The sequence below is a fragment of the Chitinophaga agrisoli genome (assembly GCF_008386695.1).
Taxonomy (GTDB): Bacteria; Bacteroidota; Bacteroidia; order Chitinophagales; family Chitinophagaceae; genus Chitinophaga; species Chitinophaga agrisoli.
In genome coordinates, this window is the sequence record NZ_VUOC01000004.1 from 2058658 (window position 1) to 2289343 (window position 230686).

General features: G+C 50.8%; 163 protein-coding genes and 1 riboswitch (2 of these 164 running past the window's edge). Of the genes, 50 read left to right on the top strand and 113 right to left on the bottom strand.

The annotated features are described in order from the left end of the window. On the top strand, positions 1–212 hold the 3' portion of the coding sequence (locus tag F0L74_RS27280) for a DUF4974 domain-containing protein (RefSeq protein WP_149841069.1). The gene continues 325 nt to the left of window position 1, outside the view; the window shows 212 of its 537 coding nt (coding positions 326–537); the start codon falls outside the window, past its left edge; the stop codon is at positions 210–212. Here the strand turns inward: F0L74_RS27280 and F0L74_RS27285 are convergent, their stop codons facing one another. From F0L74_RS27285 to F0L74_RS27305, 5 genes are read right to left on the bottom strand one after another with little or no spacing between them, the layout of a single operon-like run. Next, positions 213–893: a hypothetical protein gene (locus F0L74_RS27285; protein ID WP_149841070.1), complete on the bottom strand. Its 681-nt coding sequence runs from the start codon at positions 891–893 to the stop codon at positions 213–215. After that, complete coding sequence (locus F0L74_RS27290) at positions 883–1863, bottom strand: glycosyltransferase (RefSeq protein ID WP_149841071.1); 981 nt, start codon at positions 1861–1863, stop codon at positions 883–885. Before F0L74_RS27290 ends, F0L74_RS27285 begins: the two co-directional genes overlap by 11 nt. Continuing rightward, complete coding sequence (locus F0L74_RS27295) at positions 1860–2876, bottom strand: glycosyltransferase (protein ID WP_149841072.1); 1017 nt, start codon at positions 2874–2876, stop codon at positions 1860–1862. The genes F0L74_RS27290 and F0L74_RS27295 overlap by 4 nt, the downstream gene beginning before the upstream one ends. Further along, positions 2860–3849: a nucleotide-diphospho-sugar transferase gene (locus tag F0L74_RS27300; protein WP_188316193.1), complete on the bottom strand. Its 990-nt coding sequence runs from the start codon at positions 3847–3849 to the stop codon at positions 2860–2862. Before F0L74_RS27300 ends, F0L74_RS27295 begins: the two co-directional genes overlap by 17 nt. Then, positions 3846–4673, bottom strand: coding sequence for a DUF5672 family protein (locus tag F0L74_RS27305; protein WP_149841073.1), 828 nt, complete (start codon positions 4671–4673; stop codon positions 3846–3848). Before F0L74_RS27305 ends, F0L74_RS27300 begins: the two co-directional genes overlap by 4 nt. A gap of 139 nt (positions 4674–4812) precedes the next feature. Here F0L74_RS27305 and F0L74_RS27310 point away from each other — a divergent pair, with 139 nt between their 5' ends. After that, positions 4813–5538 carry an HNH endonuclease gene (locus tag F0L74_RS27310; RefSeq protein ID WP_149841074.1) on the top strand — a complete coding sequence of 242 codons (726 nt, stop codon included), beginning with the start codon at positions 4813–4815 and terminating at the stop codon, positions 5536–5538. A 35-nt stretch (positions 5539–5573) separates the two neighbouring features. On the opposite strand, the gene F0L74_RS27315 is transcribed toward F0L74_RS27310, so the two are convergent. Both F0L74_RS27315 and F0L74_RS27320 read right to left on the bottom strand, forming a co-directional pair. After that, complete coding sequence (locus F0L74_RS27315; protein ID WP_149841075.1) at positions 5574–6344, bottom strand: phosphosulfolactate synthase; 771 nt, start codon at positions 6342–6344, stop codon at positions 5574–5576. Between the two features lie 38 nt (positions 6345–6382). Continuing rightward, positions 6383–9508, bottom strand: coding sequence for a PQQ-dependent sugar dehydrogenase (locus F0L74_RS27320; protein WP_149841076.1), 3126 nt, complete (start codon positions 9506–9508; stop codon positions 6383–6385). A 100-nt stretch (positions 9509–9608) separates the two neighbouring features. Here F0L74_RS27320 and F0L74_RS27325 point away from each other — a divergent pair, with 100 nt between their 5' ends. Both F0L74_RS27325 and F0L74_RS27330 read left to right on the top strand, forming a co-directional pair. Beyond that, positions 9609–9854: a TonB-dependent receptor plug domain-containing protein gene (locus F0L74_RS27325; protein ID WP_246197824.1), complete on the top strand. Its 246-nt coding sequence runs from the start codon at positions 9609–9611 to the stop codon at positions 9852–9854. A gap of 234 nt (positions 9855–10088) precedes the next feature. After that, the gene (locus F0L74_RS27330) at positions 10089–10658 is read left to right on the top strand and encodes a hypothetical protein (protein WP_149841078.1); all 570 of its coding nucleotides are present in this window, start codon (positions 10089–10091) and stop codon (positions 10656–10658) included. Positions 10659–10933: 275 nt separating this feature from the next. On the opposite strand, the gene F0L74_RS27335 is transcribed toward F0L74_RS27330, so the two are convergent. Then, positions 10934–11440 (bottom strand): VOC family protein, encoded by a 507-nt coding sequence (locus F0L74_RS27335; protein ID WP_149841079.1) that lies wholly within the window; start codon positions 11438–11440, stop codon positions 10934–10936. A 160-nt stretch (positions 11441–11600) separates the two neighbouring features. On the opposite strand from F0L74_RS27335, the gene F0L74_RS27340 reads away from it, so the two are divergent. Next, positions 11601–12407, top strand: coding sequence for an FkbM family methyltransferase (locus F0L74_RS27340; RefSeq protein ID WP_149841080.1), 807 nt, complete (start codon positions 11601–11603; stop codon positions 12405–12407). A 46-nt stretch (positions 12408–12453) separates the two neighbouring features. Here the strand turns inward: F0L74_RS27340 and F0L74_RS27345 are convergent, their stop codons facing one another. The 16 genes from F0L74_RS27345 to F0L74_RS27420 form a co-directional block, all read right to left on the bottom strand. Continuing rightward, entirely contained in the window at positions 12454–13857 is a 1404-nt protein-coding gene (locus tag F0L74_RS27345) for an undecaprenyl-phosphate glucose phosphotransferase (RefSeq protein ID WP_149841081.1), read from the bottom strand. Between the two features lie 76 nt (positions 13858–13933). Continuing rightward, positions 13934–15124 carry a glycosyltransferase family 4 protein gene (locus tag F0L74_RS27350; RefSeq protein ID WP_149841082.1) on the bottom strand — a complete coding sequence of 397 codons (1191 nt, stop codon included), beginning with the start codon at positions 15122–15124 and terminating at the stop codon, positions 13934–13936. A 42-nt stretch (positions 15125–15166) separates the two neighbouring features. Next, positions 15167–15901 (bottom strand): FkbM family methyltransferase, encoded by a 735-nt coding sequence (locus F0L74_RS27355; protein ID WP_149841083.1) that lies wholly within the window; start codon positions 15899–15901, stop codon positions 15167–15169. A gap of 39 nt (positions 15902–15940) precedes the next feature. Beyond that, entirely contained in the window at positions 15941–17044 is a 1104-nt protein-coding gene (locus F0L74_RS27360; protein ID WP_149841084.1) for a glycosyltransferase family 4 protein, read from the bottom strand. Between the two features lie 9 nt (positions 17045–17053). After that, entirely contained in the window at positions 17054–17926 is an 873-nt protein-coding gene (locus F0L74_RS27365; RefSeq protein WP_188316194.1) for an FkbM family methyltransferase, read from the bottom strand. Then, positions 17892–19340, bottom strand: a complete 1449-nt coding sequence (locus F0L74_RS27370; RefSeq protein WP_149841086.1) for a hypothetical protein — start codon at positions 19338–19340, stop codon at positions 17892–17894. Before F0L74_RS27370 ends, F0L74_RS27365 begins: the two co-directional genes overlap by 35 nt. Positions 19341–19347: 7 nt before the next feature. Then, on the bottom strand, positions 19348–20283 hold the full coding sequence (locus F0L74_RS27375; protein ID WP_149841087.1) for a nucleotide-diphospho-sugar transferase: 936 nt from the start codon (positions 20281–20283) through the stop codon (positions 19348–19350). After that, positions 20283–20933, bottom strand: a complete 651-nt coding sequence (locus tag F0L74_RS27380; protein WP_149841088.1) for a class I SAM-dependent methyltransferase — start codon at positions 20931–20933, stop codon at positions 20283–20285. The genes F0L74_RS27375 and F0L74_RS27380 overlap by 1 nt, the downstream gene beginning before the upstream one ends. Next, positions 20930–21622 (bottom strand): FkbM family methyltransferase, encoded by a 693-nt coding sequence (locus F0L74_RS27385; RefSeq protein ID WP_149841089.1) that lies wholly within the window; start codon positions 21620–21622, stop codon positions 20930–20932. Before F0L74_RS27385 ends, F0L74_RS27380 begins: the two co-directional genes overlap by 4 nt. 4 nt (positions 21623–21626) lie before the next feature. Next, positions 21627–22940, bottom strand: coding sequence for a flippase (locus F0L74_RS27390; RefSeq protein WP_149841090.1), 1314 nt, complete (start codon positions 22938–22940; stop codon positions 21627–21629). Then, complete coding sequence (locus tag F0L74_RS27395; RefSeq protein ID WP_149841091.1) at positions 22933–25299, bottom strand: GumC family protein; 2367 nt, start codon at positions 25297–25299, stop codon at positions 22933–22935. Before F0L74_RS27395 ends, F0L74_RS27390 begins: the two co-directional genes overlap by 8 nt. A gap of 9 nt (positions 25300–25308) precedes the next feature. Further along, positions 25309–26070 (bottom strand): polysaccharide biosynthesis/export family protein, encoded by a 762-nt coding sequence (locus tag F0L74_RS27400; protein WP_149841092.1) that lies wholly within the window; start codon positions 26068–26070, stop codon positions 25309–25311. A gap of 70 nt (positions 26071–26140) precedes the next feature. Beyond that, positions 26141–27388 carry an acyltransferase family protein gene (locus F0L74_RS27405; protein ID WP_149841093.1) on the bottom strand — a complete coding sequence of 416 codons (1248 nt, stop codon included), beginning with the start codon at positions 27386–27388 and terminating at the stop codon, positions 26141–26143. Between the two features lie 126 nt (positions 27389–27514). Next, a complete protein-coding gene (locus F0L74_RS27410) occupies positions 27515–28093 on the bottom strand; it encodes a hypothetical protein (protein WP_149841094.1) in 579 nt (192 codons plus the stop codon). Between the two features lie 210 nt (positions 28094–28303). Further along, positions 28304–28999: a lipocalin/fatty acid-binding family protein gene (locus F0L74_RS27415; protein ID WP_149841095.1), complete on the bottom strand. Its 696-nt coding sequence runs from the start codon at positions 28997–28999 to the stop codon at positions 28304–28306. Positions 29000–29112: 113 nt separating this feature from the next. After that, the gene (locus F0L74_RS27420; RefSeq protein WP_149841096.1) at positions 29113–29931 is read right to left on the bottom strand and encodes an SDR family NAD(P)-dependent oxidoreductase; all 819 of its coding nucleotides are present in this window, start codon (positions 29929–29931) and stop codon (positions 29113–29115) included. A gap of 159 nt (positions 29932–30090) precedes the next feature. On the opposite strand from F0L74_RS27420, the gene F0L74_RS27425 reads away from it, so the two are divergent. From F0L74_RS27425 to F0L74_RS27440, 4 genes are all read left to right on the top strand, one after another. Beyond that, complete coding sequence (locus F0L74_RS27425; RefSeq protein WP_149841097.1) at positions 30091–30546, top strand: MarR family winged helix-turn-helix transcriptional regulator; 456 nt, start codon at positions 30091–30093, stop codon at positions 30544–30546. Continuing rightward, entirely contained in the window at positions 30543–31391 is an 849-nt protein-coding gene (locus F0L74_RS27430; protein ID WP_149841098.1) for a universal stress protein, read from the top strand. Before F0L74_RS27425 ends, F0L74_RS27430 begins: the two co-directional genes overlap by 4 nt. A 56-nt stretch (positions 31392–31447) precedes the next feature. Then, the gene (locus F0L74_RS27435; RefSeq protein WP_149841099.1) at positions 31448–37282 is read left to right on the top strand and encodes an alpha-2-macroglobulin family protein; all 5835 of its coding nucleotides are present in this window, start codon (positions 31448–31450) and stop codon (positions 37280–37282) included. 68 nt (positions 37283–37350) lie between these two features. Next, the gene (locus F0L74_RS27440; protein ID WP_149841100.1) at positions 37351–37773 is read left to right on the top strand and encodes a hypothetical protein; all 423 of its coding nucleotides are present in this window, start codon (positions 37351–37353) and stop codon (positions 37771–37773) included. On the opposite strand, the gene F0L74_RS27445 is transcribed toward F0L74_RS27440, so the two are convergent. The 11 genes from F0L74_RS27445 to F0L74_RS27490 all read right to left on the bottom strand — a co-directional run bounded on the left by F0L74_RS27445 (position 37770) and on the right by F0L74_RS27490 (position 48580). Then, the gene (locus F0L74_RS27445) at positions 37770–38009 is read right to left on the bottom strand and encodes a DUF6755 family protein (protein ID WP_149841101.1); all 240 of its coding nucleotides are present in this window, start codon (positions 38007–38009) and stop codon (positions 37770–37772) included. The genes F0L74_RS27440 and F0L74_RS27445 overlap by 4 nt on opposite strands. A gap of 1 nt (position 38010) precedes the next feature. After that, positions 38011–38517 (bottom strand): Rieske (2Fe-2S) protein, encoded by a 507-nt coding sequence (locus F0L74_RS27450; protein ID WP_149841102.1) that lies wholly within the window; start codon positions 38515–38517, stop codon positions 38011–38013. A 9-nt stretch (positions 38518–38526) separates the two neighbouring features. Then, positions 38527–39099: a 4Fe-4S dicluster domain-containing protein gene (locus tag F0L74_RS27455; RefSeq protein WP_149841103.1), complete on the bottom strand. Its 573-nt coding sequence runs from the start codon at positions 39097–39099 to the stop codon at positions 38527–38529. Positions 39100–39179: 80 nt separating this feature from the next. Continuing rightward, positions 39180–41393: a molybdopterin oxidoreductase family protein gene (locus tag F0L74_RS27460; RefSeq protein ID WP_149841104.1), complete on the bottom strand. Its 2214-nt coding sequence runs from the start codon at positions 41391–41393 to the stop codon at positions 39180–39182. Between the two features lie 68 nt (positions 41394–41461). Beyond that, positions 41462–42355: a hypothetical protein gene (locus F0L74_RS27465; protein WP_213087090.1), complete on the bottom strand. Its 894-nt coding sequence runs from the start codon at positions 42353–42355 to the stop codon at positions 41462–41464. Beyond that, positions 42244–42528: a hypothetical protein gene (locus tag F0L74_RS33695; RefSeq protein ID WP_213087091.1), complete on the bottom strand. Its 285-nt coding sequence runs from the start codon at positions 42526–42528 to the stop codon at positions 42244–42246. Before F0L74_RS33695 ends, F0L74_RS27465 begins: the two co-directional genes overlap by 112 nt. A 55-nt stretch (positions 42529–42583) precedes the next feature. Next, a complete protein-coding gene (locus tag F0L74_RS27470) occupies positions 42584–43669 on the bottom strand; it encodes a tellurite resistance/C4-dicarboxylate transporter family protein (protein ID WP_188316195.1) in 1086 nt (361 codons plus the stop codon). Between the two features lie 222 nt (positions 43670–43891). After that, on the bottom strand, positions 43892–47128 hold the full coding sequence (locus tag F0L74_RS27475) for a S41 family peptidase (protein ID WP_149841106.1): 3237 nt from the start codon (positions 47126–47128) through the stop codon (positions 43892–43894). Between the two features lie 135 nt (positions 47129–47263). After that, a complete protein-coding gene (locus F0L74_RS27480; RefSeq protein WP_149841107.1) occupies positions 47264–47725 on the bottom strand; it encodes an NUDIX hydrolase in 462 nt (153 codons plus the stop codon). Between the two features lie 80 nt (positions 47726–47805). Continuing rightward, complete coding sequence (locus F0L74_RS27485) at positions 47806–48141, bottom strand: ArsR/SmtB family transcription factor (protein WP_149841108.1); 336 nt, start codon at positions 48139–48141, stop codon at positions 47806–47808. Continuing rightward, positions 48128–48580, bottom strand: a complete 453-nt coding sequence (locus F0L74_RS27490; RefSeq protein ID WP_149841109.1) for an SRPBCC family protein — start codon at positions 48578–48580, stop codon at positions 48128–48130. Before F0L74_RS27490 ends, F0L74_RS27485 begins: the two co-directional genes overlap by 14 nt. Positions 48581–48952: 372 nt before the next feature. Between F0L74_RS27490 and F0L74_RS27495 the strand changes: the two genes are divergently transcribed. From F0L74_RS27495 to F0L74_RS27505, 3 genes are all read left to right on the top strand, one after another. Further along, entirely contained in the window at positions 48953–49180 is a 228-nt protein-coding gene (locus F0L74_RS27495) for a hypothetical protein (protein WP_149841110.1), read from the top strand. 23 nt (positions 49181–49203) lie between these two features. Continuing rightward, on the top strand, positions 49204–50106 hold the full coding sequence (locus F0L74_RS27500) for an SDR family NAD(P)-dependent oxidoreductase (RefSeq protein WP_149841111.1): 903 nt from the start codon (positions 49204–49206) through the stop codon (positions 50104–50106). Between the two features lie 160 nt (positions 50107–50266). Beyond that, positions 50267–51898, top strand: a complete 1632-nt coding sequence (locus F0L74_RS27505) for a carboxylesterase/lipase family protein (protein WP_246197825.1) — start codon at positions 50267–50269, stop codon at positions 51896–51898. On the opposite strand, the gene F0L74_RS27510 is transcribed toward F0L74_RS27505, so the two are convergent. Continuing rightward, positions 51899–52261, bottom strand: a complete 363-nt coding sequence (locus F0L74_RS27510) for a winged helix-turn-helix transcriptional regulator (RefSeq protein WP_149841112.1) — start codon at positions 52259–52261, stop codon at positions 51899–51901. 128 nt (positions 52262–52389) lie between these two features. Between F0L74_RS27510 and F0L74_RS27515 the strand changes: the two genes are divergently transcribed. Next, positions 52390–53178 (top strand): SDR family oxidoreductase, encoded by a 789-nt coding sequence (locus tag F0L74_RS27515; protein WP_246197826.1) that lies wholly within the window; start codon positions 52390–52392, stop codon positions 53176–53178. 55 nt (positions 53179–53233) lie between these two features. On the opposite strand, the gene F0L74_RS27520 is transcribed toward F0L74_RS27515, so the two are convergent. Then, the gene (locus F0L74_RS27520; protein WP_188316197.1) at positions 53234–54166 is read right to left on the bottom strand and encodes a nucleoside hydrolase; all 933 of its coding nucleotides are present in this window, start codon (positions 54164–54166) and stop codon (positions 53234–53236) included. Positions 54167–54291: 125 nt separating this feature from the next. On the opposite strand from F0L74_RS27520, the gene F0L74_RS27525 reads away from it, so the two are divergent. The 3 genes from F0L74_RS27525 to F0L74_RS27535 all read left to right on the top strand — a co-directional run bounded on the left by F0L74_RS27525 (position 54292) and on the right by F0L74_RS27535 (position 55990). Further along, on the top strand, positions 54292–55083 hold the full coding sequence (locus F0L74_RS27525; RefSeq protein WP_149841114.1) for an aminoglycoside phosphotransferase family protein: 792 nt from the start codon (positions 54292–54294) through the stop codon (positions 55081–55083). Positions 55084–55227: 144 nt separating this feature from the next. Beyond that, the gene (locus tag F0L74_RS27530; protein ID WP_149841115.1) at positions 55228–55617 is read left to right on the top strand and encodes an SPW repeat domain-containing protein; all 390 of its coding nucleotides are present in this window, start codon (positions 55228–55230) and stop codon (positions 55615–55617) included. Between the two features lie 70 nt (positions 55618–55687). Then, positions 55688–55990 carry a hypothetical protein gene (locus tag F0L74_RS27535; protein ID WP_149841116.1) on the top strand — a complete coding sequence of 101 codons (303 nt, stop codon included), beginning with the start codon at positions 55688–55690 and terminating at the stop codon, positions 55988–55990. On the opposite strand, the gene F0L74_RS27540 is transcribed toward F0L74_RS27535, so the two are convergent. The 6 genes from F0L74_RS27540 to F0L74_RS27565 all read right to left on the bottom strand — a co-directional run bounded on the left by F0L74_RS27540 (position 55958) and on the right by F0L74_RS27565 (position 67636). After that, the gene (locus tag F0L74_RS27540) at positions 55958–56341 is read right to left on the bottom strand and encodes a DUF3037 domain-containing protein (RefSeq protein ID WP_149841117.1); all 384 of its coding nucleotides are present in this window, start codon (positions 56339–56341) and stop codon (positions 55958–55960) included. The genes F0L74_RS27535 and F0L74_RS27540 overlap by 33 nt on opposite strands. After that, positions 56319–57119, bottom strand: coding sequence for a HipA family kinase (locus F0L74_RS27545; protein ID WP_149841118.1), 801 nt, complete (start codon positions 57117–57119; stop codon positions 56319–56321). The genes F0L74_RS27540 and F0L74_RS27545 overlap by 23 nt, the downstream gene beginning before the upstream one ends. Positions 57120–57180: 61 nt before the next feature. After that, complete coding sequence (locus F0L74_RS27550; RefSeq protein ID WP_149841119.1) at positions 57181–58401, bottom strand: MFS transporter; 1221 nt, start codon at positions 58399–58401, stop codon at positions 57181–57183. Between the two features lie 122 nt (positions 58402–58523). Then, positions 58524–59774, bottom strand: coding sequence for a sensor histidine kinase (locus F0L74_RS27555; protein ID WP_149841120.1), 1251 nt, complete (start codon positions 59772–59774; stop codon positions 58524–58526). A gap of 27 nt (positions 59775–59801) precedes the next feature. Further along, on the bottom strand, positions 59802–65084 hold the full coding sequence (locus tag F0L74_RS27560; RefSeq protein ID WP_188316198.1) for a HAMP domain-containing protein: 5283 nt from the start codon (positions 65082–65084) through the stop codon (positions 59802–59804). Between the two features lie 209 nt (positions 65085–65293). Next, positions 65294–67636, bottom strand: coding sequence for a GAF domain-containing protein (locus tag F0L74_RS27565; protein WP_149841121.1), 2343 nt, complete (start codon positions 67634–67636; stop codon positions 65294–65296). A 141-nt stretch (positions 67637–67777) separates the two neighbouring features. Between F0L74_RS27565 and F0L74_RS27570 the strand changes: the two genes are divergently transcribed. The 7 genes from F0L74_RS27570 to F0L74_RS27600 all read left to right on the top strand — a co-directional run bounded on the left by F0L74_RS27570 (position 67778) and on the right by F0L74_RS27600 (position 76806). After that, positions 67778–68335, top strand: coding sequence for an RNA polymerase sigma factor (locus F0L74_RS27570; protein ID WP_188316199.1), 558 nt, complete (start codon positions 67778–67780; stop codon positions 68333–68335). 109 nt (positions 68336–68444) lie between these two features. Continuing rightward, positions 68445–69404: a FecR family protein gene (locus tag F0L74_RS27575; protein WP_149841123.1), complete on the top strand. Its 960-nt coding sequence runs from the start codon at positions 68445–68447 to the stop codon at positions 69402–69404. Positions 69405–69530: 126 nt separating this feature from the next. Then, positions 69531–72761 (top strand): SusC/RagA family TonB-linked outer membrane protein, encoded by a 3231-nt coding sequence (locus F0L74_RS27580; RefSeq protein ID WP_213087092.1) that lies wholly within the window; start codon positions 69531–69533, stop codon positions 72759–72761. Positions 72762–72781: 20 nt separating this feature from the next. Continuing rightward, positions 72782–74374, top strand: a complete 1593-nt coding sequence (locus F0L74_RS27585; protein ID WP_213087093.1) for a RagB/SusD family nutrient uptake outer membrane protein — start codon at positions 72782–72784, stop codon at positions 74372–74374. Between the two features lie 302 nt (positions 74375–74676). Next, the gene (locus F0L74_RS27590) at positions 74677–75084 is read left to right on the top strand and encodes a glycine cleavage system protein H (RefSeq protein ID WP_149841125.1); all 408 of its coding nucleotides are present in this window, start codon (positions 74677–74679) and stop codon (positions 75082–75084) included. Positions 75085–75197: 113 nt separating this feature from the next. Further along, on the top strand, positions 75198–75689 hold the full coding sequence (locus F0L74_RS27595; protein WP_246197827.1) for a methyltransferase domain-containing protein: 492 nt from the start codon (positions 75198–75200) through the stop codon (positions 75687–75689). 364 nt (positions 75690–76053) lie between these two features. Next, on the top strand, positions 76054–76806 hold the full coding sequence (locus F0L74_RS27600; RefSeq protein ID WP_149841127.1) for a YoaK family protein: 753 nt from the start codon (positions 76054–76056) through the stop codon (positions 76804–76806). A gap of 8 nt (positions 76807–76814) precedes the next feature. On the opposite strand, the gene F0L74_RS27605 is transcribed toward F0L74_RS27600, so the two are convergent. Beyond that, positions 76815–77522: a Crp/Fnr family transcriptional regulator gene (locus F0L74_RS27605; protein ID WP_149841128.1), complete on the bottom strand. Its 708-nt coding sequence runs from the start codon at positions 77520–77522 to the stop codon at positions 76815–76817. Positions 77523–77635: 113 nt separating this feature from the next. Between F0L74_RS27605 and F0L74_RS27610 the strand changes: the two genes are divergently transcribed. Together F0L74_RS27610 and F0L74_RS27615 are read left to right on the top strand one after the other, a co-directional pair. Continuing rightward, the gene (locus tag F0L74_RS27610; protein ID WP_149841129.1) at positions 77636–78241 is read left to right on the top strand and encodes a methyltransferase domain-containing protein; all 606 of its coding nucleotides are present in this window, start codon (positions 77636–77638) and stop codon (positions 78239–78241) included. A 93-nt stretch (positions 78242–78334) separates the two neighbouring features. Continuing rightward, positions 78335–78919, top strand: a complete 585-nt coding sequence (locus F0L74_RS27615) for a PhnA domain-containing protein (RefSeq protein ID WP_149841130.1) — start codon at positions 78335–78337, stop codon at positions 78917–78919. Between the two features lie 123 nt (positions 78920–79042). Here F0L74_RS27615 and F0L74_RS27620 read toward each other — a convergent pair whose 3' ends face one another. The 4 genes from F0L74_RS27620 to F0L74_RS27635 form a co-directional block, all read right to left on the bottom strand. Continuing rightward, the gene (locus F0L74_RS27620; RefSeq protein WP_149841131.1) at positions 79043–80284 is read right to left on the bottom strand and encodes an aminotransferase class I/II-fold pyridoxal phosphate-dependent enzyme; all 1242 of its coding nucleotides are present in this window, start codon (positions 80282–80284) and stop codon (positions 79043–79045) included. A 296-nt stretch (positions 80285–80580) separates the two neighbouring features. Next, positions 80581–81021, bottom strand: a complete 441-nt coding sequence (locus F0L74_RS27625) for a DUF983 domain-containing protein (RefSeq protein ID WP_246197828.1) — start codon at positions 81019–81021, stop codon at positions 80581–80583. 15 nt (positions 81022–81036) lie between these two features. Continuing rightward, a complete protein-coding gene (locus F0L74_RS27630; RefSeq protein WP_149841133.1) occupies positions 81037–81306 on the bottom strand; it encodes a hypothetical protein in 270 nt (89 codons plus the stop codon). Positions 81307–81323: 17 nt separating this feature from the next. Then, positions 81324–81920 carry a class I SAM-dependent methyltransferase gene (locus tag F0L74_RS27635; RefSeq protein WP_149841134.1) on the bottom strand — a complete coding sequence of 199 codons (597 nt, stop codon included), beginning with the start codon at positions 81918–81920 and terminating at the stop codon, positions 81324–81326. Between the two features lie 141 nt (positions 81921–82061). Here F0L74_RS27635 and F0L74_RS27640 point away from each other — a divergent pair, with 141 nt between their 5' ends. Then, positions 82062–82772 carry a Crp/Fnr family transcriptional regulator gene (locus tag F0L74_RS27640; protein ID WP_149841135.1) on the top strand — a complete coding sequence of 237 codons (711 nt, stop codon included), beginning with the start codon at positions 82062–82064 and terminating at the stop codon, positions 82770–82772. Positions 82773–83014: 242 nt separating this feature from the next. On the opposite strand, the gene F0L74_RS27645 is transcribed toward F0L74_RS27640, so the two are convergent. From F0L74_RS27645 to F0L74_RS27670, 6 genes are all read right to left on the bottom strand, one after another. Then, positions 83015–83314 carry a hypothetical protein gene (locus F0L74_RS27645; RefSeq protein WP_149841136.1) on the bottom strand — a complete coding sequence of 100 codons (300 nt, stop codon included), beginning with the start codon at positions 83312–83314 and terminating at the stop codon, positions 83015–83017. A 92-nt stretch (positions 83315–83406) separates the two neighbouring features. After that, the gene (locus F0L74_RS27650; RefSeq protein WP_246197829.1) at positions 83407–85539 is read right to left on the bottom strand and encodes a T9SS type A sorting domain-containing protein; all 2133 of its coding nucleotides are present in this window, start codon (positions 85537–85539) and stop codon (positions 83407–83409) included. An 87-nt stretch (positions 85540–85626) separates the two neighbouring features. After that, complete coding sequence (locus F0L74_RS27655) at positions 85627–88215, bottom strand: hypothetical protein (protein ID WP_149841137.1); 2589 nt, start codon at positions 88213–88215, stop codon at positions 85627–85629. A 30-nt stretch (positions 88216–88245) separates the two neighbouring features. Then, on the bottom strand, positions 88246–88659 hold the full coding sequence (locus F0L74_RS27660; RefSeq protein WP_149841138.1) for a nuclear transport factor 2 family protein: 414 nt from the start codon (positions 88657–88659) through the stop codon (positions 88246–88248). 213 nt (positions 88660–88872) lie between these two features. Then, on the bottom strand, positions 88873–89427 hold the full coding sequence (locus tag F0L74_RS27665) for a TetR/AcrR family transcriptional regulator (protein ID WP_149841139.1): 555 nt from the start codon (positions 89425–89427) through the stop codon (positions 88873–88875). Between the two features lie 631 nt (positions 89428–90058). Continuing rightward, a complete protein-coding gene (locus F0L74_RS27670) occupies positions 90059–90946 on the bottom strand; it encodes a polysaccharide lyase (RefSeq protein WP_149841140.1) in 888 nt (295 codons plus the stop codon). A 240-nt stretch (positions 90947–91186) separates the two neighbouring features. Between F0L74_RS27670 and F0L74_RS27675 the strand changes: the two genes are divergently transcribed. From F0L74_RS27675 to F0L74_RS27685, 3 genes are all read left to right on the top strand, one after another. Continuing rightward, positions 91187–92095, top strand: a complete 909-nt coding sequence (locus F0L74_RS27675; RefSeq protein ID WP_149841141.1) for a cation diffusion facilitator family transporter — start codon at positions 91187–91189, stop codon at positions 92093–92095. Between the two features lie 70 nt (positions 92096–92165). Beyond that, positions 92166–96440, top strand: coding sequence for an AAA domain-containing protein (locus F0L74_RS27680; RefSeq protein WP_149841142.1), 4275 nt, complete (start codon positions 92166–92168; stop codon positions 96438–96440). 6 nt (positions 96441–96446) lie between these two features. After that, complete coding sequence (locus F0L74_RS27685; RefSeq protein WP_149841143.1) at positions 96447–97841, top strand: DNA recombination protein RmuC; 1395 nt, start codon at positions 96447–96449, stop codon at positions 97839–97841. Between the two features lie 3 nt (positions 97842–97844). On the opposite strand, the gene F0L74_RS27690 is transcribed toward F0L74_RS27685, so the two are convergent. Both F0L74_RS27690 and F0L74_RS27695 read right to left on the bottom strand, forming a co-directional pair. Next, positions 97845–98474, bottom strand: coding sequence for a hypothetical protein (locus F0L74_RS27690; protein WP_149841144.1), 630 nt, complete (start codon positions 98472–98474; stop codon positions 97845–97847). A gap of 26 nt (positions 98475–98500) precedes the next feature. Further along, entirely contained in the window at positions 98501–99343 is an 843-nt protein-coding gene (locus F0L74_RS27695; protein WP_149841145.1) for a rhomboid family intramembrane serine protease, read from the bottom strand. Between the two features lie 149 nt (positions 99344–99492). On the opposite strand from F0L74_RS27695, the gene F0L74_RS34180 reads away from it, so the two are divergent. The 6 genes from F0L74_RS34180 (at position 99493) to F0L74_RS27725 (ending at position 106169) form a co-directional block, all read left to right on the top strand. Further along, positions 99493–99612, top strand: coding sequence for a sigma factor-like helix-turn-helix DNA-binding protein (locus F0L74_RS34180; RefSeq protein ID WP_149842144.1), 120 nt, complete (start codon positions 99493–99495; stop codon positions 99610–99612). Positions 99613–99719: 107 nt separating this feature from the next. Beyond that, positions 99720–100181 carry a helix-turn-helix domain-containing protein gene (locus F0L74_RS27705; RefSeq protein ID WP_149841146.1) on the top strand — a complete coding sequence of 154 codons (462 nt, stop codon included), beginning with the start codon at positions 99720–99722 and terminating at the stop codon, positions 100179–100181. 246 nt (positions 100182–100427) lie between these two features. Beyond that, a riboswitch (cobalamin riboswitch) is annotated at positions 100428–100645 on the top strand. A 221-nt stretch (positions 100646–100866) separates the two neighbouring features. After that, a complete protein-coding gene (locus F0L74_RS27710; protein ID WP_149841147.1) occupies positions 100867–102006 on the top strand; it encodes a DUF5074 domain-containing protein in 1140 nt (379 codons plus the stop codon). A gap of 8 nt (positions 102007–102014) precedes the next feature. After that, positions 102015–104033, top strand: coding sequence for a TonB-dependent receptor plug domain-containing protein (locus tag F0L74_RS27715; protein ID WP_149841148.1), 2019 nt, complete (start codon positions 102015–102017; stop codon positions 104031–104033). A gap of 12 nt (positions 104034–104045) precedes the next feature. Continuing rightward, complete coding sequence (locus F0L74_RS27720; RefSeq protein ID WP_149841149.1) at positions 104046–105179, top strand: YncE family protein; 1134 nt, start codon at positions 104046–104048, stop codon at positions 105177–105179. Positions 105180–105185: 6 nt separating this feature from the next. After that, positions 105186–106169, top strand: coding sequence for a PKD domain-containing protein (locus F0L74_RS27725; RefSeq protein WP_149841150.1), 984 nt, complete (start codon positions 105186–105188; stop codon positions 106167–106169). A 234-nt stretch (positions 106170–106403) separates the two neighbouring features. Here F0L74_RS27725 and F0L74_RS27730 read toward each other — a convergent pair whose 3' ends face one another. The 3 genes from F0L74_RS27730 to F0L74_RS27740 all read right to left on the bottom strand — a co-directional run bounded on the left by F0L74_RS27730 (position 106404) and on the right by F0L74_RS27740 (position 109492). Further along, on the bottom strand, positions 106404–107369 hold the full coding sequence (locus F0L74_RS27730) for a YheT family hydrolase (RefSeq protein ID WP_149841151.1): 966 nt from the start codon (positions 107367–107369) through the stop codon (positions 106404–106406). A gap of 175 nt (positions 107370–107544) precedes the next feature. Then, positions 107545–107862 (bottom strand): thioredoxin, encoded by a 318-nt coding sequence (trxA, locus tag F0L74_RS27735; protein WP_149841152.1) that lies wholly within the window; start codon positions 107860–107862, stop codon positions 107545–107547. 517 nt (positions 107863–108379) lie between these two features. Continuing rightward, positions 108380–109492 carry a DUF2911 domain-containing protein gene (locus F0L74_RS27740; protein ID WP_149841153.1) on the bottom strand — a complete coding sequence of 371 codons (1113 nt, stop codon included), beginning with the start codon at positions 109490–109492 and terminating at the stop codon, positions 108380–108382. 559 nt (positions 109493–110051) lie between these two features. On the opposite strand from F0L74_RS27740, the gene F0L74_RS27745 reads away from it, so the two are divergent. After that, entirely contained in the window at positions 110052–110318 is a 267-nt protein-coding gene (locus F0L74_RS27745) for a hypothetical protein (RefSeq protein ID WP_149841154.1), read from the top strand. 228 nt (positions 110319–110546) lie between these two features. Here the strand turns inward: F0L74_RS27745 and F0L74_RS27750 are convergent, their stop codons facing one another. From F0L74_RS27750 to F0L74_RS27815, 13 genes are all read right to left on the bottom strand, one after another. Continuing rightward, positions 110547–111137, bottom strand: coding sequence for an RNA polymerase sigma factor (locus F0L74_RS27750; RefSeq protein WP_149841155.1), 591 nt, complete (start codon positions 111135–111137; stop codon positions 110547–110549). A 168-nt stretch (positions 111138–111305) separates the two neighbouring features. Then, positions 111306–111857, bottom strand: a complete 552-nt coding sequence (locus tag F0L74_RS33400; protein WP_188316201.1) for a hypothetical protein — start codon at positions 111855–111857, stop codon at positions 111306–111308. Positions 111858–111891: 34 nt separating this feature from the next. Further along, a complete protein-coding gene (locus tag F0L74_RS27765; RefSeq protein ID WP_149841158.1) occupies positions 111892–112935 on the bottom strand; it encodes a PorP/SprF family type IX secretion system membrane protein in 1044 nt (347 codons plus the stop codon). 134 nt (positions 112936–113069) lie between these two features. Next, positions 113070–114821 carry an OmpA family protein gene (locus F0L74_RS27770; protein WP_149841159.1) on the bottom strand — a complete coding sequence of 584 codons (1752 nt, stop codon included), beginning with the start codon at positions 114819–114821 and terminating at the stop codon, positions 113070–113072. Between the two features lie 25 nt (positions 114822–114846). Continuing rightward, positions 114847–115854, bottom strand: coding sequence for a PorP/SprF family type IX secretion system membrane protein (locus tag F0L74_RS27775; RefSeq protein WP_149841160.1), 1008 nt, complete (start codon positions 115852–115854; stop codon positions 114847–114849). Positions 115855–115875: 21 nt separating this feature from the next. Then, positions 115876–119988: a PKD domain-containing protein gene (locus F0L74_RS27780; protein ID WP_246197830.1), complete on the bottom strand. Its 4113-nt coding sequence runs from the start codon at positions 119986–119988 to the stop codon at positions 115876–115878. A 17-nt stretch (positions 119989–120005) separates the two neighbouring features. Beyond that, the gene (locus F0L74_RS27785) at positions 120006–128912 is read right to left on the bottom strand and encodes an Ig-like domain-containing protein (RefSeq protein WP_188316202.1); all 8907 of its coding nucleotides are present in this window, start codon (positions 128910–128912) and stop codon (positions 120006–120008) included. 52 nt (positions 128913–128964) lie between these two features. After that, positions 128965–130275: a DUF4302 domain-containing protein gene (locus F0L74_RS27790; protein WP_149841163.1), complete on the bottom strand. Its 1311-nt coding sequence runs from the start codon at positions 130273–130275 to the stop codon at positions 128965–128967. A 24-nt stretch (positions 130276–130299) separates the two neighbouring features. After that, positions 130300–131208 carry a zinc-binding metallopeptidase gene (locus F0L74_RS27795; protein WP_149841164.1) on the bottom strand — a complete coding sequence of 303 codons (909 nt, stop codon included), beginning with the start codon at positions 131206–131208 and terminating at the stop codon, positions 130300–130302. A gap of 24 nt (positions 131209–131232) precedes the next feature. Then, positions 131233–132684 (bottom strand): RagB/SusD family nutrient uptake outer membrane protein, encoded by a 1452-nt coding sequence (locus F0L74_RS27800; RefSeq protein WP_306462954.1) that lies wholly within the window; start codon positions 132682–132684, stop codon positions 131233–131235. 10 nt (positions 132685–132694) lie between these two features. Next, entirely contained in the window at positions 132695–136360 is a 3666-nt protein-coding gene (locus tag F0L74_RS27805) for a SusC/RagA family TonB-linked outer membrane protein (protein WP_149841165.1), read from the bottom strand. Between the two features lie 503 nt (positions 136361–136863). Further along, positions 136864–137880: a FecR family protein gene (locus F0L74_RS27810; RefSeq protein WP_149841166.1), complete on the bottom strand. Its 1017-nt coding sequence runs from the start codon at positions 137878–137880 to the stop codon at positions 136864–136866. Between the two features lie 187 nt (positions 137881–138067). Next, the gene (locus F0L74_RS27815; RefSeq protein WP_149841167.1) at positions 138068–138658 is read right to left on the bottom strand and encodes an RNA polymerase sigma factor; all 591 of its coding nucleotides are present in this window, start codon (positions 138656–138658) and stop codon (positions 138068–138070) included. 286 nt (positions 138659–138944) lie between these two features. Here F0L74_RS27815 and F0L74_RS27820 point away from each other — a divergent pair, with 286 nt between their 5' ends. Next, the gene (locus F0L74_RS27820) at positions 138945–141401 is read left to right on the top strand and encodes an alpha/beta hydrolase-fold protein (RefSeq protein ID WP_149841168.1); all 2457 of its coding nucleotides are present in this window, start codon (positions 138945–138947) and stop codon (positions 141399–141401) included. A gap of 156 nt (positions 141402–141557) precedes the next feature. On the opposite strand, the gene F0L74_RS27825 is transcribed toward F0L74_RS27820, so the two are convergent. Both F0L74_RS27825 and F0L74_RS27830 read right to left on the bottom strand, forming a co-directional pair. After that, positions 141558–142238 (bottom strand): immunoglobulin domain-containing protein, encoded by a 681-nt coding sequence (locus F0L74_RS27825; RefSeq protein WP_149841169.1) that lies wholly within the window; start codon positions 142236–142238, stop codon positions 141558–141560. Positions 142239–142507: 269 nt separating this feature from the next. Then, a complete protein-coding gene (locus F0L74_RS27830; RefSeq protein WP_149841170.1) occupies positions 142508–142900 on the bottom strand; it encodes a hypothetical protein in 393 nt (130 codons plus the stop codon). A 196-nt stretch (positions 142901–143096) separates the two neighbouring features. On the opposite strand from F0L74_RS27830, the gene F0L74_RS27835 reads away from it, so the two are divergent. After that, the gene (locus tag F0L74_RS27835) at positions 143097–143675 is read left to right on the top strand and encodes an eCIS core domain-containing protein (RefSeq protein ID WP_213087094.1); all 579 of its coding nucleotides are present in this window, start codon (positions 143097–143099) and stop codon (positions 143673–143675) included. Positions 143676–144028: 353 nt separating this feature from the next. Here F0L74_RS27835 and F0L74_RS27840 read toward each other — a convergent pair whose 3' ends face one another. From F0L74_RS27840 to F0L74_RS27910, 16 genes are all read right to left on the bottom strand, one after another. After that, positions 144029–144628 (bottom strand): FMN-dependent NADH-azoreductase, encoded by a 600-nt coding sequence (locus tag F0L74_RS27840; protein ID WP_149841171.1) that lies wholly within the window; start codon positions 144626–144628, stop codon positions 144029–144031. Between the two features lie 225 nt (positions 144629–144853). After that, a complete protein-coding gene (locus F0L74_RS27845; protein WP_246197831.1) occupies positions 144854–146197 on the bottom strand; it encodes an ATP-binding protein in 1344 nt (447 codons plus the stop codon). Continuing rightward, positions 146194–150201 (bottom strand): contractile injection system tape measure protein, encoded by a 4008-nt coding sequence (locus tag F0L74_RS27850; RefSeq protein ID WP_149841173.1) that lies wholly within the window; start codon positions 150199–150201, stop codon positions 146194–146196. Before F0L74_RS27850 ends, F0L74_RS27845 begins: the two co-directional genes overlap by 4 nt. Further along, positions 150198–152858: a baseplate wedge protein gene (locus F0L74_RS27855; protein ID WP_149841174.1), complete on the bottom strand. Its 2661-nt coding sequence runs from the start codon at positions 152856–152858 to the stop codon at positions 150198–150200. The genes F0L74_RS27850 and F0L74_RS27855 overlap by 4 nt, the downstream gene beginning before the upstream one ends. 17 nt (positions 152859–152875) lie before the next feature. After that, positions 152876–153673 carry a hypothetical protein gene (locus F0L74_RS27860; protein ID WP_149841175.1) on the bottom strand — a complete coding sequence of 266 codons (798 nt, stop codon included), beginning with the start codon at positions 153671–153673 and terminating at the stop codon, positions 152876–152878. Between the two features lie 13 nt (positions 153674–153686). Then, entirely contained in the window at positions 153687–157508 is a 3822-nt protein-coding gene (locus F0L74_RS27865; RefSeq protein WP_149841176.1) for a baseplate J/gp47 family protein, read from the bottom strand. After that, complete coding sequence (locus F0L74_RS27870) at positions 157505–157927, bottom strand: GPW/gp25 family protein (RefSeq protein WP_149841177.1); 423 nt, start codon at positions 157925–157927, stop codon at positions 157505–157507. Before F0L74_RS27870 ends, F0L74_RS27865 begins: the two co-directional genes overlap by 4 nt. Positions 157928–157931: 4 nt before the next feature. Continuing rightward, complete coding sequence (locus F0L74_RS27875) at positions 157932–158204, bottom strand: PAAR domain-containing protein (RefSeq protein WP_246197832.1); 273 nt, start codon at positions 158202–158204, stop codon at positions 157932–157934. Positions 158205–158251: 47 nt separating this feature from the next. After that, a complete protein-coding gene (gene vgrG / locus F0L74_RS27880; protein ID WP_149841179.1) occupies positions 158252–160066 on the bottom strand; it encodes a type VI secretion system tip protein VgrG in 1815 nt (604 codons plus the stop codon). A gap of 4 nt (positions 160067–160070) precedes the next feature. Beyond that, positions 160071–160763 (bottom strand): CIS tube protein, encoded by a 693-nt coding sequence (locus tag F0L74_RS27885; RefSeq protein WP_149841180.1) that lies wholly within the window; start codon positions 160761–160763, stop codon positions 160071–160073. A gap of 3 nt (positions 160764–160766) precedes the next feature. Continuing rightward, a complete protein-coding gene (locus F0L74_RS33405) occupies positions 160767–160937 on the bottom strand; it encodes a DUF5908 family protein (RefSeq protein ID WP_188316203.1) in 171 nt (56 codons plus the stop codon). A gap of 3 nt (positions 160938–160940) precedes the next feature. Next, positions 160941–161405: a phage tail protein gene (locus F0L74_RS27890; RefSeq protein ID WP_149841181.1), complete on the bottom strand. Its 465-nt coding sequence runs from the start codon at positions 161403–161405 to the stop codon at positions 160941–160943. A 22-nt stretch (positions 161406–161427) separates the two neighbouring features. Further along, positions 161428–161916: a phage tail protein gene (locus tag F0L74_RS27895; RefSeq protein WP_149841182.1), complete on the bottom strand. Its 489-nt coding sequence runs from the start codon at positions 161914–161916 to the stop codon at positions 161428–161430. A gap of 48 nt (positions 161917–161964) precedes the next feature. Next, positions 161965–163467 carry a phage tail sheath family protein gene (locus F0L74_RS27900; RefSeq protein ID WP_149841183.1) on the bottom strand — a complete coding sequence of 501 codons (1503 nt, stop codon included), beginning with the start codon at positions 163465–163467 and terminating at the stop codon, positions 161965–161967. Positions 163468–163487: 20 nt separating this feature from the next. After that, positions 163488–164231, bottom strand: coding sequence for a hypothetical protein (locus F0L74_RS27905; protein WP_149841184.1), 744 nt, complete (start codon positions 164229–164231; stop codon positions 163488–163490). Between the two features lie 110 nt (positions 164232–164341). Further along, the gene (locus F0L74_RS27910; protein ID WP_149841185.1) at positions 164342–164914 is read right to left on the bottom strand and encodes a Pvc16 family protein; all 573 of its coding nucleotides are present in this window, start codon (positions 164912–164914) and stop codon (positions 164342–164344) included. Between the two features lie 252 nt (positions 164915–165166). Between F0L74_RS27910 and F0L74_RS27915 the strand changes: the two genes are divergently transcribed. Continuing rightward, positions 165167–167233 carry a glycoside hydrolase family 18 protein gene (locus F0L74_RS27915; RefSeq protein WP_188316204.1) on the top strand — a complete coding sequence of 689 codons (2067 nt, stop codon included), beginning with the start codon at positions 165167–165169 and terminating at the stop codon, positions 167231–167233. Here F0L74_RS27915 and F0L74_RS27920 read toward each other — a convergent pair. Continuing rightward, positions 167230–168105, bottom strand: a complete 876-nt coding sequence (locus F0L74_RS27920) for a carbohydrate kinase family protein (protein WP_246197833.1) — start codon at positions 168103–168105, stop codon at positions 167230–167232. The two genes, F0L74_RS27915 and F0L74_RS27920, sit on opposite strands and share 4 nt — an antisense overlap. Before the next feature lie 112 nt (positions 168106–168217). Between F0L74_RS27920 and F0L74_RS27925 the strand changes: the two genes are divergently transcribed. Further along, positions 168218–168598 carry a SnoaL-like domain-containing protein gene (locus tag F0L74_RS27925; protein WP_246197834.1) on the top strand — a complete coding sequence of 127 codons (381 nt, stop codon included), beginning with the start codon at positions 168218–168220 and terminating at the stop codon, positions 168596–168598. 33 nt (positions 168599–168631) lie between these two features. On the opposite strand, the gene F0L74_RS27930 is transcribed toward F0L74_RS27925, so the two are convergent. From F0L74_RS27930 to F0L74_RS27955, 6 genes are all read right to left on the bottom strand, one after another. Continuing rightward, positions 168632–170017, bottom strand: coding sequence for an MFS transporter (locus F0L74_RS27930; RefSeq protein WP_246197835.1), 1386 nt, complete (start codon positions 170015–170017; stop codon positions 168632–168634). Positions 170018–170028: 11 nt separating this feature from the next. Then, positions 170029–172353: a glycoside hydrolase family 65 protein gene (locus tag F0L74_RS27935; RefSeq protein WP_149841188.1), complete on the bottom strand. Its 2325-nt coding sequence runs from the start codon at positions 172351–172353 to the stop codon at positions 170029–170031. Positions 172354–172379: 26 nt separating this feature from the next. Further along, positions 172380–173021: a beta-phosphoglucomutase gene (pgmB, locus tag F0L74_RS27940; protein ID WP_149841189.1), complete on the bottom strand. Its 642-nt coding sequence runs from the start codon at positions 173019–173021 to the stop codon at positions 172380–172382. 11 nt (positions 173022–173032) lie between these two features. After that, positions 173033–174889 carry a glycoside hydrolase family 13 protein gene (locus tag F0L74_RS27945; RefSeq protein WP_149841190.1) on the bottom strand — a complete coding sequence of 619 codons (1857 nt, stop codon included), beginning with the start codon at positions 174887–174889 and terminating at the stop codon, positions 173033–173035. Between the two features lie 85 nt (positions 174890–174974). Then, positions 174975–176576 carry a RagB/SusD family nutrient uptake outer membrane protein gene (locus F0L74_RS27950; protein ID WP_149841191.1) on the bottom strand — a complete coding sequence of 534 codons (1602 nt, stop codon included), beginning with the start codon at positions 176574–176576 and terminating at the stop codon, positions 174975–174977. 20 nt (positions 176577–176596) lie between these two features. Further along, positions 176597–179587, bottom strand: coding sequence for a SusC/RagA family TonB-linked outer membrane protein (locus tag F0L74_RS27955; protein ID WP_149841192.1), 2991 nt, complete (start codon positions 179585–179587; stop codon positions 176597–176599). Between the two features lie 519 nt (positions 179588–180106). Here F0L74_RS27955 and F0L74_RS27960 point away from each other — a divergent pair. Continuing rightward, positions 180107–181498, top strand: coding sequence for an amidohydrolase family protein (locus tag F0L74_RS27960; protein WP_149841193.1), 1392 nt, complete (start codon positions 180107–180109; stop codon positions 181496–181498). A gap of 2 nt (positions 181499–181500) precedes the next feature. On the opposite strand, the gene F0L74_RS27965 is transcribed toward F0L74_RS27960, so the two are convergent. Together F0L74_RS27965 and F0L74_RS27970 are read right to left on the bottom strand one after the other, a co-directional pair. After that, entirely contained in the window at positions 181501–182502 is a 1002-nt protein-coding gene (locus tag F0L74_RS27965) for a LacI family DNA-binding transcriptional regulator (protein ID WP_149841194.1), read from the bottom strand. A gap of 70 nt (positions 182503–182572) precedes the next feature. Then, positions 182573–185035 (bottom strand): M1 family aminopeptidase, encoded by a 2463-nt coding sequence (locus F0L74_RS27970; RefSeq protein WP_149841195.1) that lies wholly within the window; start codon positions 185033–185035, stop codon positions 182573–182575. A gap of 121 nt (positions 185036–185156) precedes the next feature. Here F0L74_RS27970 and F0L74_RS27975 point away from each other — a divergent pair, with 121 nt between their 5' ends. Both F0L74_RS27975 and F0L74_RS27980 read left to right on the top strand, forming a co-directional pair. After that, the gene (locus F0L74_RS27975; RefSeq protein ID WP_149841196.1) at positions 185157–185966 is read left to right on the top strand and encodes a helix-turn-helix transcriptional regulator; all 810 of its coding nucleotides are present in this window, start codon (positions 185157–185159) and stop codon (positions 185964–185966) included. Between the two features lie 54 nt (positions 185967–186020). After that, positions 186021–186452: a DUF4240 domain-containing protein gene (locus tag F0L74_RS27980; RefSeq protein WP_149841197.1), complete on the top strand. Its 432-nt coding sequence runs from the start codon at positions 186021–186023 to the stop codon at positions 186450–186452. 84 nt (positions 186453–186536) lie between these two features. Here F0L74_RS27980 and uxaC read toward each other — a convergent pair whose 3' ends face one another. The 4 genes from uxaC to F0L74_RS28000 all read right to left on the bottom strand — a co-directional run bounded on the left by uxaC (position 186537) and on the right by F0L74_RS28000 (position 193853). Beyond that, positions 186537–187967 (bottom strand): glucuronate isomerase, encoded by a 1431-nt coding sequence (gene uxaC, locus F0L74_RS27985; protein WP_149841198.1) that lies wholly within the window; start codon positions 187965–187967, stop codon positions 186537–186539. 32 nt (positions 187968–187999) lie between these two features. Further along, positions 188000–189547: a tagaturonate reductase gene (locus F0L74_RS27990; protein WP_246197836.1), complete on the bottom strand. Its 1548-nt coding sequence runs from the start codon at positions 189545–189547 to the stop codon at positions 188000–188002. Between the two features lie 22 nt (positions 189548–189569). After that, positions 189570–191447, bottom strand: a complete 1878-nt coding sequence (locus F0L74_RS27995) for a glycoside hydrolase family 88 protein (RefSeq protein WP_149841199.1) — start codon at positions 191445–191447, stop codon at positions 189570–189572. Between the two features lie 69 nt (positions 191448–191516). Then, a complete protein-coding gene (locus F0L74_RS28000) occupies positions 191517–193853 on the bottom strand; it encodes a glycosyl hydrolase family 28 protein (RefSeq protein ID WP_149841200.1) in 2337 nt (778 codons plus the stop codon). Between the two features lie 335 nt (positions 193854–194188). On the opposite strand from F0L74_RS28000, the gene F0L74_RS28005 reads away from it, so the two are divergent. Beyond that, positions 194189–195226, top strand: a complete 1038-nt coding sequence (locus F0L74_RS28005) for a LacI family DNA-binding transcriptional regulator (RefSeq protein WP_149841201.1) — start codon at positions 194189–194191, stop codon at positions 195224–195226. A 169-nt stretch (positions 195227–195395) separates the two neighbouring features. Further along, positions 195396–197846 (top strand): ABC transporter permease, encoded by a 2451-nt coding sequence (locus F0L74_RS28010; RefSeq protein WP_149841202.1) that lies wholly within the window; start codon positions 195396–195398, stop codon positions 197844–197846. Positions 197847–197861: 15 nt separating this feature from the next. On the opposite strand, the gene F0L74_RS28015 is transcribed toward F0L74_RS28010, so the two are convergent. Together F0L74_RS28015 and F0L74_RS28020 are read right to left on the bottom strand one after the other, a co-directional pair. Continuing rightward, positions 197862–200177: a hypothetical protein gene (locus F0L74_RS28015; RefSeq protein ID WP_149841203.1), complete on the bottom strand. Its 2316-nt coding sequence runs from the start codon at positions 200175–200177 to the stop codon at positions 197862–197864. A gap of 30 nt (positions 200178–200207) precedes the next feature. After that, a complete protein-coding gene (locus F0L74_RS28020; RefSeq protein ID WP_149841204.1) occupies positions 200208–202682 on the bottom strand; it encodes a glycoside hydrolase family 95 protein in 2475 nt (824 codons plus the stop codon). A gap of 627 nt (positions 202683–203309) precedes the next feature. Here F0L74_RS28020 and F0L74_RS28025 point away from each other — a divergent pair. Then, positions 203310–207440 (top strand): hybrid sensor histidine kinase/response regulator transcription factor, encoded by a 4131-nt coding sequence (locus tag F0L74_RS28025; protein ID WP_149841205.1) that lies wholly within the window; start codon positions 203310–203312, stop codon positions 207438–207440. A gap of 11 nt (positions 207441–207451) precedes the next feature. Here the strand turns inward: F0L74_RS28025 and F0L74_RS28030 are convergent, their stop codons facing one another. Beyond that, entirely contained in the window at positions 207452–208783 is a 1332-nt protein-coding gene (locus F0L74_RS28030) for a GLUG motif-containing protein (RefSeq protein WP_188316205.1), read from the bottom strand. A gap of 69 nt (positions 208784–208852) precedes the next feature. Beyond that, positions 208853–209980: a GLUG motif-containing protein gene (locus F0L74_RS28035; RefSeq protein ID WP_188316206.1), complete on the bottom strand. Its 1128-nt coding sequence runs from the start codon at positions 209978–209980 to the stop codon at positions 208853–208855. Positions 209981–210683: 703 nt separating this feature from the next. On the opposite strand from F0L74_RS28035, the gene F0L74_RS28040 reads away from it, so the two are divergent. The 4 genes from F0L74_RS28040 (at position 210684) to F0L74_RS28055 (ending at position 219160) form a co-directional block, all read left to right on the top strand. Next, on the top strand, positions 210684–213533 hold the full coding sequence (locus F0L74_RS28040) for a TIM-barrel domain-containing protein (protein ID WP_149841208.1): 2850 nt from the start codon (positions 210684–210686) through the stop codon (positions 213531–213533). A gap of 133 nt (positions 213534–213666) precedes the next feature. Then, on the top strand, positions 213667–216783 hold the full coding sequence (locus F0L74_RS28045; RefSeq protein ID WP_149841209.1) for a SusC/RagA family TonB-linked outer membrane protein: 3117 nt from the start codon (positions 213667–213669) through the stop codon (positions 216781–216783). 18 nt (positions 216784–216801) lie between these two features. After that, positions 216802–218361: a RagB/SusD family nutrient uptake outer membrane protein gene (locus tag F0L74_RS28050; protein WP_149841210.1), complete on the top strand. Its 1560-nt coding sequence runs from the start codon at positions 216802–216804 to the stop codon at positions 218359–218361. Positions 218362–218392: 31 nt separating this feature from the next. Further along, positions 218393–219160, top strand: coding sequence for a hypothetical protein (locus tag F0L74_RS28055; RefSeq protein WP_149841211.1), 768 nt, complete (start codon positions 218393–218395; stop codon positions 219158–219160). Between the two features lie 119 nt (positions 219161–219279). Here the strand turns inward: F0L74_RS28055 and F0L74_RS28060 are convergent, their stop codons facing one another. From F0L74_RS28060 to F0L74_RS28085, 6 genes are all read right to left on the bottom strand, one after another. Continuing rightward, positions 219280–222099, bottom strand: coding sequence for a DNA/RNA non-specific endonuclease (locus F0L74_RS28060; protein WP_188316207.1), 2820 nt, complete (start codon positions 222097–222099; stop codon positions 219280–219282). A 75-nt stretch (positions 222100–222174) separates the two neighbouring features. After that, positions 222175–224997, bottom strand: coding sequence for a glycosyl hydrolase (locus F0L74_RS28065; RefSeq protein ID WP_149841213.1), 2823 nt, complete (start codon positions 224995–224997; stop codon positions 222175–222177). A gap of 13 nt (positions 224998–225010) precedes the next feature. Continuing rightward, positions 225011–226075 carry a glycoside hydrolase family protein gene (locus tag F0L74_RS28070; RefSeq protein WP_149841214.1) on the bottom strand — a complete coding sequence of 355 codons (1065 nt, stop codon included), beginning with the start codon at positions 226073–226075 and terminating at the stop codon, positions 225011–225013. A 4-nt stretch (positions 226076–226079) separates the two neighbouring features. Continuing rightward, the gene (locus F0L74_RS28075) at positions 226080–227285 is read right to left on the bottom strand and encodes an oligogalacturonate lyase family protein (protein ID WP_149841215.1); all 1206 of its coding nucleotides are present in this window, start codon (positions 227283–227285) and stop codon (positions 226080–226082) included. 17 nt (positions 227286–227302) lie between these two features. Next, on the bottom strand, positions 227303–228832 hold the full coding sequence (locus tag F0L74_RS28080) for a RagB/SusD family nutrient uptake outer membrane protein (protein ID WP_149841216.1): 1530 nt from the start codon (positions 228830–228832) through the stop codon (positions 227303–227305). A gap of 23 nt (positions 228833–228855) precedes the next feature. After that, positions 228856–230686: the 3' portion of a SusC/RagA family TonB-linked outer membrane protein gene (locus tag F0L74_RS28085; RefSeq protein ID WP_246197837.1), read on the bottom strand. The gene runs 1412 nt beyond the window's last position; only the last 1831 of its 3243 coding nucleotides appear in the window; its start codon lies off the right edge, out of view; the stop codon is at positions 228856–228858.

The following is a 230686-nucleotide window of genomic DNA, read 5'->3' on the forward strand; positions in this document are numbered from 1 at the left end:
TGTTCCGCGCAGTAACGCTGACTGAACTGGGCCTTATCATCCAGGCACAGTATGGCGTACAGGTAAAGATCGACAGCCGCGAAATAGCGGAACAACATTTCTCCGGTGTTATCAATGATAAACAATCCTTACAGCACCTGCTGGAAGACATTACCCGCAGCGGCCGTATCCGATATTATTTTGACAGCACCGGCGCTGTACACCTCAGGTGATTACCAGGGATGCCCCTCCGGCGGCTGCCACTTCCGTTGCCGTGTACGCAGCGCCCACCGGGTATACCAGGGTAATACGCCATTACATTTGCGGATAAACCGGTCCGAGAGATCGACCCGGGAGAAAAAGGCGTGATATACCGCATCATTATACGTAGTACCCAACCCAAACTTGTTGTGCTCCGGATGATGCAGGTACCATTGCTCCTCCTCGATATGCGTAGGCCACCAGTACTTCACCTGTCCCCCGTTTTTGATGATCTGTTCCGTGAGGTTCTGACCAGCGTCCATATCGCCTTTCATACGCATATCCGGGTAACCCAATTGCCGCAGATAAGCCGTAGACACCCCAAAGAAAAAAGGCGAGATATACAGGTTCTGCGCATTACGCAGATGATTGGCCGTTTGCGCGGCGCCGGCAATGGTATGCGGCTCCTGCAGATCATGCAGCAAAAGTTTGAGCCAGTCCTTTCTTAGGGGGATACAGTCAATATCAAAAAAGATGAGATAGTCCGTATCCTGCACCGTACGGCAGATATGGTTAAGGAAATCCCCATGACTGAATGCCTCGTTCACAATATGCGCTATTTCATAACCAAAATGTTTAAATACCGCCCGCTGGTACATAGGTACCCGTGGGTTTACAAAACGGTTGTAGAAGGAAAAGATCTTATAGGTCATTTTGATGCTGAATAAATCGTTTAATGATCGTTTTTACCGGGTCTGCTTTCATAGTAAAAGGCGCCAGGTAAAAGAATACCAGGCGTTCATCCGTAAGGTTGCGGCTGGAGAGCCCGAGGCGGGCAAACAAGATCCTGAACGGCCCCAAGAGCAACAGCCGCCATCTGTTTTTATGCTGGTTGCGCTTTTGCAGGATAAGGGCCTTATCATATTCTGACAATACCGTACGGGACGCCAGGATACCCTGCATCAACCGTTCCCGGTAATTGAACGTAAGACGCTCTTGTGGGATAAAATGATGTATCTTTAAACACTGCTCGTAATAGAGGGTATAGCCCCAAAGGAGCAGCCGTTTACAATACTCAAAGTCATCCCCCGTGCTGAGAGAGCTGCCATGGCGGCCATTCAGCAAAGACGGGTAACGCTCATCGAACACCTGGAGAAACAAATGCCGCCGGGTGATCATCCCGGCCCCCAGCACAAACCCGCGGTGTGATACATCGCCGGACTGGGGGGCGGGAACCCCGGTGGCATATTTGTCTTTGTACTCCTCGAACCAATCCGGCCAGGAGGCGGCATCCGTTACCGGATGGATCTGCCCGCCGGCCGCCCCGATCCGGTCGTCTTTGGCCATTACCTTCCAGGCCTGATACACATAATCCTTATCCAGCTCATTATCATCATCACAGAACATTACCACCTTATAACGCGCTTCCAATACCCCTCTCATCCGTGCAAAGTACTGCCCGGGTATAGGTTCCTCCACAATACGGCATACCGTACGGGTAGGAAACTCCCTACTCCAGATAGACTGCGCCACCGCCACCGTATCATCCGTAGACGCATTGTTGACCAGTACGATCTCCCATTTGAAATCCGGCGGCGCTACCTGCGCCTGTAAACACGCCAGTGTACGCGGCAAACGGGCCGCGCTGTTATAACAGCATATGATCACGGTGATCCCCTTCATGCAACGTGCAGGTATTTTATGATGCCACGCACCAGCGGCGGCAGCGGTTTATTCAATGCCTGGTAGGTACCCGCCTGCGTAGCGATAAACTCCACCAGCTGAAAGGTCTTGAACGGCCGGCGGCTGCACCTGGCCAATACATACTGTTCCAATGCCCGCCAGGAGAATGCAGAAGCGGGCATCAGCTGCCGCTCCAGCTGCTCCTGCAGATCCGGAAATACCTCTAACCAACTGGGGGCATAACAGGCAAAAGCGCCATATACCAGGCGGCGGAGATAGGCCACATTGGCCCGGCTGCCAGGGATGATATGGGTGAGCTGCAGCTCCGGCGCTACGCCGGCGGCATACCCTTCCCGCAGGCAGAGCAATACCATCTGTGTGTCTTCTCCGCTGGTCAATAAATGCCCCTTACGGCCGGATAAGGTAAAAGTGCCCAAACGGGCAAACTGCGCGTATTGTTTTAAGATAGCCGCCTTTGTACACAACCCTGTACCAAAAGGGTAACAGGGTTGCCAGTCCGGCTCAAAAGCATAGTTGACCTTACGCTCGTTCCGCTGCTGGAAAGCGCCGCGGGCAAACTCCTCTATCTCCGGGCTGATGCCGTCAATAAAATCCACCTGCACCTTACCCGGCCCCCAGGCGCCCACCATGGGGTACATGATATGCAGCCGGTTGAGCTGCTGCAGATAGCTGCTTTCCGGTTCGTTGTCGTAATCAAAATATACGATGTATTCGCCGCGGGCAGCGCCAATGGCGGCAATACGGGCATAACTTACACCCTGCTGCGGCTCCGCGATGATATGCAGATCCGGCAGCTGACGTAAAAAGGCCTGTATATAAGGTTGAGAGATGAGGGGGATGGTACAGTTGTTATCTACCAGGATCACCTCTGTATTAAAACCGGTGGTATCCAGCGCTGCGATGGCTTGCAGACAGCGTTGGAGGATACGCTCTTCCGGGTTATACGTACAGATGACCAGCGAGTAGCGGATATGTTCATGTACTAATGACATCGGCGCTATTATTGCGTTGGGGATCTTTTTTAAACAGGTTACGGGCCCAGCGTTTGAACCGTCTGCGGAGCAGTTTGTCCTTCTCAAATTTCCGCCATTTCTCCGCCAGGAAAAAGTCTTTTGCCAGGAAAAAATAATCGGCGTCCTTTTCCGGGATGACCAGATCCGGATGCACCAGTGGCCTGGGCAGTACGCCGGTGGGCAACGCCGCATGATCTTTCCAGCTATGATAGGTATGCGTTGCATCTGCCCGGAAACCCAGGTTGGAGACCAGGTTCACATTAGGCGTAATACATAACCCATGCTGGAAAAAGGTGGTGAAATTGAACTGATAATCCCAGGAGTCGATCCCGCCCCGTTGCAGGCGTTTGAAGATATCGACCCAGCCGGCTACCAGGAAGCGGTCTGTAAAAATATGCCGGAGCTGCCGCCCCACTTCCGCTGCTTCATGACCAGCCAGGTGCACATCATAATGCTGCCAGGCGCGGCGCCAGCTGGCCCAACCCCAGATATGGCTGTACTCAGAAAAATAGTAGCTACCCCTGCCCCGCTGTTGCCCCATCTGCAGGTTAGTACCGGTGATGTTCATCATCCGGGTATCATCCCGGTAACGCATGAGCATGGCATCGCAGAAATAGAAGAAGTCGTTTGCCGGCAGGCAATCATCTTCCAGAATGATCCCTTCCTCCTCCTGTTCAAAGAACCAGGTAATGGCCTCTGCCACGGCTATCTTACAGCCTTTATTCTGCAGGTTAAACAGCTTATGTACCTGGCAAGGCCAGTTGATATTGTCGTAGATACGGCGGGCGGCCGCGCATAAGTCCTGGTCAGCAGCTACGCCCGGCCGGGGCCCATCCGCAGCAATGTATAAACGGGCGGGCTTTACTGCCTGCACCTGGCGGAAAACCTGTAGCGCCAGATCCGGCCGGTTAAAGGTGAGCAGCAGCACAGGAGATTGTACAGTATAACTCATGAAGGCGTACGGATAAATTCGTGAATATGGTTTTTCCAGAAAGCAGGGAACCGGGTCCAGGCATGACAGCCTAAAGGCAGCTGTCCGGTGAGCTGGTACAGGCGTTCCGGGTTCACTTCAAAACTGAACAAAGCGGCCGCCTCCGGCGGGGCTACTTTAAAAGAAGGGAAGAGGGCCGGTATTACCTCTGACCAGATAATATCCTCATTGAAGTAACCGCCTTTTAAATAACCGCGGAGATGATCATGATCCATTACGCTGCGCCAATTGGGGTTGACGACACGCCGCAGAAAAGGGAAGTTCACCAACAGGAACTTGTTTTTCTTCCACCAGGCCTTGTACAGCTGCAGCTTGTCCAGCATCACCCGGCAGGCGGTCACATTACGCATGGAGAACCCGGAATTGAGCGCGCCATGGAAAGGCGCATCCGGCGCCGCCTGCTGGTAGCCCTCAAAAATAGGGGCGCCAATATAGTCATAGTCAAAGCCGTGGTGCGCGGTGATGTCGTTGCTGAAGATGTAGGCGTCCAGCTCGTAGGTGAGCATGAACTGATAGTCGCGGAACAGCTCATAGAAGGAAGGATTTACCTTCATGCGGTTATACTGCTGCACCGATGATAGCCAGTTGGCTGGCACCCGTTTCAGTTTTAACTGCGGATGGATGTCCAGGTACTCCTCCGGCGAAAAGCCATCTGCTCCATGCAGGAGGTAGCAGTGATAATGTTGCAGGCGGTTGTAACATGCCTGTAATGAAATAGCTTCTTCTACAGTAAGGCGTGATTTATGAGCAGGGATGATCACGCATAATTTGGGATCGGCTCTCATGACAATCTGGGATTAATATGGTTAAATATAAGGTAATTTGTTGGGAATGAGGGGGATGGGGGATAGTTTTCCGCAAAGGGGCAATTGCGGCCATGCATGATTACCTTTGCACCGGATCGTGTTATCTAAACGCAAAAGAATGCAATGCTACAGTTGTAACACCACGCTGAACCGGCGTAACAAGTCAATAGAACATATCATCCCTAATGCCATAGGCGGCAAACGGAAAGCATATAACCTGTTATGTAAAACCTGCAATGAGGCCTTTGGTCAAACAATAGACAATGTGCTGGCTGCTCAACTGGGGCGTTTTGGTTATTTATTAAACATCCCGCTGGACCGCGGTACACACCCGGCAACCGCCCCCACGCAAACACCCTGGGTGAACCCTACCCACCCTGCCTATTATCGCGCCATTGCCAAGATCTGCCTGAACTATTACCTATCAAAAGGTTATCCCAGGCAATATTGTGAACAGGTAAAAGCTTTTGTAAAGGGCGAGCATACAAAGCCGGTTGCTTTTTACTACTTCCCGGACCATATTGTTCCGGAAACAGAAGAGGTGTCCCATATCATTCACCTGCACGGCAACAATAAAACAGGGGTGTTATATGCGTATATAGAATTATTTAACATGCAGCAGCTGGTGGTGATCTTTAGTATGGCCTATGAAGGGGAAGATATTGATGTTACCTATTGCCGGGATGTAGTAAAAGGTGAGGAAAGGACAGCCAGCATCCGGCTTGGATTAACCCGGCAACAGCTGGAAAGCTTGCCATCCAGCTCCACCGCCATGGAAGAAAGAATGAGCCTGCGGTATCAACGGTTGTTGACCATTATAGCAGACAAACAACGGCGTAATTAAAAAGGCCCCTGTTACGGGGCCTTTTGTATGATATCTTATTCTCCGCCCAGATAAAAATGAAAACTATCCCCTCGCAACCCTATCCGCATGGCTTCCAATGCGATCACTTCGTGAGATGAGATATTTCCCAGGTTGGCATTACAACCGATCAGATCCAGGAAATACAGCTGCTGGCTTTTGAGCGGCGCTTCCCAGATGATCTTTTCATGGGAGATCTGGGTCAGGATCTCCTGTACCAGGCCTTCGCGCACCTCGCCGGAATCGCGGTAGAGGCCTACGGTGCCGCTTTCGCGGGCTTCGGCAATGATGTACTGGGCGCCGGCAGACATTTCCGCTTTCATGAGCTCAATCCATTTATAAGGCGGCGTAATATGCTGACGGTCCTTATCCTTGGAGCCTACTTCGCTGAGCACGGTGCCCAGCTTGGACAGCTTCTCAATATACCCGCATTTCTCTGCATGGGGAATCTCGATGGAGCCGTCTGATACTTCGATATAGTTGATATTATATTCCTTGATGGCCCGGATATAGTCTTCGTACTGGTTACGCACCAGGAAAGCTTCGAACAGCAGGCCGCCAAAGTATACGGGAATATTATAAGACTGGTAGATCTTTATCTTTTCCCCCAGGTTAGGCGTTACGTAAGCGGTGCCAAAGGCCAGCTTTACAATATCCACATGCGGGGCGGCCACCGACAGGAAATCTTTGGTATCCTGCGGGCTTAAGCCTTTATCCGTGACCATGGTAAGCCCATAAGCGCGGGGCTGTTGCGTACGTGCCGGTATCTTCTCCAGGTTAAAATTCATAGCGTCTGTTTTTAATTCCGGGGGCAAAGATAGCGCTTCTACCCTTTCCGTTGAAAGTATACCCAATCCAGCATAGCCCGGGCATCTCCATTACCCTTGAACACCAGGAATACGTTATGCCGGCCACTGGCGCCTTTTATGGGTGCAGTCACCGTTTGGAAGGCCGTAGCAGCCGCTACCGGCGCCGCGCCTAACAGGGGACCATCGGGCCTGTCTGCATGCACCTCTATTGTGACGCCGGCGCCGGGCGCGTTGGCGCTGAACTGCAGCCGGTCAATGGCGGTAAGGTCAATATCGCTTAGGTGCATAAATGCGCCGTTCTGCGTGCCTTCTACAAAGGTCATATTGGTACCGTCATCATGCCGTACGCCGGCTTTGGGCGATAGCTCAAACTCCTCCGCTTCTACCCTGGCAGGGCGCAGGATCAGCAGGGCGCTGCCATTAAGGCTGCCGGGCATGGCGCTGCCATGGTCCGTATAACTGGCGCGGAAGACATAGTTGCCGCGTTGGGCATTTCCGGTGTTTACCTGACCAGTCACGGGCAGGCTTTTGAGTGGCGGCTGACTGAAAGACAGGATGTATTTCACCATTTCACGGGCTTCTTCATGGGTATGCTGGGGATGGGCGGCCATCATGTTCTTGCCCCAGTTACCATTGCCGCCGGCCAGTACCTTGTCTGCCAGCTTGTCTGTAATATCCTGCTGGCCTTTATACCGCTGGGCCACCGCCGTATAAGCAGGGCCTATGTTCTGGGCTGTTGGGTTATGGCAGGATTTACAATCGCTGTTAGCTACCAGGGACTGACCGCGCAGGAACTCAATACGGCCGGCCAGGTCCTTGTTGGAGGCCAGCAGGGCCAGATCGCTGCCTTCTTCCAGGTGATCGAACGATACAAATACGGCCGCGGGCTGTATGCCGGCGTTGATCTGCCCGTCTTCTTTATCTGTTACGTTTACGGCATACTTAAGGGATTGTTTTTCATACCAGAAGCTGGTATTGGCGCCAGGCAGGCTAATGCTTACCTGCGGCGCTTCGTTGCCTACCTTGATCTCTATGGAAGCGGTGGAGGACTGGCCATCCTTATCCGTTACCGTTACCCTGGGATGATAGATACCCGGTTTGGTATATGTAACAGTGTTGGTGGCGGTATTGCCATTGGCGCCTGCGCCTTCCACATCCCAGGCATAGCTGAGCGCATCATGGTCATAATCCATAGAGCCGGCGGCAGAGAGCTGTACTTTCAGCGGGGCGGCGCCTACGGACTTGTCTGCCGTAACAGCCGCTTTAGGGCGACGGTTGCCGGCTACATAACTGATCTTCACCAAACGTGAGTCCTGGTTATGCTCAAAATAGTTAGCGCCGTATTGTAATACATACAATGCGCCATCCGGGCCAAACTTCATGTCGATGGGTTTGTACCAGGTCTGTTGCGGCAGGAAAGGCGCTATGCGGGACAGCAGTGTGTCTTTGTCAAAAGACACCAGTTTTACCCAGCTGCGGGCCCATTCATAAATGAACAGCTTACCATCAAAGTATTTAGGGAAGCGGCTTTTTGCGTCCTTAAAATCATCATAATAATAAACCGGCCCTGCCATGGCGCTACGGGAGCCTTTGCCCAGGATGGGGAACTCCGGCGATTCGCCATAAGGGTACCAGATCATGGGCTTTTGCGCGGGCGGCAATACGGTGTCGCCGGTATTGTTGGGCGAATGGTTCACCGGGCGGGCGGGGTCGAACTTAGGGCCTATCACATTGGTGGCGAAGTCAAAATCCGCATAGGCTTTATTGTCTGCCACAAAATAGGGCCAACCGTAGTTGCCCGGCTTTTTGGCCTGGTTGTACTCGTCATAACTTTGCGGGCCACGGTCGGAGGCCTGGCCGCCGTCTGGCCCCACATCCCCCCAATATACATACCCGTTATGTTTATCTACGGTAAAACGGAAGGCGTTGCGGGTGCCCATTACATAGATCTCCGGTTTGCCTTTGGAACCGTTCTTTGGGAACAGGTTGCCATCCGGGATCGTGTAGGTACCGTTAGGCTCCGGGTGGATACGCAGGATCTTGCCACGGAGGTCGTTGGTATTGCCGGATGATTTCTGCGCATCGAAGGGGCCACGGCCCGGGCGCTCGTCAATGGGCGAGAAACCGTCTGACTCCTTGGAGCTGGTGTTATCGCCGGCAGAGATGTACAGGTTATTACCCGGACCAAACTCCAGGTGACCGCCGGAGTGGCAGCAGGTTTCCCGCTGGGTAGGGATCTCCAGTACTATCTTCTCAGAAGCCCGGTACAGGGAATCGTCTTTATAAATAAAGCGGGATACATTCTGCTTAGGCACATTACCGGCGGGGGAATAGTTGATATAGATCCAGTGGTTGTTGTCGAAATCAGGGTCCAGGGCTACGCCTAACATACCATCTTCATAGTTACCTTCTATGCTTACATCGAAATGGGCAATGTTCTTTGTTTGTCTGGTGGCAGGGTTGTAGAGCTTTACCTCTCCCCTGCGCTCCAGGAACAGTACCTTGCCGTCTTTGAAGATCACCATTTCCATGGGCTCATAGAGGTAGGTATCCAGTACTTCTGTTACAAAGCGGTTCTCTTCCGGTACGCGTTCTGTGGTGGCGTTGTTATAATTTAAGGCGCCATTGGCAGCAATGTATTCCAGGGTTTGTTTTGTGCTGGCCTCATCTTCCAGGTCGCCAAAATACCAGTGGCCGCCATCATATGCTGTTTGCCAGGGTTGTTTGGCGGCTGCAAGCCGGTCCTGGTTGATGGTATTATACCAGGGCCAGTTAATCACCGTATCCGGCGCGGCGTTAATGATGCCTATGCCGCCGCCGGCCTGGATAAAACGTTCCAGGTCTGCCTGTTGGATATAATCCAGCGTATCTACGGGCATGTGCAGGAAAAGCACCGCCGTGTATTGCCGCAGGGAATCTTCCGTGAAACGGTCTGCGGAGCTGGTGGTATCCAGCGCCCATTTCTGGGAGCTGCTAACCTGCTGCAGGCGTGTGAGCGCTGCGGTAGCGGCGCTATCCCGGGCGGTAAAGACCAGGATGTGCGGCGGTACGCGTTGCGTGCAGGAGAAAAGGGTGGTTAAGAGTAATAAGGCCGCCAGGCGAAACAGGCGGCGGTGTAATAAGTGCGGTACGGCTCGTGTCATTATCTCTATCAATATTATTTATGGTACACAACGTGTTTGACGGAGCGACAAGATAATAAATAGGTGGGGATTTTTTCCACAGGTTGGGAAACGAATGCGGATGGTAAGGCGGTTATGGGCTATGGGCGCTGAAAATCCAATTAGTTTTATGCATCCATTGGATATTGAGCGTATAGATATTTTAAAGGATGCTGACGCAACATCTATTTATGGATCAAGAGCTGCTACTGGCGCCATTCAAATTACCACCAAAAAGGGGAAAGCAGAGCGACATACAACTGACATTAATTTAAGAACCGGCTGGGGAAAGATAACGCAAAAATTAGCTGTATTAACTACACAGTAATATTAGGGCATACTGTAAAGATGCCCTCAGAAATGATGATTGCTCTGTTAAATGATTGGGGATACAGGTTATACAGATCTTCACATTACAATTCCAGGTGGAAGCCGGACTACAAATAAACCGGGACTTCATAAATTAAATATCAATGCAGTAATATATAAAATTCGAGAAGCTGATCAATATTCATTAGTTAGACTGGCGTATATCAATTTTCCACATTATTATACTAATATTATGTCCTTCGAATTGTTCTCTACAATATGGTCAGTGACCCTTAAAACAATTAGTACCTGCTTTTATATAATCCCACTTAGTAAACGTTTCACCGCAAAGAAGAGGCGAAAAAATGTAATTGAGGGATTAACGCATACGGATATAATTCAAATGGCTAATGACCATAAATCGCCAATTGATAGCGAGATCAAACTGCCAATCTTTAAGCTTGTTCCTATACGTATGAGAAAAGGCCTGTATGATATTGATCTATACCTTATCAATCCGAATATCAGGCATAGCCTGACAATTAGTTGTAGTACAATTAGCGGGATCAGTCTATCAATGCCTATAATAGTATATGATACTACAGGAGTTAAACTAACAACCTGGAACATGAAATATTTTGAGGATGAAATCTATCCGTTTGAATTTGGAATGGTAGTCAACAACAAAACGATCTACCAATATTACTTCGAGATCATCACGGATGAAAAAAAGGGCGTAATAGAAATAGCCAATGAGTATTATGCTTATCGAAATAAAAAATATTCACCGCTTGAATTTGCAGGATTGTTTGCACAACCATAGCGCGTCAAAATCCCACTTTACGGAGCACTTCCCCTTGCTCCAGCTTAGGCAACAACTGTATCAGCTCATGATTCACCTCTGCCAGCCGGGGCCCATTCCGCTGAGGAATGGGCTTTAACGGCAGCGGTAGTTTCCGCTATGGTTGAGTAAGAATATAGAATGAAGATATTACACCGGAGCCAACCATTGTTCAGGAGCATTGGCAACTTCGAAGCGTTTGACTGCCTTATAACATTGGCAGCCTTGCCCTCACGGGCAGTACCCGCATACCAGCCCTATTTTCCAAACGCAGCCTCCAGCTCCTGGATATTCAGTTTCTTTGACTGCATCACCACCGCCATCACTTTCTCCGCTTTGCCCTTATCGCCGCTGGTCATCAGATCTGCCAGCACAGCAGGCACCACCTGCCAGGATACGCCAAATTTGTCCTTCAGCCAGCCACATACCTGGGAGGCAGGATCGCCGCCTTCGGACAGCTTGTCCCAGTAATAGTCCAGTTCTTCCTGTGATCCGCAATTCACAACAAACGAAATGGCTTCGCTGGGCTTAAATATGGGGCCGCCATTGAGGCCCAGGAATGATTGTCCGCCTATTTCAAATTCAACGGTCAACACCGTGCCTTCCGGCATCTTGTGCACTTCATATCCCTCTTTGCCGTAATAGCTAACGCGGCCTATCTTACCATCCTTAAAAACGGATGTATAGAATTTAGCAGCCTCTTCTGCCTGTGTATCAAACCATATACAGGAAGAGATCTTTTGAACGGTGGTTTTGTTTGCCATGGTATAATGTTTTAATTACTTTAACTGATCTACTATACCAAAGGTAGAACCGTAGCCGGAAACAGCACGTGTGTAAACGCGACATATTAAGGGGGCAGCTGCGACGTAAATGAATAAAATGAACAGATGCCGGCGGGTGATTATAAGTAAATTGTAGCTTATGACAGCGCTGGCGAGATCCTTTAAAAAGACCTATGCTTTCCTATTTGCGCGGAAGGCATTTTATCCCCTGCATCTCTTCCTCTATAAACTGAGCCTGTCTGGCTTAGGCATCCGGAACTATGAAAATGATCATCTATCCGGCGAAAAAGCTTTTATCCGTTATCTCTTAGCCACCGGCCGCTTACATACCGGCGTGATACTGGATATAGGGGCCAACATAGGCCACTACTCCATTATGCTGCGGCAACATGAGATCCAATTGCCTATTTATGCTTTTGAGCCCCACCCCACCGCTTACCAGCAGCTGGCTGCCGCGGCGGAAATACATGCTTTTACCCCTGTGCCCAAAGGCGCGGGCGCCACTGCCAGCACCGCCATTATTTACGATTATTCCGGTAACGGCGGCTCTGAGCATGCCAGCATGTATAAAGCGGTGATAGAGGACCTGCACCATGGAGAAGCACAGGCGTCCGCCATTGTGTTGACTACGATCGATGAATTTGTAGACCGGCACCGGATCAACCGTATTGCCCTGTTGAAAATAGATACGGAAGGCCATGAATTGCCGGTGCTCCAGGGCGCACAGCGTACCTTATCACAAGGCCTGGCAGATGTGATACAGATAGAGTTTAATGAGATGAACATCATCTCCCGCACGTTCTTTAAAGACCTGGTGGAGATCTTAGCCGGTTATGATTTTTACCGCCTGCTACCGGATGGGTTGCAGCCATTGGGGGATTATAATGCGCTGCAGTATGAGATCTTCGCTTTTCAGAATATTGTGGCTATCCGGTGTAATAGCTGATGTATAACCTTCCAGGGTGAGGCGTGATGCCGCCGCAACGGTACGATCAATACGCCTCCTTATCCCCTTTTATCATATTCATAAATGTCTGGAAAATGATCAGGCAATCCAGCCAATAACTGTAATTCTCTATATACCAAAGATCCAGATCCACGCGCTTTTGCATTTGCCCGGACTGCTGGGTTTCCCCTCTGCAGCCATTTACCTGTGCCCAACCAGTGATACCGGGTTTTACCTGGTGCCGCAGCATATAATGCTGTACCGTGCTCCTAGCCTCCACGTGTAAAGGCGTAGGATGCGGCCGCGGGCCTACCAGCGCCATATCGCCCTGCAACACATTTACAAACTGGGGCAGCTCATCCAGGCTGGTCTTACGCAGGAACCTGCCAATAGGCGTAACACGGTCATCATTACGGGTGGCCTGCAGGTAACGGCCATGCGCATCTACCATATCACAATCGTTGATCATAGAGCGGAACTTGTAGCAGATGATCTTCTGATTCCCCATGCCCCAGCGCTCCTGCTTATAGAGCACCGGCCCCCTGGAACTAAGTTTGATGAGCAGCGCGATGATGGGGAATAACCAGCTGAATACCGTAATAAACAGCACCACCGTAATACAGACTTCAAAGATGCGCTTAAAACGCTGGTGCGCCATATCATCCAGCGGCGAGGTACGGATGGTCAATAAAGGCAGGTTACCAAAAAGGTTCATACTGGCGGTTGCGGTGCAGAAGCGGTAGCAGTCCGCCACGATCCTTACCCGTTTGGCCTCCTGCTCGCTAAGGGCCACGATCTTCTCCAGCATGGCGCTGGGGCCGCCGGGCAGGGCTACCACTACATCGTCCACACTATGCTCTTCCAGTATACGGCCCAGGTCTGATACCTTGCCCAGGTATTGCCCGTTCAAATGCGTTTGGGTCTCTTCATCTACAAAGCCTACGCAGCGGTATCCAAAATGGTCATTGGACAGGATGGTCTCGTAAAAGCTCATACCTACCTCGCCGGCGCCTACGATCAGCACGTTCCTGGCATTAAAACCATGGGCGCGCAGACGTAGCAGCGACTGTTTAACCACAAACTTGGTGATGGTGATGATCGTAAAAGCCAGTGCGTTATATAACAGCGTAGATGTACGGGGATATGGATAGAATTTAAAACAATAGAAGAACAGGAAAGTAAAGAAACTGGCATGCAGCAATACCGCTTTGAGGATGGCCACAAATTCAAAGGCAAAGGAGCGGGTGCGGAAATCATCATACAAATGCACAAACAACCCGATGGCCGTCCACGCGCAGAGGCTGATGCACAGCAATAACCCGTTAAACCCTGAGAAGAAGACATCGCCTTTGGCGGCAATATACTGCCGGGTGACCAGGAATGCCAGCGTAAGCACCGCATAATCTATGAACAGCCTTATATAAAAATTTGTATCAGCGCCAGGTTTCATAACATATTACATTGGTGAATGCCTTTATCGATCATAGCTGCTGTTAACGGTAGCAGTATCCGCATCCGGCTCAACATCACAATACGGTGTTGAAGACCTGTAAGAACCTATCTTCGATATGTGCGATATCAAAATTCCTTTCTGCATAAGCCCGGCCGTTGCGGCCCAGCTGCTGGCGCAAGCCGGCGTCATTCACCAGCTTTTCAATATGGCGGCAAAAGCCCCGGCTATCATCCGGCGATATGCAGTAACCCGCCTGTTGTTCCTGTACAATAGCCGCGCTGAGATTAGCCGGGGGCATGGCCAGTACAATAGGTTTCTGCGCGCAGAGATAGGTAAGCACCTTGGAAGGCACGGAATATATACCGGCGTCCTTTTCGAGTATGGCCAGCAGGATATCTGCCGTACCTAATACCTGGCTCATATGCGTAAAATCCTGGAAAGGCAGTATACGCAGGTTATGCAGCTGCCGTTTTTCTTTTTCTTTCCGGAGAAAATCCGCCCCTAGCCCTTCGGAGATCACCACCAGCACTACATCCGGATGATGCCGGAAATGCAGCGCCGCATCCAGCAATATGGATGGATTGTGTTTAAGACCCAGGGTACCGCTGTATACCACACAGATCTTATCTGTAAGCTGGTGCAGCTGCGCCCAGGGGTTCTGCTTATCTACCAGTTCTATATTTGTTACCGGCGCCCAGTTGGGGATACAAGTTACCCGGTCCATATTCACCTGCCATTCGCGGAAAATGGGGTTAAAATCCTGCGTAATACTCACCACATGCGCGCTTCTGCGCAGCAGCGTGCTTTCCAGCCGGTTAAAATATTCCCATACCGGAAACCCCAGCAAGCCCAGTTTGCGCCGGGCAATGGAGCGGATCGCGATGGTATAGATATCCTGGCACCAGTAAATAAAACGGATGCCTTTACGCAGGCAGTACCGCTGTACATGCTGCTGTACAAACAGCGGAGTGGTGCCGCTGAGCACTACATCCGGTTTAAATGTATCCATCCGTTGCGTGAGTTGTTTTGCATATTCGATCTCCTGCTGCCGCCTTTTTAAAAGGGAATATTTACGGAACGTGCCTTTTACGCGGATGGGCGTTACCAGCGGCTGCGCCGTAGCCGTGCTGTTATCAAAATCCCCTTTGGGCGATTGGAACGAAGCGGAATAGGCATGTAATACCTGGTGCCCGCTTTGTGCAAACTGCCGGCTTAACTGCAAAGGGAATGCATGCCCGGAATGATCATTCACAACAATCTTCATCTGCCTTAATGGTTATAATGCTTTAAGAGTTGCCTGTGTTATTCACGCCCGCTTATACAACAGGTCCATCTGCAGTATCTGCAGCTTATCCGATTGCAGGAACCCTACCGGGCCAATCAGATCAAAGCCCAGGTCCTTTACAAAATTGTGCATCTCATCAAACAGCGGCTCACCATCATACATGGGCTCAAAAGAGGTCTCGAACAACAGGTAGTCTATATGGCGCAGGCTGTGGGCGGCGCCTTTCAGCACTTCTTTCTCAAAGCCTTGTACATCCATTTTCAGCAGTACCGGGGCGTCAAAGGGGATGGTAGGCAGCAGGTCGTCCAGCCGTTTTACCGGCACGGTGATCTCATCTGCGCAGGCGGTCTGCGGCACCATATGTTTCTGCAGCTCAGATACCTGCAGGGCGGAACTGGCGTGCGTGTAAGCATTGCGGTAAAAGGCCAGGCAACCGCTGGAGCTGCCCAGGGCCAGATTATAGGTGCTGATGCCGCTGATCTTACGCGTGTTCTGCTGCAGGGTCCTGTATACGTCCGGCAGGGGCTCAAAAGAATGGATGTGCGCATGGGGATAATAATGGCTGGCCGCAATGGCAAACTGTCCCTGGTTGGCGCCCGCGTCTATGATCATATTTAACTGCGGAATATGATGCCGGCAGTTGTGCAGCACCTGGGTGGAAGCCACGGACGCGCCTTTCTCCAGCAGGGAGGTAAAGCCCCGTCCTGCGGTGAGATATACCTTTACGGTATCGGCAATTTTGAAAAGGAGGTTCATGATGAAAGTTTATGGTTCCGGCAATCTTTTTTAATGAGGTTATGATGAAAATTTATAGTCCCAGCAATCCTTGTAAAAACAAAGTGTTTCCTGTACGCTCTTTTCCCAGGTAAAACCCTGCACCTGCCGCAGCCCTGCCTGGATGACAGCCTGGCGCCGGGCCCTATCTTCCAGCAGCATTATCTTTTCTGCAAAGGCTGCCGGCGCCGGATCATCTACCAGCAGACCTGCCTGGCCTACCACCTCCGGTACAGCAGTACGGTTCACGGCCACTACCGGGCAGCCTGCCTTTAGCGCCTCGCCCGGCGGAAAACCAAAGCCTTCATAGATGGAAGTATAGAGCAGGCAGAAAGCGTAGTTATACAACACATTCAGATCGGCGCAGCTTACATTGGAAAACAGCTGGTAACGCCCGGGGATCACCTGTTCCAGCGCCTCCTGCTCCGCCTTGCTCCAGGGCTCTCCGCCTACGGCCACCAGCCGGTATTGTGGCGGCAGCAGTTGCATCGTTTCCACCGCGGCGGCAAAACGTTTATAGTTGCGGCGCGCACCTACATAGAGTATAAAGGGGCGGTGCAGGTCCAATGCCAGGCTGCAGGCCGGCGGCTGCTGTTTATCCAACGGAAAAAAATCTGTAGCAATACCATGATGGATCACTTTTACGCGGGCGGGATCTACGGAGGGGTAAAAATGCAGCAGCTCCTGCCGGGTGCTGGCAGAGATGCAGATGATCCCATCTGCCCGTTTAATGCCATAGGCTTTTTGCAGCTGATTAGGCAGGCCACGGGGAAAAGCGGTGGCCAGCCGCCGCTCATGGGCAAAATCATGCACCGTGAGCATATTGAGTATATTCTTTTGGGGCGATACGCGCAGGTATCCCCCATGATACACCGCGGCGGCCGGTAATGTACACCGCAGGGGCATATAACGCAGGTACTTAAACGGCAGCCTGCTTTCCCGGATGCAGTGGAAACCGCTGTAATCCAGCCGGCGCTCAAAGATATTGGGCGAGGCCGCCCGGGCATTGAGGAAACGGACAGGCAGGCCGCTGTTGCAGATGCCCCGCAACAGCTCATACCAGTATACGGACACGCCGCCGGCCCGCTGTATGGAGAATACGATGTTATCCAGGAATAATTGCATAAAATATGGTTATTGTACCCACATGTGCAGCATCACCGGGTTGCCAGACCTGTAATGGATACCCTTTACGAGGTACTGGTATTCCGGCACTTCATTTCTGATCATATCGACCAGTTGTTGATAATCCTGTCCTTCATGATAGGTAGTAATGGCTATTTTAGGTTTGCTCTCCCTGATGGTCCTTAATGCTCCGCGTATCATCTGTTCTTCAAAACCTTCTATATCTGCTTTGAGGTAGTGGATGCGGATGCCTTTGTCTGCAAAGAGGCTGTCCAGCGTAACCAGCTCCACTTCTACCCCCTGCCCGTTGCCGTTAGTGGCAGAGATAGCGGCGTCCAGGATGGTATCGCTGGAGGCTGTGTGTATATAGGCCTTGCCACAGGATGCGCCGGCGGCTACCGGCAGGATGGTGACCCGCTCCTGCTGCCGGAACAGCTGTTGCAAGGCCGCCACGAACAGCGGCAGCGGTTCCAGTGCATAGATGCGGCCCGCATGGTGCTGATGCCGGAAGGCAAAAAAGCCTTCCGCGCTGCCGCAGTCCACCACCACATCCCCCGGGGCTACGGCTGTTTGGGGTATTTCGTAGTAGTGCCAGTGTTGGGGCCGCGCCTCTGCCAGTATCATGGCCAGGCTATACAGCGGCGCCGCGGCGGGATAGCTGAACAGTTGTTCATGCTCCTGGATCCGGTAGTACCGGTATAACCCATCGCTGCGCACCAGGGTAGCGCTACGGCGCGCTACAGCGTACATACCCGGGGAAAACAGGTGAAACCGCATTTCCTGCCAGCTGGTCCTTTTACGGATGCGCTTACGGAGCAGGTAATATCCTAACAATGCCCCTCTGAATCTAATGCCCCAAAACAAACTGCGTATTCGCTTCATATATCCCTTCATTTACCTGTGCGCGGCCATACGCACTTAATAAGGTCACGATTATCCATAGGAGGTCTATCTGGCTAAAAAAGAAACAGACCACTACAAATGCAAAATAATTGCGCTGAAAAGGCAGCAGCGTGCTGCTGCTCCGCGTTAGTATCCAAAAGAAAAAGATAAGGGCAATGCCCCCAAATTCTGCCAGGATAAAGAACCAGCGCATATTCAGGTTATGTCCGCCTACGCCGGCCACCCGGTTCTCATAGTTCAGCTGTCCAAAGAAATAACTGGCCGGGATAAACGTGCTGTTGCCTGCGCCATAACCGGATAACAGCAGATAAGGCTCATCCTTGAGAAAGTCTACAATGGGCAACTCCATATCCCGTTGCAGGGGAATGCCCAGTATGATATTGTTCTTCTGCCAGATCTCGTTATCATACCGGTAGGCAGAGCGCTCAAACAGGAACTGGTAGGTAGCGTTGTTGCGGTTGGCCATGTACTGCTTTAACAATAGCTCTTTAGACGCCGCTACCAGCATAAACAGGCCTATGATCACCCCCAGCGTGCCCAGGATCTTTACCCGCACCGGCGGCAGCCCGCGGAAGAGGGTGAACATAATGCCCGCGGCCAGCATATTGATCCAGAAGGTCTGGGAGGCCGTAACCACGGCTATGATAAAAGCGGCGCCCGCCAGGCGGTACTGCCGGTCCCGTATTAATACCGGCAAGGCCAGTGATAAAAAAGCGCTGAAGATCTTTGGCTCAGAGAACCAGGCCTGTACCCGCAGGCCCAATGGCCCGTTAATATCTTCCATCAGGTAACGGCGTTGTAATCCCAGCAGCTCGCTGAGCTCAATATTGTGGAAGCTGAGCTGTGCCGCTATCTGTATAACGGCAATGATCACGGATATACGGGTAATACGTTTCACCGTATCAAAAAACCCTTCCAGCGACACCTGCTCCCTCTCCTGGATAATACGGGCGCCAATGGCAAACAGGGGCAGGTAGGTTTTAATATAGAAGTAGATAGGTTTGGTATAGAACGCATACGCCCTGCCGCCGGGGTACCAGAAAGGATCTTTATACAGCTGGGTGATCAGGAACACCGCTATGTTAGACAGTAAAGGCAACATCAATAACAGCAGGTACTCCCGCCGTATATACTGGCGGCCGGTAAACAGGCGGTGCGCCTGGTCTATGAAGACAAAAATGCCTATAAAAAAGGTGGCCGTAAAAGTGGGGCCTATCACCAGCATGGTATAGGCCTCTGTAGCAAAGGCATACAGCAGCGTATCCACAATATTGAGGCGGCGGTTGTAGTACAGGTATAACAGCAGCCCTGCCACTAACAGGGGCATTGTTTCGCGGAAACTTTCCACGAACAGATTCTCGCTTTGAAAACCACCATAACCGCCTTCCATCATGCTTTATTTAGTTACAGATCATTATAATGACTGCTATCTGTGTAATGCGTTTACATAAACTATATAACAACGTGTTCTTCTTCACGATCCGCTTAATACTGATCACCAGCAGGTTGGAGGGGAACAAGGTTTGCAGGGAGTACCGGTCTGCGGCCGTATCTACCGCCAGTTTGGCGGGATGGGTGATGCTGGATATTTTGCCGTACACGATCTTATGGAACCAGCGGTGTACGCGCCGGGTATGGGTAGCATCTTTCCCATAACCAATATTTTTTATCAGGCATACATTGGGGGTGATGGCCCAACCCTGGTTGAACCATACCGTCATAAACCACTGCACATCCCAGGTATCTGTTGTCTTATGGTTGATGGCCCGCAGCTCATAACGCAGCCGGGCGTTGAGGCCTTTACGGGGCGCATCCCGGTAAATACGCAGGGAGTAGTCATACTGCCGCCAGGCCCTTCGCCAGCTGGCCCAGCCCCATACATGGGAGAAGCGGGAGCAGTAATACGAGCCTTCGCCCCGCTGGGCGCCTGCCTGGAAATTGCTGCCGTTGATATGCATCACCGTTTCATGATGCCGGTAACGGTGCAGCATGGCCTCGCAGAAGGTGAAGAAGGTTTGGTCCGGCAAACAGTCGTCTTCCAGGATAATACCTTCCTCTACCTGGTGAAAGAACCAGTCTAGGGCGGCGCTTACCGCTTTGCCACAGCCCATATTAGCGGGCCGGAACAGGGTATGCACCTCGCAGGGCCAGTCAATACCGGCCAGCAGTTGCTCCCGGGTCTGTTTACAAAGCGCGTGCTCGCCCGCTTTGCGGGGCCGGGGACCATCCGCCGCAATGAACAGCTGCGCCGGCTGCTGCAGGCGGATCTGCTCAAATACCTGCATGGCCAGGTGAGGGCGGTTAAATACCAGTAATAGAACAGGCGTTTGTAACATTATTTGGTTGCCTCCAATGCAACAGCGTTTTCAAATCTGATGGCTTCTTCTACCCGTTTGAACATTTCATCCTCCGCATCATTGAACGTACAGCGGCGCACCGTGCGGAACCCTGCCTGCTGCAGCTGATGCGTAAGGGATACATGATCCCACATATACAGGTGCTCCCGGTTGCCAAAAGCGGTTTGCACCAGCTGGCGCAGCCCCCGTACCCGCCGCTGTTTGCCCAGCAGGGTTTCTTCCATGAACTTCACATTGGCTTCCCGGTCGTTGCCGTGCAGGTTATCTATATATCTGCGGGCAGCCGCTTCCAGGTCCGGCACTACACAGCGGAAACAGCCGCCGGGCCGCAGGATATGATAGGTGTTCCGCAGGGCGGTTAAACAATCATCATAAGAAAGATGTTCCAGCACATGACAACAGTACACCCCATCGCAGGAGTTTTCCGCTATACCCGGTAAGCCTTTAAGGATATCTCCCAACAGGGCATCCGGGTGAAATGCCACATGCATCTTTTGTTGCAGGAACTTGCCAATGACCGGCAGCTGCTGCAGCCGGAGCGTGGGCGACGAGTCATAGTTCTTCCACCCTGCCGGCGCAGAGAACGGGCCGCTGCCATATTGCACATATAACTTGTTGCGGGTCCTCATTGGGTATGTATATTTTTAAAGAAGTACGTGTAATAGGTTTTGGCGAAGATGCGGTAGCCTACCTCTTCCATAAAAAGGCACAGCTCACTATCCTCTATACGCGTTAGCTCCAGCGGCTGCGATTCTACCAGCACATAACGGGGGCGGTATTTAACCCAGTTATTGGAGCGCAACACTTCCATATCCAGCCCCTCCGCATCAATGGTAAGGAAGTCGATATGGGTATGGCCCAGGTACTGATCCAGTATATCTGCCAGGGGCCAGGTAGGCACCTGCTGCCGGCGCACCACGCGGTATTGCGGGTTGCTGCTGTATTCCCGGATCTTATCCGCAGAGAAGGTGCTGAGGGCCGGTTCGTTAAAGATGGCGTATGTAAGCTCCTGCCGGGTGGCGGATACGCCTAATTCCAGGTTGGTATCCAGCGGGCGGTATTTCTGGAACAGCTTCCGGGAGCCCGGCATGGGATCTATATTGATGCCCCGCCATTTCATTTTGTAGAACAGGTAGGTGTTGGAAAACCGGAAGGGATGGTGCGCGCCTACATCCACATACGTGCCTTCTTCCTGCGCATGGAAGATGCGTTTCAGGATAAGGTCCTCCCCTTCTGAACTGTATGCCCGCACGGCATACCGCAGCTGGGGGAACAATCCCGCCACCATAGCGCCCATCATATTTTTAAGCCTGCTCATTACATCATACATTTTTTGGTTGTAAGAGACGGGTATGCGCCTGCCGTACATCCGCATACACCAGCTGCGGATACAGCATCTTTTTTGTGAGCGCCCATGCCTGCCCGCTCTTGTCAAATACCACCATGGTCATATACACAGATGTATAGGCTGCCACCGTGGCAATAGCCGCTCCTATACCGCCCAACGCGCGGATCAGGAACAAGTTCAGCCCCACATTCACTACCAAGCCGGCTATATTGGAATAGAGGTAAATATTATACCGCCCTTCTATGACCAGGTATTGTACCACCACCACACAGAGGAATACCGGTATGCCGGCCCAGATATGGATCATGAGGATAGGCGCGGCTGACAGGTATTTATCTCCATATAACAGCGGGATGATCCATTGCGCGCTGCAAGTCATCACCAGCGCAATACACAGGCTGGACCAGAAAGAGAGCCGCAGCCATTTTTCCAGTATAGACAGATATGCTTCCCGGTCTTCGTTCTGCTGGCGCATTAACGGCGGCAGCATAGCCACCGACAGGATGGTGGGTACCGCATACCATATTTCAGAAATACGCACCGCCACCACATAAGCTCCCAGTTGTGCGGCCGTGCCCAGCTGATCCAGCAGCACCAGGTCTACTTTTACAAACAGCACCACCAGCAGGTTAGAGAGGATCAGGGGCCAGCTATGCGCCAGTAAAGCCTTTGCCAGCCGGCGTTGTATATGCAGGAAAGGCATCACGCCATAATGATACGTGTATACGACCAGCACCACCGTATAGGTGACCAGCAGCTCCAGCAGGGTTACCCATAACAGCGCCAGCAGCGGGCCATTCAACCATACCACCAGGAGCTTAATACCGCAGAACAACAGGAATACGCTTACCTTGGGGATGATGATCTTTTTTACATCATTCTTCACCTGGTAGAAATAATCCAGTACATCAAAGGACTGCAGCACGATTGTAAGGGAGGCAAACAGGGTGCAGTACAGGTAAACCGCCTGCTGCTGCCTGCCTATCATAACAATGGCCACGCTCAAAGCCATACAACCTATGGCCACCACCATCCGTAAAAAGATGGCAGTGGCTACAATGGCCGCCTGTTCGCGTTCATTGTTCACCAGTTCCCTGACAGCTATCTTATCCATGCCCAGCAGGGCAATGCTGCCAACAATAGTCGTGAGGGCAATGGCGTAATTCCATATGCCAAATAGCTCCGGTCCCAGGTGACGGGCCATAAAGGCCACGATCAGTATCCCGGGAAACAACTTGCTGAACTTATCTATCAGCAGCCAGCCTGTATTTTCAAATACTTTATGCAATCCGTTTGGCGGTTTTTTTGATGAATGCCACCCACTTGCCTTTCTCCGGCTTGGTTTCTTCGTAGGTGTATTGGTAGTAATGGTAATACGGGTAAAAAGTATCCTGCTCTATACCGTTAAAGATCACGCCGGCATTGCGGTAAAACTCTTCCGGCAAGCTGTCCGATACGGCTACCAGTTTAGACTTAAAGCTGTAATTGTACCGCACTACAAACAGTGTACAATCCACCAGCGGCGCAATGCTTTTGGCGTCTGATACAATGCCCACGGGCGAAGTATCTATGATCACATAATCGAACCTTTCCTTTAATGCTGCCAGCAGGGCGATCATCCGCTGGCCTTCTATCAGCTCAATAGGATTGGGCGGCACCGGCCCGGAGGATACAATAAACAGCCCATCGCTGCCTGGCACGGGGCGGATGATCTCATCCACCGTCTTATGCCCCAGTATATAATTGGTGATACCGGTATGGTGATCCAGCCCCAGGAAGCGGGATAATTTGGGCTTGCGCAGATCCAGCTCTACCAGCACCACGCTTTTATTATTAACCGTAAGCGCATTGGCCAGGTGGGCGGAGAGGAAGGTCTTACCCTCCCCGGAAATGCTGGATGTGAGCAGGATGGTGGCAGGCCCGGTATGTTCCGTCAGCAGGAATTTCAGGTTGGTGCGCAGGTTAAACACCTGTTCGCGCAGCACAGATTTAGCGCCGGTATTCAAACCGCGAAGCCCCTCCTCCTGCTGAAAGATCTCTGCGATCACCGGCAGGTGGAATACCTGTTCTATCTCTTTCTTACTAAGCACCCGCGGGTTCAGGAAATATTTGATGTACACATAAGCGCTTACCATAGCCAGTCCGGCGGCAATAAAACTGATAAACACCAGTGATTTTTTGGGCGCTACCGGTTTCTCCGGTACAAAGGCCGGCGCTATCACCTTGTTATCCGTTACGTTGCTGGCGTAGGCCACGGCGGCTTCTTCTTTTTTCTTGAGCAGGTGCAGGTACAGGTTCTCTTTTACGGTCTGTTGTCTTTTTATGTTGATGTATTCCCGCGCATAAGCCGGTATGCTGGCTATACGGCCCTGGATCTGGTTTACTTTGTGCTGGGTTTGCTGCTGTACCACCCCGGCGCTGCGCCTGTAACCGGCAATATAATCGCGGATGGTCTTGCGGGTGTCGGTTACCTGCCCTTCCACGTTCTGCAACATTACACTGCCTGGCTGCAGGCTCATAGACAGGCGTCTTTTCTCCCGCAGGGCTTCTTCATACCGGTTGATCATAGCCGTGAGGGTCTGGTCTACATTACCTATCACCGGGGCAAACGGGTAATCGCTGCCAGGGTTGCTGATATAATCCTCCACCTGGTCAAATACGGAGAGCTGCAGGTTGGCTTCGTTCAGCTTCAGGTCTGCTTCTTTCACCTGTTCCAGGGCCAGTTTGGAGCCGGCGTCTATATCTGTGATACCGCGTTGCACCTTAAATTGTTCTTCCTGTTTTTCCAGCAGGCCCAGCTCTTCGCGCAGGGAGTCGATACGCCCGGTAAGGAAGTCGATGGTCTTATAGGATACGCGGTTCTTATCATCGAGCGTATAGTCGTTATAATTATCCAGCAAGGCGTTCAGGAAATCTGCCGTGCGTTGCGGTACAGGATCCTGGTAGGTGATCAGCACCACGGTAGCATCGCGGTTCACCAGGGTGGTGTTGATATCTTCTGCTGTTTCGTAGGCCATTTCCTCTACAGAGTCTACGCGTATGCGGTAGGTAGCCCCGGTGTTGATGGCTGTCTGCGGATTGTAATTAAGCCGGAACTGGTCCTTATCAATAGTAAAAAGCTCCCCGGCATGTACCAGCAGCTGAATACCGGTATCGCCGCGGTGACGGCTGCTCTTTACGGTGAACCCATTGCTTTCCGGGGTAATATCCAGGGTGTAATTGCCTACCCGCGCGCTGTTGCCCAGCACCTGTATTTGCAGTGGGTTTTGAGGGCCATACAGTTCCTTATTGCGCACCGTGCCTTTTATAAAATAGCGGATATTAAAGGCGTTTTTGCTGATGGTGCGTTCCAATAGCACGGGCGACCGCAGCACTTCCATTTCGTTCTCTATATTTTTGCCGCTATTGAAAAGGGACAGGGATTTAAGTATATCCGCTTCTTCTCCGCCGGTCTTCTTTTCATCTTTAAGGTACAGGCGCGCGCTGGACATATACAGCGGTTTCTTGTATTTAAGGTACAGGAATGCGCCGCCTGTTGCCAGCAGCAGGATAATGAGATAAAGCGGCCAGTGGAAAACGATCTTCTGGAACAGTTCGTTCAGGTCTATTACCGCAGGTTTATTATCAGGAGGTTTTTGCTGTTTCATGTTGTTTGATCATTTACTGAGAATGACAACGGTGGTGAGCAGGGAGATGACGCCTATGATAGCCGGTAGCAGCTGCACTGTTTTAGAAGAAGGGAACAGGCGGTTGGAACCGGGTTTTACATAGATCACATCATTATTGGCGAGATAGTAATAAGGAGAGGACAAGGTCCGGCTATCGTTAAGGTTGATAGTAGCGTATTGTTTTACGCCGTTCACCTCCCGGATGATCATGATATCATCCCGTTTAGCCGTCACGTTAAGATCACCGGCCATACTGAGCGCATCCAGCAGGGAGGCCCGCTCCGCCCCTATCCGGAATGAACCCGGATGGGCCACATCGCCCAGCACGGATATCCGGAAATTGACCAGCCGGGTGGATACGAATACATTCTTCACCGTTTTGCCCAGCTCCTGCGCCACCTGGTCATTGATGGCCGCCGTGGTCTTATCCAGCACATTGATCTTACCCGCCAGGGGTAAGGTGATGTAACCCGCGCTATCTACCAGGTAGCCCTGTTCCAGGCCGCTGCCGGGCGTACCGGGCGCGCCGGACTGGTAAGGATTCAACAGCAGGGAAACGTCTTTGTCGAACGTAGTGATGGTGATCTGTAATACATCGCCCCGTTGTACCCGCATCTGTGGCAGGCGGTTTAGGGAATCTGTGCCGGCAGTAGCGGCGATGTCGTTAAAATAGGTGAGCTTACGGGCGCCGGCGCATCCCGCAAAAATGACCCATAAAACAAATAAAGTTGCGCGTAGTTTAAATCCCATATTTTATGATTAATGTCAGCGCGCTGCCTGTAGGCAGTTGCAGCTGTAGGTGTAACAGGTTTCGTATAGTTTATGAGATCTTACCGGATACAGCCGGCGTATCTGCCATGATAACGCGTTTTTTCTCTTTCCTGGAAAAGCGTTCCCGCAGCCGCTCCTGGGCGGGAAACTCAAAATAGTAGTAGGTGAAGATGCTCACCGGTATCAGTACGCAAAAGAATAATAACATCATATATGGAGAATGGTACAGTGTACGGCTATAGCCCAGGTAATCCGTTACCAGCACAAACATGATCATCAACGGGAAATGTAACAGATACATAGCATAACTGCTATTACCCGGAATGGACCATTTGCGGCTGAGCTGCCCCTGGCCTGTTTCCCATAAGACCAGGGTCAGGGCGGTAAGCGGGGATATGATGGTACGGAAGAATAAAGTACCGCCCAGGTGGAATAACGCCTCTGAAAAAGGCTGGTCCCCGCCTGGCAATGACTGTTTAACACCCGGTATCCACAGGGACTGCAGGATCGATAAACGGAAGGTGATCAGCACCGCTGCCCATAACAGGATCGTGAGCGTTCCCACCGGCCATAGAAAGGCCTTTACCATATTCCGTTGCACGATCCAGCTATACAGGTAATATACCAGCGCGCCCAGGAAAAAGGAGTAGACGCCTTTACCAATAATGGCGTAAAAATGCTGGATCAGCGCGCCAATAGGTATTAACAGTATAAACAGCCAGATCTTGCGCTGCAGCTTCAGGCGGCAAATGATAAAGAACAACAGATACAGGAATACTTCTACAGATACGGACCAGGATGGGCCGTTAAAGGAAGGGCCTTTTTCAAAGCCCCAGTTCTGCATAAAGAACAGGTTGAGTACAAAATGATAGAGGTCGTTATACTGGATAATGAAGTAATGATTCTCATTGATCAGCATCAGCCACTGCAGTAAGATAATACCGGCCAGGGTAACCAGGTGTATAGGGTACAACCGGCTGAAGCGGTAATTAATGAACTTGCCAAAGTTTAGCTTGCCCGTAGCAATACGCTCCGCATACAGCCAGAAGAATACAAAACCGGAAAGCAGGAAGAACAGGTCCACCGCCAGCACGCCATAATCATAGAAGAAAGATAACGTACTATAGTAAGGCAAGGCGGTTTTCTCATAACCGTCCAGCACGAATACATCATTTTTATAATAGAACAGCTGCCAGTGATACAGTACAACTACGGTAGCCGCTATCCCCCTGATAGCATCCAGCGAATAGAAATGTGCAGGCTTCGTCTTAGGGGGGTTAAGATTATAGATTTTCATAGCAAAAGACGATGGATTAACTCCAAATTAGCCATAATAAACCATGTACATTCCCGTTCAGAATGAATGAACAGGAATGGATAATGATAACAGAATGAACAAAATGATAACGAAGACTACGCTTGTTTATTTATTTTTATTTTGTACATAGGTTTTACTGAGCTCCTCGATATTCATTTTCTTGAGCTTTTCATACTCGCTGTCCTTTACGCTTTTGAATGAGTTATAGGTTTTGCCATCCCAGCGCCAGACAGGATACTCGAAACCGGGGCCGCCTATCAGCAGATCAGGATACCCTTTACTAACGGTGGCCAGTACATCCGGCGCCATACCGGGAAAACCCAGGTGTTCCGTATAAGTGCCCGCGCCGTTCCTGATGAACAGCACCACGCTCGAACCGGTATTACCGGAGGTGAAGGTGTTGCCAAATACTACAAAGATCTCTTCCTTTCCATCCTTATTCATATCTGCGGGGTATACCATCGCATTAAAGGGATACTCCTTGCTATCCTTATCCTGGGCAAACGGCTGGTCTTTATTGCCGGAAAGCACAAAACCCAGCTTAGTGGCGATCTGCGCCTTTTCCGCGTCTGTGAGGCTGGTCTTAACGTTCTTAAATAACAGGGAGGCTACCTGGTTGGCTTGTGCAGATAAATTCATGCTCCATAGTACCGCCAGGAGGGCGGTGATCAGGGATGTTCTCATGGTACTGCGTTTTTGAGGTTTACAATGGGTTAAAGGTAGGTATTTCAGTCAGCAGCACATGGCAAACAAAGGCCATTAACAGCGGGTTAACGACATAAGAGCAATAAAAACCACCGGCAATACCGGTGGTTTACAGATTTTTGCACAGTACAGTACGAATTGCTGCGATCATCATTCGTAATTAGTAATTAGTAATTTGTAATTACTAAGTTACCTCGTCCACACTTCATGAATAGGATCACCGGCAGAGCTCTTACCGCTGTGGTCCCATTTATTTCCATCTACCGCTCCCTTAAAGCTCAACGACGCCCCAACCCGGCTGTTATCACGCGAAAAGAATTCGATCTTTTCTGTGTACACGCCATTCTCAAAAGTATAACTGCCGCCGCCGGTACCAAAGAATTCGCCGGTTTCCGTATTGATAGCTACCCATTGGAATTTAGTACCGCTCAGGATCTTGATGGTCTTGCGGGCGCCGGGCTGCATTTCGCTCATCTTACCATCCCTTTCGCGGGCGGTAATGCGCCAAACGCCGGCCATCTGGCTGTTACCTTCATCTACCCTGTTCCAGTTATACTTTTCACCAAGGAGGCTCATGATCAGCTGATCGCCTTCAAAAGAGGCCTCTACTTCCGGGTGCTGCCCAACCTGTGTCTTATCCGCAGAGTTGAACTCCATGGTGGTGGTAGCGCCATTATCGGAATTTTGCCAGGCGCCGCCTTTGGTGGATTTAAAACCGGAGCCATCGTAGCTGACAATGGAAAAATAATTGTCCGTGACCAGCATGAGATGCGTAACGCCGTTACTTTCCGCTTTCCATGCGCCTAGCGGGGATTGTGCTTTTGCGGTAGCAATGCCTGCGAGGGCCAGCAGGACAAACATACCCGTTTTTGCAAGTAGTTTCATATTTGGTGGATTTACCGGGTAAATGTACTAATAGATTGGTTACAACAAACAGCCGCCTATCCGCCTGTGGCGGTAATTTTTCCGTTAAATATTTCCTGTTTATTCATTTAACCTTAACGCCCATTCGCCGGCTCCTCTACAAACGCAATATCCGGGATCTTATAATTCAGCGCCGTCGTGGTCCCGCAGGTAATATCCAGCGTGATCCCCGTGATCCGCCGGGCGCTATCAGACGCCAGAAACACCGCCGCATTGGCAATATCCGCCATCATGGGCATCTCCTTAAGCATCGTATCCTCCTTCATCTTGGTGATGAAAAACTGCGCCCTTTCAGGGTCCGCCTTCAGGGCATTGGCAAATACCGCTGAATCCGGGGAGCCGCCGGAGCGGATGTTCACTACCCGTACGCCATAAGGCCCCAGCTCAGAGGCCAGATCGCGGGAAAAGCTCTCTACCGCGCAACAGGCCGGCCCAAAACCGCCTACATGCGGATAGCCGATCCCGCCGGGCGTGGCCGTAAGGGATAATATCACCCCGGACCGCTGTTGCATCATGATCCTGGCGGCTGCCGTGCAGGTGATAAACTGCGTTTGCATGGCGATGTTAACCGGGCGTATAAAGTCCTCCAGCAACATATCCGTTAGCGCAAGGTTCTGCTTATCCTGCCAGCCAATGGCGTTAAAGGAAATATCAATACTGCCCACCTTCTTTTCCAGGAAATCCCGCACAGCCTTTTCATCCAGCGCATCCAGCACCGCAGTAGTAGCCTTGCCGCCAGCGCCGGTAATATCAGCGGCTACTTGTTCCAATGACTGGGAAGTACGGCCGGTAAGCCATACATGAGCGCCCGCCCTGGCAAGCGCACGGGCCACCGCTCCGCCCAGGGAGCCGCCAGCGCCGTGTACAACAGCATTTTTTCCGTTAAGCGTCATAAAATGAAGTTTTTGTGCTTTACAAACATATCCCTTAATCCCATGTAAAAAGGTAGCTGAATGTGACTTTTTCCGGGGTGTTTTGCGACAATAGCTGTTGATATATTAGTTTGAATTCAAACCAATTTATCCGTATATTTACAAGGTAAATCTGCCTGTATGACAACGACCCACCATGTGGCGGAGCTGGCCCGCGAACTAAGCCGCTCCCTGACAGAAATGCGGAGCTATCTGCGGCGGCACATGCAGTGCAAAATAAAAGAGCACCAGCTGGATATCTCCTTTGAGCTGGTGGAAATACTGGCCTATCTATGGCGCAAAGACGGAGTAAACCAACAGGAAATAGCAGACATCATCATCAAAGATAAATCCAGCACCACCTACCTGATAGATAACCTGGTAAAACGGGATCTTGTAAAACGTGTGGAAGACGGTAACGACCGTCGTAATAAACTGATCTACCTGACCCCGGAAGGCAGGCTGCTGCAGGAAAAATTTTATCCACCGGTGATAGCGCTATTTGAAACAGCAACGCAAGGAATACAGGTGGCCGCTATGGAAAAGGCCATCCTGCTGATCAATAAGATGAACGATAACCTAAAGCAATCATTATGAAAACATTACTTATCCCGGTAGACCTGACCGCTACTACAGACAATGCGGTGAACTTTGGCGCAGCATGGAGCAAAACCTATCATTACACCCGCATTATCCTGCTTAAGACTTTTTACCACACCATATTTGATCCTATTGTAATGGCCGCGGAGTATGCCCCGGTGAGCCAGGATTTCCGTCAACAGGAAAGGGAAGAGGCCATGGAGCAGCTGGAAGCCCTGCAACAACGCCTCAGCAACCTCGTAGGCCCTGATATAAGCGTGATGACCGCCATCAGCGAAGCGCCCCTGTTACGCGCCGTGATGGAAATGATCAAAAACGAGCAACCGGAGATGGTGCTGCTGGGCAGCAATAACTACCAGCAATCCACCGGCAGCATAGTGGCGGACAATGTAGTGAGCATAGCCAAAGCCAGCCCCGTACGCGTGCTGATAGTACCCGCGGGGTATACCTATCAACCGGTGCAGCACGCATTGGTGCCGGTGGATCTTAAAGCCTTGCATAACCTGGATAAGCTCACAAAATTGCGCGCCTCTCCCGCCTGGCATGATACAAAGCTGATGGTATTGAACGTAGACCCGTCAGAAAGCTACCGGGAATCGAATGGCGTGTTCCGTCAGGATGAAGAAGACCTCCATAACTACCTGCAGGATTTCCACCATGTATTGTATTACCGCAATGACCAGAATATTATTGACGGCATCATGAACTTTTCCCGGGATCATACCTACCAGCTCATTATCGCCCTGCCGGGTAAACATAGTTTCCTGTACTCTCTAACGCATAAGAGTATATCAGCGGCTATTTACCGCAATGCGCTGGAGCCGGTGATGCTGCTGAAATAAACAGGGTATTTATGGAAATTGGTATATTGGCTGCATCCTAATGACTAAAAAGCATAATGGAGCGGACAATTATGATCTCTATACCTGCCTTCCGCTGTTGGCGGCTTATCCTGACTGTATTAACAGCGGCTGTCTTCACACTCCCGGCATGGGGCCAACACCAGCTTTCCAATGGCCTGCAACACAGCCCATATACCTATATCTACCATATTACGCCCGGGGAAGCGGCGGTACTGACAAAAAAAGGCGCCGCCAAAACAGCTGAAAGCTATCTGCGCACGCCTATAGACTCTTTGTTAACAGACAAACCGGTACCCGCTTTACCAGCAGGCAATTACCTGCTGGTAAACGCCGTTAAGAACGAACTGCAATACAAGCTGCATACCAGCGGCGATGTAACCGCCAAGCTGCTCAGCACCGGTAAAGAACAGCAGGTGATCTTACATACCGGGGAAGGCCGGCTGATCCCGGACGCCACCGTTTACCAGGATAAACGCCGGCTGGCCTATGACCAGTCCTTACAGGTTTATGGTCCCTTACGCCCGGCAAAGGCCAAAACCGTACAGGTGTACTATAAGGATGCCTACTATGCTTTTCCCCTGGAACTACAGTGGAAACGCCCATCGCTGTTCCAAAAGCTGAAGCGCCGGTTTTTCAGACGGGATGAAAGAGACCACGATTACGGCGATTTTTACTACGGGAATACCCCCTACGAAAAAAAGTTCAAAGGCTTTATGGTGTTCAGCCAACCAAAGTACAAACCCGGAGATACCGTGCGGCTCAAAGCATTTGTGGAAACAGCCAATGGAAAGCCGGTCAACCAGCCCCTGTTGTTACGCCTGAGCACCCGCTACCGGGATACGGATACCATACTGGCTACCCTGCAGCCCTACCGCGCAGGCGGCTACCTGTATGAGTTTGTGCTGTCAGCAGCGCTGGACCTCGACCTGGATGAAAAATACCTCATCACGCTGGAAGATGTACGCAGCAGGAAATATGACCCGGCCACCTACGATGGCAATATGGATGACGATGAATATGTACTGCAGCGCAAGGTGCTGGTCCGCGGTAAATTCACCTATGAAGACTATGAACTGGATGCCATCACCTTCACGGCCCGCAGCGATAAAAGGAAGCACCTGCGGGGACAAAGCCCCGCCATTTACCTGAAAGCGGCCGATGAGAACGGGCTGCCGGTGATGGACGGGCGGGTACAGGTATTGGTAACGCCAGCCAGCTATAATGATCCAACGTTCCATGCGCCCCATGTATTCCTCCCGGATACTTTGTGGAACCACAGCCAGGCGCTGGAAACAGTAGGCGAAACCAGGATCAACCTGCCGGATTCCATTTTCCCTGCAGCCAGCTTTAAATACGAGGTGCAATGTATTTTCCTGAACGCCAATAATGAACGGCAGACCCAAACCCTTTCCCAGACCTATAGCGATGAAAGCAGCGAACTGCTGCTTAGCCTGCGGGCCGACAGCCTGGTGATAGACCACCGCACCGGCGGTAAAACCACCACTGCCCAGGGTACCGTATATCTGCTGAACGAAAAACAGGACATTATCGCGCAAAACGCCATCACACTGCCAGCTGTCTTAAAGTTGGATCCGCTGGCAGCTGCCTATAAGGTCACTACAGATAGCCTAACGGAACGTATTACCATACCGCCATCTGATATCTACTGCCAGGGATCAAGAACGGCGGATTCCATTTCCCTCCGGCTGATAGATCCGCTGCACCGGCCGGTATGGTACACCGTATTTGCAGGCAACCAGCTGATCCTGCGCGGATATGGCGATACCCTGCTCTACCAGGCAGCTACCCATACCCCGGATAACTACTCCATCACCCTTCAATACCTGTACGCCGGTAAAATACAGGAAAGCACCTATTACATCCCCTACCAGGATAAACTGCTGACCATCCATACAGATCAACCGGCCGTTGTGTATCCCGGCCAAAGCGCCCATATACAGCTGCAGGTAACAGATCATACCGGCGCCCCGGTGGCAGATGCCGATGTTACCGCCTATGCCATTACAAAGAAATTCGAAGCCGCGATACCTTACGTCCCCTATGCAGGCAAAACTTATCCCGCCCGTAAATCCTATGCGCAAACGCAGGCCAGGCTGCCTGTGCCGGTTACCTACGCCAGCGCGCTGAACTGGGAGAAATGGCGCAGTGAAATGCAGCTGGATACCATGGAATATTACCGGTTCACCCATCCGGCGCCGTTTTACCGGATGGAAGAACAGGCCAGCGAGGGTATTACCCAGATAGCGCCTTTTGTAGTGAGCAAAGGCAATATATTGCCCATCTATCTCTTGTATATCGATGAACAACCCGTATTCTTCAGCAAAGCGCAACAGCTGCAACGGTACAGCTTCCCCGTGTCTGAAGGCTATCACCGCATTAGCCTGCGCACCCGCAACAAACAAATCCGTGTAGATAGTGTAAAGGTGACCGCGTACAGGAAGAACATGATCAGTATTAACCTGGATGCCATCCACCCGTATATACATGTACAGGATATGCCGGATACCCTCACCAGATATGAAGCCGCCTTATGGCGCAAATACATGATGCTCGTGGCGGATAATTTTGGCGAGGACTATACCTACCTGCGCCAGGGCCTGCATGTTTACCTGTTTAACTGGCAGGAACATATGCGTGAACGGTATAGTACGTATCATCAATCTTATATGCTGACCGGCCCCTTTCCCTACAGCGATGCTACCCTGGTGGTAAAACGGCAGTTTGACCAGCCGTTGCTACCGGAAGGCGACTGGCAATACCGGTTTTCCAAAGGTTTAACAGAACGCCAGCAACCGCGTGGCCTACAGGTCTTTTCTTCCTCGCTACCGCGCGCTGATGCGAACTATAACTTCCAGGACTGTGTATTAACAGAAAACGAGATCAACAAACGCTGGCAGGATTACCTGGATGAGCGCAACCAGACCACCCGTGTTTTCACCAACCGCGGCTTCCGCCCACCCGTCTCAGGCCGGCTGAAGATCAATCCCATACGGTACCATAACGGCAAGCAGCCATTTATCACCCATCTGCTGCTGTTCCGTTATGACAATCCGGACTTTATACATACCTATCCCGGCGCTACAACAGATCTGGGCTACCTGGCGCCTGGCCAGTACCGTCTCCTGTACCTGTTAAAGGACAATGCTTTTTACCTGCAGGATAGTATCACCATCACGCCTAAAGGCATTAACTATTATGATGCGGGCTCCGTGTTCCCCTATCCGCCGCCCATGAGGGACATTGACAGTATTGCCGCCATTATAAACAGCCGGCAAACGGAGGATGACTATCACGCAGAATATGATCTGGACCGGATCAAGCGATTTTTCCATACCCGCTACCTGGACACCACCTCATTTAAAGACACCGTGGAGGGAAAGGTCATTAATGATCTGGAACATCCATTGGCCGGTGTGCGGATTAGCCTGAAAGGCACAACCTTCAGTACCTATACCGGTAAGGATGGCCGGTTCCGCATAGCGGTACCTGGCGCCTGCCCCCTTGTTATTGAATCTGATTCGTATGCGCGGGAGTTTCAGGATACCAGGCCAGGTAAATATTATACGATATTGCTGATGCGCCGCTCCCATGGCCTGCCGGAAGTTGAAGCAAGGGCAGAAGAGCTTGAACGCCGCAAGGCGCTTGCCTACGCTACTACTACCTCAACGCTTAACCAGTTGCAGGGAAGAGTGGCCGGCCTGATGATCCGCGGTGCAAGCACCATCAGCCCATCCGCCCCGCTGATCATTGTGGATGGCCAGGTGTACAATGGCCGTTTGGAAGAGCTGGACCCCGGTCTGCTGGGATCAATGAATGTATTGAAACCGGAAGCTGCCTCCGCCATCTATGGCTCCAGGGCAGCCGGCGGCGCAATCATGATCACTACTAAAAATAATAATACCCTCACTGCCGCCAGCACGGAGGAACTCACTGCCCCTGCAGGAGGCAATACGTTACGCCAGCATTTCCGCGACAATGCATACTGGCAGCCCGCCCTGCGCACAGACGCCAATGGCCGGGCCTCCTTTAACGTTACCTTCCCGGATGATATCACTAACTGGCAAACTATCTTTATTGCCATGACGGACAACCGGCAGTCCGGCACCCTGGAAACATCCGTAAAGTCGTTCAGGGTCCTGAGCGCCAATATGGCCCTCCCGCAATTTGCCATTGCCGGCGACTCCATTAACGTAATTGGCAAAACGCTGTATTACGGCACTGACAGCGTACTGGTAAAACGCTCCTTTACCCAGGATAATGGCGCGGCACAAGCGGCCAACCTGCTGGTACGCAACGCGGTGATAGATACTTTTTCCGTAATGGCTCCCAACAGGGATTCGTTAAAGCTGAGATATACCATCCAAAAACCAGATGGTTATTTTGATGGAGAAGAGCGCACCATCCCGGTGTACCGCCCCGGCGTACTGGCCACCAATGGTTTGTTTACCGCATTAAATAACGATACCAGCTTCCGCTTATCCCTCAAGGGCGATACCAGCCCTATACAGCTCTATGCGGAAACATCGTTGTTGCCCGTGCTCTACCAGGAAACAGAAAACATCCGGAAATACGAATACCTCTGCAATGAACAGCTGGCCTCCAAACTGAAGGCAATGATCGTGCAGGAAAAGATCGCGGAATACCTGCACCAGCCATTTAAAGGCAAAAAGAACATCCGCGAATTACTTGACAAGCTGGAACAAACCAGGACCGCTGCCGGCCTGTGGGGCTGGTGGCCGGATAACGGCCCCTCCATGTGGATCTCCCTGCATGTAATAGAAGCAAAGATGGCAGCCTTACAGGCAGGCTACCTGGTATCAACCCATACCAATACGTTTACAGATTACCTGGTCTATAACCTCGATAGTTATTCCGATACGGAAAAATTATCCGCCCTCTTCCTGTTACAGCAGCTGGGCGCTAAACCGGATTTCAAAAGGTATATGGACACCCTGGAACGGCATCCCCTCACCACATATGAACGGCTGCGCCTTATAGAGCTGAAACAGCGGCTGGGCATGCCCGTACAGCTGGATACGCTGATAGCCCGCCAGCAGCATTCGCTCATGGGTAATATCTACTGGGGTAACGAAGGGTATGCATTCTTTGACAACTCCATACAGATCACCCTCAGCATGTACCGTATCCTTAAAAAAGCAGGCGGTTATGAAACATTGCTGCCACGTATACGCAACTACTTCCTAGAGATCAGGAAAGGCGGTGAATGGCGTAATACGTATGAGTCTTCCATGATCCTGGAAACCATCCTGCCAGACCTGCTGGCAGCCAATCCGGACTTGCAACCATCTACCCTCACTGTACAAGGCGATACCACCCTGACCACTACCCGCTTTCCCTTTGCGGCCACTATACGCGGCGGCGCCGCAATAACCATCAGCAAACAGGGCGCCATGCCGGTATACTTTACCGCCTACCAGCGCTATTGGGATACCACCGCGGCCAGCGCCAGCGCCAATTTTACCGTACATACCTCCTTCGATGGGAACGCGGCCGCCACGGTGTTAAAAGCGGGCAAACCGGTAGTTGTAACGGTTGCCGTGCAGGTAAAAGAAACGGCAGATTATGTGATGATCGAGATCCCTATACCGGCAGGTTGCAGCTACGTAAATAAGGGCCAATCCTACCAGTCTGGAGAAGTGCACCGGGAATACTTTAAACAAAAAGTAAGCATCTTCTGCAGCAAGCTGTATAAAGGCAACCATAGCTTTACTATACAACTGCTGCCCCGTTACACAGGTACATATACCCTAAACCCCGCTAAGGCGGAGATGATGTATTTCCCCGTATTTAACGGCCGCGAAGGCATACGGAAACTACGTATTGAATAATACAGGCAACGGATGGAGCGTTTATACCGTATATCTATATTATACGCGAACTAAAAACTCCCATCTTTATGAGCAAAATTACCTGGCGCCTGGCCTGCCTGTTAGCGTGCGCATTTTTTGTGGCCTGTAGCAATGATGATAACACTACCCCAACCGTTGATCCCCAGGCCCCTACCAGCGGTACCTGGCGGGTAAGCCTCTTCTCTGAGCGTGGTAATGATGAGACGGGCGATTTCAGCGGTTATACGTTCACCTTTAACGCCAATAACACCGCCGTGGCCGCTAAAGGCGGCGCCAGCAAAAACGGCTCCTGGAGCATTGGCAACAGCTCCCGGGAATTTAATATAGACTTTGGCGAGAAAAGCGACGCCAATAAGCCGCTGGGCGAGTTAACAGATGATTGGGAGATCATCTCCGTCAGCAGCAATGAGATCAAGCTGAAAGATGATAACGACGACAGCGCGGAGTTTTTAACGTTCACTAAGAACTAGCGCCGTTTACCCGGCAAAAAATACAACAGACCTACAGCTGCCACGAATAACAGCACGGATACAATACATGCGATCAGCGCCACATCCGCATGTTGCGTTAATGCATTATTAAGACCGGTGTACAGCAGCCATATCTGCAGCGCCACGATCAGGATCAGCAAGGTGATAATAGCCAGCATCAGCGTGCTGGATTTATTGGGATGCGCTTTGTCCTGGGCGGACCTGAAATTGCTCATACTAGCTGTTTTTAGGATGTCCGGTCACATAGATCTCATCACCTTTTACGATCACCTGCAACGATGGCAGCGGCCGTGGCGGCGGCCCCTGGATGGCCTCTCCGGTGGCAGCATCAAACCACCCGTTATGACAAGGGCACATGATCTTATTAGTGCCTGCCTGGTAAAATACCGCACAGGAAAGATGGGTGCATTTCTGCTCATACGCTTTGAACTCCCCGTTCTCCAGATGGATAAGGATATACGGAATGGTGCTGCCTGCAATGGTAAAAGAGCGGGTACCGCCCACCGGCAGGGCGGTACGGTTGCATACAAAATGCTCCCCTGTTACCTCCTTTTCCGGGAAGAAGGCAGACTTGATGGCCACCAGCGCGCTACCGGCGGCTAACCCGCCGGATACCAGGCACAGGAATTTTGCAAACTGCCGCCTGGTTACCTGTAATGTTTCTACGGTGCTGTAGGGGAAATCCGTTTTCCAATCGGGTACCGTTTCTTGTTGCTGCTCCATAGCGGTTGTTTAATGTACTTTCAGGAATGTGCTGCCTTTAGGCATCATGATATTCACCTTTGTTTTCACTGTTTCTTTGCCAAAGATGAAAGTATTCACCGGTTCGCTGTTGGGACGCATGGCCCTGATCTCTTCGCGGGTGCCGTAATACAAAGCCTGGCTGGGACAAACAGTAGCGCACATAGGCTTTTTGCCGGCGCTGGTACGGTCATAGCACATGTTGCATTTCATCATCAGGTCATATTGCTCCTGCTTTTTGGGCACGCCAAACGGACAGGCCATTACGCAGTTGGAGCAACCGATACAGCGGGATGTATTGGCCGTATGTACCACGCCAAATTCGTCCTTAGCAATGGCGTCTGCCGGACATACCTGCGCGCAGACTGGGTCTTCGCAATGCATACATACCTGTACGGTAGTTTGTATAGTATAGGCCCTGTCCACATAGTTTACATGGATCATCGATTCCTGTCCGTTTGTTTCACATTCCGCACAGGCCATTTCACAGGCATGGCAGCCAATACAACGCTGCATGTCTACAAAAAACTCCTGGTCGGTGCGGTAGTATGTATTTGTTTCCATATATCGGTTTTTATAGCTCGTATAAGTGGATGACCTGCTGCGTTAAGATTTTATCATCCTGCTTTCATATCATTCCGGTTTTATTCGCTTGCATACGCCGGATTACCTGCTCCGCTCTCCTCCTCCTGCAGCGGCGTTAGCTGGCAGGCGCATACTTTAAACTCCGGTATCTTGGACACCGGGTCCAGCGTACCAATGGTCAACTGATTGGCAGACTTTTTCCCCGGCCAGTGATACGGAATGAACACCGTATCCTTACGGATAGTCTCCACGATATTAGCATGGAACTCCGCCGCACCGCGGCGGGTGCTTACCCGTACCAGCTGCCGCTGTGTAATGCCGTAACGGGCAGCCATTTCCGGGTGTATTTCCAGCAGCGGCTCCGGAAACTGGTCTACCAGCTTGCCAATACGGCGGGTTTGCGTACCGCTCAGGTATTGTGATACTACCCGGCCGGTGGTCAGCACTACGGGATATTCCGCATCCGTTACTTCTGACGGTGGTTTATAGGTAACGGGATTAAAATGCGCTTTCCCATCAGGGGTAGAAAATTTCCGGTCTTCCCACAGCCGGGGCGTACCGGGGTGGTCCAGCGAAGGACAGGGCCAGAATACGCCCATCTGTTTTTCTATCTTCTCATAAGTAATGCCGTAATAGTCCGCCGTGCCTCCTTTGGAGGCTACGCGTAATTCGTTAAAGATCTCTTCACTGCTTTGGAAATTGAATTTATCCCCGGCGCCCAGGCGGCGCGCGATCTCCAGCAGGATCTCCGTATCGGCGCGGGCCTCGCCTGGCGGCGTAACGGCCTGGCGGATGCGGGTCACCCGCCCTTCTGCCGTGGTAACGGTGCCTTCCTCTTCCTCCTGCAGGGAACCGGCTAACACAATATCCGCATGCCGGGCGGTCTCATTCAGGAAAAAGTCGATCGCCACATAGAACTCCAGCTTCTCCAGCGCCTCCCGCACAAACTGGTTATTAGGCAGCGATACCAGCGGGTTAAAACAAATCGATAACAGCCCTTTTACCTCTCCCCGGTGAATGGCCTCAATGAGCGCATAGGCCGTATATCCCTTACCCGGCAGGGCAGATTCCTCAATGCCCCATACATTGGCTATATACTGGCGGTGCTCCGGGTTGGTGATATCGCGGTTGCCCGGCAGCTGGTCGCATTTATGACCATGCTCCCGGCCCCCCTGGCCATTACCTTGTCCCGTAATAGTGCCATAACCGCAGTAAGGTTTACCAATACGGCCGGTGGCCAGTACCAGGTTAATACATCCCAGCACGTTATCCACCCCTTTGGTATGGTGCTCTATACCCCGGGCATGTAAAAGAAAACTGGTCTTTGCCCGGCCCCATAATTCCGCCGCCTGCCGGATCTTTTCTATAGAGATCCCCGTTACGCCGGCGGCCCATTCCAGGGAATAATCCTTCACGGCGGCAATAGTATCCGCAAAACCCATGGTGTAGTTATCAATAAAATCATGGTCCAGCAAGTCTTGCTGTACCAGGTAATTCAGCATGGCCCCATACAGGGCGGAGTCTGTGCCCGGCCGTACATCCAGGTGCAGGTCCGCAGTACGTGCTATAGGCGTTACCCGGGGGTCTATGATGATCAGCTTAGCGCCATTGTCCCTGGCCTGCCATACCCAATGCGTAAGGGTAGGAAAGGTTTCGCTTACATTAGCGCCGGCTATGATGATCACTTCTGCGTGTTTCAGGTCCGCATAGGTATTGGAAGCCCTGTCCAGCCCAAACGCCTTTTTATTCCCAGCCCCTGCGCTTACCATACACAGGCGGCCGTTATAGTCCAGGTTTTTTGTCTGGAAAGCCACCCGGGCCAGTTTGCCCACCAAATAGCTTTTTTCATTGGTCAGCGATACGCCGGAAAGTATGGAGAACGCATCTTTGCCATAGGTTTGCTGTATACGCCGGATAGCGGCGATCGTAGTATCCATGGCTTCCTCCCAGCCCACCGGTTCAAAGCCTTGTCCGGCTACCCGTTTTAGTGGGGACAGGAGGCGGTCCGGGTGATTGTTCTGCAGGTAACGCTGCACGCCTTTGGGGCATAACCGGCCCTCATTAAAAGGGAACTCCATCCAGGGATCAAAACCTACTACTTTATTGTCCTTTACAAGCAGTTTAATACCGCATTGCATGCCGCAGAAGCAGCAATGCGTCTTTACAGACTTATCCGGCTCTTCCCGCCCGTAAAAGCCTTCTTTGGGGGCATAGTTCAAATGAGGTCCATAGCGTTGAATGATCGCATCTGCCTGTACGGGTAATGTAGCCATGCGGGAATATTATTTTAAGTAATGAGTGTATTAACACGGAACAGCAGTCAATTAAATCAGCATCCTTATCATCCAAATAAATGCCCGCCGGCATTCCTGGCCTTCAGATGCGCCGTAGCCAGCGCATCCCGCTTGCCTTCCGGGCTTAGATCCAGATGCGATGTGCCATCCTCCAGCGTAAAATCAAACCCCAGCTCTTTTGTCACCTGCTTCAGGTCCTCCACATGCATTTGCGTGGTGAATGCTTTACCAGTATGCGGACAAACCGCCATACCCCTTCTCTCTCCCTCCTGCCTGTAAATATGCACGCCTATCTGCGCGGGCCGCTGTATGATATGAAAGAACTTACCAAACGGTATCCATATCAGGAACATGATCACAGCAATAGCATGCGTGATGGTCATGAAATTATAGGAGATCCCTTTGAGATAATGATAATCAAGCGTAATACCCAGCCCTGTAACTGCCACCGTAAGCAATAACAGCAGCGGCAGCAGATCGCCGCCAAAGCTTTGCGAAGCGATCAGCCCTCCCTTGGTCACCCGCCGTTTCAGGAAAATAAACACGCCAAAGATCACCAGCAGGGAGCACCAGCTGAGGGCATTAAAAATAAGGCTGGCCCATAACGATCCCAGCGGAAAACCCATCACTTTAAAGCCAAACACGTAGGCCTCATAATACTTGGCGCCGGTGGCATTTATACTGTGGGCGGCGTCCATGGTAAAATAGATCCATCCCAGGGTAAGCGGAATGGTAATGGCAAAGGCCAGCATACAGCCGGTGGCCAGCATAAAATGCCCTATCCAGCGGCTGCGCCCCCTGGGATAAATAAAGCGCTGTACGCCAATGTTCACAAACATTTCCCTGCAAAAACGGGTAAAATATTCCAGGAAATGCCCGGACCGGAACAGCAGCTGCCAGGTACGGCGGAAGTACAAACGTGTAGGCGGCGCTGCAGCCATATGCTGTAACGGTATACCACGCCAAAAACGGCGAATATGGTGCCGATAAGATAGCCAGTGAGCGCAGGGTCAAAATTCTGCAGGCGGCGCGAGCCAATGAAAGTAAGCGCCAACGCCAGCAATGCGGCCACCAGGGCATTGATCAATGCTTTCCGGTTAAGATTAGTTAACATCCGGTGTTAAAGGGTTTTTGTCTCAGCAATGGTTACTATCAAAAACGATTAGAACTTATACATTATTTCTAAACACCTGTTGGGCGGAATTGTTCACTTTTACACGCTTCACCAGCTCAATGATCAGGCCAATACCTACAATGATCCAGGTAACGGCCCCTATAAAAACAAATAGGTGCGAAACAGGCAGCAGGAACGCAAAGCCAGTTATCTTTGCATAATTAAAGGTGCAGACCCCATACATACCCAGCGGAAATACCATTGACCAGTACTGCGGATCGTATTGCAACGGCACCCGCGCAATAAAATGGCGGTAAAAGAACAGCAGGAACAGCAAGGGTACCCACCAGCTGGCAAAGGCCCAGAAGAACAGGGTAAAGGTCTCCACAAAATAGGTCCAGTGCTCCAGGCCGGGATGCGACCGCCCAAACATCACCAGCCGGGAACCCGCCAGCGCGGTAATAGCCACCGCCCCCATATTGATCCAGTAGGGTGGCGTAAGCAGCTCCGCCTTCATGCTGATGAACAGCCAGCGGTAAAAGATCAGGCCTATCAATACCAGGTATAACATGCCCCCTATCATGTAGGTGCATAACGCAATAAAGGCAATATAGGATGAATGAACGGCAATAAGCGCGCCCAGCACGGCCACAGATTCAGTGGATACTACGATGAGTAACCAGGCCCCGCTGATGCTTTGCTCAAAAACCGGCTTGGGCTCCTTCAGGATGTTAAAGAGGAAGAAAGTATATAACAGCAGCGCCCACAGCACAAAACCTGTGATCCATACATACAGCGCCCAATCCGCCCTGTTGAGGATAATGACCAGTTGACTGCCCAGTATATTGGTGCCGGCTACCAGGGTAAGGAAGGTAACGCCCCTGGCCGGGTGATGAAGATCCGACCATACAATTTGCGGATACCGGTAGATCCGCAGGAACAGGATCAGTAACAGGATGATAAAAAAACAAACATTCGCGGCCAGCAGACTAATGGCAGGTACATGATACCCCCACAATTGCAGGCCAATAGAAACGATGCCGGTGGCCATGACCAACGCAAAATACCCGGGAAAGAAATTCTCCAAAGTGGTAATATTGACAGGCTGGCCAGGGACGGGCATTTGATGGAGGGTTTGCATGGACCGTTGCGGTTTATTACACATCAACAACAGGGTTATGTTGATTGTTCAACGGTCCATGCATTGCCCGCCACTTATCCTGCATTAATACTATTTAAACCCACATCAACCCCAGATCAAGTCCACATCAGGTCCGCCTTATCTCCACGTGCACCTGCAGTGTGACTGCTATTTACTCCTACTGTGCTCCGTAGTTAATATAGTATCACCCCGGGAATTACGCTATTTGATCTCTTCCAGCATTTCCTTCACGGCGGCCTCCAGCTGGGCGTCTTTACCCGCCAGGAAATCTTCGTACCGCAAAGGCACCTTTATATCCGGCTCTACCTGCAGGTTCTCTGTAGGGCGCCCTTCCTGGCCAATAGTAGCCACCATAGGGATACCGAATATCAGGGTAGGATCTATCTGCGTTTCCCACCACACTGCCGTACCCGTACCGGCTACCGGCATACCAATAAGTTTACCTATATGGCCCTGTTTGTAGATATAGGGGAAGATGAAAGCATCGCTATAGTTGCCTTCGCTCATGAGCACACAACTGGGGCGCTGCCATTGTCCCTGGGGCTCGCCGCCTTTCAGCTTCTCGCCCTGGGGCGCAAACTCCAGGTATTTTTTACCGCTCAGGAAATTATAGAGATCATCATGCAACCATCCGCCGCCATTAAAACGGGTATCTACGATCAAGGCCTGTTTGCCGCGGTTTTTGCCCATTACCTCATCGTATACGGAGCGGTAGCTGGCGTCATTCATACCCTGCACATGCACATATCCCACTTTGCCGTTACTGAGCTTATCTACCATTTTACGCATATTGTCTACCCAGCGTTTGTACTGCAAATTGCCTTCATCCATGTAGCTGATGCCTTTTACGGTCTCTTCCCAGCGGCTGTTGGTAGCCGGGTCATAAATGCTCACCAGTATGTTATTGCCAGCCTTACGGTTCAGCAGTGTGGCCCAGTCAATGGCCATGGTAACAGGCACGCCGTCTATCTTTTCGATGATATTACCTTTTTTAAGCTTGCTGCCGGCCTTATCAAACGGACCGCCATTGATCACCTCATCTACTTTCAGGCCATCCTGCGTATAGGTCTCGTCATAGAACAGGCCCAGGGAGGCGGTGTTATCCCCGTCTGTACGCCCGGGATTATAACGGCCACCGGTATGGGAACCGTTCAGCTCTCCCAGCAGCTCGCTCAGCAACTCCTGGAAATCGTAGTTATTGCTGATATGTGGCAGGAAACGCGCATAGTTATCATAGTACATTTTCCAGTCCAGCTGGCGCAGGCTGGGATCATAGAACTTCTCCTTCACCTGCTTCCAGGCATGCTGTAATATATAAGCGCGTTCTGCGGCCTGGTTCAGCACCATCTCCGTACGGATGTTCACCGGGGTGATCTTGCCGGATGCAGCGTCTACCTTTACCACGCTGCCATTGTTGCTTACAAAAAGGGTATTGCCATCTTTACTTAACGCCATACTACCCGGCGAACCGCCTAATTTGGCTAATATTTTGGTCTCGCCGGTACGCGGTTCTGTTACCCAAAGATCATAACCTTTTTCAAAAGCTGCCATGTAATACAGTTTGCCGGCGTCTTTGCTCAGCACATAATCACTGATGGAGGCGCTGTTGATGGTTAGCCGCAGCTGCCGGCTTTCCAGGTTGGTAAAGTCCGGTTTAAAACCCTTCTTAACGCCAGTGGTATCTATACCGGTAGCGCGGGTAGAGTCTTTGGATGATTTGCGCTCGTTATCTTCCCGCTCCTTCAGCAGGTTAAACTCATCTTTGGTCAACTTATATTTATCATAGGTCTCCTGGTCAAAGAACACGGCATATACATCCACTTCGCGGCTACCCTGGCGGGCCAGGGATTTACGGCCTTCGCGGCTGGTGGTCCAGGTAAGCATTTTACCATCAGTGGCCCATTTGCTGTTGTTCTCGCCAAAGCCGCTGTTGATGGGATATACCGGTTCGCCTTTACCGTCGGCGGCAAGCAGCGCCACATTGCGCATACTAAAATATCCCTGCTGATCGTCCGTTACGATCCATTTGCCGTCAGGGCTCCAGGTAAAGGTCCAGTCGCCGTCTGAATAAGAGTGGTTCTGTCCGGCGGGTAACAGCACACGGCTTTTACCGGATGCAATATTGAGCACCTTCAGCACATTGCGGTTCTCCACATACGCTACCTCTTTACTGTCCGGCGAGAACTCCGGCTGAAACTCCTCTGCCGCCGTAGCGATCAACGGCTCTTCCTTTAACAGGGTGGCGGCAAAGAAATAAGGCTCTTCTTTACGCACAATGGTGCTCTGATAGATATCCCAATTGCCATTGCGCTCTGCCGCATAGGCCAGGCGTTTACCATCCGGCGACCATGCCACCATCCGCTCCTGCTGCGGGGTGTTGGTCACCCGTTTGGTCATATTACCTTCTACGCTGCTGACAAACACCTCTCCCCTGGCAATAAAGGCCATTTCCTTGCCATTGGGGCTCATGGCAAACTCCGTGATATTGCCGCTTACGGGCAGGTATTTATCGGTAGCCATACGGCCGTCATTAAATACCTGTACATTCACCTTTTTAGGTTGCTGTCCTTCTTTAAGCGTATAGATCTCGCCGTTATAAGTAAAACATAATGTATTATCAGTAGCGCGGGATAGATGCCGCACCGGGTGTTTATCAAAATGGGTAAGCTGTTCCATCTTGCTCTTGTCCGTCAAAGACGCTTTGAACAGGTTCTGCGAGATACCGCCTTTTTCACTCAGGTAGTATACTTCGTTATCACTGCCAAACAGCGGCTCACGGTCTTCCCCTACATAATCCGATAGCTGGGTATAGCTTTTTTTGCTGATATCATACAGCCATATATCACGCGTAACAGCAGATACATGGTGTTTACGCCAGGGATCCTCATAACCTTTACGGTCCTGGAACACCAGCTGGCTGCCATTGCTGTTATAGTGCGCGCACTCCGCCCCTGCTGCGCTTAGCAGGATGGCGCGGCCACCGGTAACAGGCACGGTGTACAGGTTATTGAACAGGCGGGGCGAGGCAAAACGCACGCTGGCGGAGGGCTGCACATGATTGCTGCCAATCAGCACCTGCTTATTATCCGGCGTAAAATCATACGGAAGATCTGTGGTGCTGTTAGTGGTAAGCCGTACCGGCGTGCCGCCTGTGGCGGGTATTACATATACGTCAAAGTTGCCATAGCGGTCGCTGGCAAATGCGATGGACTTACCGTCATGGCTCCATACAGGCATCATATCCTGCGCTTCATGAATGGTGAGGGGGATAGCGGGGCCGCCGTTTACATCTACCCGGTAAATATCTCCCTTATAGCCAAAGGCGATGGTCTTTCCATCGGGAGAAATAGCCGGGTACCGTAACCATAGGGCATTGTCCTGGGCATAGACGGCCGTGGCCATTAGCCAGGCAGTACAGGTAAAGAGTAATTGTTTCATAAGTGTTTAAAAGGTCTAGATTATTGTTGGCAACAATTGGGCATATTGCCAGTGCTTCTTTTGGTTGATGGTAAAATAGGGAAAATGCGGGGTATTACGGGTTGTATATTGACGAATGGCGTTTTAGCCGGATGATCATTTGTCCTGGATAGCCGCCAGTTCATCCAGGAAGGCCGTTTGTCTTTCGTTCATCATTTGCCGTGCCTCCGCCAGCGTATACCAGGCCGCACGGTCTATCTCCGGGAAAACGCGTTGCTTGCCGCTACGGGGCGGCCATTCTATGGTAAAGGTATTACTGGTGATAGCATCCGCATCCAGGTTGCCGGATACGGCCCAGCATAACACTACTTTACCGCCTTTTTGTTTAATGGGGTGCAGGGGGATGAATTGTCCCTGGGGCCTATAGCCAGTTTCCTCCTCAAACTCCCGGATGGCGGCCTGCAGCGGCTCCTCCTCCGCAGGGTACTCCCCTTTGGGAATGGTCCAGTGGCCGGCGTCCTTTTTAGCGAAAAAAGGACCGCCCGGATGTACCAACAGTACTTCCAGGCCACGGCCCTTACGGCGGAAGAGTAAGATACCTGCGCTTTGTTTAGCCATATAGCGGGTTTATACAAAGATAAGGATGCCCGTTATTGCAGCATAAAAGATGCCCGGTTTATGTCCTTCAAACACGCCCATTATTTCTTTGGCTTCGCATGTTTTGTTTTCAGGAAAGTATCCAGCTGTTTCAAACGCTTAGTCCAGTACGCTTCAAAGAAGCTGATCCATTCCTTTAGCTCATCAAAGCCCTGCTGGTTCAGCTCGCAATACCGTTCGCGCCCCTGCGCGGTAATGGTAATAAAACCTGCATCATACAGCACTTTGATATGTTTGGATACCGCCGGGCGGCTGATATCAAAACTATCTGCAATTGCATTGATGTTCTGCTTCTCCTTTGACAGCATCAGCAAGATCTCGCGACGGCTGGGATCAGATAATGCCTGAAAGCAATCCGCTGTTTTAACGTTCGCCATAAACCACTTGTTGTACTATTTTCTCCAACCGTTTGATGATCTTGTTCTTCCACCCCATTTCCATGATAAAGCTGGTAAAGATGTTCTTAGGTCCTTTAAAACCGGTATGCGCCAGGTGCAGCTCCGTGCCGTTATCCTTGGGCGATAGTGTCCAGGTAACAACGGTATCCAGCGTGATTACGCCCTCCGAAGGGCCGCCCTTAAAGGAATAAGCCAGCTTCCGCAGCGGGATCACTTCCAGCACCTCGAAGTACATTTTACCGTCCCAACCCATCCTGGGGCGCGCGGGTTGTACTTCCATCCATTTAAAGCCTACCTCCGCTTTAAAATCGCCGGACCGCATGGACCACTGCTTCAGTAACTCCGGCTCTGTTAAACAATCCCAGATTGTCTCTACAGGGTAAGGGTAAAACCATTTAAGGCGAACATTCCTTTCCATATTATGTAACTTTTAAGTTACTCAAATGTATATGTAACTTTTGAATTACGCAATTATTTTTTTGTAGGGGGATGGTCTCCAGATCTGCATGTCCGGACCGGCATCGTTCAGGGGCAGTTGATACCCCTCATTTGGTGGTAGGGTGTAACGTTTACATGCAGTTGCAGTAACGTTGCTATGCAGTTACGCAGCAATAACCATCCAATTCAGGGTGAAAAACCGGCCCGTCTTCCGCGCGGAAATTCCACACTACTGTACCGCTTCCTGCACACAACCCGCCCGCTGACCCTGCTCCACTGCCTAGCGCACAACGGCATGGCTTGTTCTTTGTACCATTTCCGCAGAACGTATTCATCACCCAAAAACAGCATCATGTCACAGGAAGATAAAAACAAGCTCCGCCGTGAGGATATCACCGGCAAGCCGGACCAGTCAGAAGCGGAAATAGCCCAGACAGAACGGGAAAGCCATAACAAGGGCGCCGGTGAGGCTAACCCTGATATCGCTAAACAGCGGGAGGAGTTACAAAAAGCACCGGAAAGCGATAAACATCAGACGGAACAAAAATCAGGTAAAATAAGCGACGATCGCAAACATTAACATTCATCCAAAAACGTTTAATCATGCCAGTAGTGAATGTAGAAAACCGTAATGAATATGCCCTTATTACAGGCGCCACCAGCGGCTTTGGGTACGAGCTGGCAAAACTATTTGCCAAAGACAGCATCAACCTGGTGCTGGTAGCCCGTTCAGAAGAACGCCTGCAAGAGGTGACGGACACGCTCAAACAGGCATATAACGTGGAAGTAACACCCATCACCTGCGACCTGTTCAAACCAGATGCAGCCAGGGAACTATATAACGAGGTAACAGCCAGGGGCATTATAGTGAACTACCTTGTAAATGACGCCGGACAGGGCGAATGGGGCCCGTTCATTGAAACAGACCTGCAACGCAGCCTGGATATCATACAACTGAACATCAGCTCCCTCGTGGCGCTGACCAAATACTTTGCAACGGATATGGCTGCACGGGGCGAAGGCCGCATTCTTCAACTAGGCTCCGAAGCCGGCAAAGCGCCCATGCCTTTGCTGGCGGTATACGCCGCTACCAAAGCATTTGTGATCTCTTTCAGCGTAGCATTAAGCAACGAGTTGGAAGATACCGGCGTTACCATGACGGTACTAATGCCCGGCGCTGCGGATACAGACTTCTTCCACAAGGCTAATGCAGAGATCACAAAGACCTACCGCGAAGAAGACCTGCAAACCCCGGAAGAGGTAGCGCAGGACGGCTACGACGCATTAATGAGCGGCGAAAGCAAAGTGATCTCCGGTGGCAAGACCAAACAACATGTATATATGGCCAATATGATGAGCGACCAGGCCAATGCAGCTAATATGCGCAAGAAAATGGAGCCATCTGATAAAGTAGACGGCCGCGACTACCCGCAGCATGATGCCTCCCGCGAAGAACGCGAAACCATTGGCACATCCTCCGGCGACAGAATAGCAGATAAACAATAAGGATTTAACCTACCAACATACCCCCAGGGCCGTTCCGGAATGGAGCGGCCCTATTTTTTATACCAACTGCCAGCTATCATACATGAACGCTTGTCCCAAAAGTTTGGATGTCTTCTGCAAAAACTATAAATTGAATGTCACTGATACAATTCTATTCACCATGATCGCTGCGATGAAAAAAGGTTTTCTCCTGAGCACTGCGCTGCTGCTAACAGCGGCCCTATCTGCACAAAACCCGGTAAAGACAACGAATGGCATGCTTGCTGGTATAACAGAAAAAAGCGGGGTACAATCCTATAAAGGCATTCCTTATGCTGCGCCTCCTGTGGGAGACCTGCGCTGGAAAGCACCGCAACCCGCCGCTAACTGGGAAGGCACGCGCAAAGCAGATCATTTTGGGCCACGCGCTATGCAGCCGCCCATCTTTGGCGATATGAACTTCCGGTCTGATGGCATGGGCGAAGATTGTTTATACCTGAATGTATGGGTACCACCCGGACAAAAAAGCAAAAAGCTGCTGCCCGTACTGGTATATTTTTATGGCGGCGGCTTTGTTGCCGGCGATGGATCAGAACCGCGGTATGATGGCGAAAGCATGGCAAAAAAAGGTATTGTATCCCTTACGGTAAACTACCGCCTGGGCCTGTTCGGCTTTATGGCCCACCCGGAGCTCACCAAAGAATCGCCAGACCATGCCTCTGGCAACTATGCTTTGATGGACCAGGCAGCCGCCCTGAAATGGGTACAGGAAAACATCTCTGCCTTCGGCGGCGATCCTAAAAGAGTGACCATCGCAGGCGAATCCGCCGGCTCCATTGCCGTGAGCGCACTAATGGCCTCTCCCCTTTCCAAAGACCTGATAGCCGGCGCTATTGGCGAAAGCGGCTCTATGATGGGCGCATTGACCGCCGTACCGCTGCAACAGGCAGAGCAAACAGGCGTACAGTTCGCAGCAACCGTAAACGCTGCCTCATTGGCCGCACTACGGGCCATGCCGGCAGATAAACTGCTGGAAGCGGCCACCAAATACGGCCCTTTCCGTTTCTCCCCTACCGTGGATGGTTACTTCTTCCCTAAAGACCTGTTTGCCATTTACGAAGCCGGAGAGCAAGCCCATGTACCCCTGCTGGCAGGATGGAACTCAGAAGAGATGGGCGCCCGCGGTGTGCTTGACAAACAGGCCCCCACCAAAGAGAATTTTACCCAGGCCGTACAACGTCTCTACGGCGATCATGCGGCCGAAGTACTCAAAGTATACAACCCTGCCAACGATGCAGACGTAGAGAAAGTAGCCAGGGACCTGGCCAGCGACCGCTTTATCAGTTTCAGCACCTGGAAATGGATAGACCTCCATACCAAAACCAGCGGACAAACCGTATACCGTTACCTCTACGCCCGGCCCCGCCCGCCTATGCAGGCTTCGATGGGCAATGCCCGGCCCGGGCTGGCTGGCGGCGTTATTAAAGGCAAGAACACCGGCGCGCCCAAACCGCCGCCGCCTAAAGGCGCCGTACACTCCGCAGAGATAGAATATGCCATGGGCAACCTGGCCAGCAATAAGGTATATGCCTGGACCCCGGACGACTATAAAGTATCCGCCGTGATGCAGGCCTATTTTGCCAACTTCATTAAAACAGGAAATCCAAATGGACCGGGCCTGCCGCAATGGCCCGCAATCACTGGGCAAGATAACGTGCCGGTAATGCATATAGATGTGCGCACCCGCATGGAAAAGGAACAGCACAGGGGCCGTTATCTGTTTATGGATCAGCAGCGGGCTGCCAAACAATGATCAGGATGGTTGTTCATATCGTTTCATGATCTGCTGCAGCAGCTGGTCCTGGTGTGCATCGCCCCACTGGCCCAGCTGCTGCAGGACCGGCATCAGGCTCTGTGCCAGTTCTGTTAACCCATACTCCACCCGCGGTGGCACCTCCGGATAAATGACCTTGGTCACCAACCCATGTTCTTCCAGCTCCTTTAGCTGCATAAACAACACGCGGTGCGATGCTTCCGGTATACGGCGCTGCAACTCGCTGGGACGTTTATACCCCTCATTGATAAAGTACAGCAGCCGGATCTTCCATTTGCCATACAGGATCTCTGCTACCAGGTCCAGCCCGCAATTCAGTATGGGTATCTTTCTTTCATACATACTACAAATTTACCCCATTGCAGGCCAACCGCCAATAGTGATAAATTTATCACTATCTGAATCCCTTTTCCGTTATTGTTCCGCACCGGCATACCATGGAATTTTGCACTAACAAAAACAATATGGATATGCATATGGACCTCAGCACAGAACTGACAGGCAAAACCGCCCTGGTGACCGGCGGTACAAAAGGAGCAGGTAAAGCCATCGCAGAACGCCTGGCGCAGGCCGGCGCGCAAGTGATCATCAGCGCCAGGAACGCAGCTACAGATACACAACCTAATCTTCATTTTATAGCGGCAGACCTGGGCACCGCAACCGGCGCCGCGCACCTGGTCAGCGAGATCAAAGCCAGCTATGGCGGCGTAGACATACTGGTAAATAACCTGGGCGGCTCGGACACACCAGGCGGCGGTTTCAGCGCTTTAACGGATGAGCACTGGCTGCAAACCCTGCAGGCTAACCTCATGGCCCCCGTGCGGCTGGATAGGGCGCTATTACCCTATATGCTGGAACGTGGCGCCGGCGTGATCATCCACATCTCTTCCATACAGGCCAGGATGCCGCTATATGAATCAACCCTGCCGTATGCAGCTGCCAAAGCAGGATTGACCAATTACAGCAAAAGCCTTTCCAACGAAGTAGCGCCTAAAGGAATACGCGTATTAACCGTATCTCCCGGTTTTATCCAGACTACGGCAGCAGTAGCATTTATAAAACAATTAGCAGAAGGAGCAGGCCAAACTTACGATGAAGCTTTACAGTCGTTATTGCATACCCTGGGCGGTATTCCTATTGGCAGGCCTGCCCAGCCGGAGGACATAGCGGAGTTTGTCGCCTACCTGGTATCGCCACGGGCAGCTTATTTAACAGGTACGGAGTATGTGATTGATGGTGGTACCTTACCAACGATCTAGCGGCGCCTTATTTAACCATATCCGTAAAGTTCCGCCGGTAACAGGTGGAACTTTTTTATTTAGGCTGATGGTGCATCAGTGATTCGATGTATTCTTGCAACTTTAGCTTCTCTCCCTCTTTCAACTCCAGCAATGTAAACCGCTCACCAGGTATCAGCGTGTTGCTGCCATCTGCTTCTATCCGCAGGTTGATCTTTCTTTCATTAAACCAGGGCTGCGGGGTTTTGATCGCTACCAGTACCGCTGTCTGGTCCCAGCTCATACGGCCCTGGGTATTTTTATCTTTCTCAAGCGCAATGCTAAAAGCATCCTTTACCGGGCTGTCTGTAATAGCAGCATCCTTTGTAAGCGGTATACCCGTATGCAGCTGTTCCCCTACTTCCAAGGGACTTAAAGTGATAGGCGTTTCCCATTGTTCAAATACGGCACGCGCTGCTTCCGTATCTACATACACATTATACTCCCGCCCCTTTTCCTTACCTGGCGGCACACTTGTAGCCATTGCAACCAACGCCTTTACTTTTTGCTGCACCAGCGCACGGCCGCTAAGCGGCGAGTACTGATCCGGCCCAGACTGTAAAAGATCCGCCAGGTTAGTGAAAAAACCAATGGTAATAATAGTAACCGCATGATCCGGCTGCGCCACCAGTATACGGCGGTACAGGGATACGGCCTCTTCCGCTTCTTTGTTGGATCTTACGCGGTGCGGATATTTAGCGATGATAGCCTGTGCCCATTGCTGCGGACAATCCATATCAGGCTTGGCTTTATGGGTGATACCAATGGGGATATCAGGCCTTTTAAAATAAGTATTCAGCACACTGATAGTAGGCACGGTAGTTTCAAATGCATTACAGGAGATAACAGCCAGGATCTTAGCTTCGCCCTTATCTGCAAAGGCATGCAGCAGGGTCATAGCGCCTACATCGTCATAGTCGCCGGCAATATCAGTATCAAGGATAACGGGCAGCGGTGATTGTGCTTGCATGGGAATGGCGGTTAAAAATAGCAGACAGGAAAAAAGGAATGAACGTATTAACATAAGGTGGCGTTTATAATTCCAACGTGGAGCACCAAATATATCAATTTTACCTTTGTTCCTTACCTTTAACCATGCACTTTGATGACTACATCAAATTATGGCAACTCATTCCGGATGGCCTGCCCATCATCACCCACAGCAGCCGGCTACTACCCGTACTACAAGCCGGCCAGCCTGCCATGCTTAAAATACCCACCGCGCCGGAAGAACAGGCCGGCGCCCTATTAATGCAATGGTATAACGGCAATGGCGCCGCCGGGGTGCTGGCGTACGATCCCAGCAATGGCGCACTACTCCTCGAAAAAGCCACCGGCACACAGTCCCTTGCGACTATGGCCCGTAACGGCCAGGATCATCAAGCCACCCAGCTATTATGCAAAGCCGTACAACACTTACATACCCCGCGGCCTACCCCGCCACCCGCGCTTACACCGCTTACCACCTGGTTCCGGGACCTGGAACTACACGCAGATAAATACGGCGGTATCCTGCTATCGTCACTCACCACCGCCCGCCACCTATTGTCTCATCCACAGGAAACGATCATCCTGCACGGTGATATCCACCACGACAATATCCTTGACTTTGGCCACCAGGGCTGGCTGGCCATCGACCCTAAAGGCCTGAGCGGAGAACGATATTTCGACTATGCAAACATTTTTTGCAACCCTGATCTAACTACTGCCAAAGCCCATTTCCACGAACGGCTTACCACCATAACAGCCACCGCACAACTGGACCGCCAACGGCTGCTGCAATGGATCCTGGCCTGGTCCGGCCTTTCCGCCATCTGGACATTACAGGATGGCGATCAACCGGACATTGCCCTCAACACAGCCGCCATGGCCGCATCAGCGCTATAAAACAGCCCTGTAAATTCTACACTTCTGTATACCGGAAACCACACTACTCCACGCTTCTGCGGCCGTTCACAGGACTACAAGGGCCACTGGCCTGCTCTTTGTCCTGCCATAAGTATCATTTCATCATCCATAAATATTTGAGCTATGAGCGTTATTGGAACCAAAACCCACGGGTACCTGGATTACATCGTGGGTGTGCTGCTGATTGCTGCCCCCTGGGTATTGAACTTTGACAGGGGCGGCATTGAAACCTGGCTGCCTGTAATATTAGGCGCCTCTACCATTCTGTACAGCCTGTTAACGGATTATGAGCTGGGCCTGGCCCGTGTAATTTCCATGCGTGTCCATCTAACGCTGGATTTTATCAGCGGGGCCTTACTAGCTGTTTCACCCTGGCTGTTTGGATTTGAGGACTATGTATGGGCGCCCCATCTGATCGTGGGGCTGATCGAATTGGGCGTTGCGTTATTGACAACACGTGTAACTGGTACGGAGAGAAGGCACATTCCCAGCCACGGAACGACCGTACACTAACTCCCATCCACGATAGCCCATCATGCAAAAAGCCGCTGTCTAAGCGGCTTTTTGCGTATTTTTATTCCTTATGCCAAACAGCATCCCTCCTGACAAATGGAGCCATTTTTACGCCGGCATCCTAATAGGGGCCATCTTCCAGAGCATCACGGCCTACCTGCTGCCTGCTATGCCCTTTACCGGCGCGGCTATTGCCTTTCTGCTGCTGGTCTGTGTATCCTATGGCTTTGAGCTGTTTTCGCTCATCACCGGCAAAGGCCACCATGATGTAATGGATGCGGTGGCCACCGTTATAGGCGGCCTTATAGGTATGCTGATAGGCGAAGGTTTTGTATGGCTGTTACAGCACCAGCTGGGCATGAAGCCGCTGTAAGGTATCTGCTGCATTACCGGAGAAACCGCCATGCACTTTAGACGTCTGCAACACCGTGCTGCGGGTAGCCGTTAACCAGCGGAAGCGCAAAGCCGGCTCCAGCAGGGCAATAGGGCCACCCTCTTTTCCTCCTTTACAGATCAGCTCAAAAGCGCAGAGATACGCCTTCACTTCATTCAGATCCGTACCGGGAGCCAGCATGCGCAGTTTATCCTCATCCAGTGTATACACCGCCTGCAGGAATTTCTGGTCTTTACAGTAAAGAATAACGCCCACGTTCAGGAACTCTTCCCGTTCTACCCGTGGTACTATACGGATCACGGCGTACTCAAATAAGTGTTTCCCTTGCATGTTGTGCTTCTTTTACAAAAATTGCGGATGATGCTACCCTCAGGAGGAGGAATTGAATATATACTTCCCTGCGTGCGTTCGCGTCGCCGGCTTCCAGCGTATCTGCCAGCAGCCATTCGTCCGGCACCTGGGCTACAATATGGCGGATGCGCTCTTCCGTAAGAATGGCGCGGCCGGCTATATCGGCAGATTCGATCTGGTCTGCCTGCGGCAGCAGCACATGGTCCTTTACCTGTACAAAAGGCCGGGCGGCATGTTCTTTCCAGTTATGCCAGGTATGATGGAAATAAAGGGATGCCCCATGGTCTATCAGCCACAGCTCGCGGCCCCACATGAGCATATTGGTATTACGCGCGGTACGGTCCACATTCGTGAGCAGGCAATCCAGCCACACGATCTGCGAGGCCAGCGCCCCATTAATGGTATATACGGCAGGGTCAAATGTAATGGAGCCTTCCAGGTAATGCAGCGCCAGGTTAAGCCCTACGCTGGCTTTCAATAGGTCTTGTATCTCTTCATCGGCCTCTGTTCGCCCAAAAGCGCTATCCAGACAGGCAAACACGATCTCCGGCAGTTTCAGGCCCAGCGCGCGGGCTACCAGCCCGCCTATCAGTTCCGCAATCAGGGCTTTGGGCCCCTGGCCTGCGCCCCGGAACTTGAGCACGTACAGGAAATCATCATCTGCTTCTGCAATAGCCGGTAAAGAACCACCTTCACGTAAAGGCGTTACATACCGGGTCACGTTCACAGTGCGGATGGGTGAATCGTTGATATTCATACCATTTTTGCTGTTAAGGAATGCAAATATAAGTTGTCGCCTCAACATCCACCATCATCAATCAAACCACCGGCTGCGCTTTACGCCGTTTCAACAACTGAAACCCTCCCGCACATACCAAACATGCAGCCACCAACACAACCCACAATACGCTATACCCATGGCTATCCGCCAGCAGGGCGCCGCCACCCGGCCCCGCTATCTGGGCAATAGACCAGGTCATGGCAAAAGAAGCGGCATATTTACCACGCGTTTGCTCATTGGCCCGGCTCATGATCACCGTATTAATAAAAGGAAAGGCCAGCATCTCCCCCGCCGTCAGGAACAACACCGTCCCCACTGCTATGAGCATAGACGGCATACCCCGCAGCTCCAGCAGCCCATACCCTAAGGCAGTGGCTATCACGCCGGAAACGATATAATACATATTAGAACGCCGGCTTTCCCAATAGCGCACCAGCACCATCTCCAACATGGCTATAAGCACGCCGTTCAGCCCCATCAGCAGCCCAATAGAGGCTTCGTTAATGTGCAGCTCCTCTTTCCAGTACACAGGCACCAGGCGGAATAACATCATAAAACAGCTCATGTAGATAGTTACCAGCAGCAGGAAACGGAACAGGTAAGGGTCTTTCCAGGGAGAGGACGCTGCCGGCGCCGTACTAACAACCGCGGTCACTGGTTTTACGGCCGGTTTTGCAGGCGGCAGCAGTACAAGCACCAGCCCGCCTACCACGAGATATACGCCGCCCTCCACCCAAAACAACAAATGGTAGTTAATGGCGGCCAGTATGCCTGCCATGGAACTGCCCACGGCCCAGCCAATATTCATAGCCAGGCGGTTCAGGGAATAGGAACGGGTCAGGTTTTCCGGGGTGGAATAGGCGGCCACCGCGGCGGCATTCGCCGGACGGAAAGCTTCTACCACAAAGCTTAACAGCACCGTCATTATACAAATGCCGGTAAAGCTATCAATATGGCCAAACAGCAGGAACAACAGCCCTCCAATAATAGAACTGAACAACTGTACCGCGCGGAAACTGAATTTATCTATGAAATAACCGCTCACCGTGGATCCCAGCACAGCCCCCACCCCAAACAGGGTGATGATCAGCCCCGCATCGGCAATGCTGCGATGTTTGCTTTGCGTAATATACATGCTCATAAAGGGAGCCACCATGGTGCTGGAACGGTTCACCAGCAAGACAAAGCTCAGGAGCCAGGTTTCCCGGCTCAGGTCACTGAAGCTGGACCTATAGGTATGTGCGATCTTGAGAAGCATAATTCAGGGCTTAAATATGCTTCAAATTTCCAGTTATCCTGGCCCCCTGGTATAGTCCAGTTTATACAATCAAAGTAGACCAGTGGAAAATGTGGCTGGCTTATAATAACGTCCATCCCCCGTCAATCCAACCGTTGCCCGGGTATGCCCACAATAAACGTGGCCCCGTCATTCACCTGGCTGGTCGCAGTAATAAACCCCTGGTGCTGCTCCATGATCTTTTTGCAGATAGATAGCCCGATGCCGCTGCCCTCTATCTCCTGGTAACTATGCAGGCGTTTAAAAGGGATGAAGATATCTTCCAGGTACTTGGTTTCAAAGCCAATACCGTTATCCTTAACACATATACTGTAATAAGATCCGCCATTACCGTTAGCTGTAGGATGGTGCTCTTCCTGGCCCAGGTAGATATGCACCTCCGGCGCAGTACCCTTTTTACAGAACTTAATAGCATTGGCCACCAGGTTATAAAACACCTGCTGCATCAAAGTAGGGATCACCAGCACGGATGGCAGCTGGTCTATCACTACACGGGCATTGCTTTGCTGGATCTTGATCTCCAGCTCTTTCAGGGCTTCCTGTACGATCTCGTTCAGGCTTATCTCCACAAAATCGCCCTTGCTGGTTGCATGGCGCGAGAAATGCAACAGGTCATTCACCAGTTGCTGCATACGCTCAGTAGCGCTGTTAATACGCTGTATATGTTTATCCAGTTCCGTAGTGCTGGATTTCTTCTGCAATATCAGATCGCTGAACATGCGGATCTTGCGCAACGGCTCCTGCAGGTCATGCGAGGCCACATACGCAAAACGGTCCAGCTCTTCATTGGCGGCTTTCAGGCGTATGTTGTTATCCAGCAGTTGCCGGTTCAGCTCCCGCACCTTCTGTTCAGAGGCTTCGCGTTCCTCTATCTCTTTTTGCAGGGAGGCGTTAATGCTCAGCAGCTTTTGTTCCTGCGCGATGAGTGACTGTGTTTTCCGGTACAGCTCTACAAACACGCCCACCTTAATACGCAGCAGCTCCGGGTTCACCGGCTTGTAGAGAAAATCTACCGCGCCAACTTTATAGCCTTTAAAAATAGCTTCTTCCTCATGGCTGTACGCAGTAACAAAGATGATGGGGATATTCTTCAGCCTGTCGCGCTCATAGATAAGCGCGGCGGTCTCAAAGCCGTTCATGTCCGGCATCTGCACATCCATCAGTATAAGCGAAAAATCGTACTCCTGCAGCAGGATCTTTAACGCAGCCCTGCCGGAGTTCGCTTTAACGGTGATATAACTCTCCCGCTCGAGGATGGAGGATATGGACAATAGATTATCCTGTCTGTCATCCACCACTAATATTTTTACCGGATCATTTTCCTGTAGCCGCATAATTGTTTTTAATAATAAGCCTGTTAATCATCTGTATAACCATATACGCATCAATGACAGCAGCTGGTCAATCTTCAGTGGTTTCGTAATATAATCGGAGGCCCCTGCTTCCAGGCATTTCTCCCGGTCGCCCTTCATTGCCTTGGCGGTTACCGCAATAATAGGCAAGGCGCTGTTCGTATGTTCCCTCCGTATCTTCTGCATGGTCTCATAGCCGTCCATTTCCGGCATCATGATGTCCATGAGCACAATATCTATCTGGTTGTTCTCCGCCATGATATTAATGGCTTCCTTGCCGCTTTCCGCCGTAATGGTGTTGATCTGGTAACGCTCAAACGCGGTTGTCAGCGCAAACAGGTTACGCACATCATCATCCACCACCAGCACATTTTTATGCAGCAGCACATCCTTACGGGAGCGCAGCTCTTCTATCATCTTCCGCTTGTCCGGCTGTAGTACCTGGTGGTCCAGGTGCAGCTGCAGCACGGTCTCTTCCAGCAATAGCTCCAGGGAACTACTGCCCTTCATCAGTATCTTATTCGCATATTGTTTTATCCTCGATTTCTCCTTCACGGAAAAGTCTTTGGCGGAATATACGATCACCGGCGTGGTATTCTGTTTGTTGATGGTATACACGTTCGTGATAAAGTCCGCGCCGTCAATATCCGGCAGCATATAATCCGCAATGATACAATCATAAGAGGTATGGTGCAGATGATCCAGCGCATCCTGGCCATTGGCAGCCACTTCTATTTCTATCAGATCGTCATTATCCAGTACGGCCGCTATCTGGCCGGCTTCCAGGGCATTGTCTTCCACCACCAGCACTTTTTTGAATTTGCGGCTGTCTTGTTCTATGATACGCTGGAACAGCACCGTCATGGCCTCCGCCTTCATGGGCTTCAGGTTAAAGCTGCGCGCCCCGCGGTGCATGGCCAGCAGGCGGTTCTCCTCACCGGAAATAAGATGGATGGGGATATGCCGCAGGTTCACATCATTTTTGAACAGGTCCAGCACACGCCAGCCACTGGCGTCCGGCAGCTTCACATCCAGCGTTACGGCTATGGGGTTAAACTTATTGGTGAGATCGAACACCTCGCCAAAGCTGGTGGCCACAACGGCTTTCAGATCCATTTCATGCGCTTTCTCCTGCATGATCTTGGCAAAACGCACATCATCTTCCACGATCAGTATCACCTTGTCTGTTTCCGTGATATGCGTACGGTCATCGCCGGTTTCATTAATGATCTCATTCAGCCCTTCCAGGTCGCGTGTGTCTGCTGTTTTGATAGTGGTCACAGACTGGAACGATACTGCTTCGCCTCCCTCCGTCAGCGTATACTGTACCGCCGTACGGTTGCTGGGCTTTTCCTTCTTAATATCTGCCGGGTTGTATTGCACCGGCAGGAACAGCGTGAACGAGCTACCTCTGCCGGCTTCGCTTTCCAGCTCTATAGAGCCGCCCAGCAGGTCTGCCAGTCCACGGCTAATGGAAAGGCCCAGGCCAGTGCCGCCGTATTTACGGCTGGTAGAGCCTTCTGCCTGTTGGAATGCCTCGAATATAATGTTCTGTTTATCCTTGGAGATACCAATACCCGTATCCCTGATCTCAAAGGCCACCACACGGGCAGCATTGTCCAGGCTGGCGTTGGATGTTTTCCAGTTATGCTTGGCTTCATATACCCGTAGCCGTACCTCTCCTTTTTCCGTAAACTTAAAGGCATTGGACAACAGGTTCTTTAAGATCTGGTTCAACCGCTGCACATCCGTTTCCAGGCTTTGCGGCAGCTGTTCATCTATGCTGATGCCAAAACGCAGGTTCTTGCTCTCCGAGATATGTTTAAAGGTCGTTTCTACAAACGCCACCACCTCGCTAAAGCGTACATTGATAAAGTCCGTGGAGATGTACCCGGATTCGATCTTGGACAGATCCAGGATATCGTTGATCAGCTGTATCAGGTCATCCCCGCAGCTGTGGATCGTTTTAGCGTACCGCACCTGTTTTTCGCTCAGGTTGCCCTCATGGTTCTCATATAGCTGTTGGGCCAGTATCAGCAGGGAGTTTAACGGGGTCCGCAACTCATGCGACATATTAGCCAGGAACTCTGATTTATACTTAGAGGTCAGCTGCAACTGCTCTGCTTTTTCTTCCAGCGAGCGGCGGGCCTCTTCCACTTCCATATTCTTCTCTTCCACCTCATCCTTCTGTTTCACCAACAGGTGGGCTTTATCCTGCAGCTCTTCGTTGGCCAGGCGCAGCTCATCCGCCAGGGATTGGGATTGTTCCAGCAGGGCCTCTGTACGGGAGTTCGCTTCAATGGTGTTCAACACGATACCAATACTTTCTGTCAGCTGACTTAAGAAGTCCAGGTGCGTTTGGTTAAACGTGTCAAAGGAGGCCAGCTCTATCACCGCCTTGATCTGTGTTTCAAACAATACCGGCAGTACGATCAGGTTAAGCGGCGTAGCCTCTCCCAATCCGGAGCTGATCTTGATATAATCCCCCGGCACGTTCGTCAGCAATATCTGTTTCTTCTCCATGGCACACTGTCCTACCAGGCCTTGTCCCATGGCAAACTCGCGGGATAGGCTCACTTCATCCCCATAGGCGTATGCGGCAAACAGCTTCAGTTTAGGGTTCAGGGATTCGTCTTCCAGTATATAGAACATACCTTTCTGTGCCTGCACTACCTGCGCCAGCTCAGAGAGGATCCGGCGGGTTACCGTATTCAGGTCCTTCTGGCCCTGCAGCATCTGCGTAAACTTGGCCAGGTTGGATTTAAGCCAGTCCTGCTCCTGGTTACGCAGCGTGGTCTCTTTCAGGTTGGCGATCATCTGGTTGATGGTATCCTTCAGTTCTTCCACTTCGCCTTTGGCCTCTACGCGGATCATCTGGGTAAGATCGCCTTTGGTTACGGCGGATGCCACCGCGGAGATGGCGCGTACCTGGGTGGTAAGGTTCTCTGCCAGCTGGTTCACGTTCTCCGTAAGGTTCTTCCAGATACCGGAAGCGCCGGGCACACTGGCCTGACCGCCCAAACGCCCTTCCACACCCACTTCGCGGGCCACGGTAGTTACCTGGTCCGCAAACAGCGCCAGGGTATCGATCATTTCATTAATGGTCTCTGTCAGCTGCGCCACCTCCCCACGGGATACGATGGACAGCTTCTGTTTCAGGTTACCCGTCGCCACAGAGGTCACTACCTTGGCAATACCGCGCACCTGGTTGGTAAGGTTAAAGGCCATCATGTTCACGGAGTCTGTGAGGTCCTTCCAGGTACCGCCTACGCCCTGTACTTCTGCCTGGCCGCCCAGCTTACCTTCCGTGCCTACTTCACGCGCCACGCGCGTTACTTCAAAGGCAAAGGAGTTCAGCTGGTCCACCATGGTATTGATGGTATTCTTGAGGTCTAATATTTCTCCTTTTACGTCGATGGTCACTTTCTTGGAAAGGTCACCGGAGGCTACGGCCTTGGTCACTTCCGCAATGTTACGCACCTGCGAGGTCAGGTTGCCCGTCATCTGGTTCACGGAGTCCGTAAGGTCCTTCCAGGTACCGGCAACGCCCGGCACAAAGGCCTGTCCGCCCAGCTTACCATCGGTGCCCACTTCACGCGCCACACGCGTTACTTCGGATGCAAAGGCGCGTAGCTGTTCCACCATCGTGTTGATGGTATTCTTTAGTTTTAAGATCTCTCCTTTTACGTCCACTTCGATCTTGCGGGATAGGTCACCGTTGGCCACCGCCGTGGTCACCTCCGCAATATTACGCACCTGCGAGGTCAGGTTGGATGCCATGATGTTCACAGAGTCCGTCAGATCTTTCCACAGGCCTTTTACGCCCGGTACATCTGCCTGGCCGCCCAGCTTACCTTCAGAGCCTACTTCGCGCGCCACGCGGAACACTTCCGAGCCAAACGCGTTTAGCTGGTCCACCATCGTGTTGATGGTGTTCTTCAGCTCCAGGATCTCCCCTTTTACATCCACCGTGATCTTGCGCGACAGATCCCCTTTGGCTACCGCCGTTGTTACTTCCGCAATATTACGCACCTGGGCCGTGAGGTTCGATCCCATCTGGTTCACGGAGTCCGTTAAGTCTTTCCAGGTACCGCCTACGCCCTGTACCTTGGCCTGGCCCCCCAGCTTACCCTCTGTACCTACTTCCAGCGCCACGCGCGTTACTTCGGATGCAAAGGAGTTCAGCTGGTCCACCATGGTATTGATGGTATTCTTTAATTCCAGTATTTCGCCGCGTACATCCACCGTGATCTTGCGCGATAGGTCACCCAATGCCACCGCCGTGGTCACATCCGCGATATTACGCACCTGGGCCGTGAGGTTACCGGCCATCTGGTTCACGGAGTCCGTCAGGTCTTTCCATACGCCACCCACGCCTTTTACCGTAGCCTGCCCGCCCAGTTTACCTTCCGTACCCACTTCACGCGCCACGCGCGTTACTTCTGAGGAGAAGGAGTTCAGCTGGTCCACCATCGTGTTAATGGTATCCTTCAGCTCCAGGATCTCCCCTTTTACATCCACGGTGATCTTCTTAGACAGGTCGCCCCTGGCCACCGCGGTAGTTACATCCGCGATATTACGCACCTGGGCCGTCAGGTTGTCCGCCATCTGGTTCACGGAGTCTGTCAGGTCTTTCCACACACCGGCCACATCCTTTACTTTGGCCTGTCCGCCCAGCTTTCCTTCAGATCCTACTTCCAGCGCCACGCGCGTTACCTCCCTGGAAAAGAGGTTCAGCTGTTTCACCATGCCGTTCACCTCCGTGGCTATACGGGCAAACTCGCCCTGCAGCACATGGTCCTCTATCTGTAAGGTCATTTCCTGGGAAAGATCGCCTTTGGCCACGGAGCTGATCACGTGGGCTATTTCGATGGTGGGATGCACCAGGTCAGAGATCAGGGTATTTATAGAGCCCACTGCCTCATTCCATGCACCCTTGGCCGTACGCGGCATGGCTACACGGTGATTGAGCTTACCCATTTTACCAATGGTATTACGGGCCAGCAGCAGTTCTTCCACCAGCATTTCATTCAACGTGATGATCTCGTTCACCGTGTCACAGATCTTGCCGCTCAGGCCAATATTGTCTACGGGCATGCGCACACTAAAATTGCCGTTCTTCACTTCAGACAATACCTGTAATAACCGGCGGTCATCCAGTTCATCCTGTAAGGCAGGAGCCATTTGATCATCAGCAGGTTGTGGTTTTCGGGAGGCAGGGATCGCATCTTTTTTTGATGCTGCTTTAGCCGGACTCGTGCCATTACCGGCTGCTTTTTTCCTGGTATTCATTGTTGTAGAGGCATTAGAGCGTAAAACGGCCTACTTGCGTAAGCCTTGGCTGTTCGTCTTTTTTAACTGGTTTGTTCAATACCCTTGCGGATTTCAGATACGCATAAGTGGATGCAAATTATTGTCCAGCCTGCTGTTTGCTGGTCTTTCAAAGCATACAACAGCTTTCAAAATAAAGATAATATATTATGTTTACACGCAGTAATATTTTAGGCGACGGTGACCCGCAACGCTTTTAAACCGCTTAGCCCCTGCAGGTCTTCCAGCTCCAGTTCCTCCATATCCTGCTTTAATACGCCCGTTTCCTGCAGATATTGCATAAAGGGCAGATAATCATCTACATCCTTACGGCTAAAATAGATCAGCGCCAGCTTATCCGGCTGCGTTAATCTTTCATTGGTATTGCGTATATGCACCTTATCTATCCGTTTCTTGATCATCTGGTAACGGATATTATAGGTGCCTTCCACATCAAACCGCCGCTCATCCGCCCTAAAGCTGATGTCGATGGTATGGTTATGCGCAAAGATAAGCTGGGTGGTCTGCAGCGGCACTGCCAGTGTGGGTAACAGTTCCCGGGTAAGTTTGGTGATAGCGGCCATGGAGGATAGTTGCCACAGGCGCAGATGTTTCAGGTGAAAATGGTCAAAAGGTTTATCCGGCGCAATAGATTGACCTATATAAATATCGTACTCAATTCCGTCAGAGCGGAATTTTTCAAAGTAGCAGGGATAGGACTGCTGCAGTACATGTTTCTCTGTTTCAAAGTAATTATTGATCGCGCTGTTAATAGTTTGCATGGATAATTCCAGTGCATGGCGGTGCTCCTGCAACTCGCCATCCGTTTGATGCAGCAGTTGCACATAGGCGTCAACAGCAGCGCGGGTAGCTGGTTGTTGCTGTGCCAGATGCTTCAGGTACGGCACGGTACCTTCTGTGAGGAAATAATTGAGGTTTGTTTCATCCGTGGCCGTTAGCTGCTCCTGCTGCACTACCTGCTGCCATTTACGGGCAGTGAAGATGGCTTCCTCCAGCAGGGAGGAATGCTGCTTTTCGTGCAGGTCCGTCAGCAGGGTGGTCAATAAACGCAGATGGCTGTCCAGATCTGCTTTTACAGCGTTGTTCCGTTCCACCGTAGAGTTGCGTATATCAATGGCCCCATATAAAGGATACACATCATTAAAATGCACATGCTCCGTTTTGGTAGGCAGGTTCTTACTCTTTGCCTGCAGGTAATGCCAGGCGGCTTCGTTAAATTTCCACTGCACAGCGGGTTGCAGGGAAGTGAACTTTTCCTTTACAATGTTCTCTATCTCCAGGTTAAACTCGTCAATATAGATCTGCAACAGCTGGCCAACTGGGGCAAGTGCGGGCTCCAGCAGGGCCAGTGTCTTCTCGTCAAAAGTATCATCGCCCCAGGTATGCATGCCCAGCACGCCCGCCAGCGCATGATTAAAGAATACGGGAAACAGGGCCAGGGAACGTACCCCCTGCTGACGGAACCTTTCCAGGAAATCATATTCGTCAGACGGCGCCTCCCTGTAAATATCCGGCGAAAAAAAGAAGTTAGGATTAGCCGCAAAACCGCTGGCCTCCCGCTTAAACTCCTCCGGCGTCAGCGCATCCTCGCCCCACACCGCAAACAACACTCCCGTACCGCTTTTGGCAAAACCATATACCGGCTCGTTATTGATGCGTACCAGCGGAAACAGGTCAAACTCTATCTTATTCGTGCGCACCAGCGTTTTAAGGGACCGTATCACGCTCTCCCGGGCTGCCACTACATCTTCCTGGTTGCGTGTAAGGCGCACCCGGCGTATATTATCCACCGCCTTATAAGGCGTAATATCCTTAATGGTACAGATAGCAATGCCCCGGAACTGGAACATATCCAGCGGCAGGGTAGATTCCAGGATCTCGAAGCCGGCCCCCTGGCTCAGCTGCATATATAACTGATCGCAATCCAGCGTGGGGAGCTCCCCTTTATGCGTAACGGTAATAAAATCTGTATTCACATTTACCGTATAATATTCCAGCAGGCCGGTAACCGTATTAATGCCGGAGTGATAGAGCCCTGATTTTACAGGCGACTCAAAATCATACAGCCTTTTAAGGATAAAGGAGTACACCAGCTGCAGGCGGTCCCGGTGAAACTCTTCCGGCGTTTTGGTCATCTCATATACATCATGCCCTTCCTGCCGCCGCTCCAGCAGTTCATACAGCATATCCGTACCATAAAAGATATAAGGCTGAAAAGGAAAGCTAAGGCCCCAGGCCAGCTCCTTTTCATTGGCCAGCGGCGGTGTATTGGAGGCATACATGTATTGCAGCAGGGCCTCGTAATTCTTCATTTCCTCTATGGGCAGCTCCTTCCCCGCTACCTGCATTTCCTCAAAATGATGCAGGACCGTCCTGTAAAAATTGCCCTTGATGGTTGTTTCCTCCGCCGCCCGCTGTTTCATATACTCTATAAATGGCGTAAAAGATATGGCGGCGTCTATGGGCAGTAATAATGCCTTATTGCCGGAGGCGTCCAGTATATTGTTTTTCATTGTTTAAGCGCTGCAACTGAATATATAAATAAAATAATACTGCAAAAAGCCTTGCTTACCCCAATGTTAAGCCTTTGCAATCTTTTTTGCACGATTATTTTTCCTACCTTCCCACCGGCTATCTTTAGGGGCGGATATTTTATGACACCTTCTCAACTACCTGACATACTGGTAGATCAAATGCGGAAAGGGGATTTCAGAGCATTTGAGACATTATTTAATACGTACTGGGAAGAACTTTATCAGTACACAGCCCGTATTTTGGCCAGTGAAGAAGACGCCCGCGATCTTATCCAGGACCTCTTTGCCGATATCTGGGAACGAAGGGAACAGCTTCAGATCCAGACCCATATCCGCTATTACCTCTTCAGCGCCGTACGCAAAAAGATCCTCTGCAAATTCCGGGACAACGGCCTGAAGGAAAAACACCTCGAGAAATTTGTACTGCACGAAGAGCTGCGTTCAGAGCTCACCCTTAACACGCTGATCCACAAAGATATACTATCTCAATTACAGGAAGACCTGCAGGCCCTGCCGGAAAAAGAACGCCAGGTATTCCGCTGGTACCATTTTGATGAGCTGAGCATCCGGGAGATCGCCCGGCTGAATGGCACCGCAGAACAAACCGTGCGCAACCAGCTTAATAATGCCTACCATAAAGCCCGGGGGATCATCGGTAAATTGATGATGTTCCTTTAAGCCCCGGCGGCCACCTCCCCCCTCCCCTATATTACCAAAATGTTAAGCTGCTCCATCCAATAGTTAAAAACGAAAGGTTGTGCAACTTATAGGGAAACAACCATCCTGCATGCGTCAGATCGTTAAAAGACTAATTGAGCGTTACCTGGAAGGCCAGACCGCCCCGGCAGAAGAGCAGTCCATTACGGACTGGCTCGATACGCTGGCCGCCACTGAGCCTTACCCAGGCAAAACGCTCTCTGACAAAGACAAGGAGCACCTGCGCCGCCAGCTCTTACAGGCCATCCGCCGTAAGACCGGGCAGCAGCAAAAAGTACGGCGCATGATATGGCGCCGCACCGGTGTGGCCGCTGCCGTGGTAGGCCTGGTATCCGTAGGCGCGCTGCTCATCCGTTTCCTGACCGCCCCCCAGCCTCCCGCGTATGCCTCCCTGCAGACCGGCCTGGGCGAAAAGAAGGTAATGACCCTGCCAGACAGCACCCGTATCTATTTAGCACCTAATTCTGAACTGTTATATCCTGAAAGCTACCCGCAAAGCCGCCATATACAGCTGCTGCGCGGGGAAGCTTTCTTTGAAGTGACAAAAAATGCTACCCAACCCTTTACCGTAGCCGTAGATAGCCTGCAGATAGAGGTACTGGGCACCTCCTTTGATGTGCAGGCCTATCAGCAGCTGCCGGACTGGCGCATAGCCGTAAACACCGGTAAGGTCCGCGTAAGCCGCCAGCAACAGGTATTAGGCCTGCTGGAAACCGGCCGCCAGATGCACATCAGCCGCCAGGATAACGCCGTTACCCTGTCGCCCGCCAATAACAATGCCCTGGAAGGATGGGTGAAGAACCGTATGGTATTTGAACAAACACCGCTGCCGGAAGTGCTGGCCCTCCTGCAGGAATATTACCCGGTAACTTTTACACAACAATATAAAGGCGACCTGCTCATCAGCGGCTCCTTAGATACGAAAATGCGCGTGGAACAGATTATTGCTGTACTGGAGGAACTGGGTAACCACGACATACAATTCCATAAAAAAGCGAATAATCGTTATGAAGTAACAAACAATCATTAATAGTTAATGACCGTTAGGCGCTAACGGTCATTAACCAAAGACAAAGGCCTGATATCTAAGACTATCAACGAATGACCAGGAACTAAAGAGCATCAAACCACTTAGACTATAATAAAACTGTACGCTATGATTAGACGTATTACTCCTCTATGCACTAAACACAAGAACCGTTCGCCCGTGCTGATGGCGGCGTTGGCGCTCTGCCTTTCCGCAGGTGTACCGGCAGCTTTTGCACAACAGCAAACACAAACGGTAAAAGAACTACAGGTAAAAGCCGGTCCTTTAACCACAGCACTCAAACAGCTGCAAACAGAAGCCGGCATTAACCTCATCTATGACGCCGCCAAACTGGGCAGCTACCGCGTAAGCGCGCACCGCTACCGCAACCAGCCCCTGGCGGATGTTCTAAAGGACCTGCTGCAATCCACCGGTTTGCAGTACACAGAAAAAGAAGGCGTGATCATCATCAAAGCGCCGGAAAAAGGCCCCCTGCAACGTGTACCAGTAAAAGGTAACGTAACCGACGAAAACGGTACGCCCCTGCCCGGCGTAAGCATCCAGGGCGGCGCTGGCGGCGCCATGACGGATGATAAGGGCAACTTTACCTTATCCGCAGATCCCGCACAGGATACCCTGGTATTAAGTTATATAGGCTATAAGACCGCCCGCACCCTGCTGCATGGTCAAAGGGAACTGAAGCTGCAATTAAAAGCAGACGCCAGTATGCTGACCAGCGTGGTAGTGGTAGGGTATGGCAGTACCAAAAAAGGCGACCTTACCGGCGCCGTTAGTCATGTGTCAACAAAAGATTTTAACGCCGGCGTCTTCAGTTCTCCGGAGCAGCTGCTGCAAGGCAAGGTGCCCGGTTTGACCGTAACCCGCAGCGGCGATCCTAATGCCACCCCTTCCATTACCCTGCGCGGCCCGTCTACCCTCCGTGGCGGCGAAGCACAGGAGCCTTTCTACGTGATAGATGGCGTACCCGGCGCTTCTATACAACTGGTGGCCACCAGCGATATCATTTCCATAGACGTTCTGAAAGATGCGGCCTCCACCGCTATCTACGGCGCCCGCGCGGCCAATGGCGTGATCATCGTCACTACCCGCCGCGCCGTAAACGGCCAAAGCTGGGTGAACTACAATGCCTATGGCGCCCTGGAACAGGTATCTAAAAGAATAGAGATGATGTCTGGCGATGAGATGCGCAAATACCTCGCAGATAACAATAAGGCCCTGGCCCCTGCTGACGATGACGGCGCTAATACAGACTGGCAAAAGGAAGTGACCCGCACCGGCGTATCGCATAACCATAACCTCTCTTTTGGCGGTGGCCAGAATAATACCATGTACAGCGGCAGCGTAAACTACCTGAGCAACGATGGTATCATGAAAGGCTCCTCACTGGAAAGGATCAACGTACGCGGCAACCTGGAACAAGTAGCCTTCGACGACCGCCTGAAACTGAACCTCTCCCTCAGCAATAGCATCAGCACCCAATACCGTATACCGGACCTGGTATTCCCTAACATGCTGCTGTTCATGCCTACGGTGAATATCAAAAACGCAGACGGTAGCTATAAAGAAGACTTTTCCCGCACCCGCGACTACCTGAACCCGGTATCTTTGATAGATAACAACGAAGACCGCACCAAGACCAAGATCATGCTGGGTAATGTGCGCGCGGAGCTGAAGCTGCTCCCTGGCCTGAAGTACAATATCAACATGTCCATGCAGGATGAGCAGATCAACCGCGATATCTATTACAACCATTTCTCCGGCCTGGCCCAGAAAAACAATGGCCGTGCCACCCGCAGCGCTTTCAGCAACACCAAAAAGATCCTGGAAACTTACTTCAACTATGACAGGACCTTTGGCCTGCACGATGTAAAACTGCTGGCCGGTTACTCCTGGCAGGAAGACCGCCGTAACGACGGTTTCCAGGCTTCCAACAAAAACTTTGTAACAGATGCATTAGGTTATAACAACCTGGGCGCAGGCAACCTGCCGCCCGGCGATGTGGTGGATTATGGCGATGAGCATATCGATATCTACCGCTTTATCTCCTTCTACGCACGCGCTAACTATAGCTTTAATAACAAATACCTGTTACAGGTATCTGCCCGCCGCGATGGCTCCTCCGTATTTGGTAAGAATAACCGCTGGGGTATCTTCCCCGCCGTATCCGCCGCCTGGAAGATCAAGGAAGAGCCCTTTATGCAGGGCGCCGCCTGGCTGGATGATCTGAAGCTGCGCGCCGGCTACGGCGTTACCGGTAACGCCCTGGGTTTTGGCGCCTTTACGGCCATACTCCGGTATAACCCCGGCAGCTGGTTCTATTATAACGGCGGCCTTATCACCTCCATTGGCCCTTCCCAGAACCCTAACCCGGACCTGAAATGGGAAAGCACCAGCATGGCCAATATAGGCCTGGACTTTGCCATCCTGAAAGGCCGTTTGGGCGGTTCCATAGACGTGTATAACAAACGTACGCAAGACCTTATCTGGACCTACAACGTGCCCGCCAGCCAATACCTGGTGCCGCAGCTGCTGGCCAACGTAGGTAAGATGAACAATAAAGGCATAGAGCTGCAGCTGAATGCCATGATCATCCAGCACCGCTTATTCCGCTGGCAGAGCAACCTGAACCTGGCGCATAACAAGAACAACATCGTATCCCTTTCCAACAACGATCTGAAGCTCTCCCTCATCCGCACCGCTTACCTGGGCGGTAAAGGCCAGACCAGCTTCTGGTCACAGCAGGTGATGGAGAATGAAGCCCTGGGCGCTTTCTACCTGCTCAAATACATGGGTAAGGATAAAGATGGCAATTCCCAGTTCCAGAAAGCAGACGGCTCGCTCACCATCACGCCCGGCACAGACGATCTGTATTATGCCGGCAGCGCGCAGCCCAAACTGCAATACGGCTGGAACAACACCTTCAGCTATGGCAATTTTGACCTGAACATTTTCGTTCGCGGCGTAATAGGCAATAAGATCCTGAACGGCACATTAGCTTCGCTGAACAACCCTACAGATGCCGCCAACTATAACATCGCCAAATTCGCCCTGCAGGAGCCCAGCACAGATAACAACGCCTTCTACCGGTCTGACCGTTTCCTGGAAAGCGGCTCTTACCTGCGCCTGGATAACGCCACCCTGGGTTATAGCGTGCCAATGCACAACCGCTTCATAAAAGCGCTGCGCATCTATGCCACCGCCAACAACCTGTTCGTGATCACCAACTACCGCGGTATTGATCCGGAAGTACCGCTGGGCGGCCTGGAGCCGGGTATAGACAACAATAACTACTATCCTAAGACTCGCTCTTACCTGTTAGGCCTGAACGTGAATTTCTAATGACTATTAAAGGAAACAACATGAAAAAACTGATCATACCCGGCGCCGCCTTTTTACTCGCACTCAGTGCCTGTACCAAACTGGATGTGCCCGTTGAATCTGAATATACGGAAGGCAACTTCCCCACCAACGAAGCCTCTTTTATTGCCGCTACCGGGCCTGCCTACTCTCAGTTGCCTACCCGTTATGCCGTGGACTACTGGCGTATGCAGGAGATGAGCACAGACGCTGCTATCATTCCCGCCCGCGGCGGCAACTATGTGGATGGTGGCCAGTACCGCCAGCTGCATCAACACAGCTGGACGCCCGATCACCCCAACGTACAAGGCGTATGGGAATGGGGCTACGGTGGTATTAATACCTGCAACCGTATCCTGCTGCTGTTTGAACCAGCACCGGAGAGCGCCAGCCGTACCAGGGCCATTGCAGAAATGCGCGCCATGCGTGCCCTGTACCACTTCTTTATGATGGACCTGTATGGCAACATCCCCATTGTAACGGTATTTGGCAGCAAAACTGCGCCGGAACAGTCTAAACGTGCCGATGTAGCCGCCTTTATCGAAAGCGAGTTAAAAGCCATCATACCAGACCTGGACGACCGCACCGGCGCCATCACCTATGGCCGCCCCACCAAATGGATGGCTTTTGCCATGCTGGAAAAACTGTACCTGAACGCACCTGTATATACCGGTCAGCAACGGAATGCAGAAGTAGTGGCCATGGCAGACAGCATCCTGGCAGGTAAACGATACAGCCTGGACGCTAACTACATCGCCATCTTCGCGCCAGAGAACGGCCCGCAGATCACAGAAACCATCTTTGCCGTGCCTTACGACGCTAATAAGATCGATGGCTGCCAGTTCTCCCGCTTTGGCCTGCATACCGCCCTGGTGGATAAATACAGCCTGCCCTTCCGGCCCAGTATCGCCATGAGCACCATCGCCTCCTACTATGCCAAGTTTAACCTGGCGGGCGATGTGCGCAATACCACCTGGCTGGCAGGTAAACAATTTGACAACGCTGGTAAACCCATCACCATCGCCACCACCAAAGTAGGCGTGGACGATAGCTACACCGGCGCAGACGCAAAAGATCCCTATACCTGGCAGCTGGATTTCACCCCGGAAATGCTCTTGCGCGGCGACCCGGCTAATATGGACATAGGCAACGACGAGCTGGCAAAAGCCAAAGGCGTACGTTCTGTTAAATACTACCCTGACAAGAACGCCAACCCCTCTACCCGTATGCAGAACAACGATATGCCGGTATTCCGCCTGGCAGACGTGCTGCTCATGAAGGCAGAGGCCATCCTGCGCGGCGCCGCGGCCACTACCGTCAATGGCGAGCTGCAACCCCCCGTTGTGCTGGTGAACAAGATCCGCACCCGCGCAAGCGCGCCCACCGTTACCGCCATCACCCTCGATGAGCTGCTGGAAGAACGCGCCCGCGAGCTGGCCTGGGAAGGCTGGCGCCGTAATGACCTTATCCGCTTCGGCAAGTTCGAAGACGCCTGGGGTTTTAAAACGGACAACGACACCCGCAAACGCCTTTATCCTATACCTACCAGTGAAAAAGTGCTGAATCCTAACCTGGTACAGAACCCGGGTTACTGAGTGTGCTGAATGAATGCCGACATCAAATTAGTTCTTTGATTGCAAATGTTCAATGCTTGGTAAATGATGACGGTTGGCCCTTTGGGGGCTGCTTTCAGGAGCAGCCCCCAAACCGCCTTCAGCTGCTGCAATTAAGAGTTGTGGTAATGAGCATGGAAGGAAGCCGGCGATAGCAGCACCGTCCCGTACACGGGAAAGATGCTATGTATATGATTAATCAATAAATCTAAAAGTGATTTTTTGCAGATTTTATATTGAAAAGTATCAGTTAAACCCAACCGATCCAAAAGTACCTTTGCAGAATGAAAATATCAACTACCTCACGTTCCAGGATGCATTTTACCAGCGATCACGAGTGGATTGATTTCAATGGTACTGTGGGCTTTGTGGGCATTTCCGCTTTTAAGCTTAAAGGAATTAAAAAGATTGACAGCATAAAATGGCATCGGCAGCGTGGAACCGTCAATAAAGGGGTTTTGGTAGCGGAACTTCTTTCAGAAGATTACAACATCCCCATACATGCTCCCGTAAGCTGTGTGATTCTAGGCCCAAATCCAAAACTGGCAGGCTATTTAGACCTGATCCTGGAAAGTCCCCAGGACAATGGTTGGGTATTTTTTTTAACACCGTTGCAGTTCAGTAATAAACAGGAACCACTGCTTTCTCCAGAAGAATATCAAAAGCTGACCCGCGCTATAAAAATTTCCTGAGTGCAATGGTGCAAAATACTTTAATAGAACAAACCTGCTATATAAACGACGCAGCATTTGACTTACTATATCCGGAAAGGATACGGCAGCTATCCAGGGAACATTGGACCCCAATGGGAGTAGCAAAGAAATCAGCAAAATTCCTGGCTACGGAACCTGGAAAAAAAATCCTGGATATAGGTAGTGGTGTCGGTAAGTTTTGCCTTATCGGCGGACATTTTTCCCCAGAGGTTTCTTTCCACGGCATCGAGCAAAGGCAAGAACTATATAAATTTGCAATATCTGCCAAGGGTCTAACCGGAACGAGGAATGTAAATTTTATTCATGGGAATTTTACGCAAATAGATTTTGCGGAATATGACCATTTCTACTTTTATAATGCATTCTTTGAAAACCTTGCCAGCGATGGACATATTGACCAACTGACTGAATATTCAACAATTCTGTATTACTATTATTCTCAGTACCTGTTCAAAGAACTGGATGCTAAACCCAGTGGTACCAGGTTGGTGACATTTCATAGTTTGGAAGACGAAGTGCCTCCCAGTTACCAGTTGGTGGACGCAACCGTTGATTTTCTCTTAAAGATGTGGATTAAAAGATAGATGCAAACCATCATCAAGGTATGGAAGTGAATTAGTTAATGATGAAGACAGATAAATATTTTTTGCTGATAACGGAACAACTGAAGACTGCACAGAGCAACGAACAGGTAGCAATAATTATTTCGCACGCAATAGCAGATATTGAGAAACAGGGAGGTGCAGATCTGATCAGGCCTTTTCTAACAAAATTGCAGGATTGGCTGGAAAAACGGTCACCACTTGATTACGATAGTACACAGTGGAGCTGCTTACGCTATGCTTCCATATACCTCCAGGATTTTTTGATAATGAACCTTGTTTAAAACCGAAAATTTGCGGATAGCTTATAATTATACTGATGCCCAATAGCTAAAGGAAGTAATATATGCTGCGTCATACGGGAAGGAAGCGGAATTATAAACACAATTTACGGTTAGCTGTTCTTTTGTGCTTTACTGCAGGAATGGTAAATGCGGCCGGTTTATTCGCCTTTTCTGTTCTTACAACTAATGTAACCGGGCATGCAGCGTTGCTGGCGCATAAATTAGCAACCGGGGACCTGCGTGCAGCGCGGATGGTTGGATTATGGCTCTTGCTTTTCCTAACCGGTGCATTCTTTTCCAGCTGCTGTATCGGCAGAGCCGGCCAAAACAAAAGGTCTGTCTATACATTGCCAATAATAATCGAGATAATGATCCTGGTAGCGGTAGGTAGTTTGGGACATACTTATGATCAGTCTGTCATCCAAACAGAGTATCTCGCCGGTAGCCTGCTGTTTGCAATGGGGATGCAAAATGCCCTTGTGTCCACAATATCGGGGTATGTCGTCAGAACTACTCATCTGACTGGAATGTTCACGGACCTTGGGATTGATCTGTATGCATTCATATCGGCACAACGTAAGAATATTGCCGGAATCAGAAGGAAAATTATTTTACGGTTAGTGATTATCTTCTTTTTTCTGGCCGGAGGTATCGTTGGCGGATATCTATTCCTGGATTTGAAATATTACACCTTTTATTTACCGGCAGTTATATTGGTTATTGCCATGTTTTATGATGCTTTCCGAATAAGGTTCAATAAGATGATAAATCGTATCAAGATCCAGGAAAGAAAAATTCCGGAAGAAACAAAATAAGATGTTGCCTATTTATAATTGGCAATTGCAACCAGCTTATTGATATTTTTTATTATAATTTTTCTGCCTTTTGTTTCCAGGATGCCTTCTTCTTTAAATTCAGCTAAGATCCTTATTACATTTTCCCTGGCTGTACCTACGAGGTTAGCCAGGTCTTCCCGGCTGATATTTATTTCTACTGGCATTCCTTCAACAAAATTCACTTTGTACTTTTCCCTGATAACAATTAATTGGAGCGCCAGCCGCTCACGCACAACTTTCTGAGCAAACATGGTCAGGCTGTTTGCCAGTACTGCGAACTCATGACTTAAGGTTTTAAGCAACCTGTTGTTCAACGCCGGGGATTGCTCCAATACCTTTAAAAAATCCTCTTTAGGAATGAAAGTAATGAGACTTTCTTCCATAACAGCGGCAGAATCAGGGTAACGATCCTCCGAAAGAATAGCATGATATCCAATAAGTTCCCCGGTATTGGCTAAATAGATGATCTGCTCTTTTCCATCCTTGTCTACTTTATACTTTTTCACCTTACCCTTATTTATATAAAATATCCCTGATGGGTAAGTCCCTTCCTTAAAAAGAATACCATTTCTTTTATATACATGCTCGCTTTTATGGGCCATCAGCAACTCAAAGTCATCCGGCTGCAAATCAGCAAGGATGGATCCACTCTTGAAATCCCATTTCTCTATCGGAAAAATACCCTTGATACTCATACATCTAAAATTACCATTTTTAAAATTGAAAAAACTCATCTTTTGAGGTGATAAAGTTTACTGTAGAGAAATGAATTGAGAAATACCTTTGTAAATGAATTAAGTGTATTTCAATGACGATACCCTCCCTGCCCAAACATTCAGATAAATGGTTTGATTCTGATTTTAAATTTCATGATCTATATCCGCTTTATATACGGGAACTCGCACAAAAGCATTGGACACCTTTAGCAGTTGCCCAAAAGGCGTCGGATTTCCTGGCAGCCGAACCTGGTGTGAAAATATTGGATATAGGCAGCGGGCCTGGCAAGTTTTGCCTAAGTGGGGCATATTATAACCCCGCAGCCGACTTTTATGGAATTGAGCAGCGGAATGACCTGGTATTTTATGCCACTATTGCAAAAGAAATGTTAGGTTTCAACAATGTTACATTTATACATGCCAATTTAATCAACCTCGACTTCCGGGAGTATGATCATTTTTACTTTTTTAACTCTTTCTATGAGAACCTGCCAGGTACTTATAAAATAGATAATAAACTTAACTATTCCAGGTACCGGTATAATAGTTATAATCGGTACTTATGTGATCAACTGGAAAAAAAGCCTGCGGGGACAAGGCTTGCCACCTACCATTGTTCAGAAGAAGAAGTTCCGGATGGTTATCACCTGGTAGGTACTGCAGTAGATCATTTGTTGAATTTCTGGATTAAAGCATAATCAGTGTACAGATATTGAGTGCACAATAGTTAAACAGAAAATTTCTCCGGGGGAAATGGTAACTTCGTGCAAAGTTTTTCTCGAAACAATTTTATGAAACTGGAAGAATTATTAGCACAAAGAAGCGGTGATGCATGTGAACTATGCCAAGATACCAGCTCCCTGAAAACATATGAAGTGCCTCCTGGGAAAGGCAATGACCCGGATATGTATATGCTGCTCTGTGATACCTGTCTCACACAGGTAGAAAAAAGAGCAGAATTAAACAGCAATCATTGGAAATGTCTTTCCAAGTCCATGTGGAGTGAAGTACCGGCAGTGCAAGTTGTCTCCTGGCGTATACTCAATCGTTTAAGAAACGAAAGCTGGGCCGCGGAAAGCCTGGAGATGCTGTACCTTTCCGATGAAATACTTACCTGGGCTAAAGCCACCGGCGATCATGAAAATGACGCCACCGTAGACCTGCAAAGGGATTGCAATGGCCAGATCCTCCAGCATGGGGATACCGTTGTGCTTACTAAATCCCTGGACGTCAAAGGCAGCACGCTTAATGCAAAAATGGGCACCGTTGTAAAAAACATCCGGCTGGTAGAAGACAATACCGCTCAAATTGAAGGTAGGATCGAAGGACAGATGATCGTTATTCTCACTAAATTTGTAAGAAAGCAAAATAGCTAAGCAGGCACTGTTTTGACTACTTATTTAAAGAATAAAAAAAGTGCGGTAAAGGCCGCACTTTTTGTTTACCTACTTATATTCTTTATTTAATGTAAAAAATGTTGTACTGTTTTAATATATAACCTATACAAGCGGAATTTCAGCAACATTATATTTCATACTATCTAATTTTTGTTTTGCGTCACTAAATGCATTTAAGGTAATCGTGATATCATCATAGGTATGCGCTGCCGTAGGTATGAGTCTGTAGATGATCTGCCCACGGGGTATTACCGGGTACACTACGATTGAGCAAAAAATATTATAGTACTCCCTCAGATCCAGGCACATGGCAGTAGCTTCGGGAATATCCCCTTTCAGGTAAATGGGTGTTACCGGGGAATTGGTACTACCAACATCAAATCCCCTTTCTATTAGCCCATGTTGGAGCCTCGCTACGTTTTCCCACAACTTCTCTTTTAATACAGGCTGCGTCCGCAACAGCTCCAGCCGCTTGATGTTGCCAATTACAATGGGCAAAGGAAGGGATTTCGCAAATATCTGTGAGCGCATATTGTATCGCAAGAAGTTGATAATTTCCTTTTCCCCGGACATAAAAGCGCCAATGGAGGCCATCGATTTTGCAAAGGTGGAAAAATAGAGATCTATCTGATCCTGTATCCCTTGTTCTTCTCCTGTTCCAGCACCCGTTTTACCCATCGTTCCAAAGCCGTGAGCATCATCGACCAATAAACGGAATTCGTATTGCGGCTTAAGTGCTGCAATTTCCTTTAACTTACCCTGGTCGCCTGCCATTCCGAAAACTCCCTCTGTTATTAACAAGAGCCCACCGCCTGTTTTTTGAGCCATTTCCCTGGCACGGCGTAGCTGCTTTTCACAATCAGCAATATCGTTGTGTTTAAAAACATACCGGTAGCCTGGATGCAGCCTTAGCCCATCTATAATGCAGGCATGGCATTCAGCATCGTAGATGATAATATCGCGGCGATTACAAAGTGCGTCAATTGCACTTAGAATACCTTGATAACCGTAGTTCAATAATATAGTAGCGTCTTTTTTTATAAAGGCAGACAGCTCATTTTCCAAATGTTCATGATAGGTGGTATTGCCGCTCATCATACGTGCGCCCATTGGGGAAGCTAAACCAAATTCTTTTGCCGCTGCGGCATCGGCTTCTCTTACCTGTGGATGATTTGCCAGGCCCAGGTAATTATTCAGGCTCCAAACAATTTTTTCCTTACCACGGAATTTCATTCGTGCGCCAATTTCACCCTCGAGTTTAGGGAATGAAAAATAACCATGAGCCCGCGCTGCATGTTCTCCAATAGGGCCGCGATCTCTTCGTAGTTTTTCGAAAATATCCATTTTTACAATTTCTGTTAACTAAATATTATTTACACTATAATTGAACAATTATTCTATATTATAAATATTGAACAGTTGCTTTGTTACAAATAAATCGTAATAAGATTAAGGAGCACAAGCGTGCTCCTTCTCTTGACATTCAAATTGGACATAACTGCGGTGTGGCCACCACGTTATCTCTCTTTTGTTTAATTTTCGGATATGCGATACTTACTGTCTAAAAGGGTTGGTTTTTGATCTATTAAAATGGATAGCAATTCATCTGCTTACCTGATTTTTTCCTGCAGTATATACGTCTATAATGATTTTATGTTTTCAACCTGTTTGGTTTTCTGTTGCCTTTCAATAGTTTCGGCCTCCGGGTCATGGTAAACATAAAAGTTAATATATACTGTCCGGGATAAACGCATCAGCGCGGGCATAAATAGTGTGAGTATTATTCCATTAACAATAAGCCAGTGATACACACTATTATCTCTCCATGTTATACCAAAGATCAACCAGTACCAGGTTAAATTAAATATGGAGAAAAGCACAGCCAATACATAACTAACATATCCTGTTCCGTACCAAAATCCGATCTCCAATTCTGTTGGCTGTCCACAAACGGGGCATTCGTCGTGCATATCAAGGACTTTCTTTAGCTGGTAGGGATTACTGGTTTTAAATAGTTTACCCTTTCTGCACCGGGGACATTTATTCTTCAAAATGCTGGTGATAAAATTTGATTTCTTCATTAGGATATTTTTATTCTAATCCTTAATTATGTTCTTAACTGATAATTTCCCTATGATGGTCAATGCAAACCGGTAGCAGTTCCACTGTCTATAGCTACATTCAAGGGCATATAAATCTTGTATGGCAAAGCCTAATTTGTCCATACATCGTTGTATGATGAATCCATTCTTTTTTCTTTCCTCCATTTTTGCAACCGCTAGTTGAATGATCTTTTCCACTTCCTTATCGTCTTTTGCTACCTCGATTTGTTCAATGATTGTATCCACGTACTCATCAATGGTCATATCCTGGTTAATTTAAATCATTTCTTTATCCATGTTTTTAACAGAAAATCTAATGAGATATCCACTAGTTGGTAGCTGGGAGGGATTTCATCTTCCAGGCTATGGAAAGTCGCCAATCTTGTTCCACTGGGTTTCGCATCCAGTTCTTTGAACAAGTAACGGGAATAATAAGTATACAAACTGGTGGAATACTCGATCTGCCGATCTATCCTGCCGTGACTATCCAGATTTTCAAAAAAAGCATTGTAGAAATAAAAGTGGTCATACTCTGCCAAGTCGATTTGTGTAAAGTTACCCTGAATGAAGTCAGCGTTATTAGTTTTAGTATACTCTTTAGCTGCCAGGGCATAGTGATGCAATTCACTTCTTTGTTCCACCCCATAGAAAAAAGCATCAGGGAAGCAATGTCCCCCAATAAGGCAAAACTTCCCAACACCACTCCCAATATCCAGGATCTTTTTACCAGGATCTTTTGCTAAAAACTGAGCGGCTTTCTTAGCCACTCCCATTGGGGTCCAATGCCGTTTTGACAGTAGTTGTATCCTTTCGGGATACAACCAGTCAAACGCAGCATCTGTCATGTACCAGGTAGGTTTAAGTAAAGCTTTGGCCATTATAGATATCAATTAGCACCTTGGGGACGAGAAATTGTTGATATTTTCATATTGCAAAGGTACCTTTGAGAGTGTCTGGTTTAACTGATACTTTTCAGTTTAAAAATTGCAAAAAATCACTTTTTATCAATTTGATCAATTATGAGCTTAGCTGGCCTGTTTCCTATTGATAAATGGAACTTCAAATCACAATCTATTTTAAACAATTTGCCGGAGGATGAATATGGCTACCTCTGCTCTAATATGTTAGAACATAGGTATAATAAAGGAGAAGTAATATTCAGGGAGGGCGCCGTTGCTTCCGGTATCTTCTTTATTAAAAAAGGGAAGGTGAAAAAGTACCAGGTTGACCGTACTGGCAGTGAGCAAATTATATATGTTGCCAATTCCGGGGAATTAATAGGATATCATGCTATATTGGCAGAGGAACGTTACCCAGACTCTGCAGCTACTTTGGAAGACTGTACCATTGCATTCATCTCCAAAGAGGATTTTTTAAGCGCTCTGGAAAAATCTACGGTTCTTCCACGCAGGTTACTTAAAACGTTAAGCCATGAATTCGCAGTATTAATAAATAGCATCTCTATTGTTACTCAGCGTTCAGTGAAGGAGAGATTGGCGATCACATTGATTGTATTACGGGAAAAATTTAAAGAAGGGATAACAGCCGGAGGGGAAATTATGATCAATGTTTCCCGAAGTGATTTGGCGAATATGGTGGGAACCGGTGAAGAGAACATAGCCAGATTTTTAACAGAGTTTAAGCTCTCAGGCATAATAAGTACCCACGGAAGGAAAATTTGCATTACTGATGTGAAAAAATTAATTGGGATATCTGGTTGTGGCACATAGGAACAACTACATGCATAATGGCCTGGTCAACCATGTTGCAAATTGTTCGCAAATTTTAAAGGATTCCAACCTTCAACCGGCTGAAACCCATTACCACCAGGTGACCCTGTAGGGACTCAAACCCTAGACCCGCTGATTAAGAGTCAGCTGTCCTGGTAAGTGAGCTACCTTTTCCTGCCGGGCGGAAAGGGGTTAAGCTAAAAATAAAGCCGGCTCAGGTTTGAGCTGGCTTTATTAATAATTTACTTCACCCGCAGCTTCTCCAGCATCCCGGCTGTTAACGGATCAGACGAAGCGCCATACCCGGTAACCAATATCCCTTTAACTCCTTTGGGTGATGAGATCGCATATACCGCTGCCTCATCCGCAGGATCAGTATTGCCTTCGTAGCGGTATACATCATCTATGGCAAAATCGTCCAGATGCAGGCGTTCGCTGTCACATACCACGTAATTGTCTTCGATGTTAAAGTCGAGGGTGTAGCCCTGTTGGCGTAAGGCATTGATGGCATTGGAGACGGTATCGTAGTGTATCTTGCTCATTTTGGATCTTTTGAAGGCTAAAAGTACAATTCTATTTAACAAAAACAGCCGCCCCTCCCGGAGCGGCTGCCTTACCATATTCCAATCCACCACTAATGCACAACCACTAACTGCTGCGTCACACTCTCACCTCCTTTATTCACCCGCAGAAAATACATCCCTGCCGGCAATTCACTCACCGGTAAACTCGCCTGTCCATTTTCAATACTGATCACCTGCCGCCCTACCGGTGTGCCATTAGCGGTAAGCACCGTCACAAAGCCCGTTCCCTTCCAGCCATTCCGGAACTTAATGACCGCTGTATTATTAGCCGGCTGCGGATATACCTGTATCAAACCAGAGAGCGCCCCTTTCTTACCGGACAGCGTTCTGTCTGTAAGCGCCGGTACGGCAGCGGCCTTCAGCGGGCTCGCCACCGTAATTGTATCGCTGATGATAATATCATCAAAATAAGTTTTAAAATTACCTGTCTCAGCGCCATGATCATAGGCGATCATGATCCGGTCAATGGTCTTTCCATTTAACCAGTTGCCGATGTTGCAGAAGATCTTATTCCAGGTATTTACCGTGCCATGCCCGGCGCCGGGATGCATAGAAGCGCCATTCTGGTCAGTGGCGCCTATATCGCGCAGCGTAGTGCCGTCTGTCATCACCAGGTCTACCGTTACATAACGGGACAGGCTATTGGTGGGGAAGGTCCAGAAGCTCAGCTTCGTGGATGCGTTCACCGGTATGTCCACATCAAAAGCCCTGAAATAATAATAAGAGCCACCGCTGGCTGCGTTATCGGTACCGCTTACACGTATGGATGAAGGGCCGGTATGACTGGTCTCGCCGCTAACAATACCGCATAAAGGAGCGGATACATTGCGGGGCACAGAGCTGGGGTCTGCGCTGTTGGTCCAGTTAAGCACGGCGTCATATCCCGTTTCTACGCTGGTACGGAACCACAGCGGCGCTACGGAATACGGGATAGTTACGTTAGTGGTAAGGGGCTGCGTACCTTTCAGCACCTGTGTGGCGCGGCCGGCCAGGCGGAGGTAAAAGTCGGACCCAATATAGGTACCGTCTGCGCTGCTGGTCAGGAAATATTGATTATTGGGCACGGCAAAATAGCTATCCGCCATCTTCATGATATTGGTACCTTCATCATATTCGTCAAACATGGCAATATAGGCCGTATTAAGCCCCAGGTTCTTGATATTATACAGCTGCCGCCAAAAGAACTCCCCCTTATTACGGGAAATTTCATTCACCGGTCCGCCGTTCCAGTTGCTCCAGGCAAAACCGGAGAAGATCACCGGCTGGTAATCAATGTTATGGGTGTTACAATAAGCCAGATCCGGCACGATCAGGTTGTTCTTAAAATTATCCGCGCCGGCAATACTGTTGAAACGGCCCACCGTCCAGGGCGAGATCATATCAAACGCATCAAATACTGCACTGTAGCCAGCATACGTATCATTAACGCCCGTACGCCAGTAAGTGGGCACGCCTCCAATTACATAATAACCTTTCGCTTTCAACCAGTTGATAATGGCCAGGCTATTGGCCGGCGCATTCGGGCGGCCGGTTAGTCCAAAGCCCCAGATACAGATCACCGGTTTGCCATCCTGGTGGGCGTAATACGGAGAGCTTACCACATTCAGATCATTTTCGATATGTGTCCAGTCGCTCTTGAAATAGGCGGTATCATCGGCGCTCATGTCGTACATGATGTAGAAGATCCGCTGGTATTTCTCCGCTGCGCGGCGCATACGTTTGGCGATGCTGTCGCGATTGGTGCGGAAAACCCCGTCGCGGGTCTCACCCAGGAAACGTTGCAGGGCCGCCCCGTCAATGCCGTTATCCTGCATCCATTTAAAATGCAGGTCTATCACGTCATAATACCAGGAGGAGAACAGTTTAGCCGGCTGACCGTTATTCAGGTTACCCAGGGAAGTTTGAAACAGCTGACCGGAGCCATATTCCGTTACATCCGGGTAGGCCTCAAAAGTGATAGCCCCGGGCGCAGGCACACCGTTATTGGATTGGTATTGCCCGGCAGACCAGTGCCGCCAGCGGGCCACCGGCGATCCGTCGCCAAAGGCATTGAACCAGGCCTGGTAGCCGCAAATGGTTTTGCCTACCACTGCCTGGGCCGCAGGGGCCACCTGTGCCAGGGCGATGCAGGAGCTGCATAAAGGAGTTGCGATGAGCAGCAATTGTAGCAGTTTTTTCATCATACACGTGGAATTTTAGTTCGCTACAAAGTAATAGGGCAACCCTTAATAAAAGGATTAATAATCCACTTAATTAGGCACTAATTTCCATTAACCGATAATGACGGGGTAAGTTTCCGGGAAATCCTCGGCATACATATGCCGGTATTCCTTCACAAACTGCTCATAGGTGTTTTTGGCGATGGCGTGCCGCCCCAGCAGCACCAGGCTCCTGCATTTGAGGCGCAGTGCCTGTTCATTCACCGCATCAAAGGAGAAGATACAGTTGGCGATCTCTATCTGCAGCGGCGCATCCTCCGGAGAGCTTAAAATAGTGCTGGCTTGCATCAATACATCCAGGGCCTGGTTAGAAATGTCTGATTTGATATCATCCAGCCAGCGGTATTCCGTCTGCTGCAGGAAAGCTCCCCGTTTTACGATAGACAGTAGCTGACGGATCTGCGCCCGGTCTAACTGAGCACGCCGCTGCACCAGGTGTTGAAAAACATCCAGGTCTATATGCGCGGCGCCTGGTTCGTACTGCAGCATCCAACGGCCAGCCTCCTTTTTAAGATTTACATTGTCCAGCTGCTCCAGGATGGTCTTGAGCTTACGCATGTTCACGGCCCGGTTGTTCTTGGCGGCTTCGCTGGATTTATCGTTCCAGAGTATTTCATTCAGGTGCTCCGGCGTAATGCCTTGTCCCTGTTTTACGGTATGGATCACAATAAGCAGGAACAGCTCTTTCAGCAACGGCGTAAATAAACGGCTGATATCATTCCCTTCCCGGTCTGTTACCGCAAAGCTGCCAAACAGCAGGATAGCCGGCATGTCCTGTTGTGTGAATAGCTCATGCTCCTTCCCTTCTGTATGGCTTGTCTCGGTTTGTATGATCTCATCCTTATTGCCAAAGGCTTGTGTTGCCTCGTTAGCATCCATTCCCGGCGGTGGTACCGTAGCCTCAGTTACCACAGATAACAATCTTTCACTTCCAGCCTCCTCCGGCCGCTGATAAAACAAATAGGGTATCAACGCCAGCAGCAGCACACCCAGCAATAACGCGCCCCAATGCGCATTACCGCCTGCCAGATACGCCGGCGTTACAATATCACCCGGCGGAAAAGCAATGCTATACACATTTACCGCCGTTGTACTGTTAGGTAACCGCAGTAAGGTCACCGCTAAAAGCTGTTTACTATCCTTACAAAAAAACAGATCCGCCGCCGCGCGGTTATCCTGAAAATCAAAGGGGATGGTATCCCCTATCGCCGTATACACCGGAGACTGCAGGGAACCTTTTATCAGTTGCAGACGGGAGTTATAACGGTCGTTAGGAAAGATCAGCGCGTAGTAATCCTGTCCCTGCAGGATCATAGAGCTTGCCAGCACAAATGGCGTAGCCGGCGCAGGAAGGGCATAGATCTTTGTAAAAGATTGTCCCTTCACATCCAGCCGCAACAGGTCGTACAGGTAATGCGGATTTACGATCTGCTCTCCGGTAGTGCTGCCATAACCGCCCAGGATATAAGCGGTATCCCCGCCAGGCGTAGCGCCTAATCCTGCCAGGTAACGCGGCGTATAAAGATCCCCTTTCGGGGATAATTGCTCCCAGGCGCTATCAGCAAAACGATAGCGCCATAGCGCACGTTTATACTGCAACTGTCCATAACCACCCAGCATATACAGCGCATTGTCTGCTGATGAATAGAATTTATTCGCATGCCAGTAAGCCGTAACAGCCGCCGTATCAAACGCAGGCCGCCAACGCCGCTGCATGGTATCAAATACAGCCGCCTTATGTTGATCTATAGAAAGGTTATACAGTGTTTGCGTACCCGGATGGAAGAAGGATTGATTTCCCAGCAACAGCACATGCCCTGTGGATGTTAATGCAGTAGCCCTAGTAACACGGGTCTTACCAGAAAAAGTATACAAAGTATCCCTGGCAATTATATACAGCAGCTCCCTGGCCTGATCAAACGCCACGCTGGCATTACCATTCATTGTAGCTGCCAGCACAGGCTGCCAGTGTGCATGCAGATCTGCCACCCAGATGGGATAAGTAGCTACCGCCGGCTGGGCCTGCAGGCTGTCCGGTATATTACCGGTGACAGGCGTTTGCAGCGGCCAGTAATAACGCAGGCGCCCGTTCACCATAACGCCAATATTCCGCAGCCGCATAGGCGGCACATCAGTCGACTTAAAATCACCATAACGGCAGGCCCCAAACATCATACGGAAACATCGATCCTGCAAAGCCAGTTTTGCCTTACCCATCAGCCGCTCGCCTACATAACAGAACAGGCTATCCCCTCTTACGCGAACACGCATACGGCTCCATCGCTCAAACAGCTGCTTTTGCTCCACACGATAGCGGATACCGGATAACCGGTCCCCGGTTATCACCTCAAAAGCACAATTCTGCTGGCTGTATACGAGGTCTATATTCTGCTGATGACGGTTCACCAGGCGGAATACATATCCAAAATAAATATTACGGTCAGGAAGAAACGAAAGATCAAAGGCCAGCTCAAATTCATCCGGCAAACAAAGCGGGCCATTAGCGGAGAGGTCCAGGGAAGTGCGCCGCTCCTGCGCCACCTCATAGGAGGAAAATACCAACCCACCGGGTTGCGCAGTAACGGCTACAGTAAAGATATTTAATAACGCGGTAATGACGGCAAAGGCTCCTTTCGACATGTTGAAGTGGGTTGACAACCACCCCTAATATTACAAAAATTTCCTGTCTTTGCTGTCAATCGCCAGGTCGTTGATGGAAGCATAACGGCGCTGCATCAACCCATTGGGATCAAACTCCCATTGTTCATTACCATAAGAGCGGAACCAGTTACCATCCTTATCATGCCATTCATATTCAAAACGAACGCTGATACGATTCTCCGTAAAGGCCCATAACTCTTTCTTCAGCTTATAATCCAGTTCCTTTTCCCATTTTTTGGTCAGGAATTCAACTACGGCCGCACGGCCATTCACAAACTGATCGCGGTTGCGCCACTCCGTATCTACGGTGTACGCCAAAGCCACGCGCTGGGGGTCACGGGTATTCCAGGCGTCTTCTGCCATCTGTACTTTCTGTAAAGCGGTTTCCCGGGTAAAAGGCGGTAATGGTGGTCTCTGTTCCATGGTAATAGTGGTGGTGCTAAAATGGTTAGATAGGCAAAAGTGGTTATGGTAGCAAAAGCGCTTAAAGTAACAAAAGCATCAATCGTAACAATAATTACTTGTGCCCTGGTGTAAAAGATTTGTTCACTGTTCTATATAAGAACAGACTGATCTGTCTGTCACACCAAAGGTACAGTAAAATACCGATACAATAGACAGATTAGTCTGTCTTTTTTATTTCCCCGCTCCCAGCAAGGCATTCACCATCTTTTTCCCATCCACCACCGGCCATTGTTTCCGGAAAAGCTGGCTCTCCACGAGCGCCGCCTCAAACAACATATACACCTGCGTACGTACCAGCGGCGTTTCTGCCGACAATATACCCGCTATATAATCGCGCAGCTCCTGTTTATGATTCTGGATGATCACCAGCGCCTCGGCATCCTTTTCCGTAGTCTCCGACAGGATATTCAGAAAAGCGCATCCCCTGAAATCCTCCTTTTCATTCATACTATGCAAAAAGTCAAACGCCGCCATCATCTTCTTCTTAGGCGTATTCACCGCCTCTACAGCTGCCCTCAGCCTGGAGAACCAGTACTCATGCCTGTAATTAAGAAAAGCGCTTAACAATGCCTCCTTAGAATCATAATGCAGGTACATGCTGGCGCGGGCCACCTCCGCCTCCGCTATCACCTGGTTAATACCCGTGGCATGATACCCCTGTTGATAGAACAACCTGGTAGCCGTTTCCAAAATCCGTTGCTTCGGATCGCTCGAAGTCTGTTTCATATCACAAAGGTAAGATATATTAATCAGGGACAGACAGGTCTGTCTTATACAGTTAAGCAATTGTTCATAACCCTGCCTGGTGCTCCCCTTGGATCCCTTCTGCTACCCGGTGCTTCCCGGTGCTTCCCAGTGTCTCCCGGTGCTACTTTGCTGTTTCCCCGCTACTCTCTGCTTCCATTCTCCCTGCTTCCCTTCTCCGTCTCTACTGCTCCCGTTTGCCTACCACCTCCGTCATGCGGACTACCTCCGTGCCAGGCAGGATTCAAAGCGGCCCTTGGCCGGCGCGGCTCCTCCAGCCAACCTCCTAAGCGACCAACCCGCGGCGGGCGCAGGCCGTCTTTGAACCTGCCCGGCAAAGAGTATCTAACTGCAACAAAAGCAAAAACAAAAGCAACTTCCCAAACGAACCACCCGCGGCGGGCGCAGGCCGTCTTTGAACCTGCCCGGCAAAGAGTATCTAACTGCAACAAAAGCAAAAACAAAAGCAACTTCCCAAACGAACCACCCGCCGCAGGCGCAAGCCGTCTTTAAACCTGCCGGCAAAGGCCACCGCCCCACCAACCTCACATCACAAAAAAAACAAAGCCGCCCCATGCTACCACGGAACGGCCTACTGACAACTACTCAAAAATTATTGAATCTTATGCACCACCAAATCATCATAATAAATATACCCCTCCGTAGAAGACATCCAATAATCCTGACTCCCACCACGGAACGTATGGAAAGTCAACGTCCGGATCAACCGCTTCGCATCATTCGTCGTCCAGCGGATCGTCTTATCCACCAACACATTACCATCGATCAGGATCTGGCAACGCCCATTCGTACTGGAACCGGTATTGCTTTTAATATACATATGCACATGATACGTCTGCCCACGGTTAATACTACCGGTAGCAGGGTACGTCAGCCCCCAGTCCTCGCCATACTGGCCACTCTGGTCCTTAAAGTAAACATACGGCTGAAAATACACCCGCCCGGCATCATTCCGGTACCACATCATACGCAAGGTACCACCGTTCCCATCCCACGCAGGATCGCCACCGGCATTACCATCGCCAATAGCAAAGCCAAACCCTACTTTACCGCCCCGGCTCCAGTCAAACTGGCTATGGAAACGGATCGTATAATCCAGCTCATACGCGCTGCCATCCTCAATATCAACATTGGATACAATCCCCCCCGCGCCAGACAATGCATTCGGCGCCAATGTAACCCGCAAGTTACCGTTAGAGATCATCCCACGGGAATTCACCCAGCCGTTAACATTGCCAAAGTCTGTGCTGGCATTAGTGCTGGTATAAGTTACGCCATGCGCATAGTTATCCCAGTTTACAGACAGATTGCTGTTCACCGCTGCGGCAGCCATTACCGCAGACGCGCTCACATTAGAAAGATTTTCATTTGCAGAAAAACCGCTGTCAACGGCTTCTTTTTTGCAGGCTACAGTAGTCAGAATACCCAGCATCGCCAACAGGCTCGCCGGTCTGAACATGGTCTTCATGTCGGGTTTCATAGATCTTGGTTTAAGTAAATGAATAAAGGTTACAGAATAGTGTAGGTCGCTACACAGTACAGGTTTTGGTTTATAAATAGATAGTTGCCAGTCATTAATGCGCTACGATGACGTGTATCAAACAGAAATATAGGTTGTGCTCACTAAACACTTGCGAATATAACGGCTCAGCCTGGAATATATTTTAGCCCGGCTAAAATATTTTTTCCCGTCCGGCATGATTTTAAGGGCAGTTCCACCATGCGTACACACAAAACCATATACGCCGCATTGGCAGCCAACCTCCTGATTGCCATCATCAAGTTCATCTCGGGCGCGGCTACCCGCAGCTCCGCTATGTTATCAGAGGGCGTGCATTCCCTGGTAGATACCGCCAACCAGCTGCTCTTGCTGTTGGGTATCCGCCGCAGCAAACGGGAGCCGGATGCTACCCGGCCCTTTGGCTATGGCAAGGAGCTGTATTTCTGGTCCTTTATTGTGTCTATCCTCATTTTTGGAGTGGGTGGCAGTATTTCCATTTACCAGGGCATTGTACACCTGCGGCACCCGCCGCCGCTGGAAGATCCTTTCTGGAACTATGTGGTGTTGGGCTTATCCCTGTTGTTCGATGGCGGCTCCTTGTTTATTGCTGCAAAGGAGTTCAACAAGGTGCGGGGCGATAGCTCCTGGTGGGCCGCCATCCGCAGGAGTAAAGACCCGGCCAGCTTTGTAGTGCTGTTCGAAGATAGCGCTGCGGTAGCCGGTCTGTTGGTGGTAGCGGTATTTGTATACCTGGGGCACCTGTTCAATAATCCTTATTTTGATGGCATCGCCTCGTTGATAGTAGGCGTGCTGCTCACCGTTGTATCCGTATTGCTGGCGCGGGAGAGCCGCAGCCTGCTAATGGGAGAAGGTATTGCAGACAGCACGCAACGCCAGATCGTCCGCCTGGTGGAGCAGGACCCTGCCGCGCAAAAAGTGCTCCATGTGTTCTCCACCTATCAGTCGCCGGAAGAAGTGATGCTGATGGTCATGCTGGCTTTTCAGCCGGGGCTGGAAACAGACGCCATCTACGATGCCATTGAGCGCATCCGCGCGGCTATTAAAAAGGCTTATCCGCTTATCCATTATATTATCATTCAGCCGGAAGAGCCGCCGGTCAAAAATTAAATTGTTTAATCGCGCTTTATGCGGTATTTTTTCCGTCTGATTTTCATGCGAAACAACCGGGCTACCTGCTATGTCTGATCTTTTCAGTGCTACATCGTCATCCATACCGTCTGCCAACCGTCATGCGCTCATCCTTTCCAGCCTGCGCAACCGGCTTTTTGATACGAGCCGGCGCAACCGGCTGCTGTATTACAGATCTGGCAGCCGTTTTGTAAACCTGACCGCCGCCAGTATGCCTATGTCGCAACCGCCGCAGCAGGCTACCATCCTCTTTAATTATAACAGTATTGACCGGCAGATCATGGGCATGCGCTCCGTATTGCTCAATGAACAGCTGTTCTTTAAAGAGCATCCTTATCTGCAACCGCAGCTTAATAATGTACGCCTGCAGGCAGAAAGCGATGAAAAGGAGTATGGCTTTAGCCAGCTGCACCTGGTGCTGACTTTCCTGCACTGGTATAATCTGAAGGAAGACAGCAGCATCCGCATACAAAGCCCGTTGTTGCTGCTACCGGTAAAGCTTAAACGCAGCAAAGCGGTGGGCGAAGACAAATTTACCCTGGAGATCCTGGACAATGTGGCAACCGTTAACCCGGTGCTGGCTAATCATCTCAAAGACCTTTACGGTATTGAGCTGCCGGATAGCGTTCCTTTTGAACAGCTGAGCATGATGGACTTTTACCAGGTTTTCAAAACCAGCCTGGAAACCGCCAGCCAGGGCCTGCAACCGGATGAACAGCAACCCGTACAACTGCTGTACGCCAATGATCCGGATGCCGCACAGGTCTACCAGGCCGCCCGTCACACCATCGATACCTATCTAAAAAGACTGGGCCGCCCAACGGAAGATGTTCCTGATCCGGCTGCCCGCATTGCATACACCTCGCCGCTTACGCCCGCTCCCCACCTGTGGGAGTTTGATACCACACAGCTGGTCCTGGGTAATTTCAATTACAAAAAAATGAGCCTGGTCAGCGATTATAACCAGGCCATTACACAGGGCGGCGCCCACCCGGTATTCAGCGCGCTGTTCAGTGATTTGCCCAAAGCGCCCGCCCCGCCTGTCGTGGCACACACGCCGGCGGACTGGTATCACGTGATCAGCGCAGATCCCGCACAAACTGCAGCTATCCTGCAAAACCGCAGCGGCGGCAGCTATATTATACAAGGCCCGCCCGGTACCGGTAAAAGTCAGACCATCACCAACCTGGTAGCCGATTTCCTTGCCCAGGGCAAAACGGTTTTATTCGTTTGTGAGAAAAGAGCCGCGCTGGATGTTGTATATCACCGCCTGCAGCAACGCAAACTGTCAGAGCTCTGCTGTTATATACACGACAGCCAGGCGGATAAAAAAGCCTTTATACAGGACCTGAAAACGGTGTATGATGATTTCCTGAAAACCAGGATAGACCTCACGCACCTCACCCTACGGCGCAAGATAGCCCTGGAGCACCTGCAACGCCAGTTACAGCTGTTACAAACGTATCACGATCAGCAGCGCGCCACCGGCGAAGACGTGGGTATTCCCACCCGCCAGCTGATTGCCACGCTGCTACAGCTGCAACACCATCTGCCCGCCGCGCCAGCCAATACCATGCCGGCCTACCACTACTGGCTCCAGTTTGGCGATACGCTGGAAGAGCTGAGCCGCGCACTGGAACGCCAGGGCGCCGCGCCACAACTGGCCCTGCATCCCTTCCGTAACCTGGGCAATGCGCTTATACAGGACCGGCAGGCCTTTACGCTCATCAATCATTTATCCGCCCATGCGCAAGGGGCTATCGATCATATTACCCGTATTATCATCAATAACCAGATACCCACCCAGTATACGGAGAAGCTCACACAGCTCATGGCGCTCGTAAAAACAGCCGCCGTATTAGGACCGCTGGCAGAGCACCGTAACCTGCACCTGGTAGATCCGGAGAATAAAGAAGCGAAACGTTTTGAAAAAGCCTACCGCCGGTACCGCCAATACCAGAAAGCTTATAAACTGGCTGGTAAGCGCAATAAACACTGGCTGCAGAAATTCAGCCCGCAGGAAGTACAACTGGCGCTGGCCATTGCTGCAAAGTATGAAGCATCCTTTCTGCGCTTTTTCAGCGGCTCCTGGCGGCGGTTAAAGAAACAGCTGTTAAAAGCCTACAACTTCCCCGCACACCAGCTGGCGCCCGCTTTCAGCACTATCCTGGAGCAGCTGCGCGATGAATACGCCGCGGCGGATAAGCTCACGCAACACCAGCATACCATGCAGGAGCGGTACCGCACGGATAACCTGGTCACCATGTACGTAGGCCTGGAAGCCCTGCGCCGGCAGCTGGGGGATGAGCGTATCCATTATCTCCTCCAGCATCCGCAGGCGCATGAAGTAGTGCAGCAGCTAAGCGGGCTTAATAATTCCCTGCATCAGCTGGAGATCCAACTACAACAATCCCTGTATGGCTACGAGCAGAAATCATTATGGCAGGTACAGGAAGAGCTCAGCGCCATCTGCGCCCAGGCCCCGCAGCTGCAAAAGCTGTTGCCTGCCCTGCAGGCCTTTGCGGCGCTGCCCTTAGAACTGCAGGATACCATCCGCCAGGTGCCCCTTACGCCGTTACAGGCACAGGCAGCCATGGCGCAGTTTAGCCTGCAGGCTATCTATGACCGCCATTCTACCTTTGCCAACACCCAGCAGGATCATCTCTTACAGGCCGTAAAACAGATCACGGAAACCTATCAGCAGCTACTGAGCCTTAACAGCGATTATATCCGCGCTACCCGCCGGCAGCAGTTCCTGCAACATTATACCGTCAGCAATACGGCCGCCGGCCAGCTAAGCCCGGAACAACGGCAGCTGAAGAAAACTTATGCAGAAGGCCGCCGCCTGCTGGAGCATGAAATGGGCAAAACCATGCGCTTCCGCAGCATCCGTGAAATGGCCTCCCTGGAGAGTAGCATCGTCCTAAAGGATATTAAGCCCGTATGGCTCATGAGCCCATTAAGCGTAAGCGATAGCCTGCCCATGGACCCGCTTTGTTTTGATGTGGTGATCTTTGACGAGGCCAGCCAGATCCCGCTGGAAGAAGGCATTCCCGCGTTGTTCCGCGCCCCGCAGACCATCATCGTAGGCGATGAGAAACAGATGCCGCCGGCACAGTTCTTTAGCAGCAGCACACCGGAAGCAGACGATGTTGCCACAGATGAAGACCTCAACCCGGATGCCGGCAGCCTGCTGGTACAGGGCGCGGCCAAACTGCCCGGCGCCATGTTACGCTGGCACTACCGCAGCCGTTATGAGGCATTGATCAGTTATTCCAATCATGCTTTCTATGGGGCCGATCTGCTTACCATACCGGATAAAACCCTGCCACCGCCGCAACAGCCATTGCTCACCATACAAACACCGGAAGAGGGGGAACAGTATGCACAACAGGTATTACAGCACAGCATCAGCTACCACTACCTGCCCAACGGCGTATATGAGAACAGGAGCAACCTGCCGGAAGCGCGTTATATTGCTTATATTGTAAAGTCATTATTATTACAACCGGTAAAGGAGAGTATTGGTATTGTAGCCTTCAGCCAGGAGCAGCAACAGGCCATCGTCAACGCCATTAACGCACTGGCCGCTACAGACCGGGCCTTTGACGCCGCGCTGGACAATGCCTATAACCGCGAAGAAGAAGGACAATACACCGGCTTATTCATCAAGAACCTGGAGAATGTACAAGGCGATGAAAGGGACATTATCCTCATCAGTATCTGTTACGGACATGACCGCCACCAACATATGCGCATGCATTTTGGCCCTGTAAACCGCCGTGGCGGAGAAAAAAGACTGAACGTGATCTTTAGCCGCGCTAAAAAACACATGGCCATCATCAGCAGCATCCGTCACCAGCACATCACGAACGAACATAACGACGGCGCGCGTTATTTTAAACGCTTCTTGCAATATGCGGAGGCGGTAAGCACCGGCCATATGGAACAGGCCCGCCAGGTACTGGATAGCCTGCTGCCGCCCGGTAAGGTCATCAGCACAGATGCAGACGTATCCTCCCTCACTACCCGCCAGGTAAAAGCCGCGCTGGAAGCAGCCGGTTATATTGTAGATGAAGCCGTAGGACAAAGCAGTTTCCGCTGCTCCCTGGCCGTAAAAAAACAGGCTACCGACACGCATTACAGCCTTGGTATCCTGCTGGACGATGCGGCCCACTACCAGAACAATAACCTGGTAGAGCAATATTATCAGCGCCCCGCCATGCTGCAGGCCTTTGGCTGGAAACTGGCGCATGTATACGCCAAAGATTGGCTGGATGACCGCACCTATGTGCTGCACCAGCTATTGGATCACCTTAAATAAGCAATCATGGAACTGATCTATGTTTTATTAGCCCTGATCGTATTACTGCTGATAGTAGTGCTGGTGTTTGCCTATAAAGCAGCCGGCAATACTGCACAATCGCAGTTAAACTATAAAATAGAAACACTGTCAAACGCTATCCAGCGCGTAGAGGCATCCGTAAAGAACGAGATTGCCACTAACCGCCTGGAGACTAACAACAGCACGCAATCCACCCGCACAGAGCTGCAAAGCTCCCTGCACCTGTTTGGGGAGCAACTGTCCAACGCCATGAAAACCACCAGCGGTTTTCAAAAGTCACAACTGGAAACCTTCAGCAACAACCTTAGCATGCTTACCCGCTCCATGGAGGAAAAGCAGCACCTGCTGATGTTATCCATAGAAGAGAAACTGCGCCTGCTTACCCGCGCCATGGAAGAGAAACAGCATCTCCTCACCACCTCCCTGGAAAAAAAGATCAGCGACCTGCAATCCGGCAATGAAAAAAAGCTGGATGAGATGCGCGCCACGGTGGATGAGAAACTGCAGCAAACGCTGGAAACCCGCCTCAGCGAATCTTTCCGCCTGGTGAGCGAGCGCCTCGAAGCCGTACATAAAGGCCTGGGCGATATGCAGCAGCTGGCCACCGGCGTAGGCGATCTTAAACGGGTGCTCAGCAACGTAAAAACACGCGGTATCTTAGGCGAGTACCAGCTGGAGAACATGCTGGAACAACTGCTTACGCCAGACCAATACGCCAAGAACGTAAAGACAAAAGCCGGTTCTAACGCCCTGGTGGAGTTTGCCGTAAAACTGCCTGGCAAAGAAGATAAACAGCCTTTATGGCTGCCTATCGACTCCAAGTTCCCCAAAGAAGATTTTGAATTATTACTCGAAGCCTACGATAAAGCCTTACCGGAGCTGATAGAAGAATGCCGTAAAAACTTTGTCCGCGGTATTAAGAAATGCGCCGTAGATATCTTCAGCAAATACATTGATCCGCCCAACACTACGGACTTTGCCATCCTGTTCCTGCCCTTCGAAAGCCTTTATGCAGAAGTGATCCGCACACCCGGTCTCTTTGAGACCATACAACGGGAATCCCGTATCATCATCACCGGCCCCACTACCCTATCCGCTTTGCTGAATAGTTTACAGATGGGTTTCCGCACCCTGGCCATAGAAAAACGGTCCAGCGAAGTATGGGAATTATTAGGCGCCGTAAAAACAGAGTTCGGGAACTTTGGCGCCATCCTCGAAAAAACACAGAAGAAACTACAGGAGGCGAGTAATGTTATAGATGACGCCAGCCGCCGTTCACGCGTTATTGAGAAGAAATTGAAAAACGTGCAGGAATTACCGCGGGAGCAGGTGAATATGTTACTGGGGAATGGAACGCCACTGGAGGATGAACAGCCGTAAGCACTACCGCTTCACCACATACCGTTTCATTACCGGCGGTTTCCGCGCTTTTCGCCACACCGCAAACAGTGCTATCGCTATCAGCGGCAAAAAGATCATCAGCACTTTCTTAGTGCCCAAGATCCCCAGCATCAGCACAATACCGGCCGCAGAATGGTAGCCTGTTGCACCGCCGCCCACCACCTCATATTCCGCGCCTTCCTCTATGCCGCTGGCAATATACATGCTCCAGATAAATAGCCCAATTACTACCCCTAAAGCAATAAGCGGTTTTTTGGCAGCGCGGAATATGCTGTACTTTTCTTCAATAGCCTCACCCGGCAACAACGTTTTAAAGAAGGCAAAGATCTCTTCTCTTTTTTCCGTATCGCTGATGGTAAGCTGTTCTTCCGAACCGGAGTTCAGGATCACCATCAATTGCGCTTTACCCTCCTGCAGCTGGAACTCCCGGATATAAGACAATGGTATACCAAATATGTCCTTTGCTGGTAGCATATTCATTTTAAATGACTGCACTGCATCATCCTCAGCACCGTCCCTGGGATTACATTTGTAGATAGTATAGTTGGTAAACGCAATGATCTTATCGTCCCCTTTCTGATCATTGATCCATAGTTTAGCGTGCATGTTCATAGCTGTAGGTACGGGATTATATGTTATTATACCTGCTGCGAATACCTTTCCAGCAGCTCTTTCTCTTTAGGCGTAAGACTTGCCATCCCCTTTTTATGGATCTTCTCCAGGATCATATCCACCTGCTTTTGCTGATTACTCCTTTCCATATTATACCGGTGATCAATATCCATATAAGGCTGATGCTGGCGGAAGAAATAATTATCAATCAGCAAAAAATGCGGCCGCGTTACGATCATGTAAATAAAGAATATACCCGGTAACAGGATAGCCACTATCGTCACATAGTTCCTGGCTGGTAGCACCGGGTGTAATATCACTGCCACGATCAACCCTATCATTGCCCCGCCCAGATGCGCCTCATGCCCTATATTATGCCGCTTTGATCTGATGCTATAGATGGAATACAACACATACCCTACCCCATACAGCCAGCCAGGGATAAAAACCGGCAGGAAGAAAAAGCCTACGCCCATGTCCGGGAACAATGCAATAGACGCAAATATCACCCCGCTGATAGCGCCGGATGCCCCTACAGAGCTATAATCCCCATGATTCCGGTGAATGAATAACGAAAGCAGATCGCCGCCCACCAGGCTGGCAAAATAAATGATCAGGTATCGTGCGCTGCCAAGGTACATTTCTATAGCCCCGCTAAACAGGCATAAGGACATCATGTTAAAAATGAGGTGCATCCAGCTCACATGCAGAAAACCGCTGCTCACCAGCCGTATATATTCCCGGTTGATAAGGATCCTGTCTACCTGGAAATTGTATTTGTCATAAAAGGCAGTGCTTTTAAATCCCTTGTAAGAAATAATAACATTTGCCAGTACCAGTATGATACTAATAAAGCCCGTTTGTCCCATAGGTAAGTTAACAAAGGTGCAATATGAAGATAAAATTCAATATATACAAATATGTGCGTTTATAGTTGATCCTTAACGCTTTGCAACAGCTGCTATCGCAACGGCTATAAGAATACCAGTTTCCATCCAACGCTGCAAACAGGTTACCCCTGCACCGCGGGCGGGGGCTATCCTATAAAGAGATCGCCGCACGGTTAAAAGTATCGGTGAGTATGGTGGAAAAATATATTACCCGCTTATATTGTTACTTGCCGCCGCACATGGCTTAACTTACTATTAAGGTGCGTTGACTATTGGGTTTTAATGAAAAAACGCCTTTCGTTTATTTCGTTTGTTTCGTTTATTTTGATTAACTTCATAATATAAAAGCAGCGAAATGGAAACGATATTGGAAAAAACCACCAAGCGTGATCAAAAGATTGCCAGGGCAGTAAATCCCCAGGTAGCGGCCGTCTCTACTCAGATTGCAAAAGCCGGCAATAATGAAGTACTTATACAAATTGAAGGCTACAAGGGCAAATTAGAAGTACCCAAATCCGCCATGATCATTTTTCTTAAGATCCTTAACAGAATGGCGGAAGGAGATTCGTTTGCACTTTTTCTTTCAGATGATAATGCAGATCTCAGTACACAGCAAGGCGCAGACCTGCTGGGCGTATCACGCCCACATATTGTTAGCCTCCTGGAACAAGGAGAGATACCTTTTCACAAAGTAGGCACACACCGCAGAATACATCTGAAAGATTTGATCGCCTATAATAAAAAGATTAAAAAGAACAGAGCCGATAAGCTGGATTTCCTCGCAGATCAGGCACAGGAACTTAATCTCGGATACTAATGGATGTAAAGTTTGTTGCCCTGTTGGATGCAAATGTATTGTGCCCCGCCACCCTACGTGATTTGCTCCTACGTTTGGCAGAGGTTGGCTTGTTCACGCCAAAATGGTCTCATGAAATCCATAATGAATGGATACGTAATCTCTTATCCAACCGGCTGGATCTAACCACCTAGTATTCACTTGTTCAACTGCCTGCTAATTCCTCCCCATTTATCCCCCCTTTTGGTTTTAACATTTTCTTACCGTACGTTTGCATCCGCAATTGGTTCCCGGTGTAACACCCGGGATTAAAAGGGAATCCGGTACAAAGCCGGAGCTATCCCCGTAGCTGTGATCCTGCTTCCCGCCTCCGGCGGGAACGTTTTTCCGGAATTACTGCATGCCACTGTGCGCCCACTGGCGCAACGGGAAGGCTGCCGGAAAAGCAGGAGAGCCAGAAGACCTGCCAGATGTGATCTATCATTCAGCGCTTTCGGGTGAAAGGCCAAGAATGTAAGCCCGCCGGCTTCATATTCTTTTTTAGTTGTAAAGATTTACCCATCAGCGTGTGAGGACTATACCGGTCCGTAGCCTGTTTGCTTGTTTACATACCTGCAAACTGCCGCTACAGACCTGGCCTTTTATTTCCCTGTTTCCAGCGGAACAGGATTTGGCATGTCCCTGCATTACCAACAAACAACTATATATGAAAAAACAACTATTGCCCCTCTTGTTATTACTGGCAGCAGTACCCATGTTATTTACTGCCTGTCAGAAAGAAGACGCCCTGTTACCCCTGCAGCAACAGGATGCTGCATCCCTGGCCCGTGTAAATGCCACGCCAAACGCTTTGCTGGCCGGCAACTATGCAGATGGTTTCTTTGTTGCCAACGAAGGCTGGTTTGGCCATGGCACCGGCGACGTACATTTCTATTCCTATGCCGGGGATAGCCTTAGCCTGAATGTGTATCACAAAGAGAATCCTACGGGCACCTTAGGTACCGCTACCAGCACCCTGCAGTACGCCACCATCTTCAATGGTAAAATGTACATCGTAATTAAGGTAGGCGGCCCAATGGTAGTGGTAGACGCCAATACTATGGTAGAAACCGGCCGCATAAGCAGCCTGCCCGCTAATGACGGTCATGCTTTTGTAGGCATAGACGCCTCCCATGGCTTCTTAAGCGCTAAAGATGGCGTATACCCGGTAACACTTTCACCCCTCTCTATTGGCACTAAGATCTCTGGCATCTCCGGTTATACCGGCGATATGATCAAGGCCGGCAGCTATGTATTTGCACTGTCCCAGACAGATGGCGTAGTGGCCATTAACACCAGCAATAATACAGTAGCTCAGAAGTTTGGTATTGCCAACCTGGCCTTTGCTGCCGGTAAGGATGGTAATGTGTATTACACTACTTCTGATTCCCTTATCCGTATCAATCCGGTTACCCTTGCCCGTACCCGTATAGTGAAGCTGCCTTTCACCACACCTTCTCCCTGGGGCGCATGGCGTCATGCGGCTATCGCTTCCTCTACCGTGGATAGCGCTATCTACATTGTACGTAACAACAATTTTGCCGGCGGTACACAGTTATACCGTTATATCTTCAACACGCCCTCATCCATTACCACGCCTTTTATTACGCTGCCTAATGGCCAGTTCTTTTACGGCGCAGGCGTTGGGTATAATAAGGATAAGAATGAGCTGGCGCTGACAACCATCAATGGCTCCATTACCGGTGATGTGAACAGGATCCTGATCTATAACGCCAGCACCGCGGTATTAAAGAAAACGCTGACCTACAACGGTTGGTATTTCCCGGCTATGCCTGTATTCCACTAAGCGCAAACATGTATAAGATACGGTCCAATAAAAAGGGGACGATCCCATGTCTCCTTTGCGGCGTCTGTCTGTTGACAGCAGGCGCCGCTTTTTCACAGATCCATGATACCACTACCCTGCGGGAAGTAAGGGTAGATGCGAAGCGCATCACTACCGGTATTATTCCGTCAGCATCTATGCAGGTACTCTCCGGTCCGCAGTTGCAGCGGCTTAACAGCCTGTCTGTGGCAGATGCTATGCGTTATTTCTCCGGTGTGCAGCTAAAGGATTATGGCGGCATTGGCGGCCTTAAGACCATCAACGTACGCAGCATGGGCACTAACCATACCGCGGTAACTTATGATGGCCTGGTATTAGGTAATGCGCAGAACGGCCAGGTAGACCTGGGCAAGTTCTCGCTGGATAATATTGCGGAAATAGCGCTCTTTAACGGTCAGCCGGCTACCATCCTGCAACCGGCCAGGGGCTTTGCCTCCGGCAATGTATTGGCCCTGCAGTCCCGTACGCCCCATTTTACCGGCGATGAGAAATGGCATGGCAAAGCCAGCATCAAAACCGGCTCATCCGGCCTGGTTAACCCCTCTCTGTTCTGGCAACAGAAGATCAGTGAACATATCTACAGCACCATTAGTACAGAATGGATCAATGCAAACGGCCGTTACAAGTTCCGGTACACAAATGGCGTGTATGATACCACCGCCATGCGGCAGAACGGCAACGTAAACGCCTACCGCGTTGAAGCCGGCTTGAATGGTTTACTGGCGGATAGCAGCGCCTGGTCTGTAAAGTATTACCGCTATCAATCCGCACGGGGGTTACCCGGCGCTATTGTAGCCAACCACTTCGAATACGGCCAGCACCTGGAAGACAGGGATCAGTTCATCCAGGCTTCCTTCCGCAAGGATGCCGGGGGACGGTATCACCTGCTGGCAAACGCCAAATACTCGGACCTGTACAGCCGTTACATTGATCCGGAATACCCGAACGAGGAACACCTGCTGGACAATTTCTATCACCAGCACGAGTGGTACCTCTCACTCACCAATGCTTACCAGCTTACATCCTGGTGGGAGGCCTCGCTGGCTACAGACTTTATCGTCAACACTATGCACGCTAACCTGTACCACTTCCCCTACCCTACCCGCTATACTACGCTGCTGGCTTTGGCCAGCCGTGCGCGTATACAACGGCTAGAGCTGCAGGGCCATCTGCTGGCCACTATCGTAAATGAAAAGGTGGCTGCCTACGAAGCCGCCGGCCCAAAACGGGAATACACGCCCACCATCTCCGCCGCCTGGCAGCCCTTTGCCAATCGTGGTTTGTGGCTGCGGGCTTTTTATAAGAACATCTTCCGCCTGCCTACCTTCAATGATCTTTACTATACCTTCATCGGCAACAACAACCTGCGGCCGGAATATGTACAACAGTACGATGCCGGCTTTACCTTTCAGCAGGCCCTGCGCGGCAGGTGGCAGTATATTTCATTACAGGCAGACGGCTACTATAATAACGTAAGGGACAAGATCGTGGCCGTGCCATCAGATAACCTCTTTGGCTGGAGCATGACCAACCTGGGCAAGGTGCGTATCAAAGGGGCAGATGTGGCCCTGCGTACCGCCTGGCAACCCTTACAATCCTTACTCCTGAATGTTGGGCTCAACTATACCTACCAGCAGGCGCAGGATGTTACCTCCGGCAAAGGAGGTTTCAATTACGGGCAACAGATCCCGTATACGCCCTGGCATAGCGGGTCTTTTACCATGGGGGCCGACTGGCATTCCCTGGCCTTTAACTATAGCTTTATCTATACCGGCGAACGTTACAGCCAGAAAAGGAATATCCCGGTCAACTATGTGCAGCCCTGGTATACCAGCGATCTTTCTGCCTCCTGGACAGTACAACGCAGATCATACACGCATAAGCTGGCCCTGGAAGTAAATAATCTCTTAAACCAATATTATGATGTGGTGCTCAACTTCCCTATGCCGGGACGTAATTACCGCATCACCTACAGCATTAGCCGCTGATAAAACAATTATATGTACGGGAATCTTTTTAATAGGTTGTCTGTGATCACACTGGGTTTTGCCCTGCTGATAGCGGGCTGCCGCAAAGATATACAGCCGCCGCAGGTAGATCTTACACAGATCGAAGGGTATACCCGCGGCAAAGTGGACGCGCCCACTGTAAGAGGCCTGTATGTGCTTAATGAAGGAAACATGAACCAGAATAAATCCTCCCTGGACTACCTGGACCTTAACACCGGCCTGTTCACCCGCAATATATTCGAAGCCTATAACCCGGAGATCACCAAAGGCCTGGGCGATGTGGGCAACGATATCCAGATCTACGGCGGTAAAATGTATATCGTGGTCAACAACTCCAATAAAGTGGAAGTAGTAGACCCTGCCACCGCCATCCGTATCAAAGAGCTGGATGTATGGCAATGCCGCTATGTGGTCTTCTACAAGGATCATGCTTACATCACCTCCAACGGCAACTACATATCCGTTATTGACACCGCCACACTCACAGAGACTGCCCGCATCCCTACCGGCCGTAACCCGGAGCAGATGGCCATTGCAGGCAACAAACTGTACGTGGCCAACTCAGGCGGCTACAGCCCGCCTAACTATGAGCGCACCGTATCCGTTATCAACCTGGATACCCGGCAGGAGCTCAAACGCATTGATGTGGCTATCAACCTGGACCGCCTGGCCTTAGACCCTTACGGCGATCTGTATGTGACCTCCCGCGGCGATTACTACACCGTGCCTTCACGCATGTTCGTAATAGACACACATGCAGATACCGTCAAAAAACGCTTTGATTTTGCCGCCAGTAATATCGTCATCCATAAGGACATTGCCTATATCTATGCGGTAGCCTGGAGTTACATCACCCATTCCAATACCATCTCCTATGCTATGATAGACGTAAAGGCGGATACGCTGCTGCATACCTCCTTCATCACAGACGGCACAGAGAAACAGATCGTGATCCCTTACGGCATCCTGGTAGACCCGGATACGGAAGATATATATGTCACAGACGCGCTGGATTACCTCTCACCCGGCATCCTGTATTGTTTTGACAAAAGCGGTAAAAAGAAATGGTCCGTAGAAACGGGGGACATACCCGGTCATTTTGTATTTCTTAAAAATCATCAATAACCACATATGCAATTCACAAGACTCAATGCTATTACGCTGCTAACACTGATACTACTGGCCGCTTCCTGTTCCAAGGACGACGCCCCTGTAAAACCAGACGAGCCGGATCATTTCCGCGCCGCCAATGAAAACAGCAGTCAATGGATCACCAACGTGATCGAGTACCTGCCCGCCCCCGGACAATTCGTAAACGAAGGCTCTACTGGTACCCTGGACGGCTCACAGAAGATCATAGGCGGCAACGATGGCCTGCTGTCCCTGGGCGCTTTTGGCGGTTACGTGATCGTAGGCTTTGACCACTCCATCGAGAATAAAGACGGTGACGATATTGGCATCTACGGTAACCCGCTCACCAACCCCTCGCAGGAATGGTCAGAGGCCGGTATTGTATGCGTTATGCAGGACCTGAATGGCAATGGCAAACCCGATGACGGCGAATGGTACGAACTGGCCGGCAGCGAATACGCCAAGGTCACTACCATCAAAAAATACCGCATTACCTACTACAATCCTAAAACGGCAGAAGCAGCGGATGTTCATTGGAAAGATAACCAGGGCCACACCGGCATCGTACTGGCAAACTACTTCCACATACAACCCTATTACCCGGCATTTGCTACCAACCGCGACTCGCTGGTATTTGAAGGCACCCTGCTGCCCAGCACCTTAGGCAAACAATATGACGATGTGTACCAGACGGACCTGTTTACCAACAAACCATTTGCATGGGGATACGCAGACAATGGCTCGCAGGAACTGCTGGATGTAGCCGCGGAAGAAGGATATGGCTATAACAAGCTGGATATTGCCAAAGCCGTAAAAGCCGATGGCACACCGGTGCAGTTAAAGTATGTGGATTTTGTGAAAGTGTATACAGGTCAGAACAGCAATGGTAGCGTTTCTACTGACCCGGCTAACCCGGATCTGCTGATGGGTGAAGTGTCTACAGAAGTAGCGGGCATTAAAGACCTGCATATTAAAAAGAACTAGTTACACGGTATAACTTATACCCTGTTCTATAGAAAAACCAACCCCGGTGGGGAGCCCTCCCCGCCGGGATCTGGGCTTGCTGTAGGTCGCATCCCGCCTGCGACACGCAATATGCGATCAGATAGTGATGATAGGTTAGCGTAATGGTATGTAATAATGTCCGACATAAACAAACAACCAGGTATGGGCACAGGTACCTGCAACGGGGCATAAAATAGTGAAGCTAATCCGCAACTAGAAATATTCCTGTATGAACTTTAGCGCCCGCTTTTCTGACCAATACCCCGCCTCCCCAAACGTCACAAACCCCACATGTCCCCCATAGCTGGGCGTTTCCAGGTAAAACCAGGGGCTCGCCTCCGCCTCTGCATAAGGGAAACAGCCCTTACCCAGGAAGGGGTCATCCAGCGCGTTGATCAGCAATGTGGGTACCCGTATATCTTTCAGAAAAGGTTTGGAGCTGCAACGCTCCCAATAGGTGAGTGCATCCGGAAAACCATGAATAGGCGCTGTATACTGGTCATCAAACTGACGGAAGGTCTTAATAGTGTGGTAATTGTCCAGCAGGATCATATCCGGGAAACGCTGCGCTTTTAACTGCAGCTTATATCCCAGGTCCCGGATAAAACGCCGCATATAAATGGTATTATGTGGTTTCTCCAGCTCCCCGGAGCTATCCTTCAGGTCGCAAGGCACAGATAAGGCTACGGCCGAGTGGATGAGCGGGTGGGTCATCCTCCCCTGCTCCCCCAGGTATTTAAGCAGCACATTACCACCCAGGGAAAAACCCACCAGGTGAATGGCCTTATAAGGCCAGTTAGCCGTTACATATTGTACCACCTGCGCCAGATCGCCGGTTTCGCCGCTATGGTAAAAACGCAGGTTGCGGTTAGGCTCTCCGCTGCAACCCCGGAAATTAAGGGAGATGGTATCGTAGCCGCCCTTGTTAAAAGTATGCACCATACCCCTTACATATTGGCGGCTGGCATTACCCTCCAGCCCATGCAGGATAATAACCGCCTTATCGCTGCTAATACTGCTCACATCCAGGTCCAGGAAATCATCGTCAGAAGTGGTCATCCGTACCCGCTGATAGCTTACTGCCGGCAGCTTACGGAATAAGGAGGGATAGATCGTCAGGAGATGACGGTTCTTTAAAAAGAAAGGCGCTTTATAATCGGAATCACGTATAACAGGCATAGTTGAGTGCAGCTGTTGGCTTTTAGCTCTTAGCTTTTAGCGTTGAACGATCTGCAAATATAACGCGCATTATACTTTCGCCAACCCTGCTTTCAGCTGTCAGTCATCAAAACAGATCAGATCATACCGCTCCAATCGCTCCGGTCACTAACAGCTAAAAGCTAATGGCTAAACACTATTTTACATATTGATCTACAACACGTTTTAACTCGCGGGCGTTCATAACACCGCTTTGCCGCCATTTCACCTCCCCGTTCTGAAATACCATCAGGGTGGGTACGGCCTGTATCTGGTAAGCATTAGCTACCTGCGGGTTACGGTCTACATCCATTTTCAGGATGATCAGGTTATCTCCGGTCATCTGTTTCAGCTCCTTTAGGATCGGAGGCATCATTTTACAGGGGCCGCACCACTCTGCAGAAAAATCCACTAACACTGGCTTATCGCCCTGGATCAGGTCCCCAAATGATTGATGTGTGCTTTGCGTTTCCATTATACTGTTTTGCAATAATGCCTCAAAAATAGGGCCGTGCGCAGACTTGACAGTCCGGACACGGCAATTGGGCAGTTATAGCTACAATTTCCGGGCATTGTTGCAGAAAATTGCAGCGGCGATGCAAAAAGGGACGGATAGGGATGTCATAGCAATGTCAATGGGATGTCATAGCAATATCAAGGCAATTTTGCCCGATAGCTATAGAAAACCCTAAGCCTCCCACCTACCGGAGCTTCCCTGGTGCCTTACGTGCATGCTGCATTGCCGGCAGGTTCAGATGTGAGCCTTGGCTGGCGCGGGTTCCGCCAGCCAGCTTGCTAAACGAACAACCCGCGGCAGGCGCAGCTCACAGATGAACCCTGCCGGCATAGCCCCTCATCCAACGCGTCCGCCATAACTTATTCATCTGAAGGGGAGGCTTAATGACTACCCAAGACCTTAGATGAGGAAATTATGCCAGGAGCACAATTCCCAGGCATCCTACATTCTCAGCCACCAGCTAACCGCTAACGCCTCAATTCACATCCTTCCCTGCCGTCAGCTGCTCTATCATCCGCTGTATATTCGTCTTATTCTGCGGGTCCGGCGCCTGCGCCAACGCCTGGTTAGCATATTTCAGGGCCGCTTTATAGTCCCCATTGGCAGAATACCCTCTTACCAGCCCCATCAGGGTGGTGAACTGGTTAGGGTTCTTATCATAATTGGTCTTAAACACCTCCATGGCTTCTTTAGGCTGCTTCAGCTGGATCAGCTGCCGGCCATACCCATGTAACTCCTGCATACTGGCAAAGGGCATGGCTGTTTTCATAGCCGCTGCGGCATCGCCATTACGCCCCAGTTTTTGCAGCACCATGGCCTTGGTAGCCCAGGGAGTAAACACCCGGCTGCCGCCAAAAGTGGCACTGGTGGCAGTATCTGCCCACAGCAGCGCTTCGTCCAGGTTGATGTTATGCTGTGCGCACCAGCCGGCCGCCTGGTCCCAGCCTTCCCAGCTAAAACCTTTGTCCGTACGCAGCTCGCGGCGGAAAGAGGCTACCTGGTCCTTCTCATAATCCGTTTCCAGCTTAAAGGGGATCTTCAGTTTCTCCCATTCAAGGGCAATGGTGGCGGCATTCTCCGTTTGGTCCATGAACTCGTATTGCAGCCTTTCTACGCTTTTATCCAGCGCTACGGGCTTTACCTTAACGCGCAGGGCGTCTTCCTGCTCATTGTAATAATAAGCGCCCCAGGAGCTGGCGTTCTTTGAAAAGATAAGGGTACACTCCGATGGGTCGTAGGCGATAAAAAAGCCGTATTTACCGGCGGGCAGAGGCTGTCCTTCTATCTTTACGTCATTGGTGAACTCAATAGTGGTATTTTCATTGGCGCCGGCCCTCCAGGGAGAGGATTTGCTGCTGCCAAAACCCGGGTCCGCAAAACCGGTATGCACCAGCTGGCCCCAGATCTTTCCTTCCCGGCCCTTCACCGCTGGCCGGTCATAGTGGATGGTAACATCTGTAATACCTACACGCTCACTTACCGCAGCTTTTTTATTGCCGCCGCTGGGTGTGGATGTAAGATAAACCTGTGAAAATGTAAAAAGGGGTAGGCAGATAAGGCCGGCTACATGACAGATAAACTGTTTCATAATGGGGATAATTTACCGGGAAGCTACCAAAGCAGCTGAACCCGGCAAATAGAAACAATGACTGATGAAAGAATTAAAGGATGAAAGGCGGTATAATCCTCATCCCAATATTATCCGTTAATAAGCATGTTTCCTTTGCCGGTATAATCCCCCGCATGTGCGCTGTTGGCCCGGTTGTTCATTGATCACTGTGCTCAATTTTTTTAATAATCATTGCAGGTTTGCCCGCCGGTTGTGACAGGCCTTGTTCTCGTACTCAATTGGCTTCTTTTCTCCTGCTGCTGATGCCTTACCAAACTCTCCAGAAAGCCTGTAAAATGTCTTCCATATATGCTCACGTTACTATATACAAACAAGCGTTACAACATCATATAACCTTGCTAACTCAATGGCAAAATTTCGCGTAAAGATAACAGCTACTTTTTTATGTATATTATATTTTTTTACATATCAAACAAAGATGTTATTCAATTTATCCCCCGGAACAGAAAACTTAACATTGGCCATATTATATTATCGTTAATTTTATGTTACCGATAAACATTAAAGACCATTACCAATGCCAGGAACCACTAAGGGACAAATTCAAAAAGATACCCGGAAAGCCATAGAGCAACAGTTCGAGACCGTGCTCACACAATGGAAAGAACAGTTAGGTGAAAAGAAATTTAAGAACAGGGTACGCAAAGCGGCCAAACTGTTCAGCAAAGGACTACCGGTACTGAAAAAAGATGCGCCGGCATCCAAAAAAGCTACCAGCAAAACTGTCCGTGGCAAAAAAGCTACGGCTAAAAAAACAGCGGCTAAACCAGCCGCTGAACAATAATAGACTTGTTATACTACTGGTAAGCCAAGCGCAGGCATTATTACCGTGATGCCTGCCGCTTTATTGTTAAGGCGGTAGGTTTGTTATTCCTGTCATGCCGCAACCCCCCAGATCTCTTTTACTTATTGTCTTTAAGGCTTCAACAAACAAGGTACTTAAGGGTGCATTTTAAACCCCTCGAATTCGAGGGGTTTAAAATAAGGCTATCTCCTTCGAATTCGGGGGTAATTAAGCAAACACCGCATCTTCCTCCGCATGCTCCATGATCTTCCTTAAATTCATGATCGCATACCTTACCCTTCCCAGCGCCGTATTGATCCCCACATTCACCACCTGCGCTATCTCCTTATAGCTCAGATCCGCATAATACCGCAGTATTAACGCCTCCCGCTGCGTCTCTGGCAACATATCCAGCATTACATGCAGCTCGCGTTTCCACTCCCCATCAATCAGCCGCTGTTCCTCACTTTGCGCGGTACAGGCCACAAATTCGCAGATCTCTTCTTTATATCCCAGCACTACCGGTATCAATACATTCGTTTTCCGGAAATGGTTAATACAACAGTTATGCGCAATACGCGCGGCCCAGGCTACAAAACGGTGGTGCTCCGTATAGTGTCCGGCTTTCAGGGCGTTTACGATCTTAATAAATGTTTCCTGGAAAATATCTTCTGCCAGGTAACGGTCTTTTACCAGCAGCACAATAGTGGTGAACAACCGGTCCTTATGCCGGTTCACCAGCCAGGAAAATGCGCTGCTATCGCCGGCCAGATACAGCCGGATCAGGTCTTCGTCAGTAAAGTCACAATATCTGTTCATATACACGTTATGGAGGGTTTTCCAAAAAATGAGTTTGTAAGGATGGCCGCCCTGAACAAAGCAGCCCTTTTCCTATAATCTAATCTGTGATGGAGTTATTAGTATAGTCTTTAAATGCTGTTCGTTATTATCTTCCGGCGTACTACAACGCCGTTCCAATCACAACATCTAGTCTTTTAAATTCAGGTACTTCTTCACCTGTTTATAATCATTCCAGTCTATACCGGCTGCTTTACGCGCGGCTGCATCCGCAGGGATGATCACATACCTGGCCTGCTGATAGGCTACGCCGTTCTCATCCTCGTAAGAAGACAGGTCTTCATTGGCAATAAGCCCAATGCCCCCGGTCAGGAACTGCATGTTAATAATGAAACTACCATCAAAATAAGGCAGTGGTACTACTACGGGATCAGTGGCATTGTTCAGGTTCATATATACATGCACTTCCCCGGTGGTCAGTATCTCCGGCGTCAGTTCCGGTATTTCAATACCACCTACCCAGCGGGTAGTATCGTCTTCAAAGGCTACGTTCAGCCAATCAGAGGCAATGATATTAGCATTCCCCTTATCGCCCTTATCACCTTTAGGGCCTTGCGTGCCTGCAGGGCCGGCCGGACCAGCTGGTCCTGCATCGCCTTCTTTAGAGCAGGATACTGCGGTAAAAACAATAGATAAAATAAATGCACTGGCAATAGCTCTGAACATTGAAAATCGTTGCATAAACGGTTTGTTTGTATTGGTTGAATAATAAATGTTACCAAATGTTGCGCGGGCACAGGTCCCCGTATTTGTTGCCTATTAAAAAGCCTATCATGATCTCGTGCGAGCCGCGGCTCACCGTGTTTAAGGAAGATCCCGTATAATCGTAAGAGTACCCTATGTTAAACGTGGAGCTGATGTTAATGCCCAGCATCCCGGCTACGCCATCATTATAGCGGTAAGAGGCGCCTACCCATACCCGGTCACGGTACTGTACCTTGGCGTTCACGTCAAAGCTTACCGGCGCGGCCGTAATGTATTTGAACATCACAGAGGGCAGCAGGCTCAGATCATCAGACAGCCACATACGGTAGCCCGTGGTCAGGAACAGATGCGGGATCAGCTTGCCCCGGTACAGGGAGTCCCCTACTACCTTGCCTTCATCAAAGCCCAGGTTCATGGGTACAATGTTCTGGGCAGATAAGCCTATGAAATAATCCGCGCTGTATAACCACAAACCGGCGGCTATTTCCGGCTTCCATTTGTTCAGCAGGCCGCTGCCGGCAATCACCGGGTCATTGGGGTCTTGTAGTTCCAATTTGGAGGCGTCCAGGCTGATGGACTGCATGCCTACGGAAATACCGGCGCTTAAGCTGGTGCGGGGCGCCAGGCCAATATGATGCGCGTAAGTGCCGCTGAAGGAGAACCGGCTTAGCGGCCCTGTTCTGTCATTCAGCATCGTAAAACCTACCCCGGGATGGGATGGCGGCGCTTCATACTGCATCCAGTAAGCGCGGCCACGGGGGTTCTCCCCTTCTATATCAAAGCCGGTGGGCGACGCTTGCGGGTAATCGCTTTTACGCAGCGGCCCATGTACCGTCAGGTACGTGGTTACGGGAGAGCCGTTCAACCCCGCCCATTGATGCCGGTGACTGGCCTTTACATCCCAGTAGTTCTCTATGCCCGCCACCGCGGGATTAATGATAAAAGGATTCATGATGTACTGCGTATAATGCGGCTGTTGCTGCGCAGTCACCGGCTGTATCCCCATAAATATTATCAAAGCAACCGCCATATATGCTTGATGGATCCTTTGCATGATCGTTGTTTTAAGGTATCCGGACGCTCCCGTCCAGAAGCGCCCGGTACCGGTTTTTACATTGAAATGGTCAGGACAGTTAGCAGCTGACTAATCATAAAGTCACCTGCTAACCGCTAACGGCTAACAGCTATTTATTCCAGCACCCTGAATTCCGTTCTCCTGTTTTTCTGCCTTCCCTCAGGATTATCCGAGCCATCCGGTAATACGTTTGGCGCAATAGGCCTGGTGGCGCCATAACCTTTGTATTGCAAACGGCCGGCGTCTATACCCTTGCTGATCAGGTAATCCACACAGCTCTTGGCCCTGGCTTCGGACAAACGTTCGTTCAGCTTATCCGATCCCTTGCTATCCGTATGCGCCATGATCTCTATACGCATCTCCGGTTTTTTCTGCAGCATCTCCACTAGTACATCCAGCGATGGGAAAGATTCCGGTTTAAGGGTAGCCATATTGAAATCGTAGTACACATTATCCAATACGATAGGCGGCGGTGGGGGCGGCGGTGTTACCTTCACTACCTCCGGTGGCGGAGGAGGAGGCGGAATTGTCTTAGCGAGGGCAAATAATTCCAGGCAGCAATCCGCGGCGCGGTCAGAGCCCAGCCAAACATCTGCCAGTATATTGGCGTCTTTGCCTTTGCTGGCAAAATAGATATCGTCTTTTACGGAGTTCACGGGGTAACCAAAGTTCACGGGCGTTTCCCAGCTATCCAGGCTGCCTTTGCTGTAAAAGAAGTCATAACCGCCCATGCCGGTGCCACCGTCTGTAGAAAATACCAGCTCTCCGCTGGGGCCATGGTAATAAGGCGCCTGCTCATTAGAGGTGGTGTTCACTACGCTGCCCAGGTTACGGCTGTTCATTGGTTTACCATCTGCATCCAGGTCTGCGCACCACAGGTCAAAGCCGCCATAACCGCCTTTGCGGTCGCTGGCGTATAACAGGTGCTGGCCATCCGGCATTACAAAAGGCTGCTGTGCATTAAAACCGGCTGCATTCACCTGTTCATCCAGCAAGACCGGTTCACTCCAGGTATTGCCGCTCTTTTTGCTGCGGTAAATGGCGGATGTTTTTTTGCCATCGGCTATCTTCCAGCGGGTCAGAAACAGGGTATTACCATCCGGCGTAATGCTGATAGCGCCCTGGTGCTCATCCTTTGGTTGTGGCAAAGGTATACGGGTAACGCTGCCGGCTATACCGGCCTGGTATACACGGTTCAGGTGCACATGGTTCTTATCATTGGCGCTGTCTGGCCGGGTAGAGGTAAATACCATGCTGCCATCGTTCAGCAGCACGGGCGCATAACTGGCGCCGGTAGTATTGAGGCCCGCAGGCGCTTTATGCACGGAGAACTGGGACAGGTCCTTACGGCCCAGCTGCTCCTGTATAAACCGCAGGTTGCGTACTTCCCTTTCTGCCGCTGCTTTATATTCGTCGTTGGTTTCGTGTATGCTCAGGAAATAGTCAAAAGCTTTTTCAGCCGCCTCATATTTTTCCAGTGCCCGCAGCGCAGTGGCATAATGAAAACCTGCCAGCGGGAACTGTGTTTTATCAAACTCCAGCGCTTCTTCATAATAAGGCGCAGCCTTCACATAGTTATGCAGCTGGCGGTAACTTTCCGCCAGGTAATAGATGGCCTGCTGCTCGCTACTCAGTACCACTACGGGCTTTTTGCTCAGCGTATTGGCTGTGTAAGGATTGTACACCGCCGGCCGTATAATGGTCTTACGCGATGCCAGGTATTTTTCATAATACTGTGCGGCAGAGTTATAGTCCGCTTTTTTATAATAATGATCGGCTGCTTTCAGGTAGTCGTAAGTAAACTGGGCATGGGCCATCGCCATCATCAGCATTACACCGGCAGCAGTAAGGAATATCTTTTTCATGGGTCTGTGAATTAAGGATTGATGATTATAACCGCGGACAAACAAACTCTACTTCCGGCGCTTTGGCGCGTTTGCGGCCTATGAAGGTGAGGGATACCTCAAAGCTGTTAGCGCCCCTTACCATCTTACCCAGGTCAGAAGTATTGATATCATAACTGGCGCCCAGTGTCATGGTCTTATAAATAAAACCGGCGTATACGCTCATCGCATCCTTTACACGGTAATTAGCGCCCAGCAGGAAATCTGTATTCATCGCGGCATTCATCTGCGCATAAGCGCCAAACATCTTCTCAGTAGCGCTGCCCTGTTTCATATACAGCGCATTAGGCGTAAGCGTGAGTATGTCCGACAAGGCCAGCCTTACGCCCGCATGGGCTATATAACGCATGGGCAGGCGGGCGTCGCCATGGCTGCTGAACTGGTCTTTGGGCCGGGTAAGATGCGATACGGAGAAGCCGCCAAAAAGATTAGCCTGCTTGCCCGGCGCGGCATCATAGTATAACACGCCTGCGCCCGCATCAAATGAACCGGCAGAAGTACGGGTAAACACATCCGCAGAAGAAGTAGTGGGATTGTAACCGGTAATGGGATTCCACTGGTCGCCAAAAGTGAGCTTGGAAGGATCAAACTTGCGCTGTATATATCCTATCTGCATACCAAAGGCCAGCTGGTGCGTTTGCTGCGCGCCAAACTTTACGCCGGTATACGCTACGTTGGCGTATGCGGTGGTATAGTTATAACCGCCATCGCCGGCCGCCTGGTTCAGCACACTGGCGCCAAAATTGAAATTCTTCTCCGTGGTGATATCCGCCGCTGTGCCAAAGGTGGAGAACGGGCTGCTGATATTACCCCACTGCGTGCGGTAAATGGCAGACAGCCGGTAGTCCCCGTCAAACGCGCCGGTAAGGGCCGGGTTCAGCCAGGATGGATACACATAGTATTGGGAGAAATGCGGATCTATCTGCGCCTTTGTATCCAGGGCGAAGATCGTGGTAACGATCAGCATGCACAATGTTTTGTTAAGGGTGTTCATCTTACACTGTATTTATTAGCGTTATCTTAAAATGGTTACATATCCTGTAAGCGGGGCAAACCCGTTCTGTAATTTTATTACATAGTAATAGGTGGCCAGCGGCAGCTGTTTACCGTTCCAGGCGCCATCCCAGGCGGTGTTATACCCGCTGGAGGAATAGATGCGCTGTCCATAGCGGTTATACACCTCCACCGTAGCGCCGGGATAATCTGCCAGGTTGGTGATCACCCAGGTATCATTAATGCCATCGCCATTGGGGGAGAAAGCATTCGGTACCTTCACCGGTTTCAGCACCTTCACCGTCAGTTGATCCGTGGCCGCACAATTGCCTCCCCCTATTGCGGTAAGCGTATATACCTGGTCATGCGTGGCCACCAGGTAAGGCCGCAGTATGGTGGCATCCGGAAAATCAATAGCGGGCGTCCAGCGGAAGCTGAGCGATGCGGAATCATTCACCGTAGGATTGAATTGAATGGTCGTGCCTTCTGTTACCGTGAAGGAAGGCCCGGCGTCTATCACCGGTTGCAGGTATACCAGCACCTGATCTGTATAGGGATCAGATACGCAGCCAAAGGCATTGGTCACCGTTAGCTGTACATCATAATTGCCAGGCGCGTTATATCGTTTTACGGGCGCATCATCGGTAGCGGTAGTGCCATCTCCAAAAGCCCAATCCCATTTTTTAATAGTGCTGTTAGGCGCGGTGCTTCTGTCTGTGAACACATTATCCGCGCCCTGGCACAGGGTATCCGGCTCTACCAGGAAACTGGCGATGGGTTTGTCATAGAAGGCGCTGAACACCTTAGCAGTATCATCCACGCATCCAAAAGCAGATGTAGCTGTTAGCCGTATGCTGTAGGTCCCGCTGGCGGCATATACATGCGATGCGTCTTTTACCGTAGAGGCGGTACTGCCATCCCCAAAATTCCAGGACCAGCTTAATGTACTGTTATCTGCTACGGTAGTTTGGTTCGTGAAAGCAACCGTGCCTTGCGGCATACATACTGCTACGGGCAGGCCAAAATCAGCTACTGGTAATGGATGTACGGCTGCGGCATGTGTTACGGTATCGCTCACGCAGCTGTGATCGCTGATAGTGACCAGTTTAATATTATAGGTATTATGTGTATTGTATTGATGCGTAAAGGCATTGCCGTTAAACTGCGTGGCCATGGTACCATCGCCAAAGCTCCAATCCCAGCGGGTAATGTTCCCAGCCGGAATGCTGGAGTTATCTGTAATCGCTACCGCTTCACCCAGGCACACGCTATTATCCGCGGTAAATGCGGCTGCCGGTTTAGGATACACGGTGATCTCACTGGAAACAGAATCCTTACAGCCACCCGTCGTATTAAACACATACCAGATAGTATGCGTACCGGCGCCGGCTGCGCTGGCCTGGAAATTACCCTGCGCGTCTGTGCCAGGCCCACGATAGGTGCCTGTACCGGCTACGCCATTGGTAACAGCCCCTTTGGCAATAGACACCGCCGTTTTCACATTCTCACATACCGCCGGTAAGGGCGCAAAGACCAGCGCCGGCTTCAGGTTAAACGTGGCAGACACCGTGGTATCTTTCATACAACCATGCTCCGTAGTTACGCTGTACTTGATGCTATACGCGCCAAATTTGGTATAGGTATGCGTAGGGTTAGGCTGGTCAGATGTATTGGGATTGGCAGGCGTAGCGCCGGTATCTCCAAAATCCCAGGCATAATCACTTAAGGTCTGCCCATCCGGTACCGTGGTGGTACTGGTAAATTGCACCATACCATCCACCGGCAAACAGTTCTGCGGGTAGTTAAAGCCCAATTGCGGTTTAGCGTATACCGTCACATTTTTGGTGATGGTATCGCTCACACAACGGTCGCTTACCTTTACGATATGTTTAATGGCATACGTGCCATGACCGGGATACTTAGCCGTTTGCGCGGCATTGGTAGTAGCGGTGTTGTTTGTGCCATTGCCAAAATCCCAGTACCAGGATTTAATAGGCGCAGGCCCGCCAAAGGTGGAGTTGTCTGTTAGTTTAATGCTGTCGCCTTCACAGGTGGATGCAGGCGAAGTAGCAAAATCCGCCACCGGTTTAGGACGTATCACCACCTGCATGGTAGTATCGCCCACACAACCTTCCGTAGAGATGCCTACCAGTTTTATGCTCTGCGTACCAACTGGGAACAGCTTATCCACCAGCTGACCGCTATCCAGTACCGGACCGGCAAATGTCCATTTCCAGCGGTCTATCTTATACCCGTTGGTGCTACTCGTATCACCGGCCAGGTGTACCGTATCCAGCGTACAGCCGGTATGCGTATAAGTAAAATATGGTTTTGGCTTACCCTTAACGATCACGGTGAATTTCACTTCTTCCGTGTTGTTACAGTTCTCTATGCTGGGATGCGTAGAAAGGATCGGGATCTCAAAAGTATCTATCGTGTTAAAGGTATATTGCTGTGGTAGCGTATACTTATAATACGTGGTCCCATCTACGATCACCGTGCCTTTACTCACCGGGGCATTATCCGTAACATCTGCGTTAGGCGTAACCACGCCACCCAGCTGGCTTAGCCGCCATACCATCTTAGTAGGCTGGTAAGCGATGAGCACAGATAATTCCACGGGCGTATTGTTACAGGTAAACTCATTAGTGGCGGAAGAAGAGTCAAGTGTATTATGTATTGCGCCTAATACGTTCAGGTTATTGATCAGTGTACCGGCGTTATAACCATAGCTTTCCACACTGCCCAGTCCATAGGTAATGGCCGTAAAGGCGGAATCGCTTTTTACCAGGGCTTGCGCTTTGGTGGCCGTCCAGCGTTTAACCACTACAGAATAACCGGCCATATTGGGATGTGGATAGGTGGCAGTCCACGCATTTGGCTGCCCGTCTATCATCAGGGAGCTAAGGCCGCCCGTGGGAATGATCAGTATCAGGTAATTAATGTCAATATTCTCGCGGTCATTGCGGTAAAAACCTATCTGTTTAATGGCCTGCGCATTGGGGCTGATGTAGACCATCTCCGGGTCGCCCAAGGGGCCGGTATTGGTACAACCGCCGTTGGAAGCCATAAACTGCGCTACCAGTATCGGTTTATCAGATTCTATCAGGTCTGCGGTATTGCCGTTGAACTGGTAATACGATCCATTGATCAGCGGGGTAAGCACCACGCCATTCCGCTTCACCACCGTAGTGGGATCTTTGACCAGCACTTTATAGATGCTGGTTTGATTGCTGGTGGCACTGGTGCTCGTAGGGATAGGCGCTGTAAGGTATTGTTTGCCCCATGCCTGCGAAGGGAAGATCTGCTGCATATTGTTATCCCCTCCGCCCGGAAAACTACCGGGGCACTCTATATAAGTGCGGCTGCTGCCGGAGAACACCGCAATGGGCGCACAACCGCCGGCCCCGTTGGCAATGGATTTCACCTTAGTGCCGGTGAGCTCATTGCCACGGCCGGTACCACTGCCCAGCGATGCGCCAATCAATTGGTACACCTGCCCTTTCATCAGCGTTTGGGTGAATGGTACACCCGGTACCCGCCCGTTACGGCTGGGCACCGAGGGTGTAACCTCTATCACCGTATTATCTGCATTAGCCATTACATACATCCAGGAAAAGCAGTTATCCTGGTAATACTGTTCACTGTTCAGGGAAATATAGGAGTAACCCCATGTTTCCACCGGCATCAGCATAGTGGCGCCGGATGAAGCGCTGCCAAAGATGTGCGCATAGGCTACAATGGGCACATTGCTTTCTATATGGATCGCTTTATTCGTGAAAACGCCTTCGCCGCCGGTGCCGCCAAAAGATGGCGGGGGCGAGTACAAACGCGCGTCATAGAAACCCGCTTTGGGTATATACTCTGTGGCGATCACCGTATTGGCAGGAATGTTATAGGTCCTTACCCAGGCGGTGCCATAGATACTGACCGTTACCGTGGCCGGCTGTTCGGCGCTCAGGTACAGTATCATCTCCTGGCTGTTATCCATGCCCGGCTCCATAAACTGGTGGTGCCCGTAGGCCACCCAGAACTCTTTCCCTTTATTGGAAAGGTTCTGGGCGCGGGCCCCCATGCTTAGCAGCAACAGCCCTGTTATACAGAGGAGCGCATGATATGTGATGGGTTTGATCATTGTTGTCAGATTTTTCATTACCGGATCAGGTTAACGGCTCCTTTCTTCTCTACCACGCTTCCGTCTGTCAGCTGCAGCTTGCACACATAGATGTACACGCCGGAAGGCTGCATCCTGCCTTTGTACTGGCCATCCCAGCCCCTATTCTGTGTATTGGTCTCAAATACTTTCTCACCCCATTGGTTAAAGATCATGAAGTGGATGTCTTTGATAATGTAACCATACACGCGCAGCTCATCATTGAGGCCATCGCCATTGGGCGAGAACGCATTGGGGATAAAGATGCCGTCTGGCAAGGTCTTGGCGCTTACCGGTGCGGACAGTTTATCCTCACAACCTTTCGCTTTTACGATCAGCGTTACGGTTTGTGCGGGCTGTAAACCGGTTACCGTATGCGTAAGGCCTCTTTCGCCGGAGGATGGTTTGCTCCAGTTCACGCCGTTGTCGATGGATACTTCGTAACCGGTGGCGTTGGCTACGGCGCTCCATTTAAAGCGCACCATGTTTACGCCAATGGTATCCACGGTCACCATTGGTGTTACCAGTTGCGGGAATACCGTTACTACGCCCCTGGTGCGGTTAGCGCCTGCGCAACCGTCTTTCACGGCTTCTACATAGTAGCTGGCGGTAGCGGTGATATTGGGTATGGTAAGGCTGGCGCCGCTGCCGGCCAGCGTACCGCCCACGGGGGCAGTGTACCAGTTGTAGGTAATATCTGCCTCCGGGCTCTGTACGTTAAAGGTGGCGTTATCGCCTGCGCACACGGTCAGTGAATCATCTGCCAGCACTACGTCCGGCGCTGCGTTCACCGTTACCGGCAGCGTGGTATCGCCTATACAACCTTCTTCCGCAATAATGCTCAGCTTCACATTGTATACGCCGGCGGCGCCGTACTTCTTCAGCGGGTCTTTAACGATGGCGGTATCTACATCGCTCTCGCCAAAATTCCATTTCCAGGAGCTGATGCCTACGCCGTTGGCGGTAGTGGCTGTGCCATGGAACTGTGCGGTATCGCTCACGCAACCGGAATAGGCCACGGTAAAGTCTACCACAGGCGCGCCAATCACCTTAATGGGCAATACGGTTTCCAGGCTGTTGTTACAGCTTTCAATATCCGGGTGGGTCATCACGATGGGCACATAGTACATACCCGGCTGACTGAACACATAATTACTGTTGATCACAAAACGGAAATACTTACGCCCGTTCACTTCCACAGAATCTTCCGGCACCGGGTTCGTTTGTAACACATCCGCATTGGGATCCAGGTAACTTACCTTGCTCAGCTCCCATTTCAGGGTAGTGGGCTTCACAGAGATGAGCATAGAGAAACGGAACGGCGTTTTGGCGCAGGTATAATCACTGGCGCTGCCGTTGCCATAAATATTACTGAAGGATGGTTGCGTGTTCAGGTTCTTCACCAGCGTACCGGCGTTGTAACCGTAGCTTTCCACGCTACCCAGGCCATAGGTGATGGCCGTAAAGGCAGAGTCGCTGGTAACAATGGCCTGTGCGGTATCTGCATCCCAGCGTTTTACGACTACCGTATAACCAGGTAGGTTAGGATGCGGGTATACATGGTCAAAATTGTTGGTACCATCGATCAGCAGGCTGGGCACACCGGCGGTGGGTATGATCAGCGTCAGGTAGTTCACTTCTATGTTCTCCTGCGTATTACGGTACAATCCTACTTTATTGATACCCTGTTCAATGGGGCTCAGGTAGATCATTTCCGGATCGCCCAGGCCATCCATATTATCACAGGCGCTGCTGGACGACATATACTGCGCTACCATCACCGGCAGATCTGCTTGTATATAATCCCCGGTATTGCTCTGGAATTCATAGTACCGGTTGTTAATGATACCGGTCAGCTGCACACCGTTGCGTTTTACTACCGTAGCAGGATCTTTTACCAGCACGCGGAATATGTTGGTCATAAACACCGCCGGATCACTATCCACAGAGGTAGGCGCCGTCAGGTAATTGCGGCCCCAGGCCTGTGAGGGGAAGTTCTGCTGGATCAGGTTATCACCGCCGCCTTCCAGGCCGCCGCAACCGAATTGGGTACGGCTGCTGCCGGAGAACACGGCCACGGGGTAACATTTGCCCGCGCCATTGGGTATTGACTTCACCCGGCTGCCGGAAAGATCATATCCTTCTGTGCCTTGTATCAGCGCGCCCAGTACCTGGTATACTTCGCCCTTGTTAAGGGTGACGGTAAACGGCACATTCGCAGGCCGGCCGGCCAGTGTAGGTTGAGAGGGGGTTACCTCTACTACGGTGTTATCATAATCCGCTATTACATAGAACCAGGAATAAGTATCTGTACCATATTTCTGTTTTGCGGAGAGGGTATAATATTCATAGCCATAAGTGCCTACAGGCAACAGCATGGTGGCGCCGGAGGATGCGCTGCCATAGATATGCGCATACGCTACTACCGGCACATCACTTTCTATACTGATGCCTTTTTCAGAGAACCCTTCTGCCAGCAGGCGCGCGTCAGACAAACCGGATTTTGGTATCAGGTCGCTGCTGATCACCGTATTGGCGGGTATGCTGTAGTGTTTCTCCCAGCTGGTGCCGTTAATACGTACCGTTACATTGGCGGCTGCTTCTGCGCTCAGGTACAGTACCATATCCTGAGAGTTATCACCGCTAAAGAACTGGTGGTGGCCATAACCTACCCAGAAACGGGTACCGCGGTTAGAGCTGTCTGCGGCCTGTACTACCGGCGGCGGCGTTGGCATATTGCCTTTCAGGCCGGTGAATTTATCCAGGAAGCTGAGGCTGGTATCTGCTATAATATTGGCAATGTCTTCCAGCTTGCTGCTGTCACTCGTTTTCCAGGTGTTATTAGCGTCCGTGGTGCGGCCCAGGCGGATGGTTTTTTCATCCGTAAAAGTACCCTGCCATGAATCCACATAGAATTGCTGGATATCAAAGCTGTAAGGCGTGCTGCCCGGCTCCATATCCGTATAGAAATACATGAACTCCTTAGTGGCGTCTATATTAGGCGGCACTACGCCGGAGTACCTGCGTACGCTTACCGTACCGGGTACGGTGGGGCCCCAGGTGATCTTTGATACGGTATCCGTACCAAACATAAAGGTCTGCGTAATACCCGGCGCCGGGGCGGCGGGGATAGCAGGCAATACCGGTGGTACTGCGGTGGGCAGGAACTCATAGGCGCCCATATCCGGTACGCCGGCTGCTAATGTGGTAGGACGGGGCTGGTTGTTGATATCATGGTCATTACCCGCTACCTGTACCCCACGGCCATGTATTGCCCAAACATCCGGGTTAGCCACATCAGGCGCCAGGGTGCTGTCGTTTACAAAAGCCGGTTGGTATACAATGGAGCTCTGGTCCAGGTCCGCCTCATCCCGCCATTGCTGCAGGGTAGGCCGGTCTATATCCGGGAAGCCCTCTTCGTGCACCAATACGGTACCGGTAGTGTACAGCGTGTTATAATCACTATTCAGGTCCTCTATATTATCCACCGCCAGCGGATATTTGCCACCGTTGTGTGCAAAGATGTTATTACGCAGCTTCGTATTGGCGGTGGGCGCAAAGTAAGCGGTGATGTTAGTGGCAGCAGTGGAGGCGCTGCTGTTTAACACAGAGTTATTGTAAAAATTATTGTTCCTGTCGCCGGTAGCATAGATACCGTAAGCAGTATTGCCGGTGGTATTAATGCTGATCACGTTATTCACTACATCGGTAAAGGAAGTGCTGGTGGTGTACAGGCCATACACGCTACCGGTAACGCCGGTAAGCGCATGGATCTTATTGCCTGCTATCGTAGCGGGCAGCGCGGCCGTTGCATCACTGCTGGCCTGGTAGATACCGTACACCGTGCTGGTGGCACCCTGTATGTTCACTATGTTATCTGCTGTTACATAAGCGGTATCGCTGCTGTTGGAATAAATACCGTAAGACGTGCTGGCGCGTGGCGGCGTGATCTTAATGGTATTCTTCCGGATCTTGAGCCGGTTGGTATAATAAGTGTAAATGTTATACTGGTAAGCGCCCACTACGGTGTTGCTGTCTATCGTGAGGTTGGGTACCAGGTCATCGCCGGAGCTGCCGTACATATAGATACCGGTGCTGCCGTTGGTCACCGTATTACCCCTGATCACGTTACCAGTACCTTTCAGCGGGTTGCCGTAAACACCCACTACGTTGGTGGTGCTGCTGGTTACCGCAGGCGCAATGATGGCGCAGTTCAGCAGGCTGTCGTAAGACGACGTGCTGGCCAGGTTCACCGCCCTTGCATAGGCGCCGTTGGATTTGATGGTAAGCTCCTTATAGGTGATATAGCTGGCACTGTCCAGCTGCAACACATAATTGGCGGCATTGGTGCCCGTAAAGGTGAGTATTACGCCGCTGGTATTATGGTTCAGTCCCTGGAAAGTAACGCGGCTGGTATCAGATGCGCCGTAAATGCGGTGCATCCTCACCTGCTCTGTATAAGTGCCGGGCGATACATTAAAGGTCACCCAGCCGGCAATACCGCATTCCAGCGCGTTTACCGCATCCGTAAAAGAGTTGTAGTTCCGTGGGGTGCCTGCGGGCGCGCCGGGGTTGATGGTATAGAAACCAGAGGGCAGCGGCGCGTTCATGTTCACATGCGCCACGGCGGAGTAAGCGGTATCACCGCCGCACATTACCAGGCAACGGAAATAGTTCTCTATCGTGAGCTCGGTCTTGTATTCCTTCACAAAGCGGTCTTCTGTCAGGTATCTCCATGGGCCGGTGGCTGTACGGCCTACCTGCCAGCGGTAGGTTTGTCCGCCGCCGGTGGTGTTGCCATTCAGGCTCAGAGAAATAATAGCGCCCATACATACATTATCCGCGGGCAATGCGGTGGCGGCGCCTGCATTAGGCGGCGCCACGCAGGGCGGTATGGCAATTTCGAAAGCGCCTATATCCGGCGTGGTGGTGCTCCTGCTCTTACCATCCACATCAATGGTAATGCCCAGGGGCGTACCGGTATTATCCAGCGGGGAAATAACCGGGGCCAGGTTACCATTGGGCGCATCGGCATACACCGGGTCCATGCTGATGGAATGCGCGTCCTGGCTGGTCACTGCCTGCCAGTCCGCCAGCGTGGTGCGGTTGCTAGTAGCGGCATAGCCTACGTTGTCTTGTCCGCCGGTACCTTTTACATATATATCATTATAGTCGCTGGTAAAGTCGCTATTGCTGCTGTTCAGGTACATACCATACCTGGTACTATTGCCCGCACGGGTAATGGTGATGATGTTATTGAAGAAACGTACGCCTGCTATATCACCCGTTTCATTAAAGCCACGGGCGCCGGCGGTGCTGGTATTGGCAGCATCATCCAGTGAAATGGTATTATGATAATAGAAGATGTTGTTGGATGTATAGTGATAGATACCGCTAAGGGTACCACGGCCGTTGATGTTATAGATCACGTTGTTCGCTACCATGGTCTCTGCGCCTTCTCCGCCATCTGCATATTGCAGGTAGATGCCGTTAAAATCACTGGTGCTGGTCAGGTTGCCGCCAAACGGGTTAAAGATCCGGTTGCGGGTAATGGTAAGCTTGGTGCTGGGATCGTATATATAAATAGCCGATACGGTATAGTTGCTGTTATCACGCGTGGGCCGGCTGATGGCATTGCCTTCTATCAGCGTATTGGTGGTATAACGGATATAGAAACCAGCGCTGTAGTACTCTTTCACCGCGTTGTTCACAAAGCGGTTGTTCAACAGCGGCACATCTTCATCACCCACCAGCGATACGCCATAGTAGCCGCCGGTGATCGTATTCCGCTCAAAAGTATTAGCGTCGCACAGGGTAGCGCCGGCACTGTTGGCGGCATCATCTTCTGCATTGATCACAATACCACAGTAGTAGGAAACATCGTCCGTTACATCTGTAATAATGTTACACTTACGTACAATATTACTGTCTGCATTATTGATCAGCTGTACGCCATTGCCATACCCCCCATCGCCGGTAGCGTCTATGGTAAGACTGTCAAACACAAAATGGTCTGCACGGCGCAGCTTGATCACCGCCCGCTCGTTCGTATCATCGGAGCTGAAATGGATGGTATTGCCATTACCCATAAAAGTGATGGTATTTACCGCGCTGGCGCCCGGTATGGAGTCCAGGATCAGCTGCTCTTCATAAGGCGTGCGGCCGGCTACTACATTAAAGATCACAGGACCGGCAATACCGCATTCCAGGGCCGCCTTGGCTTCATTAAAGCTCAGGTAGTTCTTAGGCGTGCCTACAGGCGCTGTTTTATCAATAGTGTAAGTGTCCGGGGCCAGGGCCTGGTTCACCTCCAGTAATACCGGGGTAGAGTAAGCCGTATTACCGCTACAGGTAACCGCTACGCGGTAGTAGGAGGTAACATTGGCTACTATGATGGTATCCGCATTGGTCAACGGGTTGCCCAGGTTCGTGAAGGGGCCTGCTATGTTAGCCGATACCTGCCACTGGTAGGTTTGCGTTAAACCTACAGAAGCGCCGGTAAGCCCAAAAGGCACACGGATATTCACACATACCGGCGATGCGCCCACCGTGGCGGTACCAGGCGTGGGCGGCACCGTACAGGGTGGCGGCGTAAACTCATAAGCGCCTATATCCGGCGTGGTGGCGCTGCGCACGGCATTGTTGATATCTATGCCAATGCCTACGGGCATACCACGGTTATCTATAGAGGCATTCACGGGGCTGTAATTACCAGTGGCCGGCGAGGTGAACATGGGGTTGGAGATCATGGAGCCGGCATCCTGACTGCTGGCCGTCTGCCAGTCACCCAGGGTAGCCTGGTCCGCCCCAAAGAAGCCAACAAAGGCATTGGCCACACCCGGCGCAATAAACAGTACGTTCCGGTCAGATACGATCGTGCTGGACGTATTGCCAAAATACAGGCCATATTTAGGACCAGGGCCGCCGCGGGAAATGTGGATGATGTTATTGATCACATTGATCCCATCCACCCGGCTGTTGATCAGGTATATACCCCTGGTAACGGAGGAATTGCCGCTGGCGCTGCCATCCATGGCCAGGGTATTATGATAATAGTATACATTATCGGAGCTGGTGTTGTAGATACCATAGGCATTACCGTTACCGGTGATATTGTATACCAGGTTATTGCTGACGATGTTCTCCAGAGAGCTCAACGCATCCACACTGTTAAAGTATATGCCGTAAAAATCGTCTGTACTGGCAGGGTTACCGCCAAACGGATCCGTGATCCGGTTACGGCTAATGCTGTCCTTGGTGTTCAGGTTCGTGAGATAGATGCCGTAAAAATCCGTTACTTCTGTACGCGCTGGCCGGCTGATGTTATTGCCCGCTATCAGCGTATTAAAGGAGTAACTGATATACATGCCATAGTTGTAGAAATCTTTGATTGTGTTATTAATGATCTTATTGCTGCCATTGGCAAAATTATCATCGCCTACCAGGGTAATGCCATAGTAGCCGCCGGTGATGGTATTATTGCTGAAGGTATTGCCGTCGCATTTTGCCTCTCCGCTTTCGGTAGCGTCCGTATGGCTGCTGGTAACTACGATACCTGCAAAATCCTCTTCATCGGATGTAGTATTTATATTGATCGTACAATTGTTAACGGTGTTGGAGTCTGCATCATTGATCAGCTGCACGCCATAGCCGTACTCAGGACCGGCGGCGCCGCTGGCGGTTATCACCAGGTTGTTGAAGCTGATATGATCTGCACCATCCAGTTTAATGGTGGCCCGTTGCCCGCTGGCTACAGACGTGTACGCGATCTCTTTGCCATTACCGTTAAAAGTAACGGTATTGGTAGCGGATGCACCGGGTATGGGTTGCATGATCAGCTGCTCGTTATGCACCGGGTTAGCGCTGATCACGTTAAACACCACCGCCCCGTTAATACCGCATTTAATATAATTATAAGCGTCATTAAAGGAGTTAAAGGTGCCGGTGACAGTGTTGGTAGGGTTGCCGTTATCAATGGAGAAAGTGCCGGCTACCAGCGTGGGCGATGTTACCTGCACACTCACAGAGGGTACGGATGTTGCGCTGGCTGTACAGGTGAGCATACAGCGGTAATACGAAGTAGCCGTTTGTGTGGCCGTATAATTAGAGGTAGTGGCCCCTGGCACATTCGTCCAGGTAGTATTATTGGGAGAGCTTTGCCACTGATACGTTAACCCGGAGGCTACGGTGGCGCCGGTTAAGCTCAGGTTAAAGGATTCGTTCAAGCAAACGCTGCTTACGCTGGTATGCGCGGTACCGCCATTGGGCGCGCCTGCACAGGCGGACGCGGGCGTCCAGCTGAAAATAATGTTGGGGCGGGTAGTTTGATTACCGCTTTCCTGTGTGGAGAGATTGTCGCAAAGGGTGCCACTGTTATCTTCCGCATAGGTGCGGGAGGCATTAAAAGGCAGGTTGGTGGTCCAGGGCACGCTTACGTTGCCGGTCCAGTCATCACCGCCGTTACAGACTTCTACAATGATGTTGTCTGTGCCATTCCAGAAAAAGGAGTTAGCAAACGTAAAGGCATTGATACCATTGACCGGGTTATAGTCAACAGGACCAAATACCGTAGCGCCGCCGGGTTCCCAGGAATCATCGCCCAGGGTGGTTACCGCGGTGCCTGCGATCTTGAGCGTATACTGTTCGATCACGTCTACGCTGTTCACAGACGTGACGTTGAACTTTACGCCGCTGATCATACCGGGGCCCATGCCCGCGGCCAGCAGCTCCGAGGCCCGGTACAAAAACTGGGAACGGCTGCCTTCAAAATAGTCCTGTAAGGGGCAGGGATAGCTATAGCCGCCTCCGTTGCCGACAGTACCAGTGCCTATGCTGATATCCGTTTGTGCCGATAAGCGGGATGCCAGAAATAGCAGGTAAAACAATGTAAAGATATACTTTCTCATAAGGGTCGTTTTTCTACAGATAGTGGTAGGAGAATGTGTTACTGTTTTATTGTTATTGAGGAAGGAACCAGTTGATCCAGGACTTACCATCCTTTGCGCTCACCATGTCAAAACTCGTTGGGCTTATCTGTACCAGGTAATAGCCCGCGGGTTCTTCCATCTGCGTAAGCGTTTGCTGCAAAGGCGTTATGTCCGGCGGCAAGGCGCCCAGCACGCCCAGGAAGGAGAAATTGATCTTCCCGTCGTTGCTGAATATGGGCGGGTTATAGGCCAGGCCGTAGCTTAATGTGGATTGTTCATCGCCGCTTTGGGTCACAAACCCCAGCAGGTCATAAGAAGTGCCATTGCTGGTACCGTATGCAGGCCAGAAGCCCATAAAGGCATAATCCGGCAGCGTGGTAATATGAAAAGCGTCATCCACCCCGTTTACATGGAAACCATAAGGCCCCACCCAGTAATCGCCGCCGGCCACTGCCTGCCACCATCTTTTGCCGGCGGTGGAGTCTGGCGCCAGCGGTCTGGCAAAACCGGTAATAGTCCCATTGGCCCCGTTGGCGGCAAATTTCATGGTCTGCAGCGCGCCATCCCAGGTAATATTATCCAGGTTGGTAATGGTCTGGCTGCCATCTGTAAAGGCGGGATATATTGCAACGCCGGCAGGCGTATAATAAAAGCCGGTCTCAAACTCCTGTTTATGCCCCTGCGCATCTAACCAGGTAAATTTGATCACATGCCCAAACAGGTTTACAGTGATCTCATACTGGCGGCCGCCCAGGGTGATGCGTTTAAAATAGGTCAGGAACTCCCGCTGTTTTTCAAATACCCGGTTGCGCTGCAGGCTCATATAAGCCTGTTGTTCCTGCTGTGTAGCTTTTATCAGTATAGCCTTGCTGCCGTGAAAACGGCCGGTAAGCAGGATATTATCCCCGCTGATACTATCCAGCGAGAACTCAAAATCGGAATATAACCCCTGCCCATACACGCCGCCGTTCACACCCGCATCGGGGTCGCTGAGCACATGCAGGTAAGAGTAGGTATCAAACAGCAGGCTGGGTTGCTGCAACGCCTTTAGCCGGTAACTGCTTTCTTTAAATGTAGCGGAGGAGGAGGCGTCAAAATCAGAGAACATGGCCACCCGGTTGGAATCGTTGAACCGCAGATAAAAAGAGAACACCCCTTTAGGTACCCCGGAAGGGAATACCAGCGCTTTCCAGCCATAAGGCGCGCTCGTCAGCGCCTGCTGGTAATTGCGCAGGGTCTCATTGATCCGCTCATCCGGCGACTTGTCAAAAAGGGGGTCATCTTCCTTTTTGCAGGCGGCAAAACTGAGCAGCAATAAAAGATATAAGCAATGTTTTTGCATAAGATTTTGTTTGGTTGGGAACCGTTAATACAACAGTTGTTCAATAGTGTGCCTGGTGGCAGCTTGCAGGTGATAGAAATCTATTTTCCATACGGTCTTAAAATAGTCTACTACCATGGCCTCTTTTTTACGCAGGCGCGCCCGTGCATCGGCCTGACTTACCCCATTGATACTGCCCTCCGGAGGTATGCTGTTCACAATGGCGTCAAATCCGCCCTTGCCTTCTACCAGCATCATGGAGATCATTTCCACAAAATCATCGTCATAGCCTGACATGGCATAGGCCGTTACAAAACCATCCTGGTGCGCGGCGTAGTCAGAGATATTATTCCAGTTACCGGTATAATAGCCCGTGGTGATCTGCTTAAACTCCTGCGGATACATCACCGTCTGGTGCAGGATATGCCCAAACTCATGCTCTATCACATGAAACATCTGTTTCACCGTAACGGAGTCTGAGGGCTGATAACCAGGCATGCCCTTAGTGCGGAAATCATTCAGCAGGTACAGCACCACTTTACGCCCGCCTTCTGCAGTGCCCAGGGTAATAGTGCCGTTTTCATTCCAGCTGGCGCTGCCGGAGAGGATGAAAAATTTGGGACTGTATTTCTTAAAGAAAGTCAGCCCCGCTTCTGCGATATAATTATTGATCCATACCTTTTTAATGGCGTCCATCACCGGTATCACTTTTTCTTCTTTTACCGGCACCAGCGTTTTGTTCAGTTCAAATTCAAACTGGTCCCATTTATATTTTACTGCAATGTTGTACGGCGCGGTAAGCGTATCATACAGCCATTTATCCAGCGGCCCCTGTACCCAGGAATCGCCGCCCAGGCCGGGAATGTCCTCTATGGGCCCCAGGTCATCTTCCTTGGAGCAGGAAGTAAACCAGGCGGCAGCAAACAGGAGCAGCAGGAGTTGTATATGTTTCATGTTGCGTATTTTTTAATTTGTGTATTACCGTGGGTTCAGTTCAATACCGGATGAGATAACAGACTGCGGCAATTGCAATACCCGGCGCTTATCATCCGGCGTCAGCACGATCGTTTGCCCCGTAACGGTAGTATGGGTCACCGGCAGCTTGTAGCGTTGCAGATCAAACCAGCGCATACCTTCCTGTATGAACTCTGCCCGCTTACAATCCAGTATGGTCTGTATCAGGGCTCCCTTCACATCATCAATGCCGTAATAGCTGCGGATCTTAGCAGTAGTAAGCGTATGCTGGGAGGCTGCGTAGTTGTTGATACGTTTGCTGGCAAACAGGTTCAGGTCCTGCAGCACAGCGCTGGTATTGCCCAGGTAAACATTGGCTTCTGCACGGTTAAACAATACCTCTTCTGTGGTGAACAGCGGCGTCATTACATAGGGATCGCCTATCTCTGCATTTACAGAGGCCTTTACAAAGTATTCCGTGAGCTTGGGTACAAAATAATCCTGGTTGCCATAGTAGTACACGGGGTATACCCAGCGCCCGCCGGTAACGTTAAAGGTGAGTATGTTTATCTCGTGCGCATAATCCAGCCCGTACCGGTATCTGCCCAGGTAGCGGCCATAGATGGAAGCCGTTTCTGACAACAGCAGGTTAGCGTTTTCCGAAGCGCGGGAGTATACATCCCACAGCTGCGCCGGCGACATACGCGCGTACGTCGTATTCCAGGGCCGCATATTGGTGGCGATATCATTATTGGGAAATACCAGGTTGGCGTATTGCAGCACCCTGGTATAATCCTTTTTAAACAGGTAATAACGGGTAGCAAAAGCGTAAGCGGCGGCCCGGTTAAAGTGATAACGTGGAACTGCATAAGCATCATCGCTGATCAGTGGCAAGCCTTCCAGCAAATCTTTCTCGATCATCTCATATACATAGGCCACCGTCTTACGCTCATATTTTTTGAATACCACGGTCTCCGGTTCCGTTACATACGGTATACCCGGATCGCTGGCGGCAGTAGCGGCGTCATAGAATTTGGAGAAAAAGCTGACCAGCATAAAATGGGCATAGGCCCTTGCTACCAATGCTTCTCCCCGCTGCCTGCTGTAAGCGGCTGTATTACCGGCCTTATCACAGGCCTGCAGCGCCTGGTTGGCGGCGGCAATGGCCTTATAACAGGCATGCCAGTACGCCTCCGGAGAATCCTCCTTATCGTTCTGTACATCATTGAAAAAGAACGGGTCCTGGTTTACCCGCTCTATTGCGCCGGTCCCCTTGTCGGCTACATTATCTGACATCGCCTCACAGAAGGTGATGTAACTGGATTTTGGATAGGCAGTGCCCAGCAGCCGCGATACCTTCTCAGGTGTGCTAAGATCTGTCCAGGTGCTGTCCGGTACCTGCTCCAGGTATTTCCTGCAACCGGTAAAGACCAGCATACCCAAAACCACAGATAAGATCATACGGTGTTTCATCATACTGTCCTTTTTATATTCCTACTTTTAATGAGAGCGTGAATTGTTTCTGGATAGGCTGCGCTACCCCGCCGGAGTTAAAGAATTCCGGGTCCTGTCCCTTCAGCTTTTTATCCGCATAGATCAGCCATGGATTGATGGCGGCGCCGGTAACGGACACACTGTTCAACCCTGCCCGCTGGATCAGCGATTGCGGCAGCTGGTAGGTGAGCGATACCGTTTTTAAGCGTATAAAATCGCCCTTGGCCACCCTTTCCGTAGAGTAGTTGTAATTGTTGTAAGGATGCGCGCCGTTGAACAGCGTTTCCTCAAATGCGTCTACAATAGAAGGCACCTGTGTGGTCTTCTGATCGCCGGGCATCATCCAGCGGTCATAGAACTCCCTGGGCATAGCGTCAAAATCCGTGTAGCCCGTTTTAAAGGCCGGGTACAGGCGGATCTTATTGCCCCACTGGTAAGTGAAGAACACATTCAGCGAAAGGGCTTTGTAGTGGAAGGTGTTGGAGAAACCACCGGTCACCGGCGGGTCTACCGGGCCATCATACACCAGGTATTTTGTTTCATTATCCTGCAGGTAAACATCGGTTTTGGTATCGCCATGTTCATTCACAAAAGTGGGCACGCCGGTATTCGGGTCCAGCCCTTTGTATTGGATAGAGAACAGGCTACGCACCGGGTAACCTTCTTTATTGCCGCCTTCTGCTACCACCAGGTCAAAGATGGCCGGTGTGTTCCTGGCATTAGTGATCTTGTTGGTGCTATAACCAAAGGTCACATTGGTACGCCAGCCCCATTGCTTGCGGCGGATGATCTCCCCTCCTATCATCAGCTCCACGCCTTTGGAGCTCATATCCGCATAGTTGGCGGCCTTATAGATCTCGCCTCCTATACCGGAGGTTTTGATCCGGCTGATAAGATCAAAGCTTTTACGGGTGTACAGGTCCAGGTTCAGCGTTAGCCGCCTGTCAAACAGCCCTGCATCCAGCCCCAGGTTGGTGGTGTATAATTTCTCCCATGTCAGATCATCGTTCTGCAGGTGCGCTAACGAGATCACAGACTCCACCTCGTTCAGGTGGGGCCGGTTGGTATTGATGGTCTGGTAAACGATATTGGAGTTGGTGGCAGGCCCCATACTGGCGGTTAGCCCGTAACTCGCCCTCAGCGTCAGGTAGTCAACCACGTTTACCCTTTGCATAAAAGCCTCTCTGTCTATATTCCATGAGCCTGCCACGCTCCAAGTAGGTAACCAGCGCGCCGTACGTGACTGCCCCAAACGGTTGGAGCCATCGTAACGGGCCGTGCCGGTCAAATTATATTTCCCATCATAGGCATAAGTCGCCGTGGCATAAAAAGCGGCAAAGCGGTCATAGTCACGGCCCATGCCATAGTAAGGAAAATTGCCTTCGATGGTTTGTTTAAGGATCCGGTAGTCTATGAATGGCACGCCGCCGTTCTCATACTGGTAACCGTAACCGGTATTGTTGGCGGCCTGACGGTCCGCATATTTCACCTGCTGGCCCAGCAGCACATTCAGGTTATGTTTGCCGGCAAACGTATTGGAGTAGTTGAGGCTGTTGCGGAAATCATAGTTCAGCAGCTGATCTTCTGAACGGTTGTAAAAACCGCCGTAAGGCAATACCACCAGCGGCCGGCCATCCGGGTTATCCGGATCCCGGTACAGGAACTTGTTATTATCCTCGATGGTGGAATTGTAGTTAGCCCGGTAGGCATTGGCCATATTGGCGTTCTCCGTGATCTGGTGCTCGCGGGATGATTTTACATACCGCAACGCGCCTACGAACTCATACCGCAGATGATCATTCAGCTTCAGCGACAGATCACCCTGCAACCGCAGATCGATCATGTTCAGGCTCAGGTAATTGTTCTGCAGCTCGTTGATGATATTGAACGGCGCAAAGTTCCGCCTGAAATACTCAAGACCGCCCTGTTCATCATAGGCGGTTAAAGTACGGCTGGTGTTCAGGGAGTAGCTGAAGGGATTAATGTCAAAATCGCGGTCATACTGCCCTTCCACCGGGTTGCTCACGCGCGTTAACGCGCCGGGCGCCCGCTGCTGCCGTACAGATCCAAGCGTGGAAAAGCCGGCAGATAAGCGGTCATTGAATTTATAGTTATTACGGTAGTTCACCGTGTAACGCGTTACTTTATCGCCAATGGTCCAGCCGTTATCACTGTAATAGCTGGTGGAGAAATACGACTGTGATTTATCTGTACCGCTGGAGATGCTGATGGAATGCTCCTGCAGGAAGTTATTACGGAACAGCAGGTCAAACCAGTCCGTATTGGCATTGGCATACCGCAGCAGGAAAGCCTTGCGCGCTTCCGGTGTGTTCAGCAGCGGAAAATCGCCGTAGTCATCACCATTCAGGCTTTCGTACATCTTGCCATAAACGCCAATATCGCCACGGGAAAGGATGTCTGAGTTCAGGATCCCTTTACGCTGCAATTCGCCCAATACAGACATTTGCTGGGCGGAGTTCATGATGTTATAGTTGTTGTACGTAGGCTTCAGCTGCGTGCTGAAATTGCCGGTATAAGTGATCACCGGTTTGCCCACCTTTCCTTTTTTGGTGGTGATCACCACCACGCCGTTCATGGCGCGGGCGCCGTATAAAGCGGTAGCGGCGGCATCCTTCAGGATGTCGAAGCTTTCAATATCGTTAGAATTAAGGCCGGCAACAGCAGAGCCCAGCAAGGTAGTGGGATCACCGCTGGATAACTGGTCATTGGATATGTTCACAACATCTTCCAGCACCACGCCATCTACTACCCACAAAGGCTTATTATCTCCATTAATGGAAGTAGCGCCGCGTATGCGCACCTTAGGCGCGGCGCCAAACGTACCGGATACGTTCTGTATGGCCACCCCGGCCACCCGGCCTTCCAGCATACGGCTCACATCCACAATACCATCTGTTTTGGCGTCTTCCATCTTCAGACGCGTAGCCGCGCCGGAAAACTTGTTCTTATCTATATTCTGGAAACCTGTTACCACCACTTCATTCAGGCGGGTAGGTTTCTCCGCCAGCTGCACTGCGAGCAGCCCGCCTTTATAAGCATCCAGGCGTATTTCCTGCCGTGTAAAACCGGTGCCGCTAAATACCAGTACCGCATCATTATTCACACGCGTTAGCTCAAACTCTCCCCGCTCATTGGTAACCGTGCCACGGGTAGTGCCTTTGATACCTATGGAGATACCCATCAGCGGCTCTTTCTTTTGAGAAGTGACTACGCCCTTTACATCAATGATACGCTGCTGTATAGGCGCTACTTCCGTTTTGATAAGCATGGAAGCGGCGCGCGCAGGCTTCTTCTCATTCCTGCGGATCACAATACGGTCATACACTACGGAATAGGATAAGGAGTAAGGCGTGAGCAGCTTATCCAGCAATGCGCCTACCTTTTCATCGTGGGCATGTACATTCACCTTGTTGGCGTCCAGCGCTTCGTTACTTACATAGATAAAGGATACAGCGGCCAGATCGGCTATCTTCTCCAGCGCTTCTTTCAGCACCACATCCTTGAGTTCAATAGTGATCTTTTTGTCAAGCGCATTCTGTGCGCTCAGCACCGCCGCTGCCGGGCTTTCCATCATGCTTAACAGTAGCAGCAGCAACAGGGTTGATAGTTTAAAAAAGAGCGTCTTCTTGATGCGCATGTTCACGATTTGTGTATTTAGGTTGATACAAGCAGGCAATAGGATGCCCATTAGCATGCCTGCGTATTTTTTGCAGGGATACTTTGTACGGTTTAGGAAATAGGAAGCCCGATCCGGTCTTTGGCAAGACCAGGCAACAGTTTAGCTGCTGTAGTTACAGCGCAGTTTTTTCCGGGAGAATTAACCTTGTAATTAAACGGGCTATCCGGGTGGCGGTAATAGGCAAAGGTCCATCATGATCGATTGCTGTTTGGTTGACTCTTAAAATGCTGTATTACTTTATTATGCACAATGCTACTGTACGGGGCATAGGATGCCCTATCCGGTTATTTATAAACCAGGCAAATAGGTTTTCTTGGCAAAGCACGCATTACTAGTCTTTACTGTTTGGATTAACCTTAGATGCTTTTGATGGTTGTTATCCCGGTTGTGTAAAGTGGGAATAATGTCTCATACTGCGATTAGTTTGGTTTTCAACTTGGTTTTCAACTTTGGTCTTTATGTTACTGACAGCTGCCTCCGGTTATCGTGTAGCTGTTAGCGGAACTGTTCTTATGTATACTGGCGTTTAACGAGATCGCTATTAATGTCAGCGTTTTATCCAGGTCATCTGCCGCATCAAAATCGCCGTTAAATACACAGCCCTGGATCTTTACATCGGTGGTAATGGTGGCGTTATAATATCTTTCCAGGTCGCTCACCACCTTCTCCAACGGCACGCCTTTATAGATGAATTTACCCATACGCTTCTGGGCGTAGAAACGGGCGTCATCCTCCGCATCCCGCATCTCCAGCTGATCTGTGGAGGTACTGTATACGGCGCTCTTATTAGCGGTAATGATCATCGCCTGTTCCCGGCCGGCAGTCTGGCTTTTAGCCTGTACCTGCACACGGCCGCTTACTACCACTACCCGGGCCTCTCTGGCATTACGGGCCTCCACATTAAAGGAGGTGGCCAGTACGGTGGTATTGATCAGGGACGAATGGATCACAAAAGGTTGCTTTTCATTATGGGCAACTTCAAAGAACGCTTCACCATCCAGGCTCACTTCGCGCGATTGCTTTCCAAAACGCTGCGGATATTGCAGGGTGGAACCCGGTTCCAGTGAAACCAGTGATCCATCCGGTAATTTTACTGTTTTGCGCTCGCTGGTGGCTGCTACCACCTGTTGCTTCATGCTCTGCCTGTTAAAGGCCAGATACCCGATCCCTGCCATCAACATGATGGCCGCTGCTGCTGCCACTGCCCGCCAGTTATATAACCGTACCGTTTTCCGGGGTGGAACTGTTTCCGGTGCCGGCATATCCCGGTGGATCTTCTCCAGGATCTTTTCAGACAGTTGCCTGTCCAGTGTGTGCTTCACAGATGCCAGGTCCGCGTCAAACTCCTCTGCGGCCAGGGCTTCCAGCTCTGAAAGATCATTTCCGTCCAGGTATTGCAGCATCCATTCCTTCTCAGCAATCGTCCATTCCTCTGTAGTATGTAATAAATGCCTGAGATATTCCTTCCTATTGTGCACGCTGTCGGTTGTTTAAATTAAATACAATGAAGTACGAAAAAAGGGGGGGCGGTTTGCCCTAAAAAATATATATATTATTTTATCACATATAAATTATAAGGTAAGAATGGCTACAGTACTGTGTTTTGTTTTAAAAAAATACTTTCTATCTACATTCACACGTCTTACCTATATCCCGGTTGCCGGATCACCAGTCGTGGTTCAGGAACAACAGGAACAGGACAATGTACTTATGCTCCGCATTCTTTTGGATGTAATCGTTGAGTTTTACCATGGCTGCAGACAGATGTTCTTTTACGGTGTTTCGGGATATATTCAGCTCGCTGGCCACCTCATCATAGGTTTTACCTTCCAGCTTGCAAAGTGTAACAATCCGGCGCCTTTGCGGGGATAATTCCGCAATGGCCTGCTCCAGCAGGTGATATTGTACCTCTTTGACGGCCTTCCGGTCCAGGGCAAGCCCGTCATCGGTATCCAGGGCCACCAGCTTCTGGTGCAGGGTTTGTTCGCGCAGTTTCTTTCGGGTGTAATTCACAGATAGGTTAAAACTGATCACAAACAGCCAGCCGGCAACGGATTGAGAAGCCTTCACATCCTGTCTTTTCTCCCAGAGCTTTATGAAAACCTCCTGGAGGATGTCTTCTGCTACCGCCGGGTCTTTTACCAGCTTCAGGATGTTTCGGTAAACTACTTCGTGATACTTCCAGTACAGGGTATCAAATGCGGCCACCTCATTTGCGTGTAGCCGTTCTACTAATACTGCATCAATTGTGTTCATGTCGGCATTTGGTTGTAAAAGCAGTCCCGCTTCCCCCAAAGCATTGTTCCCTTATTGCACTATAAAATAGTGACAATTCTAATCACTTTATAACAAAAATTTAAATTAAAATTATTGCAAATGTCCTTTTTGTTGATAAAGACGTGGTTCCTTTCAGGGGATAACACTAAAGTTGGGGGAATAAAATTGTGTATTTAACCCGCCAAATGACCGCTTTCCCCAAATTACTTCCGTTTACAAAGGCAAAGCTTTATTTTGATCCCTATCACTTAAATGCGCTTTTACTATGCACCTCAGACGAACCCTACTACTATGGATCTTACTCCTTACCTGTGGCCTGCTGCCTGCCCAGCAACGGTACCAGTTCACCCAGGGCCTTATCAGCGGCCCCTCCCACCAGTATGGGCGCCAGGCGCTGTTCACCGATCCGCTGGCCTGGCAGCTGTATACCGGTACCATGCCCACGCCCGTTGAAGGCGGCAGCGTGCCCGCCCTCAAACCCGGCGAGACCAATAACTGGCAGGCTATCAAAGCAGACAGCGCCGGCATGTTCAAAGGCCGTGTGATCAATAACGGCTATCTCTACCTGACCTATGAATCGCCAAAGGAAACCACGGCGGTATTGAATATTTCCGGCCACCAGATGGTATATGTGAACGGCGTACCGCATGCCGGTGATGTTTACCGCTATGGATGGATGTATGCGCCTATCACCCTCAAAAAAGGGCTTAACCAGTTCCTGGTACGCACGGCCCGCAGTTTTGGCGGACAAGGCATACAGGCGCAGCTGCTGTTCCCGGAGAAACCTGTATATATCAGTACGGCAGATTCTACCCTGCCTTTTATCATAACCGGTCAAAAGAACGATAGCCTGCTGGGGGCCGTAGTGATCGTAAATGCTAGTTCCCGCGCGCTGAAAAATTATACGTTGCTTGCCGGTATAACCGGCGACCCCAGTGATAAGGCCTATATGGAAGTACCTGAAATACCGGCTATGAGCACCCGCAAAGTAGCGTTTAAACTGAATGCTGGTTATATACCAAAAAAGAGGACCATCAACTGTACGCTAGATCTGCGTACAAGCCTTTTCACCGTCGCAACAAACACCATCACCCTGCAGGTCGCAGATCCCGGCGAGCATTACAGCAGCACCTTTATCAGCGATATGGACGGCAGCGTACAATACTACAGCGTATCCCCCCAGGTAAAAGACGATAACACACCCAAAGGCGCCCCTGCCCTCTTCTTTTCTGTACATGGCGCTGAGGTACAGGCCATTAACCAGGCCCGCGCCTATCAGCAGAAAGACTGGGGCGTACTGGTAGCCCCCACCAACCGCCGCCCCCGCGGCTTTAACTGGGAAGACTGGGGCCGCCTGGATGCCCTGGAAGTGCTTAACATCGCCAAACAAACCTTTTCCCCGGACCCCACTAAGATCTACCTCACCGGCCATTCCATGGGCGGTCATGGCAGCTGGTTCCTGGGCGCTACCTATCCCGGCAACTGGGCAGCCGTTGCGCCTTGCTCCGGATACCCCACCCTGTTAGGCTATGGCTCTGCCGATGGCCTGATACCAGACTCCCCTAAAAATGATGTGGAAAGGATCCTGCTGCGCGCCAGCAACCAGAGTAATGTGATAAAACTGGCCAACAACTATAAAGCGGCCGGCATCTACATCCTGCACGGCGATAGCGATAAAGTTGTATCTGTAAACTATGCCCGTCAGATGAAACAGGTGCTGGCTGGTTTTCATGCGGACTACAGCTATTACGAATACCCTGGCGGCGAGCACTGGTATGGTAACCAATGCGTTGACTGGCCGCCGCTGTTCCAGTTCCTGAAATGGCATACCATCATCGCAGACAGTCTGTATAATAATATTGACTTTACCACCGCCAGCCCGGCTATCTCTTCCGGCATGCGCTGGGCGCATATCCTGCAACAACAGCAATCGTTAGAATACAGCCGTATACAGCTGCACCGCAATGCTGACCGGCATACGATCACCGGTACTACCGCTAACGTACAAACGCTTGCTATCAATGTAGCAGACCTTCCCGCCGGCGAAGCGCTCAGCATTGCCCTGGATAACGAAACGCCGCTCTCCTTTACCAGGAAAGCAACAGATACCATTGTGTACCTGCATCATACTTCCCAATGGGCTATTGGCGCAGTGCCATCCGCAAAGGAAAAAGGCCCGCAACGTAACGGTACCTTTAAAGAAGGCTTTAACCACCGTATGGTGTTTGTATATGGTACTACCGGCACTAAAGAGGAGAACGAATGGGCCTTCAACAAAGCCCGTTATGATGCGGAAACCTGGTATTACAGAGGCAATGGCGCGGTAGACCTGGTGGCGGACAAAGACTTTAAACCTGCTGCCTACCCGGACAGGGGCATTATATTATACGGCCACGCCGGCAGCAACAAGGCCTGGGCTTCCCTGCTGCAACACTGTCCCATACAGGTTAGCAAAGGCCAAATACAGGCAGGCAAACAACAGTATACTGGCGATGCCCTCGCCGCTTATTTCACCTGGCCGCGTGAAGACAGTGAAACAGCATCTATTGCCGTGATCAGCGGCACCGGCCTGTTAGGCATGCATGCGGCAGAAGCCAATCAATACTTTGCAGGCGGCAGCGGTTTCCCGGATTATATGATCTTTACGGCGGACTTGCTAAAAGGAGATATCAGTGCAATGAAGACAGCGGGGTTCTATAATAACCAGTGGGAGTTGGAATAGATCATTGAGCGGCAGGATTGTTAATAAATATAGTTCGTGGGTTAGCAATCGATTTCCGAACCAAGACAACAAACTCATTCCGGAACAACACCTGCCCGGAAATAACTAATAACAAGCGGGGTACAAGACGTAATTTGTCTTGTACCCCGCTTGTTATTATTGCTCCAGTTTTACTTTGCCAATCAGGACTTTACCTTCCTGCGTGGTAACGCTTACAATGTACACGCTACCATCCTGGTACTGGCCGGAGAGGCGGAAACGGTTATCCGTGAGCAGCTGTTGCTGCATTTCACGGCCCCTGAGATCCTGCACGGTCACCCGGCTGCCGGTCCAGGACTCTTTACCTTTCAATACCAGCTCGCCATGTGCGGAACCTGCGTCCAGTTGCAGTTTTACGGCATTGTGCGGTACCGTTATAAAACTATAGTCCTCCCCTATCACCTGGCGGTGCTGGCAGGGACTAACCGTAACGGTAACAGAGTCGCGCTTTCCCTCATCGCTAAACATTTCCGGCACGGCATAATACACGGTGCTTACAGATGGGCTCACGGTAAAATTGCCGCCAATATGCAACAGCTTACCGCCGGTGGGCGCATCATACCAGAAAGTTTCAGGAAATGGCATGTTCGTAGTGGCGCTGAGGGTGGCGCTGTCTCCCTGGCAAATGCTTACCTGCTCATACTGTATATGCAGGGTAATGCCAGTTTTCCAGGGATCATTGGCAAAGGCATGGGCCTGTTGCGGGCCTTGAGCGGTGGCTAAAACAGGGCATAGGCTGGCAAGGAGCAAAGTAGTGCTACGCACACTCCTGCGTGATAGTGGAATTTTCCTAAACATAAATCACTCGTTAAAGGGGTTGCTAAAATGATCTTGTTGTAACAATCATTCTACCGGTTCAATTATTATCCTAGTTATTTTGATTATTTGACGGTTGAAATCTAACGGGCATTATCACAAACTCGAAACGGATCACGAAGGTAAGTAATTTTCAAATACGCAACACCACCAGTTTAAGTAGGGGTATCAGGCATAAAAAAAGGGGCCGCCCGAAAAAAGGGCCGCCCCGGTTTGATATATTATGTCAGTATTATACGTTGTTAGTCAGTCTATTCCTGAGACTCTACCAATACGATCTTCACGGTAATATCCCCTGGAGGCGGATTACCAAGAGTGCCATCTGCACGTTGGGTCTCCAGTGTCAAAAATCCCGGCTCGTGCGTATAGGTATAGGTGTAGCCTCCATATACTTCCGGCAGGGCCTCGAACGTGTTACCATCTGCGGATATAGACACCACTACGCCAAAATCCCTATTTGCCTGGTCATTGAGCTCCGGCAAGGAGATGGTCACGCCGTAGGTGCCATTGTCAGTAATGTGTTTCCAGTCCCCTTCGCGTACGGTCGTAATAATAGTCTGATTAGGCGTCACATACTCGTTCTTCGTGCAACCGCTGATAAAGACGCTCATCAGCAGAATGGGCAGTAATAGCAATGATTTCATAGTGTTATTGATTTGATGGTAGTGTTGTCTGGTTTCATACTCGTGGTTGGTATAACAAAGACAATGCCATAACGGCGGGCACAGCCGCTCAGCGGACCAACTTTTGGGTTAATTAACACTCGGAGACCTATTCCGGAACACATTATAAAAATTCCCCGGAAATGACTACATTTATAACCGGCAAACATTCCCTATTATGTATACCACTCCCTCAAAGGATAATTCATCCCGCTCATCCGCCGCCGCTACCGGCGTTTCCGCTTATGGCGCTTCCTTACAGGCTCCCGCCCTGCAAATGAAAGGGCCGGAAGAGGAATTGGAAAAAGGCGCTCCTGCCCAGCTAATGACCCCGGAGGAAGAGATGAAACCCGCACAAGGTAAATTCATTCTTCAGCGTGCCGCTATGCCCGAAGAGGAAAAAATGCCCGTACAAGGCAAGTTCCCCATCCAGCGCAAGGAGAATAACACCGGTATGCCGGACAAGCTTAAATCCGGCATGGAAAACCTTTCCGGCATGGATATGTCTGATGTGAAAGTGCATTACAACTCCGATAAACCAGCTCAGCTGAGCGCACTGGCCTATGCCCAGGGAAATGATATCCATGTAGGCCCCGGCCAGGAAAAACATGTTCCCCATGAGGCATGGCATGTAGTACAGCAACGCCAGGGACGGGTACAGGCCACTACGCAGTTAAAGGAGAGTGTGCCGGTGAATGATGATCCGGGTTTGGAGCATGAAGCGGATGTAATGGGTGCTAAGGCGGTGCAGGGGTAAGGGGTTAATCCATTAGTTTTGCGTTCTTGAGCATTTCGTTCGCTCTTCTGAGTTTTTCAGAAGAAGACATCCCCCTATCGATAGATCTGAAGGTAATAACCTCCGGAAGTTTGGGTGTTTTATGCCGTGTTACTCGAATGGCTTTCTTCTTTGTTTTGGACATGTTTTAAAGTTTGGTTGAATGATGCAATGTTATGTCATCATTGCTAAGAATAAGTGAATGCGTGGTTAACGCCTTTTTCTCCATCTCTATTTGATACTCATAAACAACTCTTCCTACAAATAGCAAAGGGCTGCCTACAAACAGCCCCCTGCATTTTTCACTGAACGAACGACTATATGACAACACCGGATTACAGTGCTATACTCGCTACTCCTTTCTCCCAGGCAGTATCCTGAATACCGGGTATAGATACGCCCTCCACACGGAATACCGTAATATCCGTTAAACCAATAAAGCCAAGGATCGCCTTCAGATACGGCGGTACAAAGTCATGACTATGCATAGGCCCTTCTGATAAAACACCACCGGAAGACAAAGCGATATATACTTTTTTACCGGTCACCAGTCCCTCAACGCCTTTTTCACTTACCTTGAAAGTAGCATTGGATCGTATCAGGTGATCTATCCATGCCTTAAGCGAAGAATGAACATTGAAATTGTATACCGGCGCGCCAATCACAATAATATCCGCGTCCTTTACTTCTGCGATCACTTCATCAGAATGACGTACAGCTTCTATCAGCGCAGGCGTTCTGCTTTCCGGAGGCGTATGGAAAGATGCAATATGAGATTCCTCCAGATGCGGGAAGCTGGTCTCTGCCAGGTTCCTTTCCTTTACTACACTACCAGGATAAGCTGCTTTAATTTTGTCGATAACCGCATTACCCAGTTTAATACTCAAAGAGGCCGCGCCCCTCGGACTTGAAATAACATGCAAGATCTTTTTCATTATCTAAGTGCTTTTAGATTTGTAATTAGCACACCCCGTTCACGAACAGGCAAAACCTTCCCACAAGGCCTAAAAGGCCCTGCTCCAATAAGTCTTATTTACTGTGGGAGAGTCCGGCTTTCTTAGCCGGGGTGTTTCATTAATGACAATGCAAAATTATTCATTACCGGGATTGATGTGACCAGAGTATACAATAGGTTAGTGGTAACATTTTGGTTAGTATTCTTACACCGTCTTCCCTTCCTTCCCAAACTCCTTTCTTATCCCTGCCATCACATCCTTCTGCAGCACAACAGTACTCCCTCTTTTCAACGCCATCAAACAACTATACCTGCTAATATTAATAATTGCGCCGCCGGCCATCTCATGTTTCTTCGCTATCTCCTCCAGGTTAAGCTTATCCTCCAGCTGTACATTTGGCGGAAATGCCTGTTGCCACAGCCGCAAACGCTGCTCAGGCCCCGGCATGGCAAAATAGATCATGGATTGAAAACGGCGGCCAAATGCTTCATCGATATTGGCTTTGAGGTTGGTGGCCAGTACGATCATACCGGGAAAATCCTCGATACGCTGCAGCAGATAAGCTACTTCCTGGTTGGCATAGCGGTCGTTGGAAGAAGAGGTTTGGGTACGTTTACCAAACAGTGCATCTGCTTCATCAAAGAACAGGATCCACTGTTGGTTGGCAGCGCGGTCAAATACCTGCGCCAGGTTCTTTTCTGTTTCGCCTATGAATTTGGATACGATCATGGACAGGTCTATGCGGTAAACATCCATGCCAAAGGATTTACCCAGCAGGCAGGCGGTCATGGATTTACCGGTACCGGGCGGGCCATAGAACAGGCTGCGGTAGCCGGGTTTTATCTTACGGTGCATGCCCCAGTCGTTCATAAGGGTATCGCCGTGCTCGATCCAGGCGCGGATCTCCTCTACCTCTTCCATGGTATGGTCATCCAGCACCAGATCGCTCCATTCCTGGTTGGTCTGGATGCGTTTGGCGGGAAAGCTGATGCTATAGTCTGGTTTATGCGCGGTGCCCATTGTAAAATAACTCAGATATTCGGGGTACAGGTTGATGGTACCGCTCAATAAGGGCTCATCCGCATGGGCGGGTGTGAGCTTTAAGATGGAATGTTTGGCAAAGAAATGATCCGGGCTAAACAGCTCTATCAGCCGGAAGCGTTGTTCCAGGCTGTTGGCGGATAACAGGAAAGCGGCGGTTTCGCCTGTGGGCAGGAACCCTCCATGGTGCTGGCCTTTTATCCCGCCAAACTCTGTGAAGCCGCGGTCATAGGTAGCGTTCTTGGTAAAGAACACATCCAGCAATTGCGGACAGATATGCGGCAGCAGCGCCAGCAGCACCACTACGCGCTCCATCATGTTCATGTTGTAATGCTGCAGTATCTTGGCATATACGGCATCATGGGCGTTCAGGGCCGGCGGTTCCGGAATTTCCGCCACTACGGTTTCGCTGCCCTGTGCAGCAAAATACTGTTTCATGCGCAGCTCCGTTAGCTGCTGAAACCACACCAGTTCCCGGTGCAGGATATCTGCATTCTCCTTTATCATGCGTAGATCCATTCTGTGAGTAACATCTTCTCCATCCATGCGGCTTTGATCATGCCCAGGCCCCAGGGCATGGTTTGCATGATCACGTCATATCCGCGCGTTTCCACGCGCAGATGCCAAGCCTCCTCTGTTTCATGCAGGGCGCCGTCCCTGATCAGGAACGAGCCACGGAAGCCTTCTATAGAGGTATTCTTCATCTTATCCCATTGTTGTATGACCGCATTCAACAGGCCGGTGGCCAATTGCTTCTCTGCATCCGTGAGCACAATATCCAGGGGCACCGGTTCTTCCAGCGGTATGCTGCACAGTACCTTATTCAGCACCAGCTCATGCTCCGGCGGGTTCTCCTGTCCGGTGACGGTATACTGCAGAAAATGTACCGCCCTGTATTTGGCGTCCTGGCTCGTGAACTGCCCGCCTTGTGTATAACCCAAATGCTGAAAGCCCGTGGCTAAGAACGGATGCAGTACTACCAGGCCCGCATTGGCCACATAGATCGTTTCCGGCGCGGGCTTTTTGATCTCTTTCCAGTCCTGGCGCTCTGGCAGCGCCAGCGGATCTTCTTCCCCCGGCCGCCTGCGCCTGACCGGCAGCAGACCGGCTTCGTTTATATTGCGCGTTGTAGCAGCTTGTTCCGCAGACTGCACGGGATTCGTTTCCGTGGCTGTCTGGTCTGGTGCCGGATGTAATTGACCACTCGTCAGCAAGCTTTCTACATCTTTTTCATACAAGGCGTCCCTTACTTCCTCCTGCCGGGTATGCGCCTGCGCATACTGCGCCGCCTGCTCCTGCAAAGCAGGTAAAATATTACGCAGGTGAAGATACGATGAAGCAGCCGCCTCCTGTTTCATCTCCGCCAAACGTCCCGTTAGCCGTTGTATACCGGTATGGCCATTGGCCGCCATAAATGCCAGGAAACGTTGTGCATATTCACGGGCGTTGTGCAGGGTAAAATGCCCGGCCAGCAACAGGATATGGAACTGGCGGAATAATACCCGCACCTGCTCCCTTTCCTGGCTGTCCGTGATCACAAGGTCCAGCAGCTGCTGCAGCTCTTTCAATGCGGAGGTAGCCGGGTGTCCCCAGCCTATATCTATATCCTGCATCATCTCCAGGAAAGTAGCGTCGTCCAGTTGTTGTGCGGCATGTTGTACCAGCACTGTATGTTGAAATACTTTTTTATAGAAGGATGATCGCTCCTGCCGGCTTTGCTGCTGGTAATACTGTATGGCCTCCCGGAAGCCGGCTATAGGACGGTGTATGCTCGCGCCGGCAGTTTCCTGCAATAACAGCAGGCTATCCTGCAGTGCATATTTCTCCAGGCTTTGCCGCAGCTGTATCTCCTGTATGCCAGCCGGTGTGGCAAACAGGTTGTACACCTGCATACGCGCGCTTACCGGCCCATTGCTGCTGCTGAAAAGATGGGATAATACAGCAGGCTTCTCGCGGTACAGCACCCATACCGCCTGTTTCAGCAACTCATGCATTACAGCGGTGCTCACAACGCCCAGGTGATCCGGCAGTTCCTGCCGGTCCAGATAATAGCTCACCAGCTGTACGGCCTGTTCCAGCCAGTGCTGCTGTTCTGAAAAAGGCGTCAGGGTTTCGTACTGGCGCAGCCGGTGCAATAAGCGGGAGGCGGCGGCAGGTAAACTGCTGCGTTGTGTGGCGGGCAACACTACCGGCGCGGTGGCTGCTACTTCTTCCCACAAACCATCGCGTACGATCATGGTGCCGGATGCCGGCGGTGTGATCGCCTGCTCCATCCAACCTGCCAGCAGTTCGCGGATGGGCGCCGGGGTGGCGCCCGTAAGCTGCCATAGCTCAAACAGGCGGTTAAGCGTCACCGGCACAGCCTCCACAGCGGCGGCTACGCCTGGCAATACTTCGCGGTTATTAACATATAACCATTCCAGCATCTTTACCGCCAGCCAGCTGGTTTCCTGTGCACTGAGCACGCCTGCCTCCGCGGGCAAATGGCCCGTGCGAAGATAGGCCCGCAGCCATTCCATCACCGTGCGGCCGGTGGCGGCCATCTCTGTTACATTCGTGGGCACAATACCTTTACGCACCAGCAGCAGTAAGGGATGGTAACCTGCAGCAGCAGCCGGCTCCCATTCCCTGCTCATTATATGGGAAACGGCTTCCCATTCTGTTTCCCGGCTGTTCATCAGCTTCTGCAGGTGATCGGCCAGCCAGTCATGGCCGGACGTAGACTTTACAGCCGGCAAACTATGTTTCATCAGCAGCAACAGGCTGCCGGGTATAATATGTATGTCTTCAGACCATAACAGGATGGCCGCATCTATGAACGCAGCTAATGTTAGCGACATATAACCGCTGCCCGCCCAGGTTTGCCATAAGGCTTTCTTCAGCGGCAATTGCAACCCTGTGCCTGTACCGGGCGCTATGCTGGCGCTAATGTGCTGCAGCAAGGCGTATACGCTCTCATATACCTCCTGCGCCGCCGGTGGCAAACCCGCCATATGTGCTATACGGAAGAACACCGGCGCTTCTATGCCGGTAATAAACCGCTCCATAGCGGCGGGCGCAGTACCAGCATATTTAAATACCGCAACCGCCTGCTCCGGCCACTGCTCTATTAATTGCAGCAACAGGCTGTTGAGCGAAAAATGCGCATAACCGCTGCCCCACCAGGGCACGCTGCCATAAATAAGGCGGTACAGCAGGATATCCCGTAACTGTTGTTGTTCAGATGAAGCGCCGGTTAACAACGCTACGCCTTCCGGCTGGCCGCCGGCTGTATCAAAAAATGGCAGTAACAGCGCATCCGGCGCTGCATCCAAACCAGCGGAAGATAAGGACAATGATGCGCTAATGATCTCCACCCAGCGCTTCCAGGCAGTCTGCTGCCGTAATACAGTGGTCAGTAACCGTTGTAAAGGCGAAGCGGCCTCCCTGGCCAGCGCGCGCACCTGCATATATAGTACCGTTAGCGATACCGGCGGCGCCCACCAGGGAAAGGATCCATGTTCCAGGTAATACCGGAGGATAGCGATCTGCTCCTCCGTAGTCTCCGCAGCGGTAATACCCTGCTGGTCTGTGCTGCGGCGCTGATAACGGCGGGTAGCGCCGGATGCTGGCAGCCCCGCGCTTTCCTCGTACAGGGTACGTATAAAAGCGCCCACGCTGCTTTCCTTCACTTGCTGTGCATAGAAATTCAGCGCGTCGTAAAAAAGTTGGAGTAATTGTTCGTACGATATATTAAAATGCCGCGCCAGCTGTGATAGCTGACTGCGCACAAATTGTTTGCGGTTAAATTGCGAGCTGCTTTCCGTTACCAGGTAGGTAAGCACAAACAGCCATACTGCTCTCTCCAGCGTAGTGCCTTCTGTTTGCACTATCTGCCGCTGCTGCTGTACCTGCAGCACTTCTTTGCTGTAGGCAAATATAAAAGCGGCTTCCGCGGGCTCCAGCACCTGTACGATCTGCTGCAGGGCTTTTACGGAGAACTGCCAGGCGATACGTTTACGTACATACTCCGCCTGCGCTATGCGCCGCAAAAAAGCGGCCAGCCTATCGGGGGCAGCGGCGGCCAGCTGTAGCAGCGGTTGTTCCGGCTCCGCGCGCTCCGCGGCGGTGGCCCACCAGGGTAATGAACCGGTAAGCAGGTAATGATGCAACCAGTCCAGCAACCGGTCATCCCCGTGTTTTACGTTCACCGGGCCGCTAAGCTGGTATTGCTGGCCGGATACGCTGCTGTTCAATACGCCGGTCAACGCTTTTTCCAGCGCGTCCATTAGCCGTACGGGCAGCTCCTGCTCCAGGTCCTTTAGCTGTATACGCCCCAGGTCTAGCTCCAGCCGGTCCAGTACAGCGATCATGTTCTCCGGTACCATCCGCTCCAGCAGCTGCTCTGTATCTGTAGCAAGCCGTTGCCGGAACAGCTCACTAATGCGGTTCTGCAGGCTATACGCCCTGGCCCTTGTGTCGAACTGCACATCAAAGGCATAATGCCGGATAATATGGTAGGCGCTGCTCATCGGTCAAAATAATGATCGGCTGCCAGTAAGCTCACCAGCTCGCCGGCGGGGAACTGTGCATCCTGCCTGTTTTGCAGCTCCTGCAACCATTGCCGGTAGTGCTCCTCAAACCTGCGCATAGCGGAAATGCCCAGCCATTTAAACTGTATATGGAACTGTACGGGGGTATGCTCGCGGATCAGCGATACTGCAAAGGTCCGGAACTCCTCCAGCTGGAAACGCGCCGGCCAGGAAGGCAGCACGATCGAGAGCCCAAAACGGTAAAAATCTTCCCGCAGCAGTTTGCCGTAGTCATGTTTTACATAATATTCAAAGTATCCCTGCTTTTCAGCCGCTTCGTCCTGCAGGGAGGCTAACTGTTCTTCCCTTTCTTCAAAGGTATACCAGTAAGGATGTTCGCGCAGCACCTGGCCATTCCTGTCGTAGAGGCGGTACCCAAACCGGCGCTCTGTAAAGCGGGGTTTCAGCAGCTGATGCTCTACCAGGTAAAACCCTTCCGCGTCCGTGCTTAGCTTTTTTAAGTAGCTGATCATATCCTTTAGCGCATGATCAGCCGCTTCCCGGGTATTGGTACGGATCACTTCACGCCATACTTCATTAGGGTTTTGTTGATATATTACCAGGTGATGGCGGTGCTGCTCGTCAAATACAATACGGTAATTGGCCGTATCCAGCCCCCGGCGCAGGAAAGACACCGGCTGACTGCCAAACTCGTATTTCACGGGCGGCAGTTCGGTGGGCGTTTCCGGCAGGTCCTGCACGGCTACTTTCAGCACTTCGTCTTTCACTTCATAATCTTTTACCTGCCACTGGTACACCTGGTCCGCCCAGGTGTTGGTCGTTACCTTCATTTCGTCCGTATCAAATACGGCGCTCAGCCATTTACGCTTTTCGTCCGGTATATACAGCAGCTTATACAGCCATTTTTCATAACCGGATAATTCGCCGCTGCCAAAAATATCGTCGTTATAGTTATAGGTCCTTAAACGGTGCGCGGTCAGCTGCTCTGCATGCAACAGTACATCCGCTTTCCATAACAGCTCCCGGCTCAGGCGTTGCGGGGCGCCTTTGGCATTATATACATGTTCATACAGGGTAACAGGGTATTTCATCAGCACCAGGTTAAAACGCGCCAGCAGGTGGTCGAGCACCTGGTGCTTACGCTCCTGGAAGATCTTATCCGTTTCCAGCTCCTCCCGTAATGATCTCATATAAGCATTACCGGTATCCGCGGTAAATGTATCCCAATCCAGCGGCCCTTGTCCCATGCCTGCGGTAAAGGCTTTTATCAGGTGCTGCACATTGGGCACATCATACAGCCCTTGCACGGCATAGGTAAAGGCTTTTTCCGGGTCTGTTACCGGGGCAAAGAAATTACCAATGCTGCCCAGCTGCGCCAGGTAGTTGGCCAGCAGCTGTTCAAAGAACAGCAGATAACCTTTTAGCTGCCTTGCCTGCGCCTTACGCTTCTCAGAGGACTCTGCATCCACCCCATGCTCTCCTATGCCATAAATGGCCGGAAAATGGCGTTGCAGGGAATGATACCAGCTAATATTGCGATAGGCTGCCTTTAACGGCGGATGCTCATCGCCGGCCTGCTGGCCTACAAACTGCCGCCGGCCAATGATCTTCATTTTCTGGTAAGCATTCCAGAAGGCAATGTCCTTTAAACGGTATTCGTATTTATCGCTAATGATCTTAATATCGTTCTGCGTACTGCGTACCTGGAAAAGCGGGTACCGCATTTTCTCCAGCGTCATGGGCCGGCCGGTGAACTCACCGTCTGCGCCGGCTATGTATAATGATTTTACTTTTATCACCCCAGCCACCTGCGATACGGATTTCACCAGCTCTGCCGGGTCTACCATATCTACGCGTGGCCGCAGGTCTTCATCTATAATAAATCCTTTCTTTAGTAAAGGGCCGCTGTAAATATCCTCTACGGCATACCCTTTGCTCTTGAGCTCTGCCTCTGTAAAGAACCGTACCGGCGGGTGCATTACAAATTCAAAAGCGTTGCAGATGCGCGCCATCAGCTCCTGTGCATCATAGCGGCTATCTACTACCAGCTCTGCTTTTATAAATATTTCCTCCGGTTTCAGCACCAGTATCTCTTCTATATCTTCGCCCAGGTTACGGTTCAGCTTCAGCGTGCGCTCCACTTTCTCCACTATCGGTAACAGGGTATCTTTATCTGCCAGCACAGCGTCTACCATAGTGTCCACTATCTGCAGGAATACCCGGTATACGCCTTTGGTGCTGCCATATTGCTCCAGGGATTGTATGGGCTCTATCCACACGTTCTCTACCTCTTCTATCTCATCCAGCAGCAGTTTACGGTAATCGTTAACGGTTACCGGGCAGGTGCTCAGGATAGCGGCCTTGGCAAAAAAAGCATGCTGCAGCGGGTCTATATTCCCGTGTTTATCTGCCAGTATTTCATCAATGGGGAATGCGGTACGGTAGGCCAGGTCTGTAATGGCAAAACATAGCTGCTCCAGTATCGTTACGCCGGGGTCGTGCAGGTTATAATCCGTCCAGATCTTGCCGGATAGTTCCTGCACCTGCGCAATGGCTTCCTTCCGCAATTGCTCGTAGTCAAATGCAGGCAGCCGGGCGGGATGCCGCTCTATAACAACTGGTTTCTGTGCAGCCATGGTCTAATGTTTATTGTTCATCGTCCGTTCTTGTAGTAATAATCATCCGTCATAAACAGCTCGTCTGCCCACAGGCGGGTAATATGGTAGAAGATCTCCACGCCCTGTCCATAGTTGCTGTTGGTACGGATCTGCAGCTGGTAGCTATGTGTGCGGCCACTCCAGCGCAGCTTGATCTTATTCCAGAAAAACCCGTGGTAAGAGCAGGTTTGCCGGATCTTATTAAACGGGCTGGCAAATGCGCTAAGGGCATAAGCATGCGTAATGGCATGGCGGCCTGCATGTTTAAGACCGGTACGGGCCATCACCTCAAAAGCCTGGCAGTTATCCAGGTCTTCCAGTATAGGATGCCATTTACCGTCTGCCAGCACGCGGCCGGTTTTAAAAGTGCCCATCCGTCCTTCCATCCCCACAAATCCATTTACATCCATCCGGAAATTAGGATCGCATTTTTTGCCAACACCCAGCTTTCCATCCATATGGAAGAAAAAGCTGCTGGCGTCTACTTCCTGTGGGTCTGTAGCGCCGTTATTAGGTTGCAGGCGCAAACCGGGCGATTCCTGCTCGTCCTTGGCCACCTGGAAAAAAGGCTGCAGCTCATTGGCCGCCTTGTAAAAAGACACCAGGTTTTTGGAAGCGCCCAGGGCCGCTATACGCAAACCGTTCTCCTCATCCCTGGAAAAACCATCTTCCTGTTTGTTGATGGTAGAGTCTATCAGGTAGCCAAAATGGCTCTCCGTGGGCATCTTACCATTCCGGAAATATTGTTTGAGCTCTTCGCGCCCATATACTTTATTATTCTGTTTGGCACTCATAATGCACAGGATTTTATTTTGGTTGAATGGTGATCGTGAGCCTTTCCTCATCCAGCGGATCTGCGGGCGCCGTTGGGTCGCCTACCTTATCTTTCCCTACCAGCAGCTCCGTGCTTACCTGCAACCCGTCAATACCCAACGCAGCAGCCTGTTCGTACAACGGCGTTTCCAACACGGTAATAAGGTGCTCCTGCACGGGGATCAATACGCCCTCGGGTATGGAAGGGCTTATGAAAGCCACTTCCTCCATGGCGGTATCCAGCGCCCTGGAGTTTACCGCGCCGCTGCGGGGGTCACGTTCTGTAAAGAAATGCACCAGCGAAAAGCTGGTCACATAATCCACATAGGGCAGGCGGTTAATAAAATTCAACATCTCCGATGTATACAACACGCTGCCTACCTTAAAATTATGCACGGCGTCAAACAGCCAGGGGCACAGATAATGTTTAATGTCTTCATGCAGTTTCTGCAGGTACAGGTTATCATTATAATCGTCCATGCCGGCAAACCGCACCTTACATACCACTTTCACCCGCTCATAGACCGGGTTCCGTATTTCTGCTTTTACAAAGGGAGAGATAGCGCGTTGTATAAATCCTTGTATCCGGTACAGTGTGGCCAGGTCCACTTTGGGCTCCAGTGTGTTGTACTGTCCGCCTGCTTTGGGCGGGGCCGGCACCACCACAATACTTACATCCGGCTGTTCCGGCATATGCCGCAGCCGGCTGTCATCAATACACAGGCTTTTTACGATCAGCAGTTCCGGGAACTCCTGCAATAATACCTGTGCTATATCCACGCCCAGCATTGGCCGCTGCTTATGCCGCAGGCGCTCGCTTACGCGGGTGTAATACTCCGTTTCTGTTTCCTGGGGGCGCCCGCCAAAAGAAGCAAAGGGCTGCCATACCTGTTGTATGCTCTTATTATCTGTTTTGAACTTCTTGATGGAAAAAGGCGCTATGGACAGCGTCTCATCCAGCGATTGCCCGTCATCCGTTACCAGTCTTTCTGCTACCACCGCATTCGGAAAAATGCCTATCACCCGCGGATTATTACCCGTAGGATCAACGGCAGATGATATGCGGATCCAGTACAGCGCGGGGTCCAGCATGGTATTGCCATTACGCACGCCAGAGGGTACCCGGATCTTAATGATGCCGCTCTTTAGCAGGTTATTGGTATCGTCAGATAACAGTTGTGTCCTTTCAAACGGTATCCACTGGTTGTTATCCAGGTAACTCCATTTCAAAGGCGTAACACCGCCGGCTGCCGCGCTATAGTGTTTTTCTTCCAGCTGGAACAGCAGCGACAGCTCTTCATTGGGATATAACTTATCGAAGCCGATACTGAGATTGGCCATATCCGGCGCTACAGGCAGCAGGGGAAAAGAGTTGCTGCCAGTTGCCGGATAGATCTTCCGGTTGCCGGATGGCATGGCATGGAACACATCCAGCCCATCCCCGTCTGCTTCGTCCTTCACAATACGCAGCGCTTCCATATGCTCCAGCGTATAGTTGATGGAAATGGACTGCAGCATGGGCGAATAAGGCATATTGGGCACCTGCTTCTTCTTCTTTGGCAACCATCCCTTTTGTGCATTATACATCACCACCTCCGGGAACACCTGCCCAAACAGGCGGTGACCAAAGGCTTCCGCCGGGGCAGCCAGCTCCAGCCGCACGCCCCCTTCCTTGAATATAGATACGTCCGGCGCCCATTCAGCGCTCATGAGCATATCATTGGTAAAGGAGAGTTTGTCAAAGTCCACGTTCTGTAACACGGTAACATCAGACAAGTAACTGTTGCCCTCCTTATCTATTACGGTACGGAATAACGGCAGCAGCTGCTGCTTGCTTCTTTCCGGTGAGTAGCGCCCGTTACCCAGGCCGCTGATGCCTACCTTAAAGGCCGTATTATCTAACCCGGCCTCATAAGCCTCATAATAAGCATTAAAGCCATTGATGTCACGGGGCAGGTTCAGCCATTCCAGCTGTATAGTAAAGTCCTGGGTAAAACGGTTAAAGATATTGCTGTTCTTTATGTCCAGGTAAGCGCCTACATAAGGCTGGGGGCCAAAGATCAGGAAAGACTGATCCTGGTTCAGCGGCCCTATATTGTTCTGCAGCTTAAAATATTTATGCCCTGTCACTTTCACCTTCACATGCACCCGCTCCAGTAACAGGCCACGCAGGAATGAATACGGATGATGGAAGCTGGCATTATTCAGCAGCACTTTCAGTAAAGGCAAAGCGGAGCTAATGCTATCGCCATGCACCTTGCTGTCAAAATTGGTCCAGCCTTTATCCCTGGCGTCCAGCACAAAATTGATATCAATACAGTGATCCGTATTGCTGTCTATATTACTGTTAACGCTAAAGGAGCCGATGGGGTCCCAGCCCTTCTCCGTGGTATAGTACAGCAGGAATGCGCCGGATAATAATTGTGTGAGCAATACAGACTCATTGCGGCCGGTTACCGCTACAAAGTTCTTTACATACTCCACAAACACGGCAAAGGTATCCGGCTCAAAGAACAGCTTTATCTGGAATGCCCGGTTGCCATCATGCAGGTACATCACCGGCGAGCCGATGATAAAACCCATATCCGTATCCATCATGGTACGGCGGGAGGGCGACAGATCATGCTGATCCTCTCCCAGCACCGGCCAGGGTTTGATCACTGTGCTCTCCTTCTCATAATCCGCGGCGGGTATTACCGGCGGTATAGCCAGGTAAGCCTGCGCTTCGCGGATATCCCGGGCGCCGCCGGGCGGCGCGGTGATCTGCAGGTAATCGCTCACGAACAGCGTATGCTGCGACATGATCTTTACATTGTGCACCTTCACATTATCCAGCAATGTATATAACAACGGCTCTTTACGTGCAGGCGTATTGGCCAGCAGCAACTGCCCCTTTTCTATAGTAAAAGTATGCGCTAGCGGCGCCGCCTCCAGGAACAGATGCACCCGGTCTGGCGTGGCCTTTAAAGGCTCCAGGCCCAGCACCTGGCGGTAGTAAAAATCCAGATGCCTTTTGGGCAGGCGGTTGGCCAACTGCTGCAGGTGCCCATAAAGCTCAATAAATGTAAGGATCAGGCCCATATGCGGGCTATGCTGCATATCCTTTAGCTCATTCTTCAGGTAGTAGGGAGCGGAGCTGGTGATCTGGTAGAACTTGGAGCGTAACGTATCATAGATGGCGTTCAGCGAAAAGAACCCTTCAAACACCTCCGTTCCCTCGCCGGGGTTCTCAAAAGCGCGGGTATACAGCTGCCGCAGGGCCTGCGTCATTTCCAGCGGGCGCAGGCGGTGGCCATGCAGCGCTACCTGCCGCGGGAACAGTTGCATTACCTGGTACTCAAAACGGTGCAGGCGGATCATATCATCCTCCAGCGTGCCCATTACCTGCTCCAGGTAAGTCCAGATGCGGTAGGTCTTATCAGATTGCTGCAGCTTGCGCAGCGTATCCATCAGCACCATACCCAGCCGGTATAACAGCAGGAACAGCTCACGGGTATGCTCAAATAAGGTATCGTCGCCGGTAGCGTTGTGCAGGTCCTCACGGATGCGCAGGAACGCGGCTTCGAAGGGGCTAAAATCCAATGCCCCGGCAGTGATCAGCATCACGACCAGGTCTGCATGAAAGAACTCTTCCCAGTTGCCGTTGATACGATTCTGAAAATCGTAATAATTAAACTGGGAAGACAGGTGGGTGAGTAATTGTAATAATTCCTGCGGCGATCTTTCATCCACTTTCACATAGTCCGGCGCCAGGGCTTCGAGTTGCCTCTCCAGCTGGCTGATGCCGTCCTGAATATGTTCAAAGAAATTACTCATCCGCCGCTTATGTTGGTGCCTTCCAGGTAGTAGAAGGGATATACCATGTTGTGTCTTGTGTTAGTAGCAATAATGCTGTAATTGATCTGCATGTACAGGGCGCCTTTTTCCTGGCTGCGGTCTATCACATCAGCGTCAATAAAACGCACGCGCGGCTCATATTGCAGCAGCGCATGGTAGATGATATGATTCAGCTCGCTGATCATCGCAGAGTCCACAATCTCAAATACCAGCTGTTTTATATCGCAGCCAAAATCCGGTTGCATCAGGCGCTCGCCCGGCAGTGTGCTGAGTATGATACGGATGCTCTCCTCGATATCCGCTACATCAGACACCATCAGCACGCTGGCGTCCAGTTTATCAAAGGAAGGGGGAAAGCTCCAGCCCGTTCCTAAAAATGATTGTATCTCTTTTGCCATTAAATTATCCTCCTATCAATACAGTGGGAAAACCCAGCACAATAGTGCCGCCATGCGCCGTGGTATCGCCCATACGCGCGGCAGGGCGCCCGCCTATGAAAACGGTGGCAGAGCCTTTTACGATAGCGTCCGGCGGGCCTACGCACACGGCCATATCGCCCAAACAGGCGGCCGGCAGTTTACCTATCAGCACATTGGGCATACCCGGGCCTATTACCGGACCGCCTACATGTGGTATAGGCGGCAAACCGGGCGTCACCATTGGACAGGTATGCATATCTGTTATTCTTGCAGCGGGTTGACCCATAAAATCTTAATTAGTAATTAATTAATCATCACCGTAGCGCCCATGATCGTCATCACGCCTCCGGAAGAAAGCGTGGCGGAACTGGCGCCGGTGGCAGAAAGCGCCGCGGTGGCGGATTGGTTGATGTTCATACCGTTCACCGCCACATTGGCCGGCGAGGTAACGGTTACGCCTCCTGTGCCGTTCAATGTGATGCTGCCTGTAGCTTTGATCATCACATTGGCCGCGCTGGTGATCTCCACCCCGGAGGCCGATGTTTTGATACTGTTCGAGTTCATATCTTTTATTTCTATACTCATGCCCGTATCGTCCATCGTAATGGAGTTGCCGCCGGGCGTGGCTATCGTGATGATCTTGTTCGTTTCATCGAACGTGATCTTCATCTTGCTTTTGGTATACAGGCCTTTATTGGCATTGGTATTATCCGCCGGCGTAATGGGCGGCGTTTTGCCTTTGCTGAAAAGGCTGCCCAGGATCACGGGAAAACGGGGGTCGCTCTCTACAAAACCTATCACCACCTCATCCCCTACTTCCGGGTAAAATACGTTGCCTGATCCGGCGGTGGCGTAATAGCTGGCCATCCGTGCCCAGGTGCCCGTTTGCCCGTCTGCGGTAGAGCCCATCTTTACCTGCACCCGGTATTCGGCGTTGGGGTCAGATGAGATGCTTACCACCTCGCCCAGCTGCAGGCCATGTATGGCGGGCAGCTGGCCATTGGCGGGCTCGTAGGAGAATTGCTCCCGCTGGTAGATAGGCGTGCTGTCCAGCCCAAATTTGCAGGTGGTCTCCCACTCCCCATCCTTCAGCATATGGGTAACAGCCGTTATATAGGCGCTGCCATCAAAACGGGCGCCTACGCCGGATAATTCCAGGATGGTGTTGGGCGCGGCGCTGGCATTGCCCATAAAGGAAACCTTTCCCCGTATAGCCTGCAGGCGCATACGCAATAAGGTGCTGTCTGCCCAGGTTTTCAGCTCCGCCGTTGTTAAGGGGGAGTTGGATACCAGGGTAAGCGCAGTTTGCGATAGTTTAGTGCCCAGGGTTTTAGCAGTCAGGTTTCCCTGCTCGCTCAGCGTGGGCTCCGTACCGCTGGATTCCAGCAGCGCGAGGGTCTGCGGGTCCCATGCCTTGGCTGTCAGCGATTCTGCCTGTCGCTCCGCGCTCATCTCCGCCTGGAAGCTGTTCATAGACTGTCCAAAACCTACCGTTAACACGGCAGCACCGGACATGGCCGGCGGGGCCACCGTTACGGCGTCATCCCCCAGCGTTACCAGGTAACCATTGAACTCTGCGCGCGCCAGTAAAAAATCCCAGTCCGTGGCAAACTTCTGGAACATGGTCTCATACGTATCGCTGGTGGCGGTCACCGTAGCGCTCAAGCCATAGTTGCCTATCAGGGTTGACATGACAGCGCTGTCCAGCTGGTTCATGAATACCGCATCCTTTTTATTGATGGTCATCTTAACCGCCTTATGCTTGCAGGTGATGGTGAGCGTAAAAGTGCCGTTCTCCCTGGCCTGTATGGCCTGTTTTACGATGATGCCGGAAAAGATCTGCGTACCCGGAGTAACGCCATAACCGGCGGTTACCACAATGGCAGCGCCGGGCACAAAATTATCGCTCTCACTGGCCGGAAAATCGCCTATAACGCCGTCTTCCGTTTCCGTGGTAGTGCCATCCAGCAGCACCAGCTCTGCCCAGGAGATCCGGTTGATCTCATGATGCACCTGTATAGATACCAGCTGGAACTGGTCCTGTATGGCAGTTCCGTTAGCGGTGACAGTTACGCGTAACGTAGGATCCTGTACGTTAGTTGGGATAATTCCAGGCATTGGATTATTGCTTTAATGGCGGAAAATACAACTCATCGCCGGGTTTTATATCATGTATACTGTTTAAGCCATTGATCCTGGCCACTTCCATATAATGCACAGATTCGCCGTAGATGCGGTACGTCATCAACGGTAACGTATCTCCGGCTTTTACTGTGCGTATATGCGTAAGGTCCGGCGAGCTGGCCTGCGCCTCCTGCACCTTTGTTTCAAAGGGCACGGATTCTGACAGGCTCAGTTTGATGAGCGCCCGCAGGGCGGAGCCATCCGGTTTAAACAGGGTGTACTTAACGGTTATATTCTTGCACACGCCCCGGAAAATAGATTTTCCCCAGGTAATGCGCAGGTAATTAGGCCGGTGCTGAGTGCCCTGGTAGCTGTATACTACGCTCTTTACCTTTTGCACATAGGCGTCTACGGTGGGCTGACTGGAAGGCAGGGGCACAATGCCGGTGCCATCCGCCAGCAGCTCCAGCTCAAAATCGCCGGAGTCCATGCGGGAAAAGATCTGCGTAGGCCCGGGCTGCCCCAGGGTCTTGGAGTCCATATAAGCTATATTATAGCTTAGGGTATAGGTCTCCGGGTTGATAACGGCATTCACCTGGCCCACCAGGTTAGAGGTGGCCTTGGGATCTGAATACCCTTTTATCATTAGTTTAACAAGCGAGCCCGCGGATGATGTGGATGGATTAGCCATATTTTACCTGGTTGATAAAAACTCCCTGTTAGCGGTCAGATTATCCATACACTCACGTACGATCTTTTCCTTCAGCGCCTGCAGCTCTTTGCTGCTGATGCCGTTCACGGCCGCTTTGGGCGCCTGTTCATCAATGGTCACTTTAATGACCAGCTCACGTATCTCTAAAGGCATAACTTACAGTGTTTGCTCAAAATATTCAAAGGCCAGCTCCAGTGATTCCACTACCACGTTATTATCCGTTGACTTAAGGTCGTTTATCTTGAGCCCTACCGGATAAGCGTTCTGGAACTTCCAGGTGGCCAGGATACTGCCATCGCCATCCAGGAGGTTCAGCGTTACCTGCGCTGGCGTAAAGGTGAATTGCGTAAGGCTCGTCCTTACCCATTGGGTCAGTTGCGAGCCTATGAGCATACCACGCCGCAGCACAAGGTTCTCATATTTAGGAGGAGTGGGCAACCGGCGTATAAACCGGTTCTCCCCCCCCTCCTTTATTTCCATGGGTGTTATCTTCACGGAAAGACCACTTACTTCCTGGAAACTTCCTTCATTAGCCCCGGTAAACCCGTCCACGATCACACCAAAGTGGAACGCAACGGGCGGGAAAGGAGGAAGCGCAGCGGTTGTTTGGCCTGGTGGCATATCACATTAATGTTTTAAGCCGTTAGGATTTTAAAGCGGGCTCTATGATGGTCAGGCCTTCATGCGCTACTTCCATTGTTTCAATGGCAGCCTCGTTGGCGTCTGATTTCATATCTGTTACCTGCAGTTTCACCGGGAAAGCATTCAGCAAAGACCAGCTCATGGCCACTGCGCCGGTTTCATCCAGCAGGCTGATGGTAACGCTGGCGCGTTTGATGGTATTCATCTTGATACCTGCGTCGCCTGCATACATCTTCCACAGGGTAGCATCGTTCTGGAACGTGCCTTTCTTGAAAGTGATGTTGCCAAATTTCTTGATACCCGGCATTTTCACTGTAGAATAAGTGAGGCTGCTGCCGCCACGGTATTCAATGATCTGTGTTTCTGAGGAAAGGCCGCTTACTTCCTGGAATATGATCTCGGTTCCGTCCCATTGAACTTTGAACGCGAATTTAACTAAGGGCCATATATTGGCTGACTGGCCTGAGCCATCGGTTTTCAAATCTGCCATGATAGTATTTTATTAAGGTTTTAAGGAAAAAGAACAAACCACCGTCCATTAAGACTGTTGCATTTGCTGCTGGAATGTGATCACGATAAACTCCGCAGGGCGTGTTAACGCTACTTTCACGGTTACCAGCATCTTACCATCCAGGATATCCTGCGGCGTCATAGTGGCGCCTAAGCCAACCTGTACATCAAATGCGGCGCCGGGTGCTGCGCCTGCCAATGCGCCCTGTTTCCAGAGGTTTTCCAGGAATGCGCTGATCATGGTCTTCAGGGAGATCCAGGTAGCGGCATCATTGGGCTCAAATACATAAGTACGGGTAGCCAGCTTAACGGACTGCTCGATCATGATAAGCGTACGCCTTACGTTGATATAACGCCAGTCCTGGCTGTTGCCGTCCAGCGTGCGGGCGCCCCATACCAGCGTACCTACGCCCGGGAAAGGACGGATCACGTTGATGGACTTACCGCCGATGATATCTACGTTCAGGCTTTGCTGTTCTTCATGGGAGATGTTCACCGCCGGTGCATTCACCATGCTTACAGATACGTTAGCCGGCGCTTTCCATACACCGCGGGAAGCGTCTACCATTGTATAAAGACCAGCCATAGCGGCGCTGGCAGGCAGCTCGTTCATATTGGCGCGCAGCTCTTCCAGGATGTGCACATAGGTAGGGCTGGCAGCCTTCAGGGATTGATGATAGTTCTTTTTGGCGCTATCATCCGGGGTAGCATTGGCTTTATATTTCCCTACGATCACGGCGGCGGCAGGTTCCGGCAGCAGTGTGGCCAGGTCGATGGAAGCGTCCAGGTTCTCGAAGCTTACTTCGTCCGGCTGTACTACAGCGGTCTTCAGCCAGGGATAATAGGCGGCGCCATAGTTCAGGAAGTTGATCCCTATTTTGTCGCGGAAAGCGGTCACCACCTCATCGGTAGTATTGGCGGGCAGTTGTTTCACCAGGTCAAAGATGCCAAAACGGCTCTGCATAGCAGCGCAATGGTTCAGCACCTGTGTGTAGATAGTGGTGTAACAATCTTCTCCCAGCGCAATCGCATCCGGGATCACGATCAGGGTAGGCTCCGGTTCTTTTTCCAGGATCTCGAATACATTGGGCTTGCTGTCAGAGCCAATGATATCGTCTGCCGCAATATCAAAACCATCCGGTGTAGCGCCATAGGTGCCTACTGCCAGGATGTAGCAAACGCTGCCGCCGTTGGCGAAGAACAAGCGGATGCTGCTGTACATGTAAGCAGTGTTCTTGTCATTCAGCTTTACGATGGTAGGTTTACCATTGATGTTAAAGGTCTCCTGTTTCACCTTGGGATCGGGATCACCCAGGGAGTATTTAGGTTTAAACCCGCTGCCAAAGTTTTCTAAGTACTCGGCAAAAGAAGTGATCCTGGTAGGTTTGTGTACCAGGGATTTACCGTTCCGTTCTGCTTTCTGCGTATAGCCAATGAAAACGGGAACGGCGGTAGCCACGGCGGTAATCGAACTTGGGAAGGCGTTCTTTTCCTCAATGTATACCCCGGGGGTCATGAGTGTTGAAGGCATATTGAATGGATTTTGAGCGTTTAGTATAAAAATATTTCAGAGTAATCATTCCTGTCCTTATATAATGCGGCAGCTGCATTGGAGATCCTGCTAATGTCCGGGGCCGGTAATGCGGAGATGATCACCTTGTAACGGTCCTCTTCAAACGCGGAATAGTCCACCAGCTGAAACACGGGCGGAGCTGCAGTTGCCAGGGGCAACGGGCTCACGGAGATAAACACCGGCACCAGGCCCGTATTGGGCAGGGATACCTGTACAGCCGGCTCAAAAGCGCCGCTGCCGTTCGTACTGATCACTGCCGGCCGGGCCAGGGCCCGCAATCCGTCGCTCATCAGGAAATAACACCAACGTGTAGCTCTGGCCTGGAAACGGATATCATAGGATGGCTGCAGGTCTTTATCCAGCTGCAATACAATACGGCCAAAAGGTTTGGTCAACGGCCTTTCCTGCAGTACGGATACGTGCTGCAGGTCCAAAGCGCTGACATAACTATCCCAGTGCAGCACGCCGGGCGCTGCCTGTGGATCATTGCTGAAAAAAAAGAAATTGTCTGCCACGGCTACCGCATCCATCTGTGTATAATTATAGAACAGCTGGTCGGTGAGCGCCAGGTCAAACGACAGGCAAACAGGGTCCTTTAGCAGGGTTTCCCTGCTACGGTTATTACCGGCACGCGTTGTTTCATACAACAGCAGGAAGCCATCCCGCAGCGGTTTTACCAGTAAACCGTTCTGCAGCAGACATTTTGTTGTAGGTGCAGGCACACTGACCTTTAATCCTTCAAAGCCGGGCCTTGTAAAAAACGTATGACGGTAATAGACGGCGGTTAAGATCTCATACTTCACTGCATTAAATTCGTCATGGTGTTAGCTAGCTATACAGTTCCCATGTTGCCGGTGGCATCCGACACACCAGGCCTGTACTCCTTAATAATAGAATCATCAAATGAGAGCATACGCACCTTGTACACTACGGAGGGCATGTATTTAGCGCCCAGTGTGGTCCATATGTTATTCAGCTTGTCTGCTCCGGGACTTTCCATTTCAACGATCAGTTTTCCGATACGTTTATCCATACCCGGGGTATTAGCCCGCGTGAAAACATTCTTTGACTGGAAATAGGCAACTACAAAAGAGATGAAACGAAGCGCCTCCGGGTAGTTACCACTACTGAAGTACGCGGAAAATAACACGTAGAGATTAATATTAACAGCTGCGGCGGTATTCGGCATAGTCACGCCGGCTGCAGCGCCTGTCGCGCCTTTACCGATCGTGTCTTTTTCAACATTCAACAATGTGACAACAATCTTATTCTCACCCTGTATAGCCACAGAACCATCCTGGTTCATGATGCCGGATAAGATCACTTTTTCCTCGTTCGTCTGAAGATTCCTCTTAAAGTTGTTATTAATCTCTTCTGTAATGCAGACTAAGGTCTCATAGATCATCCAAATTTAAATTTCTGCCAATAGGCAGATAGGTAAGGTACTTTTGTTAAGTTTACGTTGTAATTGGTTATTTTGAGTACTGAGAAAAAAGACAAGGTTGCAGCAAGTAAAAGGACAGTAACTGCCACCCTATCGGGCCACAATATAGTTGGTTGAAAAATAATTTAAAAGTTTTTCTTTAAAATTTAATTCTCTATTTTTTATATAATTAGACCTATGAGTCCCCTCAAAATGTTAGTGGGGTGCCTATGCATGATTGTCCTGCTGCACCTGTGCATACCTGATACCTATGGTCAGCTGAAAATGCCTGACAAGATAAGCGCGCCCAAGATGCCTAAGGTGAGTGCCCCTAAGGTGAGCGCGCCTAAACTGCCTGCAGATACCGCGGTAAAAGCCAAACTTATACAGCGTATACTAAGCGTATTCCAGTTCAGGAAAAACGCCCGGGCAAAGGAACAGGAAAGGGTGGTGGCCATCATCAACCAGATCCTCTCCGACTCCCTGGTGGTAACCTCGCGTGATATACAGGCGCTCAATGAGCAATTATCCAAAGCAGAGAATCAACATTTTGATTCCTTAAAATCCATGCTGGAAGCGCTGGCCGCAGAACAACAGGCTGCGCCGCCGGAGAAAGAGCCGGAGCCCGCAAAGGAGCCGGAGCCGGCCCCCGCGCCCGCGCCTACACAACAGGAAAGCGACCTGGACGCCCTGGTGAATAAGATGGTGCCCATCCTCCAGCAGAATGAAGACATGGCCCCGGCCGAAAAAGCAAAAGCAGAAAAACTAAAACAGATCAGGGAGGTGTACGGCAGAAGCAGTAACCGGGTGGACACCCTCCGCGAAGACTCCGTAGATATACTCTATACCCTTAAGCTTACACAGAAAGTAAACATTACCGGTATACAGCCGCTAACGATGGATGCCCAGTCTGCCCGCTATAACTATAGCGCGCTCTCCAGCATGGGCCTGTTGGGCTGCACCATCAACGGCCGCACCGGCCGCCTGTACAGAAGCTTTAACATGGATAGCCTGCATGCCGTACAGGCAGCGCACAAAGCAGGCTGTAATGTACAACTTATCATATCCGACAACGATAGTCTTAACATCTCCGCGCTGCTGCAACAACCGGATGTACAGCTGCTGCTGGCAGACACCCTGGCCAGCGTACTGCATGAGCTGCAGGGCAATGGCGTGATCATTTATTTCCGCCAGGTGAAACAGGAGCAGCGCGCTGCCCTCAGCAATTTTATTAACACACTCTCCGGCCATCTGCGCACGTACCAGGCCAACTACTCCGTGAACATAGTGATCCCCTCCTTTGACCGGCAGCAGGTGTACGACCTGCCGGCCATGAACCAGGCGGTTAGTTTTTTCCTGGTTGATTTTACACAAGTGAACAGTAAAGTGGCCGGCCCGCTTACCCCGCTCAAAGGCGGCAGCCCGGCGCTGTCCATCTCCGGCACTATGTCCCGCTACCTTTACCTGTCAAAGGATATCCCATCCTCCAAATACATATTGATGATGCCCAACTATGGGGCGGTGTGGAGCAAAAGCCTCAGCGGCGGCCCGGATGTGTTTAAGGGTTATATCAGCTACAGCGATATCATGAATAAGTATGCAGACGATTCGCTGATGTATGATGAAACAGAAGAATCTGCCCTTATTGAAATAAAGAACAGCGATGGCGATGTAACGGGAGAGATCTGGTTCGATGACTGCACTACCCTGGCCCCCAAATATGACTATATCCTCGACAACGGCCTGGGTGGCCTGGCCATCTGGACCCTGGGCGCAGATGATGGTTATGGCGATCTGTGGGATGAGTTGACCTATAAATTTGTGACCATAGATACGGTATACCAGAAATCAGTGCCCATTGTACCGGAAACCTTCTGGACAAGGGTCATGCGGGAGCTTACCGCCTATAAGGAAATGTTCCAGAACCCCTGTTCTGTAAAAGCCTCCGACTATGAAGGCGATGTATATTTCAAATACGCCGCCTGGATCTTTTTGATCCTGGTGATACTTACCGCGGTATTATATATACTGGGCGTACGCAATTATGGCGATGACTGGAAATGGAAAAAGCTGGCATTGATCGCGCTCATCGTACTAACATGCCTATTAGTGATCACCGGGGCCATGGCCATCTTCCTTAACAAACAACTGCCATGGCTGGGTATTTCTGATGAACCGGGTAAATGTCACAGCATACCGCTGAACACTATACTCACCATCCTGGGCGGTGGTTTTATCATCGGGCTCGTATCTACCCGGTTCCTGATCCTGCCACTGCTTAAAAGGGATGAGATCCCTTAACCGATCAGGGCCTCCACTTCGGAAATATCGTAGGCGGGTTGTCCGCCGGAACGGGACGCCACCAGCGCGCCGGTAGCATTGGCAAATGCCAGGCAATGCTCCGGCGAGCGGCCTTGTATCAGGCTGCTCAGGAAACCTGCCAGGAAAGCATCGCCACTGCCAATGGTGTCCGCCACCTGGATCTTAAACCCGGGATGTGTAAAGAATTGCCCATGCATGTACAGCATGGCGCCTTCCCCACCCATGGTAACTATAATAACAGGTATATTATATTCCTTAGAGATGGCCTGCACTTTGTCTTTTTTTGTCTGGAACTCGCCGGACCAGCTGCTGATCAGCTCCAGCTCCGCAGCATTCAGCTTTAGTATATCACAACGCTGCATGAACTTTACCAGCTGTTCCTGTGTAAAATGCGGCGGCCGCAGGTTAACATCCAACACCTTCTTTATACCGGATTGTAACAACTTATCAAGTGTAGCGGCCGTTACTTCGTCCCGCGCGGCCAGGGTGCCAAACACCATATAACCAGCCTGCTGCAAAAGCCCTTCCAGGGCGGGCTGCCATTCAATAAAATCCCAGGCTACCGGGTAAACAAAGGTATACTCCACATCATGGTCGCTGATCGGCTGCGCCAGCACGCTGCCCGTGGGATGCGTGGTATCCTGCTGCACATACGCAGTTGAAAGATGGTTATCGCGCAATAGTGATAGCAGGCCCCTGCCATGATCATCATTGCCCACCCGGGAGATAACAGCCACCTGTTGTCCCAGTTTTTGCAGATGGTAAGCGGCATTTACCGGCGCGCCGCCGGGCAGCTCCTTATCAGGGAGCACATCCCATAACATTTCGCCAAAACATATGATGTTAAACATAGACATGAAGATAGGAAAACAAATTATTAACATCATAATGTAATACGGTACCAATAAATGGCAGTAATTTTGTGCCTCTACACTTTTTGTATCACTCCAAAAATTACCCATCATGACCACACAACAAATGACAATGACCACCCAGCAAATTGCCGACCGCCTGGTAGAGCTTTGCCGTAAAGGTGATTTTGAGACCGCGCAAAAGGAATTGTATGCAGAGGATGTTGTTAGCATTGAACCGGAAGCCACACCTCAGTTTGAGAAGGAAACAAAAGGCCTGCAGGCCATCCTGGAAAAAGGGGAGAAATTTCAATCCATGGTTGAGGAAATGCACGGTGGCAGCGTTACTGACCCGGTAGTAGCTGATAACAGCTTTGCCATGGTATTGATGATGGATGTTACCATGAAAGAAATGGGCCGTATGAAGATGTCTGAATTATGCGTGTACAAGGTAAAGGATGGCAAAGTGATCTCAGAAGAGTTCTTTATGTAAGAGACCTCCCACCAGCAAACAAAAAGGATGCGCCTATAGCGGCAAAGCTACAGGCTCATCCTTTTCTATTTTTAGCCGTTGCGGCTGCGCATCCTTCACATATAATACGGCGATAGCGGCGCATAACATACACACACCCGCCAGGGTCAATGCATATATAGCCTTGCCGTTAAAAAGATGTTTTACAATAAGACCGCCAAACAAGCCATTTACGATCTGCGGAAAAGTTATAAAGAAATTGAAGATCCCCATATACACCCCCATCTTTTTTACAGGCAGCACGCTTGATAACATGGCATACGGCATAGAAAGGATGCTGGCCCATGCCAGCCCAATACCCACCATGGGGTAAATGAGCATACCGGGGGTATGGATAAAATAGATCCAGATAAGGCTCAGACCGCCCAGCGTTAGAGAAATAGCGTGTGTGATCTTGCGGCTGGTCAACCGTACCAATGCAGGCAGGCATAATGCATAGATAGCAGATACGCCATTATATACACCAAACAATACGCCTACCTGGTTGCCGGCGTCCGCAAATCTTTCTGAAGACGTATCCCCTGGTAATACATTATATACATGCTGCGCAATAGCCGGCGTGGTAAATACCCACATGGAGAACAGCGCAAACCAGGAAAAGAACTGCACCAGCCCTAAGCGCCGCATAGCGGCCGGCATGGCAGAGAAATCCTTAAAGATGGCGCTTAAACCTTTAGGGGCGGACGTTGTCTCCGCCTCCGCGGGCGTAAAACGCGCATGCTCTTCCGGGGAGTACTCCCGGGTAGTGACCACCGTCCACACAATAGCCCCCACCAGCACCGCAGCGCCTATGTAAAAAGAGTAGATCACATTATCCGGCACCTGGCCGGCAGGCGCAGTTTTGGAGATGCCGCCATATTCCGCCAACAGGTAAGGCAACCAGGAACCGGCTACGGCCCCTACGCCGATCAGGAAGGTCTGTACACAGAACCCGGTACTCCGCTGCGCATCCGGCAGGTTATCCGCCACCAGCGCGCGGAATGGCTCCATGGCTACGTTTATGGAAGCGTCCATGATCATGAGCATACCGGCGCCTATTAATATGGGCGGCAACACGGCCGTGATCACGCCCGCATTGGGCAACAGCATCAATGCTAAAGCAGCCGCCAGCGCGCCAAACAGGAAATAAGGTTTGCGCCGTCCTAACCGGTTCCAGGTACGGTCGCTATAATGGCCGATGATAGGTTGCACGATCATACCCGTCAGCGGCGCGGCCAGCCAGAAAAGCGACAGGTGCTCCACATCCGCGCCAAAGGTCTGCAGGATGCGGGACGCATTGCCATTCTGCAGGGCAAATCCAAACTGGATGCCCAGGAAGCCAACGCTCATATTCCAGATCTGCCGGAGGTTCATCTTCGGCTTTAGCGCAGTCGCCATCATGATAATTGAATTTATGCTTTTATTCCTTCACTGCTTACAAACACCTGCGATTGCCCTTTTAAAGTAAACTCGCCGTTATACAGCGTCACATTGATCTCCCGGTCTGAGCGGTTCACCAGTTGTACGCCGCGCTTATCTACCGATATCTTTAACAGCGCGCCCCGGAAACGGATCTTAAACGCAAAGGACTGCCATTTAGCCGGCAGGAAAGGCGCAAAGCTGAGCCGCCCGTTCCGCACCCGCATACCGGCAAAACCTTCTACTACGCTCATCCAGGTGCCTGCCATGGAAGTGATGTGCAAACCATCTTCCGTATCGTTGTTATAATCATCCAGGTCCAGGCGGGAGGTACGCAGGTAAAACTCGTAAGCCCGCTGCTCATCCCCCAGCTTTGCCGCCAGGATAGCATGCACACAAGGCGATAAAGAACTTTCGTGCACGGTGCGCGGCTCATAGAAATCGAAATTCCGGCGCAGGGTCTCCTCATCAAACCGGTCTTCCAGGAAATAAAGGCCCTGCAATACATCCGCCTGTTTAATAAAACAGGAGCGCAGGATGCGGTCCCAGCTCCAATGCTGGTTCAGGGGCCTTTGTGCGGGATCCAGGTCCCTGGCCAGCACCTGCTCTTTATCCAGGTAACCATCCTGCTGCAGGAACACGCCCAGCGTTTCATCTGCCGGGTAATACATATGGCTGATGATATGCCGCCATTTTGCCATTTCATCCTGCTCGCGGAAATAAGTACGCATGATCACCTCCATATACTTATCCGGCGCCTGGCGTTGCACCTGCTCCAGCGCTTCCAGCGCATACTCCAGGCACCAGGCGGCCATGGTATTGGTATACCAGTTATTATTTACATTGTTCTCATATTCATTGGGGCCGGTTACGCCCAACATTACATACCGTTCCCGGTCCTGGCTCCAGTTTACGCGCTGCGCCCAGAAACGGGCAACGGCGATCAGCACCTCCAGCCCGTGATCCGCCAGGTAAAGCGCATCGCCGGTATAACGGATATAATTAAAGATGGCAAAGGCAATAGCGCCGTTGCGATGGATCTCTTCAAAAGTGATCTCCCATTCGTTATGGCATTCTTCCCCATTCATCGTCACCATGGGATACAGGGCCGCGCCATGGGTAAAACCCAGCTTAGCCGCGTTCTCTATGGCTTTGGGCAAATGGCGGTAACGGTACAGCAGCAGGTTGCGCGCTACCTGCGGGTCTGCCGTGGCCAGGTAAAATGGTATACAATAGGCTTCCGTGTCCCAGTAGGCGGCGCCGCCGTATTTCTCCCCTGTAAAACCTTTGGGGCCTATGTTCAGGCGGGCGTCTTCGCCGGTGTAGGTCTGGTGCAGCTGAAAGATATTGAACCGGATACCCTGTTGCGCCGCGGCATCACCGCTGATCACGATATCGCTCTCCTCCCATTTATGCGCCCAGGCGGCTGCCTGCTCTTGCAGCATCTGGTCAAACCCTTTTATAAACGCCTGTTCCACCACCTGGTGGCAGGCGCTCTTAAGCGCGTCTTTTGCATGGTTCTCTGAGGATAGGTTAGCGGCATATTTCAGGATCATGATCTCCTCCCCGCTCCTGGCAGACAGCACTACCCGGCTGGCTACATATTTCTCCGCTTCTACCGGCAGCATGGGCGATTCTGACGGCAAACCATCCCTGTACACCTGGAAACGCATGCCCGTGCATACTTCAAAACCCGTCTTTTTTGTGCGCATGGTCAGGTAGGCAGCGCCTTCCATGGCTTCGCGCTGCACTTCTTCCCAGAACTTTTCATCGTAGTTGGCGTCCTGGTTCTTTACATCGCCGTCTATAAATGGGGTGATGGTCAGCTGCCCATCAAAATTAATGGGCGTTATGGCGTAGCGGATAGCGCCTGCTTCATCATCCACAATGCTGCAGAAACGCTGCGTATGCACCTGCAGCTGTTTACCGCTGGGCAGGGTGGCCGTAAAAGAACGCTCCAGGTAACCGGCCTTCATGTTCAGCACGCGGCGAAAATTACGTACGGTACAGTTATGCAGGTCCAGCACCTCGTCATTGATACGGATATCGATGCCTATCCAGTTGGCGGCATTGAGCACTTTGGCAAAGTATTCCGGGTAACCGTTCTTCCACCATCCTACCCGCGTTTTATCAGGATAATATACCCCCGCAACATAATTACCGGGCAGGCTTTCGCCGGAATAAGCCTCCTCAAAATTGGCGCGCTGGCCCATACGGCCATTGCCAATACTGAACAGGCTTTCGGATACCTTGTTCAGATGAGGGTCAAATCCTTCCTCAATAATGTTCCATTCATCTACCTTGATATAATGTTTCATATGTTACTGTTGGCGTCACATGTTAACTAAGAGAGTTGTTCCAGGTTCATTTCATACAGGCCGGCCACTACTTCATCCGCGCCTGTTAATACAGTGGACTCGCCTATGCCTATGGCCTTCATACCGGCGGCTTTGGCGGCTTCAATACCCGCCACGGCGTCTTCAAATACCACGCAGCGGTCAGGCGTGATGCCCAGCAATGCCGCGCAGCGCAGAAAGACTTCCGGATCAGGTTTAGAGGCGGTAACGGCGTTACCGTCTACCACCACATCAAATAAGGGCAGTAGTCCCGTGCGTTCCAGGATGGTATGCGCATTCTTGCTGGCAGAGCCTAAAGCGGTTTTTATACCGGCCGCCCTGCATTGTTGTAAGAATGGTAATACGCCGGGCAGGATCTCCTGCGGCGTCATACGGTTGATCATGTTCACATACCAGTCATTCTTACGCGTGGCCAGTACCTGCTGCTCTTCCGGCGTTTTCTGTATACCGCCCCATTCCAGCATCAGCTGCAGGGATCGTACCCTGCTAATGCCTTTAAGACGCTCGTTCTGCGTTTCTGTAAAATCAAACCCCAGCTCATTAGCCAGGCGTTTCCATGCCTGATAGTGGTAAACGGCGGTGTCTACGATCACACCGTCCAGGTCAAAAATGCATGCCGCTATGCTCATAATCCTTTCTTTTACTTAAGCTCCAGCACCTGTGTAGTTAATGCTGGTACGGTTATAGTGCCCGTAATGGATTGTTCTTTTCCGGTGATGATATCAGTTGCGTGGCTGAACTGCTGCAACCGTTCTGTAAAGCGTTGGGTAACCAGGCTTTGTTCCTTATCGTTGGCGTTAACGATGATCATGACGGTCTTGTGATCATTATAACGGAAGTATACATACATCCCTTTTTCCGGCACATACTGCATCAGGCGGCCGGTTTGTAATACGCTGTCCTGCTTACGGTAATTGGCCAGCTTATGCACATAATCAAACACCTCATTCTCTGCAGCGGTACGGCCGGCCGGCTGGAATTTGTTCACGCTGTCACCTTGCCAGCCGCCTTTAAAGTCTTCGCGTACCAGCCCATCCGGGTTACTGAAATTCTTCATCAGTATCTCTGCGCCATAGTATAACTGCGGAATACCGCGGGTGGTGAGTAAACAACCCAACGCCAGTTTATACTTTGGTATATTCTCTCCTGCTACGGAAAAGAAACGGCTCAGGTCATGATTATCCAGGAAGGTCACATTGCGCGTGGCATCCTGGTATACAAAATCATTGGAAAGGGTGTTATATAAACCCGCTACGCCATCCTGCGCGCTGGTCTTAGTATTCACCAGGTCTGTCATGGCCCAGAGGAACTGGAAATCTGTTACGCCGGGCAGGTCTGTGTCAAAACCGCGGTTAATGGTATTGCCTTGTGTAAATACCGCCTGGTTAGGCACGCCATGCACAAAGGTCTCTCCAAAGAAACTCAGCTGCGGGTATTCCGCTTTTACGGCTTTCCCCCATTCCTGCATATAGGCGGCATCGTTATAGCCATAGGTATCCAGGCGGAAACCGTCTACACCGGCATATTCTATCCACCAGATATGGCTTTGCGTAAAGTAGTTGCGTACATAAGGGTTGGCCTGGTTCATATCTGGCATATGCGTATCAAACCAGCCATCCGTCATTAATTTTTTATCTGCGGCGGCAGCATAAGGATCAAACAACGGTTGTTCCCGGAAATTAGATCTTGTAAACACGGGCCATTGATGCACCCAGTCTTTAGAAGGCAGATCCAGCATGGTCCAGTGCCGGCTGCCAATATGATTGTGCACCAGGTCCTGGATCATTTTCATACCGCGTTTATGCAGCTCATCCACCAGTTTTTTATACAGCTCGTTATTGCCATAACGCCGGTCTATGCGGTAGTTCTCTGTAGCGGCATAACCATGATAGGAGGCGGAAGGCTGGTCGTTCTCCAGCACCGGGTTGAGCCATAATGCGGTAATACCCAGGTCCTGCAGATAATCCAGGTGATCGATAATGCCCTGCAGATCGCCGCCATGGCGGTAGTACATTGAGTCGCGGTTAAGGGTGGTTTGCTGCATCCCCTTTACGATATCATTGGTTTTATCCCCGTTGGCAAAACGGTCCGGCATGATCAGGTATACCAGGTCCTTGTTGGTAACGCCCTGCGCCCTGGCAGCGTTATCACGGGCTTTCAATGCATACTCATAACGGATCTCCTTTGCGCCCGTTTTGCTGAAGCGGAGCTGCATAGAGCCCGGCTTTGCCGATGCACCGATCTCCAGGTCCACAAACAGGTAATTAGGATTTTCCACTTTATGCACTTCTTTTAATGTAACGCCCGGGTAATCCAGCTGTACGTTACGCTCCGCAATCTTATCGCCATGTACGATCAGCTGCAACACAGGGTTGTGCATCCCCGTCCACCAAAAAGCGGGTTCAATACGTTCCAGGGCCGGCAGCTGGGCAAACAGGGTGGCGCCGGATAATAAAAAGATCGTGATCGTCAGTAGGCAAATTTTCAGTCTGGCCATAATCAATGATGTGCGGATGTGCGAATGTGCAGATGTGCAGATGATTGAATTTGCATATCCGCACATCTGCACATCCTTACATTGTTTAATATCCTGTGTTCTGGTTTAGATTCGGGTTAGCGGTCCTGTCGGCGGCGGGGATAGGATACAGCGTACGGAAATCTTCCACGCCTCTACCCTCCTTTACATTGCCTTTCCAGGGCCACAGGTAAGTAGCGCTGGTAAATTTGCCAAAGCGGATCAGGTCTGTACGGCGGTGCCCTTCCCAATGCAGCTCACGGCCTCTTTCTGCTAAGATAAAGTCAAGGGTAAGCTGTCCGCTGGTAATGTTACCGCTGGCATTGCCATAGGCGCGCTGCCGCAGCTGGTTCACATACTGCAGCGCAGTGGCGGCACTGCCGCCCGTACCACCGCGTAATACGGCTTCTGCATACATTAGATAGGCATCTGCCAGGCGGAACATGGGATAGTCCGTATCCGGGAAATCCCCTGTTTTGTCAGAGCCCTGTGCCCCCGTAACGGTGACATTGCGGAACTTGGCAATAGCATATCCATCGGTAAAAGTGAAAACATCATTGATCTCCAGTGACTGCCCCGGGCTATAGAACATAGCGCGTTTATCTGTGTTGCCGGAAGGGTCTGCAAACAGGTTTACAAAAGTCTTTGTGGTGCGCAGGCCGGCCCATCCGCCATTAATGCCAAAGGTAGCTGCATTCATGCTCCCCCCTACCGGCGCATGCACCAGGTAGGTCATGCCGCCATATGTTTTGGTACGGATGCCATCGTACGTAATGGTAAAGATCATCTCGGGCGAGGTATTGTTGTCTGCCAGGAACAGTTTACGGTACTGATCAGACAACGTGTACCCTGCACCGATGATCTTGTTGCAATAAGTAATGGTTTCCGTGTATTTCTGTTGTTGTGCATAAACTTCTGCATTCAGGTACAGCTTCGCCAGCAGCATCCAGGCGGCCGCTTTATCAGCCCTGCCGTATTCATTCTGACGGGCTTCTACCAGGTCCGGCTCAATGGCCAGCAGCTCAGATTCTATATAGCTGAACAGGTTTGCCCGGCTGGTCTGCGGCGGAAAAAAGGAGGCGCTTACCTGGTCATTCTCTGTAGAGAAAGGTACATTACCAAAAAGGTCCAGCGCATGCCAGTAAGCCAGCGCCCGCAGGAAACGGGCTTCCGCACGGAAATGTTTGGCCTCTTCCAGGTCAGTGCCGCTGATGCCATGGCTGCCCAGTTTATCATCCGTGGTTTCGCGGATAAACTCATTACATACCGCTATCTCGTAAAAGATACGGTCATAGGTAGCTTTTATAAACTCATTGGCGGAGGTCCAGGTCATCCGGTGATAATCCGGCAGGGTGCCATCATTCCAGGCAATCACCGCTTCGTCTGTAGGCAGCTCCTGCGCCTGCCAGTACTGGCGGATGTAGTTGGAAAAACCTTCGTCTATACCAGTAAGGTCTGGCTTGCCGGCAGGGCCCTGCTGCCCGCTGATGGCATAACCTGCATACAGCTTGGCCAGTATGGCTTTGTAGTTACCAAAATCGTTATATACGCTGGCAGAGGTCTGGTCATAGAAAGGCACGCGGTCCAGGTCCTTGGTACAGGATGACAGCATGGTGGCGATGCCCACCCCGCCTATTACCAGCCATTTATTGATATATTGCTTTATCATTGTTTTCCGGTTTTCTTCAATTAAAAATCAAGGTTCAGGCCCAGTGAGTATACACGCGGACGGGGATAGAATTTGTTGTCTATACCTTCGCCCACCAGGTTGGCGCCCACTTTATCATTACCCAGCTCAGGGTCTAAACCGCCATAGCCGGTTATGACAAATGCGTTCTGCACCGTGGCGGATACCCGCAGCCGTACCTTATCCCTGAACAGGTGTTTAAAGTTGTACCCCAGGCTAATGTTATCCATACGCAGGAAAGAAGCATTCTCTATATAGTAGTCAGAGAAGTACTGGCTGTTCTGGAATTTTGTGTCCAGAATGCTGGTAGATACGTTGGATAAATAGTTGGGGAAGGAGAAGTCCCGGTAAGCGCCACCGTTGGAGGCAGGGTTGTTATACACATAGTTGCCAATACTGCCGCGCATAGAGAAGCCTAATGTCCAGTCCATATAAGCAAACTGGGAGTTGAAGCCCATCAGGAATTTAGGCTGGGGCGATTTATAACGGTAACGGTCATCCGGCGTAATAGCGCCATCGCCGTTCAGATCTTCATACTGCCCTTCCAGCGGCGTACCATCTTTGTAGATCTGTTTGTACACATAGAAAGAGAAGGGAGAATACCCTACCGTATGGATCTGTATGGTATTACCTACACCGCCGGCAATAGTGCCCACCGGTATGCCCTGCGCTTTGGGATCCTGTACCTTGGTCAGGTTAGTGATCTCTACATGATTATAAGTAAAGTTGAAACCGGCATCCCAGCTGAAGTTTTTCGTTTGCACCGGTGTAGCATTCAGGGTAAATTCAAAACCCCTTGCTTCAATATTACCTACGTTGGTCAATAGTTGATTGGTAAGATTGGAGCCCGCTGCTACCGGTATTACACTCAGCAGGTCTTTTGTACGCTTGATATAATAATCCACGCTACCGTTGATCCGGTTATTCAGGAAACCGAAATCCAGGCCAACGTTATAGGTCTTTGTTTCTTCCCATTTAATGTTGGCGTCATACCCTTCCGGGCGTAAGGTCAGGTAGTACTGGCTGCCAAACTGGTATTGCGCCGTAGGATCGCCTATGGTGTAACGGGGCAGGTAGGGGTAATCGGTCAAGAGGCCGCCAAAATCCTGCTGACCGGTTTCGCCGTAACCGATACGGAGTTTCAGATCAGACAACACCTTTGCGTTCTTCAGGAAAGACTCCTGGTTAATGCGCCATGCCAGGGCTGCAGAGGGGAAAGTGCCCCAGTGCTCCCGGAAACGGGAAGAGCCGTCGCGGCGTACTGTAACGGTTAACAGGTAACGGTCCAGCAAGGTGTAGTTTAACCTGCCAAAAAAAGATACCAGTGTGTTCTGTGTTTTAAACGGCACACCGGGCGCGTTGATGGTATCGCCTTTCTCATTGAGATCAGGATAGGTAGGCTCGCTGCGGATAAAGTCCTGGTAGGAGTAGCCCGCGGTAGCGTCTATACGGCTGCTGATGCCTTTCAGATCCTTTGTATAGTTCAGGTAAAAGTCCAGCAGCTTGTTGTTCCTGGTCTGGGAGTAGGCTTTATCCGTACCACCCCGGTTAAACACATTGGCGGCATAGGCCGGTATTACGTTGCGGCCTTCGCTTTTGGAAACATCGTAACCTAAATTGAGGTTAGCCCGCAGCTCCGGCAGAAAATGGAACTTGTAGTCAAACTGTATATTGCCTAAGCTCCTTTTCACTTCGCCCTTATCCGTTCTCAGCTCCAGCATACTCAAAGGGTTGCGGGTAGCCAGCGTGTAGGGCGCTCCATCCGGACTGGTAGGGTCTATCCATTCAAAATAGTTACCAAATTTATTGTTGACATGGATGGGCTGTGTGGGATCAAACTGCGCGGCGGCGTTGATGGCGTCCTGGTCTGCAAAGCGGCTGTTGGTGATAGCGCCCCGCACGTTCACATCTATTCTCAGGTGATCATCAAACAGGCGCGGGCTCAGGTTGATACCAGCAGATTGCCTGCGCAGGCTGCCGGTCTTGAGGGTACCGTCTTGTTTGGTGAAACCTATTGAAACACGGTATGGCAGCGATTTAAAAGAGCCGCTTAGGCCCAGGTTATTATCGGTGCCAAAAGCGGTGCGATACAATGCATCCTGCCAGTTGGTATTAGCCGTGCCTAACAGCTGTTGCTGTGCAGCATTGGCATGCTCCTTTACCACCTGCCGGAACTGGTCGCCGGTTAGCACCGGTACAATGCCTTCCCTTTTGTAAAGGGAATTTACCGTGCTGAAATTAACGCGCAGCTGATCGCCCGCTTTACCTTTTTTGGTGGTGATGATGATCACCCCGTTGGAAGCGCGGGAGCCGTAAATAGCAGTGGCGGATGCATCTTTCAGGATGTTGAAGGATTCTATATCATTTGGGTTGATGAAGCTCAGTGGGTTGGAAGTGCCTTTTACTTCCGCATTATCCAGCGGTACGCCATCCACCACGATCAGGGGATCGTTGCTGGCATTCAGGGAAGCGCCGCCACGGATCCGGATCCTGCTGTTTGCGCCGGGAGCGCCGCTGTTGGACGAGATCTGCAGGCCGGCTACCTTACCCATGATCAGTTGTTCCGGGGTAGTGATAGGCCCTTTGTTAAAATCCTTGGAACTAACCGCAGTGATGGAGCCGGTAAGATCGCTTTTCTTTTGCGTACCATAACCCACTACCACCACCTCGTTAAGGCCTTTGGTGTCTGCGGTAAGCTGGAACTCCTGTTGTAAGATACCGTTTACATTAATGTCCCTTTCAATAGGCTGGTAGCCTATCATCCTTACTACAATGGTAAGGGGGCCGTTGTTGGCGGTAAGCCGGAAACTGCCGTCCGGCGCAACAATGGCGTTCTGGTTGGTGCCTTTGATATACACCGCGGCGCCAGGTATGGGCTGGCCTGTTTCATCCGTGACTTTACCGCTGATGGTCCCTGTTTGTGCATAGGTGATAAGGGAGAACGCCATACAGCACAACAGTACTACATACTTTAGGAGGCGTGGTTTTTGCATCTGTGAAATTTTTGTATAGATTTCAGTTTACTCGGGAACGATACCGGGAACGTTCCCGAAACGTGGTAAAAAAATATTACATAACGTAAAACGAAGGTAAGGAAATTTTGATACCACCAAAAAAAATTACGGCGGAGGGTTGGATTGCAATCGATAGCTACCTCTGGAAATTAAGCTGGCAGGGGATTTGCCTGCATGTAAATGAAATGCAATCGATAGTTACGGATAAAATTAGCTAACAGGGGATTTTCCCACATGTAAAAAGTACCCCGCATTTGGTGGTAGGGAGTAACGTTTACATGCAGTTGCAGTAACGTTGCTAAGCAGTTGCGAAGCAATTACGCACTTATTTGTGTTCCGCCCGTATATGCGGAAATAACCGTACATTTAAGAACGGCATTCCATGTTTGACAATGCAATAAGCGCTTTGATAATTTCCAGTTAACACCCGGGTAAACCATGCCCCGGTACTCTTTTTGACCAGTATACCCTGAAAGCATCCATTAAAACAGCATTCACATGAAATGTGTCATTTTGCCCCTGGCTTTTGTACTTGTATTGATAGCATTTACCCCTCCCCGCGTGCTGGCACAGTCCGCTCCCATGTATGATATTGTGATCAACGGCGGCAGGGTCATAGACCCGGAAACCAAGCTGGATGCCCGCAGAAGCATTGGTATCATTGGCGGCACCATCGCTGCTATCTCTACCAAAAGGCTGATGGGCAAACGTATGATCAACGCCACCGGCTGGATAGTAGCCCCGGGGTTCATTGACCTCCACTCCCATGGGCAAAGCATTGTGGCGGACCGTATGCAGGTGTTTGACGGCGTTACCACCGCGCTTGAGCTGGATGCCGGTACTGCCGCGGTAAAAGAATGGTATGATACACAGGCCCAAACCGGCCGGGTGCTTAACTATGGGATGGCAGCAGGATGGAACCCTGCCGACAGCGCCGCCACCCCCACCCTGGCCCGCCTGGAACAAGGCCTGCAGGATGGCGCGCCGGGTATTGGTATAGACAGCGGCGATCTTGCCACAGCTACGCTGCGGCCTATCTACGCGCTGGCGGCAAAATATAAAGTGCCGGTATTCCAATGCACCGGCAATAAAGCAGCTACCGTGCAACAGATCATCACGCTGGCGGCAGCTACTGGTAGCAGCGCCCACCTCTGTTATGCTGGCAGTGCGGATGTCAGCACCGTTACAAACCTGGTGCTGCAAGCCCGGGAAAAAGGCCTGCCCATTACCCTGGAAACGCATACCTATGGCCCCTGCGATACCGCCGCGGCAGCCGCCCAGATTGCCGCCACCGCCCGTAATAATGGCGGCAACAGCGTAAGATATCCGCTCTACATCACATCCGCCAGGAATAACCACTATACAGAAACGCCTATAGACGCTTATATAGATGATGCGCTGGTACTACTGCCCGGCGCCAGCATAGGCAGCGGCGGTAAACCATGGATAGACGCCAATACCGGCCAGCCGGTAGACGCCTATATGTGGCCATTGCCCGTAAACGCTTATGCGCCACCGGCCGGCGCAGGCACCTATACCCGCCTGCTGGGCTACTGGGTACGGGAACGCAAGGCCCTTAGCCTCTCAGAAGCCATCAGCAAATCATCGTTATTACCCGCGCGTATAATGGAAAGAGCTGTGCCACAGCTACGTAAAAAAGGCCGGCTGCAAAAAGGGATGGATGCAGACCTGATCGTATTTGACCCCGGCACCGTCAGAAGTATGGCCAGCACTGTATACCCCTACCGCCCGGCGGCAGGCGTAAAATGCGTGATCATTAACGGCGTAACCGTTATCACCAATGGCGAATTAGAATTAACAAGGCCCGGAAAAGCGATCAGGAGAGCGGTAGCGGAAACCCGCTTAAATGGGAGAACAGCAGCAGAATGATCTTACATGGTAGATCTGCGGGGCATGATCTTAGATTTTAGCACCACATGCTCATGCGCCGGCTCCCCACTTTCCAGGGATTTGAACAGCAGCTGCGCGGCATGCACCCCCAGGTCACGGGCAGGCTGCGTAATAGTAGTAAGGGAAGGGTTCAGCAATGGGGCTATTTCCAGGCTGGAGAAACTGATCACCTTCACCTTCTTGGGGATATTAATACCCAGGTCCTGGCATACATAATAACTGGCAATGGCCAGGCGCTCTACCGAAGCAAATAACCCATCCGGTTTGATGGTGGTCAATACCTTAGAAAGGATGTTATAATTCTTTTTGTGATCATTGCTGCAGTCTATGATCAGCTCTTTTTTATATGGGATCCCTGCCGCCGCCAGCGCATCTACATAACCCTGCAAACGCATTTTACCAATGGACAGGCTTTTGTTGATCACCAGGAAGGCCACTTTCCCGCAACCCGCATCAATAAGATGTTTGGTGGCATTAAAGCTGCTTTCATAGTCATTGGTGGTTACCTTGGCAACATCTATATCATCATACACCCGGTCAAAGAACACCAGGGGCATATGCTTTTTCTTTAGCTTATTGAGGTAATTATGGTCTTTAGACTCCCCGGAAGCCGACATAATGATCCCATCTACCCGGCCATTGGAAAGATCATCTATAAACGATACTTCCAGCTGGTACTCATCATCCGTTACATAGATAAGGGTATGGTAGCCCTTACTGCGCGCTATCTTTTCAATTCCCTTAATAGCCTGGGAAAAGAAATTATTGGCCAGTTCCGGCACTATAATGGCAATGGTATTGCTCTTTTTCTCGCGGAGGCTGCTGGCATAGAGATTGGGCTGGTAATTTAATTCCCGGGCCCGCGCCAGGATACGCTCTTTTGTCTGGGCATTGATATCACTGTTACCACGGAAGGCGCGCGACACAGTGGAAGTTGACAAATTGAGGTCCCTGGCCAGTTCTTTTATATCGATCTTATCCATACGATCTTCCTATCGGCAGCTAAAATACAATATATTTAAACGCCAAATAGATGATGGATAAAATGTGCCCCTAATTGCTCATCTCCTTTACCGCCGTTGCTGCCTGTGCAGATTGAGCAGGCAGGTGCGCCGCCTCCTTTTTATCGTGCACCATCTGTAACAGCGGCACAAACCGGCCCTGGGCCTTATACTGCTTATAATCCCGTATATGGGTAAGCGCGTTATCAAAATGCGTCTTAAACAGATCTGCGTTACTGGTCTGGCTTAACAGCAACAGGTAACCGGCTATCATACGGCTTTTGCGGTTAATGAACATGCCATCCAGCTGTTTGCTGAAGAAAGCCAGTTTGCTGGTATCGCCGGAGCGGCCATAGATCCCGGCAATGGCCCAGCTTAACAGGTCCTTGCTGTCTTTTTCCAGCTGGCCGGCATATTGTAAGGCCATCGGCATATCTATGGCGGCAATACCATTCAACGCAGCAGCCTGCACGCTATAAGAGCGGCTATTGATCTTTTCCCGGAACAGGGACAGATAAGCGCTATCCTTAGTACGGCCAATGGCGTTTAAAGCCGCGGCCTGCGCCAGCGTGGAGCTGTCATTACGGGCAATGGCCAGCAATACCGGCAGGGCGGCGCTACGTACCTCCGGCAGCTGCATGTTCAGGGAGTCCATAGCAGCTGTGCGTAAACGGAAGAATTTATCCTTACAGGCGGCCACCAACATATTACGGGCATCACCATCCTGTTGTGCCCCGGCCGCCTGCTGAATGGCTTCCAGCCGGTCCAGGAACAGCGGCGCATGAAAATACTGGTATACATATTCCTGTAGCGATTTATGATCTGTTTTCTTTGCCAGCAGTATCTTATCCCCATCCACATTTACCAGCTGGGGTTTAGCGGCTAAAACAAAACGGAACGTGTCTGCTTTTGTTTTCATCCACACATCATGGCGCTCTTTTTTTCCATTTACATATATATCAATGGCAAAAGGCAGCGTAAATGTTTTGCCGGTCTGGGTTTGCTGTATATATACTGTTTGTGTTTTACTGGCCTCATCCCAGGCATATTGCATATCCAGGTATGGATGGCCGCTGCCATAATACCATTGGTCAAAGAACCAGTTCAGGTCTTTACCGCTGGCTTCTTCCATGGCCAGGCGCACCTGCTGCGCCTCTCCTGTTTTATACGCGTTCTGTGTAAGGTAGAGATGCATGCCTTTGTTAAATACTTCCTTACCCAGGTAATTGCGCAGCATGTGCAGTATACGGCCGCCTTTCTGATAAGTTACCCGGTCCATCAGGTCTTCTGCATGGTCATAATCAAAACGTACCAGGTGTTTATGCTCATCCTCCGGCGAATAAGTAAGGTAGATCTGCGCTGCGTTATAATTGGTATAATCACCGCCATCCGCGCCGTGTTTATATTCACTCCACAGGGTTTCACTATAGTTGGCAAAGGATTCATTTACTGTCAGGTTGGCCCAGCTCTCAGTAGTTACATAATCCCCAAACCAATGGTGAAATAACTCATGCGCAATATTGCCTTCCCATATATTTTCATCCAGCAGCTGGCGGTTGTTCTGATAGGTGAAATCCCCATGTACGGTGGCCGTAGTATTTTCCATAGCGCCGCTTACAAAATCGCGTACGACCACCTGCACGTATTTGTTCCAGGGATAGTCTACGCCCAGCAGGCTGGAATAAAAACTCATCATCTCCGGTGTATTACCAAACAGCTGTTTTACATAGGGCGCTTGTACCGGTTCTACATAATAGCTTACTTCTTTGCCCTTCCATTTTTCTTTATGCACATAAAAATTGCCCACCGCCATCATTACCAGGTAAGGCGCGTACGGTTGATCCATTTTCCAGGTATCTGTACGGGTACCATCGCCGTTGTTATGCTGTGCGGTCAGATAGCCGTTAGAGAGCGTTACATATTTGGCGGGCGCTGTTATACTGATCTGGGTAGTGGTTTTCTGGTTAGGTTTGTCAATGGTAGGGAACCATACGGAGTTGGCCTCTGTTTCCCCCTGCGTCCATACCTGCACCGGTTTGCCGGCATTGGCACTGTCCGGGTTTATAAAGTATAATCCTTTTGCGCTGCTGATGGCCGCGCTGCCTTCTGATTTAAAGAGATTGGGCCGGGAGGTATAAGCGATATACACCTGGTACTTTTCGCCGGGCTGGTATGTTTTATTTAGTTTGATGTGCAGCTGCAGGCTATCATAGCTATACTGCAAAGGCGTATGTTTGCCGGCGGCCAGCAATGCTACCTCCCGGATCTCCATGCCCTTGGCGTCCAGCTGGAGAGAATCCATAGGATAGGCATGCGGTTGCAGGGTGATGGCAGCCTTACCATACAGGAACTGCTTGGCATAATCCAGCCGCACCTCGAGGGCAGTATGCACCAGGTCATGCAGTTTTGGGGCAGATGCACGGTACGCTACAGGCTGCTGAGCCACTGCCGGCAGCCACAAGAAAAGAATATAGGCAATGGTTATAATAGACTGATTTACAGACAACTTTCTCATATCATATGTTTACTGTTGCAAAGCTATGGCAGCGCCTGACGCCGGTATAGCATGTAATTGCTGTTTTGTTACTATATTGCTGTAATAGTACTATTCCGCCATCTAACACCGCCTTTGATCCATGAACAGTAATATCTTACAACAGGGACACTATTACGGTACTATTGAGAAAAAAGTACAAACAAAAGGGGTTATCCTCACTTTGAGCAACTACCCCCTGCACGCACAATTGCCGGACCATTTTCATGAGAACAGCTATCTCTGTTATGTACAGCATGGCAGCTACCAGGAACAATCCGTTTCCGGCAAGCTGGTGTGTGAGCCGGAAGATATTGTATTTCACCCGGCAGGTATTGTGCACAGAAATACTTTTCCCCATGCCCCTGCCGCCTGTTTTAATATAGAGATAGACGCCGGCTGGCTGCGTAATTTTGATACTGCGCCTTTTGCCCTTACGAGGATCAGCAAACTAAAAAGCGCGGCCCTGAAGCTGCTCATCGCCAAAATGCAGGGGGAATTCCGCCAGTACAATCATTGGTCCCACCTGATGATAGAAGGACTGACCCTGGAATGTATGGCCATATTTCAGCGGGAAAAAGCCGCCCATAGCGGCGTACCGCAATGGCTGCAACAGGTGCGGGAAATACTGCATGATGATACCCAGGCCGCCTCTTTATCACAACTGGCCGCCATCACACAGATAAGCCCCTACCATATTGTACGGGAGTTTAAGAAAGCATACGGCATGAACATCGGCGAATATGTAAACCAGCTAAAGATAGCACGCGCCTGCGCCCTGCTGAAAGATACAGACCTTAACCTGGCGCAGATAGCGCTGGACTGCGACTTCTCTGACCAAAGCCATTTTGGAAGGATCTTTAAAAGAACCATGGGTTTTACCCCCTTACAGTATAGGAAAGCAACAGAATGATAACAACAGCTATACAGTAGATGTATTATCTTAACGCTGCTTAAATATTCCTATATGAAAGAACAGCTATTCTGGGAGATCATTGAATCATCCTGGAACGATACGCCGGCAGCTGCCACCCAACGCAAAGAAGCTACCAGTGCTAATAACACCGTGCTTTTCCCGGAACTGGCCAAACAACTGGAGCATGTTGTTATCCCACACATCAGCCAACGCCTGACCACGCTTAACAAAACAGATTTCAAAAAATTCATGGAGATCCTGAACAAAAAGATCAGGCACCTGGACCGTGATGAGGTGCATGCGCATGTAGGCGGATCAGATGACGGTTTCCTGGACCGCCGGGGTTTTATTGTGGGGATGGGAGAGGGTTATTATAATACGGTCGATAAAGACCCTTCAAAAGCTGCCAGGGGTATAGAGGTGGAGTACTTCGCCTATTTTGGCTATGATGTATACGAAGAAAAGTTTGGCGAACCCCTATAAGAGATAACGGGCAGTTGACAGCCTGTAAACTGTAGTGCAGGATACGGGGACCCCGCGTGACTGCCAACTGCCCGCCATTATAATTTATGATACAGCCGCTGTTTGCTCCAGGAACTGCCAGTTAAAATATTGTTGTGCGTTAAAATAGCAGATATCCTGCACGATCTTACCCACCCATTTAATATCATTCGGCAACTCACCCTGCTCTATCTCCTGTCCAAACAGGTCGCAGATCAGGCGGCGGAAGTATTCATGCCGGGGATAGGACAAAAAGCTGCGGGAATCCGTTAACATACCCACAAAACGGCTCAGCAGGCTCATATTGGATAAAGCATTCAGCTGTTTTACCATACCATCCTTCTGATCCAGGAACCACCAGGCAGAACCAAATTGTACCTTACCCGCTACGGAGCCGTCATTGAAATTACCGATCATGGTAGCCAGCAGCTCGTTATCCGCGGGGTTCAGGTTATACAGGATGGTCTTTGCCAGTTTATCCTGGCTATCCAGCTTATCCAGGAATTTAGCCAGTGCACGCGCCTGGGAGAAATCGCCGATGGAATCCCAACCGGTATCCGGGCCCAGTATACGCATCATACGCGAGTTGTTGTTACGCAGCGCACCCAGGTGATACTGCTGTACCCAGCCTTTTTCCCAATCCAGCACCGCCATTTCCAGCAGGATGGCAGATTTGAATTTGCGGTTCTCTTCCAGGCTCAGGCCTGCGCCTGCCCTGATCTTTTTAAAGATAGTGGCTATCTCCGCATCCGTAAACTCTTCTGCATAGATCTCTTCAATACCATGATCAGATACAGAACAGCCCATGGAAGCAAAGAAATCATGCCGCTGTTTTAATGCCTTCAGCAGATCCTGGTAGGTGCTGATGGATACATCAGACGCCTGCTCCAGTTTAGCCAGGTATTGGTTATACTTTACCGGGTCGTCTACATTCATAGCCTGATCCGGGCGGAAAGCAGGCAGGATGGGTATTTCAAATCCCTCCTGTTTTAACTGCTGATGATATTCCAGCGTATCCACCGGATCGTCTGTAGTACATACCAATGCCACTTTCATTTTACGCAGCAGGTTACGTACGGAGTAGTCCGGCGTTTGCAGCTTTTCTGTACAGGCGTCATAGATACTGGCGGCAGAAGAAGGCTGCAGGATATCGTATACATCAAAATAGCGTTGCAGCTCCAGGTGTGTCCAGTGGTAAAGCGGGTTGCGCAGGGTATAAGGCACGGTGGCCGCCCATTTTTCAAACTTCTCCCAATCCGGTTTATTGCCGGTGCAGTAAGTTTCCGGTACGCCGTTGGTACGCATGGCCCTCCACTTGTAATGATCGCCGTATAACCATGCTTGTGTCAGGTTCTCAAAATTCATATCGGCAGCTATCTGCGCGGGCGGCAGGTGACAATGGTAATCGATCACCGGCATCTCCTTTGCGTACTCGTGATACAAACGCTGCGCCGTAGCTGTGTTCAACAGGAAATGCTCATCCAGGAACTTTTTCATATTGTATTGATTAAAACTTATTCATAATGCTATCACTGTGCACCGGCGGCTAATGGCTGCCTGCTTTCTGTCAGCGCTTTCTTTATTACGGCGGTTGCGCCATCCCTTGTCAGTGCGGACAGCATGTCCGTTACCGCGCGGGCAAACCCTTTTAATTGCGTAAGGTCTGTGCCCCACAGATTGGTATTAGCCAGTACTTCTTTTACCAGTACGGCTGCCTCCAGGCGTTTCCACTCATCATGGAACCAGGCGGCATGATCATCCTGTATCGTATACTCCTTACCGTTCACCGCGCCTTTATACTGCCCGTCTGCAGTACGCTCGCTGCGCATAAACAGCAGGTAAGCGGCAAAGCCCAGGGCCATCAGACGGGGCGGTTCCTGCGAGCGCTCGTAATGGCGCAGCAGTACCGGTATATTCCGCATCTTCATTTTAGAAGTGTACTGCATGGTAATAGCTACCCACTGGTGCGCGATATGCGGATTCCGGAAACGGTCCAGCACAGATTGCGCGAACTCTGCAGCCATGGTGTCGGAAATATAGATATCTGTAATAGCGGGGGCCATTTCCTGCAGCATCAGCGAGGAAATGCAGGCTTCCATATCCGCATCTTCCATTGCCTGCCGCACCGTGTTAAAGCCTGCTAATACGGCCAGGCCGCAGCTAAAGGTATGTGTGCCATTCAGCAGGCGCAGCTTCAGCTCCCGGAATACGTTAATATCCGGGGCCAGTACCACGCCGCTATCTGTTTTGCTAAAACTTAAACGCTCCTGCACTTTTTTATCGGCTGTTTCAATGGCCCATAAACGGTAGGCTTCCGCCATGATCATCAGGTCATCTTTATAACCCAGCGCCTCCTGCATGGCCTGTTGCTCCTGCGCGGGTAAGGCGCCGGGCACAATACGGTCTACCAGGGAGCTGCAGAAATGGTTGGCATCGTTTAACCAGCTGATGAAAGCCGGCGCTAACTGATGCCGGGCAGCCAGTTCCAGCACGATCTCCTTTAATTTCTTTCCGTTATCTACCAGCAGTTCCGTGGGGATGATGATCATTCCCTTATCCGCGCGCCCGCTGAAATGCTGGTAGCGGCGGTACAGGAATGCCAGCAGCTTGCCAGGAAAAGATACCGGCGGCGCGGCGTTGATATTATCGTCCACCAGGGTGATGCCTACTTCTGTTGTATTCGAGATAACGATCTCCATATCCGGGTTTTCTGCACAATGCAGGATCTCATCCCATTCTGCGGCGGCGCTTAGTACGCGGCTGATGGAAGCGTTCAGGCTATTTTCCGCTACCTTCTGCCCCTGCTCAATACCACGGATGCAGAGGGTGTATAGCCCCTGCTGGTCTGCAAAAGCGTCTGTGCTGCCTTTACCGGTAGATTTTACCACCACTACCCTGCCGTTGAATACGCCGGCTTTATTGGCTTTATCAATAAAATAGTCCGGCAGGCCGCGCAACAGCACGCCGGTACCAAACTGCAATACTTTTTCCGGTAACTGTAAATGCGCCGCTGCGGGCAATTGTATATCGCTGCTGCTGATGGCAGGCAGCGTGTGTGTAGTTAATTGTTTCATCATGACAGATTTCTACTTAAATCCCCTATTTCTTTTTTGCCTGTTGTACTAACCAATTGACCAGGTCTGTAGCCGCCTGGTAGTTTTCGTATTCCGCCGGCAGCTTGCGGCCATCCAGGTACTCGTTGTAAAACCAGGGATCGCCTACCGCAAATACGGTTCCCTTACCTACATGCGCAACGGACATCACTACATGATCCCCGTCTTTATAAACAGCTGTTGCCGGCGCTTTCAGCTCCTGGGTGCTTAATTCCTTGATGTATACTTTTTTTGTATGATTAAAGACCGCATGCCCCGCAGGGATGGCCAGCGCGCCCATTTCAAACTGTTTGCCCTGTACCCGGTTGCGGCTGTCTTCATTAAAATGGATGCCAAAACGCTCTGTAAGCAGGTTGATTTTTTGGAGCTCCGCATTGGCAGAGTCGTTTTCCAGTATCACCAGCACACCGCCGGCTTTTACCCAGTTATAGATCTGGGCGGCGTCTGCTGCCGTAATGTTATGCGGGCTCGCGGTCTCCTTTTGCGTATCCGGGTCTGTAATGATATAGATATTGCTATGCTGCAGGTTGGCAGCAGTAGGCGCTACAGACAACGTATCCGTAGCTACGCCATAACGGCGGAAGATATGGCCCAGCAGTGAATAACCGTTGTTGTCCACTTCATTCCATACATAATGGAAACGCTCCATGCCACCATTGGGGCCTTTACGCCATTCGTTGTTAAAATACTGATCCAGTGTAACGGTAAGGCCCTTGCCTTTTCCCAGGGTAGGCAGCATCTCCATTTCATGGGCGGCCAGCATATAAGCGCCAGCGCCTTTAGGATCGTTCACCACCACTTTCTCACTCAGGTAATAGGCATAGCTGCCATCGCGGTAAGGCTCGCCGCCCAGGCCCGCTACGCTGCATACACCGTGCAGGTCTACCCCGCCTTCCGCGGCGCGGGTAATAAATTGTTTCTGGATACCGGCAAATCCTTTTACCGCTGCTTTGCGGTAGCTTTCCGGCAGGTAGCCTTTCCGCACACCTTTCTCCAAAGCATATACGAACATACAGGAGGCAGAGGCTTCCAGGTAATTACCTTTTTCCTTACCCTTATCCAGCACCTGCCACCATACGCCGGAGGCGGGATCCTGGTATTTTACCGCCGCGGCGGCAAAACGGTTCAGGATAGCGATCAGCGTATCGCGGCCTTTATGGTCTGCGGGGAAATAATCCAGCACATCCACCAGGGCCATACCATACCAGCCCATAGCCCGGCCCCAGAAATTGGGGGAGCGGCCGGTGGTCTTATCTGCCCAGCGCTGCTGCCGGGACTCATCCCAGGCATGGTACAGCAAACCGGTACGGCTATCGCGCGCATGTTTTTCCATCAGCACAAACTGGCGGGTAATATCATTAAAAGCGGTGTCCTCATGGAAAAGGGCCGCGTATTCCGCATAAAAAGGCTCGCCCATATATAGGCCGTCCAGCCACATCTGGTAGGGATACCGGCGCTTGTGCCAGAAACCGCCATCGCCGGTACGGGGTTGCGTGCGCAACTGTTCGCGCAGCACATCTGCCGCTTTCCGGTATTTTTCCTGGCCGGTCACTTTATATAACAACAGCAGCAGGCGGCCGTTCTTTACATGGTCTATGTTATGATCCGCGCTTTTATAGGTTCGTATATTGCCTTGTTCATCCACAAAGGCGTCCATACACTGCTGTATATAGCGGAAATAGTTACCATCGCCGGTGCTCTTCCACAACCCGGCAATCCCTTCCAGGATCACGCCCTGGTCATAGGTCCAGTTGGGAGGAGTGGGTTTACGCATAATGGTAGTGGCCATATCTGCGGACTGCGCATGCAGCACAGCTGCGGCGCATAACATTAACAAGGTGAGTAAGCTGAATTTCCTGGGCATTAATTTATCTGCTTTTGAGAACCATTAAATGTCCTGCGCCGTAAAGGCACAGGACACATGGACATTGTATCAACGAACCTGCAGGGCCTTATTGCTGGCGCCGGCAGTAAATTGCGTACTTTCTTTTGACTTGCGTACATCCGTACCGGTCACCACTATATTGCGGCAGCTTTCTCCCTGCACCGCCATAAACCGGTCTGCCTGATCGTACTGGATATTATTAAGCGTAATATCCTGGCTGCTGCGCACCGTCACCAGCGGGTCTGTATCCCGGGTGATCAGGTGTACATCCGTTAAATGGATGTTCTTCGCTTCCAGGCATTCAATACCTTTTTTAGCCCGGATGGTCATATTGTTCATGTATATACCGGCAATGGGCATCTCCGGCAGGCCGCGTATAAACACTGCTTTATCAGCATTGTTGCACACGATATTGCTGATATGGAAATCCCTGAACTGTGGCGTGGCGTCCGTTACGGGCACTGTTTCCACCTTGGGGCCCTCCCTTTTTTCGCCGGCCAGGGGCACGGGGTCCTTGGCGGCATAGTACATATCAAACAGGATGGCTTCTGCCGGAATATCTTTCATGTTGATGTCTGCGATATAGATCTTTTCTACGATACCGCCGCGGCCGCGGGTGGTCTTAAACCGCAGGCCTATATCCGTACCCAGGAAATTACAGTTGGATACGAACAGGTTGCGCGCGCCGCCAGACATTTCACTGCCTATTACAAAACCGCCGTGCGCATGGTATACGGTGCAGTAATCCACAATGGTGTTCTCTGTAGGCTTGCCTCTTTTACGGCCCTGCTCATCCCTGCCGGATTTGATACAGATGCCATCATCCCCTACATCAAAAGTGCAGTGGGTGATACGCGCATAATTGCAGGACTCCAGGTCCACGCCGTCGCCGTTCTGGGCATACCAGGGGTTCTTGGCGTATACATTGCGCAGGGTAATGTTCTCGCACAGCAGAGGATGCAGGCACCAGGCGGGCGAGTTCTGGAAAGTAACGCCTTCCAGCAGCACGTTTTTACAGTTGGTAATGCTGATCAGGTTAGGGCGCAGGAAATCTTTGATATCCTCATAGTCAGACGGCTGTTTGCCCGGCATGATCACGCCGGCCAGTTTGGTCTGTGCGCCTATATAGGATTTTCGGGAAGGGTACCAGCTGCTGCTGTCCTTACCGGGGCCTATCATACCGCCGGAGGCCACCAGTTTCTTCCACTGGTTTTCCGTCAGTTTATCCTTTTTAACGGCCCTCCACACATCGCCATTACCATCAATGATACCGCTACCGGTAATGGCTATATTCTCCAGGTTTAAGCCGGATACCGGCGCCTGGCAGCGTACGGCGCGTAAACCCTCATAGGTAGTTTCTACCAGAGGGTATTGACCATAGTCGGCTGAAAACTGTAATACAGCGCCCGCTGCCAGGTGCAGGTTCACGTTGCTTTTAAGCACAATGGGCCCTGTGATCCACATGCCGGCCGGCACCAGCACTACGCCGCCGCCCTTGCCGCTGCATGTTTCAATAGCGGTATTAATGATCTTTGTGTTCAGGGTAATGCCGTCTGCCTTAGCGCCCAGCTGGGCAATGTTGAAGGTATCCCGTTTAAAATGCGGCTCATAGATCACCGGCAGGTCAAACTGGTATTTGCCTTCAAAAGGCGTCTTAGCAAGGTATTGGGCTAAGGGTAGCTTTTTGTCAAAAATCTCTTTCGCTACCAGGCCGGCTATCAATGTAGCGCCATAGGTATTGAAATGCGTATCGTCTGTCACGCCATCCGGCAGGGTGGTATAATGGCCTGCGGGCGTGGTCTTGAACATTTTTACGGAACCTTGTACGCCCTGCTGTACCAGCAAGGCCTCGCTGCTGCGGTGCAGGTCTATCAGCGGCACTTTATTGGCGGCCGCCACTTCCCTTACTACACCGGGGTACTCGCCATGCTGGTCTACAAATGCGCCTTTTTCATCAAACTTACGGCGCATCACCGGCGTTATCAGTACCGGGTTAGCGCCTTTGGCCCTGGCCTCTGTTACAAAACGCAGCAGGTTCTCTTTGTAAGTGGTATGCGGGGCGGCGTAGCGGTTGGGATCTGCTATCTTCTGGTCGTTATGGCCAAACTGGATCAGCACCCAATCTCCCGGCTTCAGCTGCGCCAGCACGCTATCCCAGCGGTGCTCCGTGATAAAACTTTTGGTGCTGCGCCCGTTTACGGCATAGTTCTTTATTTCCACGCCGGGCTCAAAGAACGCAGGAAACAGCTGTCCCCACCCTCTTTCCGGGTTATCGATGGCAGGTTTGTTAGCCATGGTAGAGTCCCCGATCATGAATATACGGGGCTTGGGCTGGTCCTGTACCCATCCGAATAATGCCAGGAAAATGGTGAGATATAACTTCATTGCCTTACGAGTTTTTGTTTTTGCGTGCACCCGCTACTTTAATGAGAAAGTAACTGTTGTTCATAACGGAAGCGTGAATGGCGATATGACTGGAAAGCACCTGCCAGCGAGATACAGCACATATTTTATCAGCTTTTCAATACCGGTGTCCGATAAGGCAATTCTACAGATATATTCAGTAATACGAAAGGATTTATAGCGATTTTTTTACGCAATCGTTACCGGGAACGATGCAGCAGCAAGCGATTGGCGAAATACGCTAACGACTATCCCCTAACGACTTATAACTTAAACTATTAAAACCCTCGGAAAATGCTTATTTTTACTACTGCGTTATGAAATTTGCAGCTGCCACAATAAAAGATATTGCTAAAGCGCTCGGGCTATCCACCTCTACGGTATCACGGGCCTTACGGGACAGTCATGAGATCAGCACAGAAACCAAACAACTGGTGCTGGAATATGCCACCCGTATCAACTATCATCCCAACCCGATCGCACTGAGCCTGAAGGAAAAACGGAGCCGCTCCATTGGCGTGATCGTGGCAGAGATTGCCAACAGCTTTTTTTCCCAGGCCATCAATGGCATTGAATCCGTGGCAAATGACAAAGGCTATAACGTGATCATCTCCCAGAGCCACGAATCCTACGATAAGGAAGTGATGACCCTGCAATACCTGGCCTCCCGCTCTATTGACGGGCTGCTGATCTCCGTCTCTACCGCCACCAAAGACCTGCAGCACCTGAAAGCGCTGCATGACCGCGGTTTTCCCATCGTGTTCTTTGACCGCATTGTGGAAGAGATCAATACCCATAAAGTAGCAGTGGATAATTTCCGCGGCGCGTATGACGCCACCATGCACCTGATGCGCCAGGGCTACCAGGATATTGCCACCATCACCAACTCAGAGAACCTGTCCATCACCAAAGAAAGGGTGGCCGGTTATATGGAGGCCCTGTCGCAAAAACATATCAAACCGCGTAAATCGCTGATCAAATACTGCTTTCACGGGGGTATGCTGCTGTCTGAGATAGAAGACGCCATTAACCAGCTGCTGAAGGTAAAACCCCGTCCGGACGCCATCTTTACCGGCTCCGATAAACTTACCACCGGCTGTATGCGGGTGCTCAAAAGCAAAGGGCTGCGCATCCCGGAAGATATTGCCGTAGTAGGTTTCTCCAACTCAGACATTATAGAACTGCTGGACCCTCCCATCACCGTAGTAAGACAACCCGCCTTTGAAATGGGGCAGGTAGCCACTGAGCTGCTGCTGCAGCTGATAGAAAGCAAAAGACCGGTGCATGATTTTGAGCGTAAGATCCTGGCGACTACGCTGATCGTGCAGCAGGATAATGCGCGGGTGAAAGCGTAAGGGCTGACGGATAGCTATTTCAGGCCGGGACATTACTGGCCAGGAGCGGACATCCGCTGTTCATTACCGGACATAAACAGCGCACACCTCACACAGAACCCATTCATAATCAATACATAACCGAACTGGCACATTTCTTACGAATGAAGTCGTACTCATCTTGCTCCCTATGTTAAAGAACTACTTCAAAGTGGCCTGGCGCAATCTGGCCAGGAATAAAACGTATGCCATCATTAACGTATCCGGGTTGGCATTAGGCGTATGCGCCTGCCTTATCATTTACCTCGTGGCCAGTTTTGAGCTGAGTTATGATAATTTTCACCCGGACAAGGAAAGGATCTACCGTGTTGTGTCTGCATTGAGCGGCGAACGTGGTACCCGGCATATGGCCATGGTGCCCGATCCTGCGCCACAGGCCATGCGGGATGAGATCACCGGCCTGGAAAGTATTGTACTGTTCCGTACCTACAAGGCCAAGGTCAGCACCCACGAGGGCGTAGAAAGGAAATTTGATATGCTCCCGCGGGAAGAAGCTCCGGATATGATCATAGCAGAACCGCAGTATTTCAGCATACTGCATTACCAGTGGCTGGCAGGCAATCCTGCTACCGCCCTGCAGGAGCCTTTTAAGGTGGTACTTACGGAGAGCAGGGCCAAAAAGTATTTTGGACAACTGCCCGCAGACGCCGTGCTGGGTAAGACCATTATGTATAATGACTCCCTGCCGGTAACAGTATCCGGCGTTGTAAAAGATATGCCTGCTAATTCAGACTTCATCTTCAAGGATTTCATCTCTTTTGCCACCACCAAAAACAGCTTCCTGGGAAGCGAGTTTGGTATGGACCAATGGGGTATGTTCAGTGGCGGCACACAAGCTTTTGTTAAGCTGGAAAAGGGTGTGACCCCGGCGCGGGTAGAAGCCCAGTTCCCCGCCTTTGTTAAGAAACATTTCTTCGTAGAAGAGCATACCACCGCGAAAGTAACGCTACAACCCCTCGCGGATCTGCATTTCAACCCGGATTATGAAGATAATTATACCCGCAAGGCCCACCTGCCCACCCTATACGGTCTAATGGGCATTGCGGCGTTTATACTCCTGATCGCCGCCATTAACTTTGTTAACCTGGCCACGGCCCAGTCCATTGAACGCACCCGCGAAGTGGGCATCCGTAAAGTGCTGGGCAGCACCCGCAGTACCCTGGTACTCCAGTTCCTGAGCGAAACATTCATACTGGTACTGCTGGCCACCGGCGCTTCCCTGTTGTTTACCCCTGGTATTATTGCTGTCTTTAAGTCCTTTATACCAGATGGAGTGGCCGGTTTGCTTTTTAGCCGGCCTACCGCTATTTTCATACTGCTGCTGATCGTTTGTACCACCCTGCTGGCAGGCGTTTACCCGGCACTGGTCTCTTCTGCTTACCTGCCTGCCCTCAGCCTTAAAGGTGGGGATGGGCTCAAAGGCAGTGAACGGGGTTACCTGCGAAAGGGATTGATCATATTCCAGTTCGCCGTATCCCTGGTATTCATCATTGGTACCCTGGTCATCAGCAACCAGATGCGTTACATGCTTAATAAGGACATGGGTTTTAAAAAGGACGCGATCATTGCCGTGCCCACCGCCCGCTACTATCCTTATGCACAGAAAGATGTGCTGGCAGAACGGATACGGGGCATCTCCGGCGTGGAAAATGTAAGCGTAAGTGAAAGTACCCCCGCTGCCAAAGGCCATTGGGGCACATTACTTACATACAAGGGTAAAGAAAAGGTAGAAATAGAAAGCGCCCTGGAATGGGGCGATGAAAAATTTGTGCCGCTCTATAACCTGAAGCTGGTAGCCGGCCGCAATGTAATGCCCGCAGATAGCATGCGCGAGTTCCTGGTGAATGAGAGCTGCGCCAAAGCGCTGGGCTTCCGCAACCCGGCAGACGCCGTGGGCAAGATGGTGGAAAGCGGTATCTCAGACGGCTCCCCTACTACATGCCCCATTGTAGGCGTATTAAAGGATTTTCATGTACAATCCCTGCATGAGCCTATTAAACCCATGTTCTTTACCACCAATAAAAAGATCAGCCGCACCATCAATATCCGTTTGGCTACCAATGGCAAACGGTCGCAAGACCTGAAACGCACATTAGCGCAGATCGAACAGCTGTGGACAGCTGTATACCCCAATGAAAAATTTGATTACACCTTTTTCGATGCCAGCATTGCCCGCTTCTACGAAAAGGAGCAAAAGACCGCAGCGCTCATGAATACCGCTATGGCCATTGCCATCTTTATCTCTTGTATGGGCTTATTTGGACTGGCCGCCTTTACCGCCCGCCAGCGTACCCGCGAGATAGGTATCCGCAAAGTACTGGGCGCCAGCGTAGCCAATATAACCACTATGCTCAGCAAAGATTTCGTAATGCTGGTGTTAATAGCCCTGGTAATAGCCGCGCCCATTGCCTGGTATTTTATGCACCGCTGGCTGGAAGGTTTTGCTTACCAGGTATCTATCTCCTGGTGGATATATGTGATAGCAGGACTTACCGCCATGATCATAGCGCTCATCACCGTTAGCTTCCAGGCCATTAAGGCCGCCGTGGCAGACCCGGTAAAGAGCCTGCGCATGGAATAAACTTCCTGGGAGGGGTTATGGCATTTTCATTAATCCCTCCCATTTTACTTTCCATTTTCCGTTCTTAGGGAAACCCGGCGCATCCGGTCCTTTATACCCATCCCAACCCGCACACATCATCGCCACGGCAGAGAGTAAAGCCCCGTTACCGGGCAGGTATATACGCAGGTTATCCCGTTGGTAATTATGCCCGTTAGGCAGGAATGTATTTTTTGTTACCTGCTTCATTAAAATATCGATCGCCGCTTCCGGTTGTCCCAGGCGTGTGGCCGTCATGGCCACCAGCGGGTAATCCCAGCCCCAGGTTTCCTCCCAGTTCCAGGCGCTCATTATCTTCTTGAATGTATGTAACATGACCAGTGAATCCACATGCGCATCCGGCGGTACAAAACCATCTATACCCAATACGGTGGGATGATCTGTCATGTAACGGGCATTGCTATATGAATCCGGCGCGCTGGCAGCGGCCAAGTACAATCCATCCTTTATAGGGAATGGCGCCAGCTGCGCCTGCACTTTTGCCCATACCGTATCCTGCGGCATGCCTAAACGCTGCCGCCATTCCTGTGCGGTACGCAGCGCCCAGCGCCAGTAAGCCAGCTCAAACGGCGGATTAAAAGTAGTGGCCGGGTCAAAACGCTCCTGCGCCGGTATAAGGCCAGGGCCCAGTACATATTGTTGTTTCGTACTATCGTACCAGGGATAGGACGCCATAAATTCCGCCGTGGAAAATACCAGGTCCTTATACTGATCCAGCGTTTGCTGATCCGGATGATCACGGTAACAAAGCTCTGCCAGGTAAATAAGATGCGGTTGTTGCCAGATAAGGAAAGGGCCTACAGGAGAAGGGCTTTCATCGCCGGAAGGGTCCGTCATCTTAGGCCAGCGTACGCCTTTAAAACCCTGACGGTGGGCAGTTTCGCTGGCCTTATCCAGAATGGAGCGGTACCAGGGCAGGCTTTTTTCCAGCAACTCCGGCCGGTTCCATAAGGCAAAATGCGCGGCATGCCACCAGTGCATTTCCAGGTGATATTTGCCAAACCAGCTGTTATAGGTAAGCCCGGTTTCCTGTGGCGGCGTATTGCCCGCGCACTGGATCCGGGTAAGGTATTGCGAGAGTATGATACGGCGCTCCAGCTCTTTGGCGCGGGGATCTGTACTGCCTGACAGGTCAATGGCGCCGCCGCTTTCCCAGAAGTTCTGCCAGTACTGGCGGCTATCTACCAGGAAAGTGTTGATGGGCGGATTAAATGATGTGCGAATGTGCTGATGTGCTGATGTGCTGATGAAGGGAGCGTGAACGGTTGTAATGTTGGAGCCATCGCCATCAGTGTTTGTATCTGTACTAAGATCTGCCAGTATATGCGTACTGAAGGGCCCTACAAAAGGCCCGGCTGGCGCCTGCTCCGGCAACCTGGGCTGTGCTTTGGTAAAATGGCAGCTAAAGGCCAGCTCCTCATCATCACTCAGGTGCTGCAGGATATAATCATGCGGCGCTTTCTTTTGTAGTGCCTCGTCACCGGTCCATTGCAATATTACATTATAACGGGCATCATCCATCTCCCGCTCGAACAGGATCTGCCGGTCGTTCAGATAACGGGAACTGGTTTTATGATTATCGGGATGCTGAAAATCCAGCGTCCCTTCCCAATCGCCGGAGGCATAAGGGAAACGGATATGCAAGCCAATCTTATGCTGTGCCACCAGCGGTGATCTTACCGTAGCGGCGATCATATCCAGCTGCGGATGGCATACCGTACGCACTGTCACCGGTATATTATCCACTTCAAAGCTGCTGCGGATCTCACCGTTCCAGAGGTCCAGCTCCTGGCGGATATTTTTGATATCGCTCATCTGCGCGGCAGTGCCATCTTTTTTGATGATATAAAAACCTACAATGCCCAGGTGCAGGCGGTGCGGGTTAGACCGTAACCAGTCTGCCGCCGCTTTTTGCCGTGGCGGGTTGGAGGGCGCATACAGGTAAGGCACCTGCCGGTTGTTCATGGTATAGTTCTTCCATAACTCCCGGCGCTGGTAGTTATACGGATTAGGAAAACTGTGCCAGCCCCATTCTGACTGGGTGCCCAGCGGTACGCCTCCCTTTTCGTAAAACTCCGGGAAGGTCTGCAGGCCGGTAGGGTCTACCGTAAAGGCAAAAGACCCGTTCCCAACAGAAAGGGACGCCATGGAATCAAAACGCTGCACGATCACATTGTGCCGCGATACCAGCGCCTGCCGGTCTATTTTACCGGCTGCCGCATTTTGTTGTTGCGCTTGCACATGCACGGCTAGCAGGCATGCGCTTACCAATACACTACAGATAAATTTCATAGGACAGTATTTAAAAACGAACCTCACTATTTATTCTCCTGTTAAAGTATACACTCCACCAGCTGTGGTATTAAACGAATACAGAGAAGCAGCCCCCTCCCCTTTTACAGGCGTTAAAACCAGCTCACCGCTCCCTTTCAACGGCTGCAATACACGCAGGCGGCAGGGACCACCATTACGGGCGTGGATCACTGCTTTCTTCAACTTACCATTTGCCCACTGCATATCTATCACAAAACCACCACGGGCCACCAGGCCCTTCACCTCGCCGGCCGCCCAGGTATCCGGTATAGCGGGCAATAGCTGTATAGCATCCAGCTGACTTTGCAGCAGCATTTCCGTGATGCCGGAAGTGCCGCCAAAATTACCATCTATCTGGAAAGGCGGATGCGCGCAGAACAGGTTGGCATAGGTGCCACCGGCATTATGATAATCCGTAGCGCCATCATCACTTAATTTCAACAGCTCCCGCAGCAATTTATAGGCATGATTACCATCCAGCAGGCGCGCCCATACATTTATCTTCCAGGCCTTGCTCCAGCCGGTGCCGCCATCGCCCCGGATAGCCAGGGTACGCTTGCAGGCCTCCGCAAAAGCAGGCGTGGTAAGCGGTGATATTTCCCTGCCCGGGAACAAACCAAACAGGTGCGATATATGCCGGTGCTCCGGGTCCTCATCCTCCCAATCCTTATACCATTCCTGCAGGTTGCCTTTGTGCCCTACCTGTAACGGAAACAGCCGCTTTTTTGTTTGCGCCAGCGTATCGCGGAATGCCTTATCTGTCTGCAATACATCTGCCGCGTCTACCAGGTTGCTGAACAGATCGCGGATAATAGACATATCCATCGTAGTAGCTTTTGACACATCCCCTTTGATCCCTTTTTCTGTGATAAACACATTCTCCGGCGAGGTAGCCGGCGCCGTAACCAGGTAACCGCTGCTGTCCGGTACCAGCCAGTCCAGGCAAAATTGCGCGGCGGCTTTCATTATTGGGTAAGCCGTATCCTGCAGGAACTGCCGGTTACCGGTAAAGCGATAGTGCTCCCACAGGTGCTGGCATAACCAGTTACCACCCATAGGCCAGTTGGCCCACTGCGGATCGCCCTTGCCCATATCCCCTACCGGGTTGGAGAGACCCCATATATCCGTGTTATGGTTAGCGGCCCAACCCCGGGTATTATAAAAATGCTGCGCCGTATAACGGCCCGTACTGGCAATATGCGGTATCAGCGTAAGCAGGGATTCATGCATCTCCGACAAATTGCACGCTTCCGCCGCCCAGTAGTTCATCTCCGTATTGATATTGATCGTATAGTTAGCGCTCCATGGAGCGCGCAACTCCTTATTCCAGATCCCCTGCAGGTTAGCAGGCACCCCATTTAACCGGGAGCTGGAAATAAGCAGGTAACGACCAAACTGGAAGTACAGCGTCTCCAGCGCAGGATCCTGCGCGCCGGTGGCATAACGGCGCAGGCGCTCGTCTGTGGGCAGTTGTGTAGTGGCTTTATCGCCAGCCGCCAGCGTAAAGCTTACCCGGTTATAGTATTGATGATAATCATCCAGGTGGCGCTGGCGCAAGTCATGGAAACTATGCTTAGCAGCAGCCTGCAGGTAATCTGTGGCCAGCTTATTTTCATCCTTGCCCTCACTATCCGGGCATTTATCAAACCCGTTAAAACTGGTAGCCGCAGAAAGCAGCAATACTACCTCTGAGGCTTTGCTAACCGTAATGCCGCTGGTATCCGTACTTACGCTGCCATCCGGGCTAACGGCCCTGATCTTTAATTCAAACCGCATACCCTTACACCCGCTTACATCCTTATAGCGGATAGGCTCCCGGTTATAGTTCACATAACTGGGATCTGCCTGTGCCGGCGCCCTGCCTTTAAACGTGAGCTCCTGCTTACCCGTTACTACCGGGTGGTACTGCAACGGGCTATTTGCACTGATATGAAAATTCAACTGTTGCTTTTTATCCGCCGTTAACCGGATCACGATCACCTGGTCCTTACCGGAGGCAAACATTTCCCGTTTATAGGTAACGCCATTACTGGTAAAACGTGTTCCCGCTACCGCATTGGCTACATCCAGGTCCCGCTTATAAGCCGTGGCCTCGCCAGACAGCTGCTGTGTAATACGCAGATCGCCCAGCGGCAGGTAAGACTGACTATATACCCCCTGCATTTGCTGATATTCTTTAGCCGCCGCGGTATAATCCCCTTTAGCCAATGCTGCCCTAACTGCCGGCAAGTGTTTATAGGCCTCCGGATTCACCTGGTTATTCACCGGACCACCAGACCATAAAGTAGCCTCATTCAACTGGATCAGCTCTTCCTTAACACCGCCAAAGATCATAGCGCCCAGGCGGCCATTACCGATAGGCAGCGCTGCCGTCCAAACTTTAGCCGGTTGCTGATACCATAATTTCCAATCGTTCTCCTGCGGTGATTGTGCTGTGGCCACACCTGCCAGCAGCATCAAAAGACATAAAAGTTTTAATCGCATCAGTCTACGTGAGTTGAAACGTCAAAATACAAATATGTTTGAATTATCGGAAACCGCGCTCACTCATACAGCGGCCATTCTGTATGTCCATTATGTTTGTCCATGCCGGCAGCTATTAAAAATTGGCTGCGCCTGCCGCGGGTGTTCGTGGTGGAAGTTGGCTGGAGGAGCCGCGCCAGCCAAGGCCAATTTTTAATAGCTGCCGGCAATGCAGGATGGCTGCCGGATGAGTGGGGGGATACGTTGGGTTGGTTATTACGATTAGATTCGGTTATCGTAGTACGGACTCTCAGTTGCAACCGGGCTTTACAGTATATGATAGATGGAGGCTAGTGTTGACATTAGCTACAATTTTCGTTGTACTATGATCATGGGTTGCTAAGCGCTTTTATTTCCCTTCGATCATACTTATTGATGATCAAATAGTTACACCACACAAACAACCACCAAGCAATATGCAATCGTTTGCGTAAAAAACGGTGCTAAAATTTGGACAGGGGTTTAGCTCATCTTACTTTTACTTTAATATTATGGACCTGAGTACCATAACGTGGAATTTAGCACAAAGGTCGAATTCTTTCGACCTTTTTATTTTAATTTACGGCAAAACAAGGGGGTACGGCTTTTATGATCAGAACATTGATCCCCGTTATTTATTTCCTGTTATGCTGCCTGACGGTTCCACGCATTTACGCGCAAACACCGTCTTACCAGTTTACCCGCATTGATATTGACCAGGGCCTGTCCAATAACCAGATCAACAGTATCTATAAAGACAGCAAAGGGTTTATGTGGTTTGGCACCATGTCGGGCCTTAACCGTTATGACGGTTACAGCTTCCGCGTGTTTAAACATGACCTGCGCGACTCCAGCTCCCTGCCCGATAACCTGATAGAACGCGTTACCGGCGGGCCAGACGGCCTGTTATGGATCTATGCCCGTGACGGGCAGCATGTCTATGACCCGGCCAGCGGCGCGTTCCGCGGTACACTGCCCGTTCTGCAACAACTAGGCATACCCGGCAACGCGGTGAACGATATAGTACAGGATACCCTGGGCCGCTACTGGTTCATACACCCTACCGCCGGGATCTATTGTTATACCCCTGGCCAGCAACCTGCTTTACATTTACAACACAAGGATAAAGACAGCAGCACCATCACCGATAATGCCGTTGCCGCCATTACCCCCGTGGCCGACGGCTGCTGGCTGCTGCATAACAATGGGGTGCTGGAAAAAATGGACGCGCGCAGCCATCGCATCATATACCGCGATACACAATTATATGACCGCAGTAACGGCGCTTCCCAAAATTACCACCTGATGGCGGACCAGGAAGGCGAGCTATGGATCTACAGCACCAGTGATCCGCAGGGCGTATGGCGTTGTAATCCCGCTACCGGCGCTTTATTACATTATGATCAGAACAGCAGTCCCATACGCCTCAACAATAATATTGTAAGGGGCATCGTGCAGGATAACCAGGGCCGGATATGGATAGGCACAGACCACGGCGGCGTGAATATACTGGACAAAAAATGGCAAAGCATTTACTACGCCATGAATATGCCGGAAAATCCCAAAAGCCTGGGCCAGAATAGCATTACCAGCCTGTATAAGGATAACACCGGCATTGTATGGGTAGGCACGTACAAAAAAGGCATCAGCTATTACCACGAGAATATTGTTAAGTTCCCCTTATACCAGCACCAGCCCAATAATGCCAGCGGGCTGCCTTATGACGATGTGAACCGTTTTGTAGAAGACGCCGCCGGCAACCTGTGGATAGGCACCAATGGCGGTGGCCTTATCTACTATAACCGCAGCAACAATACTTATACCCAATACCGGCATAATGCGCATGATCCCGGCAGCTTAAGCAGCGATGTGATCGTAAGCCTGTGGATAGACCATCAGCAACAGTTATGGGTAGGCACTTATTTTGGCGGACTGGATCGTTTTGCCAACGGGCGCTTTATACACTACACCAATGACCCCGCCAATCCTTCCTCGCTAAGCAATAACAGCGTATGGGAGTTATATGAGGATAGCAGAAAGCAGCTATGGGTAGGCACGCTGGGCGCAGGCCTGAACCTGTACAATCCCGCTACGCAAAGCTTCCGCAATTACAAACGCGGCGCCAATAGCCTGCACTCCAATTATATTGCCGCCCTGCTGGAAGATAAACGCGGTAACCTGTGGATTGGCACGGATAGGGGCATTGATGTACTGCAGTTATCTACCGGACGCTTTACCGCTTATCTTAGTGACAGTACACCGCCCCGCCGCCTGAGCAACGATAATGTGATCTGTTTATTTGAAGACAGCCGCGGATGGATCTGGATAGGCACGCACGAAGGATTAAACCTGTATGATCCGCAAAAGCAACAGTTCCGCATTTTCCGCAAAGAGGATGGCCTGCCGGACAATTCCGTGCTGAATATACTGGAAGATAATGCCCATACCTTATGGATGAGCACTCCCAACGGCGTATCCAACCTGGCCATTACTACCAGCAGCCAGGGGCCCGGTTTCCGTTTCCTGAATTACGACGCTGCCGATGGCCTGCAGGGCAAGGAGTTCAACGAAAACGCCGCGCTGCGCACCCGCCGCGGAGAGCTGATCTTTGGTGGGGGCAATGGCTTCAACCTGTTTTACCCGCATACCATCACCCAGAATAAAAATGTGCCGCCCCTGGTGTTTACGGATTTCCAGGTGTTTAACAAAAGCATGCAGCCTGGTGAAAGGATCAATGGGCGCGTACTGCTGAAGGACGATATCAGCGCTACGCAACAGCTTACGCTGAAGTACCGCGAAAATGTATTCTCCATTGGCTTTGCGGCCCTTAGTTATTTTCACCCGGAGAAAAGCCGCTATGCCTATATGCTGGAAGGCTTTAACCAGGAATGGCTGATGACGGACGGCGATCAGCGCCGGGCCACTTACACCAACCTGGACCCCGGCGATTATGTATTCCGTGTAAAGGCCTCCAACAATGATGGCGTATGGACCCAAACGCCGCTGGAGCTGCATATTAAAGTACTGCCGCCTTTCTGGAAAACGCCACTGGCCTTCATACTTTATGTAGTGCTGATATTAGGCGCGCTGCTGCTGGCCCGCCGCCTGATGCTGGAACGGGAGCGCCTGCGCTTCCGTATAGAACAGGAGCGGCAGCAGGCCCACCGCATGCACGAACTGGACGCGCTGAAGATCCGTTTCTTCACCAATATCTCCCACGAGTTCCGCACGCCTTTAAGCCTGATCATCACCCCGCTGGAAAAGATCATCAAAGGCACCCGCGAAGACGGTATCAAAAATCAGCTGGAGCTGATACAACGTAACGCCCGCCGCCTGCTGAACCTCGTCAACCAGCTGCTGGACTTCCGTAAGCTGGAAGTACAGGAAATAAAACTGCAGACAATAGAAGGAGACATTGTACAATTTATAAAAGAGCTCACCGCCTCCTTCTCTGATCTCTCTGAGAAGAAACAGGTAAGGCTGGATTTCCGCAGCCAGATCAACAGCCTGGTGATGGCCTATGATGCGGATAAGATAGAGAAGATCATCTTTAACCTGCTGAGCAACGCCTTTAAATTTACGCCGGAGTTTGGCAGCGTAACCGTGGAGCTGCAATGGCAGGAAGAAGGGAAGCTGCTGTGTATCATGGTCAAGGATACCGGCATTGGTATGCCGCTCGAGCAACAGGACCGTATCTTTGAACGATTTTTCCAACACGAAGGACAAGGCTCCCTGTTGAACCAGGGCAGCGGCATAGGGCTAAATATCACCAAAGAATTTGTAAGGTTGCATGGCGGTACGATCACGGTAGACAGCGCCCCGGAAATGGGCAGCTGCTTTACTATTCTGCTGCCGGTACAAATGAGCCAGACCACACCACCCGTTATTACAGACGCCCCTACGGATTTTACACAACCACCGGCAGCCACCACAGAAACAGCCCCGCCGCATCGCAATGGCAAAAAGCCATTAATACTATTGGTAGAGGATAATGAAGATTTCCGCTTTTACCTGAAGGATAACCTGAGCCTGCATTACCAGGTAATAACAGCAGAGAATGGGCAGGCGGGCTGGAACCTGCTGCAGCAAACCCTGCCAGACCTGGTAGTGAGCGATGTAAGCATGCCCGTAATGGACGGCCTGGAACTATGCCGCCGCATCCGCGCACAAAAACGCACCGCCCATATACCACTGATACTGCTCACTGCGCGCACTACGGAAGCAGATCAACTGGAAGCGCTGGAAAAAGGCGCTACGGATTTTATTACCAAGCCTTTTAATTTTGAAGTGTTGCTATCGCGCATACGCAACCTGATCGTACAACAGGCGTCTCTGAAGAAGAGCTATCAGCAGCATATAGAAGCTAATCCCAGCGAGATCGCCATCTCCTCCGCGGATGAGCAGTTCATACAACAGGCACTACAGATAGTGGAGCAACAACTGTCTAACCCAGAGTTTTCTGTAGAGGAACTGAGCCGCGCCCTGCATATGAGCCGGGTATCTGCCTATAAAAAGATCTTATCACTGACGGGTAAAACGCCTATAGAATTTATCCGGTCTATCCGGTTAAAACGCGCAGCGCAGTTGTTGGAGAAGAGCCAGCTTACCATAGCGGAAGTGGCGTATGAAGTAGGGTTTAACAATCCAAAGTATTTCACTAAGTATTTTAAGGCGGAGTATAACGTCCTGCCGTCTGCTTATGGCAAACAACGGCAGGACGCGGAAAATGAAAGTGATTGATCAGTTGATGGCTATTCCCACCATAATACCGCTGGTTTTGCAGGATCAGCGCCTGCTTTAAACGGCTTGTCAGCCGGCGGCGCGGCAATGCCTTCCGGCAGGTTGCTGACTGTAAGGTTAGCCAGCAGGCCATTCAGCTCAGTGGTAGTGCTGTACAATGTAGCGCCGGTTTGAGGCGCTTTTGCATTGCTGAAACAATTGTTGATCACATAACCTCTGGAATAATTTGACGGATCAGGAAAGAGTGAAAACAGGTACTGCACAGTTTCCGGCTCCAAGATATAGGCGTAGGTATTCAGCAAAGTATCTTGTGATCCATTAATACCCTCGCTGACCATACCAACGATACCACCGGCAACGTTGCCAGTGAATTTTGTAACGGCATAGGACATATTTACATACGAGAAAAACAGGTTGCCGGTTATGCCGCCTGCATTACCGCCTTTCAATATGCCATTGAAGGAACAGCCGATAATCCGGCTGTAGGATGTAAACCCGGTGATACCGCCTGTTATGGAATATTCGCCGGCACTTTGTATAGCGCCTTTTACGGAGCAATTGATGACGGAGCTGGCCACGGCATAACCTGCAATGCCGCCAAGATCAGAGCTCATATTTGGAGAAGTAATACCAGCTGCGGATAACTCCAGCCGCAGGTTCTTTACAGTGCTGCTGTCAACCACGCCAAACAAACCCACGAACTCGTTAAAACCATTATTGGCCGCAGTAAGCGTGAAGTTGGTGATCTTATGCCCCTGACCATCATAGGCGCCCCTTAAGCTGCTCACCGGCGCTTTTGCGAATACCGTATCCGGAAAAGCGATATCCACCGGCTGAGTATATACAATGGAGCGATCATACTTCATTATTGTCCGGAGCTGATCAATCAGCATCAGATCCTTATAACCCCGGACCACAAATTCCTCTTTATCAATGGAGCCTTCTGCCACCGTATTTTTCCCATCGTTGAAGGTTACTTTAAAAGTAAGCTTACCATCCTTGTAACGCTGGAGGCCCCTGAAGGCAAATTCGCTGGCGCCTGTTGTTCCGGTAATACGTACGTTCTCAACGTTGCCGGGCTTCATGCCATTGCTGCCGGTCACCTCACAGGTATATCCCGTTCCGGCCGGCGCATCAACAAAAGTGGCCATCGTGATCTCCTCATTGTTGGCAAAGGCCCTGATCAACGCCATATCCAGGCGTGCATATTTAAAGTTAAGCGTAGGCTTTACAGGATCAGGACCTGGATTCTCATCTGGATCGTCTTGTGGTGTTGTATTGTCTTTTTTGCAGGCAGGCGCTGCCAGTATTACAAATAGTAATAAAAAATAAATGCGCTTCATAGGTTTATATAAAACTGGGGACATAAACATCCCTTATTATCAAATGATGTTTTACAGGGTAGGTTTATTTTACTCCCACCATAGTCCAGCTGGTTTGGCAGGATCAGCGCCGGCTTTAAACGGCTTATTCGCAGGCGGCGCGGTAATGCCCTGCGGCAGGTTTCCAACGGTAAGATCCGCCAGCAGGCCATTTAATTCGGTAATTGTGCTGTACATGGTAGCGCCCGTCTGCGGCGTTCCCATATTACTGAAGCAATGGCTGATCACAAACCCGCCGCTGGTATGCTGCGGATCAATGAAGAGTGGCGCAGGATGCGCCGTTCCCTGAATATAGGCGTAGGTGTTCAGCAAAGTATCCTGCGTGCCGGCGAAGATTCCCATAAGACCACCGGCATTGTTGCTTTGGAAGCCCACGATGGCGGCGCACATATTCATATAACCGGCGCTGAAACTACCGGCAATCCCTCCGGCTATGCCCGCCTGGAGCGCACCATTAAAGGAGCAGCCCGTAATACGCCCATTCTCCATAACGCCGATGATGCCTCCTGACTGAGAAAAACCACCCATGCTTTTTATGTTGCCTTTCACGGAGCAATTAATAATGGAGGCGCCATCGCTATAGCCGGCAATACCGCCAAGATAAGCATCATTGGGAGAGCTGATACCAGTAGCGGATAGCTCCAGCCGCAGGTTCTTAACCACACTGCCTTTAGTCAGGGAGCCAAACAGACCCAGGAACTCTGTGGAATTACTTTTAGCTGTCGTGATCGTGAGGTTGGTGATCTTATGTCCCTGGCCATCATACGTACCAGTAAAACTATTCACCGGCGCCTGGCTAAGCGCGTCATCCGGGAAAGCCATATCCACCGCCTGGGTGTATACAGCTGCAGGATCCGCACCCGTCTTATACTGCAGTTCCCAAAGGGCAGACAGGTCCCTGGGCTCGCGGATCACAAATTCTTCTTTGTCAAAGCTGCCTTCTATTACAGTTTTCGCAGGGTCTTTGAGCGTCACTTTCAACGTAAGCTTACCATCCTTGTAATAATGGAGGCCCTTGAAGTAAAGGAAGGTTATATCAGAGCCTGTTGTGCCTGACTGAGTTGCGTTGAAATCGACCGGTGGCTTCAGACCATTGCTGCCGGTGATCTCACAACTGAATTCTACTCCGTTTGGCGCGTTGTTGAGGGTTGCTACCAAAATGGCATTGTTGTAAGCCGACGACAAGCAGTCTCTGGCGCCGATGCGCGTAAAGCTAAAGTCGAGCGAAGGCTTCACAGTAGAACCGGGACTTTCTGGCGCTGTATCATTTTTTTTGCAGGACGGGGCTGCTAATACTGCTAACAGCAGTATTGAATAAAGGTGTTTCATAGGTTTGAATCAAAATTGGGTCCGCAAAAATAACATTACCCCCTTATTAAACAAATGATGCCCTATAAATAACCAAATGATAGACCTGCCTCCTGCCTGCAATCGATAGTTTTGCGGATATGGAGCCCAACAATATACCCGCAAAGAACTACCGCCGGCACCGCAAATGGTACCTGGCCCTGGAGATCATATTATATGTATTGATCACCGCGGGCGTAATTTCCCTTTTCTTACTGTAATCGTTTACGCGCTGCTTACTTTTCGCAGCGCTGTCATCTCACTGATTATCAATCCTGTTTAACAAAATAATACCTGTCAGGTTAACATTTTATATCCTTTCCGCTATCATTTGCATACCATCACCCCGCCCGGGGTTAACATAAACGCCCCTAATCAAAAACAATCCCCTCCCCTGCCATTGAGCGCGGCCGGTTACATTTGTTTCACACGTTTAAACTGAAACTGAGACAGCCAGATCATCGCGTATTACGATCTATTCCACTATCGTCATTCCACAAATCCATATATAAATATGATCAGAAAGCGATTCCTACCGGTTATGTTGTGCATGTTGATCATGTATGCCTGCCAGGCCGGTAATGTAGAAAGACTGAAAGACGGTTTACTTATCCACTTACCTACACCCATCAACAACGGTCCACGCCAGGTAAAACTGCAGGTGGTCACAGACAAGATCATCCATGTATCTGCCGGACCGGGTGAAAACATGGCCACTACGCCCAGCCTGATGGCGGTAGTGACCGGCTCTCCGGAAGTGGACTGGACCTCCGAAGAAAAGAACGGGGAAGTGATCCTGAAGACCAATGCCCTTACCGCCACCGTATCCCTGGGTACCGGGCAGGTAGTATTCCGCGATATGGCCGGCAATATTATCCTGCAGGAAGCCGCTCCAAATGGCCCGGTTTTCACCCCGGTCACTATCGACGGGAAAAACCTGTACCGCATCCGCCAGGCATTTGCCTCTCCGGCAGATGAGGCCCTCTATGGGCTGGGACAACCGCAAACAGGGGTCATGAACTATAAGGACCAGGATGTAGACCTTACGCAGTATAATTCCATTGCGGCCGTGCCCTTCCTGCTCTCCAGCCGGCATTACGGTATCCTTTGGGATAACTATTCCATTACGCGTTTTGGCGATGACCGCCCCTATGCACAACTGGGCGATCTTACCCTGTATGATAAGGACCGGCAGCCAGGCGGCCTTACTGCTACCTATACATCTGCTCAGCAGCCGGATAACATTTACCTGCAACGCCAGGAGCAACAGATCGACTATGCCTTTTTGCCGGATATGAAAAAGATACCCACCGCTTTTCCGATGGATAAAGGCAAAGTAACCTGGGAAGGTTTTATCTCCCCCAAAGAAGATGGCATGCATAAGTTCTTTATGACCACCTCCGGGTATATTAAGGTATGGGTAGACGGCACACTGGTGCTGGATAAATGGCGCGAAGGCTGGAACCCCGGCCCCTCCGTATTCCAGCACCTGCTGCACAAAGGACGGCAGCATGCGCTGAAGATAGAATGGATACCGGAATCCAACCAGGCCTTTGTATCCCTGAAATGGCTAAGCCCTACACCGGAGGCCCTGCATAACAAATGGATGCTGAGCTCCGAAGCAGGCGAAAAACTGGATTACTATTTTGTATATGGCAGCAACGCAGATGAAGTAATAGGCGGCTACCGCCAGATCACCGGCCGCGCTACCCTGCTACCCCGCTGGGCAATGGGTTTCTGGCAAAGCCGGGAGCGGTATAAAACACAGCAGGAGATAGAGCAGACCGTAGCGGAGTTCCGCAAACGCCAGATACCGCTGGATAATATCGTACTGGACTGGTCATACTGGAAACAGGATGCCTGGGGCAGCCAGCAGTTTGATCCCGCCCGTTTCCCGGACCCCGCCGGTATGATCAGCAAACTGCACCAGCAGTACCATGCACACTTCATGATCTCTGTATGGCCTAAGTTTTACGAAGGCATTCCCAATTACGAGCTGTTTGATAAAAAGGGCTGGCTATATAAACAGAATATCAAAGACCGTCAAAAGGACTGGATAGCCCAGGGTTATGTATCTACCTTCTATGACGCCTACAATGCGGACGCCCGTAAGCTTTTCTGGCAGCTGATCAATAAAAACCTGTTCAGCAAAGGCGTAGACGCCTGGTGGCTGGATGCTACGGAGCCGGATGTGCTCTCCAACGCTAGCATCGAACACCGCAAAGCGCTGATGAACCCTACCGCCCTGGGTCCCGCAGATCAATACTTTAATGGCTATGCGCTGGCTAATGCCAGCGGTATCTACGAAGGACAGCGGCAGGCCAATCCAGATCAACGGGTATTTATCCTTACCCGCTCCGCCTACGCCGGTATACAACGTTATGCCGCCGCCACCTGGAGCGGTGATATTGCCGCCCGTTTTGATGAGCTGGCGCGGCAGATACCTGCCGGCATCAACTTTTCCCTTTCCGGCCTGCCCTGGTGGACAACAGATATAGGCGGTTTTTATGTAGAGGATAAATACGATCAACCTGCGCCACAGGGCGCCGCCCAAAAAGAATGGCGGGAGCTGAACACCCGCTGGTTCCAGTACGGCGCTTTCTGTCCGCTGTTCCGTAGCCATGGCCAGTTCCCCTACCGCGAAATGTTTAACATAGCGCCGGATAACAGCCCGGAATATAAATCCATGCTGTACTATGATCAGCTGCGCTACCGGCTCATGCCATATATCTATTCCATAGCCGGCGCTACCTATCATAAAGGCTATACCGTTATGCGCGGACTGGTGATGGATTTTGGCGCAGACACCGCTGTGCGTAATATAAAAGACCAGTATATGTTTGGTCCTGCATTGCTGGTAAACCCGGTCTATACCTATGAAGCCCGCAGCCGTAACCTGTACCTGCCTGCCAACACCGGCTGGTATGATCTGTATACCGGCGCTTATACCGCCGGCGGACAAACCATCAGCGCCAACGCCCCGCTGGAGCGTATGCCCCTGTATGTAAAAGAAGGCAGCATACTGCCCTTTGGCCCTGCATTGCAGTATACCGGCCAGCGCGCGGCAGATACGATTACCCTGTATGTATACACCGGCAAGGATGCACAGTTCTCCCTCTATGAAGATGAAGGGCTGAACTACAACTACGAAAAAGGACAATTCAGCAATATACCACTGCACTATAACGAAGCAGCAAAAACGCTCAGCATTGGCAAGCGGGAAGGCAGTTTTCCCGGTATGCTGCAGCAGCGGGCCTTCCGCATTGTAAAAATTAGCCGGGAAAAAGCTACTGGACTGGACTTTAACCAGCCTGCCGGTAAAACGGTAGCGTATAACGGTGAGGAACAAACGGTAACACTCTAAAACCACGTAATGATGAAAACACAATATCTCAACACCTATGCCACCTGATAAGGGGGACAACACAAGTAACAAGATCAACATTCTACAGATGTGATCAAGATCCATCTGGCCCGTAAAAGTCAAAATTTCACACATGAAAAATGCTTACAAACAACTAACAGCCTGCACCGCAAGCAGCCTCCTGTTCCTGGCCCTGGTACTGGCAGGGAACAGCGCAGCCGCGCAGACCGGCCGGCATCCGCTTTCCGGCAAAGTAACAGCGGCTAAAGACAACAGCCCGCTGCCCGGCGCCAGCATTAAAGTAAGGGGAACCTCCAACGGTACTGTTACCACCGCCACCGGCGATTTTACCCTGCAGGTAAATGATGCAGATACCCTGGAGATCTCATTGATAGGCTTTAGCCGGCAGCAGGTGCCGGTAAACGGCCGCAACAGCCTTACCATCGCCCTCTCAGACGGTACTACCGGCCTGGATGAAATAGTAGTGGTAGGTTATGGTACAGAAAAGAAACGCCTTAACACCGGCGCTATCGGTAGCGTAAAAGGGGCTGCTTTGGAAGAAACGCATACCCTGCGCGTAGACCAGGCCCTGCAAGGACAAACAGCCGGTATACAGGTTACCTCCAACTCCGCCCAACCCGGGGAAGGTATGAAAGTACGTATACGCGGTACCGGTACCATCGGCAACTCTGATCCGTTATACATTGTAGATGGTGTGCCCACCGGCGATATCAGCTACCTGAACTCCTCTGATGTGGCCAGTATGGATGTGCTGAAAGACGCCGCCTCCGCCGCCATCTATGGTTCCCGCGCCGCCAACGGCGTGGTAATCATCACCACCAAAAAAGGCCATAAAGGCGCTATGCAGGTAAGCTACGATGGCTTTTACGGCGTACAGAACCCTGCCCGTAAACTGCCCTTGCTGGATGCGCATGAATATGCCGTGATCCTAAACGAAGCCGCCATCAACTCTAACCGGGCTCCCTATTTTTCCGTAGATCAGATCAACCAGCTGGGTAAAGGCACGGACTGGCAGGAGGCCGTATTTAACAAGAATGCGCCCACACAAAGCCATACCCTTAACTTATCCGGCGGTTCAGAAAAATCTGTGTACTCCTCCTCCCTTTCTTATATGAAACAGGATGGTACCATTGGTTTTCCGGGACAATCACAATACGAACGCCTGGCCTTCCGCCTCAGCTCAGAACATAATATGTACAAGGATATTGTGAAGTTTGGCGAGAATTTCACCTATACCCTTTCCAATAAAAGAGGGGTGGGCGTTGGTAATATCTATAACAACACGCTGCACTCCATTGTAAATGTAAGCCCGCTGTTCCCCGTGTACGACTCCCTGGGGAATTATGCCAAATCCCCCTTTAATGCGGACGAGGCCAATCCCGTAGCCGTGATGGATTTCCAGAACCAGAACAAGAATAAAACAGACCGCGTACTGGGCAACGCTTACCTGGAAATAAAACCCATCAAAGGTTTAACGCTGCGCAGTGATTTTGGCCTGGACCTTAACTACACCACCAACAACAGCTTTTTACCGGTGTATGATCTAGCCACCAATATCACCAACGACCACTCCCGCGCAACCATGGGTATAAACCGTACCAGCACCTGGAACTGGGATAATACCATCTCTTACCGGCATGATTTTGGCCTGCACAGCGCCACCGTGTTAGTAGGTACCACCGCCAATGAGACCACTACTTTTTTTGTAAACGGGTTTAAAGAGGATGTTACCATACCGGACCTGGACCACAGCATTATTAACAACGGCACCAACGAAGACACTAAACAGATCAATGGCAACCGTACAGAGGATGCGCTGCTTTCCTACTTTGGACGTGTTAACTATAACTACGCGGAAAAATACCTGTTCACGGCTATCTTCCGCCGGGATGGATCTACCCGCTTTGGCGCCAATAACCGTTATGGTACCTTCCCCTCCTTCTCCGTTGGATGGGTGGCCACCAATGAGGACTTTATGAAAATGCGCTGGCTGGACTTCCTGAAAGTACGCGCCAGCTGGGGCCGCAACGGTAACCTGCCTGCGGTATACGCCTATGATAATATAGCCACTACCAACTACCTGTATATGGCCACCATCACCTCCCTGTACCAGGATTACTATTTTGGCCAGAATGATACGAAGTTCATTGGCTCCTCACCAGACCGCGTGCCCAACCCGGACCTGAAATGGGAAACCTCTGAGCAGGTAAATGCCGGTTTTGACGCGCAGCTGTTCAAAGATTTCAGCCTTACGCTGGACTGGTACCGGAAAACCACCAAAGACTGGATCATTACCGTGCCTGTACCTGCTATAGCCGGCACCAAGCCCCCAACCGTAAATGGCGGCAGCGTTAAGAACGAAGGCGTGGAAATAGCGCTGGGGTATAACCACCAGTTTGGCGATTTCCGTTTTGGCATTAACGGCAACGTTACGTTTAACAAGAACACCGTAGTGGATATTCCCAACCCGGAGAAAGTAATTGTAGGCGACGCCAATGTGACCTTTGTAGGTATTGATGAATTATTCCGTACGCAACAGGGATTCCCGGTAGGTTATTTCTATGGCCTGAAAACAAACGGCATTTTCCAGAACGAAAAAGAGATCCAAAGTTATACCGGCAAGAACGGTACGCTTATACAGCCTAACGCCAAACCCGGCGATGTACGTTTTGTAGACCTGAATGGCGATGGCGTAATAGACAGCCGTGATAAAACAGAGATAGGCAATCCTAACCCCGACGTTTCCTATGGCCTGAACCTGAACCTGGGTTATAAGGGCTTTGACCTGTCTGTATTCCTGTATGGCGTTAGCGGCAACCAGGTGTATAGCGGTATCCGCGATTATGCCGGCCCGCTGAGCAACTACACCACAGAGATCCTGGGCCGCTGGCATGGTGAAGGCACCTCCAACACCCTGCCGCGTATGACGCTGGGCGATGAGCCTAACCAGAACTGGACCCGCTCCTCTGACCTGTATGTAAAGGATGCTTCTTTCCTGCGTGTGCGCAGCATTAACCTGGGCTACGATTTTAAACGTACCCTGTTCCCACGCCTGCCTATGCAACAGTTACGGATATATGTTTCCGGCAGCAACCTGTTCACCTTCACCAAATACAAAGGTATGGACCCTGAAATTGGCTATGGTCCCTATCCCTGGGCTTCCGGGATAGACATAGGCACGTATCCGCAGCCAAAAACAGTGATCGTAGGATTAAATGCAAGGTTCTAACAGTAAAAACTAACACGGATGAAAAAGCTCATATTATCTGCTATCATACTCACCACCGCGCTTTCCTGCAGCAAGAGTTTCCTGGACAGGGAACCCATTGACCGCAAGGTGGACGAGACCTTCTATAAAACGCCACAGGATGCCCTGGAAGCGCTTACCGCTGCTTATGACGAACTGCAGTACGGCGATTACGATAACATACAGCTGGTATCTGAAATAGCCAGCGATGACTGTTTTGGCGGCGGCGGCGAATCCGATATTCCATGGAAACGCTGGGACCGTTTTGAGAACGATAACAATACCAACCTGAATAACTGGACCAAGTACTATACCGGTATCTATCGCGCCAACATAGTGATCGCTAAAATGGACGGCGTGAACTGGGGCGCAGATACCACCCTGAAAACACGGTACCTGGCAGAAGCGCATTTCCTGCGCGCATATTATTACTTTGACCTGGTGCGTATGTTTGGTAACGTGCCCCTGGTAACGGCTCCCCTATCCCCCGGGCAGTACAATGTACCGCAGGCAAAACCGGAAGAGGTGTACCAGCTGATCGCCAATGACCTGAAATTTGCAGCGGACAAACTGCCTTCCGTGGCCTATGCCGGCATACCTGCCGGGGAATATGGCCGCGTAACCAAATGGGCGGCAGAAGCATTACTGGGGCGCGTTTTCCTCTACTATACCGGGTACTACGGACAAACGGAGATAGCCGGCGCCGTTAATAAACAGCAGGTACGCACCTATATTGATGATGTGATAAATGCCAGCGGCTACAATCTTGTTGATACATTCCCCCGCCTGTGGCAAGCCTCCCTTTCCCGCTTTGCCGGCGAAGACAATGTGGAAACCGTGTTCGCTATCAAATTCACCTACAAAGGCCTGGGCGACTGGAACAAACATGATGGCAACCGTATGCAGGTAATGATCGGTTTCCGGAACGATGCCGTACCGCCTTATTACAAAGGCTGGGGCGCAGGACCGGTAAACCCCAAACTGTGGGCGGCCTATGAGCCGGGCGATACCCGCCGCGCCGGCTCCATTATCTCCGTAGCCGCAGAAAACCTGAGCTATCCGGTCATCTATCCGCAGAAAACAAACTTTATGTGGAAAAAGTATATGCCTATGCAGGACCTGAAAGCAGAGGACTATAACGGGGATTTCCAGATAGATAATTTCTATGATTATGTAGCCATCCGTTTTGCCGATGTGCTGCTGATGGGCGCAGAACTGAACCTGGATGGCGACCTGGGCAAAGCGCAGTTATACTATAACCGGGTACGCGACCGCGCCTTCCTGGACCAGAACCACCGCAGAACGCTTACCCCGGATGCTGCCGGTAAAAAGCTGATCATGGATGAGCGCCGTGTTGAGCTGGCCCTGGAGGGACACCGTTACTGGGATCTGCTGCGCCAGGGCATACCTGCCGCCAAGCTGGCTATTGACAATACCAGCACGGACCCGCAGTTTAACGTCGTGTTCCGGCCAGAGACCAAAGGCCTGTTCCAGATCCCGCAACAGGAGATCAACCTCTCCAACGGCAGCCTGCAACAGAATACCGGATGGAATCAATAAAACAACCTGCTAACCATCAATCATACTAACCATGAAACTGTATAATAAATATCGTTTACTCGCCTGCCTGCTGCTGGGCGCTTTGGCTGCCTGTGATCCCCGGGAGGACCGCGACATACTGCCTCCCGCCCTCACGGCCGATGAGCTGGATTTTTCCGTAACGCAAAAACCCGGCTATGATAACGTGGTGTACCTGGAGAATAAAACGCCCGGCGTGATCCCCTTCTGGGACTATGGCACCGGTATCTCCAACAAAGCGCGGGATACCATCAATATCCCGTTTGCCGGCAGCCACTATATCAAATTTGTAGCGTATAGTGGCGGCGGCCCTGTACAGGACTCCGCCCAGGTAACGGTTACCCAGAATGACCCTAATTATTTTGCCAGCCCTATGTGGAACCTGCTCACCAATGGCGAGGCCGGCAAAACCTGGGTATGGGCGATGGATACGCCGGGTGGCGCACCGTACGGTAACGGCTCAGGCGAAGCTACCGCGCCGGAATGGTGGAAACCCACGCCGGCAGATGTGATCTCCTGGGGAGTAGATAAAGATGAAATGACATTTGACCTGAACGGAGCGGCCAATTTCACAAAGAAAACGCCCACCGGCACACAGAAAAGCCTGTTTGTGCTGGACACATTAAATAAGACAATCAATATTTTAGGCGCGGATATAAGCAACGGAGCGAAGGTTACTTACGTAATAGTAACATTGAACGCCAATGAGCTCACGCTGGCCCAGCAGGGCGACGGCTGGAGGAACTTATGGATGTTCAAGCGCAAGGGCTTTAGCTACTAAAATAAAGATCTGACGATACACACCAGGTTTTAGTTTAAATAATGAATAGTGCAACGCCGGGGCTTTTCAGCCCTGGCTTTACATTTAACACGTTATGAATGTTTTTAACGGGATTGGCTTTAGTAGCGCCGCCTCTCTGTTGATGGTGACCGCTGTCTTTTTTTGGATGAAGATTGATTGTCCCTTTCCCTGCTACGCTCCCGCCTGTCATTCCGGAATATTCTATCCCTGGACCTGGAACGTCTTCTATTCCGCTCAGGACTACGGCTACGGTCCCTTTGAGGGCTACGTTCCCTTGGCCGCCGTCTTTCGTCCGTGTACCTATCCCTTGGGTGGTAAAACTTATCCCGGTTACTGCTGCTTTCATTTCTGAAAGGCCGGAAGCCAGTATCCTGGTTGCTTCTTCGTCTTGGCGAAGGGGAACGCCTTCTTTCGATCCTGTTCCTGTCTTCACGCTCAAACCGGTTATCCTGCGGTGGCCATTGCTGTTGCTGTTGCTCAAACTGCATTTCCAGCGATTTGTTTCTGCGCCCCTGCTGAAACCCGCTTATATAACTTTCTATTAGTTTGACCATTCCTTGCTTAAATCCATTTACAAAGTCGTCGCTATAAGTTTTCCAGTCATATTGGCTAAATAGCTGCTTTAGCAGTAATAATTCCACATTTTCAGGCGGTATGAATCCGCCATAACCATGCGCCTGTCCTAGTTTTCCGGCCATCTGCTGTTGGTCCAAAGCGGCTGTTTTCCCCAGTAGGAAAGCATTTTCTGATTTTAATGTACTGATCTCATCATAGATAATATTTCCGATCTGGCTGCCTTCCTCCCAGGGATTTTTGCTACTTGGAGAAGGCGGGGCATAATCCCGGTACTCCGGATCATCGCGCAGCAATGAATACAAGGCCCCCTGTCCTTTTGCGCGATGGCTGCTTTGCTGGTGATATTTATCCCGTTCTGCTCTTGCTATTCTTAATTTTTCCTTCGTTCTCTCCAGTTTTTCCTTTACCTGTTGTAATTCTACCTTTACCCGTTTCAATTCCTCCCGGGATGCCAGCAGCTCCTCTTTTTGAGACGTAAGGGCACTGCGTAATTCCTTCACTTTATCCAGCAGCTCTTTATTGCCGGCGGTATTAATATCTGGCTGCTGTTCTTTTTCTTCAAGTACTTTTTCGAAGATCTCCGATAAGCTGTCCCGGAGCTGTTGCATAAATTCATTGCGTTGCTCAGCTTCTTTTTCTAACCTGCCTATCTCTGTTGCTCCTTCATTTAACAGCCTGTCACGCCATTCCGCATCCTTTTGCAGCCGTCCTATTTCCGCGCTTTGTTCCTTTACCAGCCCCTCATGTTCCTGTGCCTGCTCTTCCATCTCTTTAAGCGCTTCTTCGTCTTTAAGGCGTTGCTCTTCCTTGTCCTTCACATCCACCTCCAGCGTTTGTATCTTTTCCCGCATGGCCGCTATCGGCAGGGAGTAGATGGCAAAGGAGATGAATTCCAGTTTTACTTGTTTCGCGTCCTTTAATAAAAGGTCATTTTCTTTGTTTATAGAAAAAACGGCTTTTTTACCTGTGGCGGCCGTTAGGTTGGTATTGTTAAATGCGGGTGCGCGTTTTTTGCCGGATGTATAGGTCTTATCATCAGTGAGCTTATAGCCCGTTCCTGTCTGTTTTGCATAATCAGAAGGGCTTTCAATAGGCAGGTGATGTTCATAAAAGTCTTCCAGGTCTGCTTTAGGGATACTGCCAAAGTTGGTGAATTTTGGATCGGAAAAATCTGTGCCTTGTCTGTATGTGCCAAAGGCGGAATACAGGTTTTTAGCATAGGGGACATTCAGAGGTACATCATTGCCGTAGGTGACCTGCACCTGGTAAAAAACAACTTCACCATTGCCATTTACCCTTTTCTTCACCTCTTCCTCTATTTTGTCAGATTGCTCTGTGTTTACATCCTTAGGCAGCGCGGTGATGTTCCGTCTGTCTGTACCAGGCCCTCCCAGGTGATCATTCAGCAAATGCCCGCCTATATATGCTTTGCCTGTTTTTTTTGTCAGGTTGGAGGATTGTATCTTCCCGTCATCGCCTGGCGGGCTTCCCAGCGGATGATCTGGTCCCAGTACGAGAGCGGTCATTTTTTTCCCTTCCTTGGCTGTAGTATCTATCTCGTCCCATTTTATTTTAGTACTGGCGCCGGCGCCCGGTCCCCCTCCCACACCTTCGACGGTTAGTGAAGCCTGGGATTCATTCTTTTTTTTAGTGTTATCCAGACGCGGCCTATAGTCATCCCAGGTGGCGGAGGATTCGGCAAGTGAAAGACCATCTATCAGTAATCCATGCTTTCGCACGGCATCCATAGTAACAAGCTTGAATCCCTTGTCCTTTTCATCCGAATAAAACTGGGCCTGCGTCTTTTGCGTCTGGGCTTTCCCTCCATACTTAAGATCCTTATAGGTTTCATTGAGCAAGTTGCCAATATCGATCAACCCGGCCGTCTTCAATGCATTCAAAAACTCGGTATGATCGTCATATTTAGGCCCGTTAAAATTATAAATACCTGCTACCAGCTGGTGTTTCAACTGGTCTATAAAAACACTTTCTTTGGTATGCAACGCCCTTTGTACTACTGGCGTACCAGTAACAGCGGGGGCTTTAGCCTGAAGGGGTGGCCTGCCGGCAGGGCCTGATCCTAACGTAAATCTTCCATGATCAACCGGCTGCGCTATGGTCGCAGACGCCGCAGGCAACACAAATCGAGGAGGTGTGACTGGTGGCGCGCCACTTACCTGCTTTTGTTGTGCAGACAGTTGCGCTGGCATAAGCGCCTGCGGTTCTTTTTTTTGCTGAAGCGGATCAACTGCGGGAAAGGCCGCGCCTCCCGGACGGGTGGGCGATGCTGTTGCAGTGTTTGTGATATGGCCGGGCATAGGCGGCTGATATTCGTTTGGCATAGCCTCGTAAGGTTTTGAGGGATGGGATCTTACCCCTGAATATACGCCTTTTTTAATCAGCCTCCCTATCATTGCTTATTCCCGTTTCAGGGGCACTAAGCTCACCGGCCCCAATAATCCGGATGGAACAGGCGCCCAGTCAGCGGCGGAAAACGGTTTATAGAATACGTTCACAAAATTGATCTCATAAAAGATACGCCACTCCTTCCCTTTACGGTCATAATCCGCAATACGGTTAGCCGGCAGGTTCACCACTTCCACCTCCAGCACATTCTTACCAGCTTTCAGGTATTGCCCTATGCGAGTACGGAATGGCAGTGCCCATAGCGTATCCAATGGGCGACCGTTAAGGATGATGCGGGCGCTTTCCCGCACCGTGCCCAGGTCCAGCAGCCAGTCATCTGCTACAGTAGCCGGTTTATCAAAACTAATGCGGTAACGCCCCGCGCCTGCGTAGATCTTAGCGGCGCTATCTGGCAGCAGTGTCCAGGAGGATGGTTTATCCAGCGTAAAGGTCTTTTTTATAGCTGGTTCCCCGCCGGTAAAGGCCAGGTCCCATTTACCGGTCAGCGGCTGGGGCTCACCGGCTGGCTGCCAATAGGCCCAGGGGTTGCCCTGGAGCGTATTGTCACGGGTTGTTTTTATGATGATGGACTCATCGGGTTGCAGCTGCAGGTATACCTGTAGTTGTCCATTTTGTTGGCGTGTGCGGCCAATACCGCTTGTACCGGTATAGGCATCAAACAGGGCAGCGCTGTTGCCGGAGGATGCCAGCGTTACCCAGCCATCAAAGGCACGGGCCTGCTGGTTAGCGATAAAATAATAGTTCCCCTGGTCATAGCGCCTGCGAATATACCGCAATCCCTGCTGCGCCATGGTTTCCGGGCGCAGCCCGGTTAAGGGCATGGCTGCACCGGCGGTAGTAGCGCCGATGATATGGCCCTGACCAAAGCTGATCCCCTTATTGGTAAAAGCAATATTGTTTAATGATTGTTTTAACTGTGCCAGCGCCTGACGGCGTGCTGTCAATTGCTGCAGGCCCGGCACATCTTCCGGCAGGTGCTCCAGGAATACCACGGTAGCGCCTTCTTTGGCCAGCTGTACCAAATGCTGCATAGTTTCCAGCGGTATAAATTTACACGCAGGCACTACAATTGTCTTGTACGGCGAACCAGCTGCAGTACTGATATTGCCATCATGCACCGCAGTTTGCAGCAGCAAACGGTCTGAGATAAAATCTACATCATACCCGCTATTTACCAGCGCATTAGCCGCCGTATAAAAAGGGAAAGGGTTCATCCACTCCGCTGTTTTACCGATCACGAACTGGTAATATGGATCGCTCATGGGCGATTGCCATATATCAGCTACCGGCCAGTAAAGCAGCACATGATTATCCGGCATGCCATCCTGCAGAAAGGATTGCACGCGGGTGATATAACCAGTAAAGGCCGGCATATACCGCCAGAAAGTATTGTAAGGGGAGAACTCCACAGAGGCATAGAACAGCCAGCCCGGCCAGGGCGCATCTTTAGGCGAGTAAGGCGTGCCATGGAACAATACATGGTTCACGCCGGAGAGCAGCATATTATCCAGTTCCGGTTTACACTGCGATAGCGCCGTTTTAAAGTGCTCTGTTAACCAGGTAAAGGTTTCTGCGGATGCAAACTTTTTACCAGTGATATGCGCCGCGGAAGGGGCAAATTTCAGCATCAGGGGATTAGCTTCCGTATGGCGGATCTCGTTACTATCTATCCGGAGACCGGGGATATTAAAATGGGTGGTGCCAAAGGATTCACATTCCGGCACATCCACCGCGGCGTACAGGTCCAGCAGATTGGCCGGCGAGCCATGGGCCTGGTTACGGGTAGTGCTGCCCATATGGTGCGCCCAGCTGGTCCAGTTATGGGTAAAATTCTCCAGCAGCATATCAGACAGTGTTTCCCGGTAATCATTCACCACACGGCGTACGGTATCCTGGTTGCCATGCCCCAGGAATGCAGGCAGGTAATCCTCCAGGCGGTAACCGCGGCGTTTGGCAAACTCCTGCAGCAGATCCGCAGACCAGTCTGCGCCAAAGACCTCATAGGAGTCATTAAAAAAAGCGTGTGGCGCAGGCGTGCCTGTTTGTTTAAATGCGGTAGTGAACCCTTCCAGGTAACCAGTCACCACCGGTTTGGAAAAATGATCCATTACCCAGCCTTCGCCGCCTGGCGAAGCGCGTTTTACTTTTTGCCCGGTTTTGCCGTTAAACAGCGCTACCAGTTGCCAGCTACCAGCAGGGGCTGTCCAGTTTAAGGCGCCGGCTGCATTCACCTTTTCTGTGAGATTGAGTATGCGGCCCTGCGGGCCATAGGCCATTAATGCCTGTAATACTGCCGGTGGCGGGGGTTGATGGGAAGGCTGTTCAGTAGGTTGTGAGCGGCGCGGCGGATCATAACGTACCGGCTCCTGCAGCTGTTGCCCACCCTGCAATGTATATTCCTTGAAGTACACCTTGCCTGCCGCATCTTCCGGTTTGATACCAGGCCCGCCAAAAGGCCACCCGGTACCGGTATTCATATCCACCGTAAGGCCTAAACGTTTGCCTTCATTAATGGTATAACCCAGCATATGCATCCACTGTGGAGAAAGAAAAGGGATAAAGCGCTGCTCAAATCCTTTTGTGCCATAGATAGGCGTGATCTCTACCCCTCCTATGCCTGCCTGTTGAAAGGCCTGCAGGTTGTAAGCCAACCCCGGTGTGTCCACCGCATTCCCCAGCCACCACCAGCGGGTCCAGGGGCGTGTTTCCGGATGAACGGGCGGCCAGCGCAAAGTTTCATTTTGCTGCGCCTGCGTGGGCAACTGGAAAGAACAGATCAACAAACAGGCAATAAGTAATCCTCTGGTGTGCATAATAACGTGGCTATTATTTTATCCTGAATATAAAAGATGAAGCGGTCATAAACTGTCCGCCCTGCGCGGCGGTAAACATATAAGCGGGTTTACCCTTTAACATCAGCAGCTGTGGTCTTTCAAAACGGCCATACCGCTTTAGCGATGCCGGCGGCGCCGGTTCCTGTATATGATAGTGTGCGGCATCATAATACGCAATGGAAGGAAGAGACCATTTGAGGCCATCCTTTGCTTCCATATATAAACCGGACCGCTGATCATATACGCCCATATCCCGGGCCAGCATATTAAAACGGCCCTGCCCGTACCATACAAAAGCATCTTCCAGCTGTTTGTTATCACCCAGGCCGGAAAAGTCTATCAGCGGGTTATGCGGATATTTATGATAAGGCCCTTCCGGTTGCTGCGCAATGGCCAGCCCGTATTTGCGGTTGCCGCGGATGGGTTTACCCGCATCCCGCTCATAGTCTGCCGTATTCCATGATTTATAATACAGCCAGTACTCGCCATTGGGATGATGCACCAACGCAGGGTTGGTGGTACAATGATCATCCCAGTCGCCGGGCGCGCCGGCTTCCAGTAAAGGCGTATCACTACGTTGCCAGGGCCCGTAAGGGGAGTCTGCTATCGCCAGCCCTATACGTTTTGTATCTGTTTTACCATTGGAATTACCCATGTAAAAAAGATAATACTTATTTCCGATCTTTTGAATGTTCGGGTTATGGCAGGTAGTAGCATCCCAATAACCGGGCCCTCTGGGAGACAGTACCGTTTGCACAAACGTAAACGGTTTTTCCGGGTGATCAGCTACCGCATGGGCGATCTCTGATCCTTTGATCCATCCGCCCATGCCCAGCTTAGCCGGCCAGCGGGAAAAGAAGACGTGGATCTTTCCATCTTCCCCTTCTACCGGGCTATTACACCACACATACCAGTCTTTCATTTCCAGCGCACGGCCTACGGGGTGCAGGTGTTTGCTGAAGGCGGATATGGGACGTTCCTGCCATCCCATACCCGCCAGCCTGCTATACAATAAAGTGCTGCCCATACCGGCAAGGAAAGCTCTTCTTGAGATCATATGATTAATTGTGTGCCGTTGCGTTATTGGCTATCTCTACCGCATACACTTCCTGCACGCCTTCAAAATTGGCCCTGAAAATAATCCATTTGCCATCTGGAGAGAAATGCACATTAGGCTCCAGCTTGTAGTTATGATGCTGCATACCTACCAGTTTCTCTGATACAAACTTATCTCCCTCCGGACGGAACAGGTAGATCCATTCCCCATCCGGGGCTTTTGCCACCTGGCCAGGGTTACCGCCATCTCCGGCAAACAGCTGCTGTTTGACGTCAGTAGTATAGTGGATGCTCCACTCATTCCGATCCAGCGAGTACTTTCTTTCCTTCAATGTTTTTACATCCACGCCACCCAGGTAAAAGGTCACGCTGCGCGGCTGCTGCAGATCAAACCAAATGGTCTTTCCATCCGGTGAAAAGAATTCATGCCCGGCAATTTCCATATCCACGGTGCGCTTGTGCATCAGCCGTACTTTTTTTGTGTTGATATCAATGGTCCAGATACGGTCTACTTTATGCCAGGGGCCTTCATGACAGAACATCAGTAATGAGGGATCGGTAGACGAGAACTGCACATGGTTCAGCCAGGCGCTGTCTGAAAAGATCTTACGCAGCGATCTGGTGCGCAGGTCTATCACGAATAAGGTGCGCGGCAGATGGGCATCATAGATCTTACCGAAGTAATCATGTTTCTCCGGGTTTGCTTTGGAGATAGCCTTTTCTGCATCGGTTGACCAGGCGCCACCCAATAAGGTCTCGTCTGCATTGAGCGTAGTGATGCTGCCTTTAAAATCAGCCGGGAATACAAAACGCAGTTCTGTTTTTTTCGTGTCAATATTGGTAGAGAACACGCTGTCCTTGATCTGGTAAAATACATTCCTGCCTTTAGGCGCGGCAATTTCCCCATTCATAGGAGACGCCTGCTGCGTGACCTGCTCTGTTTTTAAGGTGCTCAGATCAACGGTGTAGATCTGTTTGCCCGCTTCGCCGGTATTGTAGAACACCATTTTATTACCAATAAAAGGGTTGTTATGAAAATAGAAGCTGGCATTGGAGCCGGGCAGATTGGTAAGGCGTACTACCTTATGATGCGTTTTGCTGTCGATCCAGGAGGCGGGCATGGGTTGTTGCCCGCCGGTTTCCATTACCTGCTGTGCCATGGTTACAACAGTAGGCGTAGCGCATAACAACGCAAACAATAGTGTCTTCATGTGGAATATTTTTCTGATTAATAATAACCGTTGTTCTGATCGTACAGCCCGGGTTTTGCCAGTATTTCCGCTTGTGGCACCGGGTAAATAATAAACTGGGGCACTACCTCATGCACGGTGGCTGTTGCACTATCGCTGGCGATCCAGGCGTTCATGGTGCTCACGGCCATGCCTTCGCGCACCAGGTCGTTCCAGCGGAGCCCTTCTCCCAGGAACTCTCGGCGGCGCTCTTCCATCAATGCCGCCAGGGTTACATTGGCTGTAGGCCCTACGCCGGCGCGGCTTCTTACCTGGTTTACGATATTATCAACATCCGCCTGTGAGCCGGTTGCGCCGTGTAGAATACATTCCGCCTTCATCATCAGCACATCCGTATAGCGCAATACGATGAAGTTGATCGGCCAATCATCCCGCTTAGTACCCTTTCTATTCATGTCAATGTATTTCCGGATAAAGGGACGTGTAGTATCCATTACCGTTGGCGCGGATGCAGATGGAGCATAGGCGTGCTGTATGGAGAAAGTATCCCGTTTATCCACGCCGCCGCCTGCGTTATCGCGGTAAGACTGCAGCATATTCTTTGTTACATTGTAAGAGGCGGAGCCATAACCGTTGCCATAACTTTGCAAGCCCAGACCGGTCCAGTAAGTATCCGGCACTAGCTGGCTGGGAAAATCCGCGCCGTTGGTGGTGGACACAAATTGTATATCAAACAGTACCTCTTTATTATTCTCGTTGGTATAGGAAAAGATGCTGGCATAATCATTCAGGAAGGCATAACGGCCGCTGTTGATAATATCATTGAACAGGGCCAGCGCTTTATCATACTCGTTGCTGTTAAGACCAGGGCCGCCGTCTATACCATAGGTAGGGCCGGATTTTGTCATATACACCAATCCCAGCATGCCTTTGGCAGCAAAGCTTGTGGGCCGGCCCAGGTCTGCGTTGGGATAAGAAGCCGGCAGATTATCTATAGCATACTGCAGATCCCCTATGATAAAATTATACACGTCTGGTACTGGGCTTCTGCCAATATTGCCCACTTCTGTAATGGTCATCACCTTATCAATAATGGGCACTTTGCCATAGAAACGCAGGAGGTTGAAATAATAGAATGCCCGTATGAAACGGCATTCCGCGGTAAAACGCCTGCTCAGCGAATCCGACAGGATGCCGGTACCTTTTGCAGCGATAGCATCCAATACGGTATTGGCATTGTATACTCCGTTGAATGCATCATTCCAGGCGCTTACAATAAAAGCAGTGGTGGTAAGGTTGGGCGAGAAATCGTTGATGCCCTGCCAGTCACGGTTACCGTCAGAGGCAGGATTCACATTATCAGAGCGCATCTCCCCCATCCACATGGCCCAGTCCGGGTAGGCCCGCAGCTTGTTATAGACGCCGTTAACGGCCTGCTGAAAATCACTGAGATTGGTATAAAAATTCTCCGTGGTAATATTGGAAACAGGGTTCAGGTCCAGCTTCTTGCTACAGGCGCTCAATATCACCAGTGAAAACAATATTGAAATATATGATAGACGTTGCATGAGATGATCAATTTAAGTATTCGCTAAAAAGTAACATTTACGCCAACGATAACTGTTTTGTTGAGCGGCATAGCGCCATAGTCGCCGGGTAAAGGGTAGCTGCCGCTGCCGCTTACGTTGGTATTCTGCGCCTCGGGGTTTACGCCGCCTTTATAGTTATCCCAGCTAAACCAGTTCTGCAGCGTGGCATATACGCGGGCATTATTGATGAAACCAGATTTGAGATAACGTTTCAGGTTATAACCCAGGGTAATGTTCTGTATGCGTACAAAATTGGAAGAGTACAACCAATCAGTGGTGAACAGCGGTATGGTATAACCCAGCCCGATCTTGCCCCTGGGCGCATTGGGATTAGGGTTGGCAGCCGTCCACCTGTCACGCCAGACCCCCAGGTTGGTAGCGCGGCCATTGGCCGGGTTGTCAATAGCGCGGGCCAGGAAAGAATAAATGGAACCGCCCGTTTGGCCATACACCTGTACGTTCAGGTCAAAATCTTTATACTTGAAAGTGTTGGTGATGCCCCAGGTAAATTTGGGCGTAGGCTGGCCGGCAACCACACGGTCGTTCGCATCGATCTTGCCGTCTTTATTAGCGTCCAGGTATTTGGCGTCACCTACGGTTTGTCCGCTCAGTTTGGCTATTTTGGCGTCTGCCATATCTGCTTCCGTTAAAGTGCCAATGGTTTTTATCAGGTAAAAGCTATACATGGGCAGCCCTTTCTGCAGCAGGAAAGCAGGGTTACCGCTATAGGCCGCAGATACGTTAATGGGCGCATCATCCGGGCCAAGTGATAATACCTCATTCTTATTGTAGGCAACATTGGCATTGGTGCTCCACTGGAAATCGCGTTTTACGATGTTCATGGTGTTTACCGCCAGCTCCACACCAGTATTTTTTACCGCGCCTATATTCTGCAGGCTGCTGGTAAAACCGCTGGCAGCGGGAACAGGAATGTTCAGCAGCAGCCTTGTGTTCCTTCTTTCATATACATCAAACACGATGTTTACCCGGCTCTTTAACAGCGAAGCGTCGAAACCGGCATCATATGTATTTGACATTTCCCATTGCAGCAACGGGTTGGGAATACCGTTAGGGATCTGGCCGGTTACGGTAACCGGGGTATTGCCGCCAAAGCTGTAATTAGCGCCGGTGAGCAAAGCCTGGGTGGCATAATCGCCTATGCTGTAGTTACCCGCCCTGCCCCAGCTGGCGCGCAGCTTCAGATCGTTAAAAAGGCTCTGGCGTTTCATAAATGGCTCTTCAGAGATACGCCAGCCTGCGGATACAGAAGGGAAGGTGCCCCATTTGTTAGCGCTTCCGAAACGGGATGAACCATCCCGGCGGATGCTGGCGCTAAGCAGGTATTTATCGCGGAAGCCATATTGCAAGCGTGTATAATAAGAGAGCAGCGCGTTATTGCTTTCCGTAGTGTTACCCGTTACCGTTACACCATTTGTATTAGGAATGGCATTGTTGAGCGTAGTTACAATATCGTTGGCAAAGCCGCCGGCAGTGCTTAGCGTAAAGTTCTCGATATGCACATAGTTGTAGGAGAAACCCGCCACCGCGGAAATGGTGTGATCTGTGCCGATGCTATGGTTATAGCTCAGCGTATTCTCGTTCACAAAGTTCTGCTTTTTATAACCGCTGTAAGAGCCGGAGGAGTTCTTACCTGGCTGTGCTAAATACTGGGCCGGATTGCCGGTAGCAAAATCAGACGTATATTTTTTAGTGTTCTGGTTCGCTTCATCATAGTTGAGGGTAGATCTGAATGCCAGCCCTTTCAGCAGCTCATAATCGCCATACATCGAGTACAGGATACGCGTGGTTTTATTCTGGTTGATGGTATGGTTT

Excerpts from the sequence above, each read along its gene's own strand:
- F0L74_RS27740 (WP_149841153.1), bottom strand. The coding sequence starts at position 109,492 with ATGAAACAGTTTATCTGTCATGTAGCCGGCCTTATCTGCCTACCCCTT.
- uxaC (WP_149841198.1), bottom strand. The coding sequence starts at position 187,967 with ATGAAAAAGTTCCTGGATGAGCATTTCCTGTTGAACACAGCTACGGCG.
- F0L74_RS27555 (WP_149841120.1), bottom strand. The coding sequence starts at position 59,774 with ATGCGGCTACAGGAAAATGATCCGGTAAAAATATTAGTGGTGGATGAC.
- F0L74_RS28000 (WP_149841200.1), bottom strand. The coding sequence starts at position 193,853 with ATGAAGTTATATCTCACCATTTTCCTGGCATTATTCGGATGGGTACAG.
- F0L74_RS27290 (WP_149841071.1), bottom strand. The coding sequence starts at position 1,863 with ATGAAGGGGATCACCGTGATCATATGCTGTTATAACAGCGCGGCCCGT.
- F0L74_RS27615 (WP_149841130.1), top strand. The coding sequence starts at position 78,335 with ATGAAACTGGAAGAATTATTAGCACAAAGAAGCGGTGATGCATGTGAA.
- F0L74_RS27865 (WP_149841176.1), bottom strand. The coding sequence starts at position 157,508 with ATGAGTAATTTCTTTGAACATATTCAGGACGGCATCAGCCAGCTGGAG.
- F0L74_RS27570 (WP_188316199.1), top strand. The coding sequence starts at position 67,778 with ATGACACCTTCTCAACTACCTGACATACTGGTAGATCAAATGCGGAAA.
- F0L74_RS27450 (WP_149841102.1), bottom strand. The coding sequence starts at position 38,517 with ATGGAGCAGCAACAAGAAACGGTACCCGATTGGAAAACGGATTTCCCC.
- F0L74_RS27830 (WP_149841170.1), bottom strand. The coding sequence starts at position 142,900 with ATGAAATCATTGCTATTACTGCCCATTCTGCTGATGAGCGTCTTTATC.
- F0L74_RS27885 (WP_149841180.1), bottom strand. The coding sequence starts at position 160,763 with ATGGCTAATCCATCCACATCATCCGCGGGCTCGCTTGTTAAACTAATG.
- F0L74_RS27665 (WP_149841139.1), bottom strand. The coding sequence starts at position 89,427 with ATGAAACAGACTTCGAGCGATCCGAAGCAACGGATTTTGGAAACGGCT.
- F0L74_RS27795 (WP_149841164.1), bottom strand. The coding sequence starts at position 131,208 with ATGAAACATATACAACTCCTGCTGCTCCTGTTTGCTGCCGCCTGGTTT.
- F0L74_RS27400 (WP_149841092.1), bottom strand. The coding sequence starts at position 26,070 with ATGGGATTTAAACTACGCGCAACTTTATTTGTTTTATGGGTCATTTTT.
- F0L74_RS27780 (WP_246197830.1), bottom strand. The coding sequence starts at position 119,988 with ATGATCAAACCCATCACATATCATGCGCTCCTCTGTATAACAGGGCTG.
- F0L74_RS28075 (WP_149841215.1), bottom strand. The coding sequence starts at position 227,285 with ATGAAGACACTATTGTTTGCGTTGTTATGCGCTACGCCTACTGTTGTA.
- F0L74_RS27910 (WP_149841185.1), bottom strand. The coding sequence starts at position 164,914 with ATGATCTATGAGACCTTAGTCTGCATTACAGAAGAGATTAATAACAAC.
- F0L74_RS27730 (WP_149841151.1), bottom strand. The coding sequence starts at position 107,369 with ATGCCTGTTATACGTGATTCCGATTATAAAGCGCCTTTCTTTTTAAAG.
- F0L74_RS27815 (WP_149841167.1), bottom strand. The coding sequence starts at position 138,658 with ATGAACACAATTGATGCAGTATTAGTAGAACGGCTACACGCAAATGAG.
- F0L74_RS28050 (WP_149841210.1), top strand. The coding sequence starts at position 216,802 with ATGAAAAAGCTCATATTATCTGCTATCATACTCACCACCGCGCTTTCC.
- F0L74_RS27580 (WP_213087092.1), top strand. The coding sequence starts at position 69,531 with ATGATTAGACGTATTACTCCTCTATGCACTAAACACAAGAACCGTTCG.
- F0L74_RS27705 (WP_149841146.1), top strand. The coding sequence starts at position 99,720 with ATGGAAACGATATTGGAAAAAACCACCAAGCGTGATCAAAAGATTGCC.
- F0L74_RS27820 (WP_149841168.1), top strand. The coding sequence starts at position 138,945 with ATGCACCTCAGACGAACCCTACTACTATGGATCTTACTCCTTACCTGT.
- F0L74_RS28005 (WP_149841201.1), top strand. The coding sequence starts at position 194,189 with ATGAAATTTGCAGCTGCCACAATAAAAGATATTGCTAAAGCGCTCGGG.
- F0L74_RS27960 (WP_149841193.1), top strand. The coding sequence starts at position 180,107 with ATGAAATGTGTCATTTTGCCCCTGGCTTTTGTACTTGTATTGATAGCA.
- F0L74_RS27745 (WP_149841154.1), top strand. The coding sequence starts at position 110,052 with ATGCCAGGAACCACTAAGGGACAAATTCAAAAAGATACCCGGAAAGCC.
- F0L74_RS27300 (WP_188316193.1), bottom strand. The coding sequence starts at position 3,849 with ATGAGTTATACTGTACAATCTCCTGTGCTGCTGCTCACCTTTAACCGG.
- F0L74_RS27605 (WP_149841128.1), bottom strand. The coding sequence starts at position 77,522 with ATGAGTATCAAGGGTATTTTTCCGATAGAGAAATGGGATTTCAAGAGT.
- F0L74_RS27395 (WP_149841091.1), bottom strand. The coding sequence starts at position 25,299 with ATGAAACAGCAAAAACCTCCTGATAATAAACCTGCGGTAATAGACCTG.
- F0L74_RS27860 (WP_149841175.1), bottom strand. The coding sequence starts at position 153,673 with ATGAGTGCCAAACAGAATAATAAAGTATATGGGCGCGAAGAGCTCAAA.
- F0L74_RS27805 (WP_149841165.1), bottom strand. The coding sequence starts at position 136,360 with ATGCGCATCAAGAAGACGCTCTTTTTTAAACTATCAACCCTGTTGCTG.
- F0L74_RS27955 (WP_149841192.1), bottom strand. The coding sequence starts at position 179,587 with ATGCAAAAACCACGCCTCCTAAAGTATGTAGTACTGTTGTGCTGTATG.
- F0L74_RS27335 (WP_149841079.1), bottom strand. The coding sequence starts at position 11,440 with ATGGCAAACAAAACCACCGTTCAAAAGATCTCTTCCTGTATATGGTTT.
- F0L74_RS27995 (WP_149841199.1), bottom strand. The coding sequence starts at position 191,447 with ATGCCCAGGAAATTCAGCTTACTCACCTTGTTAATGTTATGCGCCGCA.
- F0L74_RS27670 (WP_149841140.1), bottom strand. The coding sequence starts at position 90,946 with ATGAAACCCGACATGAAGACCATGTTCAGACCGGCGAGCCTGTTGGCG.
- F0L74_RS27800 (WP_306462954.1), bottom strand. The coding sequence starts at position 132,684 with ATGATGAAACACCGTATGATCTTATCTGTGGTTTTGGGTATGCTGGTC.
- F0L74_RS27845 (WP_246197831.1), bottom strand. The coding sequence starts at position 146,197 with ATGATAAAGGAGAATGCAGATATCCTGCACCGGGAACTGGTGTGGTTT.
- F0L74_RS27890 (WP_149841181.1), bottom strand. The coding sequence starts at position 161,405 with ATGCCACCAGGCCAAACAACCGCTGCGCTTCCTCCTTTCCCGCCCGTT.
- F0L74_RS28030 (WP_188316205.1), bottom strand. The coding sequence starts at position 208,783 with ATGAAGCGCATTTATTTTTTATTACTATTTGTAATACTGGCAGCGCCT.
- F0L74_RS27495 (WP_149841110.1), top strand. The coding sequence starts at position 48,953 with ATGTCACAGGAAGATAAAAACAAGCTCCGCCGTGAGGATATCACCGGC.
- F0L74_RS27990 (WP_246197836.1), bottom strand. The coding sequence starts at position 189,547 with ATGATGAAACAATTAACTACACACACGCTGCCTGCCATCAGCAGCAGC.
- F0L74_RS27320 (WP_149841076.1), bottom strand. The coding sequence starts at position 9,508 with ATGACACGAGCCGTACCGCACTTATTACACCGCCGCCTGTTTCGCCTG.
- F0L74_RS27305 (WP_149841073.1), bottom strand. The coding sequence starts at position 4,673 with ATGAGAGCCGATCCCAAATTATGCGTGATCATCCCTGCTCATAAATCA.
- F0L74_RS27900 (WP_149841183.1), bottom strand. The coding sequence starts at position 163,467 with ATGCCTTCAACACTCATGACCCCCGGGGTATACATTGAGGAAAAGAAC.
- F0L74_RS27785 (WP_188316202.1), bottom strand. The coding sequence starts at position 128,912 with ATGAGAAAGTATATCTTTACATTGTTTTACCTGCTATTTCTGGCATCC.
- F0L74_RS27575 (WP_149841123.1), top strand. The coding sequence starts at position 68,445 with ATGCGTCAGATCGTTAAAAGACTAATTGAGCGTTACCTGGAAGGCCAG.
- F0L74_RS27935 (WP_149841188.1), bottom strand. The coding sequence starts at position 172,353 with ATGAAACATTATATCAAGGTAGATGAATGGAACATTATTGAGGAAGGA.
- F0L74_RS27870 (WP_149841177.1), bottom strand. The coding sequence starts at position 157,927 with ATGGCAAAAGAGATACAATCATTTTTAGGAACGGGCTGGAGCTTTCCC.
- F0L74_RS27445 (WP_149841101.1), bottom strand. The coding sequence starts at position 38,009 with ATGAGCAATTTCAGGTCCGCCCAGGACAAAGCGCATCCCAATAAATCC.
- F0L74_RS33405 (WP_188316203.1), bottom strand. The coding sequence starts at position 160,937 with ATGCCTTTAGAGATACGTGAGCTGGTCATTAAAGTGACCATTGATGAA.
- F0L74_RS27360 (WP_149841084.1), bottom strand. The coding sequence starts at position 17,044 with ATGCAATTATTCCTGGATAACATCGTATTCTCCATACAGCGGGCCGGC.
- F0L74_RS27620 (WP_149841131.1), bottom strand. The coding sequence starts at position 80,284 with ATGGATATTTTCGAAAAACTACGAAGAGATCGCGGCCCTATTGGAGAA.
- F0L74_RS27430 (WP_149841098.1), top strand. The coding sequence starts at position 30,543 with ATGAAAACATTACTTATCCCGGTAGACCTGACCGCTACTACAGACAAT.
- F0L74_RS27425 (WP_149841097.1), top strand. The coding sequence starts at position 30,091 with ATGACAACGACCCACCATGTGGCGGAGCTGGCCCGCGAACTAAGCCGC.
- F0L74_RS27685 (WP_149841143.1), top strand. The coding sequence starts at position 96,447 with ATGGAACTGATCTATGTTTTATTAGCCCTGATCGTATTACTGCTGATA.
- F0L74_RS27480 (WP_149841107.1), bottom strand. The coding sequence starts at position 47,725 with ATGGCTAAACAAAGCGCAGGTATCTTACTCTTCCGCCGTAAGGGCCGT.
- F0L74_RS28015 (WP_149841203.1), bottom strand. The coding sequence starts at position 200,177 with ATGAAATTTATCTGTAGTGTATTGGTAAGCGCATGCCTGCTAGCCGTG.
- F0L74_RS27330 (WP_149841078.1), top strand. The coding sequence starts at position 10,089 with ATGTCCTTCGAATTGTTCTCTACAATATGGTCAGTGACCCTTAAAACA.
- F0L74_RS27915 (WP_188316204.1), top strand. The coding sequence starts at position 165,167 with ATGATTGTCCTGCTGCACCTGTGCATACCTGATACCTATGGTCAGCTG.
- F0L74_RS28010 (WP_149841202.1), top strand. The coding sequence starts at position 195,396 with ATGTTAAAGAACTACTTCAAAGTGGCCTGGCGCAATCTGGCCAGGAAT.
- F0L74_RS27465 (WP_213087090.1), bottom strand. The coding sequence starts at position 42,355 with ATGGCTGCAGCGCCGCCTACACGTTTGTACTTCCGCCGTACCTGGCAG.
- F0L74_RS27315 (WP_149841075.1), bottom strand. The coding sequence starts at position 6,344 with ATGAATTTTAACCTGGAGAAGATACCGGCACGTACGCAACAGCCCCGC.
- F0L74_RS28045 (WP_149841209.1), top strand. The coding sequence starts at position 213,667 with ATGAAAAATGCTTACAAACAACTAACAGCCTGCACCGCAAGCAGCCTC.
- F0L74_RS27375 (WP_149841087.1), bottom strand. The coding sequence starts at position 20,283 with ATGTTACAAACGCCTGTTCTATTACTGGTATTTAACCGCCCTCACCTG.
- F0L74_RS27285 (WP_149841070.1), bottom strand. The coding sequence starts at position 893 with ATGACCTATAAGATCTTTTCCTTCTACAACCGTTTTGTAAACCCACGG.
- F0L74_RS27835 (WP_213087094.1), top strand. The coding sequence starts at position 143,097 with ATGTATACCACTCCCTCAAAGGATAATTCATCCCGCTCATCCGCCGCC.
- pgmB (WP_149841189.1), bottom strand. The coding sequence starts at position 173,021 with ATGAGCATAGCGGCATGCATTTTTGACCTGGACGGTGTGATCGTAGAC.
- F0L74_RS27455 (WP_149841103.1), bottom strand. The coding sequence starts at position 39,099 with ATGGAAACAAATACATACTACCGCACCGACCAGGAGTTTTTTGTAGAC.
- F0L74_RS27645 (WP_149841136.1), bottom strand. The coding sequence starts at position 83,314 with ATGAGCAAGATACACTACGATACCGTCTCCAATGCCATCAATGCCTTA.
- F0L74_RS27950 (WP_149841191.1), bottom strand. The coding sequence starts at position 176,576 with ATGATAAAGCAATATATCAATAAATGGCTGGTAATAGGCGGGGTGGGC.
- F0L74_RS27550 (WP_149841119.1), bottom strand. The coding sequence starts at position 58,401 with ATGCTTCTCAAGATCGCACATACCTATAGGTCCAGCTTCAGTGACCTG.
- F0L74_RS28020 (WP_149841204.1), bottom strand. The coding sequence starts at position 202,682 with ATGCGATTAAAACTTTTATGTCTTTTGATGCTGCTGGCAGGTGTGGCC.
- F0L74_RS27695 (WP_149841145.1), bottom strand. The coding sequence starts at position 99,343 with ATGGGACAAACGGGCTTTATTAGTATCATACTGGTACTGGCAAATGTT.
- F0L74_RS27855 (WP_149841174.1), bottom strand. The coding sequence starts at position 152,858 with ATGGCTGCACAGAAACCAGTTGTTATAGAGCGGCATCCCGCCCGGCTG.
- F0L74_RS27500 (WP_149841111.1), top strand. The coding sequence starts at position 49,204 with ATGCCAGTAGTGAATGTAGAAAACCGTAATGAATATGCCCTTATTACA.
- F0L74_RS27925 (WP_246197834.1), top strand. The coding sequence starts at position 168,218 with ATGACCACACAACAAATGACAATGACCACCCAGCAAATTGCCGACCGC.
- F0L74_RS27595 (WP_246197827.1), top strand. The coding sequence starts at position 75,198 with ATGGGAGTAGCAAAGAAATCAGCAAAATTCCTGGCTACGGAACCTGGA.
- F0L74_RS27630 (WP_149841133.1), bottom strand. The coding sequence starts at position 81,306 with ATGACCATTGATGAGTACGTGGATACAATCATTGAACAAATCGAGGTA.
- F0L74_RS27350 (WP_149841082.1), bottom strand. The coding sequence starts at position 15,124 with ATGAAGATTGTTGTGAATGATCATTCCGGGCATGCATTCCCTTTGCAG.
- F0L74_RS27420 (WP_149841096.1), bottom strand. The coding sequence starts at position 29,931 with ATGACGCTTAACGGAAAAAATGCTGTTGTACACGGCGCTGGCGGCTCC.
- F0L74_RS27930 (WP_246197835.1), bottom strand. The coding sequence starts at position 170,017 with ATGATGGCGACTGCGCTAAAGCCGAAGATGAACCTCCGGCAGATCTGG.
- F0L74_RS27635 (WP_149841134.1), bottom strand. The coding sequence starts at position 81,920 with ATGGCCAAAGCTTTACTTAAACCTACCTGGTACATGACAGATGCTGCG.
- F0L74_RS27535 (WP_149841116.1), top strand. The coding sequence starts at position 55,688 with ATGCCAAACAGCATCCCTCCTGACAAATGGAGCCATTTTTACGCCGGC.
- F0L74_RS28065 (WP_149841213.1), bottom strand. The coding sequence starts at position 224,997 with ATGCACACCAGAGGATTACTTATTGCCTGTTTGTTGATCTGTTCTTTC.
- F0L74_RS27405 (WP_149841093.1), bottom strand. The coding sequence starts at position 27,388 with ATGAAAATCTATAATCTTAACCCCCCTAAGACGAAGCCTGCACATTTC.
- F0L74_RS27825 (WP_149841169.1), bottom strand. The coding sequence starts at position 142,238 with ATGTTTAGGAAAATTCCACTATCACGCAGGAGTGTGCGTAGCACTACT.
- F0L74_RS27530 (WP_149841115.1), top strand. The coding sequence starts at position 55,228 with ATGAGCGTTATTGGAACCAAAACCCACGGGTACCTGGATTACATCGTG.
- F0L74_RS27460 (WP_149841104.1), bottom strand. The coding sequence starts at position 41,393 with ATGGCTACATTACCCGTACAGGCAGATGCGATCATTCAACGCTATGGA.
- F0L74_RS27385 (WP_149841089.1), bottom strand. The coding sequence starts at position 21,622 with ATGAGCAGGCTTAAAAATATGATGGGCGCTATGGTGGCGGGATTGTTC.
- F0L74_RS27765 (WP_149841158.1), bottom strand. The coding sequence starts at position 112,935 with ATGCAAAGGATCCATCAAGCATATATGGCGGTTGCTTTGATAATATTT.
- F0L74_RS27775 (WP_149841160.1), bottom strand. The coding sequence starts at position 115,854 with ATGAACACCCTTAACAAAACATTGTGCATGCTGATCGTTACCACGATC.
- F0L74_RS27850 (WP_149841173.1), bottom strand. The coding sequence starts at position 150,201 with ATGAGCAGCGCCTACCATATTATCCGGCATTATGCCTTTGATGTGCAG.
- F0L74_RS27640 (WP_149841135.1), top strand. The coding sequence starts at position 82,062 with ATGAGCTTAGCTGGCCTGTTTCCTATTGATAAATGGAACTTCAAATCA.
- vgrG (WP_149841179.1), bottom strand. The coding sequence starts at position 160,066 with ATGCCTGGAATTATCCCAACTAACGTACAGGATCCTACGTTACGCGTA.
- F0L74_RS27720 (WP_149841149.1), top strand. The coding sequence starts at position 104,046 with ATGTACGGGAATCTTTTTAATAGGTTGTCTGTGATCACACTGGGTTTT.
- F0L74_RS27750 (WP_149841155.1), bottom strand. The coding sequence starts at position 111,137 with ATGAACAGATATTGTGACTTTACTGACGAAGACCTGATCCGGCTGTAT.
- F0L74_RS28025 (WP_149841205.1), top strand. The coding sequence starts at position 203,310 with ATGATCAGAACATTGATCCCCGTTATTTATTTCCTGTTATGCTGCCTG.
- F0L74_RS27790 (WP_149841163.1), bottom strand. The coding sequence starts at position 130,275 with ATGCAAAAACATTGCTTATATCTTTTATTGCTGCTCAGTTTTGCCGCC.
- F0L74_RS27515 (WP_246197826.1), top strand. The coding sequence starts at position 52,390 with ATGCATATGGACCTCAGCACAGAACTGACAGGCAAAACCGCCCTGGTG.
- F0L74_RS27585 (WP_213087093.1), top strand. The coding sequence starts at position 72,782 with ATGAAAAAACTGATCATACCCGGCGCCGCCTTTTTACTCGCACTCAGT.
- F0L74_RS27840 (WP_149841171.1), bottom strand. The coding sequence starts at position 144,628 with ATGAAAAAGATCTTGCATGTTATTTCAAGTCCGAGGGGCGCGGCCTCT.
- F0L74_RS27600 (WP_149841127.1), top strand. The coding sequence starts at position 76,054 with ATGCTGCGTCATACGGGAAGGAAGCGGAATTATAAACACAATTTACGG.
- F0L74_RS28060 (WP_188316207.1), bottom strand. The coding sequence starts at position 222,099 with ATGCCAAACGAATATCAGCCGCCTATGCCCGGCCATATCACAAACACT.
- F0L74_RS27970 (WP_149841195.1), bottom strand. The coding sequence starts at position 185,035 with ATGAGAAAGTTGTCTGTAAATCAGTCTATTATAACCATTGCCTATATT.
- F0L74_RS27435 (WP_149841099.1), top strand. The coding sequence starts at position 31,448 with ATGGAGCGGACAATTATGATCTCTATACCTGCCTTCCGCTGTTGGCGG.
- F0L74_RS27415 (WP_149841095.1), bottom strand. The coding sequence starts at position 28,999 with ATGAAACTACTTGCAAAAACGGGTATGTTTGTCCTGCTGGCCCTCGCA.
- F0L74_RS27560 (WP_188316198.1), bottom strand. The coding sequence starts at position 65,084 with ATGAATACCAGGAAAAAAGCAGCCGGTAATGGCACGAGTCCGGCTAAA.
- F0L74_RS27875 (WP_246197832.1), bottom strand. The coding sequence starts at position 158,204 with ATGCATACCTGTCCAATGGTGACGCCCGGTTTGCCGCCTATACCACAT.
- F0L74_RS27650 (WP_246197829.1), bottom strand. The coding sequence starts at position 85,539 with ATGATGAAAAAACTGCTACAATTGCTGCTCATCGCAACTCCTTTATGC.
- F0L74_RS27510 (WP_149841112.1), bottom strand. The coding sequence starts at position 52,261 with ATGTATGAAAGAAAGATACCCATACTGAATTGCGGGCTGGACCTGGTA.
- F0L74_RS27505 (WP_246197825.1), top strand. The coding sequence starts at position 50,267 with ATGATCGCTGCGATGAAAAAAGGTTTTCTCCTGAGCACTGCGCTGCTG.
- F0L74_RS27710 (WP_149841147.1), top strand. The coding sequence starts at position 100,867 with ATGAAAAAACAACTATTGCCCCTCTTGTTATTACTGGCAGCAGTACCC.
- F0L74_RS27945 (WP_149841190.1), bottom strand. The coding sequence starts at position 174,889 with ATGGCCAGACTGAAAATTTGCCTACTGACGATCACGATCTTTTTATTA.
- F0L74_RS27440 (WP_149841100.1), top strand. The coding sequence starts at position 37,351 with ATGAGCAAAATTACCTGGCGCCTGGCCTGCCTGTTAGCGTGCGCATTT.
- F0L74_RS27525 (WP_149841114.1), top strand. The coding sequence starts at position 54,292 with ATGCACTTTGATGACTACATCAAATTATGGCAACTCATTCCGGATGGC.
- F0L74_RS28080 (WP_149841216.1), bottom strand. The coding sequence starts at position 228,832 with ATGCAACGTCTATCATATATTTCAATATTGTTTTCACTGGTGATATTG.
- F0L74_RS27715 (WP_149841148.1), top strand. The coding sequence starts at position 102,015 with ATGTATAAGATACGGTCCAATAAAAAGGGGACGATCCCATGTCTCCTT.
- F0L74_RS27470 (WP_188316195.1), bottom strand. The coding sequence starts at position 43,669 with ATGCAAACCCTCCATCAAATGCCCGTCCCTGGCCAGCCTGTCAATATT.
- F0L74_RS27690 (WP_149841144.1), bottom strand. The coding sequence starts at position 98,474 with ATGAACATGCACGCTAAACTATGGATCAATGATCAGAAAGGGGACGAT.
- F0L74_RS27770 (WP_149841159.1), bottom strand. The coding sequence starts at position 114,821 with ATGAAAAAGATATTCCTTACTGCTGCCGGTGTAATGCTGATGATGGCG.
- F0L74_RS27340 (WP_149841080.1), top strand. The coding sequence starts at position 11,601 with ATGACAGCGCTGGCGAGATCCTTTAAAAAGACCTATGCTTTCCTATTT.
- F0L74_RS27365 (WP_188316194.1), bottom strand. The coding sequence starts at position 17,926 with ATGAAGCGAATACGCAGTTTGTTTTGGGGCATTAGATTCAGAGGGGCA.
- F0L74_RS27355 (WP_149841083.1), bottom strand. The coding sequence starts at position 15,901 with ATGAACCTCCTTTTCAAAATTGCCGATACCGTAAAGGTATATCTCACC.
- F0L74_RS27590 (WP_149841125.1), top strand. The coding sequence starts at position 74,677 with ATGAAAATATCAACTACCTCACGTTCCAGGATGCATTTTACCAGCGAT.
- F0L74_RS27545 (WP_149841118.1), bottom strand. The coding sequence starts at position 57,119 with ATGAATATCAACGATTCACCCATCCGCACTGTGAACGTGACCCGGTAT.
- F0L74_RS27520 (WP_188316197.1), bottom strand. The coding sequence starts at position 54,166 with ATGCAAGCACAATCACCGCTGCCCGTTATCCTTGATACTGATATTGCC.
- trxA (WP_149841152.1), bottom strand. The coding sequence starts at position 107,862 with ATGGAAACGCAAAGCACACATCAATCATTTGGGGACCTGATCCAGGGC.
- F0L74_RS33695 (WP_213087091.1), bottom strand. The coding sequence starts at position 42,528 with ATGTTAACTAATCTTAACCGGAAAGCATTGATCAATGCCCTGGTGGCC.
- F0L74_RS27295 (WP_149841072.1), bottom strand. The coding sequence starts at position 2,876 with ATGTCATTAGTACATGAACATATCCGCTACTCGCTGGTCATCTGTACG.
- F0L74_RS28070 (WP_149841214.1), bottom strand. The coding sequence starts at position 226,075 with ATGATCTCAAGAAGAGCTTTCCTTGCCGGTATGGGCAGCACTTTATTG.
- F0L74_RS27410 (WP_149841094.1), bottom strand. The coding sequence starts at position 28,093 with ATGAGAACATCCCTGATCACCGCCCTCCTGGCGGTACTATGGAGCATG.
- F0L74_RS27625 (WP_246197828.1), bottom strand. The coding sequence starts at position 81,021 with ATGAAGAAATCAAATTTTATCACCAGCATTTTGAAGAATAAATGTCCC.
- F0L74_RS27975 (WP_149841196.1), top strand. The coding sequence starts at position 185,157 with ATGAACAGTAATATCTTACAACAGGGACACTATTACGGTACTATTGAG.
- F0L74_RS27380 (WP_149841088.1), bottom strand. The coding sequence starts at position 20,933 with ATGAGGACCCGCAACAAGTTATATGTGCAATATGGCAGCGGCCCGTTC.
- F0L74_RS27680 (WP_149841142.1), top strand. The coding sequence starts at position 92,166 with ATGTCTGATCTTTTCAGTGCTACATCGTCATCCATACCGTCTGCCAAC.
- F0L74_RS27655 (WP_149841137.1), bottom strand. The coding sequence starts at position 88,215 with ATGTCGAAAGGAGCCTTTGCCGTCATTACCGCGTTATTAAATATCTTT.
- F0L74_RS27725 (WP_149841150.1), top strand. The coding sequence starts at position 105,186 with ATGCAATTCACAAGACTCAATGCTATTACGCTGCTAACACTGATACTA.
- F0L74_RS27965 (WP_149841194.1), bottom strand. The coding sequence starts at position 182,502 with ATGGATAAGATCGATATAAAAGAACTGGCCAGGGACCTCAATTTGTCA.
- F0L74_RS27980 (WP_149841197.1), top strand. The coding sequence starts at position 186,021 with ATGAAAGAACAGCTATTCTGGGAGATCATTGAATCATCCTGGAACGAT.
- F0L74_RS27920 (WP_246197833.1), bottom strand. The coding sequence starts at position 168,105 with ATGTTTAACATCATATGTTTTGGCGAAATGTTATGGGATGTGCTCCCT.
- F0L74_RS28040 (WP_149841208.1), top strand. The coding sequence starts at position 210,684 with ATGATCAGAAAGCGATTCCTACCGGTTATGTTGTGCATGTTGATCATG.
- F0L74_RS27345 (WP_149841081.1), bottom strand. The coding sequence starts at position 13,857 with ATGAAACCTGGCGCTGATACAAATTTTTATATAAGGCTGTTCATAGAT.
- F0L74_RS27565 (WP_149841121.1), bottom strand. The coding sequence starts at position 67,636 with ATGAAAAACAATATACTGGACGCCTCCGGCAATAAGGCATTATTACTG.
- F0L74_RS27475 (WP_149841106.1), bottom strand. The coding sequence starts at position 47,128 with ATGAAACAATTACTCTTTACCTGTACTGCCTGGCTAATGGCCACGGCC.
- F0L74_RS27370 (WP_149841086.1), bottom strand. The coding sequence starts at position 19,340 with ATGATGGAAGGCGGTTATGGTGGTTTTCAAAGCGAGAATCTGTTCGTG.
- F0L74_RS27895 (WP_149841182.1), bottom strand. The coding sequence starts at position 161,916 with ATGGCAGATTTGAAAACCGATGGCTCAGGCCAGTCAGCCAATATATGG.
- F0L74_RS27675 (WP_149841141.1), top strand. The coding sequence starts at position 91,187 with ATGCGTACACACAAAACCATATACGCCGCATTGGCAGCCAACCTCCTG.
- F0L74_RS33400 (WP_188316201.1), bottom strand. The coding sequence starts at position 111,857 with ATGCAACGATTTTCAATGTTCAGAGCTATTGCCAGTGCATTTATTTTA.
- F0L74_RS28055 (WP_149841211.1), top strand. The coding sequence starts at position 218,393 with ATGAAACTGTATAATAAATATCGTTTACTCGCCTGCCTGCTGCTGGGC.
- F0L74_RS27540 (WP_149841117.1), bottom strand. The coding sequence starts at position 56,341 with ATGCAAGGGAAACACTTATTTGAGTACGCCGTGATCCGTATAGTACCA.
- F0L74_RS27660 (WP_149841138.1), bottom strand. The coding sequence starts at position 88,659 with ATGGAACAGAGACCACCATTACCGCCTTTTACCCGGGAAACCGCTTTA.
- F0L74_RS27485 (WP_149841108.1), bottom strand. The coding sequence starts at position 48,141 with ATGGCGAACGTTAAAACAGCGGATTGCTTTCAGGCATTATCTGATCCC.
- F0L74_RS27490 (WP_149841109.1), bottom strand. The coding sequence starts at position 48,580 with ATGGAAAGGAATGTTCGCCTTAAATGGTTTTACCCTTACCCTGTAGAG.
- F0L74_RS27325 (WP_246197824.1), top strand. The coding sequence starts at position 9,609 with ATGGTAAGGCGGTTATGGGCTATGGGCGCTGAAAATCCAATTAGTTTT.
- F0L74_RS27610 (WP_149841129.1), top strand. The coding sequence starts at position 77,636 with ATGACGATACCCTCCCTGCCCAAACATTCAGATAAATGGTTTGATTCT.
- F0L74_RS27310 (WP_149841074.1), top strand. The coding sequence starts at position 4,813 with ATGCAATGCTACAGTTGTAACACCACGCTGAACCGGCGTAACAAGTCA.